General features: G+C 65.4%; 216 protein-coding genes, 7 tRNA genes, 1 pseudogene and 1 riboswitch (1 of these 225 running past the window's edge). Of the genes and pseudogenes, 122 read left to right on the forward strand and 102 right to left on the reverse strand.

Annotated features, from left to right (window positions below):
* Window positions 1–589: 589 nt before the first annotated feature.
* A complete protein-coding gene (locus tag CAL19_RS03115; RefSeq protein ID WP_094796001.1) occupies window positions 590–1507 on the reverse strand; it encodes an AEC family transporter in 918 nt (305 codons plus the stop codon).
* Window positions 1508–1729: 222 nt separating this feature from the next.
* On the opposite strand from CAL19_RS03115, the gene CAL19_RS03120 reads away from it, so the two are divergent.
* A complete protein-coding gene (locus tag CAL19_RS03120) occupies window positions 1730–2713 on the forward strand; it encodes a tripartite tricarboxylate transporter substrate binding protein BugE (RefSeq protein ID WP_026640930.1) in 984 nt (327 codons plus the stop codon).
* Between the two features lie 78 nt (window positions 2714–2791).
* On the opposite strand, the gene CAL19_RS03125 is transcribed toward CAL19_RS03120, so the two are convergent.
* Complete coding sequence (locus CAL19_RS03125) at window positions 2792–3688, reverse strand: LysR family transcriptional regulator (RefSeq protein WP_026640929.1); 897 nt, start codon at window positions 3686–3688, stop codon at window positions 2792–2794.
* A gap of 97 nt (window positions 3689–3785) precedes the next feature.
* Between CAL19_RS03125 and ggt the strand changes: the two genes are divergently transcribed.
* Window positions 3786–5534: a gamma-glutamyltransferase gene (ggt, locus tag CAL19_RS03130; protein ID WP_094796002.1), complete on the forward strand. Its 1749-nt coding sequence runs from the start codon at window positions 3786–3788 to the stop codon at window positions 5532–5534.
* On the opposite strand, the gene CAL19_RS03135 is transcribed toward ggt, so the two are convergent.
* The 3 genes from CAL19_RS03135 to CAL19_RS03145 form a co-directional block, all read right to left on the reverse strand.
* Window positions 5531–6670, reverse strand: coding sequence for a CaiB/BaiF CoA transferase family protein (locus CAL19_RS03135; RefSeq protein ID WP_094796003.1), 1140 nt, complete (start codon window positions 6668–6670; stop codon window positions 5531–5533). The two genes, ggt and CAL19_RS03135, sit on opposite strands and share 4 nt — an antisense overlap.
* Before the next feature lie 13 nt (window positions 6671–6683).
* Entirely contained in the window at window positions 6684–7661 is a 978-nt protein-coding gene (locus tag CAL19_RS03140) for a Bug family tripartite tricarboxylate transporter substrate binding protein (RefSeq protein ID WP_094796004.1), read from the reverse strand.
* A 105-nt stretch (window positions 7662–7766) separates the two neighbouring features.
* On the reverse strand, window positions 7767–9455 hold the full coding sequence (locus tag CAL19_RS03145; RefSeq protein ID WP_094796005.1) for an acyl-CoA dehydrogenase family protein: 1689 nt from the start codon (window positions 9453–9455) through the stop codon (window positions 7767–7769).
* 121 nt (window positions 9456–9576) lie between these two features.
* On the opposite strand from CAL19_RS03145, the gene CAL19_RS03150 reads away from it, so the two are divergent.
* The 20 genes from CAL19_RS03150 to CAL19_RS03245 all read left to right on the forward strand — a co-directional run bounded on the left by CAL19_RS03150 (window position 9577) and on the right by CAL19_RS03245 (window position 31895).
* Window positions 9577–10479, forward strand: coding sequence for a LysR family transcriptional regulator (locus CAL19_RS03150; RefSeq protein ID WP_094796006.1), 903 nt, complete (start codon window positions 9577–9579; stop codon window positions 10477–10479).
* A 124-nt stretch (window positions 10480–10603) separates the two neighbouring features.
* Complete coding sequence (locus CAL19_RS03155) at window positions 10604–11107, forward strand: MaoC family dehydratase (protein ID WP_026640923.1); 504 nt, start codon at window positions 10604–10606, stop codon at window positions 11105–11107.
* 71 nt (window positions 11108–11178) lie between these two features.
* A complete protein-coding gene (dctP, locus tag CAL19_RS03160; protein WP_026640922.1) occupies window positions 11179–12168 on the forward strand; it encodes a TRAP transporter substrate-binding protein DctP in 990 nt (329 codons plus the stop codon).
* Between the two features lies 1 nt (window position 12169).
* Window positions 12170–13789, forward strand: a complete 1620-nt coding sequence (locus CAL19_RS03165) for an amidase (RefSeq protein WP_026640921.1) — start codon at window positions 12170–12172, stop codon at window positions 13787–13789.
* A complete protein-coding gene (gene dctP, locus CAL19_RS03170) occupies window positions 13786–14790 on the forward strand; it encodes a TRAP transporter substrate-binding protein DctP (protein WP_094796007.1) in 1005 nt (334 codons plus the stop codon). The genes CAL19_RS03165 and dctP (CAL19_RS03170) overlap by 4 nt, the downstream gene beginning before the upstream one ends.
* Window positions 14777–15397 (forward strand): TRAP transporter small permease, encoded by a 621-nt coding sequence (locus tag CAL19_RS03175; protein WP_051423878.1) that lies wholly within the window; start codon window positions 14777–14779, stop codon window positions 15395–15397. Before dctP (CAL19_RS03170) ends, CAL19_RS03175 begins: the two co-directional genes overlap by 14 nt.
* Window positions 15394–16665 (forward strand): TRAP transporter large permease, encoded by a 1272-nt coding sequence (locus tag CAL19_RS03180; RefSeq protein WP_094796008.1) that lies wholly within the window; start codon window positions 15394–15396, stop codon window positions 16663–16665. The genes CAL19_RS03175 and CAL19_RS03180 overlap by 4 nt, the downstream gene beginning before the upstream one ends.
* A 15-nt stretch (window positions 16666–16680) precedes the next feature.
* On the forward strand, window positions 16681–18078 hold the full coding sequence (locus CAL19_RS03185; RefSeq protein ID WP_094796009.1) for an MmgE/PrpD family protein: 1398 nt from the start codon (window positions 16681–16683) through the stop codon (window positions 18076–18078).
* Window positions 18079–18103: 25 nt separating this feature from the next.
* Window positions 18104–19258: an acyl-CoA dehydrogenase family protein gene (locus CAL19_RS03190; RefSeq protein WP_026640917.1), complete on the forward strand. Its 1155-nt coding sequence runs from the start codon at window positions 18104–18106 to the stop codon at window positions 19256–19258.
* On the forward strand, window positions 19255–20445 hold the full coding sequence (locus tag CAL19_RS03195; protein ID WP_094796010.1) for a CaiB/BaiF CoA transferase family protein: 1191 nt from the start codon (window positions 19255–19257) through the stop codon (window positions 20443–20445). Before CAL19_RS03190 ends, CAL19_RS03195 begins: the two co-directional genes overlap by 4 nt.
* Window positions 20442–21200 (forward strand): GntR family transcriptional regulator, encoded by a 759-nt coding sequence (locus CAL19_RS03200; RefSeq protein ID WP_026640915.1) that lies wholly within the window; start codon window positions 20442–20444, stop codon window positions 21198–21200. The genes CAL19_RS03195 and CAL19_RS03200 overlap by 4 nt, the downstream gene beginning before the upstream one ends.
* On the forward strand, window positions 21197–22417 hold the full coding sequence (locus tag CAL19_RS03205) for an MFS transporter (RefSeq protein ID WP_026640914.1): 1221 nt from the start codon (window positions 21197–21199) through the stop codon (window positions 22415–22417). Before CAL19_RS03200 ends, CAL19_RS03205 begins: the two co-directional genes overlap by 4 nt.
* Window positions 22401–23201, forward strand: coding sequence for an HpcH/HpaI aldolase/citrate lyase family protein (locus tag CAL19_RS03210; RefSeq protein WP_026640913.1), 801 nt, complete (start codon window positions 22401–22403; stop codon window positions 23199–23201). The genes CAL19_RS03205 and CAL19_RS03210 overlap by 17 nt, the downstream gene beginning before the upstream one ends.
* A 445-nt stretch (window positions 23202–23646) precedes the next feature.
* A complete protein-coding gene (locus CAL19_RS03215) occupies window positions 23647–27426 on the forward strand; it encodes a nitrate reductase subunit alpha (protein WP_094796011.1) in 3780 nt (1259 codons plus the stop codon).
* Entirely contained in the window at window positions 27423–28949 is a 1527-nt protein-coding gene (gene narH, locus CAL19_RS03220) for a nitrate reductase subunit beta (protein ID WP_094796012.1), read from the forward strand. Before CAL19_RS03215 ends, narH begins: the two co-directional genes overlap by 4 nt.
* Window positions 28946–29659 carry a nitrate reductase molybdenum cofactor assembly chaperone gene (narJ, locus tag CAL19_RS03225; RefSeq protein ID WP_212589885.1) on the forward strand — a complete coding sequence of 238 codons (714 nt, stop codon included), beginning with the start codon at window positions 28946–28948 and terminating at the stop codon, window positions 29657–29659. The genes narH and narJ overlap by 4 nt, the downstream gene beginning before the upstream one ends.
* Window positions 29656–30447, forward strand: a complete 792-nt coding sequence (gene narI, locus CAL19_RS03230) for a respiratory nitrate reductase subunit gamma (protein WP_026640911.1) — start codon at window positions 29656–29658, stop codon at window positions 30445–30447. The genes narJ and narI overlap by 4 nt, the downstream gene beginning before the upstream one ends.
* The gene (locus CAL19_RS03235) at window positions 30447–31346 is read left to right on the forward strand and encodes a peptidylprolyl isomerase (protein ID WP_094796013.1); all 900 of its coding nucleotides are present in this window, start codon (window positions 30447–30449) and stop codon (window positions 31344–31346) included. Before narI ends, CAL19_RS03235 begins: the two co-directional genes overlap by 1 nt.
* Window positions 31343–31672: a hypothetical protein gene (locus CAL19_RS03240; RefSeq protein ID WP_051423873.1), complete on the forward strand. Its 330-nt coding sequence runs from the start codon at window positions 31343–31345 to the stop codon at window positions 31670–31672. The genes CAL19_RS03235 and CAL19_RS03240 overlap by 4 nt, the downstream gene beginning before the upstream one ends.
* 10 nt (window positions 31673–31682) lie before the next feature.
* Window positions 31683–31895: a hypothetical protein gene (locus CAL19_RS03245; protein WP_094796014.1), complete on the forward strand. Its 213-nt coding sequence runs from the start codon at window positions 31683–31685 to the stop codon at window positions 31893–31895.
* A gap of 36 nt (window positions 31896–31931) precedes the next feature.
* On the opposite strand, the gene purU is transcribed toward CAL19_RS03245, so the two are convergent.
* The 6 genes from purU to CAL19_RS03275 all read right to left on the reverse strand — a co-directional run bounded on the left by purU (window position 31932) and on the right by CAL19_RS03275 (window position 37049).
* Entirely contained in the window at window positions 31932–32786 is an 855-nt protein-coding gene (gene purU / locus CAL19_RS03250) for a formyltetrahydrofolate deformylase (protein WP_026640908.1), read from the reverse strand.
* A 34-nt stretch (window positions 32787–32820) separates the two neighbouring features.
* Complete coding sequence (locus CAL19_RS03255; protein WP_094796015.1) at window positions 32821–33930, reverse strand: NAD(P)/FAD-dependent oxidoreductase; 1110 nt, start codon at window positions 33928–33930, stop codon at window positions 32821–32823.
* A gap of 13 nt (window positions 33931–33943) precedes the next feature.
* Window positions 33944–34456 carry a flavin reductase family protein gene (locus CAL19_RS03260; RefSeq protein ID WP_026640906.1) on the reverse strand — a complete coding sequence of 171 codons (513 nt, stop codon included), beginning with the start codon at window positions 34454–34456 and terminating at the stop codon, window positions 33944–33946.
* Between the two features lie 21 nt (window positions 34457–34477).
* On the reverse strand, window positions 34478–35110 hold the full coding sequence (pdxH, locus tag CAL19_RS03265) for a pyridoxamine 5'-phosphate oxidase (protein ID WP_026640905.1): 633 nt from the start codon (window positions 35108–35110) through the stop codon (window positions 34478–34480).
* A gap of 86 nt (window positions 35111–35196) precedes the next feature.
* A complete protein-coding gene (locus CAL19_RS03270; RefSeq protein WP_026640904.1) occupies window positions 35197–35838 on the reverse strand; it encodes a gamma-glutamylcyclotransferase in 642 nt (213 codons plus the stop codon).
* Window positions 35835–37049 (reverse strand): MFS transporter, encoded by a 1215-nt coding sequence (locus tag CAL19_RS03275; protein ID WP_432759160.1) that lies wholly within the window; start codon window positions 37047–37049, stop codon window positions 35835–35837. The genes CAL19_RS03270 and CAL19_RS03275 overlap by 4 nt, the downstream gene beginning before the upstream one ends.
* Window positions 37050–37305: 256 nt before the next feature.
* On the opposite strand from CAL19_RS03275, the gene CAL19_RS03280 reads away from it, so the two are divergent.
* On the forward strand, window positions 37306–38184 hold the full coding sequence (locus tag CAL19_RS03280; RefSeq protein ID WP_094796387.1) for a tRNA threonylcarbamoyladenosine dehydratase: 879 nt from the start codon (window positions 37306–37308) through the stop codon (window positions 38182–38184).
* Window positions 38185–38236: 52 nt separating this feature from the next.
* On the opposite strand, the gene CAL19_RS03285 is transcribed toward CAL19_RS03280, so the two are convergent.
* Window positions 38237–39862: an AMP-binding protein gene (locus CAL19_RS03285; protein WP_094796017.1), complete on the reverse strand. Its 1626-nt coding sequence runs from the start codon at window positions 39860–39862 to the stop codon at window positions 38237–38239.
* Window positions 39863–40017: 155 nt separating this feature from the next.
* Between CAL19_RS03285 and CAL19_RS03290 the strand changes: the two genes are divergently transcribed.
* Window positions 40018–40737 (forward strand): SDR family oxidoreductase, encoded by a 720-nt coding sequence (locus tag CAL19_RS03290; RefSeq protein ID WP_094796018.1) that lies wholly within the window; start codon window positions 40018–40020, stop codon window positions 40735–40737.
* Window positions 40738–41029: 292 nt separating this feature from the next.
* On the opposite strand, the gene CAL19_RS03295 is transcribed toward CAL19_RS03290, so the two are convergent.
* From CAL19_RS03295 to uvrA, 3 genes are all read right to left on the reverse strand, one after another.
* Window positions 41030–41662 carry an aminotransferase class IV family protein gene (locus CAL19_RS03295; protein WP_026640900.1) on the reverse strand — a complete coding sequence of 211 codons (633 nt, stop codon included), beginning with the start codon at window positions 41660–41662 and terminating at the stop codon, window positions 41030–41032.
* 28 nt (window positions 41663–41690) lie between these two features.
* The gene (locus tag CAL19_RS03300; RefSeq protein WP_094796019.1) at window positions 41691–42842 is read right to left on the reverse strand and encodes an aminodeoxychorismate synthase component I; all 1152 of its coding nucleotides are present in this window, start codon (window positions 42840–42842) and stop codon (window positions 41691–41693) included.
* Between the two features lie 67 nt (window positions 42843–42909).
* The gene (gene uvrA, locus CAL19_RS03305) at window positions 42910–48696 is read right to left on the reverse strand and encodes an excinuclease ABC subunit UvrA (RefSeq protein WP_094796020.1); all 5787 of its coding nucleotides are present in this window, start codon (window positions 48694–48696) and stop codon (window positions 42910–42912) included.
* A gap of 205 nt (window positions 48697–48901) precedes the next feature.
* Between uvrA and CAL19_RS03310 the strand changes: the two genes are divergently transcribed.
* The 5 genes from CAL19_RS03310 to CAL19_RS03325 all read left to right on the forward strand — a co-directional run bounded on the left by CAL19_RS03310 (window position 48902) and on the right by CAL19_RS03325 (window position 52763).
* The gene (locus CAL19_RS03310; RefSeq protein WP_094796021.1) at window positions 48902–49702 is read left to right on the forward strand and encodes an IclR family transcriptional regulator; all 801 of its coding nucleotides are present in this window, start codon (window positions 48902–48904) and stop codon (window positions 49700–49702) included.
* Between the two features lie 16 nt (window positions 49703–49718).
* On the forward strand, window positions 49719–50363 hold the full coding sequence (locus tag CAL19_RS03315; protein ID WP_094796022.1) for a bifunctional 4-hydroxy-2-oxoglutarate aldolase/2-dehydro-3-deoxy-phosphogluconate aldolase: 645 nt from the start codon (window positions 49719–49721) through the stop codon (window positions 50361–50363).
* Window positions 50356–51315, forward strand: a complete 960-nt coding sequence (locus CAL19_RS03320; RefSeq protein ID WP_094796023.1) for a sugar kinase — start codon at window positions 50356–50358, stop codon at window positions 51313–51315. The genes CAL19_RS03315 and CAL19_RS03320 overlap by 8 nt, the downstream gene beginning before the upstream one ends.
* Window positions 51316–51414: 99 nt before the next feature.
* Window positions 51415–51543 (forward strand): hypothetical protein, encoded by a 129-nt coding sequence (locus CAL19_RS19880; RefSeq protein WP_268903484.1) that lies wholly within the window; start codon window positions 51415–51417, stop codon window positions 51541–51543.
* A gap of 284 nt (window positions 51544–51827) precedes the next feature.
* Window positions 51828–52763, forward strand: a complete 936-nt coding sequence (locus CAL19_RS03325; protein WP_094796024.1) for a glycosyltransferase family 2 protein — start codon at window positions 51828–51830, stop codon at window positions 52761–52763.
* Window positions 52764–53184: 421 nt separating this feature from the next.
* On the opposite strand, the gene CAL19_RS03330 is transcribed toward CAL19_RS03325, so the two are convergent.
* Window positions 53185–53688 (reverse strand): hypothetical protein, encoded by a 504-nt coding sequence (locus tag CAL19_RS03330; RefSeq protein ID WP_094796388.1) that lies wholly within the window; start codon window positions 53686–53688, stop codon window positions 53185–53187.
* Between the two features lie 278 nt (window positions 53689–53966).
* On the opposite strand from CAL19_RS03330, the gene CAL19_RS03335 reads away from it, so the two are divergent.
* The 4 genes from CAL19_RS03335 (at window position 53967) to CAL19_RS03350 (ending at window position 57663) form a co-directional block, all read left to right on the forward strand.
* Window positions 53967–54875 (forward strand): DMT family transporter, encoded by a 909-nt coding sequence (locus CAL19_RS03335; RefSeq protein ID WP_026640892.1) that lies wholly within the window; start codon window positions 53967–53969, stop codon window positions 54873–54875.
* Between the two features lie 55 nt (window positions 54876–54930).
* A complete protein-coding gene (ettA, locus tag CAL19_RS03340; protein WP_026640891.1) occupies window positions 54931–56604 on the forward strand; it encodes an energy-dependent translational throttle protein EttA in 1674 nt (557 codons plus the stop codon).
* A 96-nt stretch (window positions 56605–56700) separates the two neighbouring features.
* A complete protein-coding gene (locus tag CAL19_RS03345; RefSeq protein ID WP_094796025.1) occupies window positions 56701–57234 on the forward strand; it encodes an isochorismatase family protein in 534 nt (177 codons plus the stop codon).
* A gap of 207 nt (window positions 57235–57441) precedes the next feature.
* Window positions 57442–57663, forward strand: a complete 222-nt coding sequence (locus CAL19_RS03350; protein ID WP_026640889.1) for a glycine zipper 2TM domain-containing protein — start codon at window positions 57442–57444, stop codon at window positions 57661–57663.
* 101 nt (window positions 57664–57764) lie between these two features.
* Here CAL19_RS03350 and minE read toward each other — a convergent pair whose 3' ends face one another.
* From minE to CAL19_RS03370, 4 genes are all read right to left on the reverse strand, one after another.
* The gene (gene minE / locus CAL19_RS03355) at window positions 57765–58025 is read right to left on the reverse strand and encodes a cell division topological specificity factor MinE (RefSeq protein WP_026640888.1); all 261 of its coding nucleotides are present in this window, start codon (window positions 58023–58025) and stop codon (window positions 57765–57767) included.
* Between the two features lie 3 nt (window positions 58026–58028).
* The gene (gene minD / locus CAL19_RS03360) at window positions 58029–58844 is read right to left on the reverse strand and encodes a septum site-determining protein MinD (RefSeq protein ID WP_094796026.1); all 816 of its coding nucleotides are present in this window, start codon (window positions 58842–58844) and stop codon (window positions 58029–58031) included.
* Between the two features lie 129 nt (window positions 58845–58973).
* Window positions 58974–59804 carry a septum site-determining protein MinC gene (gene minC, locus CAL19_RS03365; protein ID WP_026640886.1) on the reverse strand — a complete coding sequence of 277 codons (831 nt, stop codon included), beginning with the start codon at window positions 59802–59804 and terminating at the stop codon, window positions 58974–58976.
* Between the two features lie 12 nt (window positions 59805–59816).
* Window positions 59817–61580 carry a glutamine--tRNA ligase/YqeY domain fusion protein gene (locus tag CAL19_RS03370; RefSeq protein ID WP_094796027.1) on the reverse strand — a complete coding sequence of 588 codons (1764 nt, stop codon included), beginning with the start codon at window positions 61578–61580 and terminating at the stop codon, window positions 59817–59819.
* A 113-nt stretch (window positions 61581–61693) separates the two neighbouring features.
* Here CAL19_RS03370 and CAL19_RS03375 point away from each other — a divergent pair, with 113 nt between their 5' ends.
* Window positions 61694–63037: a cytochrome ubiquinol oxidase subunit I gene (locus tag CAL19_RS03375; RefSeq protein WP_094796028.1), complete on the forward strand. Its 1344-nt coding sequence runs from the start codon at window positions 61694–61696 to the stop codon at window positions 63035–63037.
* Window positions 63034–64065, forward strand: a complete 1032-nt coding sequence (locus CAL19_RS03380) for a cytochrome d ubiquinol oxidase subunit II (protein WP_094796029.1) — start codon at window positions 63034–63036, stop codon at window positions 64063–64065. The genes CAL19_RS03375 and CAL19_RS03380 overlap by 4 nt, the downstream gene beginning before the upstream one ends.
* Before the next feature lie 42 nt (window positions 64066–64107).
* Here CAL19_RS03380 and CAL19_RS03385 read toward each other — a convergent pair whose 3' ends face one another.
* Both CAL19_RS03385 and CAL19_RS03390 read right to left on the reverse strand, forming a co-directional pair.
* A complete protein-coding gene (locus CAL19_RS03385; RefSeq protein ID WP_094796030.1) occupies window positions 64108–65577 on the reverse strand; it encodes an ATP-binding protein in 1470 nt (489 codons plus the stop codon).
* A 19-nt stretch (window positions 65578–65596) separates the two neighbouring features.
* Window positions 65597–66298 carry a response regulator gene (locus CAL19_RS03390; protein ID WP_026640881.1) on the reverse strand — a complete coding sequence of 234 codons (702 nt, stop codon included), beginning with the start codon at window positions 66296–66298 and terminating at the stop codon, window positions 65597–65599.
* A 156-nt stretch (window positions 66299–66454) separates the two neighbouring features.
* Here CAL19_RS03390 and CAL19_RS03395 point away from each other — a divergent pair, with 156 nt between their 5' ends.
* A complete protein-coding gene (locus tag CAL19_RS03395; protein WP_094796031.1) occupies window positions 66455–67903 on the forward strand; it encodes a fimbrial protein in 1449 nt (482 codons plus the stop codon).
* A 79-nt stretch (window positions 67904–67982) separates the two neighbouring features.
* Window positions 67983–69797 carry a DNA helicase RecQ gene (recQ, locus tag CAL19_RS03400; RefSeq protein ID WP_026640879.1) on the forward strand — a complete coding sequence of 605 codons (1815 nt, stop codon included), beginning with the start codon at window positions 67983–67985 and terminating at the stop codon, window positions 69795–69797.
* Window positions 69798–70358: 561 nt separating this feature from the next.
* Here recQ and ruvB read toward each other — a convergent pair.
* Window positions 70359–71417 carry a Holliday junction branch migration DNA helicase RuvB gene (ruvB, locus tag CAL19_RS03410; RefSeq protein WP_026639914.1) on the reverse strand — a complete coding sequence of 353 codons (1059 nt, stop codon included), beginning with the start codon at window positions 71415–71417 and terminating at the stop codon, window positions 70359–70361.
* 124 nt (window positions 71418–71541) lie between these two features.
* On the opposite strand from ruvB, the gene CAL19_RS03415 reads away from it, so the two are divergent.
* Window positions 71542–72504 carry a threo-3-hydroxy-L-aspartate ammonia-lyase gene (locus CAL19_RS03415; RefSeq protein ID WP_094796033.1) on the forward strand — a complete coding sequence of 321 codons (963 nt, stop codon included), beginning with the start codon at window positions 71542–71544 and terminating at the stop codon, window positions 72502–72504.
* Between the two features lie 73 nt (window positions 72505–72577).
* The gene (locus CAL19_RS03420; protein ID WP_026639912.1) at window positions 72578–73495 is read left to right on the forward strand and encodes a complex I NDUFA9 subunit family protein; all 918 of its coding nucleotides are present in this window, start codon (window positions 72578–72580) and stop codon (window positions 73493–73495) included.
* Between the two features lie 22 nt (window positions 73496–73517).
* Here CAL19_RS03420 and ruvA read toward each other — a convergent pair whose 3' ends face one another.
* The 6 genes from ruvA to CAL19_RS03450 all read right to left on the reverse strand — a co-directional run bounded on the left by ruvA (window position 73518) and on the right by CAL19_RS03450 (window position 78880).
* Window positions 73518–74090, reverse strand: a complete 573-nt coding sequence (gene ruvA / locus CAL19_RS03425) for a Holliday junction branch migration protein RuvA (protein WP_094796034.1) — start codon at window positions 74088–74090, stop codon at window positions 73518–73520.
* Window positions 74091–74171: 81 nt separating this feature from the next.
* On the reverse strand, window positions 74172–74720 hold the full coding sequence (ruvC, locus tag CAL19_RS03430) for a crossover junction endodeoxyribonuclease RuvC (protein WP_026639910.1): 549 nt from the start codon (window positions 74718–74720) through the stop codon (window positions 74172–74174).
* Complete coding sequence (gene purH, locus CAL19_RS03435; RefSeq protein WP_094796035.1) at window positions 74720–76309, reverse strand: bifunctional phosphoribosylaminoimidazolecarboxamide formyltransferase/IMP cyclohydrolase; 1590 nt, start codon at window positions 76307–76309, stop codon at window positions 74720–74722. The genes ruvC and purH overlap by 1 nt, the downstream gene beginning before the upstream one ends.
* Before the next feature lie 48 nt (window positions 76310–76357).
* Window positions 76358–76597 carry a helix-turn-helix domain-containing protein gene (locus tag CAL19_RS03440; RefSeq protein WP_026639908.1) on the reverse strand — a complete coding sequence of 80 codons (240 nt, stop codon included), beginning with the start codon at window positions 76595–76597 and terminating at the stop codon, window positions 76358–76360.
* A gap of 39 nt (window positions 76598–76636) precedes the next feature.
* Complete coding sequence (gene dusB / locus CAL19_RS03445) at window positions 76637–77662, reverse strand: tRNA dihydrouridine synthase DusB (RefSeq protein ID WP_026639907.1); 1026 nt, start codon at window positions 77660–77662, stop codon at window positions 76637–76639.
* Between the two features lie 54 nt (window positions 77663–77716).
* A complete protein-coding gene (locus CAL19_RS03450) occupies window positions 77717–78880 on the reverse strand; it encodes a UbiH/UbiF/VisC/COQ6 family ubiquinone biosynthesis hydroxylase (RefSeq protein ID WP_094796036.1) in 1164 nt (387 codons plus the stop codon).
* Window positions 78881–78959: 79 nt separating this feature from the next.
* Here CAL19_RS03450 and CAL19_RS03455 point away from each other — a divergent pair, with 79 nt between their 5' ends.
* Window positions 78960–79412 (forward strand): TM2 domain-containing protein, encoded by a 453-nt coding sequence (locus CAL19_RS03455; RefSeq protein WP_094796037.1) that lies wholly within the window; start codon window positions 78960–78962, stop codon window positions 79410–79412.
* A 32-nt stretch (window positions 79413–79444) separates the two neighbouring features.
* Here CAL19_RS03455 and CAL19_RS03460 read toward each other — a convergent pair whose 3' ends face one another.
* Window positions 79445–80788 carry an aminopeptidase P N-terminal domain-containing protein gene (locus tag CAL19_RS03460; RefSeq protein WP_094796038.1) on the reverse strand — a complete coding sequence of 448 codons (1344 nt, stop codon included), beginning with the start codon at window positions 80786–80788 and terminating at the stop codon, window positions 79445–79447.
* A 99-nt stretch (window positions 80789–80887) separates the two neighbouring features.
* Window positions 80888–81073, forward strand: a riboswitch (yybP-ykoY riboswitch).
* Window positions 81074–81092: 19 nt separating this feature from the next.
* On the opposite strand from CAL19_RS03460, the gene CAL19_RS03465 reads away from it, so the two are divergent.
* The 3 genes from CAL19_RS03465 to CAL19_RS03475 all read left to right on the forward strand — a co-directional run bounded on the left by CAL19_RS03465 (window position 81093) and on the right by CAL19_RS03475 (window position 83776).
* The gene (locus CAL19_RS03465) at window positions 81093–82085 is read left to right on the forward strand and encodes a sodium:calcium antiporter (RefSeq protein WP_094796039.1); all 993 of its coding nucleotides are present in this window, start codon (window positions 81093–81095) and stop codon (window positions 82083–82085) included.
* Window positions 82086–82479: 394 nt separating this feature from the next.
* Window positions 82480–82806: a hypothetical protein gene (locus tag CAL19_RS03470; RefSeq protein ID WP_026639902.1), complete on the forward strand. Its 327-nt coding sequence runs from the start codon at window positions 82480–82482 to the stop codon at window positions 82804–82806.
* An 85-nt stretch (window positions 82807–82891) separates the two neighbouring features.
* Window positions 82892–83776, forward strand: coding sequence for a cytochrome c oxidase assembly protein (locus CAL19_RS03475; protein ID WP_026639901.1), 885 nt, complete (start codon window positions 82892–82894; stop codon window positions 83774–83776).
* A gap of 28 nt (window positions 83777–83804) precedes the next feature.
* Here the strand turns inward: CAL19_RS03475 and galU are convergent, their stop codons facing one another.
* Window positions 83805–84641: a UTP--glucose-1-phosphate uridylyltransferase GalU gene (gene galU, locus CAL19_RS03480; protein WP_094796040.1), complete on the reverse strand. Its 837-nt coding sequence runs from the start codon at window positions 84639–84641 to the stop codon at window positions 83805–83807.
* Between the two features lie 63 nt (window positions 84642–84704).
* On the opposite strand from galU, the gene CAL19_RS03485 reads away from it, so the two are divergent.
* On the forward strand, window positions 84705–86219 hold the full coding sequence (locus CAL19_RS03485; protein ID WP_094796041.1) for a M48 family metalloprotease: 1515 nt from the start codon (window positions 84705–84707) through the stop codon (window positions 86217–86219).
* An 814-nt stretch (window positions 86220–87033) separates the two neighbouring features.
* On the opposite strand, the gene CAL19_RS03490 is transcribed toward CAL19_RS03485, so the two are convergent.
* From CAL19_RS03490 to CAL19_RS03505, 4 genes are read right to left on the reverse strand one after another with little or no spacing between them, the layout of a single operon-like run.
* Window positions 87034–88134: a YheT family hydrolase gene (locus tag CAL19_RS03490; protein WP_094796389.1), complete on the reverse strand. Its 1101-nt coding sequence runs from the start codon at window positions 88132–88134 to the stop codon at window positions 87034–87036.
* A gap of 14 nt (window positions 88135–88148) precedes the next feature.
* Complete coding sequence (locus CAL19_RS03495) at window positions 88149–88571, reverse strand: YybH family protein (protein WP_094796042.1); 423 nt, start codon at window positions 88569–88571, stop codon at window positions 88149–88151.
* 6 nt (window positions 88572–88577) lie between these two features.
* Window positions 88578–88790: a zinc-finger domain-containing protein gene (locus CAL19_RS03500; protein ID WP_026638493.1), complete on the reverse strand. Its 213-nt coding sequence runs from the start codon at window positions 88788–88790 to the stop codon at window positions 88578–88580.
* Window positions 88791–88829: 39 nt separating this feature from the next.
* Window positions 88830–89750, reverse strand: a complete 921-nt coding sequence (locus CAL19_RS03505; RefSeq protein WP_094796043.1) for a branched-chain amino acid transaminase — start codon at window positions 89748–89750, stop codon at window positions 88830–88832.
* 248 nt (window positions 89751–89998) lie between these two features.
* Here CAL19_RS03505 and CAL19_RS03510 point away from each other — a divergent pair, with 248 nt between their 5' ends.
* The 3 genes from CAL19_RS03510 (at window position 89999) to CAL19_RS03520 (ending at window position 92524) form a co-directional block, all read left to right on the forward strand.
* On the forward strand, window positions 89999–90673 hold the full coding sequence (locus CAL19_RS03510) for an AzlC family ABC transporter permease (RefSeq protein WP_026638491.1): 675 nt from the start codon (window positions 89999–90001) through the stop codon (window positions 90671–90673).
* Entirely contained in the window at window positions 90670–91005 is a 336-nt protein-coding gene (locus CAL19_RS03515; protein ID WP_026638490.1) for an AzlD domain-containing protein, read from the forward strand. The genes CAL19_RS03510 and CAL19_RS03515 overlap by 4 nt, the downstream gene beginning before the upstream one ends.
* Before the next feature lie 103 nt (window positions 91006–91108).
* Window positions 91109–92524: a DEAD/DEAH box helicase gene (locus tag CAL19_RS03520; protein WP_094796044.1), complete on the forward strand. Its 1416-nt coding sequence runs from the start codon at window positions 91109–91111 to the stop codon at window positions 92522–92524.
* Window positions 92525–92528: 4 nt separating this feature from the next.
* On the opposite strand, the gene CAL19_RS03525 is transcribed toward CAL19_RS03520, so the two are convergent.
* On the reverse strand, window positions 92529–92915 hold the full coding sequence (locus CAL19_RS03525; RefSeq protein WP_026638488.1) for a thioredoxin family protein: 387 nt from the start codon (window positions 92913–92915) through the stop codon (window positions 92529–92531).
* A gap of 63 nt (window positions 92916–92978) precedes the next feature.
* Between CAL19_RS03525 and CAL19_RS03530 the strand changes: the two genes are divergently transcribed.
* The 3 genes from CAL19_RS03530 (at window position 92979) to CAL19_RS03540 (ending at window position 95614) form a co-directional block, all read left to right on the forward strand.
* Entirely contained in the window at window positions 92979–93788 is an 810-nt protein-coding gene (locus CAL19_RS03530) for an EI24 domain-containing protein (RefSeq protein ID WP_026638487.1), read from the forward strand.
* A gap of 14 nt (window positions 93789–93802) precedes the next feature.
* Window positions 93803–94606, forward strand: a complete 804-nt coding sequence (locus tag CAL19_RS03535) for a competence/damage-inducible protein A (RefSeq protein ID WP_026638486.1) — start codon at window positions 93803–93805, stop codon at window positions 94604–94606.
* A 156-nt stretch (window positions 94607–94762) separates the two neighbouring features.
* Window positions 94763–95614, forward strand: coding sequence for an IclR family transcriptional regulator (locus CAL19_RS03540; protein WP_026638485.1), 852 nt, complete (start codon window positions 94763–94765; stop codon window positions 95612–95614).
* A gap of 98 nt (window positions 95615–95712) precedes the next feature.
* On the opposite strand, the gene CAL19_RS03545 is transcribed toward CAL19_RS03540, so the two are convergent.
* Entirely contained in the window at window positions 95713–96687 is a 975-nt protein-coding gene (locus CAL19_RS03545) for a tripartite tricarboxylate transporter substrate binding protein BugD (RefSeq protein WP_026638484.1), read from the reverse strand.
* 313 nt (window positions 96688–97000) lie between these two features.
* On the opposite strand from CAL19_RS03545, the gene phaP reads away from it, so the two are divergent.
* Window positions 97001–97576: a TIGR01841 family phasin gene (gene phaP / locus CAL19_RS03550; RefSeq protein ID WP_026638483.1), complete on the forward strand. Its 576-nt coding sequence runs from the start codon at window positions 97001–97003 to the stop codon at window positions 97574–97576.
* Window positions 97577–97634: 58 nt separating this feature from the next.
* Here phaP and CAL19_RS03555 read toward each other — a convergent pair whose 3' ends face one another.
* The 7 genes from CAL19_RS03555 to CAL19_RS03585 all read right to left on the reverse strand — a co-directional run bounded on the left by CAL19_RS03555 (window position 97635) and on the right by CAL19_RS03585 (window position 103395).
* The gene (locus tag CAL19_RS03555) at window positions 97635–98684 is read right to left on the reverse strand and encodes a quinone-dependent dihydroorotate dehydrogenase (protein WP_026638482.1); all 1050 of its coding nucleotides are present in this window, start codon (window positions 98682–98684) and stop codon (window positions 97635–97637) included.
* A 41-nt stretch (window positions 98685–98725) separates the two neighbouring features.
* Entirely contained in the window at window positions 98726–99460 is a 735-nt protein-coding gene (locus CAL19_RS03560; RefSeq protein ID WP_094796045.1) for an arginyltransferase, read from the reverse strand.
* 57 nt (window positions 99461–99517) lie between these two features.
* Complete coding sequence (gene aat, locus CAL19_RS03565) at window positions 99518–100279, reverse strand: leucyl/phenylalanyl-tRNA--protein transferase (RefSeq protein WP_026638480.1); 762 nt, start codon at window positions 100277–100279, stop codon at window positions 99518–99520.
* A gap of 2 nt (window positions 100280–100281) precedes the next feature.
* Window positions 100282–100863, reverse strand: a complete 582-nt coding sequence (locus CAL19_RS03570) for an NUDIX hydrolase (RefSeq protein WP_026638479.1) — start codon at window positions 100861–100863, stop codon at window positions 100282–100284.
* Window positions 100864–100909: 46 nt separating this feature from the next.
* Window positions 100910–101497, reverse strand: a complete 588-nt coding sequence (locus tag CAL19_RS03575) for a DUF2946 family protein (RefSeq protein WP_094796046.1) — start codon at window positions 101495–101497, stop codon at window positions 100910–100912.
* 89 nt (window positions 101498–101586) lie between these two features.
* Entirely contained in the window at window positions 101587–102306 is a 720-nt protein-coding gene (locus CAL19_RS03580; protein ID WP_094796047.1) for a helix-turn-helix transcriptional regulator, read from the reverse strand.
* Window positions 102307–102519: 213 nt separating this feature from the next.
* Window positions 102520–103395, reverse strand: coding sequence for a helix-turn-helix domain-containing protein (locus CAL19_RS03585; RefSeq protein ID WP_094796048.1), 876 nt, complete (start codon window positions 103393–103395; stop codon window positions 102520–102522).
* A 584-nt stretch (window positions 103396–103979) separates the two neighbouring features.
* Here CAL19_RS03585 and CAL19_RS03590 point away from each other — a divergent pair.
* The 4 genes from CAL19_RS03590 to CAL19_RS03605 all read left to right on the forward strand — a co-directional run bounded on the left by CAL19_RS03590 (window position 103980) and on the right by CAL19_RS03605 (window position 106124).
* Window positions 103980–104375, forward strand: coding sequence for a hypothetical protein (locus CAL19_RS03590; RefSeq protein WP_094796049.1), 396 nt, complete (start codon window positions 103980–103982; stop codon window positions 104373–104375).
* A gap of 138 nt (window positions 104376–104513) precedes the next feature.
* A complete protein-coding gene (locus CAL19_RS03595; RefSeq protein ID WP_141214353.1) occupies window positions 104514–104834 on the forward strand; it encodes a hypothetical protein in 321 nt (106 codons plus the stop codon).
* A 136-nt stretch (window positions 104835–104970) separates the two neighbouring features.
* Entirely contained in the window at window positions 104971–105285 is a 315-nt protein-coding gene (locus CAL19_RS03600; RefSeq protein ID WP_026638474.1) for a DUF1153 domain-containing protein, read from the forward strand.
* A gap of 272 nt (window positions 105286–105557) precedes the next feature.
* Window positions 105558–106124: a hypothetical protein gene (locus tag CAL19_RS03605; protein WP_026638473.1), complete on the forward strand. Its 567-nt coding sequence runs from the start codon at window positions 105558–105560 to the stop codon at window positions 106122–106124.
* 100 nt (window positions 106125–106224) lie between these two features.
* Here CAL19_RS03605 and CAL19_RS03610 read toward each other — a convergent pair whose 3' ends face one another.
* From CAL19_RS03610 to CAL19_RS03635, 6 genes are read right to left on the reverse strand one after another with little or no spacing between them, the layout of a single operon-like run.
* Complete coding sequence (locus CAL19_RS03610) at window positions 106225–107043, reverse strand: phosphodiesterase (protein ID WP_094796050.1); 819 nt, start codon at window positions 107041–107043, stop codon at window positions 106225–106227.
* A gap of 10 nt (window positions 107044–107053) precedes the next feature.
* On the reverse strand, window positions 107054–108313 hold the full coding sequence (locus CAL19_RS03615; protein ID WP_081745618.1) for an ABC transporter substrate-binding protein: 1260 nt from the start codon (window positions 108311–108313) through the stop codon (window positions 107054–107056).
* Window positions 108314–108323: 10 nt separating this feature from the next.
* Window positions 108324–109154, reverse strand: a complete 831-nt coding sequence (locus tag CAL19_RS03620) for a carbohydrate ABC transporter permease (RefSeq protein WP_026638471.1) — start codon at window positions 109152–109154, stop codon at window positions 108324–108326.
* An 11-nt stretch (window positions 109155–109165) separates the two neighbouring features.
* The gene (locus tag CAL19_RS03625) at window positions 109166–110038 is read right to left on the reverse strand and encodes a carbohydrate ABC transporter permease (protein WP_249276246.1); all 873 of its coding nucleotides are present in this window, start codon (window positions 110036–110038) and stop codon (window positions 109166–109168) included.
* A 20-nt stretch (window positions 110039–110058) separates the two neighbouring features.
* On the reverse strand, window positions 110059–111195 hold the full coding sequence (locus tag CAL19_RS03630) for an ABC transporter ATP-binding protein (protein WP_094796051.1): 1137 nt from the start codon (window positions 111193–111195) through the stop codon (window positions 110059–110061).
* Entirely contained in the window at window positions 111188–111874 is a 687-nt protein-coding gene (locus CAL19_RS03635) for an HAD family hydrolase (protein WP_026638468.1), read from the reverse strand. Before CAL19_RS03635 ends, CAL19_RS03630 begins: the two co-directional genes overlap by 8 nt.
* Before the next feature lie 95 nt (window positions 111875–111969).
* On the opposite strand from CAL19_RS03635, the gene CAL19_RS03640 reads away from it, so the two are divergent.
* Window positions 111970–112758, forward strand: coding sequence for a DeoR/GlpR family DNA-binding transcription regulator (locus CAL19_RS03640; RefSeq protein WP_026638467.1), 789 nt, complete (start codon window positions 111970–111972; stop codon window positions 112756–112758).
* Between the two features lie 203 nt (window positions 112759–112961).
* On the opposite strand, the gene CAL19_RS03645 is transcribed toward CAL19_RS03640, so the two are convergent.
* Both CAL19_RS03645 and CAL19_RS03650 read right to left on the reverse strand, forming a co-directional pair.
* Window positions 112962–113035 (reverse strand) — tRNA-Cys (locus tag CAL19_RS03645).
* Window positions 113036–113256: 221 nt separating this feature from the next.
* Window positions 113257–113332 (reverse strand) — tRNA-Gly (locus CAL19_RS03650).
* A gap of 184 nt (window positions 113333–113516) precedes the next feature.
* Here CAL19_RS03650 and CAL19_RS03655 point away from each other — a divergent pair.
* On the forward strand, window positions 113517–114086 hold the full coding sequence (locus tag CAL19_RS03655; protein ID WP_051423634.1) for a DUF2478 domain-containing protein: 570 nt from the start codon (window positions 113517–113519) through the stop codon (window positions 114084–114086).
* Window positions 114083–114886, forward strand: a complete 804-nt coding sequence (locus tag CAL19_RS03660) for a class I SAM-dependent methyltransferase (protein ID WP_026638466.1) — start codon at window positions 114083–114085, stop codon at window positions 114884–114886. Before CAL19_RS03655 ends, CAL19_RS03660 begins: the two co-directional genes overlap by 4 nt.
* Here the strand turns inward: CAL19_RS03660 and CAL19_RS03665 are convergent.
* Window positions 114883–115632 carry an IclR family transcriptional regulator gene (locus CAL19_RS03665; protein WP_094796052.1) on the reverse strand — a complete coding sequence of 250 codons (750 nt, stop codon included), beginning with the start codon at window positions 115630–115632 and terminating at the stop codon, window positions 114883–114885. The genes CAL19_RS03660 and CAL19_RS03665 overlap by 4 nt on opposite strands.
* 105 nt (window positions 115633–115737) lie before the next feature.
* On the opposite strand from CAL19_RS03665, the gene CAL19_RS03670 reads away from it, so the two are divergent.
* Genes CAL19_RS03670 through CAL19_RS03690 form a run of 5 tightly spaced genes read left to right on the forward strand, consistent with a single transcriptional unit; the run spans window position 115738 to window position 120624 of the window.
* A complete protein-coding gene (locus tag CAL19_RS03670) occupies window positions 115738–116727 on the forward strand; it encodes a Bug family tripartite tricarboxylate transporter substrate binding protein (RefSeq protein ID WP_094796053.1) in 990 nt (329 codons plus the stop codon).
* Between the two features lie 18 nt (window positions 116728–116745).
* A complete protein-coding gene (locus tag CAL19_RS03675; RefSeq protein ID WP_094796054.1) occupies window positions 116746–118263 on the forward strand; it encodes a class I adenylate-forming enzyme family protein in 1518 nt (505 codons plus the stop codon).
* Window positions 118260–119042, forward strand: a complete 783-nt coding sequence (locus CAL19_RS03680; protein WP_094796055.1) for a citryl-CoA lyase — start codon at window positions 118260–118262, stop codon at window positions 119040–119042. Before CAL19_RS03675 ends, CAL19_RS03680 begins: the two co-directional genes overlap by 4 nt.
* A 2-nt stretch (window positions 119043–119044) precedes the next feature.
* The gene (locus CAL19_RS03685; protein WP_026638461.1) at window positions 119045–119785 is read left to right on the forward strand and encodes an SDR family oxidoreductase; all 741 of its coding nucleotides are present in this window, start codon (window positions 119045–119047) and stop codon (window positions 119783–119785) included.
* Entirely contained in the window at window positions 119782–120624 is an 843-nt protein-coding gene (locus CAL19_RS03690; protein ID WP_094796056.1) for an SDR family NAD(P)-dependent oxidoreductase, read from the forward strand. Before CAL19_RS03685 ends, CAL19_RS03690 begins: the two co-directional genes overlap by 4 nt.
* Window positions 120625–120627: 3 nt before the next feature.
* Here CAL19_RS03690 and hutG read toward each other — a convergent pair whose 3' ends face one another.
* The 3 genes from hutG to CAL19_RS03705 form a co-directional block, all read right to left on the reverse strand.
* Entirely contained in the window at window positions 120628–121416 is a 789-nt protein-coding gene (gene hutG / locus CAL19_RS03695) for an N-formylglutamate deformylase (protein ID WP_094796057.1), read from the reverse strand.
* Between the two features lie 171 nt (window positions 121417–121587).
* On the reverse strand, window positions 121588–122301 hold the full coding sequence (gene aqpZ / locus CAL19_RS03700) for an aquaporin Z (RefSeq protein ID WP_026638458.1): 714 nt from the start codon (window positions 122299–122301) through the stop codon (window positions 121588–121590).
* Between the two features lie 298 nt (window positions 122302–122599).
* Window positions 122600–122675: transfer RNA gene (locus tag CAL19_RS03705), tRNA-Gly, on the reverse strand.
* A gap of 138 nt (window positions 122676–122813) precedes the next feature.
* Here CAL19_RS03705 and murB point away from each other — a divergent pair.
* Entirely contained in the window at window positions 122814–123881 is a 1068-nt protein-coding gene (gene murB / locus CAL19_RS03710; protein ID WP_026638457.1) for a UDP-N-acetylmuramate dehydrogenase, read from the forward strand.
* 10 nt (window positions 123882–123891) lie between these two features.
* Here the strand turns inward: murB and dapB are convergent, their stop codons facing one another.
* Both dapB and CAL19_RS19750 read right to left on the reverse strand, forming a co-directional pair.
* Window positions 123892–124683 carry a 4-hydroxy-tetrahydrodipicolinate reductase gene (gene dapB, locus CAL19_RS03715; RefSeq protein ID WP_026638456.1) on the reverse strand — a complete coding sequence of 264 codons (792 nt, stop codon included), beginning with the start codon at window positions 124681–124683 and terminating at the stop codon, window positions 123892–123894.
* Between the two features lie 184 nt (window positions 124684–124867).
* A pseudogene (locus tag CAL19_RS19750) lies at window positions 124868–125404 on the reverse strand (outer membrane protein assembly factor BamE); the annotation flags it as partial.
* Between the two features lie 159 nt (window positions 125405–125563).
* On the opposite strand from CAL19_RS19750, the gene fur reads away from it, so the two are divergent.
* On the forward strand, window positions 125564–125986 hold the full coding sequence (gene fur, locus CAL19_RS03725) for a ferric iron uptake transcriptional regulator (RefSeq protein WP_026638455.1): 423 nt from the start codon (window positions 125564–125566) through the stop codon (window positions 125984–125986).
* A gap of 111 nt (window positions 125987–126097) precedes the next feature.
* Here fur and recN read toward each other — a convergent pair whose 3' ends face one another.
* Both recN and CAL19_RS03735 read right to left on the reverse strand, forming a co-directional pair.
* Entirely contained in the window at window positions 126098–127759 is a 1662-nt protein-coding gene (gene recN, locus CAL19_RS03730) for a DNA repair protein RecN (RefSeq protein WP_094796059.1), read from the reverse strand.
* A 9-nt stretch (window positions 127760–127768) separates the two neighbouring features.
* Entirely contained in the window at window positions 127769–128668 is a 900-nt protein-coding gene (locus tag CAL19_RS03735; protein ID WP_094796060.1) for an NAD kinase, read from the reverse strand.
* Window positions 128669–128784: 116 nt separating this feature from the next.
* Here CAL19_RS03735 and hrcA point away from each other — a divergent pair, with 116 nt between their 5' ends.
* The 7 genes from hrcA to dnaJ all read left to right on the forward strand — a co-directional run bounded on the left by hrcA (window position 128785) and on the right by dnaJ (window position 135520).
* Window positions 128785–129792: a heat-inducible transcriptional repressor HrcA gene (gene hrcA, locus CAL19_RS03740; protein WP_026638452.1), complete on the forward strand. Its 1008-nt coding sequence runs from the start codon at window positions 128785–128787 to the stop codon at window positions 129790–129792.
* A gap of 50 nt (window positions 129793–129842) precedes the next feature.
* Entirely contained in the window at window positions 129843–130982 is a 1140-nt protein-coding gene (gene hemH, locus CAL19_RS03745; protein WP_094796061.1) for a ferrochelatase, read from the forward strand.
* A gap of 39 nt (window positions 130983–131021) precedes the next feature.
* Window positions 131022–131267, forward strand: a complete 246-nt coding sequence (locus tag CAL19_RS03750) for a hypothetical protein (RefSeq protein WP_026638451.1) — start codon at window positions 131022–131024, stop codon at window positions 131265–131267.
* 84 nt (window positions 131268–131351) lie between these two features.
* Window positions 131352–131909, forward strand: coding sequence for a nucleotide exchange factor GrpE (gene grpE / locus CAL19_RS03755; RefSeq protein WP_026638450.1), 558 nt, complete (start codon window positions 131352–131354; stop codon window positions 131907–131909).
* A gap of 4 nt (window positions 131910–131913) precedes the next feature.
* On the forward strand, window positions 131914–132312 hold the full coding sequence (locus CAL19_RS03760) for a thioredoxin family protein (protein WP_026638449.1): 399 nt from the start codon (window positions 131914–131916) through the stop codon (window positions 132310–132312).
* A 56-nt stretch (window positions 132313–132368) separates the two neighbouring features.
* Window positions 132369–134282, forward strand: a complete 1914-nt coding sequence (dnaK, locus tag CAL19_RS03765; protein WP_094796062.1) for a molecular chaperone DnaK — start codon at window positions 132369–132371, stop codon at window positions 134280–134282.
* A 113-nt stretch (window positions 134283–134395) separates the two neighbouring features.
* Entirely contained in the window at window positions 134396–135520 is a 1125-nt protein-coding gene (gene dnaJ / locus CAL19_RS03770) for a molecular chaperone DnaJ (RefSeq protein ID WP_026638447.1), read from the forward strand.
* A gap of 94 nt (window positions 135521–135614) precedes the next feature.
* Here the strand turns inward: dnaJ and CAL19_RS03775 are convergent, their stop codons facing one another.
* The gene (locus CAL19_RS03775) at window positions 135615–138365 is read right to left on the reverse strand and encodes a M16 family metallopeptidase (RefSeq protein WP_094796063.1); all 2751 of its coding nucleotides are present in this window, start codon (window positions 138363–138365) and stop codon (window positions 135615–135617) included.
* A gap of 241 nt (window positions 138366–138606) precedes the next feature.
* Between CAL19_RS03775 and CAL19_RS03780 the strand changes: the two genes are divergently transcribed.
* Both CAL19_RS03780 and CAL19_RS03785 read left to right on the forward strand, forming a co-directional pair.
* A complete protein-coding gene (locus tag CAL19_RS03780; RefSeq protein WP_026638445.1) occupies window positions 138607–138969 on the forward strand; it encodes a hypothetical protein in 363 nt (120 codons plus the stop codon).
* Between the two features lie 46 nt (window positions 138970–139015).
* Complete coding sequence (locus CAL19_RS03785) at window positions 139016–139570, forward strand: GNAT family N-acetyltransferase (protein WP_094796391.1); 555 nt, start codon at window positions 139016–139018, stop codon at window positions 139568–139570.
* Window positions 139571–139581: 11 nt separating this feature from the next.
* On the opposite strand, the gene CAL19_RS03790 is transcribed toward CAL19_RS03785, so the two are convergent.
* A complete protein-coding gene (locus tag CAL19_RS03790) occupies window positions 139582–140754 on the reverse strand; it encodes a vWA domain-containing protein (protein ID WP_094796064.1) in 1173 nt (390 codons plus the stop codon).
* A 17-nt stretch (window positions 140755–140771) separates the two neighbouring features.
* A complete protein-coding gene (locus tag CAL19_RS03795) occupies window positions 140772–141644 on the reverse strand; it encodes an AAA family ATPase (protein ID WP_026638442.1) in 873 nt (290 codons plus the stop codon).
* A 151-nt stretch (window positions 141645–141795) separates the two neighbouring features.
* Between CAL19_RS03795 and CAL19_RS03800 the strand changes: the two genes are divergently transcribed.
* Both CAL19_RS03800 and CAL19_RS03805 read left to right on the forward strand, forming a co-directional pair.
* The gene (locus CAL19_RS03800) at window positions 141796–142137 is read left to right on the forward strand and encodes a c-type cytochrome (protein WP_026638441.1); all 342 of its coding nucleotides are present in this window, start codon (window positions 141796–141798) and stop codon (window positions 142135–142137) included.
* A gap of 14 nt (window positions 142138–142151) precedes the next feature.
* A complete protein-coding gene (locus CAL19_RS03805) occupies window positions 142152–142511 on the forward strand; it encodes a c-type cytochrome (RefSeq protein ID WP_094796066.1) in 360 nt (119 codons plus the stop codon).
* Window positions 142512–142580: 69 nt separating this feature from the next.
* Here CAL19_RS03805 and CAL19_RS03810 read toward each other — a convergent pair whose 3' ends face one another.
* Entirely contained in the window at window positions 142581–143006 is a 426-nt protein-coding gene (locus tag CAL19_RS03810) for a DUF1841 family protein (protein ID WP_026638439.1), read from the reverse strand.
* A 227-nt stretch (window positions 143007–143233) separates the two neighbouring features.
* Between CAL19_RS03810 and icd the strand changes: the two genes are divergently transcribed.
* Both icd and CAL19_RS03820 read left to right on the forward strand, forming a co-directional pair.
* Complete coding sequence (gene icd / locus CAL19_RS03815) at window positions 143234–144490, forward strand: NADP-dependent isocitrate dehydrogenase (protein WP_094796067.1); 1257 nt, start codon at window positions 143234–143236, stop codon at window positions 144488–144490.
* 329 nt (window positions 144491–144819) lie between these two features.
* Window positions 144820–145956, forward strand: a complete 1137-nt coding sequence (locus CAL19_RS03820) for a porin (RefSeq protein WP_094796068.1) — start codon at window positions 144820–144822, stop codon at window positions 145954–145956.
* Here CAL19_RS03820 and CAL19_RS03825 read toward each other — a convergent pair whose 3' ends face one another.
* Window positions 145957–146430 (reverse strand): pyrimidine dimer DNA glycosylase/endonuclease V, encoded by a 474-nt coding sequence (locus CAL19_RS03825; RefSeq protein WP_081745616.1) that lies wholly within the window; start codon window positions 146428–146430, stop codon window positions 145957–145959.
* 346 nt (window positions 146431–146776) lie between these two features.
* On the opposite strand from CAL19_RS03825, the gene CAL19_RS03830 reads away from it, so the two are divergent.
* A complete protein-coding gene (locus CAL19_RS03830; RefSeq protein WP_026638436.1) occupies window positions 146777–147058 on the forward strand; it encodes a DUF4212 domain-containing protein in 282 nt (93 codons plus the stop codon).
* Window positions 147058–149139, forward strand: coding sequence for a sodium:solute symporter family protein (locus CAL19_RS03835; protein ID WP_094796069.1), 2082 nt, complete (start codon window positions 147058–147060; stop codon window positions 149137–149139). Before CAL19_RS03830 ends, CAL19_RS03835 begins: the two co-directional genes overlap by 1 nt.
* Here CAL19_RS03835 and CAL19_RS03840 read toward each other — a convergent pair whose 3' ends face one another.
* Genes CAL19_RS03840 through trxB form a run of 3 tightly spaced genes read right to left on the reverse strand, consistent with a single transcriptional unit; the run spans window position 149140 to window position 151080 of the window.
* Window positions 149140–149469, reverse strand: coding sequence for an SMR family transporter (locus tag CAL19_RS03840; RefSeq protein WP_026638434.1), 330 nt, complete (start codon window positions 149467–149469; stop codon window positions 149140–149142).
* Window positions 149466–150134: a Smr/MutS family protein gene (locus CAL19_RS03845; protein WP_094796070.1), complete on the reverse strand. Its 669-nt coding sequence runs from the start codon at window positions 150132–150134 to the stop codon at window positions 149466–149468. Before CAL19_RS03845 ends, CAL19_RS03840 begins: the two co-directional genes overlap by 4 nt.
* Complete coding sequence (gene trxB, locus CAL19_RS03850) at window positions 150124–151080, reverse strand: thioredoxin-disulfide reductase (RefSeq protein WP_094796071.1); 957 nt, start codon at window positions 151078–151080, stop codon at window positions 150124–150126. The genes CAL19_RS03845 and trxB overlap by 11 nt, the downstream gene beginning before the upstream one ends.
* A 42-nt stretch (window positions 151081–151122) precedes the next feature.
* Between trxB and CAL19_RS03855 the strand changes: the two genes are divergently transcribed.
* The 3 genes from CAL19_RS03855 to CAL19_RS03865 are packed head-to-tail and all read left to right on the forward strand — an operon-like array spanning window position 151123 to window position 154992.
* Window positions 151123–153486 carry a DNA translocase FtsK gene (locus tag CAL19_RS03855; RefSeq protein ID WP_026638431.1) on the forward strand — a complete coding sequence of 788 codons (2364 nt, stop codon included), beginning with the start codon at window positions 151123–151125 and terminating at the stop codon, window positions 153484–153486.
* Window positions 153486–154112: an outer membrane lipoprotein chaperone LolA gene (lolA, locus tag CAL19_RS03860; protein ID WP_026638430.1), complete on the forward strand. Its 627-nt coding sequence runs from the start codon at window positions 153486–153488 to the stop codon at window positions 154110–154112. The genes CAL19_RS03855 and lolA overlap by 1 nt, the downstream gene beginning before the upstream one ends.
* A complete protein-coding gene (locus CAL19_RS03865; protein WP_094796072.1) occupies window positions 154096–154992 on the forward strand; it encodes an alpha/beta fold hydrolase in 897 nt (298 codons plus the stop codon). Before lolA ends, CAL19_RS03865 begins: the two co-directional genes overlap by 17 nt.
* Window positions 154993–155030: 38 nt before the next feature.
* Here CAL19_RS03865 and CAL19_RS03870 read toward each other — a convergent pair whose 3' ends face one another.
* The 9 genes from CAL19_RS03870 to CAL19_RS03910 are packed head-to-tail and all read right to left on the reverse strand — an operon-like array spanning window position 155031 to window position 164597.
* On the reverse strand, window positions 155031–155444 hold the full coding sequence (locus tag CAL19_RS03870) for a RidA family protein (RefSeq protein ID WP_026638428.1): 414 nt from the start codon (window positions 155442–155444) through the stop codon (window positions 155031–155033).
* Between the two features lie 23 nt (window positions 155445–155467).
* Window positions 155468–156931, reverse strand: coding sequence for an N-acyl-D-amino-acid deacylase family protein (locus tag CAL19_RS03875; RefSeq protein ID WP_026638427.1), 1464 nt, complete (start codon window positions 156929–156931; stop codon window positions 155468–155470).
* Between the two features lie 3 nt (window positions 156932–156934).
* Window positions 156935–157843: a MurR/RpiR family transcriptional regulator gene (locus CAL19_RS03880; RefSeq protein ID WP_051423631.1), complete on the reverse strand. Its 909-nt coding sequence runs from the start codon at window positions 157841–157843 to the stop codon at window positions 156935–156937.
* Complete coding sequence (locus CAL19_RS03885; protein WP_026638425.1) at window positions 157840–158823, reverse strand: ABC transporter ATP-binding protein; 984 nt, start codon at window positions 158821–158823, stop codon at window positions 157840–157842. Before CAL19_RS03885 ends, CAL19_RS03880 begins: the two co-directional genes overlap by 4 nt.
* Window positions 158820–159851: an ABC transporter ATP-binding protein gene (locus CAL19_RS03890; protein WP_094796392.1), complete on the reverse strand. Its 1032-nt coding sequence runs from the start codon at window positions 159849–159851 to the stop codon at window positions 158820–158822. Before CAL19_RS03890 ends, CAL19_RS03885 begins: the two co-directional genes overlap by 4 nt.
* 24 nt (window positions 159852–159875) lie before the next feature.
* The gene (locus CAL19_RS03895; protein WP_026638423.1) at window positions 159876–160739 is read right to left on the reverse strand and encodes an ABC transporter permease; all 864 of its coding nucleotides are present in this window, start codon (window positions 160737–160739) and stop codon (window positions 159876–159878) included.
* Window positions 160740–160746: 7 nt separating this feature from the next.
* Entirely contained in the window at window positions 160747–161688 is a 942-nt protein-coding gene (locus CAL19_RS03900; RefSeq protein WP_094796073.1) for an ABC transporter permease, read from the reverse strand.
* A 27-nt stretch (window positions 161689–161715) separates the two neighbouring features.
* Window positions 161716–163275, reverse strand: a complete 1560-nt coding sequence (locus CAL19_RS03905) for an ABC transporter substrate-binding protein (protein WP_026638421.1) — start codon at window positions 163273–163275, stop codon at window positions 161716–161718.
* Window positions 163276–163313: 38 nt separating this feature from the next.
* On the reverse strand, window positions 163314–164597 hold the full coding sequence (locus CAL19_RS03910; protein WP_094796074.1) for an amino acid deaminase: 1284 nt from the start codon (window positions 164595–164597) through the stop codon (window positions 163314–163316).
* A gap of 214 nt (window positions 164598–164811) precedes the next feature.
* Between CAL19_RS03910 and CAL19_RS03915 the strand changes: the two genes are divergently transcribed.
* The 3 genes from CAL19_RS03915 to CAL19_RS03925 all read left to right on the forward strand — a co-directional run bounded on the left by CAL19_RS03915 (window position 164812) and on the right by CAL19_RS03925 (window position 168030).
* Window positions 164812–166152: a replication-associated recombination protein A gene (locus CAL19_RS03915; RefSeq protein WP_094796393.1), complete on the forward strand. Its 1341-nt coding sequence runs from the start codon at window positions 164812–164814 to the stop codon at window positions 166150–166152.
* Between the two features lie 42 nt (window positions 166153–166194).
* Window positions 166195–167541, forward strand: a complete 1347-nt coding sequence (gene serS / locus CAL19_RS03920; protein WP_094796394.1) for a serine--tRNA ligase — start codon at window positions 166195–166197, stop codon at window positions 167539–167541.
* Between the two features lie 240 nt (window positions 167542–167781).
* Window positions 167782–168030: a hypothetical protein gene (locus tag CAL19_RS03925; RefSeq protein ID WP_026638417.1), complete on the forward strand. Its 249-nt coding sequence runs from the start codon at window positions 167782–167784 to the stop codon at window positions 168028–168030.
* A 193-nt stretch (window positions 168031–168223) separates the two neighbouring features.
* On the opposite strand, the gene CAL19_RS03930 is transcribed toward CAL19_RS03925, so the two are convergent.
* Window positions 168224–168535 (reverse strand): virulence factor, encoded by a 312-nt coding sequence (locus tag CAL19_RS03930; protein WP_081745614.1) that lies wholly within the window; start codon window positions 168533–168535, stop codon window positions 168224–168226.
* Window positions 168536–168876: 341 nt separating this feature from the next.
* On the opposite strand from CAL19_RS03930, the gene CAL19_RS03935 reads away from it, so the two are divergent.
* Entirely contained in the window at window positions 168877–169077 is a 201-nt protein-coding gene (locus CAL19_RS03935) for a hypothetical protein (protein ID WP_038851964.1), read from the forward strand.
* Between the two features lie 34 nt (window positions 169078–169111).
* Here CAL19_RS03935 and CAL19_RS03940 read toward each other — a convergent pair whose 3' ends face one another.
* Entirely contained in the window at window positions 169112–169819 is a 708-nt protein-coding gene (locus tag CAL19_RS03940) for a MarC family NAAT transporter (RefSeq protein ID WP_026638416.1), read from the reverse strand.
* A 142-nt stretch (window positions 169820–169961) separates the two neighbouring features.
* Between CAL19_RS03940 and chrA the strand changes: the two genes are divergently transcribed.
* A complete protein-coding gene (gene chrA, locus CAL19_RS03945) occupies window positions 169962–171167 on the forward strand; it encodes a chromate efflux transporter (RefSeq protein ID WP_094796075.1) in 1206 nt (401 codons plus the stop codon).
* A 43-nt stretch (window positions 171168–171210) separates the two neighbouring features.
* Here chrA and CAL19_RS03950 read toward each other — a convergent pair whose 3' ends face one another.
* Window positions 171211–172320, reverse strand: coding sequence for a DUF748 domain-containing protein (locus CAL19_RS03950; protein ID WP_170941497.1), 1110 nt, complete (start codon window positions 172318–172320; stop codon window positions 171211–171213).
* Between the two features lie 276 nt (window positions 172321–172596).
* Window positions 172597–172687: transfer RNA gene (locus tag CAL19_RS03955), tRNA-Ser, on the reverse strand.
* A gap of 291 nt (window positions 172688–172978) precedes the next feature.
* On the opposite strand from CAL19_RS03955, the gene CAL19_RS03960 reads away from it, so the two are divergent.
* Genes CAL19_RS03960 through CAL19_RS03970 form a run of 3 tightly spaced genes read left to right on the forward strand, consistent with a single transcriptional unit; the run spans window position 172979 to window position 175808 of the window.
* Window positions 172979–173761: a 3-hydroxybutyrate dehydrogenase gene (locus CAL19_RS03960; protein WP_094796077.1), complete on the forward strand. Its 783-nt coding sequence runs from the start codon at window positions 172979–172981 to the stop codon at window positions 173759–173761.
* Between the two features lie 49 nt (window positions 173762–173810).
* Window positions 173811–174581 (forward strand): peroxide stress protein YaaA, encoded by a 771-nt coding sequence (yaaA, locus tag CAL19_RS03965; protein WP_094796078.1) that lies wholly within the window; start codon window positions 173811–173813, stop codon window positions 174579–174581.
* Between the two features lie 9 nt (window positions 174582–174590).
* Window positions 174591–175808 carry an MFS transporter gene (locus CAL19_RS03970; RefSeq protein ID WP_094796079.1) on the forward strand — a complete coding sequence of 406 codons (1218 nt, stop codon included), beginning with the start codon at window positions 174591–174593 and terminating at the stop codon, window positions 175806–175808.
* A gap of 18 nt (window positions 175809–175826) precedes the next feature.
* On the opposite strand, the gene CAL19_RS03975 is transcribed toward CAL19_RS03970, so the two are convergent.
* On the reverse strand, window positions 175827–178046 hold the full coding sequence (locus CAL19_RS03975; protein WP_026638410.1) for an FUSC family protein: 2220 nt from the start codon (window positions 178044–178046) through the stop codon (window positions 175827–175829).
* 460 nt (window positions 178047–178506) lie between these two features.
* Here CAL19_RS03975 and CAL19_RS03980 point away from each other — a divergent pair, with 460 nt between their 5' ends.
* The 4 genes from CAL19_RS03980 to pssA all read left to right on the forward strand — a co-directional run bounded on the left by CAL19_RS03980 (window position 178507) and on the right by pssA (window position 183000).
* Window positions 178507–180225 carry an acetolactate synthase 3 catalytic subunit gene (locus CAL19_RS03980; RefSeq protein ID WP_026638409.1) on the forward strand — a complete coding sequence of 573 codons (1719 nt, stop codon included), beginning with the start codon at window positions 178507–178509 and terminating at the stop codon, window positions 180223–180225.
* A gap of 10 nt (window positions 180226–180235) precedes the next feature.
* The gene (gene ilvN / locus CAL19_RS03985; protein ID WP_026638408.1) at window positions 180236–180727 is read left to right on the forward strand and encodes an acetolactate synthase small subunit; all 492 of its coding nucleotides are present in this window, start codon (window positions 180236–180238) and stop codon (window positions 180725–180727) included.
* A 63-nt stretch (window positions 180728–180790) separates the two neighbouring features.
* Window positions 180791–181807 carry a ketol-acid reductoisomerase gene (gene ilvC, locus CAL19_RS03990; protein WP_026638407.1) on the forward strand — a complete coding sequence of 339 codons (1017 nt, stop codon included), beginning with the start codon at window positions 180791–180793 and terminating at the stop codon, window positions 181805–181807.
* A 422-nt stretch (window positions 181808–182229) separates the two neighbouring features.
* Complete coding sequence (gene pssA / locus CAL19_RS03995; protein WP_026638406.1) at window positions 182230–183000, forward strand: CDP-diacylglycerol--serine O-phosphatidyltransferase; 771 nt, start codon at window positions 182230–182232, stop codon at window positions 182998–183000.
* Between the two features lie 15 nt (window positions 183001–183015).
* Here the strand turns inward: pssA and CAL19_RS04000 are convergent, their stop codons facing one another.
* Complete coding sequence (locus tag CAL19_RS04000) at window positions 183016–183534, reverse strand: hypothetical protein (protein ID WP_026638405.1); 519 nt, start codon at window positions 183532–183534, stop codon at window positions 183016–183018.
* A gap of 271 nt (window positions 183535–183805) precedes the next feature.
* Between CAL19_RS04000 and rpsO the strand changes: the two genes are divergently transcribed.
* The 4 genes from rpsO to CAL19_RS04020 all read left to right on the forward strand — a co-directional run bounded on the left by rpsO (window position 183806) and on the right by CAL19_RS04020 (window position 188466).
* On the forward strand, window positions 183806–184075 hold the full coding sequence (gene rpsO / locus CAL19_RS04005) for a 30S ribosomal protein S15 (RefSeq protein ID WP_026638404.1): 270 nt from the start codon (window positions 183806–183808) through the stop codon (window positions 184073–184075).
* Between the two features lie 90 nt (window positions 184076–184165).
* Complete coding sequence (gene pnp, locus CAL19_RS04010; protein ID WP_026638403.1) at window positions 184166–186325, forward strand: polyribonucleotide nucleotidyltransferase; 2160 nt, start codon at window positions 184166–184168, stop codon at window positions 186323–186325.
* Window positions 186326–186461: 136 nt separating this feature from the next.
* Entirely contained in the window at window positions 186462–187187 is a 726-nt protein-coding gene (locus CAL19_RS04015) for a hypothetical protein (protein ID WP_026638402.1), read from the forward strand.
* Window positions 187188–187248: 61 nt separating this feature from the next.
* Window positions 187249–188466: a threonine ammonia-lyase gene (locus CAL19_RS04020; RefSeq protein WP_094796080.1), complete on the forward strand. Its 1218-nt coding sequence runs from the start codon at window positions 187249–187251 to the stop codon at window positions 188464–188466.
* A gap of 8 nt (window positions 188467–188474) precedes the next feature.
* On the opposite strand, the gene CAL19_RS04025 is transcribed toward CAL19_RS04020, so the two are convergent.
* The gene (locus CAL19_RS04025) at window positions 188475–189083 is read right to left on the reverse strand and encodes a PIN domain-containing protein (RefSeq protein WP_094796081.1); all 609 of its coding nucleotides are present in this window, start codon (window positions 189081–189083) and stop codon (window positions 188475–188477) included.
* A 320-nt stretch (window positions 189084–189403) separates the two neighbouring features.
* Between CAL19_RS04025 and CAL19_RS04030 the strand changes: the two genes are divergently transcribed.
* The 8 genes from CAL19_RS04030 (at window position 189404) to CAL19_RS04065 (ending at window position 198863) form a co-directional block, all read left to right on the forward strand.
* Window positions 189404–191287, forward strand: a complete 1884-nt coding sequence (locus CAL19_RS04030) for a type VI secretion system Vgr family protein (protein WP_094796082.1) — start codon at window positions 189404–189406, stop codon at window positions 191285–191287.
* 48 nt (window positions 191288–191335) lie between these two features.
* Window positions 191336–192139, forward strand: coding sequence for a hypothetical protein (locus CAL19_RS04035; RefSeq protein WP_026638398.1), 804 nt, complete (start codon window positions 191336–191338; stop codon window positions 192137–192139).
* A 3-nt stretch (window positions 192140–192142) separates the two neighbouring features.
* Window positions 192143–193144, forward strand: a complete 1002-nt coding sequence (locus tag CAL19_RS04040; RefSeq protein ID WP_094796083.1) for a hypothetical protein — start codon at window positions 192143–192145, stop codon at window positions 193142–193144.
* Entirely contained in the window at window positions 193144–194223 is a 1080-nt protein-coding gene (locus CAL19_RS04045; protein WP_026638396.1) for a hypothetical protein, read from the forward strand. Before CAL19_RS04040 ends, CAL19_RS04045 begins: the two co-directional genes overlap by 1 nt.
* On the forward strand, window positions 194220–196847 hold the full coding sequence (locus CAL19_RS04050) for a DUF2169 family type VI secretion system accessory protein (RefSeq protein WP_094796084.1): 2628 nt from the start codon (window positions 194220–194222) through the stop codon (window positions 196845–196847). Before CAL19_RS04045 ends, CAL19_RS04050 begins: the two co-directional genes overlap by 4 nt.
* Window positions 196844–197887: a pentapeptide repeat-containing protein gene (locus tag CAL19_RS04055; protein ID WP_094796085.1), complete on the forward strand. Its 1044-nt coding sequence runs from the start codon at window positions 196844–196846 to the stop codon at window positions 197885–197887. The genes CAL19_RS04050 and CAL19_RS04055 overlap by 4 nt, the downstream gene beginning before the upstream one ends.
* 18 nt (window positions 197888–197905) lie before the next feature.
* Window positions 197906–198274: a hypothetical protein gene (locus CAL19_RS04060; protein ID WP_141214354.1), complete on the forward strand. Its 369-nt coding sequence runs from the start codon at window positions 197906–197908 to the stop codon at window positions 198272–198274.
* A 79-nt stretch (window positions 198275–198353) separates the two neighbouring features.
* The gene (locus CAL19_RS04065) at window positions 198354–198863 is read left to right on the forward strand and encodes a hypothetical protein (RefSeq protein ID WP_026638393.1); all 510 of its coding nucleotides are present in this window, start codon (window positions 198354–198356) and stop codon (window positions 198861–198863) included.
* Between the two features lie 142 nt (window positions 198864–199005).
* On the opposite strand, the gene CAL19_RS04070 is transcribed toward CAL19_RS04065, so the two are convergent.
* The 4 genes from CAL19_RS04070 to CAL19_RS04085 all read right to left on the reverse strand — a co-directional run bounded on the left by CAL19_RS04070 (window position 199006) and on the right by CAL19_RS04085 (window position 201349).
* Window positions 199006–199443 (reverse strand): hypothetical protein, encoded by a 438-nt coding sequence (locus CAL19_RS04070; protein WP_141214355.1) that lies wholly within the window; start codon window positions 199441–199443, stop codon window positions 199006–199008.
* A gap of 56 nt (window positions 199444–199499) precedes the next feature.
* Window positions 199500–199856, reverse strand: a complete 357-nt coding sequence (locus CAL19_RS04075) for a DUF2784 domain-containing protein (protein WP_026638391.1) — start codon at window positions 199854–199856, stop codon at window positions 199500–199502.
* Between the two features lie 40 nt (window positions 199857–199896).
* Window positions 199897–200541 (reverse strand): DedA family protein, encoded by a 645-nt coding sequence (locus tag CAL19_RS04080; RefSeq protein WP_094796087.1) that lies wholly within the window; start codon window positions 200539–200541, stop codon window positions 199897–199899.
* 184 nt (window positions 200542–200725) lie between these two features.
* Window positions 200726–201349, reverse strand: coding sequence for a hypothetical protein (locus CAL19_RS04085; protein WP_026638389.1), 624 nt, complete (start codon window positions 201347–201349; stop codon window positions 200726–200728).
* 291 nt (window positions 201350–201640) lie between these two features.
* On the opposite strand from CAL19_RS04085, the gene CAL19_RS04090 reads away from it, so the two are divergent.
* A complete protein-coding gene (locus tag CAL19_RS04090; RefSeq protein WP_094796088.1) occupies window positions 201641–201937 on the forward strand; it encodes a hypothetical protein in 297 nt (98 codons plus the stop codon).
* Between the two features lie 111 nt (window positions 201938–202048).
* Here the strand turns inward: CAL19_RS04090 and CAL19_RS04095 are convergent.
* Both CAL19_RS04095 and CAL19_RS04100 read right to left on the reverse strand, forming a co-directional pair.
* Window positions 202049–202133 (reverse strand) — tRNA-Leu (locus CAL19_RS04095).
* 11 nt (window positions 202134–202144) lie between these two features.
* Window positions 202145–202234, reverse strand: a tRNA-Ser gene (locus CAL19_RS04100).
* 119 nt (window positions 202235–202353) lie between these two features.
* On the opposite strand from CAL19_RS04100, the gene CAL19_RS04105 reads away from it, so the two are divergent.
* From CAL19_RS04105 to secG, 3 genes are all read left to right on the forward strand, one after another.
* The gene (locus CAL19_RS04105) at window positions 202354–203331 is read left to right on the forward strand and encodes an NAD(P)H-quinone oxidoreductase (protein ID WP_094796089.1); all 978 of its coding nucleotides are present in this window, start codon (window positions 202354–202356) and stop codon (window positions 203329–203331) included.
* Window positions 203332–203429: 98 nt separating this feature from the next.
* Window positions 203430–204176 carry a triose-phosphate isomerase gene (gene tpiA / locus CAL19_RS04110; RefSeq protein ID WP_026638386.1) on the forward strand — a complete coding sequence of 249 codons (747 nt, stop codon included), beginning with the start codon at window positions 203430–203432 and terminating at the stop codon, window positions 204174–204176.
* A 19-nt stretch (window positions 204177–204195) separates the two neighbouring features.
* Window positions 204196–204708: a preprotein translocase subunit SecG gene (secG, locus tag CAL19_RS04115; protein ID WP_094796090.1), complete on the forward strand. Its 513-nt coding sequence runs from the start codon at window positions 204196–204198 to the stop codon at window positions 204706–204708.
* 73 nt (window positions 204709–204781) lie between these two features.
* Here secG and CAL19_RS04120 read toward each other — a convergent pair whose 3' ends face one another.
* A complete protein-coding gene (locus CAL19_RS04120; RefSeq protein ID WP_094796091.1) occupies window positions 204782–205471 on the reverse strand; it encodes an HAD family hydrolase in 690 nt (229 codons plus the stop codon).
* Between the two features lie 170 nt (window positions 205472–205641).
* Here CAL19_RS04120 and CAL19_RS04125 point away from each other — a divergent pair.
* Window positions 205642–205726, forward strand: a tRNA-Leu gene (locus tag CAL19_RS04125).
* Window positions 205727–205866: 140 nt separating this feature from the next.
* Here CAL19_RS04125 and CAL19_RS04130 read toward each other — a convergent pair.
* Window positions 205867–206178, reverse strand: a complete 312-nt coding sequence (locus CAL19_RS04130; protein WP_212589886.1) for a hypothetical protein — start codon at window positions 206176–206178, stop codon at window positions 205867–205869.
* Between the two features lie 722 nt (window positions 206179–206900).
* On the opposite strand from CAL19_RS04130, the gene CAL19_RS04135 reads away from it, so the two are divergent.
* Window positions 206901–207113, forward strand: coding sequence for a hypothetical protein (locus CAL19_RS04135; RefSeq protein ID WP_026638375.1), 213 nt, complete (start codon window positions 206901–206903; stop codon window positions 207111–207113).
* 93 nt (window positions 207114–207206) lie between these two features.
* Here the strand turns inward: CAL19_RS04135 and CAL19_RS04140 are convergent, their stop codons facing one another.
* The gene (locus CAL19_RS04140) at window positions 207207–207731 is read right to left on the reverse strand and encodes a hypothetical protein (protein ID WP_212589887.1); all 525 of its coding nucleotides are present in this window, start codon (window positions 207729–207731) and stop codon (window positions 207207–207209) included.
* Window positions 207732–208050: 319 nt separating this feature from the next.
* On the opposite strand from CAL19_RS04140, the gene CAL19_RS04145 reads away from it, so the two are divergent.
* Window positions 208051–208278 (forward strand): hypothetical protein, encoded by a 228-nt coding sequence (locus CAL19_RS04145; protein ID WP_170940283.1) that lies wholly within the window; start codon window positions 208051–208053, stop codon window positions 208276–208278.
* A gap of 71 nt (window positions 208279–208349) precedes the next feature.
* Here the strand turns inward: CAL19_RS04145 and CAL19_RS04150 are convergent, their stop codons facing one another.
* The gene (locus CAL19_RS04150) at window positions 208350–208676 is read right to left on the reverse strand and encodes a DUF2007 domain-containing protein (protein WP_026638374.1); all 327 of its coding nucleotides are present in this window, start codon (window positions 208674–208676) and stop codon (window positions 208350–208352) included.
* 145 nt (window positions 208677–208821) lie between these two features.
* On the opposite strand from CAL19_RS04150, the gene CAL19_RS04155 reads away from it, so the two are divergent.
* Window positions 208822–209472: a DsbA family oxidoreductase gene (locus tag CAL19_RS04155; protein ID WP_170941498.1), complete on the forward strand. Its 651-nt coding sequence runs from the start codon at window positions 208822–208824 to the stop codon at window positions 209470–209472.
* A gap of 21 nt (window positions 209473–209493) precedes the next feature.
* Here the strand turns inward: CAL19_RS04155 and CAL19_RS04160 are convergent, their stop codons facing one another.
* The 3 genes from CAL19_RS04160 to CAL19_RS04170 all read right to left on the reverse strand — a co-directional run bounded on the left by CAL19_RS04160 (window position 209494) and on the right by CAL19_RS04170 (window position 212059).
* Window positions 209494–210021 carry an ureidoglycolate lyase gene (locus CAL19_RS04160; RefSeq protein ID WP_026638372.1) on the reverse strand — a complete coding sequence of 176 codons (528 nt, stop codon included), beginning with the start codon at window positions 210019–210021 and terminating at the stop codon, window positions 209494–209496.
* Between the two features lie 467 nt (window positions 210022–210488).
* Window positions 210489–211661, reverse strand: a complete 1173-nt coding sequence (locus CAL19_RS04165) for a thiolase (RefSeq protein WP_094796395.1) — start codon at window positions 211659–211661, stop codon at window positions 210489–210491.
* Entirely contained in the window at window positions 211661–212059 is a 399-nt protein-coding gene (locus CAL19_RS04170) for a Zn-ribbon domain-containing OB-fold protein (protein WP_094796093.1), read from the reverse strand. The genes CAL19_RS04165 and CAL19_RS04170 overlap by 1 nt, the downstream gene beginning before the upstream one ends.
* A 265-nt stretch (window positions 212060–212324) precedes the next feature.
* Between CAL19_RS04170 and CAL19_RS04175 the strand changes: the two genes are divergently transcribed.
* The 3 genes from CAL19_RS04175 to CAL19_RS04185 all read left to right on the forward strand — a co-directional run bounded on the left by CAL19_RS04175 (window position 212325) and on the right by CAL19_RS04185 (window position 214546).
* Window positions 212325–212885 (forward strand): cytochrome b, encoded by a 561-nt coding sequence (locus CAL19_RS04175; RefSeq protein ID WP_094796094.1) that lies wholly within the window; start codon window positions 212325–212327, stop codon window positions 212883–212885.
* 95 nt (window positions 212886–212980) lie between these two features.
* On the forward strand, window positions 212981–213892 hold the full coding sequence (locus CAL19_RS04180) for a manganese catalase family protein (RefSeq protein WP_094796095.1): 912 nt from the start codon (window positions 212981–212983) through the stop codon (window positions 213890–213892).
* A 153-nt stretch (window positions 213893–214045) separates the two neighbouring features.
* On the forward strand, window positions 214046–214546 hold the full coding sequence (locus CAL19_RS04185) for a ferritin-like domain-containing protein (protein ID WP_026638366.1): 501 nt from the start codon (window positions 214046–214048) through the stop codon (window positions 214544–214546).
* A gap of 76 nt (window positions 214547–214622) precedes the next feature.
* On the opposite strand, the gene CAL19_RS04190 is transcribed toward CAL19_RS04185, so the two are convergent.
* Window positions 214623–216017: an APC family permease gene (locus CAL19_RS04190; RefSeq protein ID WP_026640236.1), complete on the reverse strand. Its 1395-nt coding sequence runs from the start codon at window positions 216015–216017 to the stop codon at window positions 214623–214625.
* A 281-nt stretch (window positions 216018–216298) separates the two neighbouring features.
* On the opposite strand from CAL19_RS04190, the gene CAL19_RS04195 reads away from it, so the two are divergent.
* Window positions 216299–216958, forward strand: a complete 660-nt coding sequence (locus tag CAL19_RS04195; protein WP_231494585.1) for a DUF4142 domain-containing protein — start codon at window positions 216299–216301, stop codon at window positions 216956–216958.
* Between the two features lie 43 nt (window positions 216959–217001).
* Here the strand turns inward: CAL19_RS04195 and CAL19_RS04200 are convergent, their stop codons facing one another.
* From CAL19_RS04200 to CAL19_RS04215, 4 genes are all read right to left on the reverse strand, one after another.
* Window positions 217002–217961, reverse strand: coding sequence for an NAD(P)-dependent oxidoreductase (locus CAL19_RS04200; protein WP_141214356.1), 960 nt, complete (start codon window positions 217959–217961; stop codon window positions 217002–217004).
* Window positions 217946–218737: an SDR family oxidoreductase gene (locus tag CAL19_RS04205; RefSeq protein ID WP_094796096.1), complete on the reverse strand. Its 792-nt coding sequence runs from the start codon at window positions 218735–218737 to the stop codon at window positions 217946–217948. The genes CAL19_RS04200 and CAL19_RS04205 overlap by 16 nt, the downstream gene beginning before the upstream one ends.
* Complete coding sequence (locus tag CAL19_RS04210) at window positions 218738–219550, reverse strand: N-acyl homoserine lactonase family protein (protein WP_094796097.1); 813 nt, start codon at window positions 219548–219550, stop codon at window positions 218738–218740.
* A gap of 132 nt (window positions 219551–219682) precedes the next feature.
* A complete protein-coding gene (locus CAL19_RS04215) occupies window positions 219683–220381 on the reverse strand; it encodes a GntR family transcriptional regulator (RefSeq protein WP_026640240.1) in 699 nt (232 codons plus the stop codon).
* 254 nt (window positions 220382–220635) lie between these two features.
* On the opposite strand from CAL19_RS04215, the gene CAL19_RS04220 reads away from it, so the two are divergent.
* The 3 genes in view from CAL19_RS04220 to CAL19_RS04230 are tightly spaced (at most 18 nt apart) and all read left to right on the forward strand, a layout consistent with a single transcriptional unit that may run on beyond the window.
* Window positions 220636–222036 (forward strand): MmgE/PrpD family protein, encoded by a 1401-nt coding sequence (locus CAL19_RS04220; RefSeq protein ID WP_094796098.1) that lies wholly within the window; start codon window positions 220636–220638, stop codon window positions 222034–222036.
* 13 nt (window positions 222037–222049) lie between these two features.
* Complete coding sequence (locus CAL19_RS04225) at window positions 222050–223048, forward strand: tripartite tricarboxylate transporter substrate binding protein (protein ID WP_249276247.1); 999 nt, start codon at window positions 222050–222052, stop codon at window positions 223046–223048.
* An 18-nt stretch (window positions 223049–223066) separates the two neighbouring features.
* On the forward strand, window positions 223067–223561 hold the 5' portion of the coding sequence (locus tag CAL19_RS04230; protein WP_026640243.1) for an SDR family NAD(P)-dependent oxidoreductase. The gene runs 249 nt beyond the window's last position; only the first 495 of its 744 coding nucleotides appear in the window; it begins with the start codon at window positions 223067–223069; the stop codon falls past the right edge of the window.

The following is a 223561-nucleotide window of genomic DNA, read 5'->3' on the forward strand; positions in this document are numbered from 1 at the left end:
GTGTCTGACACCCCTGTCGGGGAGTCAGACACCGGCCCGGCCCCGGCTCCGGCCCCCGTACCGTCGGCAATGACAGACGCCGGCAGGTGGGGGTGAGGTACGTCGTCGGTTGGGAGCAGCGCGGAGATGCGGAAGGTGTCTGACACCCCTGTCGGGGAGTCAGACACCGATCTCGCCGGCTCCGGCACCGGCCCAGGCACCGACCGCAGCGCCAGCCCCAGCACCCGCCACCCCTTCATACTCCCGCCATCCCGCTTCATTTATGCCTGCGCGGGCCGCGGGGGGCGGCGCGCGCGGGCGGCCCTGTACTGTCTTTCCTTGCACCCTGCTGGAGCCTAATGGGGCAAGAACTCCACTCTACCCGGCGTTGTGGGTCATTGAGATTCTGCGAGTCTGGGTGGGGGCGGGGGCGGGCGGAGGCGCCTCGGGGCCGGGCCCGGGCGCGCGGGGCGCCCGGACGGCACCGTGAAGCCGATGCCCGCCCCCGCCCCCACCCAGACGCCCCACAACCTCAACTCCCCACCTCAACTCCCCACCTCAACTCCCCACCTCAACTCCCCACCTCAACTCCCCACCTCAACTCCCCACCTCAACTCCCCACCTCAACTCCACCCTCACCCCCCACCGCCATCCAAACCGGCACCGTCACCACCGACAGCAGCGTCCCCAGCGAAATCAACACCGACACCATCCGCCCGTCTCCCCCCATCCGCATCGCCAGCACATAAGCCGCCGACGCAGTGGGCAACGCAGCGAACAGCAGCAGCATGCGCGCCTCGCCCGGCGGCAGGCCGCAGAACCTGGCCGCTCCCAGCGCCGCCAGCGGCAACAGCACCAGCTTCACCGTCAGCACCCACGCAATCAGCCGGCCCTGCCCCTGGCCGCCTTGCCAGAACAGGCTGGCGCCCACGCACAGGATGCCCAGAGCCAGCGACGCCGCCCCCAGGCGCGCCAGCACCGTATCCACCGGCCCCGGCAACTGCAGCCCCGCCAGATTGCCCGCCAGCCCCAGCACCGTAGCCATCAGCAGCGGATTGCGCAGCAGCTCGCGCAGCACCCCATTGCCGCCATGGCGCGCCAGCCCATACACAGCCGCGATATTTGCAATAGGCACCGCAAAGCCGACGATCAGCGCCATGGTCGTCTGCCCCTGCGCGCCACCCAGGCTGGCCGCCAACGCCAGGCCGATATAGGTATTGAAGCGGAACCCGCATTGCGCGGCGGACGCCAGCGCCAACGGTTGCGCGCGCAGGGCGCGTCCGCCCAGCCAGGTCAGCGCGATGCCTGCTCCAAGCACCAGCGACGTGGCCTGCAACAGGGTCAGCGCCGCCCCCGCGCTGATGGGCGTGCGCAGAATCGCCTGGAACAGCATGGCGGGGAACAGCACGAAATACACCATGCGCTCGGTGCCGGCGAAAAACTCGCGGGTAAAGCCCAGTTTGTGGCGCAGCAGCCAACCCAGGGCGATGAGCAGGAAATCCGGCAGGACGAGCAGCGCAACCGACATGAAAATCCGAAAAAATTGGGGAAACTACCGCAAATCCCACCCGCGCCAGGCGCCGATTTGCTGATATTCTCCACGAATTCGGCAGAGCGCGCGCACGACCGATAAACCGGTTTTTATATACTTCGCCTCACCCGATTCACGGCACGCGGCCTACCGGCCGTACGCCGATGCCTGCACCATCGGCCTCAACAGGGGCCCGCACTTGGAGGAAATACAACAATGATGATCAAAGCACGTACCCTCGCCACCGCTGTCGCGATGGCCTGCGGCCTGGCCGCCACGTCCGGCGCCGTGGCCGCCGACGCCTATCCGAACAAGCCTATCCGCGTCATCGTGCCGTTCGCGCCGGGCGGGTCCACCGACATCATCGCGCGCCTGGTCACCCAGCGCATGAGCCAGGAACTGGGCCAACCGATGGTGGTTGAAAACAAGGGCGGCGCAGGCGGCGCCATCGGCGCGGCGGAAGCGGCCCGCGCGGCGCCCGACGGCTACACGCTGTCGATCGCCACCGTGTCCACCATGGCGGTCAACTCGGCCTGCCGTCCGGACGATCTGCCCTACGACCCCATCAAGGACTTTCAGCCGGTTACCAATTTCGCCAACACCGCCAACGTGGTGTCGGTGAATCCCAAGTTCCCCGCCAAGGACTTCAAGGGCTTTCTCGAAGAGCTGAAGAAGAACCCCGGCAAGTACTCGTACGGCAGCTCGGGCACGTGCGGCGTGCTGCACCTGATGGGTGAATCGTTCAAGATCGCCACCGGCACCGACATCGTGCACGTGCCCTACAAGGGGTCGGGTCCGGCCGTGGCGGACGCGGTCGGCGGCCAGATCGAGATCCTGTTCGACAACCTGCCGTCGTCCATGCCCCAGATCCAGGCGGGCAACCTGCGCGCAATGGCCATTGCCTGGCCCGAGCGCATCGACGCCATCAAAGACGTGCCCACCTTCAAGGAAGTGGATTTCGCAAAGCTGAACCAGCCGGTCTGGTACGGACTGCTGGCGCCCGCGGGCACGCCCATGGACATCGTCAACAAGCTGCGCGACGCCGCCGTGGTGGCCCTGAAAGACCCGAAGGTCGTCCAAGCGCTCGACCAGCAGGGTTCGGCGCCGTCGGGCAACACGCCTGAAGAGTTCGCCAAGGAAATCAAAGAGCAATACGACTGGGCGAAAGACATCGTCAAGCAGAGCAACATCACGCTCAACTAAGCCGCATGCAGGCCACGCGGGCGTCGCGGCGCCCGCAACGTGGTCGAGCGTTACGGGCGCCCCTGGGGCGCCCGTTTTTCATGGGGCCAGCGGAAACTGCTGCTCGAGCTCGGCGCAGGCCTGGCGCAGGCGTTCGATGAGTTCTCGATGCAGCGCCGAAAGCGGGTCCTGGGTGCGCGTCAGGATGCTGAGCGGCACCTTGAGCGGCGGGTCCAGGCGACGCACCACCATGCCCGGCCGCAGCATGGCGCGGACGGTAATGGCGTCCACAATGGCTTCGCCGCAACCGGCCTCGGCCAGGGCGCAGGCCACATAATGTGTCTGCACCTGGATGGCGACTTCCGGATCCAGGCCTTGCGCATCCAGCGCCATCTGCAGCAGCGACCCCGACGCATCGCGAGCATCCAGCAGGATGAGCGTATCGTGCATCAGGTCGGCCAGCCGGGTACTGCCCCCGCCGGGCTTGCGGCCCAGGTGCACGAGTTCGGTATGGCCCAGCGGCGCGCGTGTCAGGCCGGGGTAGTCGTGCATATCGAACGTCACGGCCACATCGAGCTCGCGCGCCAGCAGCCCCTGCACCAGTTCCGCGCTGTGATGCGTGTGGATGTCGAAGGTGATGCCGGGCCGCGTGTCGCGGCTGGCGCGCACGACCTGCGGCAGCAGCCCCAGACCCAGCGCCGGCGCGCAGCCCACCCGCAGGTGGCCGTTCGGGCGTTCGCGCAGGTTCGCCGCCAGGCGGCGCAGGCTGCTCAGGTCCTGGTTCAGTCGCGAGACTTCCGGGGTCAGGATCTCGGCCTCGCGCGTGGCCACCAGCCGGCCCTTGACGCGGTCGAACAGTTTGAAGCCCAGCTGGGCCTCGGCATGCGCCAGCAGCTTGCTGGCGGCCGGCTGTGAAATGTGCAGCGCCGCCGCGGCTTCTGTCAGCGAACCGGTGCGGCGTATGGCTTCGAAGATTTCTATGTGGCGCAGGCGCATGGGGCAATCATAGGCGACACAGGCAGCGTGACGCATTCTATTGCGATAATGGCCGTGGCGGCCGCCAGCCGGCGCCGCGCAACCCTGGAGGCCAGCCATGCGCATTCGATTCTGGATAGGGATAGGCGCCGCATGCGCCGTGTGGGGCGCGCCCGGTTGGGCGCAGCCCGCCGCGCACGAAAGCCTCAACCCTGAAGCGGCCTCGGGCTACGTGGCCAGGCAGGCGGTGACGGCGCAGCGGTACATGGTGGCAACCGCCAACCCGCTGGCCACCGAGGCGGGCTACCGCATGTTGCGCGCAGGGGGCAGCGCCGTGGATGCCGCCATCGCGGCGCAATTGGTGCTGGGCCTGACCGAGCCACAGTCGTCGGGCCTGGGCGGCGGCGCGTTCATGGTGCACTATGCCGCACGCGACGGCCGGATGCGTGTCTACGATGCCCGCGAGTCCGCGCCGGCGGCCGCGCGCGCCGACCGCTTCATGCGTGACGGCAAGCCGCTGCCGTTCAAGCAGGCCGTCAACAGCGGCATGTCGGTCGGCACGCCGGGCCTGCTGCGCGGGTTGGAACTGGCTCACGCGCAACAGGGCAAGCTTGCGTGGCGCACGCTGTTCCAGCCTGCCATCGAGCTGGCCATTCAAGGTTTCGAAGTGTCGCCGCGCCTGCATGCCATGCTGGCCGAATCGCGCGACGAATTGCTGGCGCAGCCGGCGGCGGCGCGTTATTTCCTGGGGCCGGACGGCCGGCCGTGGCCGGTAGGCCACGTGCTGAAGAACCCCGATTACGCCGCCGTGCTGCGGCGCGTCGCCGACAAGGGTGCAAGCGCGTTCTATCACGGTGACATTGCGCAGGACATCGTCGCGGCGGTGCGCGCCCACGCAACCCCCGGCGACCTGAGCGTGGCCGACCTGGCCGCCTACCGTGCGCGTACGCGCGAGCCCGTGTGCGGCCTGTATCGCGGCTACCGCCTGTGCGGGCCGCCCCCGCCCAGCAGCGGGCCGCTCGCCGTGTTGCAGATGCTGGGCATCCTGGAGCATTTTCCGATGGCCAAGCTGGGGCCGCGCAGCGTGCAGGCGGTGCATTACTTTGCCGAGGCGGGCCGCCTGGCGTTTGCCGACCGGGGCTTTTATGTGGCTGACCCGGAATTTGTCCGGGTGCCGGTAGAAGCCATGCTGGACCCGGCATACTTGGCCCGGCGCGCCGCGCTCATCCACCCGGACCGCGCGCTGGGCACGGCGCTGCCGGGCGATCCGGCGGGCTTGCTGGCGCTGCGCGGACACGGCAATGCGCTGGAAGTGCCGTCCACATCGCACATCGCGGCGGTCGACGGGCAGGGCAATGTGCTGTCCATGACCAGTTCCATCGAATCCGCCTTCGGCAGCAAGATATTTGTGCGCGGCTTCCTGTTGAACAACGAGCTGACCGACTTTTCGCTGTCGGCGCAAGACCCGGAAGGCCGGCCCGTCGCCAATCGTGTGCAGGCCAACAAGCGACCGCGCAGTTCGATGGCTCCCATGATCGTGTTGCGCGACGGCAAGCCGTACATCGCGGTGGGCTCGCCCGGGGGCAGCGCCATCATCAACTATGTGGCCAAGACGCTGGTTGGCGTGCTGGACTGGAAGCTGGACATCCAGCAGGCGATTGCGCTGCCCAACATGGGCAGCCGCAACCAGGCCACCGAAGTCGAGCGGGGCACCGCGCTACAAGACATGCTGCCGGCGCTGCAGGGCATGGGTCACGAGACCAGGGCCGTGGACTTTCCCAGCGGTATACAGGGCATCGTCATCGACCAGGGCCGCCTGGTGGGCGGCGCCGATCCGCGCCGCGAAGGGCTGGTGATGGGCGATTAGCGCGCGCCGCGGATCTCTGCGTCGTGCTCGCCCAGGGCAGGCGGCGGGCGGCGCAGCGACGCAGGCGTGCGCGACAGCTTGACAGGCGAACCCACGCCCCGGTAGTCGCCGTCTTCCCACACCATGTCGCGATGCCGGGTGTGGGGGTGGTTCAACACGTCTTCCACGGTCTGCACGGCCGCAGCGGGTACGCCCTGGCGCAGCAGCTGTTCGGCCAGGCGGGGGGCGTCGTGGCCGGCCAGCAGCGCCGACAGCTCCGAACGCAGCGCCTGGCGATGCAGCAGGCGGTCTGCGTTGCTGGCGAAACGGGCATCGCCGGCCAGTTGCGGGGCCTGCAGGGCCTGCGCCAGCGCGGCGAACTGGCGGTTGTTGCCCACCGCCAGGAAAATGGGCCCGGTGCGCGTGGGCAGTGTCTCGTACGGCGCGATGTTGGGATGTGCATTGCCGGTACGGGCAGGCACCTTGCCGCTGAAAAAATAATTGGACGCATGCGGGTGCAGCAGCGAAATCGCGCAGTCGTACAAGGTGATGTCCAGGAACTGCCCCAGGCCGCTGCGGGCGCGCTCGTTCAGGGCCAGCAATACGGCGACGGCCGCGTTCAGGCCCGTGACCATGTCCACCACCGGCAGGCCCACGCGCGTGGCGGGGCCGTCCGCGTCGCCGTTGACGCTCATCAGGCCGCACATGGCCTGCGCGCAGGCGTCGTAGCCGGGCAACCCGCCCAGCGGGCCGTCGGCGCCGAAGCCGCTGACGCGGCAATGAACCAGCCGTGGAAATTCCTGGCTCAGCGTGTCGTAGCCCAAGCCCCATTTTTCCAGTGTGCCGGGCTTGAAGTTTTCCACCAGCACATCGGCGTCGGCGAGCAGCCGGCGCAGCAGTTCCTGGCCCGCCGGCGCCGACAGGTCGAGCACCATGCCGCGCTTGCCGCGATTGACGCCTACAAAGTACGACGCCGTATCGCCCAGAAACGGCGGGCCCCATCCACGCGTTTCGTCGCCGGCCGGCGGCTCGATCTTGATGACATCGGCGCCATGGTCCGCCAGCAATTGGGTGCAATAGGGGCCGCCCAGCACGCGCGACAGGTCGATGACCCGGCAGCCCGCCAGCGCGCCGGCCGTCAATGTGGAAACAGGCATATACCGCTCTCCTTCAGTCCAGCGACACGCCGGCGTCCCGGATGACGGCGCGCCACTTCGGCACCTGCTCGCCAATGAAGTCGGCCAGGCCCTGCGGTGTCTGATCCTGCGCGGGCACGATGCCTTGCTTGTGCAGCGCCTCTTTAATCGATGGATTGGCCAGGGCTGCGACGAACGCGCGGTTGAGTTGCGCCACGATTTCGTCGGGCGTGCCGCGCGGCGCGACAATGCCGAAGAACACGCTGACGTCGTAGCCGTCGAGGCCCTGTTCGGCCAGGGTGGGCAGCTGCGGCAGGGCATCCGAGCGCTGTGCGCTGGCCAGGCCTATGGCGCGCAGCGAGCCGGCCTGCACGTGCGGCAGGGCGGTGAGAATGTCGGTGAATGACATGGATACCTGCCCTCCCAGCAGGTCGTTCAGGGCCGGCCCGGTGCCCTTGTAGGGCACATGCAGAATCTGCGTGCCCGCCATCTTGTTGAACAGGATGCCCGCCAGGTGCGACGATGCGCCGTTGCCTGATGACGCGTAGCTGAGCTTGTCCGGATTCTCTTTTGCATAGGCGATCAGCTCGTCCATGTCGCGTGCGGGGACCGACGGGTGCACAACCAGGATATTGGGCAGGTGCCCGATGCGCACGACCGGCGCATAACTTTTCTGCGGATCGTATTGCTGGTTCTTGTACAGGCTGACATTGATAGCCAGCGGCCCGGATGTGCCGAACAGAATGGTGTAGCCATCAGGCTTGGCATGGGCTACGTATTCGGCGCCGATATTGCCGCCGGCGCCGCCCCGGTTTTCGACGACGACGGTTTGCCCCAGCTGGTCTTTCAAGGCATCGGCCAGCCGGCGGGCCAGCGCGTCGGTGGGGCCGCCGGGGGGAAACGGCACGACCAGCGCCACGGGCCGGTCGGGATAGGTTGGTGCGGCCGTCGACGGCAGGTGGCACAGTGCGGCGGCGCTGGCCAGGGCTAGGCAGAACAGGCGGCGGTGCATGATGGTCTCTCCAGGTTGGTGGGGTGCGCTCTCGCCCGTGGGGCGGGTCGGAGCACGTTGTTGTAGATGGCCGGCGCGCGGCCGACCCTCGGGCGTCGTGCCAGCCTACAGTGCGTAGGCCAGCACGGCGCGGCAATCGTCGTCTTCGTCGGCCGGCACCTCGCAGGGGTCGCGCGGCATCAGCCGGTGCCGCAACACCAGATCGGCCAGCGTGGCGCGGCTGGCCAGGCCGGGCGCGCCCGCCTCGCGCCGCAAGGCGGCGACCGACAGCGCGTGGTACAGGCCCGATGCAGCCTGGCGCGCCAGATCGGGGCGGTCCTGCAACGCGGCATGGCCGGCCAGCGCGAATGCGCCATCGAATGCACGCGACTGCGCATCGGCCAGCGCGGGGTCGCACGGCGCCCCCTCGCGCAGCAGGCTTTCCGTGTGCCGGCGCAGCGCCTGCAGCGCTTCGGTCTTCTTGATCGCGCGCAGCACGTCTAGCGCGACGATATTGCTGGTGCCTTCCCAGATCGAACCCAGGTGCGCGTCGCGCACCAGGCGCGCTTCGACGAATTCTTCGATGTATCCGCATCCGCCACGCACCTCCATGGCGTCGCCCGTGACCTTGCGCGCGTCGCGGCAGGCGCGAAACTTGATCAGCGGCGTCATGATGCGGGCCAGCACGGCGGCATCGGCATCTTGTTCGGCGCGGGCCAGCGCCGCAGCGGTCTGGTACATGACGCTGCGTGCCTGCTCGGCCCAGACGATCATCTTGGCCAGTTGCCGGCGCATCAGCGGCATGTCGACCAGGCGCTGGCCGAAGGCGCGACGATGCTGCGCGAAGTACACGGCCTCTGTCGCCGCGCGCCGCATCAAGCCGGCGGCGCGCATGCCGTTGGATAGCCGCGAATTGTTGATCATGTCGGCCATCTGCTGGAACCCTTTGCCACGCTCGCCCACCAGCCAGGCTTGTGCGCCCTCCAGCCGGATTTCGCCGCTGGCCATCGAGCGCGTGCCCAGCTTGTTCTTCAGGCGCAGAATGCGATAGGCGTTGTGCGTGCCGTCGGGCAAGTCGCGCGGCAGCAAGAACAGCGACACGCCCCCGAGGCCGGGCACGTCTTCGCTGCGGGCCAGGACCATGGCGTAGCCCGCGTCGGGATTCGAGCAGAACCACTTATCGCCGTACAGGCGCCACGTGCCGTCGTCATCCTGCTCGGCGCGGGTGGCTGTCGCACTGACGTCGGAGCCCGCGCCTTGTTCGGTCATGAACATCGCGCCCTGGCGCAGGGTGTCCAGGTCTTGGGCAATCACGTCGGGCAACACGCGTTCGACCAGTGCACGGTCGCCATAACGGCGCAGGGTGCGCGCCAGCGAGTCGGTCATGCTGACCGGGCAGCACAGGCCGAACTCGGCCTGCACGAACACATGGCTCAGCGCGTACTTGGCGGCCGGCGGCATCGCTTCCGGCCAGCCCAGCACGCCGCCGCGATGCGAAAGCGCCGCCAATCCGAACTCTTCATATGCCAGGCGCTCCAGCTCGACATACGCCGGGTGTTTGTCAATGCGAGACTCATCCTGGCCGGCGCGCGTGCGCACCGACAGAGTAGGCGGATTCCGGTCGGCCACGGCGGCCAGTTCGTCGATCGGGCCGCCGGCCAGCGCGCCCAGCCGCTCCAGGTGGGGCAACAGGTGCTTGTACAGCGCCGGCGGCAGGTACAGGGCGCACAGGGGGGCCGCATAAGGATCGGCGCAGAACAGGTTCAGGCCCCGGGAGTCGGGCACATCCTGCGGGATGGCGGAGGATTCTGGCATGGCGGGCTCGGGCAAACATTCGAAGCGCCATGGTCACGCAGGTTATCTATCTATACAAATACTGATTTTATGGTCAACAATACATCGTAAATATCAATCCGGCCTGGCATGCGGCACTCAAATGGATCTTGAACCCCGACTGCTGCGGTATTTCATCGCGGTGGCTGAAGAACGCCATTTCAGCCGCGCCGCGGCGCGCCTGCATTTGTCGCAGCCGCCGCTGAGCTACGCCATCCGCCAATTGGAAAGCACGCTGGGCGTAAGACTGTTCGAGCGCACCAGCCGGCACGTGGCCCTGACGGACGCGGGGCATGTGCTTTATCGCGAAGCCCAGGCGCTGCTGCGCCAGTCCGAAGCCATCGGTACGCTGGTGCAGCGCGTGAACGCCGGGTTGCGCGGACGCCTGCGCATCGGTTTTGTGGGGTCGATGTTGTATCGCGGCATGCCCGACCTTCTGGCCGCGATGAGGGCGGCGCTGCCGGATGTAGAGCATGTGCTGACTGAACTGAATTCGCACGACCAGATCGAGGCCGTACGGCGTGGCGAACAAGACCTGGGCTTTATCCACGCCAATCCCGCGCCGCCCGAGGTCTGCACGCTGGACCTGGTGGCTGAACCCTTTGTGCTGTGCGTGCCCGCGGCGCATCCGTTGGCGAAGCGCCAGCGTGTCCGCCTGGCGGCGTTGGCAGGCGAGGACTTCATCTTTTTCGCGCGCGCGGCCTCGCCCAGCTACTACGAGACGGTGCTGTCGCTGTGCGTTACGGCCGGCTTCCACCCGGCCGTGCGCCACGAAGTGCGCCATTGGCTGAGCGTGGCCGCGCTGGTGTCGCAGGGCCTGGGCGTTTCCATTGTGCCGGCCTGCCTGGCGCGCAGCCGGCTGGCCGGCACGCGATTCATCGCGTTCGACCATGAAGCGCGTTCGGTCAGCCGGGCCATCTGGTCCGCGCAGGCGGCATCGCCCCTGCTGCAGCGCGCGGTGGAGCTCATGCGCCGCCACTATGGGCTAGTGACGGCAGGGGACTGAACTGCCCGCGCGGGTGCTTCGCGAAAGCGATGCTGCGGCGCAGGATGAAAAGTCGTTGACAGGGGGTGCCTCTTTGTTCGAGTATTTGTCCAGACAAACTAACAAACTAGACAAAGGAGGCAATATGGAGGTCATGGCCGTCGGGCCCAAGCGGTATCGCTTCAGTTTTGGCCGCTATCTGGAAGAGTTCGAGGTGGGCGCGGTGTACGAGCACCGGCCCGGCCGCACGCTTACGGACGCCGACAACATCCAGTTCTCGTTGATGACGATGAACTTTCATCCGATGCATTGCGATGCCGCCTACGCCGGCAAAAGCGAATTCGGCAAGCTGCTGGTCAACAGCGGGCTGACGCTGGCCGTGGTGCTGGGCATGACGGTGGCCGATATCAGCGGCAAGGCGATTGCCAACCTGGGGTGGAAAGAAATCAACCTGACCGCGCCCGTTTTCGCAGGCGACACGCTGTACGCAGAGTCCGAAGTGCTCGAGCTGCGGGAATCGCGCAGCCGGCCCACGCAGGGCATCGTCACGACCCGCACCCGCGCCTTCAACCAGGACGGCGTGGAGGTCATGAACTTCATCCGTTACAGCCTGGTGCCCAAGCGCGGGCACGGCGTGGGCGACCAATAAGCATTACATGCCCGTTTGTGCGCGGGCGCCGCCCGCGTTGCATTGCAGTACTCACCAGAGGAGGTATTGCCATGTCGTATTCATTGTTGCGCCGTGCGGCGCTGCTGTTTGCGCTGCTGTCGCCATTGAGCTCTTACGCAGTCGAGATGGTGTTGACGTCGGAAGTCGCGGCGTCGCACTGGAAAACCAAGTACATGAACGAGTTTGCGCAGGACGTTGCCAAGCGCACGAACGGCGCGGTGCAGGTCAAGGTGTTCCCGGCCTCGCAGCTATACAACGACCAGGATGGCCTGGCCGCCATCGGCACGGGCGCCGTGCACATGGTGTGGCCGGTGTCGGTGCGGCTCGAGACGCTGGATGCCGGGCTGGGCTACGTGAACCTGCCGTTCGGCCTGTCGGACAAGCTGATGGAGAACCAATGCTTTGCCAGCGGCCTGACGGAACTGATATCCGACCGCCTGAAATCGCGCCAGCTGCAGGTGCTGGGGCTGCTGCGCACCGCCGACCTGTTCTTTATTTTTCGTGACCGCGATGTGAAGTCGCTGGCCGACATGCAGGGCGCCAAGCTGCGCGTGACGGGCGGCCGCATCTTCCTGGACATGGTGCGCAGCTTCGATGCAAGCCCCGTGTCGATGGCCGCGTCGGAAATGAGCACGGCGCTGGCGCAGGGCGCGATCGACGGCGTGCTGACGTCGCCGGCCGGCTGGGCCGAGATGATAGGCAAGACCGGCAAGTACGCGTTTCATGTGCCGGGTATGTCATTGGCCACCTATGCCGTCGTGGTGGACCGCAACTGGATGGACGCGTTGCCTGCCGACCAGCGCCAGGCCGTGGTCGACAGCCTGAACGACATTATCAAGCGCCAGTGGGATGAGGCGCGCGCCGCCGATGCCAAGGCTGTAAAGCAGATGGAAGCGCAGGGCTCGGTGTATCGCGTCGCGGACGATGCCGCCGCGGCGGAATGGAAGGCTCGCGCCGACACCGCGAAGAAGGTCTATACCGACAAGTACGGCGACGTGGTCAAGCAGGTCGACGCCATCGCGCAAGGCTGCGGAGTCTGACATGGACGCTCTCATCCAGTCGGCGCGCGACTGGTCGGGGGCCCGCGGCCTGCCGCTGGACGGGGATGATCTGCCCGATCTTGCCATGGCCGTGGCCGGGCTGGCCGCGACGCTGCAGGAAGAAGCGGCGCTGCTGGCCATGACAGAAGTGGCGGCGCCGTTCGGGCAGGTGTTGCGCAGCCTGGCTCCCGAACCATGGCCGGACGCGCCCGCGCCGGCCGATGCGCCGGCCCGGCGCGGCAGCGAAGCATGGGTGCGCGACTGCCTGGCGCAGATCGAGCGCAGCGCGCCCGGTCGGCTGGCGTGGGTGGATATCGATGCCGACGCCGCGCTGGCGCAAGCCCGCCAGCGCGATGAAGAATACCGGCAGGGCGGGCCATGCGGGCCGCTGCATGGCATGCCGGTGGGCATCAAGGACATGTTCGACCGCAAAGGGCGCGTGGCAGGCTGGGGCACCCGCCTGCGCGATGGCAGCGCGCCGGCCGGCGCCGATTCCGCAGTGGTGGCGCGGCTGCACGCCGCAGGCGCCGTCGTGCTGGGCGCGCAGCACATGGCCGAGTTTGCCATGTCGCCCACCGGCTGGAATGCCACCCTGGGGCCCGGCCGCAATCCCTGGGACATAGGCCGCGTATCGGGTGGCAGCTCCAGCGGGGCCGCGATGTCGGTTGCGGCGGGGCATGTGCCTTTGGCGATAGGCTCGGACACGGGCGGATCGGTGCGCCTGCCCGCGGCCTTGTGCGGCCTTACCGGCCTGAAACCCACCCAGCATCGCATCAGCGTGGCGGGCGCCATGCCGCTGTCGCCCAGCCAGGACTGCATCGGACCGCTGGCGTGGTCTGCCGAGCTGTGCGGCCATGCGTACCGCGCGCTGGCCGGCGCCGATGCGGCCGACCTTTCGTGCGTGGACGCGCCGGCCACCCTGGGCGATGCGCCCCGCGCCTTGCGCGTGGCCGTGCCGCGCTGGCGCGACGATGACCCCATGTCCGCCGACATGCGGCGGGCCCTGGACGAGGCGGTGCGCGCGCTGCGCGACGCGGGGGTCGAGTGCCATCCCGTGGCCTCTCCGTACCCGCTGCTGCAGCGGGCCGGGCAACTGGCTTCTATCGTGCTGGCGGTGGAAGCCGCCGCCATGCACCGGCGCTGGCTGCACGAGCACGGCGACGGTTACGGGCGCCAGGTGCGTCGCCGCATCGCGCGCGGCCTGCTGGTGTCGGGAGCGGACTACTGCAATGCCCTGCGCCTGCGCGCGCCCTTTCTGCGGCATTACCTGAATGCCGTACAGGGCGGGGCCGATGCCCTGCTGCTGCCGTGCACGCCCGATGTCGCGCCAAGGGTCGACGACACGCACGGGCCCGACCAGGCTCGCCTGGAACGCGAATTCGCGCTTTTGTCCTCGTGGACACGCGGCATCAACTACCTGGGCCTGCCGGTGCTGACCCTGCCGGCGGGCGCCGGCGCCGGCGGCCTGCCGCTGGGCATGCAGCTGGTGGGCCCGCCCTTGGGCGAGGACAGGGTGCTGGCGCTGGGCAGGCTGTTCCAGCGCACGACGACATGGCATGCGCGCCGTCCGGCGCCCGGCATGCAAACAGGCGGATCAACCGCCGCGACGGAGGCGACATGAAGACGATCTGGAGCAAGGCGGCGCCCTGGTGCGCCGCCCTGGCGATCTGCTGGGGTGGCGCGGCCGGGGCCGCAGAAATGATCATCACCAGCGAAATTCCGCTGGCCACCAACCCCAGCCCGTATATCGAGCAGTTCATTGCCGAGGTTGACAAGCGCACCGACGGCGCAGTCAAGGGCAAGTACTTTCCGGCTTCGCAGCTGTACAACGACCGCGACGGCCTGGCCGCGCTGGGCACCGGCGCCCTCCACATGGTGTGGCCGGTGTCGTCGCGCCTGGAGCAGTTCGACGCGCGCGTGGGCGTGGCCAGCCTTCCGTTCGCGCTGACCACCGAAGAAATGACCAATGCGTGTTTCGCCGAGGGCTTCACGCGCATGATCTCCGGCTATCTGGAGCCGCGCGGCATGCAGGTGCTGGGCTTTCTGCGCACGGCCGACCTGATCTTCCTGATGAAAGACCGCGACATCCGCCAGGTTGACGACCTGAAAGGGCAGAAGGTCAGGGTGATAGGCGGGCAGATCATGCTGGATGCCATGCGTTCGGTGCAGGCCAGCCCCATCTCGATGGCGGCGTCCGAAATGTCTGCCGCGCTGTCGCAGGGAGCCATCGATGGCGCCATGACCTCGCCCGCAGGATGGGTAGACGTGCTGGGCAACACGGCGCGCTATGCCACGCTGGCTCCCGGCATGGGCCTGGCGACCTCGGCCGTGACAGTGGACAAGATGTGGCTCGATGGCTTGCCGGGCGACCAGCGCAAGATCATCCAGGACGTGCTGGCCGAGATCATCGCGCGGCAGTGGCAGGAAACCGTCGCCAAAGACCGCCAGCTGATCGACAAGATGGTGGCGCAGGGCGGCCATTACCGCGTCATGGAGCCGGCCGAAGTCGACAAGCTGAAGGCGCGTTTCGTGGCGGCGGGCGAGGGCTTCCGCAGCAAGCATGCCGATGCCATCGTGCAGCTGGAGAAAATCCGCAAGGAGTGCGTCAATGATGGCAAGTGACCTGAATTCGGCTTCTATACCCGCAGCGCCCGCCGCGGCGCGCGTGGCGCCCGTGTTCGGCCGGCTGGGCTGGATATCGCGCCTGGTGCTGGCGTTGGCCACCGCCCTGGCGCTGGGCGCCACGGGCATCATGATCCTGGAAGGCTTCAGCCGGTATGTGCTGGATGTCAGCTATTTCTGGGCCGAAGAATCCGTGCGTTTCCTGATGGTGTGGGCGTTTTTCCTGACGCTGGGCATCGCGGGTTTCCGCCACTGCCATATTCGCACCGAACTGCTGGTGCAGCGGCTGCCGCCGCCCGTGCAGCGCGCGGTCTGGCTGCTGACCTGCCTGGCGGGCATGGCGTTCGCCTTCATCCTGGCGTATTCGTCCATTCCCCAGGTGCAACGGTTCTACACCATGGGCATGGTGTCCGAGTCATCGCTCGAACTGCCGATGTGGCTGTTGTTCCTGGCCATGCCGGTGGGCGGCCTTGCGCTGTTCGTGTATTACGCGTGCGCCGCCTGGTATGCCTGGCGCTGGGGCGATCCGTTCGTGCCCGAGGCTGCAGAAGACGAACCCGATGCCGGCGTCGTGGCCGCCATCTCTGGCAAGGAGCCGCTGCTATGACACTGGGACTTTCGGTTTTGGGCCTGCTGGTGCTGCTGGCCCTGGGCGCGCACGTGGGCACGGCCATGGGCCTGATGTCCAGCGCCATGGTGATGTCGGTGGACGGCGTGCCCCTGACCGTCGTGGCGCAGACCGCATTCAAGTCCATCAACAGCTACCCGCTGATGGCCATACCGATGTTCGTGCTGATGGGCAACCTGATGATGCGCGGCAACATCGTGGCGCTGATGATCGAGCTGATCGGCAGCGTGGTGCGCTGCGTGCGCGGCGGCCTGGCGCTGACGGTGATGCTGGCCTGCGTGTTCTTCGCGGCGGTATCCGGGTCCAGCGTGGGGTCGGCAGCCGCCATCGGCGCGGCCACGGTCGATGGCCTGAAGCGCGAGAATTACCCGCCGCGCTTCTCGGCGGCCCTGGTGGCGGTGGGCGGCACGCTGGGGCTGATGATTCCGCCTTCGCTGGGTTTCATCCTGATCGGCTCCATCGTGGGCCTGCCCGTGGACCGGCTGTTCGTGGCCGGCATCGTGCCCGGCCTGATGGAAGCCGCGCTGCTGTTGCTGACCACGGCCTGGATGACGCGGCGGGGCGGCTACGGCGCCACCACGGTCAAGCCGGATTTCGCCGGCTTCGTGAAGCGTCTGCCGCGCGCCTCGGGCGCGCTGTCGATGCCCGTGCTGGTGCTGGGCAGCATCTACCTGGGCATTTTCACCCCCACCGAAGTGTCGGCCGTGGCCGCCGGCTATGCGGCGCTGCTGTGCGTCGTGGTGTACCGGACCATGAATTGGCGCACGGTCTGGCAGGTGTCGCAGGAATCCATCCTGCAATCCACCATGATTTTCATGGTGGTCATGGGAGGCAGCCTGATCGGCTTCATCCTGGCGCGCATGGGCGTATCGGCGTCGCTGATCGGCTTCATGGAACGCATGGACATGTCGGCCTGGCAGTTCCTGCTGCTGGCCAACGCGGTGCTGCTGTTGCTGGGCATGTTCCTCGATGGCGTGGCGATGATCGTGCTGACGGCGCCCTTGCTGTTTCCCATGGCCACGCACCTGGGCGTTGACCCGGTTCACTTTGCCGTGATCATGGTCGCCAACGTCGAGATCGCGACGCTTACGCCGCCCATCGGCCTGAACTTGTTCGTCATGAGCGGCATCGCGCGCATTCCGGTCGAGCAGGTGGCGCGCGGCGTGGTGCCGTTCTATGTCACCCGCCTGGTGTCGCTGGCGTTGATTACCTTTGTGCCCGCGTTGTCGCTGGTGCTGCTGGATTGATAGGGAGGACCTGCAATGAAAGACCACGCTGAGGCGCCGGCCACGCTGGCGCTGTCCGAAACACTGGCGCGCTACGCCGCCGGCTTTGAGGCCGCTGCCATTCCCGCGTCGGCGCGCGAACGTGCCCGCCTGTTGATGCTGGATTCCATCGGCATTGCGCTGGCCTCGCACGGTTATGAGTTTTCGCGACGCGCGCTGGCTGCCATCGGCGAACTGGACGGCGGCGGCGACAGCGTCGTGATAGGGTCGTCCCGGCGCATGGATCCGCGCAATGCGGCGCTGGCAAACGGCGTGTTGATCCACGGCCTGGACTACGACGATACGCACGCGCGCGGGGTGATCCATGCCACGGCGTCGGTCCTGCCCGCCGTGCTGGCCGTGGCCGCGCGCGATGACCGTTCCGGCGCCGACATGCTGGCCGCCTATGTGCTGGGCATGGAAGTCGCCACGCGCCTGGGCGCCGTGGCCAAGGGGGGGTTTCACCAGGTGGGGTTTCATCCCACCGGACTGATCGGCGCCTTCGGCTGCACGCTGGCGGCCGGCTGGCTGCTGGGGCTGGATGCGCAGCAGCTGGTGGATGCCCAGGGCATCGCGCTTTCCACGGCCTCGGGCAGTCTGGAATTCCTGAATGATGGCGCCTGGAACAAGCGCATGCATCCCGGCTGGGCGGCGTGCGCGGGCATCACGTCCGCCACCTTCGGCAAGCATCGCTACACCGGCACGCGGCTGGCCTACGAAGGCCGCTTCGGACTGTACGCCAGCCACCTGGGCGCGCTCGATTACGACCTGGGCCTGGCCACGGCAGGGCTGGGCACACAGTGGGAAGTCGAACGCGTGTCGGTCAAGCCGCTGCCGGCCTGCCACTTTACGCATGCCGCGGTCGATGCGGCCGCGCGCCTGCATGCGCAGGGCGTGCGGCCGGAGCAAGTGCGCCGCATCACCGTGCTGGTGCCCGCCGAAGTCGTCAAGACGGTGTGCGAGCCGGAGGCCTCCAAGCGCAAGCCGGCCAACAGCTACGAAGCGCAGTTCAGTATTCCCTATCTGGTGGCCACCGCCTTGTGCAAAGGCCGATTGACGCTGGACGACCTGGAAGAGGCCGCGCTGCACGACCCGGCGGTGCTGGGGCTGTGCGCCCTGACGGATTATCGCCACGACCCCGACAGCGACTTCCCGCTGCATTACGGCGGCGAAGTCATCGTCGAGCTGCAGGACGGTCGCACGCTGCGCGAGCGCGAGGCGGTCAACCGCGGCGCCGAAGACCGGCCGCTTGGCGCTGACGACATACGCGCCAAGTTCCACGACAACGCGCGCCGCCAGGTGTCCGCCGAGCGCGCCGCCGCGATCGAGGCGTGCGTGCTGGGGCTGGAGCAGGGGTCGGCGCGCGCGCTGGCCCAGGGCCTGGCGCAGGCATGAGCGAGATATTCACATGGAGACCGGCATGAACTCACATGACGAAAGCCAGGAACGCCTGATCCTGGATATGGTGGGCCGCTTCCTCGAACAGGAAGTCCGCCCGCACGTCTGGCAATTCGAGCACGACGATGTATACCCCGTGGAAATCGTCGAAAAAATGAAGGAAATGGGCCTGTTCGGCTGCCTGATCGCGCCCGAGTACGGCGGCCTGGGCCTGTCCACGGTGACCTACGCCCGGATCATCGAGCGCATCTCCGAGGAATGGATGTCGCTGTCGGGCATCCTGAATTCGCACCTGATCATGGCCATGTGCGTACAGCGCAATGGCACCGAAGCGCAGAAGCAGGCCTTCCTGCCGCGCTTTGCCACCGGCGAGCTGCGCGGCGGCATCGGCCTGACCGAACCCGATTGCGGCACCGACCTGCAGGCGATCCGCACGGTGGCGCGCCGCGAGGGCGATGACTACGTGGTCAACGGCAGCAAGATGTGGATCACCAATGGCTATCACGGCAACTGCTTCGCGCTGCTGGTCAAGACCGACCCGCAGGCCGAGCCGCGCCACAAGGGCATGAGCCTGTTCATCGCCGAAAAAGGCCCGGGGTTCACGGTCAGCCGCCAGCTGGAAAAGCTGGGCTACAAGGGCATTGATTCCACCGAACTGGTGTTCGAAAACTACCGCATTCCGGCCGACCGCCTGATCGGCGGCGCCGAAGGCCGCGGACTGCAGATGGTGCTCAACGGCCTGGAGCTTGGCCGCATCAACGTGGCCGCGCGGGGCGTGGGCGTGGCGCAGGCCGCGCTGCGCGAAGCGGTGAAGTACGCCCAGCAGCGCAAGACATTCGGCAAGCCGATCTGCGAACACCAGGCCATCCAGACCAAGCTGGGCGACATGGCCACGCGCACCGATGCCTCGCGCCTGCTGACGTTGCGCGCGGCCGAAGCCTACGACCGCGGCGAACGTTGCGACATGGAAGCCGGCATGGCCAAGCTGTTCGCCACCGAAACCGCTGTCGAGAACAGCCTGGAAGCCATGCGCATTCACGGCGGCTATGGATACTCCAAAGAATATCTTGTCGAGCGCTTCTATCGCGACGCGCCGCTCCTGGTAATAGGGGAAGGCACCAACGAAATGCAGCGCATCATCATCGCCCGGCAACTGGTGCAAAGGAACCCCATATGACCCTGCCGTTGAACGGATTGCGCATCGTCTCGGTAGAGCAGTACGGCGCCGGGCCCTTCGGCACGCAGCACCTCGCCGACCTGGGCGCCGAAGTCATCAAGATCGAAAACCCGCGCGATGGCGGCGATGTGGGCCGCGCCGTTGGCCCGCATTACTTCGGCCCGGGCGACAGCCACTTCTACCAGGCTTTCAATCGCAACAAGAAGAGCGTCACGCTGGACCTGAAACACCCCGAAGGCCGGCAGGTGCTGCACGACCTGTGCAGGCACGCCGATGCGGTGTTCAACAACCTGCGCGGCGACTTGCCGGGCAAGCTGGGGCTGACCTACGACACCCTGCGCGAGGTGCGGCGCGACATCGTGTGCGTGCACCTGTCGGCCTACGGACGCGACGGCGAGCGCGCGGGCTGGCCGGGCTACGACTATCTGATGCAGGCCGAGGCCGGCTATCTGTCGCTGACAGGCGAGCCCGACGGGCCGCCCGCCCGTTTCGGCCTGTCCATCATCGACTTGATGACGGGCACCACCGCCGCGCTGGGGCTGGTGTCGGCCGTGCTGGGCGCGCGCCAGAGCGGCGTGGGGCGCGACGTGGACGTCAGCCTGTTCGACGTGGCCCTGCACAACCTCTGCTACGTGGCCACCTGGTACCTGAATGGCGGCCACCAGACCGGCCGCGCGCCACGGTCGGGGCACCCGTCGCTGGTGCCCAGCCAGCTGTACCGCACGGCCGACAGCTGGATCTTCGTGATGTGCAACAAGGAAAAATTCTGGCCGTTGCTGGCAACGGCCATGGACCATCCCGAATGGGCCGAAAACCCCGACTACCGCACGTTTGCCGACCGCCTGCGCAACCGCGAGCGTTTCAACGAGGAGCTCGAGGCGGTGTTCACGACCCGATCCACCGCCGACTGGATGGAGCGATTCGCCGGGAAGGTGCCCGCCGCGCCGGTTTATGATGTGGCCCAGGCGTTGGACAACCCCTTCGTGCATGCGCGCGGTTGCCTGCTTGATGCGTACGATGCCCAGGGCCAGGCCGTGACAAGCGTGGCCCCGCCCATTCGCTGTCCCGGCGAAGCGCCACTGGCGCGCGCCGCGCCGGCCATGGGCGCCGATACCGATGAATTGCTGGCGCAGGCGGGCTACGATGCCGGCCAGATCGCCCGACTGAGGAAAAGCGCAGTTCTATGACTGTAAAGATCGAAGCGCCCGGCGGCCGGCCTCGCTATCTTCAGCTGGCCACCACGCTGGTCCACGAGATACGGACGGGCCGGTACCCAGTGGGCGGCCTGCTGCCCACCGAGTTCGAATTGTGCGACCAGTTCGGAGTGTCGCGCTTTACCGTGCGCGAAGCGGTCAAGCAACTGGTGCAGATGGGCATGGTGACCCGCCAGCCGGGCGTGGGAAGCCGTGTGCTGGCGGCGGCGCCCGTTACCCAATATACGCAGACCATGTCGGGCATCACCGACCTGCGGCAGTATGCCTACGAGACCTCGCTGGAAATCGAAGGCCAGGCGCTGCTGGAAGTGCAGGGCGAACTGGCCGATACCCTGGATGCCTCGCCCGGAGAAACCTGGCTGCACGTCTGGGGCTTGCGCTATACCGAAGCGCACGACGCGCCCATCTGCATGACCGACGCGTACGTCGCGCCGGCATTCCGCTCCGTATCCGGGCTGAGCGGGCGCATGACGCGCGCGCTGTATGCCGTGCTCGAAGAGCAATTCGACCTGCAGATCAAGACCGTGCACCAGGACATCCGTGCCGTGGTGCTGGACAAGGCCGCCGCGCGGCGCCTGGATGCCAAGCCGGGCTCGGCGGGCCTGCGGCTGGAACGCCGCTACCTGGATGCGCGCGACGAGCTGGTCGAGCTGGCGATCAGCGTGCACCCCGCCGATCGCTTCACGTATCGCGAGTCCTTCCGGCGCGACTGGCAGGTGTCGATGTGAAGCTGGGTGGGGCGGGTGTCCTGGTCATTACCCTGGCCATCCAGTCGCTGGTGGCGGCGGCCGCGCTGGTGGTGCCGGTGCTGGCGCCGGTGCTCAGCGAGGCAGCCGGCGTGGGCGCCGAGCTGGTGGGCGTGTATGTGGCGCTGGTCTACATGGGCGCCATGGCGGGCAGCCTGAGCGCCGGCAGCTGGGTGGCGCGGCTGGGCGCGATGCGCGCCAGCCAATGGGGGCTGGGTCTGTGCGCCGCCGGCCTGCTGTGCAGCCTGTCGGGCCAGGTGTGGCTGCTGGCCGTGGGCGCCGTCTTGCTGGGCCTGGGCTATGGGCCCATTACGCCGGCCAGCTCGCATTTGCTCATCCGCACGACGCCATCGCACCGCATGTCGTTTGTGTTTTCCATCAAGCAGACCGGCGTGCCGCTGGGCGGCGTGCTGGCAGGGCTGCTTGCGCCCAAGATGGAAATCGCCATGGGGTGGCGCGGCACGCTGCTGGCCACGGCGCTGGCGTGCCTGGCGTGCGCCGCGCTGGCGCAGCTGGTGCGGGCCGGGCTGGACGCAGACAGGCGTCCGGGCCGCAGCGCCGGGCTGGGCGACCTGGCCGCGCCGCTGGCGCTGATTTTCTCGCGGCGTCCGCTGGCGCTGCTGGCCGGCGTGTCCCTGTGCTTTTCTGCCGTGCAGTGGTCGTACAGCGCGTATGTGGTCACCTACCTGCACGACAGCCTGGCCTACACCCTGGTGGCAGCCGGGATGATGCTGTCTGTGGGCCAGGTGGCCGGCGTGGCCGGGCGCCTGCTATGGGGCTGGTGCGCCGATCGTTACCTGGGCCCCGTCATGATGCTTGCGGCGCTGGCCCTGATGATGGCGTTCGGCATATTGGCGCTGGTCTTGCTGCCCGCGGGCGCGCCCGTGCCCGTGGTTGCGCTGGCGCTGGTGGTGCTGGGCGCGGCGGCGGTGGGCTGGAACGGCGTATACCTGGCCGAAGTCGCGCGGCAGGCGCCGCCCGGCAAGGCCAGCCTGGCCACTGGCGGCGCGCTTACCTGCACCTTCCTGGGCGTGGTGCTGGGGCCGCCGCTGTTCGGCGCCATCGCCGCGCTGCTGGGCGGCTATCGCCCGGCCTTTGTGCTGATCGTGATTCCGGCGCTGGTGTTCGGCCTGTTGCTGGCCACGCAGCGCCGCCATTTTGCCGCACCGGAGCCCGCCGATCATGCATCGTCTGCGTAGCCTGCTGTTCGTTCCCGGCGATCGCGCCGATCGCTATGCCAAGGCTGCCTCAACGGGCGCCGACGCCATCATCCTGGACCTGGAAGACGCCGTGCTGCCAGATGCCAAGCCGGCCGCGCGCGACGCCGTGGCCGGCTGGATCCACCAGACGCGCCACTCCGCCATCGTCCGCGTCAACAGCGCCGCAACGCCCTGGTTTGAAGACGATCTGCGCGCGCTGGCGCGGGCGGGCTGCCGGGCTGTCATGGTGCCCAAGGCCGAGTCCCCTGATGTGCTGCGCCGCGCGCGTACCATCGTCGGCCACGACGCGGCGCTGTTTCCCCTGATCGAAACCGCCCAGGGCGCGGAATGCGCGCGCGAGCTTGCGCGCCAGCCCGGCGTGGCGCGTTTGGTGTTCGGCAGCGTGGACTATGCACGCGACACAGGCATCCAGGACGAGCAGGGCTGGCTGCCCGCGCGCATCGGCCTGGTGTTGGCCTCGCGCCTGGCGGGGCTGGCCGCGCCCATCGACGGCACGACGCTGCAGTGGCACGACGAGCCGGCCGTCCGGGCAGCGGCGGCGGCGTCGCGCCGCCTGGGGTTCGGCGGGCAGCTGTGCATCCATCCGCGCCAGGTCGAGCCCGTGAACCAGGGGTTCATGCCAACGGACGATGAACTGGCTTGGGCGCGCCGCGTGGTGCAGGCGGTGGCCACGGGCACGCATGGCGCCATCACCGTCGATGGCAAGCTGGTCGACAAGCCTCTGCACGATATTGCGCTGGCCTGGTTGCGGCAGGCGGGCTAGGCCGCGGTTGTTGTCAGTCCGATAGTCGTCCACTACACTGCCTGCACAGATCGTGAATCGCGACGCGCGCTTCTGAAGCGCCTGGCGCGTCGCATCGGCACGTGACCGCGGGAGGGCTGATTGAGCAAGTCGGCAACCGATAGGTACCTGGCCGCAGGCCCGATGATCATGGCCGGCGACGCGCCGCCGTGTGCCTGCCGCACGGCCCCCACGCGGCGTATCCCCCACGAATTTCCCGTCGATATCCCCTTTGTCGCCCCGGCCGCGCAGGCCGGCGGCGTGTCGTTGCAACTGTCGTCGCACACCCGGCCTGCCGGCAGGCGCAGGCCCTCGCCGTGCCTGCGCAGTGCCCCGCGCTCCAGCCTTTTGTTCACGTCAACCGTTCGACGTCCGCGCCGCGCATGGCCGGCGCCGTCCCACTTGCCGCCTGACCTGAGGATAGATAATGAGCCACTTCCTAGACCGCCTGACGTACTTTCGCAGATCGCGGGACAAGTTCGCCGACGGGCATGGCATTACCACGGACGAGTCGCGCGATTGGGAAGACGCCTATCGCAAGCGGTGGTCGGCCGACAAGATCGTGCGCTCTACCCATGGCGTGAACTGCACCGGTTCCTGTTCCTGGAAAATCTACGTCAAGGGCGGGATCGTGACGTGGGAAACGCAGCAGACCGATTATCCCCGCACCCGTCCTGACCTTCCCAACCATGAGCCGCGCGGCTGCCCGCGCGGCGCCAGCTACAGCTGGTATCTGTATTCGGGCACGCGGGTCAAGTATCCGCTGGTGCGCGCCCGGCTCATCAGGCATTGGCGCGAAGCCCGCAAGACCCTGTCGCCGGTCGCGGCCTGGAAGTCCATCGTGCAGGACAGCGGCAAGCGCCATGACTGGGTGTCCCGGCGCGGGCGCGGCGGCTTCGTGCGAGTGGGGTGGGACGAGGTCACCGAACTCATCGCGGCGGCCAACGCCTACACCATCAAAGAATACGGCCCCGACCGCATCGCCGGGTTTTCGCCGATTCCGGCGATGTCGATGATCTCTTACGCCGCGGGCAGCCGCTACCTGTCGCTGATAGGCGGCAACCTGCTGAGCTTCTACGACTGGTATTGCGACCTGCCGCCCTCGTCGCCGCAGACCTGGGGCGAGCAGACCGACGTTCCCGAGAGCGCCGATTGGTACAACGCCGCGTTCCTGCTGGTGTGGGGCTCGAACATCCCCATGACGCGCGCGCCCGATGCGCACTTTTATTCGGAAGTGCGCTATCGCGGCGCCAAGAGCGTGGTGATTGCCCCCGATTTCAACGAGGCGGCCAAGTTCTCGGACCTGTGGCTGCATCCCAAGCAGGGCACGGACGCCGCCCTGGCGCTTGCGCTGGGCCACGTGGTGCTGCGCGAGTTCCACATCGATCGCCAGGTCGATTACTTCGACGACTACACGCGCCGCTATACCGACTTTCCGTTGCTGGTGACCCTTGCCGAGCGCGATGGCCGCCTGGTTCCCGACCGCCTGCTGCGCGCCGCCGACCTGCCCGGCGCGCTGGGCGAAACCAATAATCCCGACTGGAAGACGGTTGCCTGCGACGAATTGTCGGGCGAACTGGTGGCGCCCCTGGGCTCGGCGGGTTTCCGCTGGGGCGAGCAGGGCAAGTGGAACCTCGAAAACAAGGACGGCGCGGGCCGCGAGGTGCGGCTGCGCAAATCGCTCGCCGGCCATGAAGATGCGATCGAGCCGGTGGCGTTTCCGTATTTTGGCGGCACGGCCCCGCATGATTTCGTGGCCACGGGGCATGGCGACGTGCTGATGCGCAACGTGCCGGTAAAGAAAGTGGCCACCGTCGATGGCGGCAGCGTCATGGTGGCTACGGTGTTCGATCTGTTCTGCGCCAATTACGGGCTGGACCGCGGTTTCGGCGGCGGGAATGTCGCAACCGGCTACGACGAAGACGTGCCGTTCACGCCCGCCTGGGCCGAGAAGGTGACCGGCGTGCCGCGGCAGGCCATTATCCAGGTGGCGCGCGAATTCGCCTCTACGGCCGAGAAGACGCGCGGCCGCTCGATGGTGATCCTGGGGGCCGGCCTGAACCACTGGTACCACATGGACATGAGCTACCGCGGCATTATTTCGCTGCTGGTCATGTGCGGCTGCGTCGGCCAGTCGGGCGGGGGGTGGTCGCATTACGTCGGCCAGGAGAAACTGCGTCCGCAGACCGGCTGGCTGCCGCTGGCGTTTGCGCTGGACTGGTCGCGGCCCCCGCGCCACATGAACGGCACCAGCTTTTTCTACGCGCACACCGACCAGTGGCGCTACGAGACGCTGAAGTTGTCGGAAATTCTGTCGCCGCTGGCGGATGCAGCCGATTGGCCGGGCACCATGATCGACTACAACGCCAAGGCCGAGCGCATGGGATGGCTGCCATCCGCGCCGCAATTGCAGGCCAACCCGCTGGACCTGGGGCGCCGCATCAAGGAAAGCGGCGCGGACCCGGCCGCCGTGGTGGCCGAAGGCATGCGCAACGGCGATATCAAACCCGCCAGCCTGGATCCGGACCATCCCGTCAACTGGCCGCGCAATATGTTCTTCTGGCGATCCAACGTGCTGGGCGCGAGCGGCAAGGGGCACGAGTATTTTCTGAAGCACCTGGTGGGTTCGCTGCATGGCGTGGTGGGATCGGACAACGACCGCGAACGCATCAGCAAGCCGCAGGACGTGGCGTGGCGGGACGAGGCGCCCGTGGGCAAGCTGGACCTGATGGTGAACATCGACTTCCGCATGTCGACCACCAGCATTTATTCCGATGTGGTGCTGCCTACGGCAACCTGGTACGAAAAGCACGATCTCAATACATCGGACATGCACCCTTTCATCCACCCGCTGTCCGCCGCGGTAGACCCGGCCTGGGAGGCGCAGAGCGACTGGAATATCTTCCGCGCCATCGCCAGGCAGTTTTCCAGCGTGGCGCCGGAAGTGCTGGGCGTCGAGCACGATGTGGTGCTTACCCCCATCCAGCACGACACCCCGGGCGAACTGGCCCAGCCTTATGAACCCAAAGACTGGCTGAAGGGCGAATGCGAACCCGTGGCGGGCAAAACCATGCCCTCGGTGACTCTGGTGGAACGCAATTATCCCGAGACCTACGCGCGCTTTACCTCGATGGGGCCCCTGCTGGAAAAGCTGGGCAACGGCGGCAAGGGCATAGGCTGGGACACGCGGCATGAAGTCGAGCTCCTGGCGGACCTGAACGGCCGGGTGGCCGAGGGCCCGACGGCGGGCCGGCCCAGGATCGACACCGACATCGACGCCTGCGAGACCATCCTGATGCTGGCGCCCGAAACCAATGGAGAAGTGGCGCTGAAGGCCTGGGCCGCGCTGGGCAAGGTTACGGGACGCGACCACGGGCACCTGGCCGAAGGCAAGGAAGAAGAAAAAATCCGCTTTCGCGACATTGTTTCCCAGCCGCGCAAGATCATCTCGTCGCCTACCTGGTCAGGAATCGAGAGCGAAAAGGTCTGCTACAACGCCGGCTACACCAACGTGCACGAGCTCATTCCGTGGCGCACGCTGACCGGCCGCCAGTCGTTATATCAGGACCATCACTGGATGCGGGCGTTCGGCGAGGCGTTCGCGACCTGGCGCCCGCCCATCGACACCCGGACGGTGCAGCAGGTGGTCGGCAAGCTGCCCAACGGCAATCCGGAAATCCTGCTCAACATCCTGACGCCGCACCAGAAGTGGGGCATCCACTCCACGTATACCGAGAACCTGATCATGCTCAGCCTGAACCGCGGCGGGCCCACAGTGTGGATCAGTGAAGACGACGCGCGCGCCGCGGGCATCAGCGACAACGACTGGATAGAGGTGTTCAACGTCAACGGGGCCTTGACCGCCCGCGCGATCGTGTCGCAACGCATCATGCCGGGTTCGGCCATCATGTACCACGCCCAGGAAAAGCTGGTGAACACCGTGGGCTCGGAAATCACGGGGCAGCGCGGCGGCGTGCACAACTCGGTGACCCGCATCAACATGAAGCCCACGCACATGATAGGAGGCTATGCGCACCTGGCCTACGGCTTCAATTACTACGGCACGGTGGGGGCCAACCGCGACGAGTTCGTGGTGGTGCGCAAGATGAGCAAGGTGAACTGGTTCGACAAGCGCGCCGACGACGCGGCGGATGTCGAAGCCGGTACTGCCGATCGGGGCGTGGGAATCAAGGAGGCGGCAAAATGAAAGTGCGCGCGCAGATTGCAATGGTGCTGAACCTGGACAAGTGCATCGGCTGCCATACCTGTTCGATCACCTGTAAAAACGTCTGGACCAACCGCGAAGGCATGGAATATGTCTGGTTCAACAACGTTGAAACCAAGCCGGGCATCGGCTACCCCAAAGACTGGGAAAACCAGGACCGCTGGAAGGGCGGCTGGGTGCGCCGCAAGAACGGCAAGATCGTGCCCAGGCAGGGGGCCAAGTGGCGCATCCTGTCGAAAATCTTCGCGAATCCGCACCTGCCGGAAATCGACGACTTCTACGAACCCTACACCTTTGAATACGAATGGCTGCAGGCCGCGCCCGAACTGCAGGCGCAGCCCACCGCGCGGCCGCGCTCGCTGGTCACGGGCGAGCTGCTCAGCAAGATCGAATGGAGCGGAAACTGGGAAGACATGCTGGGTGGCGAGTTCGAAAAGCGCAGCCACGACTACAACTTCGAGGGCATCGAAAAAGAAATCTACGGGCAGTTCGAAAAGACCTTCATGATGTACCTGCCCAGGCTGTGCGAGCATTGCCTCAACCCGGCCTGCCTGGCGTCGTGTCCATCGGGGGCCATCTACAAGCGGGCCGAAGACGGCATCGTGCTCATCGACCAGGAAAAATGCCGCGGCTGGCGCATGTGCGTGTCCGGGTGCCCGTACAAGAAAATCTACTACAACTGGTCCAGCGGAAAATCCGAGAAGTGCATCTTCTGTTATCCGCGTATCGAAACCGGCCAGCCCACCGTCTGTTCCGAAACCTGCGTGGGCCGCATCCGCTACCTGGGGGTCGTGCTGTATGACGCCGACCGCATCGAACAGGCCGCGTCCGTCGAGAATCCGCACGATCTGTATCCGGCGCAGCTGGGCGTGTTCCTGGATCCCAACGATGTGCAGGTACAAGAGCAGGCGCGGCGCGACGGCGTGCCCGAACAATGGCTGGAGGCCGCGACGCGCTCGCCCGTGTACAAGATGGCCGTTGAATGGAAGGTGGCGTTTCCGCTGCACCCCGAATACCGGACGCTGCCCATGGTGTGGTACGTGCCGCCGCTTTCGCCGATACAGTCCGCCGCCGAGGCCGGCAAGATCTCGGCCCGCGACGGCATGCCCGATGTGCGCTCGTTGCGCATACCGCTGCGCTACCTGGCCAACCTGCTGACCGCCGGCGACGAGGCGCCCATCGCCCAGGCGCTGGAGCGCATGCTGGCCATGCGCGCCTACATGCGCGCCAAGAGCGTCGATGGCCGCATCGACGATTCGATTCCGCAGCGGGTCGGCCTGGACCGCGCACGCATCGAAGAGATGTACCGCATCATGGCGCTGGCCGCTTACGAAGACCGCTACGTCATCCCCACGGCGCACCGCGAGTTCGAAGAAGACGCCTATGCGCTGCGCGGTTCAACCGGCTTCGGTTTCCAGGAGGCCACCAGCGGCAAGACCAAGGTCAACTTGTTCGGCGGGGCCAAGCGCGCGCCGCGCAACCCCATGATGGACGTGCCGACATGAAGCATCCTTCCATGCAACTCACCCTGCGGGCATGCGCGGCCTTGCTCGCCTACCCGTCGGCGGAACTGCAGGCGCATGTCGGCGACATCCGCGCCGCGCTTGCCGGCGAAGGCGCGCTGCCGCGGCGCGCCCAGGCGGGCCTGCAAGGCTTGCTGGACAGGCTGCAGACCGCCGACCTGCTTGATCTGCAGGCCGGCTACAGCGACCTGTTCGACCGTTCGCGCTCGCTGTCGCTGCATCTGTTCGAGCATGTGCACGGCGACAACCGCGAGCGCGGGCAGGCCATGATAGACCTGGGCGAGCAATACGTCGCTTCCGGGTTCTACCTGCAAGGCAACGAACTGCCCGACTTTCTGCCTGTGTTCCTGGAATACGTGTCATGCCTGGAGCCGGCCGAGTCGCGCGAAACGCTGGCGCAGCCGGCGCACGTTTATGCCGCCATTGCAGACCGGCTTGACAAGCGGCAATCGCCCTACGCCGGCATCTTCCATGCGCTGGTGGCGCTTGCCGACGGCAAGTACGACGCCGAGGCGCTGCGCGAGCTGCAGGCGCGCGAGCCCGACGACGATCCGGCCCGCGTGGATGATGAGTGGGAAGAGGCGCCGGTCACATTCAACGTCGCCGCTACCGGAGGCATCGGCGCCGCCGCCGGCGTGGCCGTGCCGATCAAGGTGGTGCGCCGCACATCAAGCAAGGAGCCGAGGCCATGAGCGACTTCATCAATCAACTCGCATTCGGCTGGTATCCCTACCTGGCCGTGACCGTGCTGGTGGTGGGCAGCATCCTGCGTTTCGACGCCAGCCAGTACAGCTGGCGTGCGCAGTCCAGCCAGTTCCTGCGGCGCCGGCAGATGGTGCTGGGGTCGAACCTGTTCCACATGGGCGTGCTGGTGTTGCTGGTGGGGCACTTCGTCGGCCTGTTGACGCCGGTGACGGTGATCGACCACCTGGGCATCGGGCACGGTTTCAAGCAGGCCGCGGCGCTGGTCGTGGGCGGCATCGCGGGCGTGATGGCCTTTATCGGATGCTCGCTGCTGCTGCACCGCCGCCTGTTCGACCCGCGCATCCGGCGCAGCTCATCGTGGGGCGACATTCTGGTGCTGGTGCTGATCTGGCTGCAGCTGGTGCTGGGCATCGCCACGACGTTCTGGACCATGCAGCATATGGATGGCAGCGAAATGCTCCGATTCATGAGCTGGGCACAGGGCGTGCTGACCCTGGATCCGTCGGCGCCGGCAAATATCCGTGACGTGGCGCTGGTCTACAAACTGCATATCATCCTGGGGCTGACCTTGTTCCTGATCACGCCGTTCACGCGCCTCGTGCATATCTGGAGCGCGCCCATCTGGTATCTGCTGCGGCCGGGCTTCCAGATCGTGCGCGCGCGCGCGGCGCGGCAGCCTGTGTCGCCCACGCGCGGGCCGGCCGGCGTGGCGCCCAGCTATGGCGGCACTACCGTGTTGCGCCAGAAAGCCGAAAGCGGGCAGGAGGGCGCGTAATGGAATCGGTCGAAGTCATCCGTTTTTATGGCTCCCGGCCGCACGCGGATGCGGCCATGCCGCAGGCTTGCGCAAGCGGCGGCTGCGGCGGCCCCGAACCGCTGCTGCCCGCGCCGCCCACGTTCGGCGAGGTCAGCATCAACGGCGTGGAAATTAGCCCCGAAGCCATCGCGCGCGAAATCCAGCACCATCCGGCGCCCGATGCCGAAACTGCCTGGACGGACGCGGCGCGCGCGCTGGCCGTGCGCGAGCTGCTGCTGCAAGAGGCGCGCCGGCTGGGCCTGGAACCCGACCCCGAAACCGATGAAGCCGGCCGCATCGAGCCCGACGATGACGCGCTGGTGCGCAAGCTGCTCGAGCAGCAAGTCCATGCCGAGCAGCCGGGGCAACCCGAATGCCGCCGGTATTACGAGCTGAATCGGGAGCGGTTCCGCACGCCTGATCTGTTCGAGGCCGCGCACATCCTTATCGAGCCCGAGGCCGATGACGAATCTGCCTGGCTGGCGGCGCGGCAGCGGGCCGATTCCATCGCCGCCCGCGTGGCCGACGACCCGGCCGCGTTTGCCGCCGCGGCCCGCGCGTGCTCGGCCTGCCCGTCGGCACAACAAGACGGCTCGCTGGGACAGGTGCGGCGCGGCGAACTGGTGCCGGCCGTGCAGCAAGCGCTGGAGCGGCTGCCCGAGGGCACGACCGGCCGCGAGCCGGTGCGGTCGCGTTTTGGCTGGCACGTCCTGCGGTTGCAGAGGCGCATCCCGGGGCAGATACTGCCGTTTGACGCCGTTGCGCCCAGGATCGCCGACATGCTCGAGGCGCGCAGCTGGTCGGTGGCGGCGGGGCGCTACGTCGCCGGCCTGGCCGAGCGCGCCGACGTGGCCGGCATACGCATACAGGAGGCATGACCGCGATGCCGATGCTGGGCGATATCCTGGCCAGCGCGCGCGACGGCGCGCCGCGCTTCGAGGCGTGGCTGCGCCAGTCCGATGCCGCGCTGGCGGCGCGGGTCGCGTCCGCCGCGTCCGCCGACGGCCTGACGCCGGCCGCCTTTGTGCGCGTTGCGGTGGCCGATTTTTCGCGTCATGCCAATGAAGAAGACTGGGCTACGCTGACATCGGCGATCCGCAACGATGCCGATCCGGGAACTACCTGCCTGTTGGCCATGGTTCACTGGCGCCTGAGCCTGCCGGCCTGCACACACCGGTCGCCAAGCCGGGACACGACGCCCTGAGGAATCCACGATGAACCAAGACCCGCAAACCGGCGCATCCGAGCCCGCGCCGCTGAACCCCGCCCTGAAGCGCCGCACCGACACCACGTTCGAGACCGAGCGCGTCACTCCGGCGCCCATCGACACCGCTTCGTCGCGCGAAGGCGAGGGCGAGGGCTGGCCCTGGATCTGGCTGCTGGTTACGGCCGCCTGCGTGGCGGTGACGATATATCTGCTGGTATGAGCGGCGCGGCGCGGCACGCCCTGTCATGCCGCGGGCCTAGCGGAACACCACCGTCTTGTTGCGGTTCAGCAGAATGCGGTGCTCGACATGGCTGCGCACGGCGCGCGCCAGCACCAGCGACTCTACGTCGCTGCCGACTTGCGTCAGGTCTTGCGCCGTCATCGTGTGATCCACACGCTCGATGTCCTGCTCGATGATGGGGCCTTCGTCCAGGTCGGACGTCACGTAGTGCGCCGTGGCGCCGATGATCTTCACGCCCCGCGCATGCGCCTGATGATAGGGACGCGCGCCCTTGAAGCTGGGCAGGAAGCTGTGGTGGATGTTGATGGCGCGGCCGGCCAGGGCCAGGCACATTTCCGGCGACAGGATCTGCATGTAGCGCGCCAGCACCACCAGGTCGATCTGCTGGCTTTCCACCAGTTCCAGCACTTGTTTTTCCTGTTCGGCCTTGGTGTCGGGCGTAACTGGCAGGTAATGGAAAGGGATCCCGTACGACGCCGCCAGCCCCGCGTAGTCGTTGTGGTTGGAGACGATGGCGGCGATCTCGGCGCGCAGCTGGCCGCTCTGCACGCGGAACAGCAGGTCGTTCAGGCAATGGCCTTGCTTGCTGACCATGATCAGCAGGCGCGCCTTGCGCCGCGCGTCGTGAATCTGCCAGTCCATGCCGTGGGCGCCGGCAAGCTCGGCGAATTGCGCGCGCAAGTCGCTTTCGGCGGCCGAGCCGGGCAGGTTGAAGTGCACGCGCAGGAAGAACCGGCCGGTTTCGTCGTCGCCGAACTGCTGCGAATCGAGAATGTTGCAGCCCAGCTCGAAGAGCAGGCCGCTCACGCGGTACACGATACCGGTACGGTCGGGGCAGGATAGGGTCAGGATGTAGTCGTTTTGCTGCATGATGGGCAAAATAGTGGGCCGCCGGCCAGGCGCGTCAGGACGCCAGGCGCGCCAGGGTGGTTTCGGCAATGGCCAGGCTGGCCGTCAGCCCGGGCGATTCGATTCCGAACAGGTTCACCAGGCCCGGCACGCCATGCGCGGCGGGGCCCGCAATGACGAAGTCGGCGGCAGGTTCGCCCGGACCGGAGATCTTGGGGCGGATGCCCGTGTAGCCGGGCGCCAGCGCGCCGTCGGGCAGGCCGGGCCAGTATGTACGCACGGCATCATAAAACACCTCGGCCCGCGTCGGGTCCAGCGTGTAGTCTTCGGTCCGGACCCATTCGGTGTCGGGCCCGAACTTGGCCTGTCCGCCCATGTCCAGCGTCAGGTGCACGCCCAGGCCGGCGTGTTGCGGCACGGGATAGATCAGGTGCGAGAACGGCGCCCGGCCGGCCAGCGTGAAGTAGCTGCCCTTGCACAGGTATTCGCCGGGAATGCTGTCGCCAGGCAGGCCTTCGATGCTGCGCGCCAGTGTCGGCGCATGGATGCCGGATGCGTTGATCAACACATTGCACGACAGGTTCATGGCTTCGTCGCCGCCGAAGCGCACGTCAAAGCCGCCCTGGGGGCGCACCCGGGCCGCGAGCATGGGCGTGTGAAATACGCATTGCGCGCCGGCGTTTTCGGCGTCGCCCTGGTAGGCCAGCATCAGCGCATGGCTGTCGACGATGCCCGTCGAAGGCGACAGCAGCGCGGCGGTGCATTGCAGGGCCGGCTCCAGCTCGCGGGCCTGTTCGCCTGTCAGGCGACGCAGGTCATCGACGCCATTGGCACGGGCGCGCGCCGCGATGTCGTCGAGCATCAGCGCTTCGTCCGGGCTGGCGGCCACGATCAGCTTGCCCAGCCGCCGGTGCGCAATGCCGCGGGCCGCGCAGTAGTCGTACAGCAAGTGCTTGCCGCGCACGCAAAGCTCTGCCTTGAGGCTGCCGGCCGGGTAGTAGATGCCGGCGTGTATGACTTCGGAATTGCGCGAACTGGTGCCGGTGCCTATGGCTTCGGTGGCTTCGGCCACCAGGACTTCGCGGCCGGACAGGGCCAGGGCGCGCGCCACGGCCAGGCCGACGACGCCGGCCCCGACGACGATGCAGTCGATGTCAGTGCTCATGTTTCAGGGGTGTTCATTCGGTTGGCTTGTGGGCGGGCGTCAGGTCGAAGCCGCCGGCGTGGAACACCAGCGGGGCCGCGGCGCTGTGGCCGCAACGCTCTACCTGGCCCACCATGATGACGTGGTCGCCTTCGACATAGCGGCTGCGATTGCGGCATTCGAACCACGCGGCGCACGGGGCGTCCAGCATGGGCGTGCCGCCGGGCGCGTAGGCGCGCGGCAGGCCGTCGAAGCGTTCGCGGGTGTGCCCCAGCGCAAAGCGCCGCGCCAGCCCTGCCTGGCCCGCCGACAGCACATTGACCACGTAACGCTCGCAATGTTCGAAGATCTCGAGCGAGGCCGACTTGAGCGACAGGCTCCACAACACCAGCGGAGGCTCGAGCGATACCGAATTGAACGAGCTGACGGTCAGGCCGACAGGAGCGCCGTCAGGCGCGGCCGTGGTCACCACCGTGACACCGGTGGCGAAACGTCCGAGCGCGGTACGGAAATAACGCGAGTCGAATTCAGGCGGGAAGTCGGACATGCAGGCGGCGGCGATCGCGCGTCAGGGTGACAGGCGGTCGATGATCCAGCCGCCGTCGTCGCCGCGCCGGTAACGCAGGCGATCATGCAGTCGCGACGGGCGCCCCTGCCAGAATTCGAATACGGTGGGCGCCAGGCGGTAACCGCCCCAGTACGGCGGCCGCGGCGGCTGGTCGCCGTAGCGATCGCGCGCGGCCTGCTCGCGGGCTTCGAGTTCGGTGCGGGTGATGGGCTGGCTTTGTTGCGACGCCCATGCGCCCAGGCGCGAGCCGAGCGGCCGGCTTTGATAATAGGCGTCGGATTCTTCGGGCGCCACGCGCTCGACGCGGCCTTCGATGCGTACCTGCCGTTCCAGCGGCTGCCAGAAAAACAGCAGCGCGGCGCGCGGATTGGCCAGCAGGTCGGCGCCCTTGCGCGATTCGTAGTTGGTAAAGAAGGCAAAGCCGCGCTCGTCGTAGCCCTTGACCAGCACGATGCGCGCCGACGGCTGGCCGGCGGCGTCCACCGTGGCCAGCGTCATGGCGTTGGGCTCGGGCACCTTGGCGTCCAGCGCTTCGGCGAACCACAGGTTGAATTGCTCGAACGGCGAGGGCGCGGCCGCCTCTTCGAGCAGAACGCTTCTTGCGTAGTCTTGGCGCAAATCGGAAACAGACATGAGAGCGCAGATTGTGTAAGCGAAGGGAATCTGACAGTTTACCGCCATCGCCCGCGGGCCCGCGCGCCGGCGCGGCGGCTGTGCATTCAGCTTTCGGGCAGTGTGTCCGGGTCGGCTTCGAGCAGGCTGGCAATGCGCTCGAGGCGGGCGTCGCGGATGCCGGCCGCGCGCAGCGCCTGCGCGGTCTGCACAACGTATTCGGTACAGCGTCCGTAGCGACCCGAGGCGCGCCGCACAATGGCCAGCAGTTCGGGCTCGGGCAGGGCGCGGATATAGGCCGGGTTGTCGCGATTCATCACGAATACCAGGGCGCGCACCGGCCCGTGAGTGGTGTCGCAATTGATCCAGCGCGGCAGATATGCGCCCGTGGACATTTCGCGGTCCCATAGCGACGGGAAGTAATCGGGCACCGATCGGCCCGCCAGACGGTACGCCACGCCGCGGCACGAGCCGCCCCGGTCCAGGCCGAACACCAGGCCGGGGCATTCCGGCGTGCCGCGGTTGACGCGCGACCACAGGCACAGCGCGCGGTGGTGGCCGCGCAGGGTGGCCAGGCGACGCTCTTCGAAGGCGAAATCCGGCCGCCAGACCAGCGAGCCGTAGCCGTACACCCATACGTCTTCGCCTTCGCGCCAATGCCTGAGCGCGTCGTCAAGCGATGCGCGCCGTTCTTCGGGCGTCCAGAGCCGGAAGGGCAAGGCGGATGGGGCGGGATACTGCGGGTTCACGGCGGGGCGGCCTCGGCGTCTTGGGGAGGATGGCGATTGGCCCAGCCGCCGGCGCTGAGCGCCAGGGCATAGGCCCAGAACAACGGCGCGATGCCAATGACCGCGCCCAGCGCGCCAAAGGCCAGCGGCAGCGAAACCTGCGAGGCGTTGATGAACGCCATGCGCAGGCCCACCGCTTCGGCGGCGCGGCCGGGCGGCGTGTATTGGTGCAGCAGCGACAACATACTCGGCTGGCTGCTGCCCAGCGCCAGCCCCAGTATAAAAGATAGCGTTACCAGGATGGCTACATCGGCGAAAAGCGGGTAAATGCAGAAATTTACCGCCGTCACCGCCATGCCCCCGCGCACCAGCGACCAGGCCCGCACGCGGTGCTGGATAAAGGGCAGAAGCAGGCGGATAACGAAAGTTCCCACCGCAAACGATGCCAGAATGGCGCCGATAGTGGTGGCCGACAGGCCGACGGCCACGCCGTACAGCGGCACCACAAACAAATGGGTATCCCAGGCGCCGGAAAATATGGTGTTGACCACCATGATGCGCCGCAGGGGCGGCACCTTGAGCAACTCAATGACCGGCCGGCGCTGCACCGGGCGCGCAGGAGGCGCCATGGTCTGGTCCATGGCGCGCAGGGCGGGCAAGAGCCGCCGCACGCCGGCCAGGGCAATCAGCGGAGCCAGGGCAAGCAAGCCGAACGCCGGGCGCGAGCCCAGGTGGTCGATGGCCAGGCCGGCCAGCAAGGGGCCGCTGAAGCCGGAGCAGGCCAGCGCCAGCGACAACCATGAGAAATTGCGCAGCCGACGCTGCGGTTCGGCATGACCCAGCAGATCCTGGGTGGCTACCTGGTGCAGCATGAAGCCCACGCCAATGCCGCATGCCGCCAGCATCAACGCCCATTGCGTATGAAATGCAAACGGCAGCGCGGTGCCTGTCACCACCAGGGCATTGCCGAGCACCACGGGCCGGCGCACGCCCACCTGGTCGATCCACTGGCCGGCGCGCACCGACATCAGCATCGGAATGAAGGCAAACACCGCGACCAGCGCGCCCACCATGAAGGTCGACAGGCCCAATTGCAGCGCAGTAAGGGACACCGTGATCCGCCCGCCGGTCAGCGCGATGTGGTTCAGCATCGCGACCACGCACAACATGCCCGCGGCGGGGAATTCCGTCGCGGAAGAGGGGGGCGAGGGGGAAGACGAGGTAGCGGACACGGCGTTAACTACAGCCATTCTGTGCCTAACTTGCAGCAGTGTCGAGCCGCCCGTCTTTGCGGCGCGCAGCTGTCCTGGCCGGGTCCGGATTGCCGATTGGAGGCGATTTATACGCAAGTGCGCGAACTTGCGGGCCAGAATGCGTATGTTGCGCGAAAGATCAGGCATAAAACATGTTGCATCAATAATTGACATGTCGCCTTTCCGCAACGAGGCCGGCGCCAGCTTGCGCCGCGCGCGTGGGAAAATACCGGGCATGACTGCCCACGCGCCGCCCGCTACCTCGTTTACCGCCTCCGACTCTGCATGCGAGGTCGACGCCGATCGCCGCTTTGGGGGGCTGGCCCGGCTTTATGGCCCGGACGCCCCGGCGCGCCTGCGCGACGCGCATGTGGCGGTGGCAGGGCTGGGTGGCGTGGGTTCCTGGGCCGCCGAGGCTTTGGCACGGTGCGGCGTGGGCGCCCTGACGCTGGTCGACCTGGACCATATCGCCGAATCGAACGTCAACCGGCAGGTACACGCGCTGACGTCCACCCTCGGGCAGTCCAAAGTCGAAGCCATGGCGCAGCGCATCCATGCCATCAACCCCGATTGTGTGCTGACCTGTGTCGACGATTTCGTCGAGCCGGCCAATATCGAGCAGGTGCTGCCGGGCTATTACACCGCGCTTGCCGATTGCACCGACCAGGCGGCTGCCAAGATCGCCATGGTGCTGCATGCCCGCCGCCGCGGCGTACCGCTGTTGCTGTGCGGGGGCGCGGGCGGCAAGACCGATCCGCTGGCGTTGCGCGCGGGAGATTTATCGCAGGCGGTAAACGACGCGTTGCTGGCCAAGCTGCGCAATATGCTACGCCGCCAGCATGGGTTCCCGAAAGCCAGCGACGCGCGCGGCAAACCGCTGAAGCGGGTGCCCCGCATGGGTGTGCGCGCGCTGTGGTTCGACCAGCCCGCCATTCTGCCCGCCGCGTGGGCGCGCCCGGACGAGGCGGGCGATGACCTGGGTCCGGTGGCGCAGCCGGCCGCGCCGCAGGGGCTGTCTTGCGCCGGGTATGGGTCGGTGGTCATGGTGACGGCGGCCATGGGCCTGGCCGTGGCCAACGAGGCCGTGCGGCTGGCGCTGGCCCGGCCCGCCTGATCGGCGCGAGCGCCCGACCGGGGCGCGCGCCGAGGCCGGGCAGGGGGCACGGTCAGCCGGCAGGGTCCGCCTCGGCAAGCAACCGTGATGCCATCTCGCGCAGTTTGTTTTTCTGTATCTTGGCCGAGTTGGCGCTTTCCACTACCGGAAACGCGGGCAGCACATGAAAGCCGGCCGGCACCTTGAAGCCCGCCAGCGCGCGGCGGCAGGCGGCCTGCCAGGCGGGCACATCGGCTTGCGCGCCGTCGCGCAACAATACGAATGCGTACGGCACAGTCTTGCCGTGTTGCGTCACGCCCACCACCTGGCAGGCTTGCACGCCGGCCTGGCCCTCGACGACCTGTTCGATTTCCGCCGGGTTCACCAGGAAGCCCGCCAGCCGCAGCGAATCGCCCAGGCGGGCCTGGAACACAAACTGCCGCGGGCTCAGCGTGTATCCCAGGTCGCCCGTCTTGAAGTAGCCGTCGTCGGTCAGTGCCGCCGCCGTGGCCTGGGGGTCGTCCAGATAGCCGCGCATGAGGCCGGGCGAGCGGATCTGTAGTTCGCCAGACACGCCATGGGGCAGCGGCTCGCTGCTGCCCGGGTGGCAGGCGCGCACGCGCGCGTCGGAATAGGCCAGCGTGCCGCCGGGCAGATGGCGTACGGACATATCGCCCTGCGACGCGTCCAGGGGCTGCGCGGCTGCCAGCGCGTTGAGTTCACTGGACCCGTACAGGCCTGTGATCGGCACGCCGTATTCTTCGGCCAGCTGCAGCAGGTTGGCGGCCTGCGGCGCGAAACTGGCGAAACCTACCTGCCGCAGCGTGGCAAAGTCGCCCGGCCCGCCTGCGAGGAACAGCTGTACCAGCGCCTCGTTGTTGGCGTACACGTGGGTAATGCGATGCTCACGTATGGCGCGCACGGTGCGTGCGGTGTCGTATACCGGGTCGCACACCACGGGCACGCCCCGCGCCAGCGCCGCCACGAACATGGCGAAGCCGAATGCGCCGCAAAAGGGCGCTGCGGCCAGCACGCATGCGCTGTCGTCGTAGCCGTGGGCGAGGGCAACGGCGTCGCCATGGCGCAGCAATGTGCGCTGGTCATGCAGCACGAACTTGGGAAGAGAGGTCGTGCCCGATGTGGTGAAGCACAGCACGCCGGCGTCGTCATCGACGGCCGGCGGCGGGGCGGCCGCGGTATGCGCAAGCTCGTTCCAGCGCAGTGCCGGCCGTCCGCGCACGGCGTGCGGCAATATGGCGCCTTCGTCGAGCGCCACGACGCCTTGCAGCGCGTGCAGGGCCTCGGCAGGCACGTCATCGAGTATGGCATTGAAGTCAATGCCCTTGAATCCGGGCCAGTACACCAGCCACTGCGCACGGCCGCGCCCCAGAATGTCGCCCACCTCGGTTGCGCGAAACCGTGTGTTCACGGCCAGCACCAGCGCACCCAGCCGCGCGCACGCCAGGAATGCCACCACCCATTCGGCGCAATTGGGCAGCCACAAGGCGACGCGGCTGCCGGGCCGCACGCCTGCCAGCGCCAGGCCTGCGGCCATCCGATCCACGGCGGCCGACAGCGCGGCGAAGCGCAGCGGGCGGTCCCGGTCGTACAACGCCACAGCGTCGGGGCTGCGCCGCGCCAGCCCGGCCAGGCGAGCGGCAAACCCGTGCGCGGGGGCAGGTATTGTGGATGCGGACATTGTTGTGGTTATATGGCCAAAGTACGTATTCAGGTACTGTATGAAAAACCTATGGCCAAGACAACGGCAACGCCAAGCGTCCACTCGCTGCCCATGACCCGCGCAGGCGCGGGCACATGGCGCGGCTCGATCAGGCAGGGGAGCATCGTTACCCGATGAGCGACGCAACTGTACTGATAACCGGCGCCAGCCGCGGCATCGGCCGGGCAATCGCCGCGCGCATGCTCGAAGACGGCTACCAGGTGGTGAATTTCAGCCGGGGCGCGCCAGCCGAGCTGCTGCCGGGCGAAACCTTCGTCTCGGTGGATCTATCCGATTCCGCGCAGACCAGCCGGGCCGTGGCCGACCTGGCCGCCGAACGGCAGGTGCTGCACTTGGTGAACAACGCCGGCATGATCCAGGTGGCCGACATCGAACAAGTGTCCGAACAGGCCATGCGCGATACGCTGGCGGTCAACCTGATGGCGCCCTTGCTGTTGCTGCAGGGCTTGCTGCCGGCCATGCGCAGCAAGGGATACGGACGCGTGGTCAATGTGGGCAGCCGGGCCGCGCTGGGCAAGCCCGGCCGCACGGCCTATGGGGCGAGCAAGGCGGGCCTGGTCGGCATGACTCGCACCTGGGCGCTGGAACTGGCGGCCTCGAGCATTACGGTCAATGCCGTAGCGCCGGGGCCGGTGGCCACCGAATTATTCAACCAGTCCAACCCCCCGGATCATCCGCGCACGCGCGAACTGGCGGCGTCGATACCGGCCGGCCGCATCGGCCACCCCGCCGACGTCGCCCATGCCGTGGCCATGCTGCTCGACGCACGCGCCGGTTTCATCACCGGCCAGACGCTTTACGTATGCGGCGGCCTGACGGTCGGCGCCGCGTAGCCTGACGCAGGGTCAGGGATACATCGCGGGCGCATCGGGTATCAGACACCCACCGCGCATTACCGCATCTGGTGTCTGACTCCCGAAGGGTGTCAGACACCTGTGGCGGCGACGGGGCCGACGCATCCCTACCGCTACGCGCCCGCTCGCTATCGCATCTGGGTCAGACACCCTCCGGGAGTCAGACACCTGTGGCGGCGACGGGGCCGACGCATCCCTACCGTTACGTGCCCGCTCGTTATCGCATCAGGTGTCTGACTCCCGAAGGGTGTCAGACACCCACCGCGAAGCGTCAGGCGCTGTGCAGGCTGACGTCGAACCAGCCGCGCAGGGCGTTGGACAGGCGCATGCCCTGCGCGGCGTGCAGGTCTTCCAGCGTGAGCACGCGTTCGCGCACGTCTGCGGTTTCCAGCAAACGGGCGCGCTGTACGCCGGGCAGGCAGCCGCTGGAAACCGGCGGCGTGTACCAGGCGCCGTCCAGCAGCAGGTACACATTGGTGCGGCTGCCTTCGCAGAGTTCGCCGCGCTGGTTCAGGAACAACAGGTCGAATACGGCGGGATGCCGGGCCAGCCAGGCGGCGGCATCGGCGTACCACGGGCGGTGCGTCGTTTTGTAGCGCAGCAGCGGTTCGTCGGCGTCCAGCACCTGATCGGACAGCATGACAAGCTGACCGGCAGGCAGCACCGGCAACGGGGCGGTCTGGATGTGGCGATGGCCGTGGCGGTCCAGCAGCAGGCGCAGCCGGTGCGGGCCCGGCGTGGCCAGCGACACGGCGGCGATGCGCAGGTCGCGCTCGATGGCCTGCGCATCGTACGGATAGCCGAGAGCCTCGCAGCTGGCTCCCAGGCGCTGCAAGTGGCCTGCCAGCAAAGCGATCTCGCCATTGGCGTCGGCCAGCACGGTTTCAATAAGTTCGGGCGTCATGGGCGCGGTCGCGAAGATCAGTCCGGGGTCAGTGCTGCCGTTGCATGGCGTGCTGCAGGATGCGGGCCTTCCACAGGCATTCCTGCCATTCCTGTCCTGGGTCGGAGTCGTGCACGATGCCTCCGCCCACACTGTAGATCCCGTGGCCGCGTTTATCCAGCACCAGCGTACGTATCGCCACGTTCAACGAAAAATCGCCATCCGGCGCCAGCCACCCGATTGCGCCGCAATACAGCCCGCGCGGGGCGATTTCCAGTTGCCGGATGCGGCGCATGGCGGCGACCTTGGGCGCCCCGGTAACCGACCCGCACGGAAACAGGGCCTGCGCCACGTCCGCCAGCGTGGCGCGCGGCGCCAGGGCGGTCACCGTAGAGGTCATGGTCCATACGGTGGGGTAGCGTTCCAGCGAGAACAGCGACGGCACCTGCACGGACCCGGGCTCGGCCAGGCGGCCCAGGTCATTGCGCAACAGGTCCACGATCATCAGATTTTCTGCGCGATTCTTTGCGCTGGCCAGCAGCTCGTTGCCCAGACGCAGGTCTTCTGCCGGGTCGGGATGACGCGGCGCGGTGCCCTTCATGGGCCGCGTCGTCAGGCGCGCGCCGTCGCGCCGCACGAAGAGTTCGGGAGAAAATGACAGCACCGTGCGGTGCGCGTCTTCGATGTAGGCCGCATGCGCCACGGGCTGCGCGGTCGCAATGCGCTCGTACAGCAGGCGCGGGCTTCCCTGCACACGCACGTCCAGCGGCTGCGTGTAGTTCATCTGGTACAGCTCGCCGGCCTCGATCAGCGTGCGGATATGTTCGATGTGCCGCAGATAGTCAGCTTGCGCCAGGCGATGGCTCACCGATTCGATCCCGGCCGCGTGCATGGCGTCCGAGCCGCTCCATGGCCGCTCGATGCACATGCGGCGGAACACCAGCGCGGCCAGTCGCGGCGCGTCGGCCCGCCGGTCGGCGGGAATGGGGCCGTCGGGCGGAGCCAGGGTGGTTTCCGGGGCCAGCCACTCGCCCAATTCGTAATCCAGCAGCAGGGCCACCCAGTGCCCGGCGCGGCGCGCGGCCTCGATGGCTTCCCAGGCCTGCGGCAGCTGGCTGGCTTGGGCGGCCTCGATGCGCTGCACCGGGTCGTACAGGCCCAGCGCGCGTCCGGCCAGCCGGTCTTCAAAACGGCATTGCATGGATATCAGTCGTGGTGATGAAGAAGCTCTCGCCGCGCCGGCTTGCCCGGCGCAACGCGAGCTTACCTCAGCCTGCCTGCGCCAGCGGCCGGTCTTGCTGCGCCAGGAACTCCGCCAGCACCCGGCCCGTGTGCGAACTGTCGTGCAATGCCATGACCTGTTCCGGCGTGCCTTCGGCGACCAGCCGGCCGCCTCCGGTGCCGCCTTCGGGGCCCAGGTCCAGCAGCCAGTCGGCTTCGGCGATTACGTCGAGATTGTGTTCGATCACCACAACCGTATTGCCGGCCGCCACCAGCCGATGCAGGACGTGGATCAGTTTTTCTACGTCCGCCATCGACAGGCCCACCGTCGGTTCGTCCAGCACATACAGCGTATGCGGAATCCGCGATGCGCGCCCGGTGGTGATGACCCCCTCGGTCAGGCGCGCCTTGGACAGCTCGGTCACCAGCTTGATGCGCTGCGCCTCGCCGCCCGACAGCGTGGGCGATGGCTGACCCAGCGTCAGATAGCCCAACCCCACGTCGTGCATGAGCTGCAGCGGGCGATGGATCTTGGGATGCGCCGTGAAATAGGCCAGCGCGTCGTCGACTTCCATGCTCAGCAATTCGCCGGCATTCTTGCCGCGCAACTGCACCGACAACGTGTCGCCATTGAAGCGGGCCCCATTGCAGGCGTCGCACGGCACTTTGACGTCGGGCAGGAAGTTCATCTCGATGGTGCGCATGCCCTGGCCTTCGCAGACCGGGCAGCGGCCATCGCCGGTATTGAACGAAAAGCGCGCCGCGCTCCAGCCGCGCATGCGGGCTTCGCGGGTGTCGGCGAATTGGCGGCGCACGTCGTCCCAGAATCCGATGTACGTGGCCGGGCACGAACGCGGCGTCTTGCCGATGGGCGTCTGGTCCACTTCCAGCACCCGGTCGATGGCTTCCCAGCCGGTGATCTGTTCGCAGCCATGCCAGCGCGGCGCCTTGCCTTGCGATACGGCCTGCAGCAGGTTGTCGAGCAATACTTCGCGCGCCAGGGTGGACTTGCCCGAACCCGAGACGCCCGTGACCACGCTCAGTCGACCCACCGGAATGCGCGCGTCGACCTGGCGCAGGTTGTGCAACTGCGCGCCGCGGATCTGGATCATCGGCGTGTCGTCCGTGACAGCGCGGCGGCCATGCAGCGGGTGCGCCAGCGGCTTGGCCAGGTAGCGGCCGGTGACCGAGTCCGGCGACGCCACCAGGTCTTGCACGGTGCCTTGCGCGACGACGCGGCCGCCGCGCACGCCGGCGCCCGGGCCGATATCGATAATGTGGGAAGCACGGCGGATGGTGTCGTCATCGTGTTCCACCACCACCAGCGTATTGCCGTTGCCTTCCAGGCGGGCCAGCGCGTCCAGCAGGATGCGGTTGTCGCGCGGGTGCAGGCCGATGGTGGGCTCGTCCAGCACATAGCACACGCCCTGCAGGTTCGAGCCCAGCTGCGCGGCCAGGCGGATGCGCTGGGCTTCGCCGCCCGACAGGGTGGGCGCGGCGCGGTCCAGCGCCAGGTAGTCCAGGCCCACTTCTTTCATGAAGTTCAGGCGCCCCCGGATCTCGGCAAGAATGTCGCGAGCGATCTCGGCCTCGCGGCCGCGCGCCACCAGGCCCGTAAAGAAGGTGTGGGCGTCCGACACCGGCAGGGCGGCCAGCTCGGCAATAGACCGGTCGCGCCAGCGCACGGCAAGCGCCACGCGGTTCAGGCGTTGCCCGTGGCACACCGAGCACGCGACTGCCTCGCCTTCGTAGTTGGTGTTCCACGCGCTTTCTTCGCCGGTCTGTTCGGCGTCGAAGTCTTCCAGCTGCACGCCGGTGCCGTAGCATCCCGGGCACCAGCCATGCTTGGAGTTGTACGAAAACAGGCGCGGGTCGGGTTCGGGAAAGCTGGTTCCGCAAGAAGGGCAGGCACGCTTTACCGAGAAGTGCTGCTGCTGCAATTCGCTGTCCAGCGCTTCGTGCAGGCGGTTGACCGGCCATACGGTGCTCATGACGCCCTGTCCGTGCTCCAGCGCCGTCCTGACGGCCTGGCGCAGCCCGGCTTCGTTGTCGGGGTCCACTACCAGATCGGCCACCGGCAGTTCGATGGTGTGTTCTTTGTAGCGGTCCAGGCGCGGCCAGGGGCTTACCGGTATAAACGCCCCGTCTACCCGCAGATGGGTGTAGCCCTTGGCGCCCGCCCATTTGGCAAGGTCGGTGTAATAACCCTTGCGCGCGGTGACCAGGGGCGCCAGCAGGCCGATATGCTGGCCCTTGTGCTCGCGCAGCAGGCGCGCCACGATCTGGTCGGCGTTCTGCGGTTCCACCGGCACATTGCAATCGGGGCAGTGCTGCGTGCCCAGCTTCATATACAGCAGCCGCAGGAAATGGTGGATCTCGGTCATCGTGGCCACCGTCGACTTGCGCCCGCCGCGGCTGGTGCGCTGCTCGATGGCAACCGTGGGAGGAATGCCGAAAATCGCGTCCACGTCCGGCTTGCCGGCCGGCTGGACGATGGCGCGCGCGTAGGCGTTGAGCGATTCCAGGTAGCGCCGCTGCCCTTCGTTGAACAGGATGTCGAAGGCCAGGGTCGACTTGCCCGAGCCCGACACGCCGGTGATCACGGTGAACTTGTCGTGCGGGATCTCGACGCTGACGTTTTTCAGGTTGTGCTCGCGCGCGTTGCGGATCTCGATGGCCTGTGCCTGCCTGCGGCGGCGCATTACTGATTGCAGCGGCGTGCCGGCGGCGTCGGCATAGGCGGTCGCTGGCTCGGCCAGCACCGGCACCAGGCCGGCCTGCTGCGTGATCTGCGCATCGACATCGCTGTCGACGATCACGTCCCCCGGCAGCACGCTGACTTCGTAGTCGCGCAGGGCGGCGCCGGTGTGCGAGCGCGGGTTGTCCATCAGGTCTTGCGGCGTGCCCACGCCGATCAGCAGGCCTCCCGCATCGCCGCCTTCGGGGCCCAGGTCGATCAGCCAGTCGGCCGCCCGGATCACATCGAGGTTGTGCTCGATGACCAGCAAGGTATGGCCGGCCGCCAGCAGCTTGCGGAAGGCGCGCATCAGCCGCGCGACATCATCGAAATGCAGCCCGGTGGTGGGCTCGTCGAACAGGAACAGGCTGCCCTTCTTGGCCACGCGCGCGGCAGAAATGCCGCTGCGGGCGGCTTCGGCCAGGTGTCCGGCCAGTTTCAGGCGCTGGGCTTCGCCGCCCGACAGCGTGGGCACGGGCTGGCCCAGCCGCACATATTCCAGGCCCACGTCGGCCAGCGGCGCCAGGCCGGTCTGCACATCGCGCAGGCCCCTGAAAAAATCCAGGGCCTCGCTGACCGTCATGTCGAGCACCTGGTCTATCGATGCGTTCTTGCCCAGGTGTTCGACGCGCACCTCCAGCACTTCGGGCCGGAAGCGGCGGCCGTCGCAGTCCGGGCAGCGCAGGTACACGTCGGACAGAAACTGCATCTCGACATGTTCGAATCCGGTGCCGCCGCAGGTGGGGCAACGGCCGTCGCCGCTGTTGAAGCTGAACGTGCCCGCCGTATAGCCGCGCTCCTTGGCCAGCGGCGCCTGTGCGAACAGCTTGCGGATCGCGTCGAAGGCGCCCACATAGCTGGCAGGGTTGGACCGCGCCGTCTTGCCGATGGGCGTCTGGTCCACCATGACCACGTCGGCGATCTGTTCGGCGCCCAGCAGCCGATCGAAGGACCCCGGCGCTTCGGATGGCTTGCCCTGGTGCTTGAGCAGCGCCGGGTACAGCACGTCCTGCACCAGCGTCGATTTGCCGGACCCCGACACCCCCGTGACGCACACCAGGCGACCCAGGGGGATTTCCACCGACACGTTGCGCAGGTTGTGCGCGCTGACGCCTTCGAGCAGCAGCCGGGGCGTGCCGGGTTCCACGGGCATGGGGCGCGGCGCCTCGACGCGCTGGCGGCCGCCCAGATAGTTGCCGGTGAGCGTATTGCTGGCGCGCAATTGCGTCGGCGTGCCGTCGAACACGATCTGGCCGCCGCGCTCGCCCGGCCCAGGGCCGATGTCGATGATGCGGTCGGCGGCCACCATGACCTGCGGGTCATGTTCGACCACCACCAGCGTGTTGCCCGCGTTGCGCAGGCGGTGCATCACTTCCACCACCCGGTGCATGTCGCGAGGGTGCAGGCCGATGGACGGTTCGTCCAGTACGAACAGCGTGTTCACGAGCGACGTGCCCAGCGCGGTGGTCAGGTTGATACGCTGCACTTCGCCGCCCGACAGGGTGCGGCTCTGGCGGTCCAGCGTCAGGTATCCCAGCCCCACGTCGCACAGGAATTTCAGGCGCGCGCGCACTTCAGTCAGCAGCAGGTCGGTGGCCGCGTCCAGCGCTCCGCTGAACGACAATGTGTCGAAGAACGCGCGCACGCGTTCGATGGGCAGCAGCATGATGTCGTGGATCGACACGCCCGCAAGCGCATCCAGTTGCGCGCGGCTCCAGCTGGCCCCCACGGGCATGAAGCGGGGGTAGCGGTTGTCCTCGGCAGGCGTTGTGTCGGGCGCGTCGCCCAACCGCCACAACAGCGCATCGGGCTTGAGCCGCGCGCCGCGGCAAGTGGGGCAGGGCGTGTAGCTGCGGTACTTGGACAGCAGCACGCGCACATGCATCTTGTACGCGCGGCTTTCCAGCCAGGCGAAGAAGCGATTCACGCCATACCATTGAGTTTTCCAGGCCTGGTTGCCCCCCTTCCAGTCGGGATCGCCATGCAGCACCCAATGCCGTTGCTCGTCGGTCAGCGATTTCCAGGGCACCCCCATGGGCACGCCGGCGCGCGGCGCGTATTTGGCCATGTCGTCCTGGCATTCTTTGTACGACGGGGTCTGCCAGGGCTTGATCGCGCCTTCGCGCAGTGTCTTGTTTTCGTCTGGAATGACCAGGCCGTAGTCGATGCCGATCACGCGCCCGAAGCCGCGGCAGGTTTCGCATGCGCCCAGCGGCGAATTAAAGGAAAAGCTGCTGGGCAGGGGGTCGGTATATTCGATATCGCAATCGGCGCAGTGCAGCCGGTCGCTGTATTTCCACACATGGGCGTCGCCGCCGTCGTCATCCAGCGCGTGCACCGCCAGGTGCCCGCCGCCCATGCGCAAAGCGGTGTCCAGGGCTTCCATCACGCGTTCGGTTTCGCTGCCCGAATGGCGGAAACGGTCTTGCACGACATGCAGGATGCGGCGTTCGCTGTCCGCGGGCGACGGCCTGGCCGCCTTGGCGCGGGCCTTGCCCTTGCCTTTTCCGGCCGCTGCCGCGGGCTGGCGGACCGTGGCGGTCTCTTCGCGGTGCACGCGCGTATAGCCTTGCTGCTCCAGAAAGCTTCGCACTTCGTCTTCGGTGAAGTTGGCGGGCACGGCAATGGGAAACGTAATGACAAGGCGGGGATCGCCCGCCGCCGGCGCGCGTTGCGCGAGCGACGCCGCAATCGATTCCGGGGTGTCGCGCCGCACCAGCTTGCCGCAGCCGCGGCAATACAGCCTGGCCCCGCGCGCGAACAAGAGCTTCAGGTGATCGTTCAGTTCGGTCATGGTGCCGACCGTGCTGCGCGAACTGCGCACCGGATTGGTCTGGTCGATGGCGATGGCCGGCAGAATGCCTTCGATGCGATCGACCTGCGGCTTGTCCATGCGGTCCAGGAACTGGCGCGCATACGGCGAAAAGGTCTCGACATAGCGACGCTGGCCTTCGGCGTACAGCGTGTCGAAGGCCAGCGAGCTCTTGCCCGACCCTGACACGCCCGTGATGACCACCAGTTCGCCGGTGGCGAGAGTGAGGTCCAGGTTCTTGAGATTGTTCTGGCGTGCGCCAACGATGCGAATGTGCGGATTCATGACAGAGGGCGTTGCGTGGGGCGGGCAGATGGAGGTTCCCGAAGGCGACAGAATATCGCCGACCATATCTGTATATTTAACCAGTATCCGAAGATCTTAGAAAGTCACCGCCCTGGCTCGACAGTGTATGGCTGGGCAGGGATAATGTCTGCATTATGAATTGAATGTCCGCATTATGGACAAACCACTTTTATCTTCTTTCGCAATGCCCGTGCCCGGCGCGCCCGCCGTTGCCGGCACTGCGGCGTTCGGCAAGTTCATGCGCGTGCTGCAGCAGGTGGCCGACGCTGCGCAGCCGCCCGGCGTGGCCGAGCTGTCGGCGCATTGCGGGTATCCGCGCCCCACCGTGTATCGCATCGTGGCCGGTCTGGCGGAACATGGCCTGGTCGCGGCGCGGCCCGACGGTACCTATGTGCTGGGTGCGCGGCTGTTCAGCCTGGCCAGCCGCAGCTGGTCGCGCTTCGATCTGCGCGAGGCGCTGGCGCCCGATCTCCAGGCCCTGCGCGACATCACCGGCCAGACTGTGCACTTGGCGGTGCCGTTGGGCGACGCGATGGTTTATGTCGAAAAGCTGGATGGCCCCGGCGCGGTGCGCATGGCGTCTCGCATAGGCGGGCAGTTGCCGCTGCACAGCAGCGCAGTCGGCAAGGCTTGCCTGGCCACGCTCGAACCGCCCGCGCTGGACGAGCGGCTGGCGCGCCTGCCGCTGCCCCGGCTGACGCCGGCCACCCTGGTGACCGCGCAGGCGTTGCAAACGGAACTGGCCCAGGTGCGCCGGCAGGGCTATGCGATCGATAATGAAGAAAACGAACCCGGCATTGTCTGCTACGGGGTGGCGCTATGCGATGCGGCCGGCCGCGCCGTGGCTGGCGTCAGCGTCAGCACCATGCCGTTTCTTGCACCCGCCGAGCCGGCGTCCTATATCGAACCCCTGCTGCGGCTGCGCGCCGCGGCGGCCGAGCGGCTGGCGGGCCTGCCGCCGCCTTTTGCCCATTCCTTTTCCTGATCCTGGTGCGATACCCATGAAACCTACCCCTGCCACCACCTCGCTGGAGCGCCTGACGACCGATCGCGTGGTGCCCGTTTTGCGCTATGCCGATGCGGCCACCGCAGGCTATGCGGCCGAGATCGCGGTGCAGGCCGGCTGCCGCACCATTGAACTGACCTGGACCATACCCGCCGTCGCCGATCTGGTGCGCGCGTTGCGCGACGAACATGGCGACACGATAACGCTGGGCGTGGGCACCGTGCTCAATGAAAGGCAGGCTCGCGAAGCCCTGGTGGCGGGGGCCGACTTCCTGGTGGCGCCGGCGCTCGTCGCCGGCATCGCCGATATGGCGCATGCCGCGGGCGCGTTGTGCCTGCTGGGCGCCTTCACGCCCAGCGAAGTGCTCGCGGCACGCCAGGCCGGCGCCGACATCGTAAAAATCTTTCCTGCGGAAACCGGCGGGCCGCGCCACCTGGCTGCATTGAAATCGGTGTTTCCGGACACGGTGTTCTGCCCCACCGGCGGCGTCACGCAGCAGAACATGCATGAATATTTTGCCGCGGGCGCCGCTCTGGTCGGCATCGGCAGCAATCTTTACGACAAGGCCGCATTTGCCGCCCGCGACACCGCCGCGCTGGTGCAGCAGGTCCGGCAAACGCGGGAGGCCGCCCATGGCTGACTTCGACGTGGTGGGGCTGGGCGAGCCCCTGATCGAGTTCAACCAGACCCGGGCGGGCGACCCGCAATACCTGCAGGGGTTCGGCGGCGATACTTCCAATGCCGTCATCGCCGCCGCGCGGCAGGGCGCGCGCTGCGCCTATCTGACACGCGTGGGCGACGACGCATTCGGCGCGCAATTGCTGCAATTGCTGCGCAGCGAGCATGTCGACACATCGGGGGTGCGCGTCGATGCCGAGGCGCACACGGGCGTTTATTTCGTTCAGCACGGGCCCGATGGCCACGTGTTCAGCTATTTGCGCCGCGATTCGGCCGCCAGCCGCATGCAGCCGTCCGATCTGGACGGCGGCCCGCTGGAGCGGGCGCGCTATCTGCATGTGTCCGGCATCAGCATGGCGATCAGCGCAAGCGCATGCGATACGGTGTTCGCCGCCATGGAACGCATGCGCGCAGCCGGCGGGCAGGTCAGCCTGGATTCCAATCTGCGGCTGCGCCTGTGGCCCGTGGCCCGTGCGCGCGCCGTCCTGCGCGAGGCGCTGGCCCAGGCGGACTTGTTCCTGCCCAGCCTGGATGACATGCGCCATCTGACGGGCCACGAAGATCCACAGCGCACACTCGACTGGATCCGCGCCGCGGGCGCGCCGGGCGTGGTGGTGCTCAAGCTCGGCAAAGAGGGGGCGCTGGTCGACGACGGCCAGGCACGCACGATGGTGCCGGGCCTGACGGTGCGCGCCGTGGATGCCACGGGCGCTGGCGATTGCTTCGCCGGCAATCTGCTGGCACGGCGCTGCGCCGGCGAAGGCTGGCTGGATTCCGTGCGTTACGCGAATGCGGCGGCGGCCTTGTCCACGACCGGGTATGGCGCCGTGGGTCCGTTGCCCGACGCCGACGCGGTAGGGGCGTTTATAGCCGCCCAGGTCGGCGGTTTGGCCGGGGGCGCGGTTTCGGGCTAAAATGCCGAGTTATCCCAGTTTTGCCGCCAGCCTTGCGCCCCGATTGTTGCCGGGCCAACGGGGCGGGCTGGCACCATAGAACCTTACCGGAGAACCATCATGGCAGAGCGCAAACGCGTGCGTCGCAATACCCTGGAACGCCGTTGCCTGGGCAAGGCTTTCAAGCGCTTGTTCGTCAACTCGCCCAAGGGCGTGTTCAAGATGCTTGAAAAAATCAAGCGCGTGTAATTAGCGCTGGATGCAAGAACCGCCGGTCTACCGGCGGTTTTTTTTTGGGCATTTTTGTGCCCGTTTCCGTGCCTTGCATATGTCAAGAGCGGCCTCGTCCGCATCTGAGGCAAACTTGCTGCAAGTCCAAATAGTATAGATCTGGCAAGAGCTGACAAATTTGTTTGCAAAATGGGCACGCACAAAGCGAACCACTTTACGTATATCTCATAAACTGAAGCCCAGCTTTTTACCCGTAAACAATTAGACCCGTCGCAAACGTCCATTGCGAATTGGCCCGTCGCATGAGCGAACCGCATTACAAGTTCACGGTTCTGACGCCCACGTACAATCGCGCGGCGACGCTTTACCGTGTTTATGAATCCCTACGGAAGCAGACCTGCCGGGACTTCGAATGGCTGGTCGTCGATGACGGCTCGACCGACCGCACGCATGAAGCCGTGCTGGCCTGGCAGGCCCAGGGCGCGTTCCCGATCCGGTACGTCTGGCAGAAGAACCAGCACAAGAAAACGGCTTTCAATCGCGGCGTGCGCGAGGCGCGCGGCGAATTCATCATCACGCTCGACAGTGACGATGAAATTCCGCCGCAAGCGCTGCAAATACTGAAAGACGCATGGGAAGCCATAGCGCCGGCGCAGCGCGAAGCGTACGTGGGCGTGACCGGCTTGTGCGCCCGCCCCGACGGCGCCATCGTGGGCGACCGTTTCCCGCGCGATGTCTTCGATGCCAGCGCCGTAGAGCTTTATTTCCGGCACCGCATCAAGGGCGAGAAGTTCGGCAGCATGCGCACCGATGTGTTGCGCCGCTTTCCGTTTCCCGAAGACGTCGCGGGTTTCGTGCCCGAAAGCCTGATCTGGTGGGCCATGGCGCGCGCCGGCTACCAGAGCCGCTGCATCAACCAGGTGGTGCGCATCTACCATACCAGTGCCGACGGCCTGACGCGCGGCGCCGTGTCGGTGCGCAACAATGCGCAGGGGCTTTATCTGCTGGCATGGAATATCCTGCAGCACCACATGGACTGGTTCCGTTTCCGGCCCAAGGAATTCTGTATGGCCGCCGCGCGCTACACGCGGTTTCGCCTCGACCTGGAGTATTCGGGCCTGCCCACCGCCGTACAGGCCTACCGGCTGACCGATCCATTTGCGCGAGCGCTGGTGCTGCTGATGTGGCCGCTGGGATACCTGATGCACCGCCGCGACCGCCGCCGCGGCCTGGCTTGATCTTATAGGTAGCAGCTACTTGGCCAGCTATCGGTGTCTCGGTAGGTGTCTGACACCCTGCGGGAGTCAGACACCTCGACGCCTATTGGTGTCTGCGCGGTAGGTGTCTGACACCCTGCGGGAGTCAGACACCTTGACGTCTATGGATGTCTGCGTGGTAGGTGTCTGACACCCTGCGGGAGTCAGACACCTTGACGCCTATGGGCGTCTGCGCGATAGGCGTCTGACACCCTGCGGGAGTCAGACACCTTGACGGCTATGGGTGTCCGCGCGATTGGTGTCTGACACCCTGCGGGAGTCAGACACCTTGACGTCTATGGATGTCTGCGTGGTAGGTGTCTGACTCCCGTAGGGTGTCAGACACCGACACGATGAGCACCGGTGTCAGGCTGGCCGCGCCGGTCAGCGCTCGCCATGCCTATCAACGGGGCGTAGGTTCGCCCGGCTCGGCGTCGTCTTCATCATCTTCATCGTCCTCGTCATCGTCCTCGTCATCTATCCCGGTCAAGGGCTCGTCCGTCAGGGCGAAGGGCAGGACATCGGCAAGGTCGTCGGACCAGGCGGCTTCGTCGCCGGCCTGGTCGACTTTGACGAATCGCTCGCCCTCGTTCGACGTGATCTGTACCGACCACAGGTACAGGCAATCATAGGTGTCGTCGTCGGCGGGATCCAGGCCGCCGCGTCCGCCCAGCAGGCGCGTCTGGGGGCCGCCCAACTGTACATGCGGCTGGTCGTCGTCGGGGGCGCCCTGGGCCACGGGCACGCCGAACGTGACCCACTCCGTGCCTTCGTCGCCCTGCATGACCTCGGCCAGCACCGGCTTGCCCAGGTAGGCGCTCAGGGCGTCGGCCGTCCTGGCCAGCATGTCGAGTTCTTGGGTGCTGAAACGGGCGGGCGAGGCCGGCGGTTGGGCAGAGGCGGACATGGCAAAGCGTTCCTGGTAAAGCGCGGCGGCGGCGCGAAAGACGGGGCCAATGCGCATTGTCGCGCGTTTTCGAAATAAGCGCGCCATGTGTCGGCGGGCACGGTGTAGCGCACTGAGCGCCCTGGACAAGGTTCGACGGGCCATGCGCTCTGGACACGATCCGGCAAGCCATGCGCCCCGGTCAGGGTTCGACCCGCGACGCGCGCCGAGCCGGGCGCGGCCGGCTGCGCCCCTTCCAAGGCGCTAATATCCCTTCTTCTTTGTCAGCACCGTATTCCATGCCTTCCCCCGCGCCCACGCCTTCCGCCCGCCACATGCTGTTTCCCCTGTCGGCGGTGCTGATATGGGCCGTGAACATGGTGGTCACCAAGCTGGCCGCCAGCGTGATCGAGCCGGCCGTCATCGGCTTCTATCGCTGGGTGCTGGCGGCGCTGGTGCTTACGCCGTTTATCCTGCCAGGTGTGTGGCAGGCCCGGCGCACCATTGCCCCCAACCTGGGCAAACTGGCCGTGCTGGGGGCGCTGGGCACAGCCATGTACCAGGGGCTGATGTATGTCGCGGCCACCACGACCACCGCAACCAATATGGGCATCATCACGGCCATGGTGCCGCTCATCACCATTATCCTGGGCTCGATGGTGCTGCGCGAGCGGCCGGCGCCGACGGCCGTGCTGGGCGGCGCATTGTCTCTGCTGGGGCTCAGCGTGCTGCTGGGCGAAGGCGACCCCGCGCGCCTGCTGGCCCTGGGCGGCAATGTCGGCGACGCCCTGATGGGGCTGGCCGCGCTGTCGTACGCGCTGTACGGCGTGCTGCTGCGCCGCTGGCCCATGGCGGTGGGCGTATGGCAGTCGCTGTACATCCAGATTCTGTTCGGCATCGCGCTGCAGCTGCCGTCGTACCTGCTGGCGCCCAGTTCGCCGCTGAACGCGGCCAACCTGCCCCTGGTGCTGTACGCCGCCGTATTCCCGTCGTTGTTCGCGCCATACCTGTGGATGCAGGGGGTGCGCTACCTGGGCCCGAATCGCGCCAGCGTCTTCCTGAACGTCATGCCCGTGGGCACCGTGGCGATCGCCGCGGCCACGCTGGGCGAAGTGCCGCATGTCTACCATGTCACGGGCGGCCTGATGGCGCTGGCCGGCGTCAGTCTCGCGCAGTGGCGCCCGCGCGGCGCGGCGCGGGCCGGCTGACGCGTTCCGGCCTACAATCATTGCTTCCCCTTGATTTGTCTTTGCATACGAGCACATGGCCCAATACGTCTACACCATGAACCGAGTCGGCAAGATCGTGCCGCCCAAGCGGCAGATTCTGCGCGACATTTCCCTTTCGTTTTTTCCCGGCGCCAAGATCGGCGTGCTGGGCCTGAACGGCTCGGGCAAGTCCACGCTGCTCAAGATCATGGCCGGGGTCGACAAAGACATCGAAGGCGATGCCGTTCCGATGCCGGGGCTGAACATCGGCTATCTGCCGCAAGAGCCCCAGCTCAATCCCGAACACACCGTGCGCGAGGCCGTTGAAGAAGGCCTGGGCGCTGTCGTGCAGGCCAAGAAACGCCTGGACGAGGTATACGCCGCGTACGCCGAACCGGACGCCGATTTCGATGCCCTGGCCGCCGAGCAGGCTGAGCTCGAGGCCATCATCGCCGCGGCGGCTTCCAGCGGCGCCGACGATATCGAACACCAGATGGAAATCGCCGCCGACGCGCTGCGCCTGCCGCCCTGGGACGCCCGGGTAGAGCACTTGTCCGGCGGTGAAAAGCGCCGCGTGGCGCTGTGCCGCCTGCTGTTGTCCAAGCCCGATATGCTGCTGCTCGACGAACCCACCAACCACCTCGACGCCGAAAGCGTGGAATGGCTTGAGCAGTTCCTGCAGAAGTTTCCCGGCACCGTGGTGGGCGTCACGCACGACCGCTACTTCCTTGATAACGCGGCCGAATGGATACTGGAACTCGACCGGGGCCACGGCATCCCCTGGAAGGGCAACTACAGCTCGTGGCTCGAGCAAAAGGAAGCGCGCCTGAAGCAGGAAGAAGCCTCGGAATCCGCCCGCCAGAAAACCATCAAGAAAGAACTGGAATGGGTGCGCCAGAACCCCAAGGGCCGCCAGGCCAAGGCCAAGGCGCGCCTGGCGCGGTTCGAAGAACTGTCGTCGCACGAGTATCAAAAGCGCAACGAAACCCAGGAAATCTTCATTCCTGTGGGCGAGCGCCTGGGCAACGAAGTCATCGAGTTCACCAACGTCAGCAAGGCCTATGGCGACCGCCTGCTCATCGACAACCTGAGCTTCAAGGTGCCGCCCGGCGCCATCGTCGGCATCATCGGCGCCAACGGCGCCGGTAAGTCCACGCTGTTTCGCATGATCGCCGGCCGCGAACAGCCCGATTCGGGCACGATTTCCATCGGGCAGACCGTGAAGCTGGCCTTTGTCGACCAGTCGCGCGACGCGCTGCAAGACAACAAAACCGTCTTCGATGCCGTGTCCGACGGCGCCGATGTGCTCACGGTGGGCAAGTTCGAGATGTCGTCGCGCGCCTATCTGGGCCGCTTCAACTTCAAGGGCGCCGACCAGAACAAGATCGTCGGCCAGCTTTCCGGTGGTGAACGCGGCCGCCTGCACCTTGCCAAGACGCTGATCGCCGGCGGCAACGTGCTGCTGCTGGACGAGCCGTCCAACGATCTGGACGTGGAAACCTTGCGCGCCCTGGAAGACGGCCTGCTCGAATTTCCGGGCAGCGTCATGGTCATCAGCCACGACCGCTGGTTTCTCGACCGCATCGCCACGCACATCCTTGCCTTCGAGGGGGATTCGCAAGTGGTTTTCTTCGACGGCAACTACCAGGAATACGAAGCGGACAAGAAGCGCCGCCTGGGCGAAGAGGGTGCCAAGCCGCGCCGCCTGCGCTACAAGGCGTTGAAGTAAGGGCACGCCCTGGGCGCATGAGCGCCGGGGCTGCATCGCGGCGACGCGCCGGCGTCGCCGCTTGTTGTCAAAGCCGTCTCAAGTGCGAGGTCTTTCATGTTGCTGCAAGCCGCTGATTCGACATTGCTCGTGGTTGACATGCAAGAACGGCTGTTGCCGGCCATCGCGCACGGCGATGAAACGGCCCATGCCGTTGGCAAGCTCGCCAGGGGCGCCCGCCTGCTCGACGTGCCGGTCGTGGCCACTGAACAGAATGCCGAAGGCCTGGGCGCCACCCTGGCATCGCTGCGCGAGCTCGTGCAGGCCGTGTTCCACAAACGCCATTTTTCAGCCGTGCGCGAGCCGGGGTTCGAGGCATGGCTGCCGCCGGCCCGCCGCACCATACTCGTGGTCGGATGGGAGGCGCATGTGTGCGTCCTGCAGACCGTTATCGGGTTGTGCGAGCTCGGTTATCACGCGGTGCTGGTGTCCGACGCGGTAGGGTCGCGCCGCGTTTCGGACCAGCATGCCGGCATGCGGCGCATGCGCGCGGCGGGCGCCACGGTAGTCACTTCCGAGATGGCGCTGTTCGAATGGATGCAGTCTTGCGACCATCCTCGCTTTCGCGACGTGTTACGTTTGGTGAAATAAGCCTGCGCCAGGGCAACATGTGCCGGCGCGGCGGGGCGCCGGGCCTACCCATGGATACAATTTATGGGCATCCCTAACAGCTCGTTTGCGCGCTTTTTGCCATCCTGAAGCTGCGTAATTTTGTGGGGGACGCCGCAGTGCCTGATATTCCGGCCTCGCCTGACTCCGGTGCGCTGTCCCAGGCACAACTATAGGAGCCTCATCATGATCAACATCGGAACCTTCTCGAAAATCAGCATGGCTGTTCTGCTTTCGTTCACCATGGCAGGGTGTTCGTCGTGGGACAGCATGAGCCGCCGCCAGAAAAGCACCGTCGGGGGCGCCGCCGTGGGCGGTGTGGCCGGCGCAGTCATCAGTAATGGCGGCATCCTGGGCACCGTGGGTGGCGCCGCGCTGGGCGGCATCATCGGCGACCAGGTCGGCAAGTAAACCTCTGCCATTACACACAAAGGCCCTGGCAAGCAGCACGCTTGCCAGGGCCTTTTTTGCGGGGTGACGCAGCCGGGGCCAGGTCGCGGCCCGCGCGGCAATCAAGCCTCTTTTTGCGGCATCTCGATCTTGACTTCAAGGACTTCGAGCGTGTCCTGACGCTCCAGGTGCACCTTGATGTCGTCCGGATCGATGTTCACGTATTTGGAAATGACGGCGACCAGCTCCTGCTGCAATTGCGGCAGGTAATCGGGCGACGAGCCGCGGCCCGTTCGTTCATGGGCAAGAATGATTTGCAGGCGTTCCTTGGCGACCACCGCCGAGGTTTTCTTCTGGCCTAACAGAAACGACAGGAAGGACATTGCTTACTTCCCTCCGAAAAGGCGCTTGAACAGGCCGGGTTTTTCATAGTCGACGAATCGCAGCGGCTTGTCTTCGCCCAGGTAGCGGGCCACCACGTCTTTATAGGCCTCGGATACGTCCGTGTCGCGCAGGTGGATCGCGGGCAGGCCCTGGTTCGACGCCTGCAGCACGGCTTCCGACTCGGGGATGACGCCGATCAGCTTGATGCGCAGGATATCTTCGATGTCGCTCAGCGAGAGCATCTCGCCATCATTGACGCGCTTGGGGTTATAGCGCGTCAGAAGCAGGTATTCCTTGACGGGTTCTTCGCCGTCGACCGCGCGGCGCGACTTGGCCGACAGGATGCCCAGGATGCGGTCGGAATCGCGCACGGACGAGACTTCGGGGTTGGTGACCACCAGCGCGTCGTCGGCGAAGTAGGCGGCCATCAGCGCGCCGGTTTCGATGCCGGCGGGCGAGTCGCAGACGATGTACTCGAAACCCATTTCTTTCAGGTCATCGAGCACCTTGCCCACGCCTTCCTGGGTCAGCGCGTCTTTGTCGCGAGTTTGCGAGGCGGGCAGGATGAACAGGTTCTCGAGCTGCTTGTCTTTGATCAGCGCTTGGTTCAGCGAGGCTTCGCCCTGGATGACGTTGACGAAGTCATACACGACACGGCGTTCGCAACCCATGATCAGATCCAGGTTGCGCAGGCCGACGTCGAAGTCGATGACGGCCGTTTTGTGGCCACGCATGGCCAATCCGGCGGAAAAGCTGGCGCTGCTGGTGGTCTTTCCGACCCCACCCTTGCCGGAAGTCACCACAACAATACGTGTCATGACCGTTTAACCCTTATGTTCGAATAAATCGCGTTATCGTAAAGCAAAAAGCCCGTGTAAGGCTTCTTACAAGATGTAGGCGTGCCCCGGTATCCCGCGGCAACGCCCATTGATGCTATTCATGCCCGGCTACTTGCGCAGCGCCTCGATGTGCAGCGTTTCGCCATCCAGGTACACCAGCGCCGGCTGATTGTGCAGACTGCGGTCGAGCTTGGCTTCCACCACCCGGTAAACGCCGGCCACGGCCAGCAGCTCGGCGTCGAGCTGTGTGGTGAAGATGCGGGCCGACGTGTCGCCGCGCGCGCCCGCCATCGCCTTGCCGCGCAGCGGGCCATAGACGTGCACGTTGCCGTCGGCGATCACTTCGGCGCCCTGGCTGACCATGCCGATGACCACCAGGTCGGTATGGCGCGCGTACACGCGCTGCCCCGAACGCAGCGGCTTGGTGATGACCAATGCGGAAGCCGGCGCGGACGCGGGCAAGGGGGATTCTTCAGGCGCGGGCTGCGCAGGGGCGGCCGGCGCAGCGGCCGCACCGCTGGCCGGGTCGGCGCCGGGGGCCGTCGCGGTTTCCAGGGCCGCCGCGGGCACGGCCGGCACCGGCGTGGCGATGTCGCTGGGCGCGGCGGTTTCTACGGCGGGCGCGGGGCGTGGCGTGGACAGTTCCACGGCGGCCAGGCCGGCTTCCTGGGCGGCCTGCAGGTTGGCGCCCTGGGCCACCACGCCTATGGGCGGCAGGTTGTGCCGGCGCAGCGCCTGCAGCAGCGCCGGCCAGTCGATCGGGCTGTCGACGCGGCTGGCATCGATGACCACGGGTTCATTCTCGAAGAAGCTGCCGGCGTCCGCCATGCGGCGATCCAGCGCCGCCGTCAGGAGAGACAGGTCGGCGCTGTGCAGCACCACGCGTACGGCATACAGCGTGGCGCTTTTGAAATCCAGGGCGAGGGTGTCAGTAGTCATGTGGGAACGAAATCAGGCCGTGGCCCATGAGTCGCGCAGCGTGACGATGCGGTTGAGCACCGGCGCCTCGGGCGTCGAGTCTTTGCTGTCTACCGTGAAGTAGCCCAACCGCTCGAACTGCCATGTGGCGCCCGGCGCGATCCGGGTGCCCGGTTCCAGCCAGGCGTCGACGGTGCGGCGCGAGTCCGGGTTCAGGCAGGTCAGGAAATCCTTGTCGCCGGCGTCCGGATAGGGGTCGGAGAACAGGCGATCGTACAGATGCACGCGCGCCGGCACCGCGTGAGCCGCGCTGACCCAGGTGATATTGCCCTTGACCTTGACGCTGTCCGAGCCTGGCGTGCCGCTCTTGGTATCGGGCAGGTATTCGGCCTGCACTTCGGTTACGCGGCCGGATTCGTCTTTGGTGAAGCCCGTGCAGCGCACCACGTAGCCGTATTTCAGGCGCACGGTGTTGCCGGGGTACAGGCGGAAATACTTCTTGGGCGGCTCTTCGCGGAAATCGTCGCGCTCGATCCAGAGCTCGCGCGAGAACGGGAACTCGCGCGCCCCGGCGGCCGGATCATGCGGGTTGCGCGGGGCGGTGCAGGCTTCGTGCTGGCCTTCGGGGTAATTGGTGATGACCAGTTTGAGCGGGTCGAGCACCGCCACGGAGCGCGCCGCGGTGGGGTCCAGGTCGTCGCGCACGGCCTGCTCGAGCAGGCCGTAGTCGATGCGCGAATCGGACTTGGACACGGCCGTGCGGTCGCAGAACAGGCGGATGGACGACGGTGTGTAGCCGCGCCGGCGCAGACCGAACAGGGTGGGCATGCGCGGGTCGTCCCAGCCATCGACGTAGCCTTCGCGCACCAGTTGCAGCAGCTTGCGCTTGCTGGTGACGACGTACGTCAGGTTCAGGCGGGCGAATTCGTACTGGCGCGGCAGCGGCCGGGCCAGTTTGCCCAGTTCGGCCAGGCGCGCCAGGATCCAGTCATAGAAGGGGCGCTGATCTTCGAACTCGAGCGTGCAGATGCTGTGCGTGATGCCTTCCAGCGCGTCTTCGACCGGATGCGCCCAGCTGTACATGGGGTAGATGCACCAGGTGTTGCCGGTGCGGTGGTGCGTGGCGTGGCGCACGCGGTACATCACGGGGTCGCGCAGGTTGATGTTGGGCGACGCCATGTCGATCTTGGCGCGCAGCACCAGGCTGCCGTCGGGATGCTTGCCGTCGCGCATTTCGGCCAGCAGCGCCAGCGATTCGTCGGCGGGGCGGTCGCGCCAGGGCGAAGGCACGCCCGGTTCCGTCAGGGTGCCGCGGTTGGCGCGGATCTGCTCGGGCGTCTGTTCGTCGACGTAGGCGTGGCCGGCCTGTACCAGGGCCTGGGCGAACTCGTACATGAAGCCGAAGTAATCGCTGGCGAAGTACAGGTGCTCGGTGCCGTTGGCGTTCCAGTCGAAGCCCAGCCACCGCACCGCCTCGATGATGGCGTCGACGTATTCCTGGTCTTCTTTCTCGGGGTTCGTGTCGTCAAAGCGCAGGTGGCACACGCCGCCGTATTCGCGGGCCAGCCCGAAGTTCACGCAAATGCTCTTGGCGTGCCCGATGTGCAGATAGCCGTTGGGCTCGGGCGGGAACCGCGTGCGGATGCGGGCCGGGTCGGGCGCGCCCCGGGACTGGACCGAGGCCGGGCCAGGCTCGCCGGCCCAGCGCTTGCCCTGGAATCGGTCGGCCTGCAGATCGTCGTCGATGATGTTGCGCAGGAAATTGGTGGCGGCAGTCGGCGTGGGGGCGGTGGTCATGCTCGAGAAAGGAGAAAACAGCGGCAAAGCGTCAATTTTGCCACGTCCGCACTCCGAAACCGTTGTAAACCTGTCCCCATCTTCCGGAAACAGGCTCTACACTACCGGCCATCATGGATATCGTCCCTTTATTGCTGGCCCGCATCCAGTTCACGGCAAGCCTGAGCTTCCTGGCGTTGTTCATGGCGCTTTCGCTGGCGCTGTCCTGGATGCTGCTGTTTTTCAAGCTGTGCGCGCACCGCACGGGACGGCCCGGGTGGACGGCCGCCTACCGGTTCTGGGTGCGCTTTTTTGCCCTGTCGTTCGTGCTGGCCCTGGCCGCCGCGCTGCCGGTGCTGATACAGCTGGGCAGCCTGTGGCCCGGCCTGATGGACAAAATCGGCAATGTGGCCGGGCCGCTCATCGGTTTCGGGGTGCTGTCGGTGTTCATCCTGAAATCGTGCTTCCTGGGGGTGATGCTGTTCGGGCAGCGCCGCGTATCCGCGGGCGCGCATACGCTGGCGGTGTTCATGGTGGCGCTGGGGCAGGCGGCAACCCTGTTCTGGGTGCTGGCGCTGCAATCGTGGGTGCAGACGCCCGCCGGCGCCACCCTCATCGATGCGCGCTACCAGGTCTATGACTGGCGGGCGGTCATCTTCAATCCGTCGTTCGGCTGGAACCTGGGCCTGATGGCATTGTGGTCCGCCCTGGCGGCGGCCTTCCTGATATTGGGCGTTACCGCGCTGCAGGCGTTGCGCCGCCGGCTCGACGAGGGGGAACGCTGTGCGTTCAAGGCGGCGCTGGTCGCGGCGGCGGCCGCCTCGCTGCTGCAGGGGCCGGTGCTCGACGGCGCGGGCCGCGTCATGGCCGAGCACCAGCCCGCCAAGGCCGCGGCCGCGGCGGGCTATTGGAAAAGCGGCGCCGAGCCGGCCTGGGCCCTGTTCGGCTGGCCCGACGCCAGGGCGCAGGCCACGCGCGCCGAGCTGGCGTTGCCCGGCGTGGGCGAGGCATGGCTGGGACGCGATGCGCAAGGCCTCTACCAGGGGCTGGACAAGTTTTCCGGTATGCAGCCGCCGGTGGCTGCCACGTTCTGGACGTTGCGTGCGGTGATGTTGCTGGGCCTGGCCATGCTGGCGGTGTCGCTGCTGACGCTGGCGTTCACCGCCCGCCGCGGGCTGGATCCGTCGCTGCTGCCGCGCTGGTGGCTGCGGATGGTTGTCGCCATGCTGTATGCCGGCGGACTTGCCGTGCTGGCCGGGGGCGTGTTTTCGGTGGCCGGCATGCAGCCGTATGCGGTCAACGCCACCATCACGCAAAGCGAAGTGCTGGGCACGGCCAGCGTGCCAGTGCTGGCGGCCAGCCTGGCGGGCTACCTGGCGCTGTATGCGGCGCTGCTGGCGGCCTTCAATGGCATGTTGTTCCATGCCGCGCGCTACGGCGTGGTGCCGGTGCGCAAACCCGGAGGCCTGTCCCCATGATCGACATGCTGGCCGCTTCGCTGGGGGTGAATTCCAGCGATCCGACCTTCTGGATGCCGCTGGTGTTCATGGGGTTGTTGTTCCTGTTGATCGCGGGCGGCGTCGTCCTGGACGGCTTCGACCTGGGCGTGGGCATGTTGCTGCCGCTGGCGCCGGCCGAAGAGCGCGGCCGCATGATGAGCCTGCTCAGCCCGTGGCGCGATGCCAATGAATTCTGGCCTTTGCTGGGCATAGGCCTGTTTGCGTCGGCATTTCCCATGGCGTGGGGCGCCGTATTCGGCAAGCTGTACGGGCCCCTGGCCCTGATGGCGCTCGGACTGGCGCTGCGCAGTGTCTCTTTCGAGTTCCGCATCCGCGCGCGCAGCGAGCTCAAGCCGCGCTGGGTGCTGGGGTTCTGGCTGGGCTCGGTGGCCACGGCGTTTGCGCAAGGGCTTATCCTGGGGCGTTTTGCCACGGGGTACCAGACCGCCGCGGGGTACGGGTGGTTTGCCGTCCTGATGGGCTTTTGCGCCGTGGCCGCGTACGCGCTGCTGGGGGCGGCGTGGCTGGTCATGCGCGTCGACGGCGAGCTGCAGCGCCGCGCCGCGCGCTGGGGCCGGGCGGCCATCCGCTGGACCGCCGTGGGCATGGTCGCCACGTCGGCGATGCTGGGGCTGGCCAATGCCGGCATTTTCTATAAATGGAGCAACCCTTCCGGGCTGGTAGTGGCGGCGGTGGTATGGGGGCTGATGCTGCTGTGCTTTTCCAACGTGGAAATGCGCCTGTCGCGCATACCGGGTCGGGCCGAGCAGCACAGCTGGCTGCCGTTTGTGCTGTGCGTGGTGCTGTACTGGCTGATGCTCGCGGGCCTGGCCTACAGCCTGTTTCCCTACTTGATCCTCGACGACATGACGCTCTGGGACGGCACGGCCTCGATCGGATCGATGCGCCTGGTGCTGGCCGGGGCCGTGATCGGCGCGCCGGTGGTCGTGGTGTTCAACCTGCTGGCCTACCGGTCGGTATTCGGCAAAGAGCGCCGCGCGGGCTGAGCGCGGCGCGTTGCCGCCGGGGCGGCCGGGGCTGTCGGGGTATCAAGACGCCGCGTCTTCGGCCCGGTCGGCGGCCAGGGGCAGGGTGATGCGCACCAGCAGCCCGCCTTCGCGGGCCTGGTCGAGTTTCAGCGCGCCGCCGTGCGCGCGCGCGATGGCTTCGGCCAGCGCCAGCCCCAGCCCGACATTGCCGGTGCGCGTGCGGGCGTCGTCCAGCCTGGCGAACGGCCGCAGCGCTTCGGCGCGGCGTTCGGGAGCGATGCCCGGGCCGTGATCGGCCACTTCCAGCACGGCGTGCGCGCCCGCGCGCCGCAGGCGGATATCCACGGGCGGCTTGCCGTGATGCAGCGCGTTGCCGATCAGGTTGTCCAGCAGCCGGCCCAGGGCTACCGCATCGCCCTGCAGCACCATGTTGTCGTCCGACATATCCAGGGTGACCTCGGTGCCCGTGCTCTGCCAGCCCGCCACCCGGTCGGCCAGCCATTCCGGAAACGCCATCTCGACATAGCGATAGCCGGCGGGATCGGTGCCGCGCACAAAACCGATGAACTGGTCGACCATGTGCTGCATGTCCTGCAGATCTTTGCGCAGGCCGTCTTTCAGGACCGGGTCGTCGGCCATTTCAATGCGCAGCCACATGCGCGACAAGGGCCCCTTCAGATCATGAGGCAGGCCCGACAGCAGCGTGCGCCGCACGGATTCGGATTCAGCCAGGGCATCCAGCATGGCGTTGAAGCGTTCGCCCAGCGCACGGGTTTCGCTCGGGCCGGACGGCTGCACGCGCTGGGGTTGCCCGGCGGCCAGGCGGTCGGCGGCTTCGGCCAGCCGCGTCAGCGGCCGTGTAATGTGCCAGGAAAACCCGCCGGCCAGCAGCAGCACCAGCCCCATGCCGCCCAGCCACGCGGCGATCATGGGCGTGGCCACCGGGGGATCGAGCCGTTCGAGCGGGATCACCAGCCATTCGCGCAGGCGAGGCGCTTCTTCGGTATCGGTGTTGCGCGCCAGCGAGATGAAAATCTCGGGATCCCGCCCGTGCGACAGCGCCACGCGCGTGCCATCGTTGAGGCGGTCATTGAGCTTGCGGATCAGCGAACGCAGGTCGTCCCGGATATCGTCGGTCTGCGCGTCATGGTGCGAACGGTGCCGAATCCGGTCGACATCCCGGTGCGGCGTGCCGCTGGCGTCCTGCCGCGCCCCGGGCGACGGCGTGCGCGAAAACCGTTGCAGGCGCGCCTCGGCCGGCAGGGTGCGCGACCACAGCCGCCATTGGTTCTGCGAGGCGTTGCGCACGAATTCGGCGCGGTCGTCCGCAGGGATTTCCGACACCGCCGCGCGCAGGGTGCGTATGGTGGTGGCGATATAGCCTATCGCCACGTCTTCCAGGAACTTCTGGCGGTAATACGACACGGTCGCCAGCGTGGCGGCCTGCGCCAGCAGCACCGCGCCCAATACAAGCAGGATCAGGCGCGTCCGCAGCGAGCGCGGCAACAGGGAACTGAGCAGGCGGTTCATGCAAGGTGGCGGCGGGCAATCAAGGCGAGAACCGGTAGCCGATGCCCCATACCGTCTGTATCCAGCGCGGCTGTTTCGGGTCGTCTTCGATGGCGCGTCGCAGGCGCAGGATGGCGATGTCGATGGCGCGGTCGTTGCGTTCACCGCCGTCGTCGTCGCGCGCCAGCGCCAGCAGGCGTTCGCGCGACAGCGGCTTGCCGGCGTTGCGTACCAGGGCTTCCAGCAGGTTGATTTCGCCGCCGGTCAGCTTGACCGGCTCGCCGTCGCGCAACAGCTGCCTCAGGGCCGGGTCGAATACAAAGGGCCCGAAGCTGACCGGCACGTCCTTGGTCAGTGCCGAAGGGCCGCGCTTGCGCCGCAATACCGCTTCGATGCGCGCCAGCAATTCGCGGGGATCGAACGGCTTGCCCAGATAGTCGTCGGCGCCGGCCTCCAGGCCTATGATGCGGTCCACCGCCTCGTCGCGCGCCGTCAGCAGGATGACGGGGATATCTTCGCCCTGTTCGCGCAGCCGGCGGCAGGCATCGGCGCCGTCGCCACCGGGCAGCATGCGGTCGAGCACCAGCAGGTCGGGGGTGTAGCGGGCGATGCGCGCGGTCAGGTCGCTGGCGTCGGGGGCCAGCAGCGTGTCGTAGCCATGCCGGTTGAGATAGTCGGCCAGCAGCTGGCGCAGGGCGGGGTCGTCGTCGACGACCAGCAGCTTGGTATGCGGATTGTCCATGGACGCCATAGTGTCCGGGGATGGGAGCGCCGGCAAGGGGCGGGAAATAGATTGAAATATAACGCGGCCTGGGCCGCGCCAGCCGGGGCAACCTAAAATAGCGACTTCGCCTTACGCGTTTGCGCGGTCGTTTTCTTTCGCCCAGAAGTTTTCCTGATGCGCCGTTCTCGGGTCCGTACACTGTCGAGCGTCATGGCCATGTATCGTGGCTGGCGCGGGGCGGCCGTGCGTCCCATGCTGGCCGGCCTGTCGGCCTGCAGCCTGGCTCTGGGCGCCTGCGCCGCGCCCGATTCCCTGCCGTCTGCCCCCTTCGCCGTGACGTCACCGCACGACCCGGCCCCGCGGGGCCAGGCGCCGCGCCCGGATGCCGGGCAGCCGGCGCGCGACGATACCGAGCGGGCTGCGCGATTCGGCATCGCGGTGCTGGCGCCCGCCATGCCGTTGCCGGTGGCGCCCGCCACGCTGGCCGAATCGCGGCCCCTCGAGCTGGACCCGATGCCCTGCCAGCTGTCTCCGCTCGAGGGCCTGGTCGACGCCTCGCTGCAGCAGCGGGACGCCCACCCCGATGCCGCCAGAGCGGCGGGCCCGGACGGCACCGGCACGGTCGACATGTCCGCCGCCGCCCAGGCGGCCCCGCTGCCGGTGGAATGCGCGAACCTGTTCCCCGATGTGCCGCCCGTGCCCCCGCAGCAATACGACTTTGGCCTGGAAACGCGCGACCCGGTGCCGTCGGGCTCCGTGATGGTGGTCACCGGCGTGGCCCAACCCGCCAGCCCCTGGTTTTCCACTCTGAGCAGCCAGCAGGGGTTTGCCTTTTCGGGCGGGCGCTGGGTGTATCGCGACACCGCGGGGCCCAGCCTGGCCGTGGGCCACCTGACGGCCAACGCGCCGCTGTGGGGCAGTGCGGTGCCCATCGGCGGCCTGCAGATTGCGGACTGGGCGGGCGGGGCGCAGGTGGTGCCGCCCGGCAAGGTCGCCTATTCGTCTACCGTCGGCCGGCTCAACTACACCAACCTGGCCGCGCAGTCGGGCGCTATCGATTACGGGGTCACCGCGGGCAGCGGAACGCTGCGCTATGGCCTGACTCCCGCGCTGACGCTCGAAAGCCAGATGCAGACCGCGCCCGATCTGGCCACCCGCGGGCTGGGCACGACCTATTCGGCCGGGGATCTGGGCACCTTTCAGGTCGGCGTGACGCAAAGCACGTTCGACAATGTCAACGCGTGGCGCTACCGCTTCGGCTACAACGTCAATCTGCTCGAATCGGTGAGCCTGGCGGTCACCAATGAGCAGGTCGACGCCGGTTTCGGCGACCTGTCCCAATACCGCGACGGGTCGTTCACCTCGCCCCGCATGCGCAATACGTTTGCCGCCGGCGTGCCCATCTCGGGCTGGGGCACGCTGACGGGCACCTATACCGGGCTGCGCGAATCCGGCGTGGCCATCGAACAACGCTTCGGGCTGCAGCACAGCATGCTGGTGGCGCCCAGCGTGCGCCTCGCCGTGGGCGCCGATCGCGATGTGGTCACGGGCGATTACGAAATGCGCGCGGGGCTTACCATGCCGGTCGATGCGTTCATGCGCGGCCTGTGGCTGTCGTGGTAGGACGGTTTGCGGCCCCGCGCCTCGCCCGGCCCCTGAATGGGGCTTAAAATCGCCGCCATGACGCCTTACGCTACTTCTCATGTCTGACCCCCGCGCCCAGGACGTCCTGCAGCGCGTTTTTGGCTACGAATCCTTCCGCGGCGACCAGCAGGCCATCGTCGATCACGTGATCGGCGGGGGCGACGCGCTGGTGCTGATGCCCACAGGCGGCGGCAAATCACTGTGCTACCAGGTTCCGGCGCTGGTGCGAGAGGGCACCGGCGTGGTGGTGTCGCCCCTTATCGCGCTGATGCAAGACCAGGTCGACGCCCTGACCGAGCTCGGCGTGCGCGCGGCCTATCTGAATTCCACGCAAGACTGGCGCGTGGCGCGCGAGGTCGAACAGGCGTTCCTGGCGGGCGAGCTCGACTTGCTGTATGTGGCCCCCGAACGTCTGCTGACCGACCGCTGCCTGCAATTGCTCGAACGCGGCCGCATTGCCTTGTTCGCCATCGACGAAGCGCATTGCGTATCGCAATGGGGCCACGATTTCCGGCCCGAGTACCTGGGCTTGTCGATGCTGCACGAGCGTTGGCCCGATGTGCCCCGCATCGCGCTCACCGCCACCGCCACGGCGGCCACGCGCGTCGAAATCGCCCAGCGGCTGGCGCTGGACGAGGCTCGCCATTTCGTGGCCAGTTTCGACCGGCCCAACATCCGCTATCGCATCGTCGAGAAAAACGAAGTGCGGCGCCAATTGCTGGACCTGATCCGTGGCGAGCACGATGGCGATTCGGGCGTGGTGTATTGTCTGTCGCGCGCCCGGGTCGAGGAAACCGCCGACTTCCTGTGCCAGAACGGCGTCAATGCCTTGCCGTACCACGCCGGCCTGAGCGCCGCGGTGCGCGCGGGCAACCAGTCCCGGTTCCTGCGCGAAGATGGCATCGTCATGGTTGCCACCATTGCATTCGGCATGGGCATCGACAAGCCCGACGTGCGCTTCGTGGCGCACATCGATCTGCCCAAGTCGGTCGAGGGCTACTACCAGGAAACCGGCCGCGCGGGCCGCGACGGCCTGCCCGCGACGGCGTGGCTGGCCTACGGACTGCAGGATGTCGTACAGCAGCGCCGCATGATCGACGAATCCCCGGGCGACGAGCTCTACCGCCGCCGCCTGGGCCAGCAGCTCGACGCCATGCTGGGCCTGTGCGAAACCGTCGAATGCCGCCGCGTGCGCCTGCTGGCCTACTTCGGGCAGGCAATCACCGCTTGCGGCAACTGCGACGTATGTCTTGATCCACCCCAGTCCTGGGATGGCACGGTGGCCGCGCAGAAAGTGCTGTCGGCGGTGTACCGGTTGTGGAAAGAGCGCGGGCAGCGCTATGGCGCGGGCCATATCATCGATATTCTGCGCGGCAAAGATACCGACCGCATCCGGCAGAACGATCACCAGACGCTGAGCGTGTTCGGTGTGGGCGCCGATCTGTCCGAAAATGCCTGGCGCGGTGTGTTGCGCCAGTTGCTGGCCCAGGGCCTGCTGGCCGTCGATACCGACGGTTATGGCACGCTGGCCCTTACCGAGGGCAGCCGGACCGTGCTCAAGGGCGAACGCCAGCTGATGCTGCGGCGCGAATCAGAGAAAAAGGCGCGGAACAGCAAGTCCGGCGGCCGCAGCCGCGCCGCGGTCATCGATCTGCCGCCCGAAGCGCAGCCCGTTTTCGAGGCCTTGCGCAACTGGCGCGGCGAGGTCGCCAAGAACCATGGCGTGCCGGCCTATGTGATCTTTCACGATGCCACGCTGCGTGAAATCGCCCTGGCGCGGCCCGCGTCCATGCACGAACTGGCGCATATCAATGGCGTGGGCACGCGCAAACTCGAAGCGTACGGCGACGACATCCTGAGGCTGGTGGCGTAATCAACATCCGCCGCCGCGCTTGCGCGGTCGGTGTCTGACACCCTTCGGGAGTCAGACACCGCATCAGAACAGTTTCCCGCCAGGTGTCTGACTCCCGAAGGGTGTCAGACACCACATCAGAACCATCTGGCCGGCCATGCCCTTCGGGAGTCCGCCAGGTGTCTGACTCCCGAAGGGTGTCAGACACCACACCAGCAGCATCTGGCCGGCCATGCCCGAAGGGAGTCCGCCAGGTGTCTGACTCCCGAAGGGTGTCAGACACCACATCAGCAGCATCTGGCCGGCCATGCTCGAAGGGAGTCCGCCAGGTGTCTGACTCCCGAAGGGTGTCAGACACCACACCAGAAGCATCTGGCCGGCCATGCTCGAAGGGAGTCCGCCAGGTGTCTGACTCCCGAAGGGTGTCAGACACCACACCAGAAGCGTCTGGCCGGCCATGCTCGAAGGGAGTCCGCCAGGTGTCTGACTCCCGAAGGGTGTCAGACACCACATCAGAACCATCTGGCCGCCCGTGCTGGCCCCTCGGGTCGCACCCCGGCAGCCCACGCTCCCCGGGTGCGCCTACTTGAACAGTTCGCCGCTGCCTGTGGGCGGGGCCAGGCCCAGGTGCCGCCACGTCGTCTGGGTGGCCATGCGGCCTCGGGGCGTGCGTTGCAGATAGCCGTGCTGGATCAGGTAAGGCTCGATCACGTCTTCGATGGTGTCGCGCTCTTCGCCGATGGCGGCGGCCAGGCTGTCCACGCCCACCGGCCCGCCGTCGAACTTGTGCACGATCGCTTCCAGCAGCTTCCGGTCCATCAAGTCCAGCCCTTGCGGGTCCACTTCGAGCATGGCCAGCGCCTTGCCCGCCGACTCGGCGTCGATCGTGCCGTGTGACTTGACCTGCGCGTAGTCGCGCACCCGGCGCAGCAGCCTGTTGGCAATACGCGGCGTGCCGCGAGACCGGCGTGCCACTTCCGCCGCGCCGTCGGGCGTAATCGCGACGTTGAGCAAACCCGCGCTGCGCGTGACGATGCGCCCCAGGTCATCGGCGTTGTAGAACTCCAGGCGCGAAACGATGCCGAAACGGTCACGCAACGGGTTGGTCAGCATCCCGGCCCGCGTGGTGGCCCCCACCAGCGTAAACGGCTGCAAGTCCAGCTTGACGCTGCGCGCCGCGGGGCCTTCGCCGATCAGGATGTCGATCTGGAAATCTTCCAGCGCCGGGTACAGGATTTCTTCCACCACAGGCGACAGCCGATGGATCTCGTCGATGAACAACACATCGTTCTTTTCAAGATTCGTCAGCAGCGCGGCCAGGTCGCCGGGGCGCTCCAGCACCGGCCCCGATGTCTGCCGCAACTGCACGCCCATTTCGTGCGCGATGATGTGCGCGAGCGTCGTCTTGCCCAGCCCAGGCGGGCCGAACAGCAGCACATGATCGAGCGCCTCGCCGCGCTTGCGCGCTGCGGCAATGAAAATCTCGAGCTGCTCGCGCGCGCGCTGCTGGCCCACGTATTCTTGCAGCGCCTTGGGGCGCAGGGCGCGCTCGATGGACTCTTCGTTGGGCGACACCGGTTGCGGCGTCACCAGGCGGGGCGCGTCGGGCAGGGAAGAAAGCGAATCAGACTGGATGGCCATAATAAAAAGCAAGACTGGCATCACAGCAACAGCCGGGCCAGCGCAAGCATCGTACACCACCCATCCCGTCAACAGGCGATATCATCCAACCACCGCACTCCCACCCAAGCCAAAGAAAGACCTCATGTCCACGCTACCCACCTACGATGATGTCGTACGCGCCGCCCAGACCCTGGCCGGCGTCGCCCACCGCACCCCCGTACTGCGCTCGGCCACCGCCGACGCGCGCACCGGCGCGCAGATTTTCTTCAAGTGCGAAAACTTCCAGCGCATGGGCGCCTTCAAGTTCCGTGGCGGCTACAACGCCATTGCGCGGCTGACGCCGGCGCAGCGGGATGCCGGGGTCGTTACGTTTTCGTCCGGCAATCATGCCCAGGCCATCGCCCTGGCCGCGCGCCTGCTGGGCGTGCGAGCCACCATCATCATGCCGCACGATGCACCGGTGGCCAAGCGCGCCGCCACCGAAGGCTATGGGGGGCACGTCGTCACCTATGACCGCTACACCGACGACCGCGAGGCGGTGGCGCGCCGCATCCAGGCCGAGACCGGCGCCACGCTGATCCCGCCCTATGACCATGCGGACGTCATCGCGGGGCAGGGCACCGCCGCCAAAGAACTGTTCGAAGAAGTCGGCTCGCTGGACGCCCTGGTCGTCTGCCTGGGCGGCGGCGGCTTGCTGGCCGGATCGGCGCTGGCGGCCAGCGCCCTCAGCCCGGCCTGTGCCGTCTATGGGGTCGAGCCGGAAGCCGGCAACGACGGCCAGCAGTCGCTGCGCAAGGGTGAAATCGTGCGCATCCCCACGCCCAAGTCATTGGCCGACGGCGCCGTCACGACGCATCTGGGGCAGTTGACGTTCCCGCTCATCCGGCAGCACGTCAAAGACATCGTCACCGTCACCGACGACCAGCTGGTCGAGACCATGAAATTCTTTGCCGAACGCATGAAAATGGTGGTCGAGCCCACCGGCTGTCTGTCCACCGCGGCGGTGCTGCACCAGGCCCTGGCCATGCCGGGCAAGCGGGTGGGCGTCATCATCAGCGGCGGCAACGTCGATCTGGGCAATTACGCGCGGCTGCTGGCGGGTTGATCCACTCGCTTGCGGCGCCTGGCGGCGCGGGGCAGAATGGGCGGAACCGTTATCCGAATAAGAGGCTGCAACCATGCGTATCCTGCTTGTTGGCGGCACCGGTTTCCTGGGCAGGCACGTGGCGGCACGGCTGGCCCGCGACGGGCACATCCTGCTCGTTCCCACGCGCCAGTATGCGCGCGGCCGCGATCTGCAATTGTTGCCGGGGCTTACGTTACTTGAAGCCGATGTCCACGACGACACGGCGCTCGACCGCATGCTGCAAGAAAGCGACGCGGTCATCAACCTGGCCGGCATCCTGCATGGCGGGCATGGCCGGCCGTACGGCGCCGGCTTTGCCCGGGTGCACGTAGAGCTGCCGCGCCGGCTTGCGCAAGCGTGCCGGCGCCACGACGTGCGGCGCCTGCTGCACGTCAGCGCCTTGTGCGCCGATTCCTCCGGCCCCAGCATGTACCTGCGGTCCAAGGGCGACGGCGAAGCCGCCCTGCGCCAGGTCTATGCCGCCTGGCCCGACGGCGCCTGCACGATATTCCGGCCGTCGGTCGTATTCGGCCCCGACGACCGCTTCACGACCCTGTTCGCGCGGCTGGCGCGCTGGCTGCCCGCCATCCCGTTGGCGGGCGCCGACGCACGCATGCAGCCGGTCAGCGTGGCCGACGTGGCCAGTGCAATCGCCACGGCCCTGGTCAACCCCGTAACGGCCGGCCGTACCTACGAACTGGCCGGGCCGCAGGTATATACGCTGCGTGAAATCGTGCGCCTGTGCGCCATCTGGAGCGGCCATCCCAGGCCGGTGTGCGCGCTGCCCGCGGGCGTGGCCCGCCTGCAGGCGCGCTGCTTCGAATGCCTGCCCGGCGACCCGCTCATCTCGCGCGACAACCTTGCGTCGCTTACCGTCGACAACATCGGGTCCGCAGCCATGGCGCCCGAGCTGGGCGTGGTGCCCGCCAGCATGGAAGCGGTCGTGCCGGGCTACCTGAAGCCCGCTTGACCCTACACCCCCCCGCCGCTGCTTATCGCACCAGCGCCTTCAGGGCCAGGCGTATGCCGTCCGACACCTCGGTGCCTTCGGGCAGTGTCTTGAGCGCGGCCTGCGACTCTTTTTCGGAATACCCCAGAGCGAGCAGCGCGTTCAGGATGTCGGCCTGGCTGTCGGGCACGGGGTGTGCGCTGGCGCCGATGTCGGCGCCCAGTTTGCCGCGCATTTCCAGCAACAGGCGCTCGGCGGTTTTCTTGCCGATGCCGGGCACGCGCGTAAGCCGCCCGGATTCCTGCAGCGTGATGGCCTGCGCCAGCTCGCCTACCGAAAGGCCCGACAACACCGCCAGCGCCGTGCGCGCGCCGATGCCGCTGACCTTGATCAGTTCGCGGAACGCGCCGCGTTCGGCCGGCGTGGCGAACCCGTAGAGGATGTGCGCGTCCTCGCGCACGGTCAGGTGGGTATACAGCGCAACGCGTGCGCCGGTTTCCGGCAGGGCGTACAGGGTGCTCATGGGCACTTCGATGTCATAGCCCAGGCCATTGACGTCCACGCAAATGGTGGGCGGCAGTTTCTCGATCAGGGTTCCGGTAATGCGTCCGATCATGGTGCAGGCGCCAGCAAGTGAAGGAATGGCGCGCCGCGCGCGCCCTGCCGGCATTCTAAACGGTGTGCCGCGCGGGGCGGGTCAGCCCACCACGCGGCCGCCACGCACGCGCGCACGGCTGCCACGGCCTGCGCCGCCCGACAGCAGGCCCAGGCGGCTTTGCAGCGGCCCGACGTGTGCATGGCAAATTGCGCAGGCCAGCGCATCGGCCGAATCGGGAGCGGGCGTGCCGTCCAGCGACAGCAGGCGCTGAACCATCATCTGCACTTGCTCTTTGGCGGCCCGCCCGGTGCCGACCACAGCCTTCTTGATCTGCAGCGCGGTGTATTCGTGAACCTCGAGCCGGCTGTCGGCCAGCGCGCACAGCGCCGCGCCGCGCGCCTGCCCCAGCAGCAGGGTGGAGGCGGGGTTGGTGTTGAGGAAGACGATTTCCAGCGCCGCGACATCGGGGCGCGTGTCGCGGGCGACCTCGCGCAGGTTGTCCAGGATGACTTTCAGGCGCTCGGGCAGCGCTAGCGCAGGCGGCACCACGATGGTGCCGCTGGCCACATAGCGCAGGCTCGCGCCCTTGACATCGATCACACCGAAACCGGTGCGGCGCAGGCCGGGGTCGATGCCGAGGACGCGCATCAGTGACGGAAGTGGCGGGTGCCGGTGAAGACCATGGCGATGCCATGCTCGTCGGCGGCCGCGATCACTTCGTCGTCGCGCACACTGCCGCCGGGCTGGATCACGCAGGTCGCCCCGGCTGCCACCACCACGTCCAGGCCATCACGGAACGGGAAGAACGCATCGGACGCCACCGCCGAACCCTGCAGCGTCAGCCCCGCGTTCTCGGCCTTGATGGAGGCAATGCGGGCGGAATCGATGCGGCTCATCTGGCCGGCGCCGACGCCCAGGGTCATGCCGCCGGCGGCGAACACGATGGCATTGGACTTGACGTACTTGGCGACCTTCCAGGCAAAGGCCAGGTCGTTCATTTCCTGTTCGGTGGGCTGGCGGCGGGTAACCGCCCGGAGCGCATCGCGCGGCACGTTATACGAGTCGGGCGTCTGCACCAGCCAGCCACCGCCCACGCGCTTGATGTCGAAATCGTTGTGTCCGGCGCCGGCGGGAACTTCCAGCACGCGCACGTTCTTCTTGGCCGCCAGCACGGCCAGCGCCGCGCCATCGTAGCCCGGCGCCAGCAGCACTTCCACGAACTGGCCGCTGACAGCTTCGGCCGTGGCCGCGTCAATGGGGCGGTTGAAGGCGATGATTCCGCCGAAGGCCGATGTCGGGTCGGTTTTGAAGGCTTGCTGATAGGCGTGCAGCGTATCGCCCGCCACCGCCACGCCGCAGGGGTTGGCGTGCTTGACGATCACGCAGGCGGGCGTGTCGAAGCTGCGCACGCATTCCCACGCCGCGTCGGCGTCGGCGATGTTGTTGTACGACAGTTCCTTGCCTTGCAGTTGCCGGTAATTGCCCAGCAGGCCGGCGGCGCGGTGGCTGTCGACATAGAACGCGGCCTGCTGGTGGGGGTTTTCGCCGTAGCGCAAGGCCTGCGCCTTGTTGACCTGCAGTGTCAGCGTGCCCGGCCAGTCGTGGCGCGATGGGGCGGCGTCCTGCGCGGGCGCGGGCTCCGCCAGGCTGGTCAGGTAGCCGGCGATCGCCCCATCGTAGGCGGCCGTATGGGCGTAAGTCTTGGCGGCCAGCTCCAGGCGCAGCGCATACGATGTGGAGCCGGTCTTGTCCATTTCTGCCAGCACGCGCGAATAGTCGGCCGGGTCGATCACGACCGTGACGCCGCCGGCCTCGGTGCCGTGGTTCTTGGCGGCCGCCCGCAGCATCGCCGGCCCGCCGATGTCGATGTTTTCTACCGCGTCGGCAAACGTGCAGCCCGGCCGCGCGATGGTTTCGCGGAACGGATACAGGTTCACCACCAGCATGTCGATGCGGTCGATGCCATGCTCGGCAATGGTGTCCAGGTGTTCGGCGCTGTCGCGGCGGGCCAGCAGGCCCCCGTGGATCTTGGGGTGCAGCGTCTTGACCCGGCCGTCGAGGATTTCCGGCGATCCGGTATGCGCGGCGACTTCGGTGACGGCCAGGCCGGACTCGGCCAGCAGCCGGGCGGTGCCGCCCGTGGACAGCAGGCGCACGCCGCGCGCGGCCAGCGCGCGGGCGAATTCAACGATGCCGGTCTTGTCGGACACCGAGAGCAGGGCAGTTTCGATTTTCATGGAGAGGGCGGCTGAAAGAAAGAAAACGGTCGCGAGCGCGGCGGGCGCTCAGGGCTGGATGTTGTGGGCCTGCAGCTTCTTGCGCAGCGTATTGCGCGTGATGCCGAGCATTTCAGACGCCCGCGACTGGTTGCCGCCGGAACGCTCCAGGGCGACTTCGAGAACCGGGCGTTCCACGCAGCGCATCACCATGTCCCACATGTCGTGGGGCTGGGATTCGCCCAGGTCTTCGAAATAGCGCTCCAGGCTGGCGCGCACGCAGTCTTCCAGGACATCTTTCTTGCTCATTGTGTACAAATTTTATAGTTGGAGGTGGGTGGTGGCGGATCATGCCGCCAGCAGGGATTGCGCGTCGGCGGCCGCAATGGCCGGGCCGGCGCGCAAAAGTTCGTCGAACCAGTCGGACACGGCGCGCCATTGGTCGCGGGTGTTGTCGATGCGGTTCATGCGGTCGCGGAACGCGTCTGCGCCGGGCAGGCCGTCTATGTACCAGCCGATATGCTTGCGCGCCGAGCGCACGCCGGTGTGCTCGCCGTAGAAGCGGTAATGATCGTCCAGGTGCTCGAGCAGCAGGTCGCGCATTTCTTCGGTGGAAGGCGGCGCCAGCGTTTCGCCTGTGCGCAGGTAGTGGTCGATTTCGCGGAAGATCCAGGGCCGGCCCTGGGCCGCCCGGCCGATCATGACCGCGTCGGCGCCAGTGTAATCGAGCACCTGGCGCGCCTTGCGCGGGCTGTCGATATCGCCGTTGGCAATGACCGGAATAGCGATCTCGGCCTTGACCGCGCGTATGGTGTCGTATTCGGCCTGGCCAGTGTACAGGTCGGCGCGGGTACGTCCGTGCAGCGCCAGGGCGGCGATGCCGGCGTCCTGGGCGCGGCGCGCCACCCGCAACGCGTTGCGGTTATCGCGGTCCCAGCCGGTACGGGTCTTCAGCGTTACCGGCACGCCCAGCGGCTGGCAGGCCGCCACGACCGCGTCGAGTATGCGGGCCACCAGGTCTTCGTCGCGCAGTAGGGCCGAACCGGACGCCAGGTTGCATACTTTCTTGACGGGGCAACCCATATTGATGTCGATGATGCGCGCGCCGCGCGCCGCGTTGAACGCGGCGGCCTCGGCCATCATGGCCGGGTCGGCGCCGGCGATCTGTACGGCCACCGGAGCGATCTCGCCGTCGTGGTTGAGGCGCCGCGAGGTCTTGACGCTTTCCCATAGCCGCGGGTTGCTGGCCGCCATTTCCGACACGGCATGCCCGGCCCCCAGCCGCTTGCACAGCTGTCGGAAAGGCCGGTCGGTCACTCCCGCCATGGGAGCGACCAGCACGTTGTTGGGAAGGGTCCAGGGGCCGATGCGCATGGGCGGGATTTTACCCGCCTTCAATACGGCACCTATTTGATCGGGCTGCCGCCTTCAGACACGCAGCCCCTGAAGCAGGTGGCGCGCCAGCGGTGCGCGCAGGGGCGCGGCCAGGTCCAGCGCCAGCAAGCCCAGCCCGCAGGCGTGCTCGACCGGGGCCAGGCCGGTGGCGAAAGCGCGGGGCATCAGGTCGGTAAGGCCGGCCGTGATCCAGCGGTCGGCGCGGCGCGCCCGTCCGAATTCCGCCAGTGCGGGTTGCGGGTCGGTTGCGGGGGCGACGAGCCAGTCGGCCAATCCCTGTGCCAGGCGTGCCGCATCGCGCAACCCAAGGTTCAGTCCCTGGCCCGCCACCGGGTGCAGGGTCTGCGCTGCGTTGCCGATGGCCGCCAGCCGCCCCTGCACCAGCGTGCGGCGCGCGTTCAGCGCCAGCGGAAAAATGTGCCGCGGGGCCTGGCTGTACAGGCGTCCGAGGCGGGTGCCGAACGCCTGGTTCAGGGCCGCCGAAAAAGCGGCGTTGTCCATTTGCGCCAGCTCGGCGGCGCGGCCGGGGCTGCTGCACCACACCACCGAATACGCGCCCGCCAGCTGCGGGTGCGGCAGCAGCGCCAGCGGCCCTTCGCGGGTAAAGCGTTCCCATGCCCAACCGGCCCGGGGCAGGGCGGCCGAGGCGCTGGTGATGACCGCATGCTGGCCGTATTCGCGGCGTATGTCATCGCCGCCGCTGCCGTCCGACTGCACCGCCACTGCGCACCGCAAGTCCGAATCGCCCTGGCGCACGACGACAGCCTGACCGTCCTGGCCAGCCACTTGGGCGGGCGGCCCGTGCAGGACGGTTACACCGCTTTCCTGCACACGTTCCAGCAACGTGGCATGCAGCTCGGCGTACGATACCGTGCTGCCCAGCCGCTCTACCTGGAAGTCGCTGCTTTGAATCAGCGTGCTGCCCAGCCGGCCGCGTTGCGAAACATGCACCGTGCGAATGTCGGCGGCGCGTCCCGGCCAGGCCCGCAGCGATTCCAGCAGCACCCGGCTGCCGTGGTTCAGCGCCAGCACGCGCGGGTCGGCGGCGGGGGGCTGGACGGCCTTGCCGGCCGGCGCCGCGCCCGCCAGCAAGGCGATGCGCTCGGGCCGCGCGCTATGGCGGGCGAGCAGCAGCGCCAGGGTGCGGCCGACCGGGCCGGCGCCCAGGATGGCAATGTCATAGGCAGACTGGGTCATGCTCGAATTCTACCGTCCACTACAATCGCGGGCATTCCGATCGATAACCGCCCGGCGGCGGGCGTCACGCCGTTCCGATATGCAATTGATGTCGTCCTCGAAATCCGTTTCCCTCCGCCCGCCGCGGCGCAAGCTGGTGGTGGGACTGCTGGCGTGCCTGTTCGGCTGGCTGGGCGCGCATTGGTGGTACCTGGGGCGCCGCCATGCCTGGATGGTTACCGCCGCCGTGCTGGCCTGCCTGGCTGCGGCCACGCAATTTCCGGTCTGGTACGACAACCCGGCGTTCTTCCTGGTGTTTGTGCCCATGATCGACGGCTTTATCGAAGGCGTGGTTTTCAGCCTGATGCCGGACGAAAAATTCGACCGCCTCTACAACCCCGGCCACGGGCGCGTCACGCATACGGGCTGGGGGCCGGTGCTGGTGGCGATCATGGGCACCCTGGTAGGCGCCACGGCGGGCATTCTCGGCATCGCCATGGTGGTGGTGTACACCTGGACGGCGATGGGCTGGCTGGACGGCTACGTCTTCTGAAGGCCCGCCCGCAGCCGCCCGCGCGGTTGCAGTCATTCGCGCATCAGCGCCTCGATCTCGCGTGCGTCAACGGGCACGCCGCGGGTGATCAATTCGCAGCCTTCCGCCGTGACCAGCGCATCGTCCTCAATGCGGATGCCGATGTCCCAGAACTGCCGGGGCACATCGTCGCCGGCGCGAACATAGATGCCGGGCTCGATGGTCAGCAGCATGCCGGGCTCGAGCGTGCGCCAGGGGCGATCCTGGCCGGCTTCGGCCGCGCCGCTGCGGTAGTCGCCCGCATCGTGCACGTCAAGGCCCAGCCAGTGGCCGGTGCGATGCATGTAGTAGCGGGTATACGCGCCCGATTCGATCACGCCGTCCAGCGACCCCTGCAGCAGACCGGCATCCAGCATGCCGCGCGCCAGCACGCGCACCGCCGCGTCGTGTGCATCGTTGAAGCTGCGCCCCGGCGCAGTGGCCTGCGCAGCCGCAAGCTGCGCCGCGGCCACCAGGTCGTACAGCTCGCATTGCGGGCCGCTGAAGCGGCCGTTGGCGGGGAACGTGCGGGTGATATCCGATGCGTAGCTGTCCACTTCGCAGCCGGCATCGATCAGCACCAGGTCGCCATCGCGCAGCTCGGTGTCGCCCGCCGCGTAGTGCAGTACGCACGCGTTGGCGCCCGCGGCCACGATGCAGGGATATGCCGGCGCCTGTGCGCCATGGCGCCGGAATTCATACAGCAGTTCGGCTTCCAGCTCATATTCGTGCTGGCCCACCCGTGCCGCGCGCATCGCGCGTGCGTGCGCGCCCGCCGAGATACGCGCCGCCCGGCGCATGGTGGCGATCTCGCCAGGCTCCTTGATCAGGCGCATCTCGGCCAGCACGGGCCGCAGATCTTGCGCGCGCGCCGGCGGCCGGCGCCGTCCGCGCCCCTGTTCCTCGGCCTGCGCCTGCCAGGCCCGCAGCATGCGCTGCGCCGGCCCGCGCGCGGCAAACGGCCAGAACAGCGTGGGCTGGTCCAGCAGCAGCTCGGGCATCAGCTTGTCGAGTTCGTCGATCGAGTAGGTTTCATCGAACCCGTAGCGCTCGCGCGCAGCCTCGGGCCCGCAGCGGTAGCCCTCCCATATTTCCTGCTCGGGGTGCCGGGGGCGGCAGAACAGGATCGCCCGGTCGACGGGCCCCGCCACCAATACCAGCCATGCTTGCGGCTCGGCGAAGCCGGTCAGGTAAAAAAAGTTGCTGTCGTGGCGGTACGGGTATTCCGTGTCGCGATTGCGCACCGCGGCGGGCGCGGTGCCCACAACGGCCACGCCGCCGCCGGCGGCGCGCATATGGTCCAGCAAGCGGTGGCGGCGCCGCGCGTAGGGCGCAATGTCGGCAGGGGAAAGGCTCATCGTTGGTGGCAGCCATAAGAGTCGCCCCGCCAGCCGGGGCATGGGCTACTTTACCGCGCCATGCGCCGGCGGGGCGAGCGGGCGGCTGCTATAATCCGCGCCACTGTCATTGGGGAGTAGCCATCCTTTGAATCCCCAAAGGAGTCAGCGTCAACAGACTTGGCGGTTTCGTACCCCATGGCGCTGACGGCACCCGCGTCGCCGCACCGGGAAGCCAGGCGAGACCTTTGGCCGCGATGCGTACATGCCTGCCGGGCGAGCCGCATCGTCGCGCCATTGGTGTCTGCTCGTCCGGCTATGCATCATGCTGCTCACCCTGTTTCTCTTTTTTCTGTCCGCGCTGGTCATTTACTTTGCCTGTGAGTATTTCGTCAACGGCATCGAATGGCTCGGCCACCGGATGAAATTGGGCGCCACCGCCACCGGCACCGTGCTGGCGGCGTTCGGCACCGCACTGCCCGAAAGCGCGGTCACCTTCATGGCCGTGGTCTTCGGCACGACTCCCGAGCAGAAAGATATCGGCGTGGGCGCCGCCATGGGCGGGCCCCTGGTGCTCGCCACGCTTGCCTATGCCGTGGTGGGCTGGGCGCTGTGGCGGGGCGGCCGCAGCGCGGCCCGCATCAATGCCGACCAGCAGCGCCTGGCGCGCGACCAGGCCTGGTTCATGGGCGTGTTCGTGGTCAAGGTGGCATTGGGCTTGGTGGTGTTCGCCTGGAAACCCTGGCTGGGCCTGCTGTTCCTGGCGGTTTACGGCCTGTACGTCAAGCGCGAGCTCGCCAATGACGAGGCCTGCCTGGACTGTGACGACATCGAACCCCTGAAACTGCGGCCGCGCGATCCGACGCCAACCACGGCCTGGGCGGCCGCCCAGACGGTGCTGGCGCTGGTGGTGATCGCGGGCGCCTCGCACGTGTTCGTGCGCCAGATCGAACTGCTGGGTATCGCCATGGGCGCCTCGCCGCACGTCGCCGCGTTGCTGCTCGCTCCGGTGGCTACCGAGCTGCCCGAAATCATGAACGCGCTGATCTGGGTGCGGCAGGGCAAGGAACGCCTGGCGCTGGCCAATATTTCGGGCGCCATGATGATCCAGGCCACGATCCCCAGCGCCCTGGGCATATTCCTGACCCCGTGGCTGCTCGATGGCCCGCTCGTGGCCGCAGGCCTGTTCACGCTGCTGTCGATCGCATTGCTGTGGCTGCGATTCCGCCGCGCGTGCATGAGCGTGCCGGTGCTGTCCACGGTGGGTGGGTTCTACGGGCTGTTCGCGGTGTACCTGGGCTGGCATTTCGTGCGTTGACGGCTGTTGCGGCCGGCGGTGCGCGTCCTGCGCAACATTTGAAGCGTGCGACAGGGAAAACCCTTGTCGGTCATCAATAAACCGCGTAAAATCAATACGTTCAAATCATACGGAGTTGCTCTGTGAATACCGATTCCGGCGACAGTAGTAGTCGATCTTGCATCGACGTCGCTGCCTGACAGGATCCCCCGCAGAAACTCCTTCTGCCGTGTCCTGCCAGTGCAGGATGCGGTACGTGGCGGTAAGTTCTTTGCCGTCATATTCCCGCTAATACCGCCCGAACCGTTGCTGTGCCCCACAGCCCGCGTTGCTGTGCACGATTCGTGCGCCGCCCGCGCGCCGCTGTGCCGACACGCGCATTCGCACGAGCGCTCCCCGTTTCCGGGAGGTTGCCATGCGTTTATTCGACCTGTTCATGCGCCGTGCCGGCGTGGACCGCGCCGCGCTCAACCGTCGTTCTGGCACGTCGCGACTTACCATCGAGTGCCCGCGCGATGCACTGGGGGCGGTGCGCAAGCAGATCTGCCTGGATTTCGGCGCCGCCGGCATCGATGTGGCCCAGTTCCAGGTAGACTCCGGCCGCGATGCCGATTTTGCGTCGGCCTGCATCACCGTCAATTGCCCGCCGGAATTGCGCGGCGAACTCATGTCGCAGGCACGGCGCCTGCGTGCACATCCGGCGGTACGCCACGTGCGCTTCGGGGCGTCGGCCCGCGCCTGACCCGGCCGGCTTCGCCCGTGCGTGGGTCAACTACAATGCCCCCACGGGCGTCGCCCGCGACTTGTCAGGTTTATCGGATTTCGGCATGGATTGGCTCGGTTGGCTCACGCCGTGGGAATTCTCCCCGGCCTTGATCGCTGCCTTCGTGGCAGGCATCGTACTGTTCGTGCGTGGTCAGCGCGTGCATCGGGTCAATGGCTGGCGCCAGTTCCTGTTCTGGTCCGGCATCGTGCTGCTGTACCTGTCCTTGCACACGCGCATCGACTATTACGCCGAGCGCATGTTCTTCATCCACCGCATCCAGCACCTGGTGTTGCACCATCTGGGGCCGCTGCTGGTCATGGCGGCGTATCCCGGTTCGGTGATGCGCGCCGGCCTGCCCATGGCCTGGCGGATACGGTTGCGCGACTTCCTGCGCACTTCGTCCGGCCGTGCCGTGGTGGCGGTGCTGACCAATAAGTACTTCATCCCGGCGCTGTTCGTCTTCCTGGTGCTGGTGTGGCTGATTCCGTCGGTGCAGTTCTATTCCATGCTCGACTGGCGGCTCTACCGCCTGATGAACTGGTCGGTGGTGATCAGCGGCTTCCTGTACTGGAACCTCATCCTCGACCGGCGTCCCAGCCCTCCCGCCGCCATGAGTCCGGGCGGGCGGGTGCTGTCGCCCGTGCTGACCATGGCGCCGCAGATGGTGGCCGGCGCGGTCATCACTTTTACCGAATACGATATCTACCCGCTGTTCGAGCTGTGCGGGCGCGCGATTTCGATGTCTGCCCAGACTGACCAGACCATCGGCGGCCTGACCATGTGGATTCCTGCCGCAATGGTCGAAGTGTTCGGCCTGATGGTCGCGCTGGGCACGCTGATGCGCCTGTCCAGCAAGGGGCGCCTGCGTCTCGAAGACCGCCAGGCGCTGGCCCGGGCCCGCATGCGCGAGCAGGCCGACGCCGGCAAGCCGGCCGCCAGCCTTTAATCATCTGCGGGCGCGGCCGGCCCCCGTTTCAGGGCTCCAGGCCGTGGTATTTGCGGCCCAGGGCCACGGTGGCCTGGAACATGCCGGCCTTGCTGCCGCAGTCGTAGCGTTGCCCCTGGTATCGATGCGCGTACACAGCGCGCGCGCTCATCAGCGCGGCGATACCGTCGGTCAGCTGGATTTCGTTGCCCGCGCCGGCCTGGGTGGCTCGCAGGAAATCGAAAATCTGCGGCTCGAGTACGTAGCGGCCCACCACCGCCAATGTGGACGGCGCCTGCTCCGGCGCCGGCTTTTCCACAATGTGCGTGACGCGCGCGGTACGCTCGTCCAGGGGCTGCGCGGCCACGATGCCATATTTGCGGGTATCTGCGCGCGGCACATCCTGTACGCCCAGCACGCTGGCGTCATGCGCATAGGCCGTGTCGATCAGCTGCTTGAGCACCGGGGTGTCTGCGTCGATCAGGTCGTCGGCCAGCAGCACCGCAAAGGGCTCGTCCCCCACGGCCGGGGCGGCGGTCAGCACGGCGTGGCCCAGGCCCAGGGGGGCCGGCTGGCGTATGTACAGGCAATTGACGTGGGCGGGCAGAATGTCGCGCACCATGGCCAGCAGTTCGTGCTTGCCTTTGCCTTCCAGGTCGGCCTCGAGTTCGGGGGCCGAGTCGAAATGGTCTTCGATGGCGCGCTTATTGCGCCCGGTGACAAAGATCAGGTCGGTGACGCCGGCCGCCACGGCCTCTTCGACGGCGTACTGGATCAGGGGCTTGTCCACCACCGGCAGCATTTCCTTGGGCATGGCCTTGGTGGCAGGCAGAAAACGTGTGCCCATTCCGGCGACGGGGAAAACGGCTTTGCGGACTGGGCGCATGGGAACCTCGCATGAAATTGGATAGACAGCCAAACTTTTTACGGCGGTCGCTATCATATTGCAATGAACCGCAGGCATACGATACCCAGGCATCCCAAGTTACTTCGAGGCGCGCTGGCCGGCGCGCTGAGCGTTGCGCTGGCGCTGCCGGTCGCCCCGGCCGTGGGCCAGCCGGTGGGCCTGCCGTCCATGGGCGCGGCCTCTTCGGCCGATCTTCCTCCCGCGCTAGAGCGCCAACTGGGCGAGGCCATCATGGCCCAGGGCCGGCGTGATCCCACCTACATCAACGACCCGGAGCTCAACCAGTACCTGACCACCATGGCGCACAGACTGGCCGCGTATGCGCCAGGCGCCTTGCCCGACATCGAGGTGTTCGGGGTGCGCGATCCGGAGATCAACGCCTTTGCCATGCCGGGCGGCTTCATTGGGGTCAACAGCGGCCTGATCGTGGGCGCTTCCAGCGAATCCGAGCTCGCGGCGGTGTTGGCGCACGAGATCGGCCACGTGGCGCAGCGTCACATTGCGCGCGGCATGACGCAGCAGGCCCAGAGCGGCGTCGTCATGATGGCCAGCCTGGCAGCCGCCCTGCTGGCGGCATTGGCGGGCGGAGGCGGTAACCTCGCCGTGGGGGTGGCCGCCTTCGGGCAGGCCGCGGCCATCAACCGCCAGCTGGGCTTTTCGCGCGATGCCGAACGCGAAGCCGACCGCGCCGGTTTCCAGATGCTGACCAGGGCGGGCTATGACCCGCAAGGCATGGTGCGCATGTTCTCGCGGCTGATGAGCGCGTCGCGGCTGAACGAAGGCATGGGGGGCGGCGCCTGGGCATCGACCCACCCTTTGTCTATTGAACGGATGTCGGATATCCAGAACCGCAGCCGCGCATTGCCTGCCGAGCGGCATGCCGACAGCGACGACTTCTGGTACGTGCGCGCCAAGATGCGGGTCATTCAGGGCCGGGACGCGGTCAGCCTGCGCACGGCCGCGCAGCAGCTACAAGACGATGCCCGGACGCTCGCGGGCGTGCGCCAGTCCGCCGCGTACTATGGCCTGGCGCTGCAGGCGTTCCAGCGCAACAACCTCGACGAGGCGCAGCGCTACCTTGACCAGGGCAGCGCCGGGCACAGTAGCCCCTACCTGGCCCGCCTGGGCATCGACCTGGCCGCCGCCCGCAAAGACAGCGCGCGCGCGCTGGAACTGGCCGCCGCCGCCATCAAGCGTTGGCCCCAGCAGCGGGCTCTGGGCATCGCCTATGCACAGGCGCTGCAAGGCGCCGGTCGCCACGCCGAGGCCCAGGCCTACCTGCGCGACCGCATCAAGCAGTGGGGCGACGAAGAGCCGGGCCTGTACCAGATGCTGGCCCAGAGCGAAGAGCGCAACGGCCAACCCGTCCAGGCCCGCCGCGACATGGCGCGCTATTACGTGCTGACCGGCGCCTACGCGGCCGCAGAATCCCAGCTGCAACAGGCGCGTTCACTGTCCCGCGACTTCTACGAACAATCGCAGATCGACGTACAGATCCGCGAAGTCAAAGACAAGCTCACCGCCGAACGCGAACTGCTCGAGCGGTTCAAGAGCTAGCACGGCCCTTGTCCGGCGGGACGGGTGTCTGACACCTTTGGTGTCAGACACCGCACAACCCTTCCATCACAGGCACGCGGCAGCGAAAACGGGTGTCTGACACCTTTGGTGTCAGACACCGCACAACGCGCCATCACAGGCAGGCGGCAGCGAAAACGGGTGTCTGACACCTTTGGTGTCAGACACCGCACAACCCTTCCATCACAGGCACGCATCAGCGAAAACGGGTGTCTGACACCTTTGGTGTCAGACACCGCACAACGCGCCATCACAGGCAGGCGGCAGCGAAAACGGGTGTCTGACACCTTTGGTGTCAGACACCGCACAACCTCCCCATCACAGGCACGCATCAGCGAAGACGGGTGTCTGACACCTTTGGTGTCAGACACCGCACAACGCCCCATCACAGGCAGGCGGCAGCGAAAACGGGTGTCTGACACCTTCGGTGTCAGACACCGCGCAACCCCCCATCACAGGCACGCGTCAGCGAAAACGGGTGTCTGACACCTTTGGTGTCAGACACCGCACAACGCCCCATCACAGGCAGGCGGCAGCGAAAACGGGTGTCTGACACCTTTGGTGTCAGACACCGCACAACGCGCCATCACAGGCAGGCGGCAGCGAAGACGGGTGTCTGACACCTTTGGTGTCAGACACCGCACAACGCGCCATCACAGGCAGGCGGCAGCGAAGACGGGTGTCTGACACCTTTGGTGTCAGACACCGCACAACCCCCCATCACAGGCACGCGTCAGCGAAAACGGGTGTCTGACACCTTCGGTGTCAGACACCGCACAACCTCCCATCGCAGGGCTTACTGCCCGGTCTCGAAGAACCGCCCCAGCCGTTGCGGCAGCCAGCCAAGGTGGGCCGGGAAAGGCCCGGTGGGAAACCCGGCATGGCCGCCCTCGGCGGGCTGGTGCAGCAGCACCTGGGGCGAACATTCGCGCGGCACCGGCAGGGCGCTGGCGGGCAGAAAGGGATCGTTGCGGGCGTTCAGCACCAGGGTGGGCACCTGGATGGTGGCCAGCAACGGCTTGCTGGATGCGCGCGTCCAGTAATCGAGCGCATTGCGGAAACCGTGCATGGGCGCGGTGTATGCGTCGTCGAACTCGCGCAGGTCGCGCGCATGCGCAATGCGCATGACGTCGATCGCGCCCGGAAAGCGCCGCGCCTTTTCGAGCACCTTGCGCTTCATCGTTTTAAGAAAGTGCGCGCTGTAAAGGCGACGATTGATAAAGCCCTTGGACAGCGTCGTGCCGCCGGCCACCAGGTCTACGGGAACCGACACGCCGGCGCAGGCCGCCAGCCACGATACGTTGCTGCCTTGCTCGCCCAGGAACTTGAGCAGCGCATTGCCGCCCAGCGACACCCCCACCGCGTGCCAGCGCGCATGCGGAATGCGCGAGCGCACCACGTCGAGCATGAAGCCCACTTCGGTGGAGTCGCCCGAATAATAGGCCCGCGCGAGCCGGTTGGGCGCGCCCGAGCAGCCCCGGAAATGCGCGACCGCCACGATCCAGCCGCGGGCCCGGAAATGGTGCGCGATCGACTGCGCATAGCGGCTGGTGCTGCCGCCTTCCAGCCCATGCAGCAGCAGCAGGGCCGGGGTGTCCGGCGTCTGCGGTAGCGAAAGCCAGTCGGCATCGGTTATCCAGCGTGCCGCCGCTGTCTTGCCCGGCACCACCGGCGTAGCGTTGTCGATGGACTGGCCGTCGGCGCTCTTGTGGGGAAACAGCCCGGGCCCCGTCCAGTCGATGTCGATGAAGTCAGTGTCGGGCGTATCGACGCGTTCGCGCACGAAGGCAATATGGTGATGCTGCGCGACAAAGGCGGCATAGATCGTCTGGCTATGGCGATCGGGCAGCCAGGCGGGAACGGGACAGGGGGAAGTGTCGAGTCGGGCTGTGGCCAAGCGTTCCACCCGCGTCAGTGGAGCCGGTCGGGCACGTCGTGTAAATCGAGGACCCCGGCATCGTCGGGCGCCGCCGACGCGTGGTGCACGACCATGCGCCATCCGGTTGGCCCTTTATGGAAGATGTTGGTGGCATAGCAGTTGGCGTATTGCGTGCCGCCTTGCGTGCGCACCATGACCTGTTCAACCAGCGTGTGCACCGAGCACATCATGCTCTGCATGACCAGCGGGCGCAGCGGCCGGATGTGCAATGGGCCGGCCGCCAGCTGTTGTTGCCACGATTCCTGCACCGCCAGATGGCCGACCACGCGCAGCCCGCCCGGATGGATGCAGACGACTTCTTCGTCGTCGGCCCATATCTGCATCAGGCGATCGGTATCGGCTTGCTCAAGCGCTTCGTAGAACGCTTGCTCGGCTTCTTCGGGCGTGGCGAACATGGCGCGTCAGTGGCCGCGAACGACAGTGCCGGGCTTCAGACGGTATTCGGCGCCGCAATACGCGCAGCGCGCCGACCCGGTATGGGTAACGTCGAGATATACGCGCGGGTGCATGCTCCAGAGTGGTGCCTTGGGTCCGGGGCAGTACACCGGCAAGTCTTCGGCGCCCACTTCAATGGCTTCGGGGGAGGGCGCGGCGGCGGCAGCGGCTGCGGTCATGGATCAGTCCTAAAAAACTTGGATGGAAGGATGCGGTGTTCAGACTTGGGTGAGCCAGTGCGCATATTTGGGGTTGCGGCCGCTCACCACATCGAAGAAGGCCGTCTGGAGTTTCTCGGTAACCGGGCCGCGCCGACCCGCCCCGATCTTGCGATTGTCGACTTCGCGGATGGGGGTGACTTCGGCAGCGGTGCCGGTAAAGAAGGCTTCGTCGGCAATGTAGACGTCGTCGCGCGTCAGGCGCTTGGTGACCACGGGAATGCCCAGGTCGGCCGCCAGCGCATGCACGGTGGAACGCGTAATGCCGGTGAGGGCGGACGCGATCTCGGGTTCGCAGATGACGCCATCCTTGACGATGAACAGGTTCTCGCCCGCGCCTTCGGCCACGAAGCCTTCCGTATCCAGCAGCAGGGCCTCGTCGTAGCCGTTTTCCAGGGCTTCGGCGTTGGCGAGGATGGAGTTGGCGTAGGTAGTGGCCACCTTGGCGCGCGGCATGGTGACGTTGACGTGCTGGCGCGCGTATGACGACACCTTGACGCGTATGCCCTGCGCCAGCGCCTCTTCGCCCAGGTAGGCGCCCCACGGCCATGCGGCGATCGCCACGTGCACCTGGGCGCCCTTGGGCGAGACGCCCATTTTCTCGGAACCGTAGAACACCAGCGGCCGCACGTAGCACGATTCAAGCTGGTTGGCCCGCACCACCTCGCATTGCGCCGCATTGAGCGTGTCGGTGTCGAAGGGCATGGGGATCTGGTAGATATGCGCCGAATTGCACAGCCGCCGGGTGTGGTCTTGCAGGCGGAAGATGGCCGTGCCGGACGCCGTTTTATAGGCGCGCAGGCCTTCGAAGACAGACAGGCCGTAGTGCAGGGAGTGGGTCAGCACATGCGTGGTGGCGTCGCGCCAGGGCACAAGCTTGCCGTCGTACCAGATATAGCCGTCTCGGTCTGCCATCGACATGGTTGTATCCCCCTGAAAGTGGCGCCTATTGTATCAAGCAGCAAGAGTACAATGCCGCTCTTTCAGCGCCGGCCCGTGCTCGGCGCCGCGCCGGGCGAACTGGCCTGCGCGTATGTGCTTTTCTTTGATGAGTTCCATGCCGTCCAGTTCCATTAGCCAGGGGGCCGCCGGTGCTTCCTGACTCGCCAGATTCGTCCGACTCGACCCGGCTGTTGCGCCAAGAGCGCCTGGCCGCGTTCCGCCAGGGCGTGCACGCTATTGTCCCGGCGCTGATCGCCACGGCCACCTGGGGCCTGGTCACGGGGGTGGCCATGGTGAAGTCGGGCCTTACCGAATCCATGGCGCTGGCCATGACCCTGCTGCTGTACGCCGGATCGGCCCAGCTGACTTCGCTGCCCCTGATCGCCAGCGGAGCCCCCCTGTGGCTGATCTTCATGGCCGGGTGCGTGGTCAACCTGCGCTTCCTGATCTTCGGCGCGGCCCTGCATCCGTTCTTTCGCCATCTGCCCTGGCCCCGGCGTCTTGCGCTGGGCTATTTCACCACCGACATGGGGTTCGTGCTGTTCATGCCGCGCTTTGGCGACGCCGCCCAGCGCGGCACGCGCGAACAGCTGTGGTATTTCCTGGGAACCATCGCGCCCGGCTGGCTCGTGTGGCAGAGCGCATCGATTGCCGGCATCTACCTGGGCGCATTGGTGCCTACCGGCTGGTCGCTGGATTTTGCGGCGGTGCTTGCCCTGCTTGCCATCACCGTGCCGCTGGCCAACTCCAAGCCTATGCTTGTTTCCATGCTGGCCGCGGGGGTGACGGCCTGGGTCGGCCAGTTGCTGCCCTTGCGGCTGGGCCTTGCCGCCGCCGTCATCATGGGGATACTGGCGGGCATCTGGGCTGAACGGTATTTCCACAAAACGGGGCGCGCATGACCTTCTGGCCATCCGAAATCTATGTTTATTCCGCCATCTTGCTGCTGGCGCTGTGCAGCGTGATAACCCGGGCGGGATTCATGGTGTTCGGCGACTACGTGCCGTTGCCCGATGGCGTGCGGCGCGCGCTGCGCTATGCGCCCGCAGCCGCGCTGACGGCCATCATCGTGCCCGACCTGCTGCCCTGGAAAGCCGGCGCCGGGCCGGCGTTCGACTACCGCCTGGTGGCGGCGATGGTGGGGGTGATGGTGTTCCTGCGCACCCGCAGCGCCGTGGCCGTCATCGTGGCCGGCATGGCGGTCTTGTGGGCGTTGCGCTGGCTGGCCGGCTGATCCCCCGGGCCGGCTGCGCTAAAATAAAGTTATCCACAGCAATCCGGGCTTGGCAGCATACTCGTTTTGTTCTTTTTCACTGCCCCGGCATCTGCCTATCCTGATGACTGACACCAACATACCCGCAGCACCCAGCGCCGACGCTCCCACCCCGACTTTCACCAACTTCGGACTGCATCCCCAACTGCTCCAGTCGGTGGCCGACACCGGATACACCACGCCCACGCCCATCCAGGCGCAAGCGTTGCCGCCGGTCATGGCGGGGCGCGACGTCATGGGGGCTGCGCAAACCGGCACGGGCAAGACGGCGGCATTCACGCTGCCCATCCTGCACCGCCTGATGCCGCTGGCCAACACCAGCGCGTCGCCGGCCCGGCATCCGGTGCGAGCGCTGATCCTCACGCCCACGCGCGAACTGGCCGACCAGGTGTACGAAAGCGTCAAGCGCTACAGCAAGCACACGCCATTGCGTTCGGCAGTGGTGTTTGGCGGCGTCGACATCGGCCCCCAGAAAGAAGCCCTGCGCCGCGGTTGCGAAATCCTGGTGGCCACGCCCGGCCGGCTGCTTGACCACGTCGAGCAGAAAACCGTCAACCTCAGCCAGGTCGGCATTCTGGTGCTCGACGAAGCCGACCGCATGCTCGACATGGGCTTCCTGCCCGACCTCGACCGTATCGTGCGGTTGCTGCCGGTCCAGCGGCAGGGCCTGCTTTTCTCGGCCACCTTCAGCAACGAAATCCGCAAGCTGGGCCGCACCTACCTGAACCAGCCCGTCGAAATCGAAGTGGCCGCGCGCAATGCCACGGCGGATACGGTCAGCCAGATTGCCTACCAGATGCCCAGCGATGCCAAGCGCGCCGCGGTGGTGCACCTGGTCAAGTCGCGCGGCCTGAAGCAGGTGATCGTGTTCTCCAACACCAAGATCGGCACTGCCCGCCTGGCACGCGAACTCGAGCGCGACGGTGTGCGGGCCGAATCCATTCATGGCGACAAGAGCCAGGCCGACCGCATGAAGGCCCTGGATGCCTTCAAGGCCGGCGAGCTCGAAGTCCTGGTGGCCACAGACGTGGCCGCGCGCGGGCTGGACGTGGCCGGCGTGCCTTGCGTCATCAACTACGACCTTCCGCACAATGCCGAAGACTACGTGCACCGCATTGGCCGTACCGGCCGCGCCGGCGCCACGGGCGAGGCCATTGCGCTGTTCACGTCCGACGAAGAACGCTACCTGCAAGACATCGAGAAACTGACCAAGCGCCCGGTGGCGCGCGGCAAGCTCGATGTGCCCCGCGAACTGGTCGTGCGCAGCCACACCCGCGAGCCTCGGGCCCGCAGCGGGCGCGAGCGCCATGCCTCGTCGGCATACAGCGCGCCGCGCCAGCCCGTGGACGATTTCTTCTACAAGCCCTACGAGCCTTCGGCGGCGGCGCCCGACACCGGCGCCTCCAGGCCCGAGCCCCGTTCCGGCGCCCCGAAGCGGCAAGTGGCGGTGCTGCTGGGCGGCAGCCGCAAACCCCAGTAAAGGCTCAGGCGCAGAGCAGGGCGGGCACGTCGGGCAGATCGGTTTGCACCGCCGGGCTGTCGGGGCCCAGGCTGTCGAGCAGCCTTTCCAGGTGGCCGATATGCGGCAGCATCGGCCCGTAGAACACCACTCGCGAACCCACCTGCACGAGCAGGGTAGGAAAATTCTCGACGTCTTCATCGCCCAGCAGGTCGGGGTGATCTTCGATGTCTATCCAGGCAAATACGCGCTCGGGCTGGGTATTGGCCAGCGCCGCAAGACGCGGCCGGTATTGGCCGCAGGTATCGCACCAGGCCGCGCAGAAGCAGGCAACCAGCCAGGTGTCGGCGCGAGGCCGCGCCAGGGCGGCGCGCAACGCGGGGGTGTCGGGTCCGGGAACGAGCAAGGACATGGCATCAAATCGCAGCGTATTTGAGACTATGATACCCGGCATGTCTTCCGACAGGTTTTCCCCATGATTCCTCCCCGTTCCGACGCGGCGTCGTCGTTCCCCGCCCGTGCCGCCACGGCAGGCGCGGCCGGCGTTGCGCAGGCATTCAAGCGCGCGCTGGTATCGCAGTTCCATCCCAACATGCTGCTGGCGGTGCTGCTGCCTTTTGTCATCGCGCTGCTGGGCGCGCTGTTGCTGCTGTGGCTGTTCTGGACGCCGCTGACCGAATGGCTCAATGTGCAGGCCTCGCAGTGGCAGGTCGTCAACAGCTTTGACGCCTGGCTCGTGGGTCTAGGCCTGTTTTCCATCAAGCTGTACCTGATCCCGGTTATCGCGGCCGCCATCCTGCTGCCCATCTCGGGCATCCTGGGGCTGGCTATCGCCGCCGTGTTCGTCATGCCGCTGGTGCTGCGGCACGTGGGCGCGCGCGAATACGCGGGCGTGTCCCGCCAGGGGCGCAATGCAACGGCCTACAGCGTCTGGAACGCCATCTGGGTCAGTGGAGTCTTTGCCGTGGGCTGGGTATTGACGCTGCCTTTCTGGCTGGTGCCCCCCATGGCCGTGCTGCTGTCGATTTTCTGGTGGGCCTTTGCGTTTTCGCGCATGTTGCGCGTAGACGCCATCGTCGAGCATGCCAGCCCGGAAGAACGGCGCATGCTGCTTGAACGCCACAACACCGGCTTCTGGATTATCGGCCTGATCTGTTCGCTGCTGAACCTGTTGCCGCCTGCCTGGGTCATCCTGCCCGTGTATTCGGGCCTGGTCTACGCGCACTACGGGCTCGAGGCCTTGCGCCGGCTGCGCCAGGAACGCGTCATCGAAGCCCAACCCTGAGACATCAAAAACACATGGTCGCTGCCCCTTCGTTGCGCCGTATCGGCCTGATCATCGTAGGCGATGAGATCCTTTCCGGCCGCCGCCAGGACAAGCACTTCGCCAAGGTGGTCGAACTGCTGGCCGCGCGCGGGCTGCGGCTGGCGCGCGCCGAAATTCTGCCCGACGACCGCCAGGTGCTCACGGCCGGCCTGCGGCGCAGCTTCGAGTCGGGCGATATCGTCCTGGTATGCGGCGGCATTGGCGCCACGCCGGACGATCACACGCGCCAGGCCGCCGCCGCGGCGCTCGACCTGCCCTTGCGCCTGCATCCCGAAGCCGAGCAGGCCATTGCGCAGCGCGTGGCCGAGATGGCCGCCCAGGGGCAGGGCGTCGCGGACATGGCCGCGCCCGAAAACCAGCAGCGCCTGCAGATGGGCGTGTTCCCGGCCGGCAGCGAGATCGTGCCCAATCCCTATAACCGCATTCCCGGTTTCTTCATTCGCGACCATACCTTCGTGCCGGGGTTTCCCGTCATGGCGTGGCCAATGCTCGAATGGACGCTCGACACCCGCTACGCGGCGTTGCATCACCAGGTCGCGCACATCGAGCATTCGTTCCTGGTCTTCGGCATCCCCGAATCGCGGGTCGCGCCGGTCATGCAAGCGCTGGAACAGCGCTGGCCCGGCGTCAGCGCCTTCAGCCTGCCCAGCGTGGGCGACAAAGGCGGGCCGCCCCATATCGAGCTGGGCGTAAAGGGCGACCCCGAGCACGCCGCGCCGGCCCTGGCCTTTCTGCAGCACGAAGTGCTGCGCCTGGGCGGCCGACTGGCGGCGTAGCCATGCCGGCGGGCGGCCCACCCTAGGGCTGCCCCGGGTTGCCAAAACGGCTGCAAGATTTCACAATACGGGAAACCCATATTTGTTGCAGCGCGGCATTTCCCTTCCGAGGCGCAATTGTCTGTCCTGCGCTCATCTTTCAATGCGACTTCCACTATGCCAGCCATAGCGCCGGGCTCGGACAGCGAGCATGCACCGGCCCATTCTCCTATCGCTATCCAGGTCATCGAGCGCGCCATGCGCCTGCTGGATGCACTGGCCGCCCGTTCTGATCCGGTCACCCTGAAAGAATTGTCTGCCGCCACCGGGCTGCATGCGTCCACGGCGCATCGCATTCTGAATGACCTGGTTGTGGGCCGCTACGTCGAACGCGTCGACAACGGCCTGTACCAGCTGGGCATGCGCCTGCTGGAACTCGGCTCGCTCGTCAAAGGGCGGCTCAATGTGCGCGAAGCCGCGATTTCGGCCATGCGCACGCTGCACAAGCTAACCGGGCAGACAATCAACCTGTCTGTGCAACAGGGCGACGAAATCGTCTACATCGACCGGGCCTGGAGCGAACGTTCGGGCATGCAGGTGGTGCGCGCCATAGGGGGGCGGGCGCCGCTGCACCTGACGTCCACCGGAAAGCTGTTTCTTTCCACCCTCGACACCCGCCAGGTGCGCGCCTATGCCATGCGTACCGGGCTGGCAGGGCACACGCGCAACAGCCTTACCGACCTGGACCGCCTGGAACGCGAACTGGCGCTGGTGCGGCGGCATGGCTACGCGCGTGACAACGAAGAACTCGAGCTCGGCGTGCGCTGCATCGCCGCCGGCATTTTCGATGATGCCGGCAAGCTGGTGGCCGGTCTGTCCATTTCGGCGCCCGCCGAGCGCCTGCAGGACGAATGGATACAGGCGTTGGTCGACGCCGCGCGCAACATATCCGAAGCGCTGGGCTATGAGCCCACCGTGGTGGGCAATGGCGCGGGGCGGGGCCTGGCGCCCCATGCGGTGCGCGTCTAGCGCCTGCTCCTCTGGCCTGGCCTGGCCTGGCCTGCCGCCAACAAAAAACCCCCGGCCAGGCCGGGGGTTCAGGTGCCCGAAGGCAAGGGTTGTTAGTCTTATTGTTGCGGTACGCCGGCCTTCTTGAACAGGTCGGCCCATTGCGGCACTTGCTGCTGAACCTTGGCGTCGAGCGACTTGGGGTTGGCATCGTCGTTGAGCACTTCGGCGCCCAGACCCGCCATGCGCTCCTTGAACTTCGGATCAGCCAGGCCGGCCTGGAGCGCCTTCACTAGCTTGTCGACCACGGGCTGGGGCGTGCCCTTCGGAACCCAGATGCCGTGCCAGATACCCACTTGGAACCCCTTGAAGCCCGATTCGTCCATGGTGGGCAGGTCGGGAAGGGTGGGCACGCGCTTCAGGCTGGTGACCGCGTAGGCCTTCACCTTGTTGGCCTTGATGTGCTGCGTGGTGTTGGTGGTCTGGTCGCACAGCATGTCGACCTGCTTGCCCAGCAGGTCGTTCATCGCGGGGCCCGTACCCTTGTAGGGGATGGTGAGCAGGTCTACGCCCAGGGCGTCGACCAGCATCGTGCCGCACAGGTGGCTGGCGGCGCCGATGCCCGCGTTGGCAAGCGAGACCTTGTCTTTGTTCTGCTTGACGTAGTCGACCAGCTCTTTGATGTTGTTGGGCGGGAAGTCTTCGCGCGCGATGACGGTCATCGGGACGTCGACCACCAGGCCTACCGGCTGGAAGCTCTTGAACGGATCGTAGCCCGGGTCTTTGTAGAGCGACGGGGCGGTGGTGAAGCCCAGGTGCATCAGCAGGATCGTGTAGCCGTCGGGGTCGGCGCGGCCGACGAACGAGGTGCCGATGGTGCCGCCGGCGCCGGCCTTGTTCTCGACGACGACGGTCTGACCCAGCGTGGGGCGCATGGCTTCGGCCAGCGACCGCGCCACGTTGTCAGTGGGACCGCCTGCCGAGAAGGGAACCACCATATTAATGGCCCGTTCCGGGTATTCAGCGTGGGCGGCGCCAGCGAATAGCGCGCCAGCGGCCAGCATTGCCGAAAGGGTACGGGGGATAAATTTCATGAGGTCTCCTGTGCCGCGTGATGCGCGGCGGTGTTGGCATTTTGGCGAGGGCTTTTTTGAAGCGCCATCGGCCGGTCGTCAGTGTAAGAAACATAGCAACCCGCGTCACCCGGGTATTTCCCCCGATCTGCGGCAGCGCAAAGGTCCCATGCTGCGTCGCACAAAAAAGTGCTTGACAGCGGGGTGGATGGCGGTAAAATGACTTTTGTGCAGTGCAACAAGTGCCGTCGGTGTACCAACCGCTCGCTTGCCTCGACCGCATAGCTCGTCTTTCTGCCGGGTCGCTTCCGGCCATATTTTTCCGGAGACCACCATGACCGCCATCCCCCAACAGATTCTGGACCGCCAGAAATCCACCCTGAACACCCTGGTTGCCACGCAAGCCACGCTGTTCGCCGGCTTTGAAAAGCTGGTCGACCTGAACCTGAAGGTCGTCAAGGCCACCCTGGACGAAGTCGCCCAGAATTCGCAGCAGGCCTTCAGCGTGAAAGACCCGCAGGAAGCCGCGGCATTTGCCAGCAGCCTGGTGCAGCCCGGCGCCGAAAAGGCCCTGGCCTATGGCAAACACGTGTACGACATCGTTGCCGGCGTGCAAGGCGAACTGGTGCGGCTGGCCGAAGAGCAAATTGCCCAGGGCCAACAGCAAGTCGCCGAAACCGTCGAGCAGCTGTCCAAGAACGCGCCCGCCGGTTCCGAAAGCGCCGTGGCCCTGCTGAAGTCGTCGCTGGCCACCGCCAATGGCGCCTACGAATCGCTGAGCAAGGCCGCCAGGCAGGCTGCCGAGGTCGCCGAGTCGAACCTGAACGCCGCCGCCAATGCCACGTTCAAGGCCGCGACCGACGCCGCCGAGGCCGCCACCAAGTCCACGCGCGGCCGCCGCGCCGCCTGATCGTGCCGTGGTGCGCCGCCGGCCACCGGCGGCGACAGCCCGGCATCAAACAGCGGCTTCAGGCGGTGGCGCGGCTGATGTCGCGCACGCATTCGGCTACCAGGGCTGGGCCCCGGTAGATAAGGCCGGTGTACAGCTGCACGGCATTCGCACCGGCGGCGATCTTCTCGCTGGCCTGTTGCCCGGACAGGATGCCGCCCACGCCGATGATCGCCATCGCGGGCCCCATGCGCTGGCGCAGACGTTCGATGACCGCAAGCGACAGGGCATGCACCGGAGCGCCCGACAGGCCGCCTGCCTCGTTGGCGTGTGGCTGGCCGGTCACGGCGTCGCGCGACAGGGTGGTGTTGGTGGCGATAACGCCGTCTATGCCGTAGCGCGGCAGAATGTCGGCGATGGCGTCGATCTGTTCTTGTGTCAGGTCGGGCGCGATTTTCACCGCCAGCGGCACGTGGCGCTGGTGCAGGTCGGCCAGTTCGGCGCGCTTGTCGCGCAGCCGGGCCAGCAGCGCCGATAATTCGTCGCCGCCTTGCAGTGCGCGCAGGTTTTGCGTGTTCGGCGACGAAATGTTCACCGTGACGTAGTCGGCATGCGGATACACGCCTTCCAGGCCGGCCAGATAGTCATCGGCAGCGCGTTCAATGGGTGTGTCGGCGTTCTTGCCGATGTTCAGGCCCAGCACCCCGCCCTGGACGCGCCACTGGCTGCGCCGCACATTGGCGATGAAGGCGTCCAACCCCTGGTTGTTAAAGCCCAGCCGATTGATCAAGGCCTGTGCGCGGGGCAGGCGGAACAGGCGGGGCTTGGGGTTGCCCGGCTGCGCGCGCGGCGTAACCGTGCCTACCTCGACAAACCCAAACCCCAGGTTGCCCAGTGCGTCGATATAGGCCCCGTTTTTATCGAGCCCCGCGGCCAGCCCCACAGGATTGTCCAGCGCCAACCCCATCAGCGTGGTGCGCGCCTGCGGCCGGGCGTGCAGCAGCCGCCGCGTCACCCCGCATTCGTAGGCCCGTTGCAGGCCGGTCAGCGTGACTTCGTGGGCGGTTTCCGCATCCATTGCGAACAGCGCCCGGCGCGCCAGGGGATAGGCATCGAATAGTATGGACATGGGGCGCAATTGTAGCCAGTTTGGGCCCCGGCGCGCAGCCGTCAGCGCATATCGGCAGGCGGCTCGCGCCAGTGTCCGTCCGCGTGTATCTGCAGCGGACGGAACGCCGATTTATAAGCCATCTTGCGGCTGTCGCGTATCCAGTATCCCAGGTATAGCCAGGGCAGGTTCAAGGTCCGGCACTGCTCTATCTGCCAAAGGATGTTGTACGTGCCCAGGCTGCCGCGGGCATCGGGGTCGTAGAAGGTGTAGACCGAGGACATGCCGTCGTCCAGCACGTCGATGATGGACACCATGGCCAGCGTGCCTTGCGCATCGCGGAACTCGACCAGGCGTGTGTTGACGCGGCTGGTGAGCAGGAACTGTGCGTATTGAGTGCGGCTGTCGTCATCCATGCCGCCGCCCGGATGACGGCCCTGCTGGTAGCGCGTGTACAGGTCGTAGTGTTCCGGCGACCAAGCCAGTTCGGCCACGAAGGCACGCAAGCCCTCATGCGCGCGCCAGGCGCGGCGTTGGCTGCGGCTGGGCGAGAAGCGGGCGGCGTCGACCCGCACCGGGACGCAGGCGCGACAGTTATCGCAGTGCGGCCGATAGGTAAAAAGCCCGCTGCGGCGAAAACCCTGCTCGACCAACTGCGAATACGCCCCCGCGTTGATCAGGTGCCCGGGGGCGGCCACCTGTGAGCGCGCCTGGCGCCCGGGCAGGTAGCTGCATGGGTAAGGGGCAGTCGAGTAGAACTGCAGCGTCGCGAAAGGGAGTTCTTTAAGCTGGCTCATTCGTGCCCTGCACAGGCATCGGGCCCGGGCAGGCCTACATCTTAACGCTGAAGCGCGTCAGTACAACAACCGCGACGGCAAGTCGGGATGCAGAGTTCCCTGGCTGTCCAGACGGCCCCGCCGCCAGGCGGGCGCGGGCTGGCTGACCGCCTGGCGCACATGCCTGACGAAGTCTTCGCGCGGCACCGGCCGGGCGCCCATGCTGCCCAGGTGCCGTGTCTGCTGCTGGCAGTCGATCCATGCCACCCCGGCGCGGCGCAAAAATGCCACCAGGTAGGCCAGCGCCACTTTCGAGGCATCGGGCGCGCGGGTAAACATCGATTCGCCGAAAAACATGCGGCCCAGGCTCACGCCATACAAGCCGCCGGCCAGCTCGCCGTCTATCCAGGTCTCGACGCTATGCGCCACGCCTGCCTCGTGCCAGGCTCCATAGGCCTGCCGGATCGCGGGCGTGATCCAGGTGCCCGCCTGGCCGTCGCGCGGGGCGGCGCAGCAGGCCATCACCGTGGCGAAATCCGTGTCGACCCGCACTTGCACGCGCGGCAGCAGGCTGTTTTCATCGCGCTCGATCTTGCGCAGCAATTTGCGCAGCGAATGCGAGGGAGCGAAATCTTCGCAAGCCAGCACCATGCGCGGATCGGGGCTCCACCAGAGCAGCGGCTCGCCTTCGCTGTACCAGGGGAATATGCCTTGAGAGTAGGCGGCCGTCAGGCGCTCGATAGAAAGATCGGCGCCTGCCGCCAGCAGGCCCGCCGGATCGGACAGTGCGAGTTCGACCGGCGGAAACGGCGTATCGTGCAGTAGCCAGGGCAGCTTCAAGGTCAGCGATGCGACTCGAGCGTGTAATGGTGGGTCTGGAACGCGCCGCTGCGGCGATCTTCCAGGAACCGTTCCAGCGTGGTGGCCACCGTGCGGAAGGCCAGGTCATTCCACGGAATGTCGGCTTCGTCGTAGTAGCGCGCGTCCAGGCTTTCGGGGCCGGGATCCAGGCGCGGGTCCAGCGCCTGCGCCAGGTAGAACACATGGACCTGGTCAATCTGGGGCACGTCTATCACGGTGAACAACTGGCCGAGCTCGATGCGGGCGCCAGATTCTTCGAGCGTTTCGCGCGCCGCGCCCTGGGCCGTGCTTTCACCCAGTTCCATGAATCCGGCAGGCAGCGTCCAGGTGTCATAGCGCGGTTCGATGGCGCGCCTGCACAACAAGATGCGGTTGTCCCACACCGGCAAGGTGCCCACCACCAGCCGCGGATTCTGATAATGAATTGCGCCGCAGCGGTCGCAGACGTCGCGTTCGCGGTTGTCGCCTTCCGGCACGCGTCGCGTTATCGGCGTGCCGCACTGGCTGCAGAAGCGCGCGCGGCGTGGGGCGGGGAAATAGTTCACGGGCGATTGATCGGTCATGGCGTCGATTCTACCGGCAGTCTCCAGACTTCTGCGCGGCAGCGCTTCAGGGCCTGGGCTGGGCCACGAAGCCCAAGCGCGCCGGGATATCGGCCCGGCTGGTGTGGCAATGCAGGTCTGCCGCGCCGGCCAGCGCCGGATGTGTCAGCCGGACCGGCGCGTCGTTGGTCTCGAGCACATCGGCCAGGGCGTTGCCGGCCACGGTGCGCAGCTGCTCGAGCAGGGCCGGCAGGTCGCGGTCGTCTACCATCGCCGGGCCGACGTCCGCCTGGGCATAGAGCCGGCCCGTGTCGTCAAGCCACCAGGCGGACACGCCGCGCACGGGCAGGCCGGTATGGGTCACCAGCGCAATGCCGTCGTCCGCGCGCCGCAGCAGATAAGGCGCCCCGTCCAGGCGCACATAGACCCGTTGCGGGCCATTCTGGAAGAACCAGCGACCCTGTTCGTCGACGTCATAATTGCGGTCGATGAAGGCCACGATCTGCGTATTCGGGATTGATTCGCCCATTCCGCCCGCCGCGGCATCGCCTTGTGGATGCAGCCGCCAGCGGCCACGCTCGTCCAGCGACAGCCAGCCGAAAACGGCGGGCACGTTGGGCCACTTGGCCAGTGCTTCTTTGACGGAAGAGTCCATGCGGATATCGGCCTGCGCGCGGGAGCCAGCGCCCGCGTCATGCGCTATTTAACCAGATCGGTTGCACACGCGCCGGTGCGGCAGCGTCGCTACCCGCTGGTCACGGGCTCGCGCGCCATCGACGACCATCCCAGGGTGGCCCCGCGCGAAATCGCGGCGTACACCGCTTCGGTCCGGTTGTGCACGCGCAGGCGCTGGTACACGGTTTCCGCGTGCACCTTGGCAGTAGGAACCGCGATGTTCAATTGCCGACCGATTTCCTTCAGGCTGCAGCCTCGAGCCATCAGCACCAGCACTTCGTACTGCCGTGGCGTCAGGCCCAGCACGGCACTTTCGCGGCGGGCCACCTGCTCAGGCAACACTGCCGCATCGGCCACCGGCGCGGGCGGCCTGCAGGCTGGTGGCGGCCCGGTCAGCGGGGCGACCAACTGGCTGGGAAACAGCATTCCGCCTGCCAGCACGAGCTTGATTGCCGCCTGCAATATCTCTGCCGAGGCGTCGCTCGGCAGGCAGCCGACCACGCCCGTCGGCAGGCCGCGCGACCACGGCGCCGGCTCGGTACGCGACGTCAACAGCAAAACGGCCCTGGGCAGGTATGCCAGCCGCGCCATCAGGACGATCTGGTGAATGTGGTCGAGGCTGGGCACGGCCAGCAGCATGAGCTCGTGTTCGCGCCCCGGGCGATGGTTGAACAGCAATGCCGGGCGTACCGCTTCATCAACGCGCCAACCCGGCAACGCGCTGGCCGCGGCCTGCACAATCGCCTGCCTATACGCATGTTCTGCCGCAATGACAATGATCGTCGACATGACGGCTTCTCCTTCCGTGGTTCCTGCGGAATCCCCTGGATTATTTTTGGAGGCACGCCAAAAGCAGTGACGAGGCCGGAAACTGGCCGTAGCGGACAGAATACTGCCCGCGCCGGCCGCCGGATAAACCTCAGTGTTAAAAAATTTAACTCGCGATACTAAAAATAGCAATAAGGGAATTTTTTGATACATCTGCAGCCAAATTTGCCAGTGTCACTGGATCCAGCAATACAGTTGCACGGGGTGCGGCGTCTTGTCCCAATTCAGCGGAAACGTGTCGAACCGCTCCGCAAAGCAGGAAGCCCGCAAGCTGTAGCCAGAGCGGGGCAGCCAATGGTCCAGCAGGTTGGCATGCAGCCCGGACACATCATGAGCGGTGCAGTCGTTCTCGCACGTGGCCACGCGGCCGCCGGGCAAGGTGATCTCGAACGCGTCGCGCGGCTTGGGCCCGAATCCGGGCGGCACCTGTACTCCGCAGTAATACCGGATGAACGGCATGGGCACAAACATCGGAGTGTCATATGTCAGGCCGAAGAACGGGCCGGTCAGCTTGTCGGCGCCCAGGTTGGCAAAGAGCCGGTAGAAGTCGTTCCAGCAAGCATGTTTCTGGTTCGACATCCCTTCGTAGCGCACCGCCCAGAAGCGCGCCGGAGGCATTTCGCGCAGCGTTACGCGAGCACGATTCTCGCGCATGCACCAGGTGCTTGATGCCTGTTGCGCGGTTTCATTGATCTTGGCGATGTACATCGCATGCGCCTGCCTGAACTGGCCGGGCGGAATTCCCCAATAACGGGTGAACGCCCGGGTAAAGGCCTGCTGGCTCGAAAAACCCATGTCGATGGCGATGGAGAAGGGTGGTTGGCGCGTATGCGCCACCATCAGTGCGCAACGTCCCATGAGATTGTGGTGGATGTAGTCGCGTGGCGAATGCTGGAAATCCTTCAGGAAAAGACGGGTCAGGTGGAACCGGCTGACTCTGATCTTCTGCGCCAGTTCCTGGATAAGCGCGTCATGTACGCAATGGTCTGTAGACCCATGCAGGATTTGTTGTTCGATTTGCGTCACGCAGTATTGAATTCGAGGATCCATAAAAACATTCCCTTCGCTGGTGACCCAGCGCTTGCTCCCGCGAGCTTGTTAATCCGCATGGCGCGGACAAAGGTTTCGATAAATCGGCAGAAAGATCACAAACTGTAAATTTTGTGAAATCAAACTGCCTAGAATGAAAGCCGTCGTGACAAGCGGTCCGGGAGAGGGAAGCAGTTTTCAGGTGGCGTTGGCAGACACGAAAACTGCACGAATCAGTAGTGAAATTTGCGCGACGACTTTTCAGGGAAGTGATTATGCGTTTTGCATAGCACATATTGAATAGGCCGTTGGGATTAGGGAATCACCCGCGTATCCGGGGCGGCCGGCAAATAACGGCAGACACATGGAATGGTTCCGGTCTCTTTATTGAGGCCGGGGGGTAGTGTTTTCCCGCGGTTTTTGAAAAACGCACCATTTAGATGCATCGAGATTAATGCGGGTTATTACCGAAGGCACGAAATCAGGCAGCAAAGGTTTTCCGAATTGGCTCGAAATTAGCCAATCAATGCATCGGACCAATACGGGAATTCACGGAGTAGTACCGCCTCGAGACGGTTTCTCGAATTATCAGGAGGCAATACACCATGAAGAAAGCAATATTGGCAGCGGCTCTGGCCGTGAGCTCGATCGGCATGGCCCATGCGGCCGGTTTCGCCATTGGCGGTTTCGCGGGCACCGGCTCGTCCTCTTCCGGAACGATGGGCGGATCGCAGGCCACCAGCGGCAGCGGCTCGCTGGGGTTCGGCGCGGCGTTGCAGGGCAGCACGGCCACGAGTAGCACCAGCGCGAACTCTGGCGTTTCCCTGTCGCCGCAAGGCACCAACACCTACGCCAACGGTGTCAGCGTGAACACGTCGGTCGGCGGCGGCTACACCGCCGGGTTCGCTGGGGGCAGCACGTCAGGCATGGCCGGCGGCGAATACACCAGCGGCGCCACCGGCAATGTGGGCAGCATCGGTTTTGGCGGCTGGAGCTGGTAAGCAGCAGCCATACCGATACCCGTCGTGCAGGGGGCGCGATGCCGCGCTTCCTGCACGCAGGAGAGTGCGATGAACACTGCATTTCGGCCGGTTCTTCGAAGTCTTGCGTCATGGTTGGCGCTGCTTATGGCCCCAGCCATGGCTGCGAATCCTGGCGCGGATACTGCTCCGGCATGGGAGGCCACATGCCCGCAAGAACAAGCGCAATCCGGGTATCCCGAAATCGCGTCGTTTCCGCAAATGTCGGAGCCAGGCCAGGACGTCGTGCTGGCGCCGGGCTTTCAGGATTGCAGACCGGTCGAGGGCAGTGGCTACCACAGTGTTGTGCAAGGGGGCGCCGACCAGGTATGGATCTCCCGCGCCCGGTTATTGCCTAGCCTGCCCAATGCGGGTGTCACCGGGCAATTGCCGCCGGGGTGGCATTGGCTCGAACTGGGCCTGCAGGTTGGCCGCCAGTGAAAACAGGCGGCGGGGCTCTGGTTAAAAGCCGTGGAATATAACTGGCCTTTTTTTTGGCCGAATTTTATTTCATGGTTACATTTCTAGATTTTAATCCGGCTGAATTTGTATCGGCCTTATTTAAGGAGCGCTGGCGATGGACGAAAAACTTGACGAAGAAATCAAGCGCTGGACTGTCAGGCGCAAAAGCGTGCTGGTCATGGACATTATCCAGGGCCGCACCAGTGTGCGTGAAGCCAGCGAAACCTTCGGCTTGCCAGCGTCCGAGATCGAGCGGTGGGTAGACGAGGGCAAGCGTGGGCTGGAAAATGCGTTGCGATCCAACCCATTGAATGTAAAGGAATATTATGAAAAGCAGATCAAGGCGCTGCAGCAGGCTTACGGCGAAGCGATGCTAGAGCTGCGCATTCGCGGCAAGCAGAGCGGCCCGCCTTGCGATGACGAGAAGTAGCCGCGAACAGGGGTCGTGCGTACGCCGGCCGGGTCGATGGCCAACGGCGACGCCCAGGTTGATAAAGAAAAAGAAAGTGCGCGAATTTTTGAATATAGGTGGTGCGAAGTATTTATTTTTTTATTTATCGATGACGCACAAACTGGCAAAAATCCATTTTCTTGTAACCATAGAATAAGGTGTCACCGCTCGTAAAGTTACATTATCAAAGGCGTCCGAAGCTCAGACGTCCTACGAACGGCATAAGGTGGCTTAAATCCAGGAGAATACTCATGAAACGGCTAGCACTAATAACCTTGGCCTTATGTACGTTCAGCGCGTGGGGCCAAACCATCAACACGGGCGCCAGCGCGGGTTCCAACGCATCCAGCAACGCCAACTCGAGCTCACAGTCCGGTACGGCCCAGGTCGGGGTGTCGGCGGAGATGGGCATGGGAAACATCACCTTCGAGGGGTCGTCGCAACGCAAGCACCAAAGCATTTCCACCACGCCCAATGTGTATATCGCGCCCAGCATGTTCGGCGGTTCCAACAACTGCGGCCAGAGCAACACAATGGGAGTGGGCGTCACGGGCTTCGGCATCGGCGGTTCCGTGGCGTCCGAAAGTTCGTCTTGTAACGCCCGTGAAGATACAGCCACCGCCTACAAGCTCGGCTACAAAGAGGTTGCGGAAATGCGCTTCTTCTGTTTCGGTGAAGAAGAGAACCGCCTGGCCTGGGAAGCCACCGGCCACACCTGCCCGCCAAGCGCCGGCCCCGTGGCCCAAAACCGCCAGACCGTCGCCGCCACGCCCAGCAGCGCCAGTTTCGGGCCGGTGGCCGGATACATCGAGCCCTGAAGCCAGATCGGCCGGCGGTGCAGATCGTCAAAAACAAGGCTCTCGGATCGAGAGCCTTGTTTCTGTCATGGAGGGCACGGCGGCCACAAGATCTGCAGCCCTATCCCGCTATGGCGATCGAGTGATCGTATTCGCCAAGCGGGAATCTCTTTCCGGCATTCAGATAGTCTTCCAGGTGGATCAGCACCTGATCGGCCTCCACCCGAACGACGCCGTACTGCGGGGGTTCGTGCGCACCCAGCACGTCAAGCTGTTTGCCGTGCAGATCCAGCGCGACTTGATGATTGGTGCCGCGCAAGGTCGAATAAGGGATGCCGCGGAAGGCGCCGAAGATCGGGCGATGAATATGCCCGAAGAACACCTGGCGGATGCGGTGCTCATGCCCGGCAATGGCCGCCATGAACGGGCCGGTGTCGCGCAAAGAGATGGCGTCCATGCTGTGAATGCCAATCGAAAAGAACGGATGGTGCATGAAGATCAGCACCGGGCTATCGGTATGTTCCAGTTGCTGGCGCAGCCAGGCGCCGCGCCGGGCGCAGAACACGCCCCATGTAACGCCGGGCTCGTTCGTATCAAGGAAAATCGCCAGCGAACCATTGAAATCCGCGGTGTACTGCACAAAGCCGTCGGCATCGCGGGGCACTTCCGGAAAATGATTCTGGAAGCGCAGCCGGTGGTCGTGGTTGCCCAGAATGGGGTAGATGGGCATGGTAACCGGCGCCAGGCATTCGCGCAGATGACGATAGGCGTCGTCGTGCCCGTAATGCGTGAGGTCGCCGGTGATCACCAGGGCCTGCGCATCCGGCTGGTTCGCCTGCATATGGGCGACGGCCTGTTGCACGCGTTTTTTGGGATTCGTGCCGTACAGGTCGCCCGCGTCGGCCACCAGGTGCGTGTCGGTCAGATGAATGAATTTCATCGAGATTCCTTTAGTTCAACAGCGCCTGCACGTCCTTGACCATCGCGTCCAGCGCTTGCTGCGGCTGCGCGCTCTTGTCGAACACGGTCTGCAGGTGGTCGTGGATCACGTCGGTGATTTTCAGGCCGTTCTCGCCCGGGAAGGCATACCAGCCGGTCAGCCAGGCTTGCTGCTTGACGGCCGTGTACTGATTCGGATTGGCGTCATAGTAGCCGGCCAGCATCTTCGGGTCGTCGATGGGCAGCGTGTTGGCGGGAAAATAGCCCGTCGATTGGGTCATCAGCGTGGCGCCTTCGGGGCCCGTCACGAACTTGATGTATTCCCAGGCGGCTTTCTGACGCTCCGGATCCTTGGTGAACATCATGGCGACGTTGCCTCCCGCAGGTACGGTGCCCTTGTCGGCGTACACAGGAAAGTAGCCTGTCACCATGCGGAACTTGTCACCGATCTGCGACTCGATATGCTGCAGCCGCGAGGTCGAGCTCGACAGCACTGCCAGCTGGCCGTTCACGAATAGCTGTTGCGCGTCGCGGTACGAGAAATTGCCCATGGTGCCGTTTTGCACCATGCGCCCAAGCTGCGCAATGGATTCGCGGCCGATGGCATTGTCAAAGGCCACCTTGGTCTCGTCGGCGTTCAACATGGCGCCGCCTTTCGAAAAGATGATGGCTTGCCACAGCCAGTTGCCGGTGATCTCCCAATCGTAGTGCAGGCCATGCGTGCCGGGGCTGGCCTGGCGCGACTTGTCGGCTACCGCGATTATGTCGTCCCAGTTCTTGGGCAGTGCGTCATCGGCGACACCGACTTTTTCCAGCAGATCCATGTTGTAGTAAACGATGGGCGTGGACAGCGAAAAGCCGATGCCGACCTGCTTGCCGTTGATCTGCCCCAGCGACATCAGGGCGTCGCTATAGCCGCTTTGTTCCCAGTCGGGTTCGGCCTTGATGAAGGGCGTCAGATCGACTGCGATACCCCGGTCGACAAAGATGCGCTGGCGGTTCAGGCCCTGGAACGACACGTCGGCCAGCTGGCCGGTCACGGCGTGGCGCAGCGCCTGCTGGGCCGCGGCTTCGTACTCGGGCGTGGGGGCACGGAACTTCACCGTGTAGTCGGGAAACTTGGCGGTGAACCGCTTGGCAATTTCCTGGTGCGTCTGGTTGAACACATCCGGGTAGGGGTACTCGACCACGAGTTCTACCTTGGCAGCCTGGGCTGCGGCGCCGGTCATGGCAAGGCCGGCAAGCACACTGAATAACACCTTGAATTGCATCTGAATTCCTTTAACCTTTGACACCCGAGAGGGTGACGCCTTCGATAAAGCGCTTCTGCGCAGACAGAAAGAACAACAGCAGCGGCAAGGTGATAATGACCGTGCCGGCCATCAGAGGACCGTAGTTGGTCCCGGATTCTTCGTTCTTGAAAAACATGGTTCCCAGCGGCGGCGTGGCGAGATCCATCGAGTTGATCACCAGCAGCGGCCAGAAATAGTCGTTCCAGTGCCACACCACCGAGAAGATAGAGAACGCGATCAGCGCGGGCATGGCGGCGGGCATGAGCACCCGCCACACCAGTTCGAACTCGCCCATGCCGTCCAGGCGCGCGGCATGGATCAGGTCATTGGGCACGCCCATGAAGAACTGGCGCATCAGGAAGATGCCGAACGCCGAGGCGATGAAGGGGATGATCAGCGCCGCGGTCGTGTCCAGCAGGCCCGCATGGTGCAGCAGGATGTACAACGGGATGGCCGTGGCCTGAAACGGAATCATCAGGGACAGCAGAACCAACCCCCAGGCCATGCGCTTGCCCCGAAATTCCAGCTTGGCGAAGCAGTACGCGGCCGGCAGCGACACGAGGATCTGCAGAATCAGAATGCCGCCGCACACGATCACGCCGTTGGCCAGGTATCGCAGCAGCGGCACTTGCGTAAGCGCCTGCGTGTAGTTTTCAATGGCCGCCCACTTCTGCGGCAGCAGGTGGAAACCTTGCCGGAATATTTCGTCTGCCGGCTTGAACGATGTCGACAGCATCCACACGAACGGCAGCAGGTAGATCATCGCCCCGGTAAACAGCACGGCATGCCGGAAAACCCGCCAGGACCAGGATGCTTGCAAGGGATTCTTCATCAGTAGTGCGTCCGTTTTTCCATGCCGATCTGCTGGATCAGCGTCAATATGAAGATGCAGGCGACGAACACCACCACCATTGCCGACGCATACCCCATGCGGAAGAATCCAAAACCTTCCGAATAGATCGTGTGCAGCAGCACTTCCGTGGCCTTGTTCGGCCCGCCCTGGGTCAAGGCGTGCACGGTGTCAAAGACCTGCAGCGATCGGATGGCGCATACGGTGACGACGAACAACATGGTGGGGCCCAGCATCGGCAGGATCAGCCTGAACAGGCGGTCCACCGGGTGGCGCATGCCGTCGAGCAGACAGGCGTCGCGCAGTTCTGAGGGGATGCTCTTGAGCCCGGCAAGAAACATCACGAGCGCCAGGCCGGACATCTGCCAGATGCCGATTACGGCCAGCGAGGGCAGCGCCAGGTCGTAGTCCCGCAACCAGTTGCGAGGTTCGCCGCCAAACATCGACAGCACATAATTGAAGAAGCCGGCCGTCGGGTGCATCAGGAATTGCCACACGATGGCCATGGCAATCAACGTCGAGGCCACCGGCATGAAGAAGGCCGTCCGATAGAAAGAACGCCAGCTGTCGTGCGATTCGATCAGCAGCGCCAGGCCGAGCCCCAGGCCGATGGACCCCAAAGACACCACGATCAGGTAAAACACTGTGTTGGAAAAGCTCTTGCGAAACGAATCGTCGTTCCAGAGCTGGATGTAGTTTTCCAGGCCCACCCAATTCCACGTGGCGGCGCCGAATTGCCAGTCGGTCATCGACATCAGCGCCACGATGGCCAACGGCACGATCAGCAGAAGCGCCGTAAGAACAAGGCTGGGGCCAAGCAGCAGCGCCAGCGGCAAGGGTTTGATACGCATCATATGAATTGCCCTTGCCGATGTCAGGCGGCCCGGAACATCTGCGGGCGATCGAGCGCCAGGCGACGACCGCTGGCATCAAAGGCATGCCAGGCGTCCTGGTGGATATACACCGTCAGCGGGCTTCCCGCCTGCGCTCGCGACTGAGGGTCGAGCACCGCCATCACGTTTTCGTCGGCCGCCGTTCGCAGCGTGATCATGCAGTCGGCGCCCGTGAACTCCACCTGCGTGACCACGCCGCTGACGGGCAGGGCATCGCGCATCGGGGTGAGCGCAGCTTCATGAGGGCGAAATGCCAGCCTGTGCGTTTCACTGGGGAAGGCGCCGTCCAGCGCGCGCCCCTGCAGCGTCGGCCTGCCCGCGCCATCGCGTTCGACCGTCAGGAAGTTGATGCGCGGCGCCCCGACAAACGCGGCAACGTTGGCATGCTCAGGCGCGTGGTAGATGTCTTGCGGAGTGCCCAGTTGCAGGATCTGGCCGTCTTTCATGACCGCCACCCGGTCGGACATCGACATGGCTTCATGCTGGTCGTGCGTCACGTACACGAACGTCACCCCCAGCTTTTCGTGCAGCTGGCGGATTTCGCTACGCAACGATTGACGCAGGTTGGCATCCAGATTGGACAGCGGTTCGTCGAATAGGAACAACGACGGACGACGCACCATGGCCCGCGCAAGCGCCACCCGTTGCCGCTGTCCGCCGGACAATTGAGCGGGCTTGCGCGCCCACAGATGTTCGATGCCCAGCACCCGCGCCACTTCCGTGCCCTGAGCCTGAGCTTGCCGCACTTGACGTCGCGTGGCCGGGCTGAGCCAGCGCACCCCCGGCAGACGCTGCACGAAGTTCAACGATCGCATGTACAGCGGCATGCAGACGTTATCGCGCACGGACAGGTGCGGGTACAGCGCATACGACTGGAACACCATGGCGCAATCGCGCTCGCCGGGCGAGCGCGTCAGCAAGTTCGTGTCGCCGCGGCGTATCGTGCCGGCATCCGGCATCTCCAGGCCGGCCAGCAGCTTCAGCAGCGTGGATTTGCCGCAGCCGGATGCGCCCAGCAGCGTCAGGAACTCCCCGTCCCGGATGGTCAGCGACAGGCCGTCGAGGACCTTGGTATTGCCGTAGGTCTTCGCGATGTTTTCAAGCACGATATCAGTCATGGTTCACCTCCATCACAGGCAACGGCTGCGCCAGCCGCTGCGAGAGTTCATCGATATGGCGGTACCACACGACAGCAGGACGCAGATCGTGCGCATGGGTGTGATAACCCCCCAGGTGGGCGGCAAAGTGCATCCCCGCTGCTTGGGCGCAGGCGGCGTCAATGTGCGAGTCGCCTACGAAAAGCACCTGCGACGGGTGCTCGGCCACATGCAACGCAGTCGCGATCAGGGGTTGAGGGTCGGGCTTGGCGGGCAGGCCGTCATCGAGACATTGCGTATGCCTGAACAAGGACTGCCAGCCCAAGTGCCGCAGCAGGATCTCGGTCGAGGCGCGGTCGCGGTTGGTACACAGGGCCAGCGGGTAACCGCTTGCGGCGAGCCGTTGGAGCGCGATGTCGACACCGTCATACGGTTGCGCGTCGGTAAGCTTGCGCGTCAGATAGTCGTGGTGCATGGCGCTTGCCAGCGCGGCTCGTTCCGGGCCTGTCGGCGTCAGGTGGCGCGCCGCCCGTTCGAACATCGGAGCAATGCCTTCGCTGAGTGCGTGGCGCAACACATCGGGGCGCGGGGCGCATCCGGGCGCGACAGCCTGCGCAGCGGCAAACAGGCTGGGCCAGGTATCGATCAACGTGCCATCCAGATCGAACACGATGGCGGTGTAATGAAGGGGCGTTATCATGGCCGCCACTTTAATGATCGAATGTGAACATTTTGTGAATCAAGCGCGGCTATTTGCTGTGCTAAATTGATCGAAATAGGCGCATGTGAACATATATGATCAAAGCCGAACGTCAGCAGCGTATCCTCACCTTCATGCAAGAGACCAACGCCGTGACCGTGCGGGATCTTGCCCAGATGTTCTCGGCGTCGCCCATCACCATTCGGCGAGATCTGCTCGAACTGCGGGATAAAGGGCTGCTGGAGCGCACGCATGGCGGCGCGGTTTTATCGCAGGAAGTGTTGGCCGAGGGCAGCGCCCGGTACGAGATGTACAGCTACTCGGAACGCCACAGCCAGCAGTCCGCAGAGAAAGCCGCGATCGCGGAATGCGCGGCGCAATACATCTCGGACGGCGACAGCATTCTTATCAATGCAGGCACCACGGCCCATGCGCTGGCGATGGCGCTGCGCGGCCATCAAGACCTGCACATCATCACCAATGGCCTGTCAGTGGCCACGGCGGCAGGCCAAAGCCATCTTGCGCACGTCTATGTGCTGGCAGGCCGCCTGGATCCCCGCAAACTGGCCACGATAGAGCGGCACGAGAACAACACCCTGCCGGATATCCAGGTTCGCGAAGCGTTTCTGGGCGTGCATGCGGTCAACGCCGACGGCATTTTCATGCGGGAAAGCGAAGACGCGGCGATGAACCGCGCTTTTGTCGCCGCGGCGACCCGCACGACTGTCCTGGCCGACCACACCAAGTTTCAAGCGCACGCCAGCTTCCGGGTGTGCGGATGGCAACAGGTGCAGCGGCTGATTACCGACCGAGCGGTCGAACCTTCCGTGCTCGAAGCCATTCGCCGGCAGGGCGTGGAAGTTGTTCTGGCTCAGGGTTCTTGACAGCACGTTTGCCCGGGCCGATGGCGCATCTGCCTGAGGGGGCTCGCCATGAATGCCGGGTGGGTCGGGCAAAGGGTGGGCCGGTTCAGGGCCAGGATGGCGGCGGTTGAATGGCAAATTTTGCCCACCATTTTGCCTGCCGATAGTGCCTACATGCCGCACCCAAAGAAAAAGGCCCTCATTGCTGAGAGCCTTGATTCTGCTGGAGGCGCAAGCCGGAATCGAACCGACGTACACGGATTTGCAATCCGCTGCATAACCACTCTGCCATTGCGCCAGGGGCGTCATTTGCCAAGCCCGCTATTGTACAGGAAAGCTGACGTTTGTGTCTTGCCGGGGTAAGCCGCAAGCGCCCAGGGCACGCGGCGGCGATGTGGCGCGCGTGCCGCCGCGCAAACCGACGCGCACGGCCGCCCCAACGAAAAAGGGGCGCGTCCCTGGACGAGCCCCTTCTGCCTGGCGCCTGCCGCATTGCCACTTGGCGGCGGGCAAAAATTCTGGAGCGGGAGACGAGTCTCGAACTCGCGACCTCAACCTTGGCAAGGTTGCGCTCTACCAACTGAGCTACTCCCGCATGCTGCACGCCACAAAATTACAGGCGCGGCAACAAAGAAAAAAATTATAGCATTGTTTTTTGCGCCCTGCCATACGCACACGGCGCTATGTCGACGGCAGGGCTTTCGCGGGGCAGTCGGCGCGTATAGAGTGACCACATCTGCAATCTGCCCGGCTGGCGCCGACCGCCGGTCCGCCGATCCATGAATGACGATTCCGCCTTTTCGCTGCCGGTTGCGGCGCTGATGTACCACGCTTCGTCGCATGGCGCCGACCCGCTTCTGGCCGAGTTCGCGCGCGAGTTGCAGGCACAGGGTTGGCGCGTGCACGGGCTGGTGCAATACGAAATCGTGCCGGCCGGCGGGGGCAGGGCCGCTCGTGAATTGCTTGATCTCGCATCGGGCCGGCGCTACGCGCTGTCGCAAGACCTGGGGCCCGGCTCACGGGCGTGCAGCCTGGATACGGGGGCGCTGGCCGCGGCCAGCCAGGTTTTGCGCCACGCGCTGCAAGCCCGCGCCGACCTGGTCATTGTCAGCCGCTACGGCCTGGCCGAGGCTGCCGGCGGCGGGTTTGCGAACGAAATGCTGGCCCTGATGAGCGCCGGCATTCCCGTGGTCACACTGGTTTCGGCAAGCCTGGCCGACGATTGGCGCCGCTTTACGGGGCAGGCGGGTGCCGAGTTGCCCGTGTCGCGCCCGGCGCTGCAGGCCTGGTTCGACCGGTGCGTGGCCCGGGCGCCGAAGGCGGCACAGACACAGGGGGCCGCGCCATGAGCCTGGACACGATCGATTTCGCCGAACTCTACAAGAAACACTACCTTGCCACGCGCGGCCGGCCTCGGCCGCCCCAGGTGTGGGACGAGCGCGCCGACGCTATCAAGCCTCGCACGGACGTAAGCGGTTATGCGCGGGATTTCATCGCGCGCATGCACTTCGATGACGCCCGCACATTGCTCGATGTGGGCTGCGGCGCCGGCACGCTCGCGCTTGCCGTTGCCGGCCGACTGGATCGTGTGATTGCGCTGGACTACAGTTCCGGCATGTTGCGCGCCTTGGAAGACGGCGCTCGCATGCAGGGCGTGCGCAATGTGCAGCCGATGCTGCGCGCGTGGGAAGATGATTGGTCGGATGTTCCTGTTTGCGATCTTGCGGTCGCGTCGCGTTCCACCATGGTGCCCGACATGGCGGCGGCATTGGCGAAACTGCACGCCCATGCACGCTTGCGTGTCTACCTGACCCATGTCGCCGATGGCCATTTCCTGGATCCGGCCATCCAGCAGGCAACGGGCCGCGTGCGCCCGCCGGGGCCCGGGTGCCTGTATATCCTGAACATCCTGCGCGGCATGGGCATATATCCACGGCTGGACTACATCGCGGTGCCCGGCGCACTACAGGGGGCGGCGGATTTCGATGACTACGCGCGCCGGGTCGCGCGTTCCATGGGCGGGTTGGATGATGCCGAGCGTCAACGCCTGCGCGTCTGGTATGACGCCGCCACGCCGGCCGAGCGGGCCGGCGCGCCGCTGCGCTGGGCCTTCATCTGGTGGGATACGCGCGACCGGGGCGGGACTTAGGTCGTGCCGCCGATTTCTTTCTGTATCAAGTCCGCGATGGTGCGCTGGCGCGTGGCCGGCATGCGGTCGAGTATGCACGATACGCTGACGGCCAGGCGCGGATAGCCCGAGCGGTCGCGCAACGCCACGCCCACCCCCAGTACGCCCGGCACCGCCGCATTGCCCACCGCCGACCAGCCGCGCCGGCGCGTGGCGTCGACCAGCAACCGCATGTGGCCGGCCGTCATGTTGCCGTACGAGCGCAGCGCAGCCCGGTTCTGCTGGATCAGCGCTTCGGCTTCGGCTTCGGGCAGCGCCGCCAGCAACGCCAGGCCGGCGGCGCCCACGCCCAGCGGCTGGCGGTGGCCGATGGTCACGGCCAGTACTTGCACCGGATAACTGCCGATTTCCCGGTGCAGACACAGCGAGTCGGCCCCGACCCGGCAGATCAGGAAAGAGGAATCGCCAGTATGGTCGCTGATGCGGCGCATGGCCGGCGCCAGCTGCGCCACTGAAAGCGTCTGTTCGTCCGGCGGCGATGGCCAGGCTGGCGCGGCGCGGTACCGGCCAGTTTGCGGGTCGCGCAGCGCATAACCTTCTTCGACCAGCACGCATACATAGCGGTACACGCTGGTGCGCTGCATGCGCAGCGCTCGGGCGATGCCTGCCACGTCCAGGCCGTCAGGCGCCTGGCGCAAGGCTGCCAGCATGCGCAGGCCGCGGCGCAGGGTGCTGGCGCCGGGCCCGGCGGACGTAACGTCGTTCATTATTCGAACATCCTTGCTTCTTAATGGGCTGGATCAAGGTACATCATAGCTGCGACGTATTTCGTATATGCGTCCGAATAATAAACACCGATAGGAGACAAAGTCATGCGATCTGTTATGCAACGCGTTATCCGCCCGGCGGCGCTATGGCTGGCCGGTCTGGGGTTTGCCACGGCCGTGCAGGCCGCGCCCGATTATCCGCAACGGCCGGTGACACTGGTGGTGGGCTATGCAGCAGGCGGCGCCACCGATATCGTGGCGCGCCTGATCGCCAAGTCGCTGTCGGACTCGCTGGGCCAGCCGGTGGTCGTGGAAAACCGTACCGGCGCAAACAGCAACATCGGCGCCGAAGTGGTGGCCCGGTCCAAGCCCGACGGCTATACGCTGTACGTCGGCTCGATTGCGAACACGATCAACCGCAGCCTGTACGAAAAGCTCAATTACGACTTCAAGAAGGACTTCGAGCCGGTGGCCTTGCTGGCTACCATCCCGAATATCCTGGTGGTGCATCCGGACCTGCCCATCAAATCGGTGCAGGAATACGTGGCGTATGCCAAGAGCAATCCGGGCAAGCTGACCTGCGCATCATCGGGCAGCGGTTCGTCCATCCACCTGTCGTGCGAGATATTCAAGATGGCGACCGGCACCGATATCCTGCACGTGCCATATCGGGGCAGTGGGCCGGCGGTTGCCGACTTGCTGGGCGGGCAGGTCGGGTCCATGTTCGACAACCTGCCTTCATCGCTGCCTCATGTGCAGGCGGGCAAGTTGCGCGCCCTGGGGGTCACTTCGCCCGAGCGCGCGCCTTTCGCGCCCGACGTGCCCACACTGGCCGAATCGGGGCTGGATGGCTTCTCGGTCCAGTCATGGTTTGCGGTCGTGGCGCCGGCCGGCACGCCCGGGCCCGTGGTCGCCAAGCTGAACCAGGCCATCACCGACGGCCTGGCCAGCGAGTCGATGCGCGAGGCTTATAAATCGGCCGGCTTCGTGCTTCCGGCCACGCCCAACACCCCCGAGACGCTGCGCTCGTGGATCGACAGCGAAATCGACAAGTGGGGCAAGGTCGTCAAGTCCGCCGGACTGAAAGTGCAATAGCAGTACCAGGAGCCGTTTGTGTACCCCATCGACTTTTTCCTGCGGGCGGCCGCCCGCTTTCCCGACCGCGTCGCGCTGGATACTCCGGCCGGCGCATGGACTTATGCCCGCTTGCGCAGCGAGGTGCAGGCGCTTGCCGCCGCTTTCCAGGAGCTGGACCCGGCGCCGCAGAGCCGCGTGGCGATCTGCGCCGGCAACACGGCGCAGCATGTGGTGGCCCTGCTGGCGGTGCTGGCGTCGGGCAAGGTATGGGTGCCGCTGAACTATCGCAGCACGGCTCCGGAAATCGCGCGTATCGTGGACGCGACCCAGCCAGGTATCGTGTGTACGGACGATACGGGCAGCGCCCTGGTGCAGCCCGGCGGCGCGGCGCACATCCGGCTGGATCCCGACGGCCGCGCGGAGACGGATCCGCGCGCGCTGGCAGGCCTGCTGCGCGCTTATGCGGGGCGCGAGCCGCGGCGCTGCGAGCCGGGGGTGGACGCGACCCAGGCCATCAAGTTCACCGGCGGCACCACGGGGCTGCCCAAGGGCGTCATGCAGCCCTACCGGGCGTGGACCGCCGTGATCGTGAATCAGATCCACGCCTGGCAACTGACCAGCGCCGACCGGTACGTGGTGGCTGCGCCCGTCACGCATGGCACGTCGACCTACCTGTTGCCGGTACTGGCGCAGGGCGGCGCCCATGTGTTCCTGGAAGAAACGTCGCCTGCGTCGATCACCACGGCGTTTCGCGAGCGGGGCGGCACGCTGGCGTTCATGCCCCCCACCTTGATTTATATGCTCATGGCGCAGCCCGGCGTGTCGCGCGCGGATTTTCCCCAGCTGCGCAACCTGATCTACGGGGGCGCGCCCATGCCGGTCGACAAGCTGGCGCAGGTGCAGGCGTTTTTCGGACCGGTGGTGGGATCCACCTACGGCCAGACCGAGTCGCCGCAGATCGTCACGGCGATCACGCCCGCCGAACTGGCCGACCCGGCCAACCACGGCTCGGTGGGATGCGCGACCTGGTTTTCGGAATTCGCCATCATGGATAGGCAAGGACGCTTGTTGCCTGCGGGCCAGCCCGGCGAAGTGGTGGTGCGCGGCGACCTCGTCATGGCCGGGTACTGGCGCCTGCCCGAAAAAACCGCCGAAACCATCGTCGACGGCTGGCTGCATACCGGCGACGTAGGGGTCGTGGACGAGCGCGGCTACCTGTTCATCAAAGACCGCCTGCGCGACGTCATCATCACGGGCGGTTTCAATGTTTATCCCATCGATGTCGAGAACGCCCTGGCGCGGCATCCGGCCGTGTACGAATGCTCTGTGTTCGGCGTTCCCGATGACAAGTGGGGCGAGGCCGTGCAGGCGGCGGTGCAACTGCATCCGGACGCATCGGTGGAACCCCACGCACTGATGGCGTTTGTACGGGAAAAACTGGGCCCGGTGCATACGCCCAAGCGCATACACGTTTTCGACAGCCTGCCGCGATCGTCCGTGGGCAAGGTGTTGAAGAATGCCGTGCGTGAAACTGTCATGAAGGAGCTTGCATGAACCGCCCCGTTACCCGCCTTTGCGCCCATCATCTCGAGGGCATGTCGTACCGCGATGCCGATCTGGTCGAAGACCTGCTGGGCAAGAAAAGCTTCGTCGAAGTCATGTTTTCGCAGATCACCGGCCGTGAAGCGCGTCCGGTGGATCTGCGCATCGTCGACGCCGTGCTCATCACGCTGATGGAGCACGGCCTGACGCCCAGCGCCATTGCCACGCGCGTGGTGTACATGAGCGCGCCGGAGAATCTGCAGGGCGCCGTCGCCGCCGGTCTCATGGCGGTGGGCAGCAGCTTTGTGGGCACGATGGAAAACTGCTCGCAGTTGCTCGAGCGCATGCTCCGGTCAGACGATATGCATGCCGAAGCGCGCGCCATCGTGCAGTCGTATCGCGACAACAAAAAGCCTTTGCCGGGCTTCGGCCACCATCTGCACAAACCCGACGACCCGCGTTCCATCAAGCTGCTGGCCCTGGCTCGGGCCGAGTCCGACCTGGAAGGCAAGTGGCTGGATGCGCTGGAGCTGCTGGCCCGCACCGTTGACCAAGTGTATGGCCGCCATATCACGATCAATGCCACCGGCGCGGTGGCCGCGTTGCTGGGCGAACTGGGCGTGCCCACCAGGCTGATGCGGGGGTTTGCGGTGATTTCGCGCGCTGCCGGACTGGTTTCGCACGTTGCTGAAGAACAGGACTGTCCTTCTGGCCGTTTCATCTGGGAAACTATCGACCGCGAGATTCCCTATGTAGGGGCGGGCAAGTCCGCCCACAGCCAAGGAGACTGACAATGTCAGCCACAGATTCCACGCCCGTCGCACTTGTGACGGGTGGCAGCGCCGGCATCGGCCGCGCGATCATCGAGCGCCTGTTGCGCGACGGTTATGAGGTCGTCAACTTTGACCTGAAGGCACCCGCCGAGCTGTTGCCCGGCGAAACCTGCCGGACGGTGGATTTGTGCGATGCCGAGGCCACCCGCGCGGCCGTTGCCGCCCTGGCGGCCGAGCGCGACGTGCTGCGCCTGGTGAACAATGCGGGCACGGTGCGCCCGGGCCTGCTGGAAGACGCCACCCCCGAAGACCTGGCGATCGTGACGGCGTTGAATATCCAGGCGCCCATGCTGTTGCTGCAGGGCCTGCTGCCCGCCATGCGGCGCCGCAGGTTCGGGCGCGTGGTCAACGTGTCCAGCCGTGCGGCCCTGGGCAAGACGGCTCGTACGGTGTACGCGGCCACCAAGGCGGGCCTGCTGGGCATGACGCGTACCTGGGCGCTGGAAACCGCCGCGGACGGCATTACGGTCAACGCGATAGGGCCCGGGCCCATCGCCACGGAACTGTTCGAGCGTGTCAACCCGCCGGGCGCGCCGCAAACCGAGAAAATCCGCGCCAGCATTCCAGTGCAGCGCATGGGCACGCCGGCCGATGTGGCCCATGCCGTTGCGTCACTGCTGGACGATCGCGCCGGTTTCATCACCGGCCAGGTGCTGTACGTGTGTGGCGGCATGACGGTGGGCCTGGGGCACGCCGCATGACTGCCTGCGACGAAATGCAGGCCCGGCTGCCCGCGGCCAGTACGCGCCTGGCCGGCAAAGTGGCCCTGGTGGCGGGCGGCGGATCCAGCGGCCCCGGCTGGAGCATCGGCAAGGCCTGTTGCGCGACACTGGCGCGTCACGGCGCCACGGTGTGCGTGCTGGACGCCCGGCTCGACTCGGCCCGGGATGCGTTGGCTGCTGTGCAGGCGCTGGGCGGCAAAGGCGTGGCGCTGCAGGCTGACGTGGCCGACCCGCAAGCCATGCAGGATGCCGTGCAGTCCATCATGGCCGAATACGGGCGGCTCGATATTCTGCAGGCCAACGCCGGGATCGGCAAAGTGGGCGGCCCCGAAGACATCGACCTGGCCGACTGGGAACGCATCCAGAAGGTCAACGTCGACAGCCTGGTCATTGCCAGCCGCCTGGTCTTGCCCATCATGCGAGAGCAGGGCGGCGGCGCCATCGTGGCGGTGTCGTCGGTTGCGGGCTTGCGTTATCTGGGGTACCCGCACCTGGCCTATAACGTCACCAAGGCCGCGGTCATCCAGTTCGCACGCATGATCGCGCAGCAATATGCGCCTTATGGCATACGGGCCAACACGGTGGTGCCCGGCCTGATCGATACGCCGCGCGTGCGCCACACGGTGGCGCGCATGTTCACGGCCGACGGCGACGCCGAGAAAGCCGGTGCGGCGCGCGCACGCCAGGTTCCCATGGGCCGCATGGGAACACCCTGGGAAGTCGCCAATGCGGTGGCGTTCCTGGCCTCGGACGAAGCGGCCTACATTACCGGCACCGAACTCGTCGTCGACGGCGGCCTTATCGGCAAATATGCCTGACGCTCAGAGCTGCGCGCAGGCACTGCGCACCAGGCGCTCGACCGCGGCGCCTGCCCGTTCGGCCGGCTCGTCCCGCCAGGCATACGGATACGTCTCGTCCATGTAGGTGGACTGGCACATTTCCAGCTGGATGGCGTGTATGTTGTCTTGTGGCGCGCCATAGTGGCGGGTAATGTACCCGCCCTTGAAGCGGCCGTTGATCGCCCAGGTGTACTGGCCTTGTTCGAGCTCGCGGCGTATCGCGGCTTCCAGGGCCGGGCCGCATGCCGCGCCGTTGGCGGTGCCGATGTTCAGGTCGGGCAGCTTGCCCTCGAACAGGCGGGGGATCACGCTGGCGATGGAATGCGCTTCCCATAGCAGCACCTTGCCGTGCTGCGACTTCAGACGGTCGATTTCGGCGCGCAGCTTGTCGTGGTAAGGCTGCCAATAGGCCTGCCGGCGCGCGTCGCGCTCGGTGTCCGGGATGCTGTCGCGTGCGTCCAGGTACAGGGGCTCTCCGTGGAACGTGTGCGTGGGGCACAGGCCCGTCTTGGCCTGGCCCGGGTACAGGTCGTCGTCGTTGGGCGGGCGGTTCAGGTCTACCACATAGCGCGAATAGCGGGCCCACAGAAACGATGCGCCCAGGCCGCGCGCAAAGGCGTACAGCCGGTCCAGGTGCCAGTCGGTGTCGCCCGAGCGCAGCGCGAGCGCGGTCATGGCGGGCCTCAAGGGCTCCGGGATCTGGCTGCCCAGGTGGGGGATGGAAATCAGCAGGGGCGCCGTTCCCGCTTCGAAGTGGTAGATGTCGGTCATGGTGTTGCTGGACACTGTTGCACGGGTCGGCGCAGTGTCGCCAAGGAAAAAACAAAAAGGCCGAAACGCAAGGTTTCGGCCATTTTATTGGAACCGACGCTCGCTATTTCACTGCGCGCGTCCGGCCATGGGATTCGCCATCTCGATGGATGGGCATTCCCGAAGCGCGGGTCAGCCCCGTTCCTGCTCCGGCTCGCTGATCAGCCTGTAGGCGATGGCGCCGATAATTGCGCCGGCAATCGGTGCGACCCAGAACAGCCACAGTTGTTCCAGCGCCCAGCCCCCCACGAACAGCGCCGGACCGGTAGAGCGGGCCGGGTTCACCGAAGTGTTGGTCACCGGGATGCTGATCAAGTGGATCAGCGTAAGCGCCAGGCCGATGGGTATCGCGGCAAAACCGGCGGGCGCGCGCTTGCTGGTGGCGCCCAGGATGACGAAGATGAAACCTGCGGTCAGGACGACTTCGGTAAGCAGTGCGGCCAGCATCGAGTACTTGCCCGGCGAATATTCTCCGTAGCCGTTGGCTGCGAAGCGGCTGCCCTGCAGGTCAAAGCCCGGCTGCCCGTTGGCGATGGCGGCCAGCACCGCTGCTGCGACGATGGCGCCCAGCACCTGCGCAACCACGTAGGGTGCGACTTCCCGGGCGGGAAAGCGGCCGCCCGCCACCAGGCCAACCGTCACGGCCGGATTGAAATGCCCACCTGAAATGTGGCCGACGGCGAACGCCATGGTCAGCACGGTCAGGCCGAAAGCCAGCGCCACCCCGGCAAAGCCGATGCCCAGCCCTGGAAACCCGGCAGCCAGCACCGCCGCGCCGCAGCCGCCCAACACCAGCCAGAACGTACCGAAAAATTCCGCGCCACACCGCTTGCCAAGTGAAGACATTTCCGACCCCAAGGATGAAAGACGCCAGGGTATCGCGGTGCGCAGACGGCAACTTCAAAGCAATGTGAATATTGACAGTTCTTGACCGCAACTGTGAACGGGGCAGCAGCAATCCAGGCCGGCATCGACGCCTTGGCCCTGTTCAGCGCTGCCCTGCGGGCCGACTCGCCATAGCCAGCGCTGTATTCGGACGGCCCGGCAGCGGATGTTGCTGGACGAAAAAAAGGCCGAAAACAGAGTTTTCGGCCTTTCTTTTTCATGATCCATGAACATCGATGGATGCCACGGATAAAAATTCTGGAGCGGGAGACGAGTCTCGAACTCGCGACCTCAACCTTGGCAAGGTTGCGCTCTACCAACTGAGCTACTCCCGCATTGCCGAGCCGGCTAAAACAACCGGCCGATCAGCGAAGACCGGCATCATAGCGGTTTTCCAGCCGGTGTGCAAATGATTAGCGGGATACCGTTAATATGCAGCTTTGCTGCTACTGATAGATCCCGATTCGCTTTCCATGCCGGACATCCCGCAGGCCCCGCCTGATACCTCTTTGACCCCCACGGCGCGGGACTTGACCACGCTCAACACGCTGGGGCTGCAGTCGCGTGCCCCGGCCTTCGTCTGCCTGCGATCGCCCGCGCAACTGCCCGCCCTGTCAGACCTGGCCGACCGCTATGCCAGCTTGCTGGTGCTGGGGGGCGGCAGCAACCTGGTGTTGCCGCCGCAGGTAGAAGGCCTGGTCGCGCAAGTTGCGCTGGCCGGCGTGCGCCTGGTCGAGGCCCGGCCGAACGCGTGGATCATCGAAGCCGGCGCAGGCGAGAACTGGCACGGGTTTGTATCCGCCTGCGTGGCCAACGGCTGGGATGGGCTCGAAAACCTCGCCTTGATCCCAGGCACGGTCGGCGCCGCCCCGGTGCAGAACATCGGCGCCTATGGCGTGGAACTGGCCGACCGTTTCCTGGGGCTTACTGCCTGGAACGTGCGGCAACGCCGGCTGGTCGACATGGACGCCGCGGCCTGCCGCTACGCCTACCGCGACAGTATCTTCAAGCACGATGCGCCCGGCGCGTGGGTGATCATTTCGGTGCGGTTCGCCTTGCCGCGGCCCTGGCGTCCGGTGCTGGACTATCCCGACCTGCAGCGCCAGGCTGCGTCGATGGGCCCTGCGCCCAGCGCGCGCGATATCTATGAAGCGGTGTGCAGCATCCGCCGCGCCAAGCTGCCCGACCCGACCGTCATCGGCAATGCGGGCAGTTTCTTCAAGAATCCGCTGGTCGATGCCGCCACGCGCAACGCGCTGGCCGAGCGGCATCCCGGGCTGGTTTCGTATGCGCAGCCCGACGGGCGTTTCAAGCTGGCCGCGGGCTGGCTGATCGACCAATGCGGCTGGAAGGGCAGGCAACTGGGGGCGGCCGGCGTGCACGACAGGCAGGCGCTGGTGCTGGTCAATCGCGGCGGCGCGACCGCGAGCGATGTCATGGGGCTGGCGGCCGCCATCCAGCGCGACGTGGCGCAACGCTATGGCGTACAGCTGGAGCCCGAGCCGGTGGTGTGGCGCGACGCCCGCGCGCCGGGCGCGTGACGCGAGCGGGCTACAGCCCCAGCACCGCCTGCATGTCGAAAAGGCCGCTGCGGCGGTTCTGCAGAAAGCGCGCGGCGCGCACGGCCCCTTCGGCGTAGGTGCTGCGGCTGTTCGAGCGGTGCGTGATCTCGATGCGTTCGCCGGTGCCGCAGAAGTACACGGTATGGTCGCCCACGATATCGCCGCCCCGCACCACCGAAAAGCCGATGGTGCCCGGTTTGCGCGGGCCCGTGTCGCCATGGCGTTCCCAGGTGGCCACATCGGGCAGCGCCACGTTCCATGCCGAGGCGACGGTTTCGCCCATTTTCAGGGCGGTGCCCGAGGGCGCGTCGACTTTGTTGCGGTGGTGCGCTTCGAAAACCTCGACGTCGTACCCCGAGTTCAGGATCCGCGCCGCCACGTCCAGCAGTTTCAGGGTGGCGTTGACGCCCACGCTCATGTTGGGGGCAAAGACGATGGCGGTTTTCTGCGCCGCGACTTCGATGGCTGCGCGGCCGGCCTGGTCGAACCCCGTCGTGCCGATCACCATGTGCGTGCCGTGGCGCACGCAGGCCTCCAGGTGCTGCAGTGTGGCTTCGGGCCGGGTGAAGTCGATCAGGCAATCGGCGTCGGCCAGGGCGTCGAGCTGGTCGGTGATGACCACGCCGGTATCGCGCCCGAGAAAGGCGCCGGCGTCCTGGCCGATGGCGGCCGACCCCGTGCGGGCCAGCGCCGCGGACAGGGTCAGGTCGGCATGGTTCAGTACGGCTTCGATCAGCATGTGGCCCATACGGCCGCTGGCGCCGGCAATGGCGATGCGCATGGTGGGTTCCTTGTGCCGGGTTGGATCAGCGCAGCGGCTCGGCGCCGCCGCCGGGCTGGCCGATGGGGCTGGGCTGCGTAAGGGGTGAATTGATCAATAGTTCGCGGCGCGGCGGCGGGGTGTCGGCGGGCGCAGGCGTGGGCGCCGGGCCCTGCATGTCCGGAGCGCGCATCGCCGGGTCGGCGGGCTCGACCGGTTGCATGCCGCCCGGCGGCGTGCCCAGCGCGGGCAGCTGCGCGGGGTCGGCGGGCGCCGCGGGCGCGACGCGGTCGGCCCCCTGTGCATCCCGGCGCGCCGTCTCGGTGTCGATCTCTTCGTCGATTTTTTCCTGGGCGGGGTTGCCCGCCGCGTCGAGCTGGAAGGGTTGCAGCGCGGGTTGCTGGTCGCCTTCCCAGCGCACCAGCCTGTCGTTTTCGAACCAGACGGTGAACTTGCGCTCCTGGGCGTCGCCGTAGCCAGGCTTGAAATAGTAGGGGTAGTCCCAGCGGTCGGCGTGCAGCACGCTGGTGAGCGTGGGGCTGCCCAGCGCAAAGCGCACCTGCTCGCGCGTCATGCCGGGCTGCAGCAGGGCTACCTGTTCCTGGGTAATCCAGTTACCCTGCTGTACGGGCGCCTTGTACGGGAAACCCCATTTGTCGGATGTGCAGCCTGCCAGGGCGAGGGCAATCGATGTCGTGGCGAGCGCGGTCTTGATAAACCGAGTCGGAATACGTGCAATCATGGACTCCAGGCGCCCCTATCTAAATTAAAGCCGGTAAAACCGTTATCATAAAGGTTTCATAATGCGGGAGTTCCGCGGACAGCAAAAAAGGCGGTGCGCTGCCCGTTCTCTGCCGCGTTCCTGCCCCATACTACATGGCGTACGGAGGGCGATTACACCATGACTACCGACCAAAGCGAACTGAAGAACATGGGCCTGAAGGCGACTTTCCCTCGCCTGAAGATCCTTGATATCTTCCGTAAGGCCGAACTGCGCCACCTGAGCGCAGAAGACGTGTATCGCGCCCTTATCAGCGAAAACGTGGAAATCGGCCTGGCCACTGTTTACCGGGTGCTTACCCAGTTCGAGCAGGCCGGCATCCTGACCCGCAGCCAGTTCGACAGCGGCAAGGCCGTCTTCGAACTGAACGACGGCGATCACCACGACCACCTCATCTGCACCAATTGCGGCAAGGTCGTCGAGTTTTCCGATCCCGATATCGAAAGGCGCCAGTACAAAGTGGCCAAGGACAACAACTTTGCCCTTGAAAGCCACGCAATGGTGCTGTACGGCATCTGCGGAGACTGCCAGCACAAGCGCTGATTTGTGCATGGCCGCCGGCGCGAACCCGCGTTCGCGCCGGCGGTTTCTTCTTTGTGCTTCGAATCTTGCCGCCCGCGCCTTGCGCGGATCGCGCTGGGGCGCGTGCGCGCCCTATCGCGACGATTCGGTCAGCGTGCCCAGCATTTCGCGCGCGTGGTCGCGCGTGGTGGCGGTAATCTTGATGCCGCCCAGCATGCGCGCGATTTCTTCCACGCGTTCGTCCGCATCCAGTTCGGCAATGTGCGAACGGGTGGCGCCGGCCGTTTCGGTCTTGCTGACCCGGTATTGGGCCGTGCCGCAAGCCGCGACCTGGGGCAGGTGGGTCACGCACAGCACTTGATGGCGGTCGCCAAGTTCGCGCAGCAGCTTGCCCACGACTTCGGCTACGGCGCCGCCCACGCCGCTGTCGACCTCGTCGAAAATCAGCGTGGGCACCCGCGCGGCTTTGCTGGCGATGACCGACAGCGCCAGAGATATGCGCGACAGCTCGCCGCCCGACGCCACCTTCCCCAAGGGGCGCGGCGAGGTGCCGGCGTGCCCGGCGACCAGGAATTCCACGTGGTCGCTGCCATGCGCCGACGGCGACCCCGGCGACACGACGGGCTCGAAACGGCCGCCTTGCATCGCCAGCGTCTGCATTGCCTGCGTTACCTGCTTGCCCAGGTTTTTGGCAACCTTTGCGCGAGCCGCGGATAATTTCGCGGCCGCGTTTTCATATCGTGCGGCGGCCGCCTGGGTGCGCTCGCGTAGCGCGTCCACGTCGGCGGCCGCCTGCAGGTCGGCCAATTGGGCATGCACCGATGTCTGCAGCGCCGGCAGGGCTTCCGGTTCGGTCTTGAACTTGCGGGCGGTATCGAAGACCACGCTCATGCGGGCTTCGACATCTGCCAGGCGTTGCGGATCGAGCTCGACCCGGCTGACATAGTTGTTCAGGTCGGAGACGGCTTCGGCCACCGCAATGCGGGCCGATTCGAGTTCCTCTGCGACGCCCTGCAGGGCGGGATCGTGCCGCAGCATCTGCTGCAGGCGGTGGTGCGCCGTGTTCAGGCGGTGCCGCGCGGAATCGTCTTCGCCGTCCAGCGCCTCGAGTATCTGGGCGGCTCCATCGAGCAGGCCCTGGGCATGCGCCAGACGCGATTGCTCGCCTTGCAGGGCGTCCCATTCGTCTGGCTGCAGCGCCAGCTGGTCGAGTTCCTCGGCCTGCCACTGCAGACGTTCGCGTTCCGCCGCCAGGCCTGCCGCATCTTTTTCGGCGAGCTCGAGCTGGCGGGCCAGGCCGCGCCAGTCTTTCCAGGCCTGCGTCACGGCGTGCCGCAGTTCACCATGTCCGCCGTGCGTGTCCAGCAGATCGCGCTGCGCATCGGCCCGCATCAGGCTCTGGTGCGCGTGCTGGCCGTGAATGTCCACAAGGCTATCGCCCAGTTCACGCAATTGCGCCAGAGGGGAAGGCATGCCGTTGATATAGCCGCGGCTGCGGCCCTGGGCGTCGACCACCCGGCGCAGCGCGAGTTCGTCGCCTGCATCAAGGTCGCGTTCGGCGAGCCAGGCGCGCAGGGTGTCGGGGGCGTCGAAGATGGCGGTGATGTCGGCGCGCGCCGCGCCTTCGCGCAATACGCCCGCGTCGGCCCGTTCGCCCAGCGCCAGCGCCAGCGCGTCGATCAGGATGGATTTGCCGGCGCCGGTCTCGCCGGAAAACACGGTGAAGCCAGGCCCGAAATGGATTTCGGCCTGCTCGACGATGACAAAGTCGCGAATATGCAGGGTGCGCAGCATGTTTTGCTGTTACTCCACGCTGTCCGACGCCTGCGGCATCAGGTTCCAGTGCAATTTGCGGCGCAGCGTCGAGAAGAAGCTGTACCCTTCGGGGTGCACGAACCGTATCGTGTGCGGCGCGCGCTGTACCGAGATGCGGTCTCCGGGTTGCAGGTCAGACCAGGTCTGCATGTCAAAGTGCACGCTGGCGCCGATTTCCACCCGCCCGATGGCGGTAAGCGTCATGTTCAGCACGCCGTCGCCCGGAATGACGATGGGCCGGTTCGAAAGAGTCTGGGGCGCCACCGGCACCAGCACCATGGCGTCCAGCCCCGGATGCAGGATGGGGCCGTTGGCCGACAGTGCATACGCCGTCGAGCCGGTTGGGGTGGCGATGATCAACCCGTCGGCACGCTGCGCGTACATGAAGGCGCCGTCGAGCTCGACGCGCACTTCGATCATGCCGCCACGCCCCGCGCGGTTGAGCACCACGTCGTTCAGCGCGGGCGCCGTGTACATGAGCTGGTCGCCGCGCCATACGCTGCCCACCAGCAGCATGCGGTCTTCGGCCTGGTAGTTGCCCTCGATCACACGCGCCAGCGCGGCGTGGGCTTCCTGCAGCGGGATATCGGTAATAAAGCCCAGCCGCCCGTGGTTGATGCCCACCAGGGGCACGCCATAGGGCGCCAGGGTGCGCGCCGCCCCGAGCACGGTGCCGTCGCCGCCCATTACCACGGCCAGCGACGCGCTTTCGCCGATTTCCTTCAGGGTGGCCACTGGATATTCGTGCACGCCGGTATTGCTGGCGGTTTCGGCTTCCACCAGCACGCGGCGGCCGGCCTTGACAAGCATGTCGGCCAGGGCGCGCAAAGGCGTATCCAGGCCCGTGTCCTGGTGCCGGCCTATCAGGGCGACAGTGGGAAAGTGCATGATGGCGATAAGGGCAGAATTTTTCAGTCTGAGCAGATTCGGCGATTATATGGGGCCGCATGTTCTGCTGCGGGACAAAATCGCCCATCCCTGAAAGTTTCCTTACAATAGCCGATATGGATGATCGTGCACGCGCATTGCTGAAAGCGTTGATTGAACGCCACATCGCCGACGGACAACCGGTCGGTTCGCGCACGCTTTCCAAGGTTTTCGACCTTTCTCCGGCCACTATCCGCAATGTGATGGCCGATCTCGAAGACATGGGCCTGATCCACAGCCCGCACACGTCCGCCGGGCGGGTGCCCACGCCGCGCGGCTACCGCATGTTTGTCGATTCGCTGCTGGCGGTGCAGCCGTTCGAATTCCAGCCGCAGCAGTTCAGCGAGGCGTCGCTGTCGGCCGCCGAGCCCTCGCGGGCGGTGACGGCTGCCGCGGTCATGCTGTCGAACCTGACGCAGTTCGCCGGCGTCGTGCTTACGCCCAAGCGGGCCCAGGTATTCAGGCAGGTCGAATTCATCCGCCTGTCCGAAAAGCGGGTGCTGCTCATTATCGTCACGCCCGATGGTGATGTGCAGAACCGCATCCTGTCGGTACAGCGCGACTATTCCGAGTCCGAGCTCATCGAGGCGGCCAATTTCTTCAACGTGCACTTCGCCGGCAAGTCGTTCGATGCCGTGCGGCGGACGCTTACCACCGAACTGGCGCAGCTGCGCGAAGATATTTCGCGGCTGATGCAGGCAGCGGTCGAAGCCGGCGCCGAAGCGGTCGAAGACGGCGACGGCGTGGTCATATCCGGCGAACGCAAGCTGCTCGACGTGACCGACATCGCGTCCGACATGGACCGCCTGCGCAAGATGTTCGCGCTGTTCGAGCAGAAAACCGACCTGCTGCAACTGCTGGACGTCTCCAGCCGCGCGCAGGGCGTGCAGATCTATATCGGGGGCGAGTCCCAGTTGCTGCCCCTGGAAGAAATCTCGGTCATCACGGCGCCATACGGCGTCGATGGCCGGGTGATCGGCACGTTGGGGGTCATCGGGCCTACCCGCATGGCGTACGAACGTGTCATCCCCATCGTCGACATTACGGCGCGCCTGTTGTCGAATGCCTTCAGCAACAACCAGTGATCCAGTAACGGGCCTGCCTTCATCCGAAGCGCGCCCCAAAGGGGTATTTTGTGTTTCTACGCCTGTTCAAGTATTTGTGGCCCGAGCGCTACCTGCCCGAACCGCAGCAGGCGGACCCTTTCAACGATAATCCGCCGCCGCGGCCGCCGGCCGGCGTCGGGGTCGTGCTGGTCAACCTGGGCACGCCCGAGACCACGGCCCCGCGCGATATCCGACGCTACCTGGCCGCTTTTCTGTCCGACCCGCGCGTCATCGAAATACCCCGCTATTTGTGGCTGCCCATCCTGCACGGCATGGTGCTGGTGCGTCGGCCGCGTCGCCTGCAGCCGCGCTACGAAGGCATCTGGATGGAGGGCGGCTCGCCCTTGCTGGTGTACAGCCGACGGCAGGCCGAAGGCGTACAACAGGCCCTGACCGCGCGCGGCCTTGCCGTGCGGGTCGAACTGGCTATGCGGTACGGCGAGCCCTCGATCGAGCAGGCTGTCGAGCGGCTGCGCCAGCAGGGGTGCGACCACATTCTGGTGGTGCCGCTGTATCCGCAATTCGCCGCCAGCACCACGGCCACGGTGGTCGACGCGGTGGCTGCGCATGCCAGGCGCTTGCGCGACCAGCCGGAACTGCGCTTCGTGAAGCGCTTCCACGACGATCCGGGTTATCTGGATGCGCTGGCCGGCCGTATTTCGGCGTTCTGGCAGGCCCACGGCCGCCCGCAGAAGTTGCTGATGAGTTTCCACGGCCTGCCCCGGTATTCGGTCGAACTGGGCGATCCCTATTATCGCGACTGCGTCGAAACCGCGCGCTTGCTGCGCGAGCGCTTGCAACTGACGCCCGACCAGGTCGAAGTTACCTTCCAGAGCCGCTTTGGCGCGGCCCGTTGGCTCGAACCCTATACCGAGCCCACCCTGAAAGAGCTGGCCGCCCAAGGTGTTACCGACATCGACGTGGTGTGTCCGGGTTTCGTGGCCGACTGTCTCGAAACGCTCGAGGAAATCAGCCAGGAATGCCGCGACGCCTTCATTGCCGCGGGCGGACGGCAGTTTCGCTACATTCCCGCCCTGAACGACGACCCGGCCTGGATCGAGGCCCTGGCCGCGCTTGTCGACAATCACTTACAAGGCTGGCCCACGCGTTCCTCGGCAACACGTACACTGGACGCTGGCGTATCCGCCGTGGCGGAGCGCGACGGCTGAAGATCGCCGCCACTGTTCGAACTTTGCAGGAGCCAGCTTATGAATACCACCCCGAGACCCGGCGTAGGCACATCCTCGGCCCCTGGACACTCTAATTTGAAAGAGGATCCGGTCGAGCGCGACCTCGACGAAGCCCTGGAAGACACCTTTCCCGCCAGTGACCCGATCGCCATCACGCCCGACGATGCCCCGCAGCGCGAATCCGAGTCCACCGTAGACGAGGCGCTGCAAGAGACTTTTCCGGCAAGCGACCCTCCGGCGCCCAGCCAGCCCGGCAAAGCCTGAGTTTTCTGGGCCGTTCCCTCTTGAAACCAACAGATCGGCCCCCATTATCGGGGCCGACGCTATTGTTTTTTGGAGGAATTCCCAATGACGGCACCCCAAGAGCCTGTGGATCAGGCCCCTGAGTCCGGCGGGCCGGCCCCGGCCGAGCCCGTAACTGTCGAAGCGCTGCAGGCTGAAGTGGCGGCGTTGCGCGCCGAGCTCGAGGCTGCCCAGGCCACCGTCACCGGCCAGCAGGACCAACTGCTGCGCGCCCATGCCGAAGCCGAAAACGTGCGTCGCCGCGCTCAGGATGACGTGGCCAAGGCCCGCAAGTTCGGCATCGAATCGTTCGCCGAGAGCCTCGTCCCGGTCCGGGACAGCCTGGAAGCCGCCCTGGCCCAGCAAGAGCAAACTCTGGACACCATGCGCGAAGGTGTCGAAATGACGTTGAAGCAGCTCACTGCGGCTTTCGAGCGCAACCTGCTCAAGGAAATCGCGCCCGCGCAGGGCGACAAATTCGATCCGCATCTGCACCAGGCCATTTCGTCGGTGCCTTCCGACCAGCCCGCCAACACCGTCACGCAGATGCTCCAGAAGGGCTACGTGATCGCCGACCGCGTGTTGCGGCCGGCCCTGGTGATGGTGTCGTCCGGGCAGGCGTAGCCTCATGGCCAGCCCCGCCGAGTTCGACCCCGCGCAGGTCTTCCAGGCGTTTGCCATGCGCCCGGTTGCGTCGGCCGACTTCGACCAGCAAGTCGTGCAGGCGCCTGGCGACGATCTGCGGTGCGTCTTTCTGTGGGGCGAGGATTGTTACAATTGCAATTTGTTCAAGCAGGCCGCATTGCTGCACCGGCAAGCCCTGCTGGCGCTTGGGCTGACGTGGTTCCAGGCCGATGTCTACGCCGACGAGGCCCTGGGACGAAGGTTTTCCCTGCATGGCGTGCCCACGTTCGTGCTGTATCGCGGGGGACGCCGCCTTGGCCGCATCACCGGGTGGCCCGGGCTGCCCCGGTTCACGGAGACCATCGAGCGGCTCTTGAAAAACCCCTCGGGCAGCCCCAGTTAGGCTAAGACTCGTTTTATTCCCGTTTCCACGGATCAATATATTCAAGGTACTCCACCATGAGCAAAATCATCGGCATCGACCTGGGCACTACCAACAGCTGCGTGGCTGTGATGGACGGTGGCCAGGTCAAGATCATCGAAAACGCCGAAGGCGCCCGGACGACGCCCTCTCTCGTTGCCTACATGGACGACGGCGAGATCCTGGTGGGCGCGCCCGCCAAGCGCCAGGCGGTGACCAACCCCAAGAACACTCTGTACGCTGTCAAGCGCCTGATCGGACGCAAGTTCGACGAGAAAGCCGTCCAGAAAGATATCGACCTGATGCCCTACAGCATCGTCAAGGCCGATAACGGCGACGCCTGGGTCGAAGTGCGCGGCAAGAAAATGGCGCCGCCCCAGGTGTCGGCCGACGTGCTGCGCAAGATGAAGAAAACCGCAGAGGACTACCTGGGCGAACCCGTCACCGAGGCGGTGATCACGGTTCCGGCGTATTTCAACGACAGCCAGCGCCAGGCCACCAAAGACGCGGGCCGCATCGCGGGCCTGGACGTCAAGCGCATCATCAACGAGCCGACTGCGGCGGCGCTGGCGTTCGGGCTCGACAAGTCCGAAAAGGGCGACCGCAAGATCGCCGTATATGACCTGGGCGGCGGCACGTTCGACGTGTCGATCATCGAAATCGCCGACGTCGATGGCGAAAAGCAGTTCGAAGTGCTGTCGACCAACGGCGATACCTTCCTGGGCGGCGAAGACTTCGACCAGCGCATCATCGACTACATCATCGGTGAATTCAAGAAAGAGCAGGGCGTTGACCTGACCAAGGACGTCCTGGCCCTGCAGCGCCTGAAAGAAGCGGCCGAAAAGGCCAAGATCGAACTGTCGTCCAGCCAGCAGACCGAAATCAACCTGCCGTACATCACGGCCGACGCGTCCGGTCCCAAGCACCTGAACCTGAAGATCACGCGCGCCAAGCTCGAGGCGCTGGTCGAAGAGCTGATCGACCGCACCATCGAACCCTGCCGCGTGGCCATCAAGGATGCCGGCGTGAAGGTTTCCGAAATCGACGACGTCATCCTGGTCGGCGGCATGACCCGCATGCCCAAGGTGCAGGAAAAGGTCAAGGAATTCTTCGGCAAAGATCCGCGCAAAGACGTCAACCCGGACGAAGCCGTGGCCGCCGGCGCCGCCATTCAAGGGTCGGTGCTGTCGGGCGACCGCAAGGACGTTCTGCTGCTTGACGTGACGCCCCTGTCGCTGGGTATTGAAACCCTGGGCGGCGTCATGACCAAGATGATCCAGAAGAACACCACGATCCCGACGCGTTTCTCGCAAACGTTCTCTACTGCCGACGACAACCAGCCGGCCGTGACGATCAAGGTGTTCCAGGGCGAGCGGGAAATCGCCGCGGGCAACAAGAGCCTGGGCGAGTTCAACCTCGAAGGGATCCCGCCCGCGCCGCGCGGCATGCCGCAAATCGAAGTCACGTTTGACATCGACGCCAACGGCATCCTGCACGTGTCTGCCAAAGACAAGGGCACCGGCAAGGAAAACAAGATCACCATCAAGGCAAATTCCGGCTTGTCGGAAGAAGAAATCGAACGCATGGTCAAGGATGCCGAGGCCAATGCCGACGAAGACCGCCGCGTTGCCGAACTGGCCCAGACCCGCAACCAGGCCGACGCGCTGGTGCACGCCACCCGCAAGTCGCTGACCGAGTATGGCGACAAGCTCGAAGCCTCTGAAAAAGAAGCCATCGAGAGCGCCATCAAGGAACTCGAAGAGGTTCTGAAAGAGGGCGACAAGGCGGCCATCGACGCCAAGGTCGAAGCCTTGTCTGCGGCTTCGCAGAAGTTGGGCGAGAAGATGTACGCCGACATGCAGGCTGCGCAGCAACAGGCGGCCGACCAGGCCAAGCCGGTGGACGAAAACGTGGTTGATGCCGACTTCAAGGAAGTCAAGCGAGACCAATAAGGCGATGGCCGTCCATAACGCCTGAACGCGCCCGGTAGTCCGGAATATCCGGCTACCGGGCGGATTCGTTCAGCACCGACAAGTTATCTGGCTCTTTCCCGGGCCCATCGATTATGGCAAAACGTGATTACTACGAAGCCCTGGGCGTGGCAAAGAACGCCTCGGACGATGAACTGAAAAAGGCCTACCGCAAGCTGGCCATGAAGTACCATCCGGACCGCAATCCGGACAGCAAAGAAGCGGAAGAAAAGTTCAAGGAAATCAAAGAAGCCTACGAAGTCCTGGGCGACGAGCAAAAGCGCGCGGCCTACGACCGTTATGGTCATGCGGGCGTCGATCCCAATGCCGCGGGCATGGGCGGCGCGGGCATGGGCGGCGGATTTGCCGATGCCTTCGGCGACATCTTCGGCGAAATATTCGGCGGTGCGGGCGGCCGCCGCGGCGGCCCGCAGGTGTACCGCGGCGCCGACCTGAAGTACGCGCTGGAAATCACGCTGGAGCAGGCCGCTCATGGTTTCGACACCGAAATCCGCGTGCCCAGCTGGGAAAACTGCGATACCTGCCACGGCAGCGGCGCCAAACCCGGCACGTCGCCCAAGACCTGCCGCACATGCGGCGGCTCTGGCGCGGTACGCATGCAGCAGGGCTTTTTCAGCGTGCAGCAGACCTGCCCCACCTGCCACGGGTCGGGCAAGGAAATCACCGACCCGTGCACGGCCTGCGATGGCGTAGGCCGTATACGCCGCAACAAGACCCTGCAGGTCAAGATTCCGCCGGGCATCGATGACGGCATGCGCATCCGCTCCAGCGGCAATGGCGAGCCGGGCATCAACGGCGGGCCTCCGGGCGACTTGTACGTGGAAATCCACATCAAGCCGCACAAGATCTTCCAGCGCGATGGCGACGACCTGCACTGCGAGCTGACCATTCCGTTCACCACGGCGGCATTGGGTGGCGAGCTGCAGGTGCCCACATTGGGCGGCAAGGCCGAGATCTCGATTCCCGAAGGTACGCAATCGGGCAAGACCTTCCGCTTGCGCGGCAAGGGCATACGCGGCGTGCGCGCCAGTTACCCCGGCGATCTGTATTGCCACGTGGCGGTCGAAACGCCAGTGCGCCTGAGCGACGAGCAAAAGGCCATCTTGCGGCAGTTCGAGGCTTCGCTGAACGACGGGGGCGACCGCCACTCGCCGCAAAGCAAGTCCTGGACCGATCGGGTGAAAGAGTTCTTCAGCTGATGCGAACCGCTGCAGCATGAAAAGAAACCGGCCCCTTCAGGGGCCGGTTTCACATTGGCGCGCGAATTGCGGGCTTATCGGGCCTATTGTGGGCCTATTGGGCCTTGTTGAAATCGCCCGCTATTGCCGTGCTGAAGGCGTCGGGCTGCAGGTACTTGCGAACGGCCTTGTTGACGGCATCGGCATCTAGGGCGGCGAGCCTGTCGTCGACTTCGGCCGACCATGCGAAGCTGCGTCCGCGCTTCATGTAGCTGACCCACGTGGTTGCCAGGACGCTGTCCTGGGCGCGCGCGAGCTTGCGATAGTTGAGCAGCGCGGCGATGCCATCCTTGACTTCTTCTGCGGTGAAGCCGTCTTTCAGCACGCGCTGCAGTTCTTCGGAGATGGCGCTTTCAAGCCGTTCGCGGTTCTGGGGCGCATAGATGGCGTAGATGGTCCAGTTGGCGGTGGGCTCGAACGACGACACGGTCAGGTTGCTGCGCACGTTGTACGACAACCCCTCGGTTTCGCGTACGCGGTTCCACAGGCGCGACGTCTCGGAGGTGCCCAGCATGAAATTGGCCAGGTACAGCGCTTCGAAGTCCGGGTCGGTATCCTGCAGTTGCAGGGGCATGCGCGAAATGTAGAACGCGTTGGCCTTGTCGGGCGTGTCGATGGTAAAGCGTTCGGCCTTCAGCGCGCGGTATGGGTCGTCCGGGCGGGTATAGGCGGGCGCCTTCTGCCAGCCTTGCAGGCCGGTGGCCAGCGACTGCTTCACGGCGTCGGGATCGAAGTCGCCCACGGCCGAGAACTTGATGTGGCCGGCCCCATAGAAGCGTTGATGGAAATCGACCAGCGCCTTGCGGTCCAGCTTTTCGGCGTCGGCCAGCGCTTCTTCGAACGTGGGCACATAGCGCACATCGTCGGTCGGCCAGGGGTTGTCGTGGCGCGCCAGGGCGCGCGAGGCGAGCGCGGTCGGCTCGGTCATGGCGCTGCGTATGGAAGTCAGGGCCTGGCGTTGGTATTCCTCGACCTGATCGGCAGGGAAGGTGGCATTGCGTATGACGTCGAGCACCAGCCCGACCAGCGCGGGCAGGTGCTCGCGCGCCGTGGACATCGATACGCTGAGGTCGGTGCCGGACCCCTGGAAGCTGACCTGGGCCTGCATCGCGTCGAACCTGTCCTGGATTTCCTGGCGCGACAGCTTGTCGGTGCCGCGCTCGAGCAAGTCGGCCACCGCCGATGCGTTGACCCGCTGCCCACGCAGGGTCTGGGCATCGCCGAACTGCACCAGTAGTTCTGCCTGTACGCGCCCGCCGCGGGTGGCCTTGGGCAATAGCGCCAATTGCACCGGGCCGTTGGGCAGGTCCAGCGTGCTGCGCTGCGTGAGCTTGTCGATATTGGCAGGAGTGGGGTCGAAAGCGTCTGCCTGCTGGAAGTCGGGGTCGCCCTGATAGTCTTTCAGCAGCTCGGCCAGATCGGGGCGCTGCAAGGCGGGCGCACGCTGGGGGTTCTGGGTGGGAATGTAGCGGCCTTCGGTACGGTTGCTGGCCACCAGGTAGGTGGTCGCCACGCGTTGCACGTCTTCGAGTCTGGCCTCGCGCACGCGGTCGCGCTGAAGGAAAAAGAGCCGCCAGTCGCCCCCGGCGATGGCTTCCGAAAGCGCCACACCGATTTTCTCGGGGTCGGCGTAAATCTGCTGCCAGGCCATCAGCCACTTGCTGCGCGCCCGGTCGAGCTCGTCCTGGGTGAAGGGCTTGTCGCCGAGGGATTCCAGGGTGGAGGTCAGGGCTTTCAAGGCCTGGTCCTGGTTCATGCCGGGTTGCAGCTGGGCGCCGAACATGGCCACGCCCGGATCGTATTGGTCCATTGTGAACCCGAACACATCGGCAGCCAGCTTGGTCGGCACCAGGGCATGATAAAGGCGGCCCGACGGCGTATCGGCCAGAATGGTGGTGGCCAGGTCGAACGGCACGTAGTCCGGGCTGCCGGCTGCGGGAATGTGGTACATGGCGGCCACTAGCGGCGTTCCCCCGGCGCGTCGCAAGGTTACGGCGCGCTCGCCATCCTGCACCGGCTCGGCCGTATATTCAGGCGGCAGCTTGCGCTTGGGGCGCGGCACTTGGCCCAGCGTGTCCTGGATGGCGGCCAGGGTTGCCTGCGGCTCGAACTTGCCGGCCACGATAAGCACTGCGTTATCGGGTTGGTAGTACTCGTGATAGAAGGCGCGCAGCTGGTCTACATCGACGTTCTCGACGTCGGAGCGCGCCCCGATGGTGCTTTTGCCGTAGTTGTGCCACTGGAACGCGGCGGCCAGCATTTTCTGCATCAGTACGCGAAACGGATTGTTCTCACCGCTTTCCATTTCGTTGCGTACCACGGTCATTTCGGAATCGAGGTCTTCCTTGGCGATCAGCGAATTGACCATTGCGTCGGCTTGCCAGCCCAGGTACCACTTGAGCGTTTCGGGGTTGGAGGCAAAGCTTGCGAAGTAATTGGTGCGGTCGGCCGAAGTGGACCCGTTGGCCTGCAGGCCGCGCCGCGAGAATTCGCCAAGCGCGTTGCGGATGCCGGGCGTGCCCTTGAACAACATGTGTTCCAGCAAGTGCGCCATGCCGGTCTGGCCGTAGTTTTCGTGCCGCGACCCGACCAGGTAGGTCATGTTGACCGTGGTGGTGGGCTTGGATGCATCGGGGGCCAGCAGCACGCGCAGGCCGTTGGCCAGCTGGTATTCGGTGATGCCTTCGACCGATGAGACCTCGGTGACGCCGGCGGGCGCCGGGCTCGCTGCGGCCTGGAAGGCCAGGAAGGACGTGAGCAGCAGGGCATTCAGGCGGGCCGCCAGGCCCGGGAGCGAAAGACGCATGGCAGGGTGTCCGTATTGCGGGCGATGGTCGTTGGAGTGTATACGCCCGGGAAGGTTCCGATTTGAACCGCGTCCCGGCCCGGGTGTAAGCTGGCGACTATACACAGCTGTGCCAGACGGAGAGCGCGACAGACCGCTGCGGCCGCTCCGTCTCGCCCCCTTGGGCCGCGCCCGCAGGGGTGTCGTTCGCGCGTTCCACGCCGGCGTCTTGCCGGCCTACCCAACCGGAGAACCGACGGCCATGCTGACCGAACTCGTCACGCGCGCCTTGTCCCAGCTCATGGGCGCGCCCCTGAACCACGACCACATCAAAGGGCGTTTCCGCTATGCCTATGCCAGCGACGACGGGCAATTCGTTGCCATCCTGGGGCACGACCTGACGACCTACGTGGTCGACGTTGCGGGCCGGCGCTACTTTGCAGAAGGGGCGGGCTGCCCCCGGGGCTTCGCCGGGCACGTGCTCGAAATGGAAGGCGTGCCTACACGGCGCGTGCCCCGGCTGGCCGCCAACGAGTTGTTCGACCTGGACATGGACAACGACGAAGTGTGCTGGCGCAGTTGCCCGGCGCCTCAGGAGCGCTTTGCCGTGCGCCACGCGGCATAAGCCTGGCGGGTGCGCCGGACGGGCTCGCGTCGCTACAATGCGCGGCATGGAAAACTCTGCTGCCACCCCGCCTGCCGGCGCCGTCCTGGTCGAGTGCTCGCATGCGCGGCATGCCGAGGCCATCCTGGCCATCTTCAACGACGCCATCCTGCATTCCACCGCGTTGTACGACTACCATCCGCGTACCGCAGCGGCCATGCAGGCCTGGTTTCACGCCAAGCAGGCAGGCGGATTTCCCGTGCTGGGATATGAAGACGGCCGGGGCCGGCTGATGGGCTTCGCCAGCTATGGCGCGTTCCGGCCCTATCCCGCCAACAAATACACCGTCGAGCATTCGGTGTATATCGACGGGCGGTTCCGGGGGCAGGGCCTGGGCGAAGCGCTGCTGCGCCTGATCATCGAGCGCGCCCGCCAGGCGCAGCTGCATGTCTTGGTGGGAGGCATCGACGCGGCCAACGCGGCCAGTATCCGTTTGCACGAAAAGCTGGGGTTCGTGCACGCCGGCACCATACGGCACGCGGGCTTCAAGTTCGGCCGGTGGCTGGACCTGGCCTTCTACCAGTTGACGCTGGACACGCCCGCCCAGCCCATCGACGGCTGAGCCGGCCCGCGTTACTTGGACAGCAGCCGCATGGCCTGCTCAAGGCCTGCGACAGTGACCGGATACATGCGCGCCTGCATGATGTCGCGCAGCAGCGCGATGGATTGCCGGTATTGCCATGACGCCGTGGGCTCGGGGTTCAGCCACACTGCCTTGGGCCACGCATCCAGCAGCCGGCGCAGCCAAACGGCGCCCGGTTCTTTGTTGTAGTGCTCGACCGAGCCGCCGGGTTGCAGGATTTCGTAGGGGCTCATGGTGGCGTCGCCCACGATGATCAGCCGCCAGTCGGCGTTGTACTTGCGCAGCACGTCCCAGGTGTCGAAGCGCTCGTTCTGGCGCCGGCTGTTGCTGCGCCACAGGCTTTCGTACGGGCAGTTGTGGAAATAATAGACTTCCAGGTTGCGGAATTCGCTGCGCGCGGCCGAGAATAGCTCTTCTACACGCGTAATGTGGTCGTCCATGCTGCCGCCCACGTCCAGCAGCATCAGCACCTTGACAGTGTTGTGGCGTTCGGGCACCAGGCGCAGATCCAGGTGGCCGGCGTTGCGCGCGGTGCTGGCTATCGTGTCGTCCAGGTCCAGCTCGAGTTCGGCGCCTTCGCGGGCGAAACGGCGCAGGCGACGCAACGCCACCTTGAAATTGCGGATGCCCAATTCCAGGCTGTCGTCGTAGTCGCGGAACTGCCGCATGTCCCACACCTTGATTGCCGTCCGGTGGCCGGCCGACGCGCCGCCCACCCGTATGCCTTCGGGGTGGTAGCCGCCATTGCCGAACGGCGACGTGCCGCCGGTGCCTATCCATTTATTGCCGCCGGCGTGACGTTCTTGCTGTTCTTCCAGCCGCTGCTTGAACAGCTCCATCAGCTTGTCCCAGCCGTGGCGCTCGATGGCGGCTTTTTCTTCCGGCGTCAGGCTTTTTTCGAATTGCTTGATCAGCCAATCGATGGGGATGTCCTTGCCGGCCGGCAGGGCGGCTTCGATGCCGCGGTAATAGGCGCCAAACGCGGCGTCGTAGCGGTCGTACAGGGATTCGTCTTTTACCAGCGCGGCGCGGGCAAGGTAATAAAAGCTGTCGAGCGTAGGCGCCATGACGTTGTGCCGCAGGGCGTCGAGCAGCGTCAGGTATTCCTTCACCGATACCGGCAGCCTGTGCTTGCGCAGATGGTAGAAAAAGTCGATCAACATGGCGGCCGGCCAGCGGATCAGCGTCGCGGATTGCCGCGGGTCATGGCGGCAAGGCGCTCCAGCAGTTGCACATCCTGTTCGTTCTTGAGCAGGGCGCCCGCCATCATGGGCACCGCGCCTGCCGCATGCGCGTCGATCTGCGCCGCCGTGGCGCCCTCGGCCAGCAGCAGGCGCAGCCAGTCCAGCAATTCGGAAGTCGACGGTTTCTTCTTCAGCCCCGGCGCTTCGCGCAAGGCAAAGAAGGTATCCAGCGCGGCGCGCAGGACGTCTTGCTTGAGATCGGGAAAATGCACGGCGACGATGTCGCGCATGGTCTCGCGCTCGGGGAAACGGATGTAGTGGAAGAAGCAGCGCCGCAGGAATGCGTCGGGCAGGTCTTTTTCGTTGTTCGACGTAATGATCACCAGCGGCCGGTGGCGGGCCACGATGGTCTGGCGCGTTTCGTACACATGGAATTCCATGCGGTCGAGTTCACGCAGCAGGTCATTGGGAAACTCGATGTCGGCCTTGTCGATTTCGTCGATCAGCAGCACTACCGGCTCGGGCGAATCGAACGCCTGCCACAGCGTGCCTTGCACGATGTAGTTGCGGATGTCGCGCACCTTCTCGTCGCCCAGCTGGGAATCGCGCAGGCGCGACACGGCGTCGTATTCGTACAGGCCCTGGTGCGCCTTGGTGGTGGACTTGATATGCCACTGCAGCAGCGGCCGGCCCAGCGCGTGCGCCACTTCTTCGGCCAGCATCGTCTTGCCGGTGCCCGGTTCGCCTTTTATCAGCAGGGGCCGCTGCAGTGTCAGCGCGGCATTGACCGCAAGCTTGAGATCGTCGGTGGCGACATATCGATCGGTTCCATCAAAGCGGGGGGCGGCAGAACTTTGGGCAGCGGACATGGGCAATGGAAATTAGAGACCGGAAGGGCAAACCGGAAGGGGTTTGGCATAGGTTCGGAACAATTATCGTACAATCGCAGGGTTTTGTAGCTGGGCACAGACCCGGCGCTCATCCCTAGCCCAGTTTTCAGCCTTACCAAGAGCCATTCCAATGAAGTTGAGAACCTCTCTGTCCGCGCTGGCCATGGTGGCGTCCTGTTCGGTCGTCGGTCAGGCGGCCGCTGCCGATGCAGCGCCGGTCGGCAATGCCCAGAACGCCCGTGACAAAATCTCCATGTGCATCGGTTGCCATGGCATTCAGGGCTACAAGGCCAGCTTTCCCGAGCTGTACCACGTCCCGATGATCGCGGGGCAGAACGCCAAGTACATCGAAACCGCCCTCAACGAGTACAAAAAAGGCGCGCGCAGCCATCCGTCCATGAAAGCGATCGCTGGCAGCCTCAGCGACCAGGACATCGCCGACCTGGCCGCCTACTACTCCAACCTCAAGTAATGCGAGGGCCCCACATGAAACGCTTTACGCTTACCCTTGCGGGCGCCGTTCTGGCCATGGCTGGCTCCGCGCAGGCTCAAGACCTGTCCGCCGGCAAGGCGGTGTTCGACAAGTTCAACTGTGCATCGTGCCACGGCACCGACGCCAAGACTTCGGTCGATCCGTCCTATCCGGTGCTGGCCGGCCAGCATGCCGACTACCTCGAGCAGGCGCTGAAGGCCTACAAGCGCGGTGCGGCGGGCGCTGCGCCGACGGCCAACGTGCGCAACAACCCCATCATGGGCGCCTTTGCAGTGCAGTTGTCCGATCAGGACATCGAAAACGTGTCGGCCTGGCTGTCTGCCCAGCCGAGCGACCTGGGCGTGCGCCGCTAGGCATCTGGCGCCGACCCCGCAGAAACGCCCCGTCATCGGGGCGTTTTTTTTTTTGCGCGGCGGCGCGCGCTAACGTTCGGCGCGCTGGCGGATGAGATCGATATAGGTGTCGCTGTCGAGCGGCGTACCCAGACGCTGGGCTTCCCAGACCACCTGCCCCAGGCATTCCATGATTTCGTGCGCGGCCTGGTGCGCGTCGCCGCGGTTGACCAGCTTCTGGTAGGCCGCCCGGATGCCGCGCGGATGGTCGATGGACAGTTGCTCGGCGATGGCCAGGTGCATCGACAGGTGCAGGAAGGGATTGGTGCGGCCCTGCTCGACGGGATATTCCGCCGTCATGGCGTCGGGGTGTTCCAGGTCGCCGTGGTATTCCGGATGCTCCAGCACCCAGTCCAGGGCCATGGATTCCAGGGGGGTAAGGACTTCTGCCGCACGGTGCTTGCGCCAGGTTTGGACGAAGAACTCGCGGACTTGGTCCCGGGACGGGTTGAACATGGGTACGGCAGGGAATAGGGCAATGAACCCTGGCATTTTACCGCCGCCCGGGCGCCTTGCCGTCGCGGAAGGGCCAGGGAGCGCGGCGCAGGGGCGGGCGCTTGGCGCCAATGCGAGCTAGAATTGGGGGTTGTCCGCCATCCGGCCCGGTTGCTGCGCGGTTTTCCGCCTGCGTCGGCGCCCCGGTCTGGCGAGCGCGCAAACCACCCGGAGCAACTGGAGCATTCATGTCCTACCAACATATCAAGGTTCCCGCAGGGGGCCAGAAAATCACGGTCAATGCCGATTTCTCGCTGAACGTGCCTGATCAGGCCATCGTTCCTTACATCGAAGGTGATGGCACCGGCGCCGATATCACGCCCGTCATGATCAAGGTCGTGGACGCTGCTGTGCAGAAGGCCTACGGTGGCAAGCGCAAGATCCACTGGATGGAAGTCTATGCCGGCGAAAAGGCCACCAAGGTGTACGGCCCCGACGTGTGGCTGCCCGACGAAACGCTCGACGTCGTCAAGGAATACGTCGTGTCCATCAAGGGCCCCCTGACCACTCCGGTGGGTGGCGGTATCCGCTCGCTGAACGTGGCCCTGCGCCAGCAGCTCGACTTGTACGTCTGCCTGCGCCCGGTGCGCTATTTCAAGGGTGTTCCCTCGCCGGTGCGCGAGCCCGAAAAGACCGACATGGTCATTTTCCGCGAGAACTCCGAAGACATCTACGCCGGCATCGAATACATGGCCGAATCCGAGCAGGCCAAGGAACTGATCCAGTACCTGCAGACCAAGCTCGGCGTCACCAAGATCCGCTTCCCGAACACGTCCTCTATCGGCATCAAGCCGGTGTCGCGCGAAGGTACCGAGCGCCTGGTTCGCAAGGCCATCCAGTACGCCATCGACAACGACCGCGCGTCGGTGACCCTGGTGCATAAGGGCAACATCATGAAGTTCACGGAAGGCGGCTTCCGTGACTGGGGCTATGAGCTCGCCCGCAACGAATTCGGCGCCCAGCTGATCGACGGCGGCCCGTGGTGCAAATTCAAGAACCCCAAGAGCGGCCGCGAGATCATCGTCAAGGATTCGATCGCCGACGCCTTCCTGCAGCAGATCCTGCTGCGTCCGGCCGAATACGACGTCATCGCCACGCTGAACCTGAACGGCGACTACATCTCCGACGCGCTGGCCGCGCAAGTGGGCGGCATCGGCATCGCCCCGGGCGCCAACCTGTCCGACTCGGTAGCCATGTTCGAGGCCACGCACGGCACCGCGCCCAAGTATGCTGGCAAAGACTACGTCAATCCGGGTTCCGAGATCCTGTCGGCCGAAATGATGCTGCGCCACATGGGCTGGACCGAAGCGGCAGACCTGATCATTTCCAGCATGGAAAAATCCATCCTGTCCAAACAGGTCACGTACGACTTCGCCCGGTTGCTCGAAGGCGCCACGCAGGTGTCGTGCTCGGGCTTTGGCCAGGTCATGATCGACAATATGTAATTGTCCGGGCCCTTCGCGCCCGGCTCTTAAAAAAACCGCCTTCGGGCGGTTTTTTTTCGCCATGTGACAAAAGGCGCGCGGATATTCGTAACGACTTCCGTTGCTTGTATGCCATAAATCATCGTTATTAAAAGCGTATTTCGTAAGTATTTATTCTGAAAGGTGCAGATTCCGCTACAGGGCCAGCAATTTGGGCGGTTGCGCGGAAATCTTTTGATTACTTGTGTAGTTCCTGGTTTTGGTAGAAATGCCGGTATTCCCTACCTTATGGCTTGGGACTGTTTCCGGGGCGGAAACAGGCGGCTATCACTTTTGATCGGGATGAGGAAATGAAACTAACAAAAACCTTGCTCGCCGGCGCCATACTCGCCGGTGTCGGCGCATCGGTATACGCGGAAACGTCGGTGACCCTGTACGGCTTGATCGACCTCGGCATTACGTATCAGCGCGGCAAAGTCGGCACGGACGATGTCAACCGCGGCCAATATGGCGGCGATTACCAATCCCGCATCGGCATGACCAACGGCATCCAGAGCGGTTCGCGTTGGGGGTTGCGCGGCACGGAAGACCTGGGCGACGGCCTGCAGGCGGTATTCGTGCTGGAAAGCGGCTTCGGCGCCCGCAATGGCAACAGCCTGCAGGGTGACCGCCTGTTCGGTCGCCAGGCCACCGTCGGTCTGCAGCACGATCAATGGGGCCGCCTGGATCTGGGCCGGCAAACCAATATCGCATCGAAGTACTTCGCCGATATCGATCCTTTCTCGCTCAGCTACCTGAACTCGTCCATGGGCACGGCGTTCAGCGCGGCCGACACGGTACGCTATGACAACATGGTGATGTACCAGACCCCCAGCTGGAGCGGCTTCCAGGCTGGCGTGGGTTATTCCTTCTCGACCGACGACGTCGAAGGCCCCACCAACTTTGAAAGCGATGAGAACAACCGCGCCATCACGGCCGGTATCCGCTATGCCAACGGCCCGCTGCAAGTCGCCTTTACCTACGACCAGCAGTTCCGCTATCCCAGCCAGCCGCAACCCCAGCAGTTCATCCTGGGCGCGGCCTATGACTTCGAAGTCGTGAAGCTGGCGCTGGCCTATGGCCGCACCAAGGACGGCGTGTTCGTCGGCCAGAACTTCGACCTGGGCGGCGGCGCTTTCAACGACAACACGCCGGCCCGCGGCCTGGGCGACACCAACGATCGCTTCACCTGGGACGGCCTGAAAATCAACTCGTACCTGGTGGGCTTGAGCGCGCCCGTCGGCGGGGCCAGCAATGTGTTTGCGTCGTGGCAGCGCGCCGACCCCAACCAGGGCCTGGAAAATATGGACATCTACAGCGTGGGCTACACGTATGACCTGTCCAAGCGCACCAACCTCTATGCGGTGGGCTCGTATGCCGATGGCTATGCTTTCGTCGACGGCAACAAGATGACCACCGTCGGCGTCGGCGTGCGTCACCGCTTCTGATCAGGGTACGGGTTGCCCTTTTCCGAGCGGAGTCGGGGCGCCTTGTTCTTGGCCATCCACGATGTGGGTGGCCTTTTTTTTGGCGGCCGGCGCTGGCGGCGCGTAGGCTGGACCGCCCCGCTCTGCGATGCGCTGGCGGTTCAGATGCTGGGCCTGGGGCGTGGGTTGCCAGTCGCCCCAAAGTTCGGCCGGAAGGTCGGCGTAGGCCTGCTCCAGCGGCGTCAGGTACGAAGGCCGGTAGCCGCGTCGCTGCATTTCCAGCACCAGATCGGCCTGGCGCCGCGCCAGGTAACCCAGGCGCGTGTAGAAAAACAGCAAATGGCCCTTGCCCAGGGTGTATTCCGTGGGCCGCGGCACGGGCCCGCGTTCATGGGCCTTGCGGGCCAGCGCGAACACGCGGGGCAGTTCGCGGTATTCGGCGATCAGGTGCTGGCGGGTCAGTTCCTGGACGGGGATGCAGTTGATGCGGGTCATAAAGATACGAAACTTGTGCTTTTCGTATCTTAGCGGGTAGGCGAGCCGGCCATAGGTCCGCGGACAATGTTGCACCAATATGGTGCATAATCGGCCGGCACGCGCTGTCTTAGGGCATTCCCCTAGTGTGGCAATCCCGTTCCTGGTGCAGAATCCTCTTCCATGCAGGTGAGGAGACAAACAGCCCTGCAAGGGCGGCCGGCGGCACCGGTATAAAAAACGAGCAGTACTTATAAAAGCAAAATGCACAACGGCTGGCACCATTTCGTGCCGGCCGTTGTCGCTTACAGGGCCCGCTTTTGTGCACACAGGCTTTCCAGAGCGGTGCGTAGCCGGATACTGACCCATGCCGGATAACCGCGCCCCGACCCCCATCGCCGCGCGCCGCTACTGGCGGCGCAACCTGATCCTGATCGCCATTCTGGGTGCGTGCTGGGCCGCATTGACGTTTCTGCCGGCGTACTTTGCCCGCGAACTGTCGTTCGACTTCATCGGCTGGCCGTTTTCATTCTGGATGGCGGCCTACGGCGCGCCGCTCCTGTACCTGGTGCTGATCGGCATCTATGCGCGCGTGATGAACCGCGCCGACGAGCGGCCGCCTGAAGACGACGCGGGGCGGAGCGGCTGATGCCCTTTACCGGCGACAACCCCCGGCAATTCGACATCCGCCTGCGGCGCATCTATGTGCTGTACACCGCCGGTTTCGTCCTGTTGATCGTGCTGCTGGCGCTTGCCGAAGTCGCGGGCATGGCGCGCAACTGGATAGGCTATGCATTTTTGCTGGTGACGGTGAGCCTGTATGCCGGGATCGGCATTCTGTGCCGCACCTCCGATCAGGTCGAATACTACGTTGCGGGGCGGCGCGTGCCGGCCGTCTATAACGGCATGGCCACGGCCGCCGACTGGATGTCGGTGGCGTCGTTCATTGGCGTGGCAGGTACGCTATACCTTACCGGCTACGGCGGCCTGGCGTACATCATGGGATGGACGGGCGGCTACGTGTTGGTGGCGCTTCTGCTTGCCCCTTACCTGCGCAAATTCGGCCAGTACACCATTCCCGACTTCATGGGCGCGCGCTACGGCGGCAATCTGGCGCGCCTGGCGGGCGTGGCCTGCGCAGTGCTCTGCTCGTTTACGTACCTGGTGGCCCAGATCTACGGCGTGGGCATCATCACCACCCGCATGACCGGCATATCGTTCGAGCTGGGCATTTTTGTCGCCTTGGGCGGCATGCTGGTGTGTTCGTTCCTGGGCGGCATGCGGGCCGTGACCTGGACGCAGGTGGGGCAGTACATCATCCTGGTGGTGGCTTACCTGGTGCCGGTCGTGTGGCTCTCGGTCAAGCACACAGGCATGCCGCTGCCGCAATTGTCTGCCGGCACAGTGCTGCAGCAGGTGACCGAACGGGAAGACGAGCTGGGCAGGGATGTGGCCGAGCTTCAAGTCCGCCAGCTGTGGCAGGCGCGCGCCGACCAGATGACTCAGCGCCTGCAGGCGCTGCCGGATTCGTGGACACAGGAGCGAGACCGCCTGCGCAGCCAGCTGGGCGCGCTGACGGCCGCCGACGCGCCCATGGTCGAGATCCGCACGCTGGAGCGCGAGCTCGAGACCTACCCGGCCAGTGTCGAAGAGGCGCGCGCCGTCTGGTCGCAGGCGCGCGCGGTGTACGAAGCGCGCGGGTCGCCGCCGGTGCCGCACGCCGAGCCCTATCCGGCCAAGGACCCGAAAGAGCGCGCCGATATGCGCGTCAATTTCCTGGCCCTGGTGTTGTGCCTGATGCTCGGCACCGCCGGCATGCCGCACATTCTGATGCGGTCATACACCACGCCGTCGGTGGTCGAGGCGCGTCGATCGGTATTCTGGTCGTTGCTGTTCATCCTGCTGCTGTACTTCATGGCGCCCGCACTGGCATTGCTGGTGAAGTACGAGGTCTTTACGCAAGTGGTGGGCATCGAGTTCGCATCCTTGCCCAGTTGGGTGCATGCCTGGAGCGCTGTGGACGTGAACCTGCTGCAGCTGCTCGATGTCAATCGCGACGGAACGGTGCAGCTGGGCGAGATCAGCATGGGCGCCGACGTGGTGGTGCTGGCCATGCCCGAGATCGGGGGGCTGCCTTACGTGGTGTCCGGGCTGGTGGCCGCCGGCGGGCTGGCCGCCGCGCTGTCCACCGCGGACGGCCTGCTGCTGACCCTGTCAAATTCTCTGTCGCACGACATGTGGTATCGCCTGGTGTCGCCTCGCATGACGGCGGCGCGGCGGGTGATGGTGTCCAAGATATTGCTGCTGGCGGTGGCTTTCGCGGCGGCCTGGGTGGCCGCGCGCAAGCCGGCGGACATTCTGTTCATGGTGTCGGCGGCATTTTCGTTCGCCGCATCGTCGTTCTTTCCGGCCCTGGTCATGGGCATTTTCTGGCGGCGTGCCAACAAGTGGGGCGCCACGTTCGGCATGCTCGCGGGCTTGGCCGCCACCTTTGCCTATATGTCGCACACGCACCCATGGATGCGCGAATGGGTGTTCGGGGTAGAGCGCAGCCAGCCGGTGGAGCTGTGGTGGGGCATACAGCCGATCGCCGCCGGTGTATTCGGAGCGCCCGTGGCGTTCCTGACGATTATCGTCGTGTCGCTGCTGACGCCGCCGCCCGACCGGGCCACCACGATGCTGGTGCAGTACCTGCGCGAGCCCGAAGGCCCGCCGCGCGCGGCGCAGTGATCAGTGCCCCACGGACTTCGAAAACAGGTTCATCACCACCACGCCGGCGATGATCAGCCCCATGCCCAGCAGCGCCGGGGCGTCCAGGTGTTGTTTGAAAAACAGCGCGCCCACCAGGGAGATCAGCACAATGCCTACCCCTGACCAGATGGCATAGGCTACGCCTACGGGTATGTCGCGCAGCGTCAGGGCAAGGAAGTAAAACGCGACGGCATAGCCCGCCACGGTGATGACGGATGGCCATAGCCGTGTGAAGCCATCGGCGCTTTTCAGCGCGCTGGTGGCGATGACTTCGGCCAGGATGGCCGACCCGAGATATACCCATTTCATGTGCGCCGCCCGCTGTGGTTACGCAATAGCACCAGCAGCGCGCCTGCGCCGCCTTCACGTTCGGGAGCCTGCGAAAAGGCCATGACGTCGGGTTTCTGTACCAGCCACGTGCGCACCTTGTCTTTCAGCACCGGCTCCAGGCCCTGCGAACCATAGCCTTTGCCGTGCACGATGCGCACACAGCGTATCCCGTGTTCCAGGCATTCGTCCAGGAAGGCCAGCACGGCATGGCGGGCCTGGGCTACGCGCAGGCCGTGCAAGTCCAGTTCGGCGCCGGCGGGCCATTGCCCGCGCCGCAGGTTGCGCGCCGTATCGGGTGCGGCGTCGGCGCGCACATATGCCGTGCCCCCTTCTGAAAGCAGGTGGGCGACGTCGCCGCCGTCGGAAACCCCGGCATCGGCACGCGCTGCGGATTCGCCCACCGCGGCGGCGCGTCGCAAGGCGATGGCAGTGCCGGACGGGGCCGGGGCGGCGGGCGCCGCCGTGCGGCGGCCCGATGGTTTGAGCGGCGTGACCGACCGTAGTGCGCGGCGCAAGGCCTCGCCATCGTCGGCGGGTTCGGCCACGGGCGCGGCGGATACTGCCGCGCGCGCCTGCGTTTGTGACTGGCGTATTTCTTTGCGCAGATGCTTGAGGTCGGCCAGGCCGATCTTTTTACTGCGCATTCTCCAGCCACCGTTGAGCGTCCAACGCGGCCATGCAGCCCGTACCGGCGCTGGTGATGGCCTGGCGATAGACGTGATCCTGTACGTCGCCGGCGGCGAAGACGCCAGGCACGGAGGTCATGGTTGCCATGCCGGACAGGCCGCTCTTGGTGATGATGTAGCCGTCCTTCATCTCGAGCTGGCCTTCGAAGATGCCGGTGTTGGGCTGGTGGCCGATGGCGATGAATGCGCCGGTGGCCGCGAGCTCTTGCGTGGCCCCGGTTTCGGTATGGCGCAGGCGCACGCCGGTGACGCCGCTGTCGTCGCCCAGCACTTCTTCCAGGGTGTGGAACAGTTTGAGCTCCATGTTGCCGTTGGCAACCTTGTCCATCAGCTTGTCGACCAGGATGGGCTCGGCGCGGAACTTGTCGCGGCGATGGATCAGCGTGACCTTGCGGCAGATGTTGGACAGGTAGAGCGCCTCTTCGACCGCCGTATTGCCTCCGCCTACCACGACGACATCCTGGTTGCGGTAGAAGAACCCGTCGCAGGTGGCGCAGCCGGACACGCCGCGCCCCATGAAGGCTTCTTCAGAAGGCAGGCCCAGGTACTTGGCCGAAGCGCCCGTGGCGATGATGAGCGAATCGCAGGTGTAGATGTTGCCGGTATCGCCCGTCAGCGTGAACGGACGCTTGGACAAGTCCACTTTGGCGATGTGGTCGAAAATGATCTCGGTATTGAAGCGCTCTGCGTGCTGCTGGAAGCGCTGCATGAGGTCGGGGCCCTGCACGCCCGCGGCATCGGCCGGCCAGTTATCGACATCGGTGGTGGTCATGAGCTGGCCGCCCTGGGCCAGGCCTGTAACAAGTACGGGGGCCAGATTGGCGCGCGCGGCATAGACGGCGGCCGTGTAACCGGCGGGGCCGGACCCGAGTATCAGGACTTTAGCGTGTTTGGGCGTGGACATAGGTAAGTATCTTTAGGTGGATGCCCAATTATAATGAGCCGCATGCCGCGTATTTCAACTGCCTCTCCGCGCGCCTCGCGCAACACCCGAAACGGCCCTTCGCCCCTGCAGACTCGCATTTCGGCGCTGCTGCGTGAAGCGCGCTGGATTCTGTTCGCCGCACTGGCTGCGTGGTTGACGCTGGTGCTGGCCACGTGGTCGCCCGCCGACCCTGGGTGGTCGCACTCCGTACCCGGCGGCGTGGTGCATAACCGCGGGGGTACCCTGGGCGCGTACCTGTCCGATATTCTTCTGTATTTGTTCGGATATTCCGCCTGGTGGTGGGTCGTGCTGCTGCTGCACCGGGTACGTGCGGGCTATCGGCGCCTGGCCAGCCACCTGCGCACGTCCGATGCGCGCCAGCCCGAGGTGCTGCCGCGTGTGCACTGGGAAGAAGGCATCGGTTTCTTCCTGGTGCTGGTGGGGTCGTTGGGCATCGAGGCATTGCGCCTGTACAGCTGGGGAATGCACCTGCCCGGCGGTACCGACGGCGCCAGCGGCGCGGGCGGCGTCATCGGCCAGATGCTGGCCGGCGCCCTGTCCGAAGGCGTGGGCTTTACCGGCGGCACGCTGGCGCTGCTGGTCATGCTGGCGGTGGGCCTGAGCCTGTTCTTCTCGTTCTCGTGGCTGCAGGTGGCCGAACGCGTGGGCGGCTGGATCGAAAACCTGGTGCGGCGTGCGCGCGATTCGTACGCGGCCCGCCAGGACCGCAAAGTGGGCGAAGTCGCCAAGGCCGTGCGTACCGAACAGGTCGAGGCCAAGCACGAAAAGCTGACCCACGAACAGCCGGTGCGCATCGAACCTGCCATCACCGTCGTGCCGCGTTCCGACCGAGTCGAAAAAGAAAAGCAGCAGACCCTGTTCGCGCCGCCGGCCGGCGAAGGCGACTTGCCCGCCGTCAGCCTGCTCGATCCTGCCGCAACCAACCAGGAAACCGTCTCTGCCGAGACTATCGAATTCACGTCCCGTCTGATCGAAAAGAAACTGGCCGACTTCGGCGTCAATGTCACGGTCGTGGCCGCCCAGGCGGGGCCGGTGATCACGCGCTATGAAATCGAGCCGGCCACCGGCGTGAAGGGCAGCCAGATCGTCAACCTGGCCAAAGACCTGGCGCGCGCCCTGAGCCTGGTGAGTATCCGCGTCGTGGAAACCATTCCGGGCAAGAACCTCATGGGCCTGGAACTGCCGAACCCGCGCCGCCAGATGGTGAAGCTGTCTGAAATCCTGGGTTCGCAAACCTATCACGCCAGCCATTCGACGGTGACCATGGCGCTGGGCAAGGACATCGCCGGCAATCCGGTGGTGGCCGACCTGGCCAAGATGCCCCACCTGCTGGTGGCGGGCACCACGGGCTCGGGCAAGTCGGTGGGCATCAACGCGATGATCCTGTCGCTGCTGTACAAGGCCAGCGCCACCGACACGCGCCTGATCCTCATCGACCCCAAGATGCTCGAAATGAGCGTCTACGAAGGCATTCCGCACCTGCTTTCGCCGGTGGTCACCGACATGCGGCAGGCCGCGAACGCGCTGAACTGGTGCGTGGGCGAAATGGAAAAGCGCTACCGCCTGATGAGCAAGATGGGGGTGCGGAACCTGGCTGGCTACAACGCCAAGATACGCGATGCCATCAAGCGTGAAGAGCCCATACCCAACCCCTTCTCGCTGACGCCCGACCAGCCCGAGCCGCTTACGACGCTGCCCACTATCGTGGTGGTGATCGACGAACTTGCCGACCTGATGATGGTGGTGGGCAAGAAGATCGAAGAACTCATCGCCCGCCTGGCGCAGAAAGCGCGCGCAGCCGGCATTCATCTTATTCTTGCCACCCAGCGGCCCAGCGTCGATGTCATTACGGGCCTGATCAAGGCGAACATCCCCACGCGCATCGCGTTCCAGGTGTCGTCCAAGGTCGATTCGCGCACCATCCTCGACCAGATGGGCGCGGAAACCCTGCTGGGCCAGGGCGACATGCTGTACATGCCGCCGGGCACCGGCCTGCCGGTGCGCGTGCACGGCGCGTTCGTGTCCGATGACGAAGTGCACCGGGTGGTCGAGCACCTGAAAACGCAGGGCGAACCCAACTATGTCGAGGGCCTGCTCGAAGGTGCGGTCGAAGGCGAAACGGGCGACGGCGTGGGCAGCGTTACCGGATTCACCGATTCCGAAAGCGATCCCATGTACGACCAGGCATGCGAAGTCGTGCTGAAGCACCGCCGCGCGTCGATATCACTGGTGCAGCGCCACTTGCGGATCGGTTACAACCGTGCGGCCCGGTTACTCGAACAAATGGAACAATCGGGTATGGTGTCGCCTATGCAATCCAACGGCAACCGCGAAATCCTGGTGCCGTCCAAAGAGGAAGCCTGATGCCCGGTCTACGCCGCCTGGCCGCCACGGCCACGTTGCTGCTGCTTTGCCCCCTTGCCGCCATGGCGGCCGACGCGCGCACCCAGCTCAAGGCCTTCGTGGCCGAAATCAAAACCGCCACGGGCAGCTTCACGCAGTCCACCACAGGGCCGCAGGGCAACCCGCAACGGCCGCAAAGCGGCACCTTCGCCTTCCAGCGCCCCGGCAAGTTCAAGTGGGCGGTCAGCCAGCCTTATGAACAGCTGGTGGTGTCGGACGGGCAGCAGGTGTACCAATACGACCCCGATCTGGCCCAGGTAACCGTACGCAAGGTCGACCAGGCAATCGGCACCTCTCCGGCCGCCATCCTGTTCGGCTCGGGCGAACTGGAACAGGCGTTCGAAGTCAGCGCATTGCCGGCCCGCGATGGCATGGAATGGCTGCGTGCCAAGCCCCGCAACGCCGACGCCGGCTTTGCGCAGGTGGACATCGGCATGCGCGGCAACTTGCCGGCGCGTGTCGAGCTGCTCGATGCCTTCGGCCAGACCACGCGCGTCGAGCTTTCCAATATCCAGGCCAACCCTGCGCTGCCCGCTGGCGAGTTCGGTTTCACCCCGCCGGCCGGCGTCGATGTCGTCAAGATGTGACGCACCAGCCCGCGTGGCGGGCACGCCCGGGGCGGTTTCGGCCGCGCACCCGGAAATTCTGCGGCTTGGCGCACGGGTAGAGTCCCTGGATGTTCCCGGCCCGCACGGCATGGTGCGGTGGCAGCGGCTGGGCAGCGGCGAACCGCTGGTGCTGCTGCACGGCGGCCATGGAAGCTGGCTGCACTGGATACGCAACATCGAGGCGCTGGCGCGGCGCTACACGGTGTGGGTGCCCAACATGCCGGGCTACCTGAATTCGGCCGATGTTCCGCCCGCCGATGGTGACGACGATCTGGCGCCCTTGCTGGACGCGCTGCGTACATCGCTGGACCATGCCGTCGGGCCCGACACACCCATCGGCCTGGCCGGCTTTTCTTTTGGCGGCCTGGTCGCGGCGCGCCTGGCTGCGCAGCGTCCTCGCGTGACGCGGCTGGCCTTGATGGGCTCGGGTGGCCATGGCACGCCGCGTCCGCGCACGCTGGACCTGCGCCAGTGGCGCTCGGCAGGCTCGGCCACGCAGCGGCGCGACATCCTGCGCCACAACCTCAACGAATTGATGTTGTATCGGCACGACCCCGACGAGCTCGCCCTGGATGTGCACGAAATCAGCTGCCTGGCCACGCGCTTTCGCAGCCGCACGGCTTCGCAGGGCGACGGCATGGTGCGGGCGCTGCGCCAGTACGCCGGCCCCGTGCTGCTGATCTGGGGCGAACAAGACGTCACTGCCCGGGCGCGCCAGGTGGCGCCCGCCATCGCCGCGCAGGGGGCGGGGCGTGAATGGCGTGTCGTGCCCGATGCGGGCCACTGGGTGCAGTACGAAGGCGCGGCCGTGGTCAACGGCCTGCTGTCGCGCTGGTTTGCCGGCCAGCCGCTGCCATAAGCATTCCGGCGGCGCGGCCCTGCACCGGCCGTGCAGGGCTAGGGCTTCTTGTACGCCACGCAGTCGACCTCTACTCTGGCGTCGATCACCAGCCGCGATTCCACGCAGGCCCGCGCCGGCGGATGGGCGCCGAAGACCTCCAGGAACACCTTATTGAATGCGGCGAAATCGCGGGGGTCGTCTAGCCAGACGCCACAGCGAACCACGTGCTCCGGCCCGTAGCCTGCCTCGCGCAGGATGGCCAGCACATTTTCGATGGCCACGCGGGATTGCGTGACTATGCCGCCTTCTACGACTTCTCCGTCCCGCATGGGCACCTGGCCCGACACGTATAGCCAGCCGTCAGCCTGCACGGCTCGCGAAAATGGCATGTGCTGGCCGCCCTGGCCGGTGCCGCCCGCGGCGCCATAGCGGATGATGCCGTTCGCGTCGGCGGTAGGGCTTGAATTCATGTAGCGCTCCTGAATGGGCAAGACTAGGAAAATGCGTTGAAGCCGTCGCGCAGGTCGCCGCCGCGCGGCAGCCAGCGGCCTGCGCGCGCGCCGGTAAGACCGCCGTCATGGTACGAAAGCGCCCCGTTGACCCACACGGCAACGATGCCGGCCGCGGGCTGCCTGGGCTCGGCATAGGTCGCGCGGTCGGCGATGCTGGCCGGGTCGAACAGCACCAGGTCCGCATAGTGTCCGCGCCGCAGCAGCCCGCGTTCGCGCAGCCCGAAACGGGCCGCGGACAGGCCAGTCATCTTGTGCACCGCCTGGGCCAGCGGAAACAGGCCCAGTTCGCGGCTGTAGTGGCCCAGCACGCGCGGGAACGCGCCCCACAGGCGCGGATGCGGCAGGGGGTCGTTGGGCAGGCCATCGGAACCCACCATCGTCAGGCGATGCGCCAGGATGCGGCGCACGTCGTCTTCGCGCATGCCGTGATAGACGGCTCCTGCCGGCTGCAGCCGGCGCGCGGCCTCCAGCAGCGACACATCCCATTGCTCGGCGATAGCCGCGAGCTTGCGGCCGGCCATCTCGGGATGCGGCTGCGACCAGGTGATGTCGATATCGAAGTCGCTGGTGACCTGCTTCAGGTCCAGGGTGGACGAGCTGGCGGAATAGGGATAGCAGTCGCAGCCCACGGGCAAGTAGCGTCCGGCGGTGTCCAGGCTGTCGAGCACCTCGTGGCTGCGGCCCCAGTTGCCCGCGCCGGCGCACTTCAGGTGCGAAACGATCAGGGGCACGCGCGCATGCCCGGCGATGTCGTAGGCTTCCTGCATGGCCTGCAGGATCTCGGCGAATTCGGATCGCAAGTGGGTGGTGTACAGGGCGCCGAACGCGTCGAGTTCCTCTGCCAGCGCCTGCACTTCGGATGTATCCGCATGATGGGCCGATGCATAGGCCAGCCCGGTGCTCAGGCCCAGGGCGCCATGTTGCAGCGCGTCGCGCAGCTGCGCGCGCATGGCCCGGATCTCGGCGTCTGTGGCGCGGCGGTCAAGCCTGTCCATGTGGTTGCTGCGCAGGGCCGTATGGCCCACCAGCGCCGCCACGTTCACCGTGGGCCGCGCGGCGTCCACCGCACGGGTATAGGCGGCGAATGAGGGATACGTGAAGTCGCGTCGGCCGCCCAGCAGGTTCATGGGGTCGGGCGGGTCGCCACGCAGCGTCACGGGCGCGGCGCTGATGCCGCAGTTTCCCACTATCACCGTGGTGACGCCTTGCGACAGCTTGGGCAGCATGTCTGGCGTGCGGATCACATTCGTGTCGTCGTGCGTATGCACGTCGATGAAGCCCGGCGCCAGCGCCAGGCCGGCGCCGTCGATGTGCTCGCGCGCGCGGGCCTCGCCCAGGTCGCCCAGGGCGGCGATGCGCCCGTCGGCCACCGCGACGTCGGCCACGAAGCCTTCCGCGCCGCTGCCGTCGAGCACGCACGCACCGCGGATCAAGGTGTCGTACATGTGTCAGTCTCCCAGCGGCAGGCGGTTGGGGCCTCCACGGTATGCATCCAGCGCCAGCTTGATGCGGCGCAGCCGTTCCTGCGTGGCTTCCTGGCGCGCCAGGGCCAGTTCGGTCGCCAGGATGTCGATCGCCAGCAGCATGGCGTAGCGAGACGATGAGGGCTTGTAGATGAAGTCCGTTTCGGCGGTGCGGATGGGCACCGATACGTCGGCCAGCTCGGCCAGCGGCGAAGTGGGATCGGTCAGCGCGAGCAGCTGCGCCCCGTACTGTTTGACGATGCGCGCGGCCGCCAGGATCTCGGGCGTGAGGCCCGATGTCGACAGCACCACCACCACGTCGCGTTCATCCAGCGTGGCTGCCACCATGCGCAGCAGCACGGCATCGCTGTAGGCCGCCACGGCGTAGCCCAGCCGCACCAGCCGCGACTGCATTTCCTGGGCCAGCACCGCCGAGGCGCCGCCCATGCCGAATACGTACGTCATGCGCGCGTCGCGCACGATGCCTGCGGCCTGTTCGAACAGGGCCTCGGAAAACAGCGGCAGGTGTTCGCGCAGCGTGGTCTCGATGTCCGCGTACAGGCGTGCGTAGAAAGTGCTTTCTTCGGGGGTCGACGGATCAAGAAAGCGTTCGCCGACCGCGCTGGCCTGCGCCAGTTTCAGCTTGAGGTCGCGGGTGTCGTCGCACCCCACCGACCGGGCAAAGCGCGAGATGGTCGCGATGCTGACGCCCGCCTTGGCGGCCAGCTGGTCTACGGTAGCGGCTGCTGCGGCGGCAATGTCGTCCAGAATGGCGTCGGCCACTTTGCGTTCGGTGGCGCTCAGTGCGTCGCGCCGGCTGCGTACCTGGTAGACGATGTCGCGTGGCGTGGGCAGGGCGGTATTGCGTTTGCCGGCAGGGGAAGAAGCTGTCATGGAAGAATCTCGTCCAGGCGGGTACAGGCGGCGTAATGACCGTCACCCAGGTCGCGGGCGACGGGCGCGGCATCGGCGCAGATGGCGGCCGCATGCGGGCAGCGTGTGCGGAACACGCACCCCGAGGGCGGGTCCACCGGGCTGGGAATTTCGCCCTTGAGCAGAATCCGCGAGCGCGGGGCGCGCGGGTCGGGCACGGGCGCCGCCGACAACAGCGCGCGCGTATACGGGTGGCGCGGATTATCGTATACGCGGCGCGTGGGGCCGCGTTCCATCACGCGGCCCAGGTACAGGACCACCACTTCATCGCACAGGTAGTCCACCACGGCCAGGTCGTGCGCGACGAACAGCATGGTCAGGCCCAGGTCGCGCTGCAAGTCCTGCAGCAGGTTCAGCACCTGCGCCTGCACCGACACGTCCAGCGCCGACACCGGTTCGTCCGCCACGATAAATTCGGGCTCCACGGCCAGCGCGCGCGCGATGCCGATGCGCTGGCGCTGTCCGCCCGAGAACTCGTGCGGGTAGCGGCGCCTCTGGTCGGGATGCAGGCCCACCCGCTCCAGCAGCTCGCCGATGCGCTCGGTGCGCCGATTGCGCGCCAGGCCGTGAGTATCCAGAGCTTCGCCCAGGATCTCGCCCACCGTCATGCGCGGGTTCAGGCTGGCATAAGGGTCCTGGAACACGATCTGCATGCGGCGGCGCCAGGGCAGCATGCGTGATTCTTCCAGCCGGGTCAGGTCGGTACCGTCAAAGACGACCTTGCCCGAAGTGGGGGGAAACAGCCGCAGCAGGGCGCGGCCCGTAGTGGTTTTGCCCGAGCCCGACTCGCCCACCAGCCCCACAATCGAGCGGCGGGGCACATCGAAACTGACGTCTTCGACGGCGCGCACCACCTGTCCGCGACGTGCGGGGCCGGTGGGAAAGTGCACGGTCAGGCCCTGCACGCGTACGAGGGGGTCTGCGGATATCGGCTTCATCATTGAGGCGTTACCTTGATACAGCGTGCCAGGTGCGCCGCCCGCACCGGCGCCAGCTCGGGCACAGCCTGCGTGCAGGCGGCATCGGCCAGCGCGCAGCGGGGCGCGAAGGTGCAGCCGGGCGGCAGGGCCAGCACGCTGGGCACGTTGCCGGGAATGGGCTGCAGCCGTTGTCGCGAGGCGAGCAGGGCGGCCGTGGGTATGCACGACAGCAGTCCGCGCGTGTAGGGGTGCGAGGGCTGGTCAAAGAGGTCGTGCACCCCGGCGTCCTCTACGACCCGGCCGGCATACATGACGGCCACCCGGTGCGCGATTTCGGCGACCACCCCCAGATTGTGCGTCACGAACAGAATGCTCATGCCCGATTCCGCCTGAAGGCGGCGCAACAAGTCCAGGATCTGCGCCTGTACTGTGACGTCCAGTGCGGTAGTGGGCTCGTCGGCAATCAGCACCGACGGGTTGCACGCCAGCGCCAGCGCGATCATGACACGCTGGCGCATGCCGCCCGACATCTGGTGGGGGTAGTCGTTCACGCGGCGCGCGGCGGCCGGTATTTCGACGCGCTCGAGCATGTCGCGCGCGCGAGCCGTCGCGGCCGCCCGCGTACCGCCCTCGTGCTGCAGCACGGCTTCGGCGATCTGGTCGCCCACCGTGTACAGCGGATTCAGGCTGGTCATCGGTTCCTGGAAGATCATCGCGATCTCGGCCCCGCGGATGCGGCGCAGCGTGGCCGGCGATGCCTGGGTGAGGTCGTGCACCTGGCCGCGGCGGTCGCGGAACCGGATGCTGCCAGCCTGTATGCGGCCGGCCGGCTTGGGCAGCAGCCCCATGATCGACAGGCTGGTGACCGATTTTCCAGAACCCGATTCGCCGACCAGCGCCAGCGTTTCGCCGCGCGCCAGGTCGAAGGTGACGCCGTCTACCGAGCGGGCGATGCCCTCGCGGCTGTGGAACCAGGTTTTCAGGCCATCGACCGACAGGATGATGTCTTGTTGCCGGTCAGGCGCGGCGGCCGGGGCCGGCGTAGTCATGAGTTGTTCCATGGTTTTCGCCGCCTACAGTTCGTTGCGCAGGCGCGGATCGAGCACGTCGCGCAGGCCGTCGCCCACCAGTTGCAGCGACAGCACGGACAGCACGATGGCTATGCCGGGAAACACCATGATCCAGTCGGCGGTGCCCATGTATTGCTGACCGGCGTTGATCATGGTGCCCCAGGTGGGAATGTCGGGCGATACGCCCACGCCCAGGAACGACAGGCCGGCCTCGGCAAGAATCGCGTACGCAAAAATAAAGGTGCCCTGCACCAGCAGGGGCGACATCAGGTTGCGCAGCACGTGCACGGTGACGATGCGCCACGTCGGCACGCCCAGCGCACGCGCCGCTTCGACGAATGGCAGTTCGCGGATGACCAGCGTGGACGCGCGCACGATGCGCGCCAGCCGCGGCGCATACACGATGCCCAGCGCGATCACGACGTTCAGCAGAGAAGGTCCCAGCGCCGCCACCAGCGCAATGGCCAGCAGGATGTCGGGAAACGCCATCATCGCGTCAATCAGCCGCGACACCACCTTGTCGGCGCCGCGGAAGAAACCCGCGGTCAGGCCCAGGGCGATTCCCAGCACGCTGGCCAGCAGCACGACGAGAAACCCCACCAGCAACGACAGCCGGCCACCGTATATGACGCGGCTGAAGACATCGCGGCCGAAGTCGTCGGTGCCGAACCAGTGCGCCGCGCCCGGCGCCTGCAGGCGGTTCATGATGGAAAGCTTGTAAGGGTCGAAAGGGCTGATCCAAGGCGCCAGCAACGCAGCGCCCACGAGCACGACCAGCACAATCAGGCTGACCAGTACCGTCTTGCGCGCCGCCATCAGGCGCAACAGTTGCCAGCGCTCGCCGCCGGCCGGAGTAGGGATTGCCATGCCCATGTCAGTACTTCACCCTGGGGTCGACCAGCAGATACAGCAGATCGATAAACAAGTTGATCAACACGTAGATCGCGGCGATGACCAGCAATGCGCCCTGGATCACCGGGTAGTCGCGGCGCAGCACCGCCGAAACCACCAGGTTGCCCACGCCGGGCAGCCCGAACACGGTTTCGGTGACCACGGCCCCGCTGACGAGCAGTGCCGTGGTCAGGCCCAGCACCGTCAGGATGGGAATCAGCGCGTTGCGCACCGCGTGCTTGAGTATCACCTTGAATTCCGGCAACCCCTTCGCGCGGGCCGTGCGCACATAGTCGTCGCGCAGCACGTCGAGCATGCTGGCGCGGATGAAACGCGTGATCAGCGCGGAATTCACCAGCCCCAGCACCACCGCCGGCAGCACCAGATGCGACAGGCGCGTCGCAAGGCTGGCGTCCGGGCCGCCATAGCCCGCCACCGGCAGCCAGCCCAGTTTTACCGAGAACAATTGCATCAGCAGCAGCCCCAGCCAGAAGCTGGGCACGCTGGAGGTGAACATGGAAAAGCTCAACACCGACTGATCCAGCCGGGTGCCGCGCTTTACTGCCGACAGGATGCCCACTGGCACGGCAATGGCGCTGGCCAGGGCCAGGGACATCAGGGTCAGCAGGAACGTGGGCTCGGCGCGGTCGGCCAGGGCAGAGATCACGGGCTGGTCCAGGAATATGGATTGGCCCAGGTCGCCCCGGGCCAGCTGGCCCAGCCAGGTGACGTACTGCAGCGCCAGCGGCTGGTCCAGCCCCAGGCGCGCACGCAGGGTGTCGATGTCCTGCTGGCTTGCCTGCGGGCCCAGCATCACGGCCGCCGGGTCGCCGGGCGTCAGCCGCAGGATCACGAATGCGATGGTGACCACGATGAACATCACCGCCACCAGGCCCACCAGCCGGTTCAACAGATAGCGCAGCACGGTGCCGTCCTCAGTGTTGCGCGTGCATTATTTGGCTGCCTTCCAGGCGTTCCAGAAGTACGGCCACGGCGCCGGCTGCACGCCCTGCAGCGAGGGCGATTTCGCGGCCAGCGAATTGAAGTCGCCCACTTTGATGAACGGCACTTCGTCAAACACCGCCTGCTGCACGTCGGCCCACAGCCTGATCCGTTCTTCCTGCGTGCGCGCCTGGTTGAAGGCATCGAGCACCTGGGCGCGGCGCGGCGTGTCCCACCAGCCGGGCGCGTCCTTGGACGGGAAATCGATCAGCGCCGGCTCGGGCAGGAACGGGCTGTGGGTGATGAAGATGTCCCACAAGGCGGGATCCTGGCGGCGTTGCGTCAGCGTGGCCCAGTCAACGACTTGCATGTCGACCTTGAAGCCGGCTGCCTTGAGGTACTCCGCCGCCACCAGCGCCATTTTGTAATGGAACTCGTATTGCTGGCTGGTCAGGATGCGGATGGTACGGTCCTGCACATTTGCCTCGTCCAGCAGCTTCTTCGCGCCTGCCGCATCGCCCTGGTTGTAGACCTTGCCGCCCAGGCTCGTGGCCCAGGGAAAGCCCTGCGGATACAGGTCGCCGTTCAGGCTGTAGAAGTCTTTGTTGCCAAAGGCCGCGTACAGCATGTCTTCTTCGTTCAGGGCGCGTTGCACGGCCTGGCGCGCGGGCAGGCTCGACATGATGCCCTGGCGGGTATTCAACACCAGGCGCGGCCAGCCGAAGGGCTTGAGCAATACCGGATCCGAGCGGCCGTTCTTCAACTTGCCGATCGACTCCACGGACAGGGCATCCACATAGTCGTATTGCCCCGCCGCGGCGCCTTCTACGCGTGTATTGGCATTGCTGACGGGGGCGAAACGGATCTCGTCCAGATATTGCTTGCGCGCGCCGCCGTAGCCATCGGGCTCTCCGTCCAGGGGTTGATAGCCATCGTAGCGGGCGAGCTGGATGTACTGGTCGGGCACGCGGGCCTTGAGCTGGTAGGGCCCCGTGCCGATGAACTCTTTAAGGGGCGTGGCCAGCTTTTCCTGCGGCATGACGACTGCCGCGCTGTTGTTCATGGCCAGCAGGGCGGTCAGCGGCGCGTAGGGTTCTTTCAGCACGATGCGCACCGTGTGGGCGTCGGTTGCTTCGATGGCGCTGATGAGCTTGGCGGCCTGCTTGCCGCGCGATGCCGTTTCCGTCCAGCGCTTGAGCGACGCCACGACGTCGGCCGAATCCATGGCCGAGCCGTCATGAAAGTTGATGCCCTGGCGAAGCGCGATGGTGTAGGTCAGGCCGTCGTCGCTGATCTGCGGCAGCTTGGCCGCAAGCAGCGGCGTGGGGCTCCACTTTGCATCGAAGGTATATAGCGTTTCGAAGATGTGCTGCGTCAGTATCCCGACCAGGTCGGCCGTGCTGGCCATAGGGTCCAGCGTGGGCGGCTCGCCGATCGTCGCTACCGTGATGGTGCCGCCCTTGGTTGGCGTGGCGGCCGTCGCCGGCAGCGTCAGCGTGGCCAGGCCGATGACGCCGGCCGCAAGCACACCGCTCAAGCCGGCGCGTTGCCGGAAGGTACAGAGTTTCATGGGTCTGTCTCCAGTGGGGTCAACAACATGCGGTGGCGTCAGAAGCAGGTCGGCGCCACGCCAGTGATCTGGTACTGCTCATCGATCAGGAGTACCTGCCGCCATTTGTCGAAAGTCAGGCAGGGATGGGAAATGTCGAATGCAATCATGTCGCCGACCCGGATGTCCTCGCCGTGCGCGACTTCGAGGAACGCATGCTGGTCCATCATGGCGGTCAGCCGCCAAGTCGGCGGGACAGGCAACGGAGCCGCGCCGCCCGGGCGGTAATGCACCGCAGGCACCGGCAAGCCCGCGTCGAAGGCCGCGTCGCGCTTGCCCATGGCCACGATGGCACGTCCGGGCTCAGGCACCGACTGGACATAGGCCCAGACCTGCAGAGCGGGCAGCAGGCCGGGCGCCAGACGGCGCGCGACCGGGTTGTGCGCGGCAATGCGTTCGGCCGCCGTGCGATAAATGCCTACGTCGTGCGACAGATAACAGCCCGGCCGCAAGATGATGTCCAGCGGCATGCCGATATCCAGGCCCGAGAACTCTTCGGCAACCACGTCGAACCAGGCGGAACCCGCGCCCGACAGCATGGCAGGGCCGTCTTTGCGCAACCGGCCGTGTGCGGCCAGGGCGCTCAGCGTGCGGGTCGCGCGCTGCAGGAAGGCCCGGATCGCGTCCTCTTCTTGCAGCACGCCTTCGTAGATTTCGATGCCGCACAGCGCCAGGGCCTGCGGCCAACGTTCGATTTCAGCCAACAGCGCCTGCAGTTGCGATTCATCGCGAACACCGGTGCGGCCGCCGGGCACGCCGAGTTCTATCAGCACCGGCAGGCGCAGGCCCTGCCGGGAGAAAAAATCACCCAACTGGGCTGCGTTGGCGGCCGAGTCGAGCAGGCAAAAAAAACTGAACTCAGGGTCGCGCAGCAGCTCGGCGATCATCGCCATGTTCGCCCGCCCCACCAACTGGTTCGCCATCAGCACCGTGCGTATCCCGTGGCGATACGCCGCGCGCACCTGTGGCGCCGTGGCCAGGGTGATGCCCCACGCGCCGCCTTGGATCTGGCGCTGGAAAAGCGCGGGACTCATGGTGGTTTTGCCGTGCGGCGCCAGCTTGACCCGGTATTCCTGCATGAACTGCTGCATCCATTGCAGGTTGTGGTTCATGCGGGCTTCGTACAGCACCGCCACCGGCAGGCTGACGTCTTCACGCAGCAGGTTCCAACCCAGCTCGCCCACCTGGTCTGCCGGCCAGCCGCCGGGAAACGCGCCCAGCCCTTTGCCGTCGGCATCCAGCGCGATCCCGGCATTCGGAGCGATGTCGGCAGTGTTTTCCATGACCCGGTCTCTGTGAAAAAAATTACCGTCAAATCGACGATGCACGATTATTATGAAAATAATTTACAAAGGCAGTTGGGGCTAACCCGTAGGGCGAGGTAGGGAAGAGGGGGGCGGAAGTCGGCGCGCCAACATGGTGTAATGGGTGCTTTGTTGCACCGCGCAGGCCGAGCGGGTCGCGTCACCACCGCATGGCCGGTTGTATATCCACCGCATGAGTCCAGATCTCTTCGCCGCCGATCCCGCGCACCGGCCCTATGTTCCGCTGGCCGAGCGCTTGCGCCCCCGCACCCTGGCCGATGTTGTGGGCCAGTCACACCTGTTGGGCCCCGACAAGCCGCTGCGCGTGGCGTTCGAGTCGGGGCGGCCGCACTCCATGATCTTCTGGGGCCCCCCTGGCGTGGGCAAGACCACCCTGGCAAGGCTGATGGCCGATGGGTTCGACGCGCAGTTCATCGCCATTTCTGCTGTGCTTGGCGGTGTCAAAGACATACGTGATGCCGTGGCCACCGCCCAGGTGGCGCAAGGCCAGGGCCGCCGCACCATTCTGTTTGTCGACGAGGTGCACCGCTTCAACAAGTCGCAGCAGGACGCATTTCTTCCTTATGTCGAAAGCGGCTTGTTCACCTTCATTGGCGCCACCACCGAAAACCCCTCGTTCGAGGTCAACTCGGCGTTGCTGTCGCGGGCGCGCGTCTATGTATTGCAGTCGCTCAGCGCCGACGAACTGCAGCAACTGGTGGGTCGCGCGGTACATGCCCTGAACGAAGGACGCGACGACGCTGCGCCCGTCAGTTTCACCGACGATGCCCGCGAGCAACTGGCGGCATGGGCCGACGGCGATGCCCGCCGGCTGATCAGCGCGGTCGAAGTGGTAGCCGAATCCGCGCAGGCCGCCGGCCGCGACGTCGTCGACGCCGGCTGGCTCGAGACCTCGCTGTCGCAGAACCTGCGCCGCTTCGACAAGGGCGGCGATGCGTTCTATGACCAGATCAGCGCCCTGCACAAGGCGGTGCGCGGGTCCGACCCGGACGCGGCGCTGTATTGGTTCGCGCGCATGCTCGATGGCGGCGCCGACCCCAAGTACATGGCGCGCCGCCTGGTGCGCATGGCGATCGAAGACATCGGCCTGGCCGACCCGCGCGCCACTGAACTGGCCATCCATGGCGCCGACATCTACGAGCGCCTGGGGTCGCCCGAAGGCGAGCTGGCGCTGGCACAGGCTGTGGTTTACATGGCGTGCGCCGCCAAGTCCAATGCTGTATATAACGCCTACAATTCAGCCCGCAAGTTTGCCGCTGAACACGGCAGCGCGCCCGTGCCCCTGCATTTGCGCAACGCGCCCACCAAGTTGATGAAACAATTGGGCCATGGCCGCGCGTATCGATACGCCCACGACGAGCCGCATGGCTACGCAGCCGCCGAGCAGTATTTTCCCGATGGCATCAAGGCCACGTTCTATCGGCCTACCGATCGCGGACTGGAGGCTAAAATCCAGCAAAAGCTGGCGTTCCTGCGCGAACTCGATGCCCAGGAACGGGCGCGGAAACGATAGCCGCGCGCCCGCCGCCTCTACTCACACTTGAACACTTCGTCCATGTTAGATCCCACCCTGCTGCGCAAAGACCTGCAAACCGTCGTCAGCCGCCTTAAAGCCCGCGGCGTCGACTTCGATACGGAACAGTTCAACGAACTCGAATCGCGCCGCAAGGCCGTGCAAACCGAGACCGAATCCTTGCAGGCGCGCCGCAATGCGCTGGCCAAGCAGATCGGCCAGCTCAAGGCGCAAGGCCAGGATGCATCCGCCGTCATGGCCGAATCCCAGGCCATACCCGCGCGCCTGAAGCAGCTCGAGGAAGATCTCGCATCGGTGCAGCAGTCGCTCAACGAAATGCTGATGGCCGTGCCCAATCTGCCGCATGCCAGCGTGCCGATCGGCGCGTCGGCCGACGACAACGTCGAAGTGCGCCGTTGGCTGCCCGGCCAGCCGGGTGCCGACGGCAACCCGCCGCCGCTGCCGTTCGACCCCAAAGACCATGTCGCGCTGGGCGAGCCCCTGGGGCTTGATTTCGACACCGCTGCAAAGCTGTCGGGGGCGCGCTTTTCGTTCATGCGCGGCCCGGTCGCGCGCCTGCACCGCGCCCTGGCGCAGTTCATGCTGGACGTACAGACCGGCCAGCATGGCTATACCGAGTGCTACACGCCCTACATCGTCAACAGTTCCACGCTGTTCGGCACCGGGCAGCTGCCCAAGTTCAAGGACGACATGTTCTTCGTCACCAAGGGCGGCGACGACGACGCGCCCAAAGTCGACGAACGGGGCAACGTGCTGGCCCGCGAAGACCAGTACCTGATCTCTACTTCGGAAATCACGCTGACCAGCGTGGCCCGCGACAGCATCATCGCGCAGGCCGACCTGCCGCTGCGCCTGACCGCCCATACGCCTTGCTTCCGTTCCGAGGCCGGCAGCGGCGGCCGCGACACGCGCGGCATGATACGGCAGCATCAGTTCGACAAGGTCGAAATGGTGCAGATCACCCATCCCGATGCGTCGTACGACACGCTCGAAGAGATGGTGGGCCATGCCGAGCACGTGCTGCAATTGCTCGAACTGCCTTACCGGGTCGTGCTGCTGTGCACGGGCGACATGGGTTTCGGCTCGGCCAAGACCTACGACCTCGAGGTCTGGCTGCCGGCACAGAACACCTGGCGCGAGATTTCGTCGGTATCCAACTGCGAAACCTTCCAGGCACGCCGCATGCAGGCGCGCTTCCGGGGGGCGCAAGGCAAGCCCGATTACGTGCATACGCTCAACGGGTCGGGCCTGGCGGTGGGCCGCGCACTGGTGGCCGTGCTCGAAAACCACCAACAGGCCGATGGCAGTGTCCTGGTGCCCAAGGTGCTGCAGCCCTATATGGGCGGGCTTACCGTGCTGCAACCCTGACACTCCGGCAGCCCGCCTTCCAACGGAGCCGCGTGGCTCCGTTTTTATTTGGGGGACTGATGGTGGATTGCTGGCCCGCGCCGTTGTAATGTTGCGGTCTTGTTAACAAATTATGCTGGCGTCAATCCTTGGTCTTTGATGTCAGCAAATGTACGTGACTAAAAAAGGGCCGCATCTTTAGGGCACAATATGCGCCGATGCGTGTACCGGATGTTCGTCAATGATGGGGAGATGATTGACATGAGTTCAAGGATGATCGGTGATTTTCGTGTCCGATGTGATGTCGTGGAAGACGGCTCGCAGGGCTACCAGGTGCTAATCTGGACGCGCCGCGTTGGCGGCAACGCCCCCGAAAAGAGCTGGACGATACCCGGCCAGCAGCCGTTCGCAACCCGTTCCGAAGCCGAGCAGCATTGCCTGCAGGTGTTCGAGGGCATTAATGGAGTGCGTTTCAATGGTGAACCTGAATTTGCTCACACGTCCGCATAACGGTTGGTGGCGGGCGCCCAGCAGTCCGCGGCGCAGGCCCGATTCCGTGCCGGCCGCCGCTCGGCCGGAAAAACCCGGCGTGTGCCGGTAAACCGGCTTGCGCCACCCGCCGCATCCGGCGAAACGGCGCGGTGGGATGCAAGAAGGGCGGCATAAAGCCGCCCTTTTTCATTGATATCGATACGGCGCCCGGTCAGCGCTTGTGGTGGTGATGATGATGGCCCTTGTGGCTGTGCTTCCAGTGTTTCTTGTGCTTGTGGTGGCCCTTGTGTCCGCCGTAGTAAACCGGCACAGGGTGCACGTACCGGGGGCGATACACCGGAACGGGGTGGTAGTGCACAGGGGGCGGGGGCGCCACATATACCGGCTGTGGAGCCACATACACCGGTGCGCCGTACACAACACCCGGAATACCGATCGACACACCGATGTCTACACGGGCCATCGCCGCGCTTGCCATCAGCAGCCCAGCGGCGCCGACTCCCGCTATAAACCACTTCTTCATGGGTACCTGCCCTTGCTGCGCAAGCAGCCGAGTTGAATGACGGTCTCATTGTCGGCCATAGTCTTGCAACATTCATGAACAGGACGGCTGCAATGGCGACAAACCGCAACACCCGCCCGCGCGGCGCATCCGCCCATTGCTGTGTTGCAGCATTCATGCGGCCCAGAGGGCAATGCCAGGCTTGAAATCAGCTGAAATTAGCGCCCGCCGTCGGCGGCGGGCCCGCCAGGTTACATCTGCTCACCAAGGGGCGTGCCAGGCTTGCTGCAAGAACCAGGTTCGGTGTTGCGGGGCCGCCGCATCCGGGACTTCATGAGGGACTTTGTCGATATACTGCCTTCATGCAAAACGAAATCCATGATCTCAAGCCGGGCTATTACTGGTACACCATGGCGAACGACCCGCTGGCCGTCATACATATCCATGACGACGGAGGCGCGAGCCTGATGGGCACCGATTTCCGCCTGGACGCCCAGGGTGTGGCGCAGATGATTCAACAAGGCGAGCGCTTCTTCTGGATCGAGCCGCCGGCCGTGCCGTAAGCTGCGCGGTCGTCAGCCGCGTCGCCGCGGCTTTTCAACCCAGGGGTGTTCTGCCCACCAGTTCGAAAATGCCATCGATGACGAACTGCACGCCCAGGCAAACCAGCAAGAACCCCATCACGCGCGCCACGGCATCGATGCCGGATTCACCCAGCACATGCACCACGCGTTCGGCGCTGCGCAGGCAAATCCAGAACAACAGCGCCAACAATATCGCCACAGTGATCGCGGCCAGGTGGTGCAGAAACAGCATGCCGTCGCCATGGCTGCGCAGCGTCGAGGTGCCGCTGATGATCAGTGCGATCGTGCCCGGGCCTGCGGTGCCGGGCATTGCAAGCGGAATAAAGGCGATATCGCGCGGCTTGGGGCGTATGGGGCCGCGCGGCGTCTGTACTTGCAGATCGGGTTCGCTGGGCGCCATGTCCAGCTGCACGGCGGTTTCGCTCGGAGTCGTAGCGGGAAACAGCATGCCAAAGCCCAGGTAGGCCACGATAAGCCCGCCGGCGATGCGCAGGCCGGGTATCGAAATGCCCAGCCCGGACATGATGGCGTTGCCGGCGTAGAAGCACACCAGCAGGATGGCGGCCACGTAGAGGGTGGCGCGGTCGATCTGACGATTGCGTTCTTCGGTGGTGTAGCCCTGGCTCAGCGCCAGCAGCAAAGTGGCGCTGGCCAGCGGGTTGGCCACGGGCAGCAGGGCCACCAGGCCCAGCCCGACGTACTTGAGATATTCGAGTAACAAGCGGACTCCTGGCGTAAAGACGGCGGCCGATGCGGCCGGGCGGGGCGCATGCGGTCATCGTATCACCTGGTGTGCCCGCCGACATGCGGCGGTCATGTCAGTTCGGTTAGCATGGCGGCGTTCCGGCCAATCCACGATATCTATGTCCGCCACCGCAATGCGCGACTCCGCCTGGGCGGTGTTCCTGGTTTTTCTGCGCCTGGGCCTTACGTCATTCGGCGGGCCGGTGGCCCACCTGGGTTATTTCCATGCCGAATTCGTGGCGCGCCGGCGCTGGCTGGGCGAAAGCGCCTATGCGGACCTCGTGGCGCTATGCCAGTTCCTGCCCGGGCCGGCCAGCAGCCAGGTAGGCATGGCCCTGGGCCTGTCACGCGCCGGATACCGCGGCGCGCTGGCCGCCTGGGCCGGATTCACCTTGCCTTCAGCCGTACTGCTGGTGTTGTTTGCCCTGGGAGTCTCGCATTTGGGGCAGGCCCTGCCGCCGGGCCTGCTGCACGGGTTGAAAGTGGCCGCAGTCGCCGTCGTGGCGCAGGCCGTATGGAACATGGCCCGCTCGCTCTGCACCACGGGGCGCACCATCGGCATCATGGTCGCGGCAGCCTGGGCGGCCACGCTGCTGCCGTACGCCTGGGTCCAGGTGGCCATACTGGCGGTCGCGGGCCTGGTCGGCCGCCTGTGGCTGGCCCCGTCCGGCCCGCCTGGCACACAGGCACTGCCTGTCCCCATCGGGCGTCGCGCCGGCGCCGGGTGGCTGCTTGTATTCGCTGTCTTGCTCGTCGGCCTGCCGATGGCGGCAGCATTGCATCCGGACCATGTGCTGGCGCTTGCCGATGCCTTCTATCGCGCAGGATCGCTGGTATTCGGCGGCGGGCACGTCGTGCTGCCATTGCTGCAGGCGGAAGTTGTGCCGCCCGGCTGGGTGGATAACGACGTGTTCCTGGCCGGCTACGGCGCCGCCCAGGCCGTGCCGGGGCCGCTATTCACGTTCGCCGCGTTTATCGGCGCTTCGCTGCCGGGCCAGCCGTCGGGCTGGGCGGGCGCCGCGCTGTGCCTGGCGGCTATTTTTCTTCCGTCGTTCCTGCTGGTGGCCGGAGCCCTGCCGTACTGGGAACGCGTGCGGCATGGCGCCGGCGTGCGCGCCGCGCTGGCGGGAATCAATGCGGCGGTGGTGGGTCTGTTGGCGGCAGCGCTGTACCACCCCGTATGGACCAGCGCGATACTGCGCCCGACGGATTATGTCCTGGCCCTGCTGGCCGTGATGGCATTGGCGGCATGGCGGTTGCCGGCGTGGTTGGTAGTTGCCGGATGCGCCGTGCTGGGTGCGCTTTCGGCCGCCTGGCTTCCCTAGGCGCTCGCCGGCGTTGGGTCGGCGCCGCTGGCCCGAACCTCGGCTACTTCTGCTCCACCAGGTTCGACAGGGCGTTGCCAAGTTCCTGCACCGCGCCCCCCACACCTTCGGCGACACCCTTGGCGCTGACGCCGATGGCCTTGGCCAGCCCGCCCATCAGGCGCATCGAGATGTTGTCATCCAGCGAAAACTTCGGATCGTCCAGATTGCCCGTCAGCGTAAAGTCGAACGCGACCTCGCCATTGCGGTCCTCCAGTGCGGCGAGCACCGCCTTGCGCGGCAGCGACGCCAGCGTATCGCCCTTGCCGCCGAATTTCAGGCCGTGCAGTTCAAGATGGCCGGCGGCATTCAATTGGCGCTTCTGGATGCGCGTGCGCATGTCCAGATCAACCGTGCCGCCTGTCATCGTGGCGCCCGAGCCCTTGTACAAGTAGGGTGCCAACGCCGGCACGGCCACGCCGGCCAGGCGGTTGCGCACGTCGGCATCCCGGCTGGCCGCGGCCAGCCAGCCATCGACCTCCACCGTGCCGGTATGCGTCCTGGCCGGCACGCGGCCGGTTACTTGCAGCAACGTGCGCTCATCGCGCTTGGGAAAATACAGCGGGCCGATCTGCGCCTGCATCTGGTTCAATGACACCTTGTGGGCAGGCTTTGACACAATGGCGTCGTAATAATCCACTTCGCCATTGCGCAATGTGGCTTTGCCGATTTCGGTTTGCCATTGCTCGGATGGGTCCTTGCCTTCGGCCGCGCTTTCCTGGCGTTTTTCGCGGGCGCGCGCGGTCAGGGTGGGCAATATTTCCAGTCCGTCCCGCGAGCGGCGCACCGACATGTAATAGTCTTCGACCACCAGCGTATCCAGTACCAGGCGCCGCGACACCAGGCTGCGCCAGTCCGGCGTACACACGATGCGGCGGGCGCGCAGCGTCTGCTCGGCGGGCCAGCCTTCCGGCGCGCCCAGCACCACATCGTGCAATACCACCTCTTTCAGCCCGACGTCGATGTCGGCCGCCCGCCCGGTAGTTCCCATGAAATCCAGGATGCGCGCCTCGACCACGCGCGCTGCCAGGTGCATGGCCAACGCGCCCGCCGCCAGCAGCGTCAGCAGGCAAGCCATAGCAATCAGCAGGATTTTCTTGTGTCTGGGGCTCATGGTCATCCCGCGGCGCGCACGCCATCGCGAAGGGCGCGCGCGCCGATCGTTGCCTGCAATTATTACGGAATACAGTGCGACAACAGCGCGTCAGCAATTTTCAGGCCTTGCCGCAGCTGCCTGGCAGCCGATGCGAAGCCGCCAAGCGTGTCCGCGTCTCCAGGCAGATGTTCTTGGTCAGGCGCCCATCGTGTATCCGCCCAAACAACAAAAAACCCGCAAAGCCTTAGCTGATGCGGGTCTTCTGGTTTCGCTGGACGCCTTGGGACATCCAACTGGCGGAGAGGGTGGGATTCGAACCCACGGTACGGGGTTACCGTACGCCTGATTTCGAGTCAGGTACATTCGACCACTCTGCCACCTCTCCGGTGTCCGATTTCCGTGCCGGGCAAGCCCGGTGGGACGCCGCCTGCGGCGCTGGGCGCCGTGGTCGTCTGGCAGACGTCCGGACCTTCGCTTCCGAAAAAACGAAGACCGCAACTATATCAGAAAATTTCCGATTGATGTTCGGCAAGGAGCGGCCGCCTTGTCGGCGGTGGGGGTGTCTGCCAAGCCCGCGCCGGGGGTGGGGCCTCGCGGGTGGATGCGGATCGCGCGCGGCTAAACTTGAGCCCGGCCTTCCCACCCGGGCGCGGCCCGATCCAGACAGGAGAATTGCATGCTCAAAGGAAAAGTCGCACTGGTCACCGGTTCCACCAGCGGTATCGGGCTGGGGATCGCCGCCGCATTCGCCCAGCAGGGCGCCAATGTCGTCCTGAACGGTTTTGGCGATGCCGCCCAGATCGAAAAGCTGCGCGCCGACCTTGCCAGCCGGCATGGTGTGCAAGTGTTGTACGACGGCGCCGACCTGTCGCGCGGCGACGCGGTGCGGCAGCTGGTCGAGAACGCCGTGCAATCGCTGGGGCGCATCGATATCCTGGTCAACAATGCCGGCATCCAGCACACTGCGCCGATCGAAGAATTTCCAGCCGAGAAGTGGGACGCCATTCTGGCGCTCAATCTGTCGGCCGTGTTCCACGGCACCGCCGCCGCCTTGCCCCACATGAAGAAGCAGGGCTGGGGGCGCATCATCAATATCGCGTCGGCGCACGGTCTGGTCGGTTCCGCGAACAAGTCGGCCTATGTTGCCGCCAAGCACGGCGTGGTGGGGCTGACCAAGGTCACCGCGCTGGAAACCGCAGGCACGGGTATTACCGCCAACGCAATTTGCCCGGGATGGGTGCGCACCGCCCTGGTCGAAAAACAGATCACCGCGCTGGCCGAACAACACCACATCGACCAGGACGCGGCCGCCCGCGAGCTGCTCGGCGAAAAACAGCCGTCGCTGCAATTCGTCACGCCCGAACAACTGGGCGGCACGGCCGTATACCTGGCGTCGGACGCCGCCGCGCAAGTAACCGGAACGACCATCTCGGTGGACGGCGGCTGGACGGCACGCTGATCGGCGCGTTGCGCAACAGACACAAGACTAACCAAGGAACCCCCCGAATATGTTGTTCTTGCTTTCCCCTGCCAAGAAACTGGATTACGACACCCCTGTTCATATCGAGCAGCACACCCAGCCTCTGTTTGTTGACCAGGCCGCGGCCCTGATCAAGGTGCTGAAGGCCTTGTCGGCGGACGAAGTGGCCGGATTGATGAGCCTGAGCCCGGCGCTGGCCGAGCTGAACGTGGCGCGTTACGCCGCCTGGTCGCGCAAGTTCACGCAGCACAACGCCCGGCAGGCCGTGCTGGCCTTCAACGGCGACGTCTACGAAGGCCTGCAGGCCGCCACGCTGTCCCCGGCCCGGCTCGAATGGGCGCAGGAACACGTGGCCATTCTCAGCGGCCTGTATGGCGTGCTGCGCCCGCTGGACCTGATGCAGCCGTATCGCCTGGAAATGGGCACGCGGCTCGCCACCCCCAAAGGCAAGAACCTGTACGAATACTGGGGTAGCGCCATCGCCGATTACCTGAACGAACGCCTGGCGGGGCAGAAAACGCCTGTCGTCGTCAACCTGGCGTCCGAAGAATATTTCAAGGCCGTGGACCTGAAAGTGCTGAAGGCGCGCGTGGTGCAATGCGTGTTCCAGGACTGGAAGAACGGCGCCTGGAAGGTGATCAGCTTTCACGCCAAGCGCGCCCGTGGGCTGATGGCCCGCTACGCCATTGAACACAAGGTAGGCAAACCCGAAGGCTTGCAGAAGTTCGACAGCGAAGGCTACGCGTACGATCCGTCGGCTTCGAGCCCCGACAAGCTGGTGTTCCGGCGCAAGGTCTAGGCGCGCGCCATGTCCGCAGGGCTGCGCGTCTTTCTGGTGTTTTCGCTGGGATACCTGGTTTCGTACTTGTTCCGGGGCGTCAATATTGGGTTCGGCCCCTATCTGACGCAGGAGTTCAATCTATCGGCGGGCGACCTGGGCACGCTGACCAGCCTGTATTTCCTGGGGTTTGCGCTGATGCAGATCCCGGGCGGGCTGCTGCTCGACACTTGGGGTCCAAGGCGCGTCAACGCGCTGATGCTGTTGCTCGCGGCGCTGGGCACGTTGGTGTACGGGTACGCCGACGGCTTGCCGGGGTTGATGCTGGGGCGCCTGCTGATCGGCGCCGGCGTAGCTGTCTGCCTGGGCGCGGCCTTCCAGGCGCTGGCGCAGAACTTCCCGCTGGCGCGCCTGCCGTTGGTCAACGGGCTGGTCATGGCCGTGGGCGGACTTGGCGGGGTGCTGGTCGGCTCGCCGCTGTCATGGGTGCTGGCGCGCAGTTCCTGGCAGGCCGTCAGCGTGGCGCTGGCGTTTTTCACGGTGGCCGTGGCGGCGCTGATCTGGTGCGGCGCGCCGCGCGAAAGCGCGCGTCATCGCCCCGTGCCGACGCTCGCCGAGCAGTGGCGCGGCACATGGGCATTGCTTTGCGACGCGCGCTTCTGGCGGCTGGTGTCCCTGCCGGTGATGACGGGCGGGGCCTTCTATGGCGTGCAATCCCTGTGGGCGCGCCCCTATCTGCATGATGTCAACGGCCTGGATGCCGCCTATGCGGCGGGGTTGGTGTCGTTGCTTGGCATCGCGATGATGGCGGGCAATGTCGGGCTGGGCGCTCTGGCGCGCCGCCTCGAGCGCATGGGGCTGGGGCTATACGGGTTCGGGGGCGCCTGTATGGTGCTTTTCCTGCTGACGCAGACCCTGATCATGATGCAGGCGCCCATACCGCTGGGCGTGCTGTGGGCCAGCTACGGCGCGTTCGGCTCGGCCAACATCCTGGTCTACGCGCTGCTGGCGGGCGAGTTCCCGCGCGAACTGCTGGGCCGTGTCGCCTCGACGACCAATCTGCTGATGTTCATCACCATCTTCCTGTGCCAGGTGGGCATGGGCTGGATCGTCGATCTGTGGCCGCGTACCGCGGGCAGCTATCCGCCCGCCGCCCACCTGGCGGCCTGGGGCGTGGTGCTGGTCCTGCAGGTGGCGGCCGCGGCCTGGTATTTCTGGCCCGGGCGCGCGGGCGCCGCGGCGCGCTAGCACGCGCAAACGCGCCGCTCAGGCGGCCGTCGCCACCGGGCGGCGCTGAGGCGGGTCGGCCACCGCGGCCAGTTCCTGCCGTATCTGCGTCGAGGCCCGCAACATCTGCTTCAGCGGGTAGGCCAGCGCCGCCAGGTCGCCTTCGGTATCGAATTGCGCGGGCAGGTTCGTCGGCGCCGGCCGGCGGTCGTCCAGCATGTCCACGATATCGACCAGGGCCTTGCGCATGGGCGGCGGCGTGTCTTTCAGATTGGCCAGCAGGGGCACGGCCGCAGTGATCTGCGAAGCCATGATGTGGTTCTGGATCAGCAGATTGTTGAACTCGGGCACATTGCTCTGGTGAGAGCGCGGCTCGCTGATCATGCGATAGAAGGCTTCGGCAAAATTGCTGAAGGCGATATGAACGTTCTTGCGCGCCAGGCGCCAGGCGATGTCGGCTTCTTCGGCCGAGGGCATATCGTCGGCCGGCGTCTCGCCGCTGGCCGACGCCTGCATGGCGCGCACATACTCCAGGCCCGTGCGCAGGTATTCGCGGTTGGCGTTGGTGGCCGCGCGCGCCAGCGGCTTCATGTAGCGCGCTTCCCACCAGGGCAGCACATAGCTGCATACCAGGGCAATGGCGCAGCCCAGCGCGGTGTCGAGCGCCCGCTCGCCTATCACTTCCATGGATACCGTGCCGGTCGCCACGAAGTGGAACACCAGAACCACGAACAATGTATTGAATATGGCGCTGGCCATGTAATTCAACTGCACCAGGCTGTTGCCCATGATGCATGCCGCCAGCAGCACTACGAACAACACTTCGGGCCGGTTCGTCACGCGGAACAGCGCCAGCGCCAGCATGCAACCGATCAAGGTGCCCACCAGCCGGAATCCGTTGCGCTGGCGCGTCAGGGCGAAACCCGGCTTCATGATGATGATGATGGTCAGCAGCACCCAGTAGCTGTGCGCGGCCGTCAGCTGCGGAGCCACCCAGCCGCCTATCATCGCCATGGCGATGGCCCCGGCCAGCGCCACGCGCACCGCGTAGCGAAAGTAGGGCGAATCCAGCCGCAGGTTGCTGGTCAGCATGCCCAGGCGCAGCTCCTGGCGCGACATGAACTGCGTCAGCGATTTATTGATGCGCACGGCGCTGGTGGGTTCGGCATCCGGACGCGCTTCGGTATGGGCCGCCAGCTTGCCCACGATGCGCGCCGCGTTGCGCAGGCGGCGCAGCACCTGCACGATCAGGGCCAGCATTTCGGGATCTCGCTCGGCCATGCCCTGCGCGCGGAACTGCTCGATTTCGTATTCGATCGCGCGCAGTTCGGCCTTCGTGCTGCTGCGTGGGTTGCTGTGCTTGCCGCGCGACACATCCAGCGCAATGCGGTTGAGCTCTATCGCCATTTTGGCCAGCGCGTCGCGCATGAATATCAGGCAGTCGTGGCCGGCAAGGCCGCGCCGCAATGTGGCGTAGTCGGTGTGGGTGGCCACCAGCGTGTCCAGCAGCTGCAGCATGTCGACGAACAGGTTCCACAGCATCACCTTCTCGGCATCGCGGTAGCCGTGTCCGCGCGGCAGGCGCCGCAACACGATGTCCCTGGCAGCCTGGTGCTTCTCGGTCATCACGGACTGCGACCGGATCAGGGCCGGGTAGATGTCGTCCAGGTCGGTGGCCTCGTCATAGAATCGGCTGCGCGCGGCCATGTAGTCGGCTGTGGCGAACAGGGCCACCGACATGGCCTGGCGTTCCTCGCGCAACCAGAGCAGCCGGCTGAAACCCACGCTGAACAGAAGATAGAACAGCGCGCCGCCCAGGGTGGCGGCGGAATGCGCCAGCACCTGGTCGGGCGTCAGCGGGCTGTGCATGGTCAGCGTCATGATCAACAGCCCGGCAAAGCCGATCAGCCCGCCCCGCTTGCCGAACACCGAGAACATCGAAAACAGGAAGCACTGGGCAATGACCAGCAGCCACAGCAGCAGGGGATAGGTCGAGGCGGCCCCGGTGATCGTGACCGCGGCGGTGGCCAGCGCCGCGCCGCCCAGCATCTCGTTGGTGCGATGCTGCTGCGGCCCCCCGGGCTGGTCGATGATGGCCAGGCATTGCGCGCCGAAGGTGGCCACCAGGCCGATGCTGTATTGGCCGAACACCCCGCCCAGCACCATGACCGGCAGCAGCATGCCCACCCCTTGCCGCACCCCGCCAAAGAAGTAGTGGCTGTACAGAAAGCGGGGAATGGCGGCGATGCGCAGGTCCATGTAGCGGCCGATGAAAGGGATGACGGCCCAAGTATAGAAAGATGCGACGGTTTTGGGGGCCGGATCGGTCGCCCGGCGGGGGCGGCGTGTCGATTTGCTACCGATGCCGCAACGCGGTAAAGTCGCTTTCTTGCGCCGGTGTGTCTATCCGAAGCCGGCGATCAGGCCAACGGGCTGCCCGGGCTACATTCCGGGTGCTGCGCGCCAGTAATAACTGCCGTTTGGCCGCGCCACAAGCGTGTGTTGCCAAGGCTTCCATTTCGACCTCCAGCGTCCCCCAGGGGCGTTTGCGCTGCGTTCCCGACGAACGCGTGCCGGGTCGGCAGGGTGTCCGGGTGGCGAGGCTCCGTGAGTCTCAAAGCGCCGGATCATGTTGCCGGTTCCGGTCCGGGTTCAGTCGCCGCCATATCCGGGCGGGCGACGGTCAGGAAAACAGAGCCGGTACTGAAAGGAATACAACATGGAAACCATAGGCGCCGATATCGTCGTGCGCTGCCTGGCCGAAGAAGGCGTCGAGCACGTTTTCGGCTATCCCGGCGGCGCGGTGCTGTACATCTACGACGCGATTTTCAAGCAAGACAAGTTCAAGCACATTCTGGTTCGTCACGAGCAGGCCGCCGTGCACGCCGCCGATGCGTACTCGCGCGCATCGCAAAAGGTGGGCGTGTGCATCGTCACCAGCGGTCCGGGCGTCACCAATGCCGTCACCGGCATTGCCACGGCCTACATGGATTCGATTCCCATGGTCATCATCAGCGGGCAGGTGCCCACTGCGGCCATAGGCGAAGACGCGTTCCAGGAATGCGACACGGTGGGCATCACCCGTCCGTGCGTCAAGCACAACTTCCTGGTGCGCGACGTCAAAGACCTGGCCGAGACCATGCGCAGGGCGTTCTATATCGCCCGCACGGGGCGGCCCGGCCCGGTGCTGGTCGACATTCCCAAAGACATCACGCTGCAACCCTGCAAGTATGTGCCGCCCAAGGGCGAGATCAGCATGCGTTCGTACGCGCCGGTCACCAAGGGTCACCAGGGCCAGATCAAAAAGGCCGTGCAGATGCTGCTGGCCGCCGAGCGGCCCATGATTTACGCCGGCGGCGGGGTCATCCTGTCCGATGCCGCTGCCGAACTGCAACGCGTGGTCGAGCAGCTGGGCGCGCCGTGCACCACCACGCTCATGGGGCTGGGCGGCATGCCGGGCACAAGCCGCCAGTTCGTCGGCATGCCGGGCATGCACGGCACCTACGAAGCCAACATGGCCATGCAGCACTGCGACGTGCTGCTGGCGGTGGGCGCGCGCTTTGACGACCGCGTCATCGGCAACCCGCGCCACTTTGCGCAGAACGCCCGCAAGATCGTCCATATCGATATCGATCCTTCTTCGATTTCCAAGCGCGTGCGCGTCGACGTGCCCATCGTCGGCAACGTCAAGGACGTGCTGGCCGAGTTCAGTGCGCAGTACGACGCCGCGCGCGCCGAGGTCAAGGCCCCGCCTTCGCTCGAAAAGTGGTGGCAGCAGATCGAGGTCTGGCGGGGCAAGGAATGCCTGAAGTACGCCAACTCCGACGAAGTCATCAAGCCGCAGTACGTCGTCGAGAAGCTCTGGGAAGTCACCGGCGGCGACGCCTTTGTGACGTCGGATGTCGGTCAACACCAGATGTGGGCCGCGCAGTACTACAAGTTCGACAAGCCGCGCCGCTGGATCAATTCCGGTGGCCTGGGCACGATGGGGGTGGGGTTGCCGTACGCCATGGGCGTGCAGATGGCCAATCCTGGCGCCGACATCGCCGTCATCACGGGCGAGGCGTCCATCCAGATGAACATCCAGGAACTCTCCACGTGCCAGCAGTACCACCTGACGCCCAAGATCGTCTGCCTGAACAACCGGTTCCTGGGCATGGTGCGGCAATGGCAGCAGATCGACTACGGGTCGCGCTATTCCGAGTCGTACATGGATTCGCTGCCCGATTTCGTGAAGGTGGCCGAAGCCTACGGACACGTGGGGCTGCGCATTGAACGGCCGGCAGATGTCGAGCCGGCGCTGCGCGAAGCATTCAAGAAGCACAAGGACCGCCTCGTCTTCCTGGACTTCATCACCGACCGCACCGAGAACGTGTGGCCCATGGTGAAGGCCGGCCGCGGGCTGACCGAGATGCTGCTCGGCTCAGAAGACCTGTAAGGAGGCGACCATGAAACATGTGATTTCCGTGCTCATGGAAAACGAACCCGGCGCGCTGTCGCGCGTGGTGGGTTTGTTTTCGGCTCGTGGCTACAACATCGAAACCCTCACCGTGGCGCCCACTGAAGACGCCACCTTGTCGCGCCTTACCGTGGTCACGGTGGGCTCCGACGACGTCATCGAACAGATCACCAAGCACCTTAACCGCCTGGTGGACGTGGTGAAGGTGGTCGACCTGACCGAAGGTTCGCACATCGAGCGCGAGCTCATGCTTATCAAGGTGCGCGCCGTCGGCAAGGAACGCGAGGAAATGAAGCGCATGGCCGATATTTTCCGCGGCCGCATCATCGACGTCACCGATAAGTCTTACACCATCGAACTGACCGGCGTGCAGGAAAAAATCCAGGCGTTCATCGACGCACTGGACCGCAGCGCCATCCTGGAAACCGTGCGCACCGGCGTGTCCGGCATCGGGCGCGGCGAACGGATCCTGAAACTCTGAGGCCTGCGGGCCTTGCATCCATCCTGAACTATCCAGAAATCGTATAAATCCGGAGCACACGACATGAAAGTTTTCTACGACAAAGACTGCGACCTTTCCCTGGTCAAGGGCAAAACCGTTGCCATCATCGGCTACGGCTCGCAAGGCCATGCCCACGCGCTGAACCTGCATGATTCGGGCGTGAAGGTCGTGGTGGGCCTGCGCAAGGACGGCGCCTCGTGGAACAAGGCCGCCAATGCCGGCCTCGAAGTGAAAGAAGTCGCCGAAGCGGTCAAGATCGCCGACGTGGTGATGATGCTGCTGCCCGACGAGAACATCGCGGCGGTGTATCGCAACGAAGTGCATGCCAACATCAAGGCGGGCGCTGCGCTGGCCTTTGCCCATGGCTTTAACGTGCACTACGGCCAGGTCGTGCCGCGCGACGACATCGACGTCATCATGATCGCCCCCAAGGCTCCCGGCCACACGGTGCGTTCCACCTACTCGCAGGGCGGCGGCGTGCCCCACCTGGTGGCGGTCTACCAGGACAAGTCCGGCTCGGCCCGCGATGTGGCCCTGTCGTACGCCAGCGCCAACGGCGGCGGCCGTGCCGGCATCATCGAAACCAATTTCCGCGAAGAAACCGAAACCGACCTGTTCGGCGAACAGGCCGTGCTGTGCGGCGGTACGGTCGAACTGATCAAGGCGGGTTTCGACACGCTGGTCGAGGCCGGCTATGCGCCCGAAATGGCGTACTTCGAGTGCCTGCACGAGCTCAAGCTGATCGTCGACCTGATCTATGAAGGCGGCATCGCCAACATGAACTACTCGATCTCGAACAACGCCGAATTCGGCGAATACGAGACCGGCCCCAAGATCGTCACCGAGCAGACCCGCCAAGCCATGCGCGAAGCCCTGGTCGCCATCCAGACCGGCGAATACGCCAAGAAGTTCATCCTGGAAAACGCCGCCGGCGCTCCCACGCTGACGTCGCGCCGCCGCATCAACGCCGAATCCCAGATCGAACAGGTCGGCTCCAAGCTGCGCGCCATGATGCCCTGGATCGCCGCCAACAAGCTGGTGGACAAGTCCAAGAACTGATCGTCCCACCTATGGTGTCTGACACCCTTCGGGAGTCAGACACCTTCCCAGCCAGGCAAGCCGTCCCGACGGTGCCTGACTCCCGAAGGGTGTCAGACACCTTCGCGGTCAGGGACTCAGGCACCTTCCCAGCCAGGCAAGCCGTCGCGACGGTGTCTGACTCCCGCAGGGTGTCAGACACCTCTCCGGCGCGGCAAGGCATTCCCCGATTACGGTGCCCGACACCCGCCCAGCGGGGCACAGTGCCTAAGCCCCGACTTGCGCGCCAAGGCATCCCTCGGGATGCCTTTTCTCTTTATGCCAAAATGGCGCGCCATGCCCATGGAAGCCGCCCGGATAGCCGTCCCGCGACCTTCCCCGAACGCCGCAAGCCGCTACGGATGAGTTAACCTTCCGGTTATCCGTCGCCTTATTCAGTGACTATGCCCAATTTCTCCATGCGCGATTCCGAGAATCGCCACCGCAGTATCTATCTGTTGCCCAACGCGTTTACCACCGCGGCCCTGTTTGCCGGGTTCTACGCCGTCGTGCAGGCCATGAACGACCGCTTCGAAGTGGCCGCCATTGCCATCTTCGTGGCGCTGGTGCTCGATGGCATGGATGGACGCGTGGCGCGCCTGACCAACACCCAGTCGGCTTTCGGCGAGCAATATGATTCCCTGTCCGACATGACCTCGTTCGGCGTCGCGCCGGCCCTGGTCATGTACGAATGGATACTGAACGACCTGGGGCGCTGGGGGTGGCTTGCCGCCTTCGTCTACGTATCCGGTGCGGCGCTGCGCCTGGCGCGGTTCAACACCAACATCGGCGTGGTCGACAAGCGCTACTTCCAGGGCTTGCCCAGCCCCGCGGCCGCCGCGCTGGTGGCGGGTTTCGTCTGGCTGGCCATCGACAACAAGCTGCCCATCGAGCACAACGTCATGGCCTGGGTGGCTTTCTGCCTGACGATGTACGCCGGCGTCACCATGGTGTCCAATGCAACGTTCTTCAGCGGCAAGAGCTTTGCCCTGGGCCGCAGCGTGCCGTTCTGGGGAATCTTGCTGGTGGTGGCCGTGTTTGTCTTCGTGTCCAGCGATCCCCCGGTCGTGCTGTTCGGGCTGTTCGTGCTGTATGGCCTGTCGGGGTGGGTAATCACGGCCTGGCGCTGGAACCGCGCCCGCGCCCGGCGCCAACACCAGGACCGCCGTCCCTGACCCCGTTCGCCGCCGCTACCACCAGCGGCGGTCTGCCTCGAACATGGGGTCGGGGCCGGGATGAAAACGCGTCACCTGCTGGCCGTCGCGGCCCATGTACACGAACATCAGCGAATTCCACACCCCCGACTGCTTGTAGCGGTACGACCACACCACCTCGCGCACGCTGGGCAAGCCGACCTGGTCGATTTCGGCGGGCGGTCCGAATTCGCAGCGCACTTGATCGGCCGTCCAGGTGCCCGTGGCCAGCAACTTGAAATGCGCGTCGGTAAGAATGGGCCGAACCTGGTCGATACGGCCGTCCGGCCCCACATTCGCGCCCCAGGCGTATTGGCCGTAAGGCTGCTGGGTCCAGATCACCCGCTGGCCGCCGTCGGCCATCGGGCAGGCGAAATTGGGCTGGCCCAGCTGCGACGTCACGCTGGCAAGGGGCGAGCCGGGGGGCACCTGGGTGGGGTTTGCGCAGGCGGCCAGGGCGGCGGTGGCGGCAATGGCCAAGGCGCGCCCGGCCAGGCCGGTCAGGTCAGAAATCATGCCGGTTCTCCGGTAGGCCGGCCCAGGGGCCGGACGGGGTGGCGGGTCAGTAGGGCCATTCTATTGAATCAGTTATAATCGCTGTCTGATTTGCCCGGCTATACCCATGGCCGGGCAAATTCAATATGTTGTCCGGTATCCATGCCGCCTTGCAAGGCGGCCGCCGCGACACTCAATGTAGCAAAAGCAGTACCCAAGCATCACGGTTTTTGCCGTTTTTCAAAACCACGGCTGGGCGCCTCGGCCCTGCCGCAAGTCAAAGAGGTCATACATGTCCGTAGCTGACATCAAAAAAGCCGACATCGTCGCGCAGTTTCAACGCGCCCAAGGCGATACCGGTTCCCCCGAAGTTCAGGTGGCACTGCTCACCGCCCGTATCAACGAACTGACCGGTCACTTCAAGACCCACATGAAGGACCACCATTCGCGCCGCGGTCTGCTGCGCATGGTCAGCCGTCGTCGCAAACTGCTCGACTACCTCAAGGGCCGCAATCCCGATTCGTACCGCGCACTGATCGAAAAACTCGGTCTGCGCAAGTGATCGACGGGGCAGGCTCCCCATGACGCAACCGTGGCCGGTGCGACATCTGTCGCGTCGGCCACGGTTTTTCATTTGTAAGGAATCCTCGTCATGTTCAATAAAGTGACAAAAACCTTCCAATACGGCCAGCACACGGTCGTACTGGAAACGGGCGAGATCGCCCGCCAGGCCTCGGGTGCCGTGCTGGTGTCGATCGAAGACACCGTGGTGCTGGCCACCGTCGTTGCCGCCAAGAAGGCCAAGCCCGGCCAGACCTTCTTCCCGCTTACCGTCGACTACATCGAAAAAACCTATGCCGCGGGCCGTATCCCCGGCGGGTTCTTCAAGCGCGAAGGCAAGCCGTCCGAAAAAGAAACGCTGACCTCGCGCCTGATCGACCGGCCGCTTCGTCCGCTGTTTCCTGAAGGTTTCTACAACGAAGTCCAGGTGGTTCTGCACACCGTGTCGGTCAACCCGGACATCGACCCCGATATCCCCGCCATGATCGGCGCCTCGGCCGCGCTGGCCATCTCGGGCATCCCGTTCAATGGCCCCATCGGCGCCGCCCGCGTGGGGTATATCGATGGCCAGTACGTGCTCAACCCCACCGCCGCGCAGCTGAAGTCGTCCGAAATGGATCTGGTCGTGGCCGGCACCGAAAACGCCGTGCTCATGGTCGAGTCCGAAGCCAAGCAGCTTTCTGAAGAAGTCATGCTGGGTGGCGTGGTCTACGGCCACGAGCAAATGCAGGCCGCCATCAATGCCATCCATGAACTGGTGCGCGAAGCCGGCAAGCCCGAATGGGACTGGCAGCCCGAAGCCAAGAACGAAGCCCTGATCGCCGCCGTGACGGCCGCCGCGCAAGAGCGCCTGGCCGCTGTGTACCAGGTGCGCGAGAAGCAGGCCCGCACCGGTCAACTGCGCGAAGTCTACGCCGACGTGCATGCCAAGCTGGCCGAGCAGGCCGCCGCTGCCGGCCAGGACGCTCCCGACGCGGTCACGGTCGACAACATCCTGTTCGACCTGGAAGCCCGCATCGTGCGCAGCCAGATCCTGAACGGCGAACCGCGCATCGACGGCCGCGACACCCGCACGGTGCGTCCCATCAGCGTCCGCCTGGGCGTACTGCCCCGCGCGCACGGCAGCGCGCTGTTCACCCGCGGCGAAACGCAGGCGCTGGTCGTGGCCACGCTGGGCACCAAGCAAGACGAGCAGATCATCGACGCGCTCATGGGCGAATACCGTGACCGCTTCATGTTGCACTACAACATGCCGCCCTTCGCCACCGGCGAAACCGGCCGCATCGGCGTGCCCAAGCGTCGTGAAATCGGCCACGGCCGCCTGGCCAAGCGCGCCCTGGTGTCGCTGCTGCCCCCGCACGACGAATTCCAGTACACCATCCGCCTGGTTTCCGAGATCACCGAATCCAACGGTTCGTCGTCCATGGCGTCGGTGTGCGGCGGTTCGCTCGCCATGATGGACGCCGGCGTGCCCCTGCAGGATCACGTGGCCGGCGTGGCCATGGGCCTGATCCTCGACGATGGCAAGTTCGCCGTCCTGACCGACATTCTGGGCGACGAAGATCACCTGGGCGACATGGACTTCAAGGTGGCCGGCACCCGCAACGGCATCACCGCGCTGCAAATGGACATCAAGATCCAGGGCATCACCAAGGAAATCATGCAAGTGGCGCTGGCCCAGGCCCGCGACGGCCGCCTGCATATCCTGGAAAAGATGCGCGAAGCCCTCGACGGTTCGCGTGGCGAGCTCTCGGCGTTTGCGCCGCGCATGCTCACCATCAAGATCAACCCCGAGAAGATCCGTGACGTGATCGGCAAGGGCGGGGCCACCATTCGTGCCCTGACCGAAGAAACCGGCACCCAGATCGACATCTCCGATGACGGCACCATCGTCATCGCGAGCGTGGACGAGGCCCAGGCCAAGGAAGCCCAGCGTCGCATCGTCGAGCTTACCGCCGACGTCGAAGTGGGCCAGGTCTACGACGGCTCGGTGCTGCGCCTGCTGGACTTTGGCGCCATTGTGCAAGTGCTGCCCGGCCGCGACGGCCTGCTGCACATTTCCGAAATCGCCAACTACCGCATCGCCAACATCAACGATGTGCTCAAGGTCGGCCAGCAAGTCCGCGTCAAGGTCATCGAAGCCGACGACAAGGGCCGCCTGCGCCTGTCCGTCAAGGCCATTGGCGGCATCGAGCAGCAACAGGGCGGCGGCACTGACGCCCCCGCGCAAGCAGAACCGCAATCTGAATAAACTTTGCGTTTCTTGAAGTACAAGGCGGCACCGAAAGGTGCCGTTTTTGTTTATCTACGGTACATTCTTGACGCGCCGGCATGCCGCTGGCCATCGCCACGGAGACCGCGTTGACCGGCACAGGGTTGAACCACGCATGAGGCAAGTACGGCTGGCCTTACGAGCCCTGGCGGGCGGCGTGCTGCTGAGCCTGGCGGCGGGCTGTGTATCCCAGCCCCCTGCGGTGGGGCCCAGAAGCGAAGACATGTCGATGGACCAGTTCGCGCAAACCGACTTCAACCGCACGGTCACGCTCGAAATCCGCGACAACCTCAACAGTCTGTACAGTCTGCTCGACAAGCTGTACCGCCGCAACCCGCGCGAATGGCAGAAGGCCGGCATGCCCGACCACGCCGCCGCGGTGGCGCGCGTAAAGGGCTGGATCACCCAGCGCACCCCGCCGCCCGGCCTGCAGGGGCTGCGCGACATCCAGATCCTGGCTGTGTCGCTGGACCCGGCCTATCCGCGCGACCGTGTCGCGGCATTCATCTATGGGCTGGCCGACACCCTGATCGCCGCACATGACGGCAAGACGCGCATGTACGTGTCCGACGTGCTCAACGCGCAGCACATCTACAACGCCGCCCGCAATGTCGAGGCCGCCGCCTGGCTGCTGGCCTCGCGCCGCGATGCCGGCGGGCAGCCGCTGCTGCTGGCCAACGAAATGTCTGCCGAGGCCACCAACCTCAGTTTCGAACGGGAGTTCGGCGCCATCATCGGCCGGCTGGACCTTATCGCCAACCTGCTCGGCGAAAACGCGCGCCGCGTCGGCATCAACTATGCGCAAGGGCTGCTGTTCTTCAATTTTCTGCCGGTACGGTAGGCCCCGGGCCCTGCGGCGGTAGCATAATAAGCACCCAGATCCACCGCGCACAGGACCCACAGTGATCGATCTTGCCGCCATCCAGGCTGCCCGCGCCCGCTTGCACGGGCAGGTGCACAAAACGCCGTTCACGCATTCGCGCACGTTGTCCGACATTCTCGGCGCCGAGGTGTGGCTGAAGTTCGAGAACCTGCAGTTCACCGCGTCTTTCAAAGAACGGGGCGCGCTCAATCGCATGCTGGCGCTCAGCCCGCAGGAGCGTGCCCAGGGCGTCATCGCGGTGTCGGCGGGCAACCATGCGCAGGGCGTGGCGTACCATGCGCAGCGCATGGGCGTGCCCGCCGTCATCGTCATGCCGCGCTTCACGCCCACGGTAAAGGTGGCCAATACACGGCGCTTCGGCGCCACCGTGGTGCTGCAAGGCGACACTTTCGATGATGCCAAGGCGCACGGCTATCAGCTGGCCAACGAGCGCGGCCTGGTCATGATCCACCCCTACGACAACGAGGCCGTCATTGCAGGGCAGGGCACGCTGGCCCTTGAAATGCTCGAAGACCAGCCCGACCTGGACACCATGGTCATCGCCATCGGCGGCGGCGGCCTGATCAGCGGCATTGCCACGGCGGCGCGCGCCATCAAGCCCGGTATCGAGATCGTGGGCGTACAGACCGAACGCTTTCCGGCCATGTACGCGGCCATGCATGGCGTGGACATGACGCCGGGCCACTACACCATCGCCGAAGGCATCGCGGTGAAATCACCCGGCGCCATTACCCAGGACATCGTGCGTCGCCTGGTCGACCGTATCGAACTGGTAAGCGAGGCCGACATCGAGCATGCCATCGTCGTATTGCTCGAAATCGAAAAAACCGTCGTAGAAGGCGCCGGCGCCGCCGGCCTGGCCGCGTTGTTGCACGACCAGGCAGCGGGGGCGGGGCGCTTTCGCGGCAAGCGCATTGCGCTGGTGCTCACGGGCGGCAACATCGACCCGCTGATGCTGGGCGAGCTGATCGAACGCGGCATGGTGCGCGCCGGCCGCCTGGCCCGTATCCGGGTCGACCTTCGCGATCTGCCGGGTGCGCTGGCGCACGCCACCAAGCTCATCGCCGACGCGCACGCCAACATCACCGAAGTGCATCACCAGCGCGCCTTTACAGCCCTGCCGGCGCGCAATGTCGAGGTCGATTTCGTGCTGCAGACGCGTGGGCCCGAACACATCGAAGAAGTGATCGCGATACTGAATGCAGCAGGCTTTGCGGCCAGCAACCACGATCACTGAACGCGCCGCTACCGGGCCTCGTGGCGCGCCACCAGCGCCTTCAGGCGATACAGCCGTTCGCGGTGCAGCGTGGCGCCCAGTGGTTCGGGTTCGCGCCCCAGCGCCACGTAGTCGCCCGGTACTGCCCGGACGGCCTCGTGCATGCGCGCGGGGTCGGCTTCCCACCATTGCGACAGAAGGCGGTCCGGCGTCAGCGCGTCCAACCCCTGGCGCCGCAGTTCCGAGCGATTGAAGTCTTTCAGGTTCCAGGTTGCCACCAGCACGGTGGGCGGTCGCTGCAGGCCGCAGCGCGCGCGCCGCGCGAGGCCTGCCGCGATCACGTGGAAATCTTTGGGATCGCTATAGCGCAAGCCGGTCTCGTACGCCTGCAGGTCGCCTTCGGACGCGAGCGGGAACAGCTGGTTCATGTCGGCCCATTGGGCCGCCAGCACGTCCGCGGGAATCGCCCACAGGCGCGCGGCGTTGCGGCGCCATTCTTCTCCGATCCGCTCGCTCCAGACGGGCTGGTAGAAGCCGGCGGCCGCCAGGCGCAACATCAGGCGGCGCACAATGCCCGACATCAGTACGCAGGCATCGAGCACCACAAATGGCGGCGAGGGGGAAGGGGGAGCGGGCATCACGGCGCCGTCACTGTAACAGGAACACGCCCCCCTTTTCTGGTAACAATAAATTGCGGGGACACACGGGTAACTGCACGCGCTACCGGCCCTGTCGGGCGCTTTCAAGGGCGGCCCGTGTCGTCCTGAAATAAACAGACTTGCGGCTTATAGATTTGTTGCATCTATTAGGGAAAACCGCCTTGAGGCGACGATTCTCTTCAAGTAGTTTGCGCGGGTAATCCCTAATCGGGGCAGTGTATCCAGGCTATATGACAACCGCGTGATCGCGCGGTTCTACGTGCGCTTGCCGCCAGGGCGAGTCGAGGGAGAGGTTTCGAGTGGATATTCCAAGCTTTTTTCAACAGCGCCCCGTCATCGCGCATACTCCCCTTGAAACCGCGCTCGTGTTCCGGCAGATGACAGGCCACGAGGGCCTGTCGCAGTTATTTGAATTCGATGTCGAACTGCTGGCCAGCTCTTTCAACCTGGATCTGAAGCAGTTGCTGGGCAAACCGCTCACGCTGGAAATTGCCACGACGATGCAGCCGCGCTATCTCAGCGGCCAGATAGTGCGCTGCGTGATGGTAGGACGCGAGAGCAACACGTCGCGCAATTATGTTTACAAGGTCACGGTAAAGCCCTGGCTGTGGTACCTGACCCAGACATCCGACAACAAGATCTTTCAGCAGAAATCGGTGCCGGACATCGTCAAGGAAGTACTGGGCGAGTACGGATACCCCTTCGAGATGAAGCTGACGGGCAGCTATCGTTCCTGGGAATACTGCGTGCAGTACCAGGAAACCGATTTTGCTTTTGTCAGCCGCCTGCTCGAGCACGAAGGCATCTACTATTATTTCAAGCACGACAAGGGCCAGCATACCCTTGTGCTGACTGACGATATATCGCTGCACGCGCCCGTGCCCGGATACGAATCGCTGCCGTACTACGGGCCCGATCGCGTTTCGACCCCGCGCGAAGAATACATTTCGATGTGGGAAATTTCGGCGCAGGTCACGCCCGATGGCTACGCCACGGTGGACTACGACTTTACCAAGCCCGGCGCCAGCCTGGATGCCGTGTCGAAGCGGCCCGGCGGTTCCGAGCCGGGCAACCTGGAGGTATTCGAGTGGCAGGGCGGCTTCCAGGAAGCGCAGCACGGCGAGCAGTATGCCCGCGTTCGCCTTGAAGAACTGCAAAGCAGCCAGGAACAGGACCTGGGTGCAAGCAATGCCCGCGGCCTGGCGCCCGGCTATCTGTTCACGTTGCGCAATCACCCGCGCAAGGCCGAAAACCGCGAATACCTGGTAGTGTCGGTGAACTACCGCATGAGCGTGGGCGGTTATTCCACCAACAGCGGTTCCGAAGAGTTCTACGAAGTTTCGTTTTCGGCGTTGCCCTCGTCGGTTCAATATCGCGCGCCGCGCGTCACGCCGATCCCGCGTACCCACGGCCCCCAGACTGCCCGGGTGGTGGGCCCGGCCGGCAAGGAACTCTGGACGGACAAGTACGGGCGCATCAAGATCCAGTTTCACTGGGACCGCTACGGCCAGCGCAACGAAAGCAGTTCATGCTGGGTGCGCGTATCCAGCCCCTGGGCGGGCGGCGGTTTCGGCGGCCTGCAACTGCCGCGCATCAACGACGAAGTCGTGGTCGATTTCATCGGGGGCTGCCCCGACCGCCCGATCGTGCTTGGGCGCGTCTATAACGCCAACAATATGCCGCCCGTGGAGCTGCCCGCCAGCGCAACGCAAAGCGGGTTCCGCAGCCAGTCGGTCTACGGCGACCCGTCCATGTGCAACAAGATGATCTTCGAAGATGCACTGGGCAGCGAGCTGGTGCATATGCGCGCGCAGCGCAACATGTGCGACGAGGTGGTGAATGATCACAGCCACACCATAGGCAACAACTACCTGGTTGATGTCTGCGGCATGTACAGCATTACCGCCGGGTCGCTCAGGGTGCACGTCAAGCAGACGACCGACCTGACTCTCGATGGCCAGACCACCGCCAATATGGGTCCGTTCAACAGAACTATCGAGGGTCCCGTAATCAAGCAGACCACGGGCGATGTGCAGACGACCACGAAGGGAATATTGACGGCCAAGCAGGACGGCGCCCAGAAGCTGACCGAAATAGGCGACGTCGAGCATTCGCTCACCGGGGCATACAAATCCAGAATCGACGGGGACGTCAAGATTGTCATCAACGGCAATGTCGGCTAAGCACCTCCGGATGGCAGCGCCGCGTGCGCGCGAACAAACAGGTATGGCATGAGTAAGACGCTGGACGAACTTACCGGTGAGCTGCTGGACTATCAAAAGCCGCCTGGCGCCGGCCCGGATTTCGATTATTCGCCGCCGCCGGCTTCCGATGCGTTAAAGCTGGCCGAAAACAACGGCGTTCGAGTATCCGAGAGCGAACGCACGGCCCTGACGCAAATGGGCGACGTGCTCAGCGGCAGCAGCTTTTCGGTACTGAACCTGAATCTCGATAGTTCGAGCCGGCCGCCCGTAAGCGCCGAGGCGGCCGCGCAGGCCCTGGCCGCCGGCGTCAATGCGGCGTCGGGCGGCACGCTCATTCCGGCGGGCTTCGAAGTCAAGCAAGACTTCAATATGACCGTCCAGGATTATGTCCGGCTGGATTTGCTGGACTCTTACATCAAGTTCACGTCCGGCGCCACGCAATACAACCACAAGAGCAATGTGACGATCGAGGCCACCGACGTCCACCTGAAAGCCGGTGAAATCGCCATCAACGCAGACGAAGAAAAAAACACCGTTCACAACGCAAAAAAACTCAGCCGCTACTTCAACTTGTCCAGCGGGTCGTATTCGCTGACTGAAACTCCCTGGAAAAACAGGTCGGCATTGCTGGTATCGGCCGATCTTTCTTTGGGCAACGCAAGCGTGGGCGGCGTGCGGATCGGTACCGCCGCCCAGATGTCGCACTACGGCAGCGGCCGGCATGGCGGTGGTTTAGTCAGCCTGGATAATGAAAAATCCAAGTGGGAAAAATCTGCCAACATGGTTTCGTTGGGCGCCACGGTGATCTGGCTGATTCTATCGGGCGGTTGACCTATGTGCGACTACAACATACAGCCGGGATCCGCAGCCGGGGCGGTCGTATCCAATATCGGCAATTCCATGGTGTCCCTGCCGCCGGGCATTTTGCGGTTCGACTACGTCAGGCAGCAATTGCTCGCGTATTCCGGCGACCCCATCACGGCGGCGTCCACGGCGCGCGCCATCGAGGTGCTGGCAGAACGCGATCCCGCCAACGCGCAGGCGATTGCGCACGATCTTGCCGCAAAAACCGTTGCCCACCCCAGCACGATAGGCGATCGCGTCCGGCAACGGGTGACCAACCGGCTGCAGGGTCGCACGGACCTGAGCCAGTCGCAGCGTGAAGCTATCGCTTTTGAAGAGGCCCAGTCCGTGCTGCAAGAGACTGGCGCCATCGATGCGCAGTCATCCGGAGGGGTTCAGGCCGACATTCAGCAATATATGGAAGACGGCGTCAGCGCCGAGGCTGCGGCTGCTGCAGCGGCGCAGTCCGCTGCCACAAGCGCGTCGTCGGCGCCCAGCACGTTTTCCATTCTGGGTTACCTGATCCGGCTGGTGCGGGGCGAGGTCACGTACGACTTCCAGGACACGCAGACCATGAACGTCACGGGCAGTGTGATCCATTCGCACTCCGATACGGTGACGTATGAAATGCCCGGCAAGGACATCCATATCAAATGCAGTTCGACAATGAAGACCTATGCCAGTCAGTCGTTGTTGAATTTTCGTTTCCATTCGGGGCGCGGCATCGGCGTCTACAGCGGTTCATATGACGCAACGCTGTATACGTCATTGTCGCTATATGGACTGGCAACCAAATACGGCACGGAGTGGCATGTCTACTCCGGCTATCTGTTTACGGGCACTTTGGGGCGCCTGTATATCGCCGGGTTTGACAACGATATTGTGCTGTACAACACGGCCATTGAAGACAGCAAGAACCATCGGAAGTTCCTGGTCCAGACCAGCAAGCTGGGGAAAGGAAAAGTCCAGTCCTCCACCACGAAGGTGCCCTGATGACAGGTTTCGTTCCTTTGCCCGGTTCCGATGCGCAGGCCGCGATGGCCGAGATCCGGGCGACGCCTGACCTGACGCTCGATAATTTCGACGCGACCGTAGAACCCATCTGGAAAAAGTACAACATCGATCCTGTGTCGGCCGAGGCCGTCCGTGAAGCCGCACATCACACCATGGCGAACAACCCGGGCGCCGACATGAACAGCGTCGCCGCGGATCTGGTTGGCCGCACCATCGCGGATCCCACGGTGGCGGGCAGCAATGCCCGCGCCGCGGTGCGCGCGGGTGGCGAAACGCTTGCCCCCGCCGAGCAGGCCAGACGGGCCGTCACAGCGGCCGGCGATGCGGCCCAGGCCGCAGGAGCAGACCGGGCGGTCGCGGAAAGCAAAGCACAGCAGGCCCTGGATGCAGGCGCCAGTCCGGAATCGGCCGCCGAGTCGGCGGCCACGGCCGCGGTCGCCGACGCGCTGGTAAAAAATTCGTCCAGTTTCGACAGCGTGTCCGGATTCGACATCATGGGCTATTTAAAGGCCATGGTGCAGGGCGTGGTGATAGAAACGAACCTGTCCACCGAAACTCAAACGACAAAGGGTGAGACCAACTGGAAAATTGACGGCTCCTTCGTCCAGACGACGGCGGGCGCATTGACGATCAACTGCCGTAACTATCATGCCGAGGCGAGCACCGATATTTCCGAATCTCCGGTCGGCATGAATTTCTATCTGAAGGGCTACGAAATGTATTCGCCAAAGCCCTTTACCTTCTCGGGGCTGGCGCTGACCGCCTCGGGCGCTACAAGTTCGGCCTACGCCGTGATCGCATCATTGGGCACGGTTAAAACCACTGTGGCAACGCGCGACCTGTATTTATCGGGCGTAACCATGGGATCCGCGCAGAAGCAGTTCCAGCGTTCACATGCCGCGATCGACAAAGCGTTGGTCCGGCTGCATGTTGCCAAGACTTTGCAGTTTCTTGGCGGCAACCCTTCGCCTGCAGTCAAGTCCGCCGCCACGAAGCTGGGCGGCGCCGTGTCGAACCTGGCGAGCAAGTTCAAGAAAAAAGGGAAGGGCGCGCCTTGAAAATCATCAAGCCGCTACGCATGACCATCATGCCCCGCCCTTACCGTTGGCGCGGCGGGACATATCTTGCCGTATCTGTCGCGGTGCTGGTGCGGCATGATGCCCACGGCCCCAAGGTGCAGGCAGAGCACTTCCTGGTGCACGATGTGCTGCCTGAACTCGACGCCGACGAAATGATGGATATGGTCATGCCCAAGCCGCATCCGGAGTTTCTGGTCAGCGGATATGCCTATACAGCGCACCAGAAAGACAAGCAGAAATGCATGGTCAGCGCGCGGGTGGGCAGCAAACGCAAGGATGGCCTGGTCTTCGGTGATCGGTACTGGCTGGGAAACCGGATTTCCGAGCCCGCGCCGTTCGAGGCCATGCCCTTGACCTGGGCCAATTCGTTTGGCGGGCGCGCGATACCGGACAACCCCGTGGGAACCGGTCTGGACGAGGTGGAAGTCAATGGCGCGCGCGCGATACGGCTGCCCAATCTTGAATGCCCCACAGAACGCATACAGACGCGGGGCCAGATCGTTCAACCGTACAATTTCGGGCTGATCCGGCCAGATTGGCCGTCGCGCCTGGAAAAGCTGGGCTCCTGCGACGAAGAATGGGTCAATACCGTGGGATCCGGGTTCTTCGACGACTTGCAGTTCTCGGCCTTCAATGCGGCATCGGATGACCAGATCTGGCATGACCGCGACGCCTTGTCCATGGACGAGCCGTTCGAGTTCTGGAACATGCATCCGGAGCTGCATTGCTGGCAGGGCACGCTGCCATCGCTGCATGCGCGTTGTTTTATCCAGCGCTCGGGCGCTCAACAGCTGGATGAGATTTCAATGCGGCCTACCACGGCGTGGTTCCTGCCGCACCGCACCAGCTATATCCTGCTGTTTCATGGCCAGACCCCCATTGCCGAGGATGACGCATTCGATATCAGCGGCATCATGGGCGCCCTGGAGCATGCCGGACAGCCGCGGCCCGAAGCGCATTACATGAGCATATACGCGCGGCGCACCAGCTTCGACAGCGCCGCGTTAGAGGCGTTTCGCGATGGCGACTTGATGCCGTCGGACATTCTGGCGCCCTGGCTCGAGGATATCCCCCTCGGCGATCGTCCGCTGATGTCCAAGCTGGCAGACCGGCTGCAGCGCGATACCGGTGCGTATCCGCCGGGTGGATTCGTGGGCCCGGTCAAGCCGCTGACGCTCGACCGGCTGGCAGAGGTGGCCGACGAGCACGAGAAGCTGCATGAAGACACTGTCGCCCGCCTGCAGCAAGAGCGGCGCGAGGCGCTCGCTAAAGCCGAAAGCGAAATACGGCAGTCGAGCTTTTCCAAGAAAGAGCCCTTGCTTGAGGCGGTGGCCGGCATGGAATCGTCCGAAGGCGGCTTGACCTTGCCGGAGCAGGGCCCCCCGGATCTCACGGCGATTTTCGACAGCGTGCGCAAGGCGCAATCGCGGCACGCATTGCGGGCGTCTTTGTCGGATAGTGCAACGACGGATATGTCTCCGCGTGACCTGTATCAGCACAGCAAGCGGGGGCTCAAGCAGCTGTATCTGTATTCGGTTCACTTCCAGAGGGGCGTTGCCCGTGCCGCGCCGCACCGGGCGTTGCAGATTCGCGACCAGGTGCTTAGAAAGTACCGCGCGAACAAGAAACTCTCGGATATGGACCTGACGGGAGCCGACCTGTCAGGCATGGATCTATCTGGCGCGGACTTTTCCCGCACCTGGCTCGAGAAAGCCGACTTCACGGGCGCCAATCTGTCGGGGGCAAAGTTCCACGAAACGGTACTGGCGCGCGCATCATTTGTGGATTGCCGCCTGGATGGGGCCTGGATTGAACACAGCAACATCGGCGAAGCCGAGTTCATCAATGTCTCGTTTGGAAACGCCACGTTGACGCGGCTGATCTGCGAGGTGCGCACGCGTTTCCAGAATTGCAGTTTCGAGGCCGGCGCCATCGACGACTTCGTGATGCATCATGCCGAGTTCAAGCATTGCGCCTTCAGGCAGATGAAACTGGAAAGCCTGAGCTTCGAAGGAGGTAGCCTGCAGGACGTGGCAATTGCCGAGGCCTCGATGAACAAGGTCGGATTCGACAGTGTGCATATCGATAATCTCCATATCGACGAAAGCATCCTGCATTCATGCTCTGCTTCGGAGACGCGTTTTCAGAATTTGCGGCTCACCGGGTCCATCCTGAGCAAATGCGTTTTTTCCGACGACGTGTCGTTTACCGGTTGCTGGTTCAATGGCGGAGAGTTTCACCAGACGATGTTCCGCCTCGACCAGTTCGAGAACGTTCTTTTCGAATCTTGCCGACTTGAGCAGTGTGACTTTTCGCAGGCCAGTTTCATCAACTGCCGGTTTGACAAAGTGTCGGCGCCGCAATCGATCTTTGTGCGCGCGCAACTCGATCTCGTCGATATGTCGGGTTGCAATCTCATGCAGGCCAATTTCCAGAAAGCGAGCCTGGTCGGGGCGAATCTTTCCCGCTGCAATTTCTTCCGCGCCGACATGTCGGAAACGCTATTGGATGCATCGACACGGGTGGATGGAGCCTATGTACATCGCACCCGATTGGCGCCGTATCGCCAATCCGGCGGTCCGGTGCTGGAGGGGTCGGCATGAACAAGGCCGAGGTACTGAAGCGTGCGCACACGCTGGAGCGCATAAGCGGCGTCGATCTGCGCGGCGCAGTCTTCCAGAACGAAGACTTGCCGGGGATGATCTTTGATGGGGTCGATTTTTCGGCGGCGCGTTTTCACGCCTGCAGTTTGCGCGAATCGGTGTTCACCGACTGCAATTTCACCGAATCGGTCTTCGAGCAGGTGGATATCTCGCATGCAAAATTTGTGGGCTGCCAATTCCGGCAGGCGGTGCTCGAAGGTTGCGTTTTGTCGGAAGCCACTTTCGACGAGTCAGTGTTCCAGCGCGCGGCTTTTCGAGACTGCCGGGCCGAGCAGGCCGATTTGATCGATTGCGACTTTTCAGGCGCCGCGCTGCGCGGTATTGCGCTGTTGGAATGCAACGTATTCAGTACACGATTCGAAGGCGCCGACTTCACCGATGCTGACCTGTCGAAATCCACCCTGCACGAACTCGACCTGCAAGAAACCATTTTCACTCGCGCAGTGATGCGCCAGATGGCCTTGTCGGGATGCACCCTGTCTAACCAGACGTTCGCCGGGCAGGACTTGTCTGAAACACAGTTCAACGAGGCCGAGCTGTCCGGCGTGGATTTTTCGGGTTGCCGCATGACGATGTGCAACTTCAGCGATGCAGAGCTCGTCGACGTCGATTTTTCAGGCGCGCAGATGCGCAATACGCTGTTCGTGGGCGCAACAATCCAGAAAACCCGTTTCGTGGGCGCCACGCTGCCGCAAAGCCTGTGGAACAATGTGCTGGCGACCGACAGTGATTTCGCGGGCGCCGAGCTTTCCATGAGCGTGTTCAACCGCGGATCGTTCCAGCGGTGTAATTTCACCGGCTGCGATCTGCAGTTCGCCGATTTTTCGTATGCCGGTCTGCTGGATTGCAGGCTGGATGATGTCGCCCTTAACCGCACCCGATTTCATCGGGCCGTGCTTGATTCGGAAGATATCAAGCGGCGGCCCGGGGCGGTCGAGCGCGATGACGAATTGTTTGAAGCTGAACTACGCAGCGCTTGATTATTAAAGGAGTTCGATATGCCGTTCTGGGGTTGTATGGGCAGCGGGCGCAGTATCGGATTGGGGCCGTACGTTACGGGCGTGTCCAAGAACGATATGCTCAGCTGCATGAAACTGCCGACCACCAATGTGTTCATTCAGCGCAAGCCGGCCCACAATATATTCTCGGTGGCGCCGCTGACTATCGATCTTCCCACCGGCGTCCTGGGCCTGGCTTCCGGCACGCTGTTCATGCTGGGCACCACCATCGCGCTTTTCTCGTTCACAGTGGTGGCATGCGGGGGCTTTGTCATACGGTGGCTGTGCCTTGCGCTGCAGAACTTGTGGAATACGCTGGGCATGTATCTGAAGATGGACCAGAAAAAGGTCCTGGTCCTGGCGGCGTGAGCGCAAGTTTGCCTGTGCAGGACGACTACGCCATGCAGATTCGAGAAAATACCCGCCGGGGCCGGGGGAAGCAGCGTCCATGATTTACTACACGCTGGCGGGTGTCGTGGGCTACGCCCTGGTGGTCGGGGCGACGGTATGCTTCCTGGTGTACGTCGGGATGCTTGCCACCCTTAGTAATTTCTTCGGCAATGAGCACGCCTACAAGATCATCCTGGTTTGTTTTTTTGTAGGCATCATGTTCTTTCAGTTGCGATCCCTGATCGTCGACTTCATTTCCGAGCGCCTGGTGAAAACGGGTGTGCAAGCTTCCGGAACCGTATTGGTGGCCGAGAACTGCGGCAAGCAGGGCGGCGACAACGACCAGTGGTTCCAGCTGCGCGTGGCAGTCAATCCATCCACGGAACTGCCGCAGCCGCGCGAAGTCTACATCGAGCAACTTTTCAAAGAAAGCGCCCTGCAGTGGCTGAAGCCCGGTGTAGCGGTCGGAATCCGCTATTCACCGAAGTGGCGGCTTGCCATTGTCGAACACGCGGATGCCTATCCGCGACTGCATGCGGGGCCTCAGTTCAGCCGGCGCCGCAGCTGACATGGCGTGCATCGTCGGTGGCCCGCCCGCCATCAAGCGAGCGATCAAACAGCATGCGACTGCCGGCGTCGCGCAGGTCAGTCGGGTTCGGCAGCATCAACCGTAATCGTGACCAGGCCGGCGAAGGCGCCCTGGAACACATTTACGCCGCCGCCGTCTTCGGTGGCCAGCCTGAAAACCCTGAAGTGGTCGTCTGGTATTTGGGATCCGGCACGGCTGTTTCGCCCAGGCATTGCCTGATCATCGAAACCGTTTCGTTGACGGTGGTGTTTCGAAGGTCGCAGTTATAGTTTTCGTTGAAAAAATCCCTGCTGACCACCACGCTGCACCACTGACTGTCTGCGAACGTCACACTGGCGGGGTATTTTTTCGCGGACTGCATATCGTGCACCTGGGCCTCGTCACGAAGATTCCGGAAGCTGTTTGGCGCGTCGCTGATGACCTGCTTCAGTATCTGGCAGTCTTGGTCGGCGTCGCGCGCCTGTGCATGGGACGCCGAAAAGATGAAGAAGGTGACGAACATTGCGCGCAGGAGCAAGACGCCGCGGATGACCATGGGATGCCTGTCAGGTAGCTTCATGTGCCCGCATTCTAACGGGCCGGCCCGCTGCGGTATATTCCACAGCCGATACGCCGTCATCGCCTTGCATAGACGATGGCGTAGACAATGAGGTTGACCGCCACCAGCGCGGCCGCCAGGGCGATCTGCAAGGGGCGCGTCAGGCCATCGGGGTAGATCAGCCCGAGCACATAGTGTTCGATGAACCCGCCCGAATAGCCCTGCTGGCCCGCCATCCGCCGCAGCGCGTTTTCCAGGGGCGTCAGGGGGCAGATCCATCCCAGCGCCATCACCGCCGTGCCCCACGCGAGCGCCAGCAAGTGCCAGGGTAGCCACCAGCGGTTTCCCAGCACCAGCAAACCGCCCAGGGCCGCGAACAGGATAAAGGCGCCGTGAACCAGCAGGACGATGTCGGCAAGTACGCGGTAGATCATCCTGCGGTCTCACTGGCATGAGCAAAGGCGGATGCTACGCCTAGCGTTTGCGGCGTGCCCGCGGGTCGTCGGGCGATCGTCGCTTGCGCATGAAGACGGCCAGCAGCCAGCAGCCCAGCAACACCGAACCCGCCGTACCGATGATCAGGCCGACATGCTGGCTACCCTGCATTGCGCCCACGCCGCGCGCCGCAAGAAAGCCCGGCGCCAGCATCAGGGGCAGCCATAGCACCGCCGACAGCACGTTGGCTATCTGGAAACGCACCGGATGCATGCCCATGATGCCCGCCACGGTGGGAATAGTGGAACGGATCGGGCCCAGGAAGCGGCCGATCAGTACCGATGCAAACCCGTAGCGATGGAAGAACAGGCGGGCGCGCGCCACAGCCGTGCGCTGTGTTGAAAACGGCCAGCGGCGCAGCATGCCCGTGCCCAGCCAACGGCCCAGCAGATAAGACAGGGCGTCGCCTACCACCGCGCCGGCGATTCCCCATGGCACGATGATCCAGGGCGACAGCGTGCCGGCGCCCACCAGCCCGCCGGTCAGCAGCAGCAAAGCGGTGGCGGGAATAAAAAGCCCCACGATGATCAGCGATTCGCCGAGCGTCAGCAGGAAGAGGATGGGGCCGGCCCAGTCCTGGTTGGTCTGGATGAACTGGCCGATGCTTTCGAAATATGCGTCCATGCGCCATTGAAGAGAAACAGTCGCTGGGCATGTTAACGCAGGCTTGCCTGCTTCAGTGTCTGGAATTCATGCGAAGCGGGGCGGGATGTAACGGATGGTGGCGGGCAGGGCGCCCGCGCCGTGTCGGGCGCGGGGCTGCAGAGCGGCGGCGCCGGGCGCGATGTCCAGGCGCGGCGGCGGGAGGCTAGTGTTTGCCGCCCAGCATCGAATCGCGGGCCTGTTCCGCCCGCGACGCGCCGATTGCCGTCTCGACCTTTTTCACCTCTTCCGGCGGCGGCAGTACCGCGGGCAGGCCCAGCGATTCGATCCACAGCTCGCGGGTCCAGCCCTTGGTGTGATACAGGTGGTGGTCTTCGTCCTGTTCCACCGCTTCAAAAGCCTGTTTCAGTATTTTGGCGCGTTCGCCGCTGGTCTTTTCGGCCAGCATGCCGATCAGTTCCCAGTTCAGGTGGTCCTTCGTCTCTGCCAGCACGACGCACTCGGCGGCCACCAGTTGCGCGGCGGCCGGGTCGCCCTGCGACTTGGCCATCTCAATGGCCTGCACCAGCGATTGCCCGTGGTGAGCCACGATCTCGCGCGACGGCACGGGCGCTTCGGGGTCGAGCCCCAGTTGCTCGAAAACTGTCAGCAGGACCTGGCGGTGGGTGCTGGTTTCTTCCAGATAGCCTTCCCATTCTTCCTTCAGGTCGTCATTGATGGCACAGCTGATGGCGGCCTCATATACCTTGATTCCACCCATCTCGGTTTCCAGGGCCTGATAAAGCAGGTCGTTGATCTGGTCTGTTTTGGCGGCATGCGCTTTAGCCATGGCGGGTTCTCCACGAATTTGTCGATAATGCCTGCGCCGCGCGCAGGGGCCGACCGCCACGCAAGCGGCGTGCCCGGCAGGCAAGCGACGTGCCGGAGCCTTCCCCGGTCACCGTAGATCGCATCGGTTCGGCGAGTTCATCTGCTTGGATTGCCGCCCGGAACACACCCCTCATGCCGTCGATATTGATACGCTTTCCTTAGTAATTCCGGGCGCTATACTCGTGTGCTGGAACAACCATGCCCAGGTGCGATGTGCGTCGAATCGTGGGTCATCCATTAGGTGTACACCATGCCCAAGAAAGCTGTCATTGCGTTGTTGGCCGTCGTGGCGGCAGGCTGCTCCGGCGGGGGGCCTGATGATGAACAGGTCAAGCAGGCGCTGTATGACCATTACGCCACCGCGCAGGGCGGAGCCGAGCTTCGGAAGGCGCTGGATCAAGGGGTGGGCGTCAGCGATTGCCAGAAAGCCGGCGAACAATACCGATGCCTGGTCGAAAATAAAGCGCTGGGATCCGCCATCCCCATGTTCTTCGCTTACGACCCCGCACAAGAAAAATGGACTTTCGTCAGGCAAGATCGCAACTGATCGCCCATGTGGCCCGCGGCCTTGCGCTTTTAGGGGTAAGGCCGGCCGTCGGGCAGGCTTGAACAGGGGGCCGGGGAACGTCGCGGATTGCGGCAAGCAACGGGGCAGGCCTGGTGCACCCACCCGGAATCGAACCGGGACGCCTTGCGGCGAGGGATTTTAAGTCCCTTGCGTCTACCAATTTCGCCATGGGTGCGGGGATATGGCTGGCGGAAGCGGTGGGATTCGAACCCACGAAGGGCGCAAACCCTTGCCGGTTTTCAAGACCGGTGCCTTCAACCACTCGGCCACGCTTCCGTCTTGTGTCGGCGGTATGGTACCGCGACCGGACGTTCCAACCGTGGCCATGTTCAATGGCGAGTTTGGAACTTCCGTAAAGGGCAGCATAATAATCCATTTGAGCCAGGAGGCGAGACATGCGAGCTATAGAAATATCCCAGCCCGGCGGCCCTGAAGTACTTGTGCCCGCCGAGCGCCCCATGCCCGAGCCTGGCCCGGGCGAAGTCCTGATCAAGGTGGCGGCGGCCGGCATCAACCGGCCCGACGTGTTCCAGCGCAAGGGCAACTATGCGCCGCCGCCGGGCGCTTCCGATCTTCCCGGCCTGGAAGTGGCGGGCGAGATCGTCGGCGGCGATGCCGCGGCGGCGGGCTTTGCCGTGGGCGACAAGGTATGCGCGCTGGTGGCCGGCGGAGGCTATGCCGAATACTGCGTGGCTCCTGCCGTGCAATGTTTGCCCATTCCGCGCGGCCTGACCGAAATCGAAGCGGCCGGCCTGCCCGAAACATATTTCACCGTGTGGAGCAACGTGTTCGACCGCGGCGCGCTGCAAGCCGGCGAGACCTTGCTGGTGCATGGCGGCGCCAGCGGCATTGGCACCACGGCCATCCAGCTGGCTCGAGCCATGGGCCACACCGTTTATGCCACAGTGGGCAGCGACGAGCGCGCCCGCGCAGTCGAAGCCCTGGGCGCGACACGCGGCATCAATTACAACACGCAGGATTTCGTCCAGGAAGTGCGCGACGCCACGGGCGGCGCGGGGGTCAATGTGATTCTGGACATGGTGGCCGGCGAATACATCAACCGCAATCTCAAGTGCCTGGCCGACGATGGCCGCATTGTCATCATTGCCTTGCTGGGCGGTGCGCGCGCCGAGGTCGACGGCAACCAGATCCTGCGCCGCCGGCTCACGATCACCGGCTCCACGCTGCGACCGCGCCCCGTGGAATTCAAGGGCGCCATCGCAAGGTCCTTGCGCAAACATGCCTGGCCCCTGCTCGAGGCGGGCAGCATCAAGCCCGTGGTGCACGCCACCTTTCCGCTCGAACAGGCATCGGCGGCCCACGCCATGATGGAAGCGGGCGAAAACATCGGCAAGATCATCCTGACGGTGTAACAGAGGGGCGCCGGGGGCAGCGGTTTGGCCGGTAAACAGGATACAATCTTTGGTTTGACCCGGATTTCGTCCGGGCCCATTCCAAACACTGTTGCGCCATGACCTCTGTTGAAGACCGCGCCCGTCTCGTGCTGGGCAACTGGAAGATGCACGGTAGCCTGGCCGAAAACGCCGCGTTGCTCCAAGCCCTGCGTGCGGCCGACCCGGCCGCACATTGCGAAATCGGGGTCTGCGTGCCGTTTCCCTACCTGGCCCAAACGGCCGAGGCCCTGCAAGGCAGCGCGGTTTCCTGGGGCGCGCAAGACGTCAGCGCGCATGCCAAGGGCGCCTACACGGGCGAAGTCTCGGCGGCCATGCTGCAAGAGTTCGGGTGCCGCTGGGCGCTGGCAGGGCATTCCGAGCGCCGCAGCCTGCACGGCGAAACCGACCAGGTCGTGGCCGACAAGGCCAGTGCCGCGCTGCAAGCCGGGCTGACTCCGGTGGTATGCGTGGGCGAGTCGCTGGCCGAACGCGAAGGCGGCGACACCCTGGGTGTCATCGAACGCCAGCTCGAGCCCATCCTGGCGCTGGGCGCCGATGCGCTGTCGCGCATGGTGCTGGCTTATGAGCCCGTCTGGGCCATCGGTACCGGCCGCACCGCCACGCCCGAGCAGGCCCAGGAAGTCCACGGCGCCATCCGCGTCGCCCTGCGTGGGCTGGGCGCGGGCCAGGTGCGCGTGCTGTACGGCGGCAGCGTCAAGGCTGCCAATGCCGCTTCCCTGTTTGCCATGACCGACATCGACGGCGCCCTGGTGGGCGGCGCATCGCTGGTGGCCGAAGAATTCTTGCGCATCGCCGCTATATAAGTTTCCCCCGGAGTCTTAAATGTCTATGACCCTTACTCTCTTGCTGGTCGTGCAGGTGCTGTCGGCCCTGGCGATCATCGTCCTGGTCCTGCTGCAGCAGGGCAAGGGCGCCGACATGGGCTCGGCTTTCGGCAGCGGTTCTGCCGGCAGCCTGTTCGGCGCCACCGGGGCGGCCAACTTCCTGTCGCGCACCACCAAATGGGCCGCGGTCGTGTTCTTTGCCAGCACGCTGGGCCTGGCCTACCTGAGCCACAAGGGCTCGCAGTCTTCCGGCGCGATGGAATCCGGCGTGATGCAAGACTTCCCGGCCGACCGTTCCGTGCCTCAGGCGCCCGGCGCCGGCGGCGGTTCTTCGGTGCCGCAAACTCCGCCTGCGCAGCCTGACGCCTCGGTGCCCCAGACGCCCGCCCCGGCCGCACAGCCCCAATCGCAGCCGCAGCCGGAATCGCAGCCGCAGCCGCAATCGGAAACCCAGCCCGCCGAAGTACCGGCCGCGCCGGCGCAGCCCGATACGCCCAAGCCCGCCCAGTAAGCGCGCCGCTGGCAAACGCCATAAAAAAACCCGCAGTGCCGTAGGGCGCTGCGGGTTTTTTCGTGCCGGTGTTTCACGCCGCCGCGTGTTCCGCGGCCAGCAAGCCCGGCAGGTCGTGCATGTCGTGGAAGACGTGCGCCACGCCCGCCTGCAGCAAGGCCTGGGTGCTGTCATGGCCCGGGCCGCCCGGGCTATAGCCGAACACGGTGGCTCCGGCAGCCACGCCCGCAGTGGCCCCCGTGACGGTATCTTCGATCACCGCACAGCGCTGCGGGTCCACGCCCAGCGCCTGCGCCGCAGCCCGATACACATCGGGCGCAGGCTTGTTGTTCGCCAGCGCCTGGCCGCTGAAGTAGCGCCCCACGAAGTACTCGTACAGCCCGATCTTGCGCAGCTGCAGCTCGATCTTGGGAAAATCCGCGCCGGACGCCACCGCGATGCGTCCGTCCAGCAACTGGTGCAGCGCGCGCACTGCCTGCGGCGCCCCGTCGATGGCCTGCACATCTGTTTCCAGCTCGCGGTTGCGCCGCGCACGGAACTGATCCAGCCAGTCGGGTGTAATGGCATAGCCGGTGCGCGCCTGGATCAAGGGAGCCTCGTCGCTTACCGTCTTGCCCACAAAGATGCGCAGCGCGTCTTCCGGCGTAAGCGACCATCCCAGCTCGCCCAGCATGGCTGCCAGCACACGGGCCGTAATGGGTTCGGAATCGACCAGCACGCCATCGCAGTCAAACAGCACGGCGTCGAAACGTAAAACAGTCATGGGGGTGTCTGCAAAAAGTCACAATCCGGCCAGTGTAAAGGGCCGACGATTCAGCCAAGTAGCCATTGCAGTGAATGGCCCGGGGGATCATGGTACAATTTTGGACTTTGCTGGAACAGCTAAACAAGGCCGTTCCGGCCAGCAGGCGCCTGGTGCGCCTGGCATGCCCAGCCGACGTGGTGGAATTGGTAGACACGCTATCTTGAGGGGGTAGTGGCGAAAGCTGTGCGAGTTCGAGTCTCGCCGTCGGCACCAAAAAGCAGTATCAGGCAGTACACGGTACAGAACGCATCAGACCCGCGAATCTCCCAGTGAGGCGCGGGTTTTTTGTTGGCCGCGCGTCTTGTCGCCCGATTCCAAACGTCGGGCCTGGGACTGTGGCTATAGGTCGTGTACTAAGCATCAAGCACCGTTTCCCGATCTGGCTTGGCTCTGCTGCCGCGCCGAAAATTCTCGTCGTTTTTGCAGTAGGCGAGTGCATCACGTACGATCCCGGCCAGGCGATACAGATCTTCCGGTTTCTTGAGCAGGATCTGTCCATTTCGACCGAGCTCCAAACCTGCTCGTTGGGCTTCGAGTTGATGAGCGTCGGGGATGGGTTCGATAAACTGGATGGAAGGGCGGCGCTTATCTCCCCAGAACCTGAGCAACCATCGGTTCGATTTTCCGTCCAAAATCACCGAAAAATAGGTCTCGGTATCTCGCATCGACAGGTTTTCGCCAGGAAGAATATCGGTGCATATCTCGTGCAGACGCCGTTCTTCTGCCGTCGTGACGATCTTTTCGTTGTCCGGGTCGATAATCGGCGCGTCGTCATCTGGCGCAACTTCTACGGGTGGAACTTCCGATGCGTTGTCCGTTCGTGATTCTCAATGACAATGTACGGTGCCAGCCTTCCTGTCCATGTGGCAGCATTTTCCCGGAGGCGAATCTTTACGGCACCCGCCGCCATGAGAGTAGGCGTGAAATGGCAAGAGTAGGGCGGTGGCCAATACAGTGGCGATGGCTATGGCAGTTTTGCTCATGGACTGTCTCCGTTGAGCCGGGAATGGACGTTCGCTCCTCGCGGGATGGAACGGGGAGCGTCTGAAGGGGGCCTTGGCACGGCCCCGACTCGCTGGCCTGTACACCTGCCCTATGCACATTCAGTTAAATTCAGTCGTATTTAGGAGCATATGCTGCCCCAGTCTGCTTGCGCGATCAACCACGGGTCTACCCGTACGGTTGATGATACGCAGTCCGGTTTGCAGGGACCGAGCTCATTCGAACTGCAAGCGTCAAAATAACGAAACTCGCGCGGCGAAGCGCGTACACACGGCAAGCAGAGCGCAGGACCCTTCGCGTCGATGTGGGTAGTGAAGTATAATTTCAATAATAGAAACATATAGCATGATTTGCGTCGGGACCGGTGTTCCCGGGGAGCACAGCGATGAACTATCTACTCGAGAACATCAACACGAGCATCGCCCGTGCGGCCGAGCTGACGACGGACCCCGCCATGCTGCGGGTGCTGAAAACCATCAAGCAGCAGGTCGGCGAGCTGGCCCGGGCGGCGGATGACGCGAGCCAGGCCCGCCCGTCGGCCGCGGCTTCGCGCGTGGCGTCCGAACCGGTGGGGTCGCAAGCCACCACGCGTAAATAGCCGCCCGCGGCGCCGCCTTTCGCCGGCACAGTGCTCGCCGGTGTCGCCAAGCCGGTCGCCTGAGTGCCGCGCCCCGGTTGATATTCGACGTTGCTATATGCCTTGCGACGCGCCGTCGTGTTGCGGGGCGTCGGGGTGGGCGCGCATGGATTGCGGCGCATCTTGCGGGTTTGCCGGCATGCCTTGATCGGTGGTGGCGGCCGGGGTATCGGGTTTGGGGGGCTCCAGGGTGGTGGTTTGCCCCATGTGTACGGTGATCAGCGACGGGTATTCGTACGCCGCCCCGGTTCCCATATCGACCGCTGCGCCGATGATGCCGCCAAATAGGATGTTGCCGAACGCCATGCCTTTGGTGGCTGACTTTACCGTGACGATGCCCGGCTCCAGATCCTGTTTTTTGCAGGTGACAGCCAGGTCTTCGTAGCCGCGCGATATCGGCACGGTGCCCGGCGTGGTGACATACCAGGTTCCCTTGTTGCTTACGATTTCGCACATGGCGCCGACCACCTGGTCTGTGTCGTTGAGCGCGCGGACGGAGACGGTTTGATCGGCGCCGCCGACGATGGACGCGCACCCGGGCAGCGCGGCGCTCAGGGCCAGGATCAGCAGTAGTCTCATTGTGTGTTGTTCCTTTGAACCGGATGGACGGGCGAAACGCCTTGGCTGCAAGCCCGCCGCAGATCCCGCAGCGGAGGGTTGAGGGTTTACACCAAAAGCTGCCGGTGTGGGCGCCTGGCCTCGCGTCTGCTTGCAGGTTATCAATCGCTACTAAGAACCAGACTACGGCGCACGGGCCATATTGCGTGTTTACTCGGGCTTTTCGGTGCGGGGGGGGCGAGTGATCGACGGTCGAACCAGGCGATGCGGCTCGCGGGCGGGTTGCCAGCAATCCGGTCATGACCCACAATGGCTGTGCCTCTACGTCGACCAGGTACCCATGTCTCTTCGAATGTATTTCCGCTGCGGTGCGGCGCTGTGTGTGGCGGCATTGACTGCCGCCTGTTCCAGCAGCCCGGGAACGTCCTCGCGCTTGTTCAACGAATGCACCTGGAATCGCAGTGCGTGCATGTATGAAGGCTCTTATGAGCCTGATGAAGAAGCCTATGCCGAGGAAGAGGCGCGTCGACTGAACAAGAGCCAGTCGATCAGGCTGCGGTCGAACTGATGATGACCTGAGCACGCGCCTTCGGGTGCGGGGGCGGCCGCTCATGGCGCTACGCGTGCCGTGACCGAAGGTCAGCCTTGGGAGTCGGCGGGCCGCGAAGCGCCGCATTGCCAGCAGGTCGAAAACTGCGGTTCGAGCCATTCGCCGCAGTCGCCGCAAAACCAGTGCGGGCGCGTGCGCCAGGCGTCGTCGACCTGGCCTTCGATGATGCGCAGGGCGGCGGCCTTGTCGCCTTCGCTTTCGAGCCACAGGTCGGGGCCGCATTGGTCCACGGGGATTTCCCCGGCTCCGCCCTGCAGGTATCGGCCGGTAAGGTGGCAGGCGATGCCGGCCTGTTGCAGTAGGTTGGCCCAGTGCTGCCCCAGCAGCAGGTCGGGTGCGCGGGTGAGCCGTATCATCGTAGCCTCCGGATCCAGGGTGGTTTGATCATAACGTCATGGGAACCCGCTGCGGCGTGCGCGGCGGCGGGCGTACACTGGACTGAACGATGGGGTGACGCCAGCCGCCGTTACCGCTGTCGCACCGCTTTGCCGGGGAGTGATGATGAAAAGTATCAAGATCGATTTTGTGTCCGACGTGGCGTGCCCGTGGTGCGCGGTGGGGCTGGGAGGGCTGCTTGAGGCTATAGAGCGCATCGGGCCCGCGGCCGAGTTTCGCATCGCGATGCAGCCGTTCGAGCTGAATCCGGATATGCCCAAGGGCGGCCAGAATACCGGCGAGCGGCTGATGAAAAAGTACGGGTTTGACTATAAGCGCCTGCAAGAGAACCGCAAGGTGATTGCGCAACGTGCGGCTGCCGTGGACATGCCCATGAACCAGACGGACGACAGCCGTTCTTACAACACCTTTGACGCGCACCGGCTGCTTTATTGGGCCGGCACCCTGGGGCAGGCCGAGCAGCTTGCCCTGAAGCGCAGCCTGTTGAAAACCTACCATTTCGACAATCTGGATACCGGCGAGACGGCCGTGCTGGTCAAGGCGGCGCAAGACGCCGGACTGGACGGCGATGCCGCCCGCGAGACGCTGGAAGCCGGGCGCTACGCCGACGAGGTTCGCGCCGAGCAGGCCAAATGGCGGCAACTGGGTATTACCTCGGTGCCGTCGGTGATCATCGACGACAAATACCTGGTCTCGGGCGGGCAGCCGCCCGAAGTTTTCGAGCAGGCCTTGCGGCAGGTGGCTGCCGAAGGCTGAAACGGGCGCAGTTGCGCCGCGCTATGCGTGGGGCGCGATTTCCCAGTTTGTGAGCGCGATGTTTGCCAGCGCGCTTTCGTGGGCGGGGGCGCCGTCGCGCAGATGGGCAACCAGGTCTTGCGTGGTGGACTGCCGCGTCAGCATCAGGCAGGTGACGGGTGCGTCGGGCACGCGGGTGGCGTGCCAGATGCCGGGCGCCATGCATAGGCCCATGCCCGGCTGCACGGCAAAAGCCGCAAGGGTGCCCAGGTCGGGCATGCCGGCCGGCGTGCCGCGTGCCACGATATGGACGACCGGCCCGGTAAGCGGCACGATGGCCTGTTGCGTGCGCAGATGCACTTCTAGTTGGGTAACAGGCCCGGTGTTGCGATAGTTGACCCACAGGACTTCCGCTTTGCCGCCGTGTCCGGGATCGAACAGGTGTTCGTGCCAGAAATCGGTGGTGGGGTGCGTATAGGCGGGAATGGCCGGATCGGCAGGGAACGCCTTGCCCAGCATCCACCCGTAAGGAGCAAAGGCATCGGCAGTGATAGGCAGGGCGCGCAGCATAAAAAAACCAGGTGATGCAATTGTGCCCGATTAAACCTCATTCGTGCGCCGCCGGCCAGTGCGGCCGCGGCCGGCCATGCTGCCTAGCTTTTGCGCAGGCGATGCACGGCGGATAACACCGTTGATGCATGCCCGTACGGTTTTACGCGTAGTTCTTGCATATACAGGCGCAGTGCAAGTTCGGCGGCCGAAACCTCCGCCGGGTCGCGCGTGGGGAGGGCGGCGCCGGCTGCCGGCACGCGGCGCGGCGGCCGCTTGGCAGCCCGGCTGTCTGGCCGATTCGGCCGCCTGGAAGATAGGCCCATGAGAGCTCCTTGGTGTCGGCCGTAGCGGCGCGATTCGGAACATCTTACGGGCCGTTATTGCGCCCTTTTATTCCGTCCGGGTGCAACAGATGAAAAATAAGCAATATCTGAATCAGTTGCTCCGTGCCGGAGGGGCGTTGTCGTGCCGTTTGCCCACGTCGTTTACAGAGTGTCTGCCGTTCCCAGAATGGCGGTGGACTGGCTGGACAGCGTGCCGCCATTGCCGTGAACCAGGGCGGTGCGGGCATTGGCGACCTGGCGGTCGCCGCATTGGCCACGCAACTGGCGCACTGCTTCGATGGTGATGAATATGCCGTACATGCCCGGATGCACGCAGGACAGGCCGCCGCCGTTGGTGTTGACGGGCAGGCGGCCGCCTGGCGCAATGGCGCCGCCGCTCACAAAGGCGCCGCCTTCACCCTTCTTGCAAAAGCCCAGGTCTTCCAGGAAAAGAATGGGATTGATGGTGAAGGCGTCGTAAAGCTCGACGACGTCGATGTCCTGGGGGCGCAGGCCGGCCATGGCATAGGCGGCGGCGCCGGATTGAGTGGCGGCCGTGACGGTCAGGTCGTCCATGGACGATATCTGCCGGTTCCAGCACGCGGTTGCGCCGCCCAGCACGTAGACGGGCGGGTGGGGCAGGTCGCGGGCGCGGTCGGCGCGCACCAGCACGTAGGCGCCCGCGCCGTCGGTTACCAGGCAGCTGTCGCGCACCGTAAGGGGATCGGACACCATGCGCGAATTGAGTACGTCTTCGATGCTGAGCGGGTCGCGCATGAAGGCTTCCGGATTCAACTGCGCCCACTTGCGGGCGGCAACGGCGACTTCGGCCAGTTGTTCGCGCGTGGTGCCGTATTGATGCATGTGCCGCGCGGCAGCCAGTGCATACGAACTCAGCGGGTTCAACGCGTGGTAGGGCGCCTCGTACGGTTGAGGGTCGAGTTTGCGGCGCGCGTTGCCGATCTCGGCGCGGTTCAGCGTGGCGGTGCGCTGGGTGCTGCCATAGCAGACCAGCACCGCGTTGCATTGGCCGCTGGCAAGCGCCTGCAGGGCGGGCATCAGGTGCGCCACGAAGCTCGACCCGCCCAGCATCGTGCTGTCGATGAAGCTGGGCCGTATGCCCAGGTGTTCGATGACGGGCATGGCCCACATGCTGGCGGTGACGCTGGCGGTTGCCAGGCCGTCGATGTCCTGCATGGTCAGGCCGGCGTCGGCGACGGCGCGATGTGCGGCCTGCACCAGGATTTCCATGTCGGTATAGCGGTGCGCTTCGCCCAGGCCGGCATGGCCCACGCCGGCGATGGCGGCAACGCCGCGCAGATCGGTCAGGGCCATCATGCGCGCCCTCCGGCCTGCCTGAAAACGACCGTCTTCTCGCCGTCTATGTCGGCGACGTCGGCCTGTACCGCCATGCCGATGGACACCGCGTCTGGGGCGATGCCTTGCACGCGCGACATCAGGCGCACGCCTTCTTCAAGATCGATAAGCGCGACGTTATAGTCGCCGCCCTGTTCGGGCCTGCGCCGTACGACGGTGGTGGAATACACCGTGCCCTTGCCGGATGGCGTGGCCCACGCCAGTTGGTCGGAGCCGCAGTGCGGGCACACCATGCGCGGGTAGAAGACGGCGCGCGCGCAGGCCTGGCAACGCTGGATCTGGAACTGGCCCTTTGCAAGCTGGTCGCGGTAGTGCTTTTCCGGGCCTGCGGGCGGCGCGGACATGGATTCGGACATGGGATGGGGCTCTCTCTGTTGCGAACCGGCTGATTTTGCGACGATCACCGCCGCCATGCCACTCTTGATTGGCTTAGGGGGGCTTTTGCTGCGATTAACAGGGCAGGGCGCACCGGCCGGCCCGGATGACGCCATGTGGACCTTTCAGTGTGTTTCAATCCGGCGCTCTGCGCACTTTTCCGGTTCCCGCGATTGCGGGCAGTCAAATCGCTGATCGGCGTCCCGGGCCAACATCGTCCCGGTTACCTTTCACCGGAGTACTTTGATGAGCACAGCCGCCCCCTCGACCTGTTATGACTCGCAACAAGGCTACGGACGTGTCTCCCGCGTCCTGCACTGGAGCATGGTTGCGCTGTTCGCGTGGCAGTTCGCCAGCTCGGCCCTGCATGCCTGGGATCGCGAGGCCGCCGTTTCGAAATGGTTCTGGTCATCGCATGTTTCTCTGGGCGTGACCCTGCTGGTGTTGGCCGCATTGCGCGCCTTGTGGGCACTGTTGAATCTGCGGCGCAGGCCGCCAGCCGGGGCAGGAGCGGCCGGAAGGCTGGCGCGCCTTGGCCATGCCGGTCTGTACACGCTCATGATGGCGGTGCCTGTCCTCGCGCTGGCGCGCTCGTATGGCCGAGGCAAAGGCCTGGCCGTGTTCGGCATGCCCCTGTTCGAGGCCACCGGCCGCGAACAGCCCGCCCTGGTTGCCATGGGCAACGCGCTGCACGGCTGGCTGGGGTGGGCGCTGCTGGCAATGGCGTGCGGCCATGTCTTCATGGTTTGGCTGCACCATTATGTGTGGCGCGATGGTACGGCCGCGCGGATGCTGTGCCGCCGCTGAACGCCGCCGCCCCCTGGCCGGCCCCCCGCGGGTATGGCAATTGCGAAGCGCCGCTGGCCCGCCTTTGCGGGCAACTCACTCAGCGGGAGACTCCTATGTTTGCGCATAACAAACGCTTGCAATACACCGTACGGGTACGCGAAAGCAATCCGGGCCTGGCCAATCTGCTGCTCGAGCAGTTCGGCGGACCGCAGGGCGAACTCGCGGCTGCGTGTCGCTACTTTACCCAGGCCCTGGGCGAAGACGATCCGGGCCGCAAGGACATGTTGTTGGATATTGCCACTGAAGAACTCAGCCACCTGGAAGTGATCGGCACGCTGGTTGCGATGCTGAACAAGGGCGCCAAGGGCAAGCTGGCCGAAGGCGTTGACGCCGAGGCAGACCTTTATCGCAGCCTGCATGGCGCGGGTAACGACTCGCATGTGACCCAGGTGCTTTATGGCGGCGGGCCTGCCCTGATCAACTCGGCAGGCCAGCTCTGGAACGCCGGATACATCGACACCATAGGCGAACCGTCGGCCGACCTGCGCTCGAACATTGCAGCCGAAGCGCGCGCCAAGATCGTGTACGAACGGCTGATCAATGTCACCGACGACCCCGGCGTGAAAGAGGCGCTGGGTTTCCTGATGACGCGCGAAGTGGCGCATCAGTTGTCATTCGAGAAGGCGCTGTACTCCATGCAGCCCAACTTTCCGCCGGGCAAGCTGCCCGGAGACCCGCGTTTCGCCCGCACCTACTTTGACATGTCCCAGGGTGAAGGCGATATGCGCGGCTCGTGGAACAGCGACGCCAACTTCGATGTGGTCTCCGACCGCGATCAGCAGTGCGCGGTGGATGGAGGAGACGGCCTGGCCAACGTCGGTCTTTCCCGAGAAGAACTCGAAGCCTTGCAAGCCATGGCAGCCCGCACGACATCGCAGCCTGATGCCGACCCCATGACGGGCGCCGATCTGGGTAGCGGCGTGGACGGAACCCAGCCCAAGCCCAAGTCCCGGCAAAAGCGCTGACGGCAGGGGCCGCAGCCGTCGCGGCCGGGCGTCCTGACGGGCGGCGGCCGTATGGTGTATGCAGCAAGAGCGGCTTGACGGGGGTGATACATCCGCAGGTATAGGGTTTGCTGTACCAAGGTCTCGCATCCACCGTATTTCATGGAGACCTTCATGGCTGCCAAGACTCTGCAAGACCTGTTTATTCACGAACTGTCGGACATCTACAGTGCCGAGAAACAGCTGGCCCGGGCACTGCCCAGGCTTGCCCGCGCCGCGACCAATCCCAAACTGGCCGAAGCCTTCCAGCTGCACCTGGAAGAAACCCACGGCCAGATTGAACGCATCGATCAAGTGGTAGAGCTTTGCGACATCAAGCTCAAGCGCATCAAGTGCGCGGCCATGGAAGGCCTGGTGGAAGAAGGCAAGGAAGTTATCGAGGAAATCGACAAGGGGCCCGTCCTGGACGCCGCGTTGATTGCGGCGGCCCAGAAGGTGGAGCATTACGAAATTGCAAGCTATGGCACCTTGTGCACGTTCGCACGGCGGGCCGGCTTTAAAGAGGCGGAAAAACTGCTGTACCAGACGCTGCAGGAAGAAAAATCGACCGACGATAAACTGACCAAGCTGGCTGAAAGCGAGGCCAACCCCGAAGCGCAGCAGAAAAGCAAGTAATGTCTGCTGGAAAGATCCGGCCGGCGCGGTGCGATAAGCACGGCGCCGGCCGAATGCTTTGCCAGGGCCCCGCCGCTCAGTCGTCGGTGAGGTGTTCGGGATCCAGGCGCGGGGCTTCTTTGCGGTGCACCAGCAAGGTCAGGCCCCACATGACGACACCCAGGGCCAGCAGCCACCCGGCCACCTGGTACTGAATCGTGTCGCGGCCCGTCATGGGAGTTACCAGGAACAGGCAGGCGGCAGCCCCCAGGCACGCCACCACGCTGTTGGTGCGGAAGTGCTCGTGCTGGACCTTGTCGCGGCGCAGCACCAGTACGGCGACGTTGACGAACGCGAATACGCCCAGCAACAGCAGCGCCGTGGTGCCGCCCAGGGCGCTGATGGCCTGGGAGTTGCTGGCCGACACCAGAATAATGAGGCCGAGCGCCAGCGCGGTGGTAAACAGGATGGATGCCCACGGCGTGCGGGTGCGCTCGTGCACGTACGACAGGAACTTGGGCAGCACGCCCTGGCGCGACATGCCGTATAGCAGCCGGCTGGCCATCATCATGTTGATCAATGCCGAGTTGGCCACGGCGAACATCGAGATGACCGGCATCACGGTTTCCATCGGCAGGTTCGGCGCTGCCCGCTGGACCACCAGCACCAGCGGCGTGGAGCTGGCGGCGAGCTCGCCGACGGGAATCAGCGCCACTGCGCAGATGGACACCAGCACGTAGATCAGCGCGGTAATGCCCAGGCCCGTAAGCATAACCTTGGGAAAGATGCGGTGCGGCGAATGGGTTTCCTCGGCCATGTTTACCGAGTCTTCGAACCCCACCATTGCAAAAAACGCCAGGGCGGTGGCCGACGTGATGGCCAGGAACACGCTCTTGTTCTCGGGCGTTTCAAAGGCCACCACGCGCGAGAAATCTGCCTTGCCATCGCTGATGGCATACAAGCCCAGGACGATTACCAGCAGCAGGCCGCTGAGCTCGACCAGGGTCAGCACGACGTTGGTCTTTACGCTTTCGGACGCACCGCGGAAATTGACGATCATGACGAGCAGGATGAAACCCAGCGCGCCCATCGTGACGGTCATGGGGCTGGCGTCCATGCCGAGCGCCACGAACAGGTTGGCCGAGAACGCACGCGAGGCCGTGGCGGCCGACGTAAGGCCGGAACACATGACCGTGAAGCAGACGATGAACGTCAGGAAGTGCACGCCGAAGGCTTTGTGCACGTACAGCGCCGCGCCGGCCGCGCGAGGGTATTTGGTGACAAGCTCGAGATAGGAAAAAGCGGTCAGCAGGGCCACCAGAAACGCCACCAGGAACGGCGCCCACGCCGCGCCGCCTACTTCGGCGGCCACTTGACCGGTCAGGGCGTATATGCCCGTGCCCAGGATATCGCCCACGATGAACAGCAACAGCAGCTTCGGCCCCATGACCCGCTTAAGGGGAGTGTGGTCCAGGCTGTCCTGGTTAGACATGCTTTTCTCCTCTCTGGTTTTCGTACGGAGGCAAGTATGTGCCAGGAGGGCGGTTTAGTCGTCCGCCACTGTGTCACCGATCTTAACGAGAGTTTTCATTAAGGCGCGCCTGGACGGGCGGCCGCCGGCGGCAGCCGGACGGCAACAGCCGCGGGTCTTGGCCGGCAGACCCGGGCAAGACGCCCGGGGCGGGTACGCCATTTGCTGTACCGCAGGCACACCTTCCGGCTCCACGCAAGCCGACAACCCACAGGCGCGAAACGCGTCGCAACGGAGGCCTTATGAAACTACGCACACTGACACTTTGCATGATGGCGGCCGGCAGCATGCTGGCGGCCAGCACCGGCATGGCGCAACCTCAACCGACCACGCCGGCTCCGGCGACCCAGGGCGCGGCGCAGCAGGAACGCCAGGACCAGGCGCAACAGAATGCCGCCGAGCAGCGGGCCGACCAGGCGTCGGCGCAGCAGGACGCCAAGGACCAGCTCGATGGCGACGATGAGGATTTTCTTGAAAACGCCGCGCAGTCCGGCGCCGCCGAAATAGAGGGCAGCAAGATGGCCCAGGAAAAGGCCAAGAATCCGGATGTGAAGGCGTTTGCCGACAAGATGATCCAGGACCACACCAAGGTCAGTGAAGAACTTGCCGCCCTGGCCAAGAGCAAAGGCTACACGCCGCCCACCGAGCCGTCCATGCTGATGAAGGCCAAGCTCAAGACGCTGAGTCTGACCGACGACGGTTTTGACGAAATGTATGTGGATCACATCGGCGTGGCCGCCCACGAAGATGCGGTGAAGCTCTTCGAGGAGGCCGCCAAGGACGCCAAGGATCCGGAAATCAAGGCCTTTGCCGAGAAGACGCTGCCGGCCTTGCAGGAGCACCTGAAGATGGCGCAGACCCTTCAGCAGCAGGTGAAGGAGCGCAAGGAAGCCAAGAACTGACCGTGCTTGGTTTGCCGGGCACCCAGCGGCCGCGTACCGGCTTTCAGGCCGGGCCGGCCGCTTTGCCTCGCACTTCCACGCCCGCATCGGCCTCGATATAGCGCATGATTTCGGTCATGTCGGCCTGTTCGCCGAACTTGTCGCGGGTGGCGTTGAGCAACTGGCGCACGGCGTCGCCCACTCGCAGCGGCACGCCCAGCCTTTCGCCGGTTTCCATGCAAAGCCGTACGTCCTTGGCCGACAGGCCGATGGCAAATCCGAAATCGAAGCTGCGGCTGAGCACGTACTTGGGGATCTTGTCTTCGGATGCGTTGCTGCGGCCAGATCCGGCGTTGATGACCTGGACCATGATGTCGGGGTCGAGGCCGGCCTTGACGCCCAGCGCGAGGGTTTCGGAGGTGATGGCCAGCGCCGTGACTGATATCAGGTTGTTGATCACCTTCATCGTCTGCGCCATGCCGGGCCGCGCACCTACGTACAGCGGTCGGCCCAGGACTTCAAGCACGGGCAGCGCCGCCTGGTAGGCATCGTCCGCGCCCGATGCCATCAGGGCCAGGGTGCCGCGCTGCGCGCCGGCCACGCCGCCGCTGACCGGGCAGTCTATCGTTGCGATGCCGCGTTGCGCCAGGCCGGCGGCCAGTTCTTCGGCTGCCTGGGGGCCCGATGTGGACAGGTCGATCACCGTCCTGACCGCTGCGCCATGTACCAGCCCGTTTTCTCCCAGGCCGACATCGATCACGACCTGCGGCAGGGGCAGGGAAAGCAGCACGGTGTGCGCCGCGTCTGCCACCTCGCGCGGGCTTGCGGCAATGCGCGCGCCTTCGGCCGCCAGCGGCGCCATGGCCGGCCCGCTGGGATCGTACACGGTCACGTCGTATCCGGCGCGAAGCAGGCGGGCGGCCATGGGCGCGCCCATGCGGCCGATTCCGATGAACCCCAGGGTGTCTTTGCGTTCAGTGTTCATGATAGCCACGTAGGAAGGTTGGGTCAGGTGGCGGTCCATCCGCCGTCGATAGGGAGTACGGCGCCGGTAATATCGGCGCCTGCGTCGCTGCACAAGAAGCCGATCAGCGCGGCGACGTGCTGCATCGCCACGAAGCGGCCGGTAGGCTGGCGGGCGGCCAGGTAATCATGGCGCGCCTGTTGCTCGGTAATGCCTTGCTCGCTGGCGATAGCCGCGATGCGCGCCGTAATGGCAGGTGTGGGAACGGTGCCCGGCGCGACGGCATTGCAGGTAATGCCATGGGGCGCCGTTTCTACCGCCAGGGCACGGCTCAGGCCGATGAGCGCCGTCTTGGTGGTGATATAGCCCACCCGGTCCGGCGTCGCGCCCGCTCCGTACACCGACGAGATGTTGATGATCCGGCCCCAGCCCTTGGCCCGCATGCCGGGGATGCACAGGCGGGCAAGGTGGAAAGGCGCCGACAGGTTCACGGCCAGCGCCTCGTCCCAATCGCGGCGGGGCAGCGCGTGGGCGGGGTGGAAGTGGCGCACCACGGCATTGTTGACGACGATATCCACGCCATCCGCGGCTCGTTGCGCGTTGGCCGCCATGGCTTCGATCTGGTCGACATCGTTGAGGTCCGCGGCGTAGAAAAGCACGTCGGCGCCCTGGCGCGCCAGGCTGTCGCGGGCCTGCCGCGCCGTGTCGTCGTCACGCAGCGCGTGCAGGATGATGCGCGCTCCGGACTTTGCCAGCTCTGCGGCAATGGCCAGGCCCAGGCCGGCGGTCGATCCGGTGACCAGCGCGCAGCGTCCGCGCAACGAAGGCTCGCTCATTCAGGTTGCCCGGGGCGGCACGTCGAGCCGTACCGCCTTGCCTTCCAGCTCGGGGCTGGGCGCGGGGTAACGCAGCATCACCTGGGGATCGTGGCCGGGCACGATATGGGCCTCGCTGTCGGCCAGCTCCTGCACGGCGCGGTGCCCTTCGAGCATGTCGCCCACGTTGTAAACGGCAGGAAAGGGAATGCCATGGCCGATGTTGCCATACAGGTGAGTCGCATCGGACGCCAGAACCACCCACCCGCGCCGCGTCCATACCCGCACGACCTGCAGGCCCGCCGTGTGGCCGCCCACCAGGTGCAGCGAAAGTCCGGGCGCCAGTTCGGCCGGCCCCTGGTGAAACGTCACGCGGCCCGCGTACAGCTTGCGCACGAACGACACGACGTCTTCCACGTAGTAGGGGTGGCGCAGCGTGCCGTGACACATGCAGCGGCCGGTGGCGTAGGCGGACTCTGCTTCCTGCACATGGAAAGTGGCTGCCGGAAAATCGTTCAGCGTGCCGGCATGGTCGTAGTGCAGATGCGTGATGATGACGTTGCGCACCTGGGCCGCGTCAATACCCAGAAGCGCCAGCCCGTCGACAGGGCGCTGCAATAGTTCGCGGCCGCGCTGGCGGGCCGAGTCTTCGTCGAAGCCGGTGTCGACCACGTAGATTTCGTCGCCGCGACGCGCCACCCAGATGTAGTAGTCGAGATCGGAGTCGGCGTCGTGGAAGTCGACGCTGCCCAGGTAGTTGTCGGCGGGGCTGCGGCCGCCGTGGCGCGCATAGCGCACCGCATAGACCTCGAATGGGGCAGGTTGTGGGGTCAAGATTTGTCTCCTGGTGGCGGCTGCCGGACAATGGGCGCCGCCGTCTATGTTGGTAGGATTGTATTATAGTATTAGCGAAAAAAGCAAAGCCCGGCAGCGCGGGGCATGCCGGGCCTGTGGGGTCGCGAGCCGTTATTCGGCTGTAGCCTGGGTTTCGCGCAGGATCTTGATGGCTACGCGGGCAGCGTTGCGCACGTGCAGGCTGCCGGCCTTGCGCGCAGCCCGGCCGTCGCGGGCCGCCAGCGCGTCGAGCAGCGCGCCCAGTTCGGCCAGGCTTTTCTTGGCGCGGCCCGGCGCCTGCATGGACGTAGATCGCAGCAGCATGACGCGCGAGTTCAGCAGGCGCAATGTCGTGGTCAGCGCTTCATTGCCGGCACCGTCGAGCAGCTGTTGGTAGAAGTGGTTCTTGGCCGCCAGCTGTTCAAGCGAGCCGCCGTGCGAGAAGGCCCGCTTGAGCGCCTGGAAGGCGGCCTGCAACGCCTTGAGCTGCTCTTCGGTGGCGCGCTCGGCAAACAGCTGGCAGGCCAGGCCTTCGAGTTCTTCGCGCACTTGGTAAATGCCTTCGGCCTGCTCGGGCAGCAGGCGGTCGACCACCGGGCCGCGGTGCGGAATGACGTGGATGAGGCCTTCGGATTCAAGCTGGCGCAGGGCTTCGCGCACCAGCGTGCGGCTGACGCCTGTCATCTCGCAGAGTTCGCGTTCGGGCAGGCGTTCGCCTGGCTGAAAGCGGCCCACCAGGATGGCGTTGCGAATGCTCTCGGTCACACTGTGGCGCAGCACTGATGCGGCGCGGGGAACTTTGAAATCGGCAGGGAGCTCGGCGGCGTTCATGCGATGGCAGGCAATGTTGCGGGCGGAATCAGTCTACAGGCTTGGGGCATTTTAGCGGTACTTCCTGTGGGGTCGGGCAGAGACGAACAACCGGGTGCGTCGATTCGCCGTGGCGCCAACCGTATCGGCTGAAAAAAAACGATTATTCAATCATACAATCTGTTTATAATACCGAAAACGCGCCAGTGGAAATAAACCCGCCCAGGCGCGGCAAAAACGCCACGGGGTACACGTGGCCAAGGAGACAACGCAACATGCAGGCAGGCGGATCGGCTGGTGTTTCGCGCGCGCTGGCGGAGTTCGTCGGGGCGTGCCGCTGGGAAGATATTCCGGGCGCGGTGCGTCGCGAGGCTCATCGCGCGCTGTTGAACTATTTTGCTGTGGCCCTGGCGGGCGCGGCCGACCCCACTCTGGATATCGCCGTGCAGGTCTACGGCCGTTTCGCGGCCGGGCGGCAGGCCTCTCTGGTCGGGCGCGCCGAGCGCACGGACGTACTCAATGCCGCGGCCCTGAACGCCATGGCAGCGAATGTGTACGACTACGACGACACGCATTCCCCCACCATTATTCATCCCACGGCGCCGGTTGCCGCGCCGCTGTTCGCGCTGGCGCAGGCGCGGCCCATGCGCGGCGACGAACTGTTGCTGGCCCTGGTGCTGGGCATAGAGGCGGAGTGCCGCATTGGCCTGGCGGTGTCTCCTGGCCATTACGCGCGCGGCTGGCACATTACGTCGACATGCGGTGTGTTCGGCTCCGCCATGGCGGCCGGCAAGCGCCTGGGCCTGTCGGCGACGGCACTGGTGTGGGCGCTGGGCTGCGCGTCGGCACAGGCGGGCGGCCTGGTGGAAACGCTGGGCACCATGTCCAAGAGCGCCAGTGTGGGCAATGCCGCCCGCAACGGGCTGTTGGCCGCGTTGTTGGCACAACAGGGCTTCGCCGGGCCGGATGCGCCGCTGGAAGGGCCGCGCGGATTCCTGTCCGTGATGGGCGAGCCGCCGCAGCCGGACGCCATCACGCGAGATCTGGGGCTCGATTGGCAGCTGCTGCGCAATACCTATAAGCCATACCCGTGCGGCGTGGTGCTGAATCCGGTGATCGATGCCTGCCTGGCGCTGGCAGGCGACGCGCGCGTGGCTGACGCGGGGCTGGCCTGTATCGAACGCATCACGCTCACGGGACACCCGTTGTTGCGTCAGCGCACCGACCGGCCGGGCGTGACGACGGGGCGCGCTTCGCAAGTCAGCGCCCAGCATGCCGTGGCTGTGACCCTGGCGCGCGGCCGCGCCGGCCTGGAGGAGTTCAGTGATGCGGCGGCGGGCGAGCCCATGCTGCGCGATCTGGGCGCCAAGGTCGAGTTCCGCGACGACGCCGGATATTCCGTGGACGCCGCGCAGGTGCAACTGACATGGCGCGATGGGCGGCAGTTGACGCGCCGCGTGGATGCCGCGCGCGGGTCGCAGGCCCGGCCGCTTTCGGACGACGAGCTTGAAGACAAGCTGCTGGCGCTGGCGGGGGGCTGCCGGCCCGGCTGGGACGCCAGGCCGCTGATCGATGCATTGTGGACGCTGGAGACCGCGCCGGACGCGGCGCAGGTGATGGCTTTGGCGGCACAGGCGGCAACGCCGGCAGGCGGCGGCCGGGATCGAGACTGCTGATGGAAGGGGCGGCATGCCGCCCTTGCAAACCACACAACGAGGAGAAAAGACGATGCGGCGTTATTACTTTCGCGTGGCGGCGGCGGCCCTGGCCGGGCTGGCGATGTCCGCGGCGGCACGGGCGGATTTTCCCGACAAGCCGTTGCGGATTGTGGTGCCGTTCGCCGCTGGCGGCGGCGTCGATGCGCTGACGCGGCCTTTTGCCCAGGAGCTCGGCAAGGTGCTGGGCCAGACCGTCGTGGTGGAAAACAAGCCCAGTGCCACAGGCCAGACCGGCGCGGCAGAAGTGGCGCGCGCCGCGCCCGACGGCTACACGCTGCTGCTGAGTTCGGCCGCATTCGGCACGACGCCGGCGTTCTACCCGCAAGCGCCCTACGACCCGATCAAGGATTTCACCCCCATCACGATCGTGGCGGCCGCGCCGCAGGTCGTGGTGACGAACAAGAACTTCAAGGCCAGGAATATCGATGAGCTGGTGCGCATGGTCAAGGCGGGTGAGCAGGTCAACGTCGCGCTCAGCGGTATTACCGGCATGCAGGCGCTGGCCACGGAGATGATTGCCGCGCAGGCGGGCATCACGTTTACCAAGGTGCCCTACAAGGGCGCGGGAGCCGCTTTCAAAGACCTGATCAGCGGAGAAGTCGACGTGATGATAGACAACCCGGCGTCGTCGCTGCCCCATGTGCGCGCAGGCAACCTGAATCTGATCGCGACCACAGGCCCCAGGCGCATGTCCACGGCCCCGGACACGCCCACCGTTGCGGAAACCCTGCCCGGCGTCCAGGCGCGCAACTGGTTCATTCTGGCTGCGCCGGCCGGCACGCCGGCGCCCGTCATCGATGCGCTTAGCCGCGCCGCCATCCAGGTGGCCAATGGCCCCGTGATGCAGCGCTTCTTCGAACGCGACGGCACTGAAGTGGTGGCCAATTCGCCGCAGCAAGCCGGGCAGTACCTGAGCGAGGAAATCGCCAGGTGGGGAAAGATCGTCAAGGAACGCAACCTGCAGCCCTGACCGGGCACGGAGCACGACATGGGAAGACTGGAAGGAAAGATCGCGGTGGTGACCGGCGCCGCCGGCGGCATAGGAAAGGCCATCGCGCTGGCGTATTCGCGTGAGGGCGCCACCGTAGGAATGCTGGACAACAACGCTGCCCTGCTGCAAGAGGCCGTGGCAGCGGTACCCGGCGCCAGTGCGCTGACTTGCGATGTGGCCGACAGGGCGGCCGTGCAAGCCGCTATCGATGGCTACGCTGCGCAGTCCGGCGGGCTGGATATCCTTGTCAACAACGCCGCCTATTTCTACTACGGCTTGCTGACCGACATGCCCGAGCCCGTGGTCGACAAGATGATCGACGTCGGGCTCAAGGGCGCATTGTGGTGCCTGCAGGCCGCCACGCCGCACCTGGCGGCGCGGGGCGGCGGGTCGGTCATCAACCTGTCTTCCGTGGCCGTATCGGTGGCCATCAAGAACGCGGCAGTCTACAGCTGCATCAAGGGCGCGCTGGATACGCTGACGCGCCAGCAG

This window comes from Bordetella genomosp. 7 (assembly GCF_002261265.1).
In the GTDB taxonomy this organism is placed as follows: domain Bacteria; phylum Pseudomonadota; class Gammaproteobacteria; order Burkholderiales; family Burkholderiaceae_B; genus Bordetella_A.

Coding starts and splice junctions, on each gene's coding strand:
- CAL19_RS03115 (WP_094796001.1), bottom strand. CDS start 1,507: ATGTCGGTTGCGCTGCTCGTCCTGCCGGATTTCCTGCTCATCGCCCTG.
- CAL19_RS03120 (WP_026640930.1), top strand. CDS start 1,730: ATGATCAAAGCACGTACCCTCGCCACCGCTGTCGCGATGGCCTGCGGC.
- CAL19_RS03125 (WP_026640929.1), bottom strand. CDS start 3,688: ATGCGCCTGCGCCACATAGAAATCTTCGAAGCCATACGCCGCACCGGT.
- ggt (WP_094796002.1), top strand. CDS start 3,786: ATGCGCATTCGATTCTGGATAGGGATAGGCGCCGCATGCGCCGTGTGG.
- CAL19_RS03135 (WP_094796003.1), bottom strand. CDS start 6,670: ATGCCTGTTTCCACATTGACGGCCGGCGCGCTGGCGGGCTGCCGGGTC.
- CAL19_RS03140 (WP_094796004.1), bottom strand. CDS start 7,661: ATGCACCGCCGCCTGTTCTGCCTAGCCCTGGCCAGCGCCGCCGCACTG.
- CAL19_RS03145 (WP_094796005.1), bottom strand. CDS start 9,455: ATGCCAGAATCCTCCGCCATCCCGCAGGATGTGCCCGACTCCCGGGGC.
- CAL19_RS03150 (WP_094796006.1), top strand. CDS start 9,577: ATGGATCTTGAACCCCGACTGCTGCGGTATTTCATCGCGGTGGCTGAA.
- CAL19_RS03155 (WP_026640923.1), top strand. CDS start 10,604: ATGGAGGTCATGGCCGTCGGGCCCAAGCGGTATCGCTTCAGTTTTGGC.
- dctP (WP_026640922.1), top strand. CDS start 11,179: ATGTCGTATTCATTGTTGCGCCGTGCGGCGCTGCTGTTTGCGCTGCTG.
- CAL19_RS03165 (WP_026640921.1), top strand. CDS start 12,170: ATGGACGCTCTCATCCAGTCGGCGCGCGACTGGTCGGGGGCCCGCGGC.
- dctP (WP_094796007.1), top strand. CDS start 13,786: ATGAAGACGATCTGGAGCAAGGCGGCGCCCTGGTGCGCCGCCCTGGCG.
- CAL19_RS03175 (WP_051423878.1), top strand. CDS start 14,777: ATGATGGCAAGTGACCTGAATTCGGCTTCTATACCCGCAGCGCCCGCC.
- CAL19_RS03180 (WP_094796008.1), top strand. CDS start 15,394: ATGACACTGGGACTTTCGGTTTTGGGCCTGCTGGTGCTGCTGGCCCTG.
- CAL19_RS03185 (WP_094796009.1), top strand. CDS start 16,681: ATGAAAGACCACGCTGAGGCGCCGGCCACGCTGGCGCTGTCCGAAACA.
- CAL19_RS03190 (WP_026640917.1), top strand. CDS start 18,104: ATGAACTCACATGACGAAAGCCAGGAACGCCTGATCCTGGATATGGTG.
- CAL19_RS03195 (WP_094796010.1), top strand. CDS start 19,255: ATGACCCTGCCGTTGAACGGATTGCGCATCGTCTCGGTAGAGCAGTAC.
- CAL19_RS03200 (WP_026640915.1), top strand. CDS start 20,442: ATGACTGTAAAGATCGAAGCGCCCGGCGGCCGGCCTCGCTATCTTCAG.
- CAL19_RS03210 (WP_026640913.1), top strand. CDS start 22,401: ATGCATCGTCTGCGTAGCCTGCTGTTCGTTCCCGGCGATCGCGCCGAT.
- CAL19_RS03215 (WP_094796011.1), top strand. CDS start 23,647: ATGAGCCACTTCCTAGACCGCCTGACGTACTTTCGCAGATCGCGGGAC.
- narH (WP_094796012.1), top strand. CDS start 27,423: ATGAAAGTGCGCGCGCAGATTGCAATGGTGCTGAACCTGGACAAGTGC.
- narJ (WP_212589885.1), top strand. CDS start 28,946: ATGAAGCATCCTTCCATGCAACTCACCCTGCGGGCATGCGCGGCCTTG.
- narI (WP_026640911.1), top strand. CDS start 29,656: ATGAGCGACTTCATCAATCAACTCGCATTCGGCTGGTATCCCTACCTG.
- CAL19_RS03235 (WP_094796013.1), top strand. CDS start 30,447: ATGGAATCGGTCGAAGTCATCCGTTTTTATGGCTCCCGGCCGCACGCG.
- CAL19_RS03240 (WP_051423873.1), top strand. CDS start 31,343: ATGACCGCGATGCCGATGCTGGGCGATATCCTGGCCAGCGCGCGCGAC.
- CAL19_RS03245 (WP_094796014.1), top strand. CDS start 31,683: ATGAACCAAGACCCGCAAACCGGCGCATCCGAGCCCGCGCCGCTGAAC.
- purU (WP_026640908.1), bottom strand. CDS start 32,786: ATGCAGCAAAACGACTACATCCTGACCCTATCCTGCCCCGACCGTACC.
- CAL19_RS03255 (WP_094796015.1), bottom strand. CDS start 33,930: ATGAGCACTGACATCGACTGCATCGTCGTCGGGGCCGGCGTCGTCGGC.
- CAL19_RS03260 (WP_026640906.1), bottom strand. CDS start 34,456: ATGTCCGACTTCCCGCCTGAATTCGACTCGCGTTATTTCCGTACCGCG.
- pdxH (WP_026640905.1), bottom strand. CDS start 35,110: ATGTCTGTTTCCGATTTGCGCCAAGACTACGCAAGAAGCGTTCTGCTC.
- CAL19_RS03280 (WP_094796387.1), top strand. CDS start 37,306: ATGACTGCCCACGCGCCGCCCGCTACCTCGTTTACCGCCTCCGACTCT.
- CAL19_RS03285 (WP_094796017.1), bottom strand. CDS start 39,862: ATGTCCGCATCCACAATACCTGCCCCCGCGCACGGGTTTGCCGCTCGC.
- CAL19_RS03290 (WP_094796018.1), top strand. CDS start 40,018: ATGAGCGACGCAACTGTACTGATAACCGGCGCCAGCCGCGGCATCGGC.
- CAL19_RS03295 (WP_026640900.1), bottom strand. CDS start 41,662: ATGACGCCCGAACTTATTGAAACCGTGCTGGCCGACGCCAATGGCGAG.
- CAL19_RS03300 (WP_094796019.1), bottom strand. CDS start 42,842: ATGCAATGCCGTTTTGAAGACCGGCTGGCCGGACGCGCGCTGGGCCTG.
- uvrA (WP_094796020.1), bottom strand. CDS start 48,696: ATGAATCCGCACATTCGCATCGTTGGCGCACGCCAGAACAATCTCAAG.
- CAL19_RS03310 (WP_094796021.1), top strand. CDS start 48,902: ATGCCCGTGCCCGGCGCGCCCGCCGTTGCCGGCACTGCGGCGTTCGGC.
- CAL19_RS03315 (WP_094796022.1), top strand. CDS start 49,719: ATGAAACCTACCCCTGCCACCACCTCGCTGGAGCGCCTGACGACCGAT.
- CAL19_RS03320 (WP_094796023.1), top strand. CDS start 50,356: ATGGCTGACTTCGACGTGGTGGGGCTGGGCGAGCCCCTGATCGAGTTC.
- CAL19_RS19880 (WP_268903484.1), top strand. CDS start 51,415: ATGGCAGAGCGCAAACGCGTGCGTCGCAATACCCTGGAACGCCGTTGC.
- CAL19_RS03325 (WP_094796024.1), top strand. CDS start 51,828: ATGAGCGAACCGCATTACAAGTTCACGGTTCTGACGCCCACGTACAAT.
- CAL19_RS03330 (WP_094796388.1), bottom strand. CDS start 53,688: ATGTCCGCCTCTGCCCAACCGCCGGCCTCGCCCGCCCGTTTCAGCACC.
- CAL19_RS03335 (WP_026640892.1), top strand. CDS start 53,967: ATGCCTTCCCCCGCGCCCACGCCTTCCGCCCGCCACATGCTGTTTCCC.
- ettA (WP_026640891.1), top strand. CDS start 54,931: ATGGCCCAATACGTCTACACCATGAACCGAGTCGGCAAGATCGTGCCG.
- CAL19_RS03345 (WP_094796025.1), top strand. CDS start 56,701: ATGTTGCTGCAAGCCGCTGATTCGACATTGCTCGTGGTTGACATGCAA.
- minE (WP_026640888.1), bottom strand. CDS start 58,025: ATGTCCTTCCTGTCGTTTCTGTTAGGCCAGAAGAAAACCTCGGCGGTG.
- minD (WP_094796026.1), bottom strand. CDS start 58,844: ATGACACGTATTGTTGTGGTGACTTCCGGCAAGGGTGGGGTCGGAAAG.
- minC (WP_026640886.1), bottom strand. CDS start 59,804: ATGACTACTGACACCCTCGCCCTGGATTTCAAAAGCGCCACGCTGTAT.
- CAL19_RS03370 (WP_094796027.1), bottom strand. CDS start 61,580: ATGACCACCGCCCCCACGCCGACTGCCGCCACCAATTTCCTGCGCAAC.
- CAL19_RS03375 (WP_094796028.1), top strand. CDS start 61,694: ATGGATATCGTCCCTTTATTGCTGGCCCGCATCCAGTTCACGGCAAGC.
- CAL19_RS03380 (WP_094796029.1), top strand. CDS start 63,034: ATGATCGACATGCTGGCCGCTTCGCTGGGGGTGAATTCCAGCGATCCG.
- CAL19_RS03385 (WP_094796030.1), bottom strand. CDS start 65,577: ATGAACCGCCTGCTCAGTTCCCTGTTGCCGCGCTCGCTGCGGACGCGC.
- CAL19_RS03390 (WP_026640881.1), bottom strand. CDS start 66,298: ATGGACAATCCGCATACCAAGCTGCTGGTCGTCGACGACGACCCCGCC.
- CAL19_RS03395 (WP_094796031.1), top strand. CDS start 66,455: ATGCGCCGTTCTCGGGTCCGTACACTGTCGAGCGTCATGGCCATGTAT.
- recQ (WP_026640879.1), top strand. CDS start 67,983: ATGTCTGACCCCCGCGCCCAGGACGTCCTGCAGCGCGTTTTTGGCTAC.
- ruvB (WP_026639914.1), bottom strand. CDS start 71,417: ATGGCCATCCAGTCTGATTCGCTTTCTTCCCTGCCCGACGCGCCCCGC.
- CAL19_RS03415 (WP_094796033.1), top strand. CDS start 71,542: ATGTCCACGCTACCCACCTACGATGATGTCGTACGCGCCGCCCAGACC.
- CAL19_RS03420 (WP_026639912.1), top strand. CDS start 72,578: ATGCGTATCCTGCTTGTTGGCGGCACCGGTTTCCTGGGCAGGCACGTG.
- ruvA (WP_094796034.1), bottom strand. CDS start 74,090: ATGATCGGACGCATTACCGGAACCCTGATCGAGAAACTGCCGCCCACC.
- ruvC (WP_026639910.1), bottom strand. CDS start 74,720: ATGCGCGTCCTCGGCATCGACCCCGGCCTGCGCCGCACCGGTTTCGGT.
- purH (WP_094796035.1), bottom strand. CDS start 76,309: ATGAAAATCGAAACTGCCCTGCTCTCGGTGTCCGACAAGACCGGCATC.
- CAL19_RS03440 (WP_026639908.1), bottom strand. CDS start 76,597: ATGAGCAAGAAAGATGTCCTGGAAGACTGCGTGCGCGCCAGCCTGGAG.
- dusB (WP_026639907.1), bottom strand. CDS start 77,662: ATGCGCATCGGCCCCTGGACCCTTCCCAACAACGTGCTGGTCGCTCCC.
- CAL19_RS03450 (WP_094796036.1), bottom strand. CDS start 78,880: ATGACCCAGTCTGCCTATGACATTGCCATCCTGGGCGCCGGCCCGGTC.
- CAL19_RS03455 (WP_094796037.1), top strand. CDS start 78,960: ATGCAATTGATGTCGTCCTCGAAATCCGTTTCCCTCCGCCCGCCGCGG.
- CAL19_RS03460 (WP_094796038.1), bottom strand. CDS start 80,788: ATGAGCCTTTCCCCTGCCGACATTGCGCCCTACGCGCGGCGCCGCCAC.
- CAL19_RS03465 (WP_094796039.1), top strand. CDS start 81,093: ATGCTGCTCACCCTGTTTCTCTTTTTTCTGTCCGCGCTGGTCATTTAC.
- CAL19_RS03470 (WP_026639902.1), top strand. CDS start 82,480: ATGCGTTTATTCGACCTGTTCATGCGCCGTGCCGGCGTGGACCGCGCC.
- CAL19_RS03475 (WP_026639901.1), top strand. CDS start 82,892: ATGGATTGGCTCGGTTGGCTCACGCCGTGGGAATTCTCCCCGGCCTTG.
- galU (WP_094796040.1), bottom strand. CDS start 84,641: ATGCGCCCAGTCCGCAAAGCCGTTTTCCCCGTCGCCGGAATGGGCACA.
- CAL19_RS03485 (WP_094796041.1), top strand. CDS start 84,705: ATGAACCGCAGGCATACGATACCCAGGCATCCCAAGTTACTTCGAGGC.
- CAL19_RS03495 (WP_094796042.1), bottom strand. CDS start 88,571: ATGTTCGCCACGCCCGAAGAAGCCGAGCAAGCGTTCTACGAAGCGCTT.
- CAL19_RS03500 (WP_026638493.1), bottom strand. CDS start 88,790: ATGACCGCAGCCGCTGCCGCCGCCGCGCCCTCCCCCGAAGCCATTGAA.
- CAL19_RS03505 (WP_094796043.1), bottom strand. CDS start 89,750: ATGTCGATGGCAGACCGAGACGGCTATATCTGGTACGACGGCAAGCTT.
- CAL19_RS03515 (WP_026638490.1), top strand. CDS start 90,670: ATGACCTTCTGGCCATCCGAAATCTATGTTTATTCCGCCATCTTGCTG.
- CAL19_RS03520 (WP_094796044.1), top strand. CDS start 91,109: ATGACTGACACCAACATACCCGCAGCACCCAGCGCCGACGCTCCCACC.
- CAL19_RS03525 (WP_026638488.1), bottom strand. CDS start 92,915: ATGTCCTTGCTCGTTCCCGGACCCGACACCCCCGCGTTGCGCGCCGCC.
- CAL19_RS03530 (WP_026638487.1), top strand. CDS start 92,979: ATGATTCCTCCCCGTTCCGACGCGGCGTCGTCGTTCCCCGCCCGTGCC.
- CAL19_RS03535 (WP_026638486.1), top strand. CDS start 93,803: ATGGTCGCTGCCCCTTCGTTGCGCCGTATCGGCCTGATCATCGTAGGC.
- CAL19_RS03540 (WP_026638485.1), top strand. CDS start 94,763: ATGCCAGCCATAGCGCCGGGCTCGGACAGCGAGCATGCACCGGCCCAT.
- CAL19_RS03545 (WP_026638484.1), bottom strand. CDS start 96,687: ATGAAATTTATCCCCCGTACCCTTTCGGCAATGCTGGCCGCTGGCGCG.
- phaP (WP_026638483.1), top strand. CDS start 97,001: ATGACCGCCATCCCCCAACAGATTCTGGACCGCCAGAAATCCACCCTG.
- CAL19_RS03555 (WP_026638482.1), bottom strand. CDS start 98,684: ATGTCCATACTATTCGATGCCTATCCCCTGGCGCGCCGGGCGCTGTTC.
- CAL19_RS03560 (WP_094796045.1), bottom strand. CDS start 99,460: ATGAGCCAGCTTAAAGAACTCCCTTTCGCGACGCTGCAGTTCTACTCG.
- CAL19_RS03570 (WP_026638479.1), bottom strand. CDS start 100,863: ATGACCGATCAATCGCCCGTGAACTATTTCCCCGCCCCACGCCGCGCG.
- CAL19_RS03575 (WP_094796046.1), bottom strand. CDS start 101,497: ATGGACTCTTCCGTCAAAGAAGCACTGGCCAAGTGGCCCAACGTGCCC.
- CAL19_RS03580 (WP_094796047.1), bottom strand. CDS start 102,306: ATGTCGACGATCATTGTCATTGCGGCAGAACATGCGTATAGGCAGGCG.
- CAL19_RS03585 (WP_094796048.1), bottom strand. CDS start 103,395: ATGGATCCTCGAATTCAATACTGCGTGACGCAAATCGAACAACAAATC.
- CAL19_RS03590 (WP_094796049.1), top strand. CDS start 103,980: ATGAAGAAAGCAATATTGGCAGCGGCTCTGGCCGTGAGCTCGATCGGC.
- CAL19_RS03595 (WP_141214353.1), top strand. CDS start 104,514: ATGGCTGCGAATCCTGGCGCGGATACTGCTCCGGCATGGGAGGCCACA.
- CAL19_RS03600 (WP_026638474.1), top strand. CDS start 104,971: ATGGACGAAAAACTTGACGAAGAAATCAAGCGCTGGACTGTCAGGCGC.
- CAL19_RS03605 (WP_026638473.1), top strand. CDS start 105,558: ATGAAACGGCTAGCACTAATAACCTTGGCCTTATGTACGTTCAGCGCG.
- CAL19_RS03610 (WP_094796050.1), bottom strand. CDS start 107,043: ATGAAATTCATTCATCTGACCGACACGCACCTGGTGGCCGACGCGGGC.
- CAL19_RS03615 (WP_081745618.1), bottom strand. CDS start 108,313: ATGCAATTCAAGGTGTTATTCAGTGTGCTTGCCGGCCTTGCCATGACC.
- CAL19_RS03625 (WP_249276246.1), bottom strand. CDS start 110,038: ATGATGCGTATCAAACCCTTGCCGCTGGCGCTGCTGCTTGGCCCCAGC.
- CAL19_RS03630 (WP_094796051.1), bottom strand. CDS start 111,195: ATGACTGATATCGTGCTTGAAAACATCGCGAAGACCTACGGCAATACC.
- CAL19_RS03635 (WP_026638468.1), bottom strand. CDS start 111,874: ATGATAACGCCCCTTCATTACACCGCCATCGTGTTCGATCTGGATGGC.
- CAL19_RS03640 (WP_026638467.1), top strand. CDS start 111,970: ATGATCAAAGCCGAACGTCAGCAGCGTATCCTCACCTTCATGCAAGAG.
- CAL19_RS03655 (WP_051423634.1), top strand. CDS start 113,517: ATGAATGACGATTCCGCCTTTTCGCTGCCGGTTGCGGCGCTGATGTAC.
- CAL19_RS03660 (WP_026638466.1), top strand. CDS start 114,083: ATGAGCCTGGACACGATCGATTTCGCCGAACTCTACAAGAAACACTAC.
- CAL19_RS03665 (WP_094796052.1), bottom strand. CDS start 115,632: ATGAACGACGTTACGTCCGCCGGGCCCGGCGCCAGCACCCTGCGCCGC.
- CAL19_RS03670 (WP_094796053.1), top strand. CDS start 115,738: ATGCGATCTGTTATGCAACGCGTTATCCGCCCGGCGGCGCTATGGCTG.
- CAL19_RS03680 (WP_094796055.1), top strand. CDS start 118,260: ATGAACCGCCCCGTTACCCGCCTTTGCGCCCATCATCTCGAGGGCATG.
- CAL19_RS03685 (WP_026638461.1), top strand. CDS start 119,045: ATGTCAGCCACAGATTCCACGCCCGTCGCACTTGTGACGGGTGGCAGC.
- CAL19_RS03690 (WP_094796056.1), top strand. CDS start 119,782: ATGACTGCCTGCGACGAAATGCAGGCCCGGCTGCCCGCGGCCAGTACG.
- hutG (WP_094796057.1), bottom strand. CDS start 121,416: ATGACCGACATCTACCACTTCGAAGCGGGAACGGCGCCCCTGCTGATT.
- aqpZ (WP_026638458.1), bottom strand. CDS start 122,301: ATGTCTTCACTTGGCAAGCGGTGTGGCGCGGAATTTTTCGGTACGTTC.
- murB (WP_026638457.1), top strand. CDS start 122,814: ATGCCGGACATCCCGCAGGCCCCGCCTGATACCTCTTTGACCCCCACG.
- dapB (WP_026638456.1), bottom strand. CDS start 124,683: ATGCGCATCGCCATTGCCGGCGCCAGCGGCCGTATGGGCCACATGCTG.
- fur (WP_026638455.1), top strand. CDS start 125,564: ATGACTACCGACCAAAGCGAACTGAAGAACATGGGCCTGAAGGCGACT.
- recN (WP_094796059.1), bottom strand. CDS start 127,759: ATGCTGCGCACCCTGCATATTCGCGACTTTGTCATCGTCGAGCAGGCC.
- CAL19_RS03735 (WP_094796060.1), bottom strand. CDS start 128,668: ATGCACTTTCCCACTGTCGCCCTGATAGGCCGGCACCAGGACACGGGC.
- hrcA (WP_026638452.1), top strand. CDS start 128,785: ATGGATGATCGTGCACGCGCATTGCTGAAAGCGTTGATTGAACGCCAC.
- CAL19_RS03750 (WP_026638451.1), top strand. CDS start 131,022: ATGAATACCACCCCGAGACCCGGCGTAGGCACATCCTCGGCCCCTGGA.
- grpE (WP_026638450.1), top strand. CDS start 131,352: ATGACGGCACCCCAAGAGCCTGTGGATCAGGCCCCTGAGTCCGGCGGG.
- CAL19_RS03760 (WP_026638449.1), top strand. CDS start 131,914: ATGGCCAGCCCCGCCGAGTTCGACCCCGCGCAGGTCTTCCAGGCGTTT.
- dnaK (WP_094796062.1), top strand. CDS start 132,369: ATGAGCAAAATCATCGGCATCGACCTGGGCACTACCAACAGCTGCGTG.
- dnaJ (WP_026638447.1), top strand. CDS start 134,396: ATGGCAAAACGTGATTACTACGAAGCCCTGGGCGTGGCAAAGAACGCC.
- CAL19_RS03775 (WP_094796063.1), bottom strand. CDS start 138,365: ATGCGTCTTTCGCTCCCGGGCCTGGCGGCCCGCCTGAATGCCCTGCTG.
- CAL19_RS03780 (WP_026638445.1), top strand. CDS start 138,607: ATGCTGACCGAACTCGTCACGCGCGCCTTGTCCCAGCTCATGGGCGCG.
- CAL19_RS03785 (WP_094796391.1), top strand. CDS start 139,016: ATGGAAAACTCTGCTGCCACCCCGCCTGCCGGCGCCGTCCTGGTCGAG.
- CAL19_RS03790 (WP_094796064.1), bottom strand. CDS start 140,754: ATGTTGATCGACTTTTTCTACCATCTGCGCAAGCACAGGCTGCCGGTA.
- CAL19_RS03795 (WP_026638442.1), bottom strand. CDS start 141,644: ATGTCCGCTGCCCAAAGTTCTGCCGCCCCCCGCTTTGATGGAACCGAT.
- CAL19_RS03800 (WP_026638441.1), top strand. CDS start 141,796: ATGAAGTTGAGAACCTCTCTGTCCGCGCTGGCCATGGTGGCGTCCTGT.
- CAL19_RS03805 (WP_094796066.1), top strand. CDS start 142,152: ATGAAACGCTTTACGCTTACCCTTGCGGGCGCCGTTCTGGCCATGGCT.
- CAL19_RS03810 (WP_026638439.1), bottom strand. CDS start 143,006: ATGTTCAACCCGTCCCGGGACCAAGTCCGCGAGTTCTTCGTCCAAACC.
- icd (WP_094796067.1), top strand. CDS start 143,234: ATGTCCTACCAACATATCAAGGTTCCCGCAGGGGGCCAGAAAATCACG.
- CAL19_RS03820 (WP_094796068.1), top strand. CDS start 144,820: ATGAAACTAACAAAAACCTTGCTCGCCGGCGCCATACTCGCCGGTGTC.
- CAL19_RS03825 (WP_081745616.1), bottom strand. CDS start 146,430: ATGACCCGCATCAACTGCATCCCCGTCCAGGAACTGACCCGCCAGCAC.
- CAL19_RS03830 (WP_026638436.1), top strand. CDS start 146,777: ATGCCGGATAACCGCGCCCCGACCCCCATCGCCGCGCGCCGCTACTGG.
- CAL19_RS03835 (WP_094796069.1), top strand. CDS start 147,058: ATGCCCTTTACCGGCGACAACCCCCGGCAATTCGACATCCGCCTGCGG.
- CAL19_RS03840 (WP_026638434.1), bottom strand. CDS start 149,469: ATGAAATGGGTATATCTCGGGTCGGCCATCCTGGCCGAAGTCATCGCC.
- CAL19_RS03845 (WP_094796070.1), bottom strand. CDS start 150,134: ATGCGCAGTAAAAAGATCGGCCTGGCCGACCTCAAGCATCTGCGCAAA.
- trxB (WP_094796071.1), bottom strand. CDS start 151,080: ATGTCCACGCCCAAACACGCTAAAGTCCTGATACTCGGGTCCGGCCCC.
- CAL19_RS03855 (WP_026638431.1), top strand. CDS start 151,123: ATGCCGCGTATTTCAACTGCCTCTCCGCGCGCCTCGCGCAACACCCGA.
- lolA (WP_026638430.1), top strand. CDS start 153,486: ATGCCCGGTCTACGCCGCCTGGCCGCCACGGCCACGTTGCTGCTGCTT.
- CAL19_RS03865 (WP_094796072.1), top strand. CDS start 154,096: ATGTCGTCAAGATGTGACGCACCAGCCCGCGTGGCGGGCACGCCCGGG.
- CAL19_RS03870 (WP_026638428.1), bottom strand. CDS start 155,444: ATGAATTCAAGCCCTACCGCCGACGCGAACGGCATCATCCGCTATGGC.
- CAL19_RS03875 (WP_026638427.1), bottom strand. CDS start 156,931: ATGTACGACACCTTGATCCGCGGTGCGTGCGTGCTCGACGGCAGCGGC.
- CAL19_RS03880 (WP_051423631.1), bottom strand. CDS start 157,843: ATGACAGCTTCTTCCCCTGCCGGCAAACGCAATACCGCCCTGCCCACG.
- CAL19_RS03885 (WP_026638425.1), bottom strand. CDS start 158,823: ATGATGAAGCCGATATCCGCAGACCCCCTCGTACGCGTGCAGGGCCTG.
- CAL19_RS03890 (WP_094796392.1), bottom strand. CDS start 159,851: ATGACTACGCCGGCCCCGGCCGCCGCGCCTGACCGGCAACAAGACATC.
- CAL19_RS03895 (WP_026638423.1), bottom strand. CDS start 160,739: ATGGCAATCCCTACTCCGGCCGGCGGCGAGCGCTGGCAACTGTTGCGC.
- CAL19_RS03905 (WP_026638421.1), bottom strand. CDS start 163,275: ATGAAACTCTGTACCTTCCGGCAACGCGCCGGCTTGAGCGGTGTGCTT.
- CAL19_RS03910 (WP_094796074.1), bottom strand. CDS start 164,597: ATGGAAAACACTGCCGACATCGCTCCGAATGCCGGGATCGCGCTGGAT.
- CAL19_RS03915 (WP_094796393.1), top strand. CDS start 164,812: ATGAGTCCAGATCTCTTCGCCGCCGATCCCGCGCACCGGCCCTATGTT.
- serS (WP_094796394.1), top strand. CDS start 166,195: ATGTTAGATCCCACCCTGCTGCGCAAAGACCTGCAAACCGTCGTCAGC.
- CAL19_RS03925 (WP_026638417.1), top strand. CDS start 167,782: ATGAGTTCAAGGATGATCGGTGATTTTCGTGTCCGATGTGATGTCGTG.
- CAL19_RS03930 (WP_081745614.1), bottom strand. CDS start 168,535: ATGAAGAAGTGGTTTATAGCGGGAGTCGGCGCCGCTGGGCTGCTGATG.
- CAL19_RS03935 (WP_038851964.1), top strand. CDS start 168,877: ATGCAAAACGAAATCCATGATCTCAAGCCGGGCTATTACTGGTACACC.
- chrA (WP_094796075.1), top strand. CDS start 169,962: ATGTCCGCCACCGCAATGCGCGACTCCGCCTGGGCGGTGTTCCTGGTT.
- CAL19_RS03950 (WP_170941497.1), bottom strand. CDS start 172,320: ATGAGCCCCAGACACAAGAAAATCCTGCTGATTGCTATGGCTTGCCTG.
- CAL19_RS03960 (WP_094796077.1), top strand. CDS start 172,979: ATGCTCAAAGGAAAAGTCGCACTGGTCACCGGTTCCACCAGCGGTATC.
- yaaA (WP_094796078.1), top strand. CDS start 173,811: ATGTTGTTCTTGCTTTCCCCTGCCAAGAAACTGGATTACGACACCCCT.
- CAL19_RS03970 (WP_094796079.1), top strand. CDS start 174,591: ATGTCCGCAGGGCTGCGCGTCTTTCTGGTGTTTTCGCTGGGATACCTG.
- CAL19_RS03975 (WP_026638410.1), bottom strand. CDS start 178,046: ATGGACCTGCGCATCGCCGCCATTCCCCGCTTTCTGTACAGCCACTAC.
- CAL19_RS03980 (WP_026638409.1), top strand. CDS start 178,507: ATGGAAACCATAGGCGCCGATATCGTCGTGCGCTGCCTGGCCGAAGAA.
- ilvN (WP_026638408.1), top strand. CDS start 180,236: ATGAAACATGTGATTTCCGTGCTCATGGAAAACGAACCCGGCGCGCTG.
- ilvC (WP_026638407.1), top strand. CDS start 180,791: ATGAAAGTTTTCTACGACAAAGACTGCGACCTTTCCCTGGTCAAGGGC.
- pssA (WP_026638406.1), top strand. CDS start 182,230: ATGCCCAATTTCTCCATGCGCGATTCCGAGAATCGCCACCGCAGTATC.
- CAL19_RS04000 (WP_026638405.1), bottom strand. CDS start 183,534: ATGATTTCTGACCTGACCGGCCTGGCCGGGCGCGCCTTGGCCATTGCC.
- rpsO (WP_026638404.1), top strand. CDS start 183,806: ATGTCCGTAGCTGACATCAAAAAAGCCGACATCGTCGCGCAGTTTCAA.
- pnp (WP_026638403.1), top strand. CDS start 184,166: ATGTTCAATAAAGTGACAAAAACCTTCCAATACGGCCAGCACACGGTC.
- CAL19_RS04015 (WP_026638402.1), top strand. CDS start 186,462: ATGAGGCAAGTACGGCTGGCCTTACGAGCCCTGGCGGGCGGCGTGCTG.
- CAL19_RS04025 (WP_094796081.1), bottom strand. CDS start 189,083: ATGCCCGCTCCCCCTTCCCCCTCGCCGCCATTTGTGGTGCTCGATGCC.
- CAL19_RS04035 (WP_026638398.1), top strand. CDS start 191,336: ATGAGTAAGACGCTGGACGAACTTACCGGTGAGCTGCTGGACTATCAA.
- CAL19_RS04040 (WP_094796083.1), top strand. CDS start 192,143: ATGTGCGACTACAACATACAGCCGGGATCCGCAGCCGGGGCGGTCGTA.
- CAL19_RS04045 (WP_026638396.1), top strand. CDS start 193,144: ATGACAGGTTTCGTTCCTTTGCCCGGTTCCGATGCGCAGGCCGCGATG.
- CAL19_RS04055 (WP_094796085.1), top strand. CDS start 196,844: ATGAACAAGGCCGAGGTACTGAAGCGTGCGCACACGCTGGAGCGCATA.
- CAL19_RS04060 (WP_141214354.1), top strand. CDS start 197,906: ATGCCGTTCTGGGGTTGTATGGGCAGCGGGCGCAGTATCGGATTGGGG.
- CAL19_RS04065 (WP_026638393.1), top strand. CDS start 198,354: ATGATTTACTACACGCTGGCGGGTGTCGTGGGCTACGCCCTGGTGGTC.
- CAL19_RS04070 (WP_141214355.1), bottom strand. CDS start 199,443: ATGAAGCTACCTGACAGGCATCCCATGGTCATCCGCGGCGTCTTGCTC.
- CAL19_RS04075 (WP_026638391.1), bottom strand. CDS start 199,856: ATGATCTACCGCGTACTTGCCGACATCGTCCTGCTGGTTCACGGCGCC.
- CAL19_RS04080 (WP_094796087.1), bottom strand. CDS start 200,541: ATGGACGCATATTTCGAAAGCATCGGCCAGTTCATCCAGACCAACCAG.
- CAL19_RS04085 (WP_026638389.1), bottom strand. CDS start 201,349: ATGGCTAAAGCGCATGCCGCCAAAACAGACCAGATCAACGACCTGCTT.
- CAL19_RS04090 (WP_094796088.1), top strand. CDS start 201,641: ATGCCCAAGAAAGCTGTCATTGCGTTGTTGGCCGTCGTGGCGGCAGGC.
- CAL19_RS04105 (WP_094796089.1), top strand. CDS start 202,354: ATGCGAGCTATAGAAATATCCCAGCCCGGCGGCCCTGAAGTACTTGTG.
- tpiA (WP_026638386.1), top strand. CDS start 203,430: ATGACCTCTGTTGAAGACCGCGCCCGTCTCGTGCTGGGCAACTGGAAG.
- secG (WP_094796090.1), top strand. CDS start 204,196: ATGTCTATGACCCTTACTCTCTTGCTGGTCGTGCAGGTGCTGTCGGCC.
- CAL19_RS04120 (WP_094796091.1), bottom strand. CDS start 205,471: ATGACTGTTTTACGTTTCGACGCCGTGCTGTTTGACTGCGATGGCGTG.
- CAL19_RS04130 (WP_212589886.1), bottom strand. CDS start 206,178: ATGCGAGATACCGAGACCTATTTTTCGGTGATTTTGGACGGAAAATCG.
- CAL19_RS04135 (WP_026638375.1), top strand. CDS start 206,901: ATGAACTATCTACTCGAGAACATCAACACGAGCATCGCCCGTGCGGCC.
- CAL19_RS04140 (WP_212589887.1), bottom strand. CDS start 207,731: ATGAGACTACTGCTGATCCTGGCCCTGAGCGCCGCGCTGCCCGGGTGC.
- CAL19_RS04145 (WP_170940283.1), top strand. CDS start 208,051: ATGTCTCTTCGAATGTATTTCCGCTGCGGTGCGGCGCTGTGTGTGGCG.
- CAL19_RS04150 (WP_026638374.1), bottom strand. CDS start 208,676: ATGATACGGCTCACCCGCGCACCCGACCTGCTGCTGGGGCAGCACTGG.
- CAL19_RS04155 (WP_170941498.1), top strand. CDS start 208,822: ATGAAAAGTATCAAGATCGATTTTGTGTCCGACGTGGCGTGCCCGTGG.
- CAL19_RS04160 (WP_026638372.1), bottom strand. CDS start 210,021: ATGCTGCGCGCCCTGCCTATCACTGCCGATGCCTTTGCTCCTTACGGG.
- CAL19_RS04165 (WP_094796395.1), bottom strand. CDS start 211,661: ATGGCCCTGACCGATCTGCGCGGCGTTGCCGCCATCGCCGGCGTGGGC.
- CAL19_RS04170 (WP_094796093.1), bottom strand. CDS start 212,059: ATGTCCGAATCCATGTCCGCGCCGCCCGCAGGCCCGGAAAAGCACTAC.
- CAL19_RS04175 (WP_094796094.1), top strand. CDS start 212,325: ATGAGCACAGCCGCCCCCTCGACCTGTTATGACTCGCAACAAGGCTAC.
- CAL19_RS04180 (WP_094796095.1), top strand. CDS start 212,981: ATGTTTGCGCATAACAAACGCTTGCAATACACCGTACGGGTACGCGAA.
- CAL19_RS04185 (WP_026638366.1), top strand. CDS start 214,046: ATGGCTGCCAAGACTCTGCAAGACCTGTTTATTCACGAACTGTCGGAC.
- CAL19_RS04190 (WP_026640236.1), bottom strand. CDS start 216,017: ATGTCTAACCAGGACAGCCTGGACCACACTCCCCTTAAGCGGGTCATG.
- CAL19_RS04195 (WP_231494585.1), top strand. CDS start 216,299: ATGAAACTACGCACACTGACACTTTGCATGATGGCGGCCGGCAGCATG.
- CAL19_RS04200 (WP_141214356.1), bottom strand. CDS start 217,961: ATGGACCGCCACCTGACCCAACCTTCCTACGTGGCTATCATGAACACT.
- CAL19_RS04205 (WP_094796096.1), bottom strand. CDS start 218,737: ATGAGCGAGCCTTCGTTGCGCGGACGCTGCGCGCTGGTCACCGGATCG.
- CAL19_RS04215 (WP_026640240.1), bottom strand. CDS start 220,381: ATGAACGCCGCCGAGCTCCCTGCCGATTTCAAAGTTCCCCGCGCCGCA.
- CAL19_RS04220 (WP_094796098.1), top strand. CDS start 220,636: ATGCAGGCAGGCGGATCGGCTGGTGTTTCGCGCGCGCTGGCGGAGTTC.
- CAL19_RS04225 (WP_249276247.1), top strand. CDS start 222,050: ATGCCGCCCTTGCAAACCACACAACGAGGAGAAAAGACGATGCGGCGT.